The organism is Stenotrophomonas sp. AC248, from assembly GCF_979258185.1.
Map to the genome: position 1 here is coordinate 2267669 of NZ_OZ409840.1, position 230686 is coordinate 2498354.

Sequence of the window (230686 nt, forward strand, 5' to 3'; positions counted from 1 at the left end):
ATCGTATCGGCATCAGCAAGGCGGTGGATTTCCCGTGGCGCTGGCACGTGCCTGGGCATGCGCACGTGTCAGGCCGGTCCGCGCGGCGCTGATCCTGCCCTGGCCTGCACTGGTATCCTGTTCGGCTGCCTGGCACCGGTTGACGCGCGCGTCGTGATCGCGCGCCGTCACCCGGTGTCGCACCACGAAAAGGATGTCCCGATGAAACCCCTCCCCACCCTGCTGCTGGGCGCTGCCTTGCTGTGCGGCGCCGCGCCGCTGCTGGCAGCCGAGAACGTGTACTACGTCGGCCTGGATATCCGCCTGGCCGGTCAGGACCGCGGCACCTTCCGGCAGCGCAGCCTCAGCAGCTTGGCGATCGACACCGCAGGCGATGGCAGCACTCGGCTGCGCACGCGCATCCTGTGGTCCGAGCAGCAGGCCCCCGGCGACAGACAGACGGTGCTGGATCTGGATCCGGAGGTGGGCGACGAGCGCGCGATGCTGGCACTGCTGGACGGCGGCTTCGAGCTCACCGTGGCCGCTGACGGCACCAGCACGGGCATGCGCGCCGTCGACCAGGAGGCCTGGCGCGACACCGTGACCCTGCAGCCGCAGGCCGCGCGCCTGATCAACGCCGAGCAGCAGCTGGGCGGCCTGCAGCCATTGGCCCTGCCTGCCCAGCTGGACGTTGGCCAGCGCATCACGCGTCGCGCCCAGACCCGGGACTTCGGCGAGCTGACTTCGCAGATGCAGGTGCAGTCGCTGACCCCGGCCGAAGTAGTGGTCAGCGTGGAGCTGGCCGGTACCGGCGTGCAGGGCCACGGCCGGCAGGTGCTGCAGCGTGCCGACGGCATGCCGATCGAAGCGCGGATGCACCTGACGCTGGCACCCCGCGACGACCTGCCTGCCACCGAGCAGCGGATGTACCTGGCGCGGATGGACCTGGACCCGCTGCAGCGCCTGGAAACCGAGAGCATCGTGGAGACGTACCCGGCGATGATCCAGGCGCACCTCGACGCACCGCCGTTCTCGGCGCTGTCGTCCAATGCCGACGACTACCCGCCGGCGCCGCCGGAGGAGCGCGTGCCCGGGCTGTTGGACATGGCGGCACTGAAGCAGACCGAAGCCAGCCTGATGTTCGCGGTGAACCGCGACTACCGCGACGGCCGCCCGTTGATCCGCATTGCCGGTCGCGTCGGCACCGGTGCCCCCACCCGCGACGACCCGGCCGCGCCCGCCATCGCCGCGGCCACCCCGCGTGCCGTGCACTTCTTCGATGCCAAGGGCAAACGCCTGTCGAACTTCGCCGCGCAACCGGTGCAGGATCCCTGGGTGTTGGTGGGCGACTTCCATGCCGACGAAAAGGACATCGCGTTCCCGTTCCGGCTGCCGCTGAACACGCGCGGCAGCCAGGTGGACGCCATCCGCCGGATCCGACTGGATGTCGATGTGGACACCTACCTTGGCACCGAGGTGGAAACGCTGGCCCCGGGCGCCCTCTCGCGGCGCAACCCGAACGCGCAGGTGCAGTGGACCTCGCCCACCCGGGTGACCGTGCAGCAGCCGCTGCCCTGGCGCGAAGGTACCGGGGGCTACTGGACCACCGCGGTACCGCTGGATGCGCAGGGCCGTGAGATGCCGGCGGCGATGGTCGATGTGCAAGGCGCGCTGGCACTGGCCGATGCCCACCCGGGCGACCCGGCGCAGTCGCCGCTGCACTGGGAACGCATGCGCCAGCCCCATCGCCTGGAGATCGCCACGGCGGCGCCGATCGCCGCCCTGCGGCTGCGCCACCAGCGCTGGCAGCGCCAGCCGCGGCAATGGACCTTCCGCTACCTTGCGCCGGACGACGCCGACGCAGGCAAGGCGGAGGGTGGCGCCGACTAACCCGGCGGCCTCGTTCAGACAGCCGCGTTGTCTTTCCGGTGTAAAATTCAGCGTTTTAACCGGAACAATGGCGAAAACGCAGCACCGCCCGCCCCTGCCCGGCCCCGCGTTCATCCGTCTCTTGGCCGGATTGGCCGACGGCCAGGCAACGCCGACCAGTCCGGACCTGTCCGACCGCCTGAGCCAGTGGGTCGACTGGAACCGTGCGGTGGCGCTGTCGCGGGCGCTGGACGGCCGGGTGCCGCCCCCGCCTGCCGAGGCGGTCGCGTTCGATGCCGCCGAGGCGGCCGAATGCGCGCGGGTACGTGCGGTACTGGAAGCGGCCATTGTTCAGCAACCTGACCCGCCGAAGCCGGGCGCCAGCGACGATGTGGCGGCGATCCGCCAGCGCGTCGTTGCCCTGCAGCGCTCGATGCAGGCCAACACCGGGCGGCTGCGTGGGCGCCTGCGCGACATGCTCAGCCTGGCCGGCCCCGAACTGGGGCGGCTGGCCGAGGTGGATGCGGTGATGGAGCACACCTTGAGCCCGCGCGAGCAGGCCTTGCTGGCCACGGTGCCGACGCTGCTTGCCCAGCACTTCGAGCGGCTGCGCAACGCGGCGCTGCCACCCCCGGTCGAAGGCGCGCCTACCGACGCCGACGCGGTGCCGGCCGACGACGGCTGGCGGCAGCGGTTCAACCACGCGATGCAGAGCGTGTTGCTGGCCGAACTGGATGTTCGTTTTCACCCCATCGAAGGCCTGCTTGCAGCGCTTCGCCCCCGATAACTGGGACGTCATGTTCAGAACTAGTCTTTATCTCGTCGTTTTCCTTGCAGGTCTGTTTGCCGCGTGCTGGATCGGCGTGGGGTACCTGGGGTCGAACCCGGTAGGTTTCGCAGTCGCCCTCGTGATCGCGGCCTGCTACACCGCCGGTGGCCTCGAGCTGTTCCGCTACCGCCAGGCCACCGCGGGGCTGGGCCAGGCCCTGGCCGATGTGTCGGCGGCCGAGCAGGATCTGGGCGCCTGGTTGCAGCGCGTGCCGGCGAGCCTGCGCAATGCGGTGCGCCTGCGCGTGGACGGCGAGCGCGTTGCCCTGCCCGCCCCGGTGCTGACGCCCTACCTGGTGGGGCTGCTGGTGCTGCTGGGCATGCTTGGCACCCTGCTGGGCATGATGGCCACGCTGCGCGGCACCGGGCTGGCGCTGGAGAGCGCCACCGACCTGCAGGCCATCCGCGGCTCGCTCGGGGCGCCGGTGGAAGGCCTGGCCGTGGCCTTTGGCACCTCCATCGCCGGCGTAGCGACCTCGGCGATGCTCGGGCTGCTGTCGGCGCTGTGCCGCCGCGAGCGCCTGCAGACCGTGCAGGTACTTGATGCACGCGTGGCCACCGACCTGCACCCGCATTCCCAGGCGTGGCAGCGCAGCGAGGCGTTCCGCCTTGCACAGGCGCAGGCCGCGCTGATGCCGGCGCTGGTCGACCGCCTGCAGGCGATGACCGCTGCCATCGAGCAGCAGAGCCTGCAGGCCAACCAGCAGCTGCTGTCCAGCCAGGAGAGCTTCCATGCCAAGGCCGACGCCGAACACGCCCGGCTGGCGAGTGCGGTCGAGCTGGCGCTGAAAGACAGCATCGCCGCCAGCGCTCGCGCCGTGGGCGAGGCGCTGCAGCCGATCATGGACAGCACCCTGCGCGGCATCGCCACCGAAACGACCGCCCTGCAGCGCGATGTGGGGCAGGCCGTGCAGCGCCAGCTGGACGGTCTCAACGCCGGCTTCGAGGCCAGTCGCGCGGCCAGCGCGGACAGCTGGAACAGCGCGATCGCCGCCCACCAGCAGACCAACCTGGCGCTCACCACGGATCTGCGTGCAGCGCTGGAGCACCTCACCGCGCAGCACGACCAACGGGCGCTCGGCCTGCTGGATGCGCTGTCGTCGCGCCTGGCGGCCAACGTGGACCACTGGGCCACCGCGCAGGAGGCGCAGCAGCAGACCCATCAGGCGCTCACCGCCGACCTGCGCCAGACCTTGCAGCAGTTCAGCGACAGCCATGACCAGCACGCCCTGCGCCTGCTGGACGGGGTCGCGCAGCGCCTGGACACCAGTGCCGGCAGCTGGACCACCGCGCAGGCCGCACAGCAGCGCAGCAACGAAACACTGGTGGTGGAACTGCGCGATGCACTGGCGCGCTTCACCGACCAGCACCAGCAGCAGGCCGGCAGCCTGGCCGACGCCCTGGCCAGCCGCCTGGACGCCACCGCCGAGCGGTGGAACAGCAGCCAGCAGAGCCAGCAGCAGGCCCATGCCGCGCTCATCGGCGGGCTGGACAGCACGCTGCAGGGCTTCACCCAGACCCACGACGCACGTGCCGGCGCCCTGCTTGAGGCACTGTCCGATCGCCTGGATGCCAGCACCCGCAACCACGCCGACGCATGGCGCGATGCCTTGGCGCAGCAGGCCGCCACCCACGCCAGCAGCGCCGCGCGCAACGAGCAGGCATTGACCGCCGTGGCCGGCAGTTTCGATACGCACGCCCGCACGCTCGCCGACACGATGCAGCAGGCGCACGCCACCCTGCAGGACGCCCTGGAAGCGCGCGATGGGCAGCGCCTGGCTGCATGGAGCGAGGCGTTCGCCACACTGTCCACCTCCCTGGCCCAGCAATGGGCGCAGACCGGCGAACAGGTCGCGCGCCGCCAGCAGGACATCTGCGAGACGCTGTCGCGGACCGCGCAGGCGATCACCACCCAGACCCAGGCCCACGCCAGCGACACCATCGCCGAGATCTCGCGGCTGGTGCAGGTCGCCTCCGAAGCGCCGAAGGCCGCCGCCGACGTGGTGGCCGAGCTGCGCCAGAAGCTGTCTGACAGCATGGTCCGCGACACCGCCATGCTGGAAGAACGCAGCCGCCTGCTGGCCACGCTGGAAACGCTGCTGGATGCGGTCAACCATGCTTCCACCGAGCAGCGCACCGCCGTTGACGCACTGGTGACCACCTCGGCCGACCTGCTCGACCGGGTGGGCACGCGCTTCACCGACCACCTCGCCACCGAAACCGGCAAGCTGGGCGACGTTGCCGCGCAGGTCACCGGCAGCGCGGTGGAAGTGGCGGCACTGGCCGACGCGTTCGGCGGTGCCATGCAGGTGTTCGGCAGCGCCAGCAGCGGGCTGGGCGACCGCCTCGAGCAGATCAGTGGCGCGCTGGACGCGTCGCTGGCGCGCAGCGATGAACAGCTGGCCTATTACGTGGCCCAGGCGCGCGAGGTCATCGACCTGAGCGTGCTGTCGCAGAAGCAGATCATCGAAGAACTGCAGCAGCTGGGCGCGCGCCGCAGCGCCGACGCGGCCGGGGCCGCCACCGCATGAGCGACGAGATCGAGGTCGACGGCGAATCCGGCGCACCGATCTGGGCTGCCTTCGGTGACCTGATGTCGGTGCTGCTGGGCGCCTTCGTGCTGATCCTGGTCGGCGTGGTGGCGCTGCAGCTGGAGCTGTCCAACCGGCTGGACCACGAGGTCAAGCAGCGCCAGGCCGAAGCCCAGCGTCGCAAGACCCTGGAGCAGGCGCTGGCCGTGCCGCTGGCGGCCGGGCGGGTGACGATCGTGGATGGCCGCATCGGCATCCGCGGCAGCGTGCTGTTCGCCTTGAATTCCGACCAGTTGCAGCCGGAAGGCCGCGAGCTGCTCAAGAGCCTGGCCGGCCCGTTGGCCGAGTACTTGTCCTCGCGCGAAGAGATCCTGATGGTCAGCGGCTTCACCGATGATCGCCAGGTGCGCGAAGGCAACCGCCAGTTCGCCGACAACTGGGCGCTGTCGGCCGAGCGCGCGCTCACCGTCACCCGCGCCCTGATTGCCGAAGGCGTGCCCGCCTCGGCGGTGTTTGCCGCCGCTTTTGGTGCCGAGCAACCGGTGGACTCCAACGCCGAAGAAGCCGGGCGCGCACGCAATCGCCGCGTTGAAATGGCGCCCATTCCGCGACCGAAAGCCACGTCCGCCGCCGATGTCCCCTAAGCCTAAGCCGATGCTGGTGAGTGCGCAGCTCGACGCGTGGCGCCAGCAGCAGCTGGACCGCCACGACCCGCTGGGCTTTGCGGTGATCGAGGCCTTGCAGTCGCGTGCGCAGGCACAGCAGGGCGCGGTGCGAAAGCTGCTGGATGCGCGGCTGGTCATGATGGTGGCAGCGTATGCGGCGCGCATTGCCGAACAGACCGCGCGCGCGCCGCGTCGTAGGCGGGGCGCGCCAGCCCCGGGTGCCGAACGCGCCAGTCCGCTGTCGGGCCTGCTGGCGACGCTGGCCGCGCATGCACATACGCAGGCACCGCCGGTGCCGCGTGATGCCCCCCTCGACACCGCCCCGGCCCCGGCGTTCCCCGCGCTGCCGGCCATCAGCGAATTCCGTGATCTGTGGGCCACGGTGCGCAATGAAAGCCAGAAGCGCATCTCGCTGGCGCAGGGCCCCGGCGATGGCGGCCCGTTGAACTCGGCGGTGCTGGTGCACCGCTCGCTCACCTTGATGAGCGAGCTGTCGCCGGGCTACCTGCAGCACTTCCTGATGTACCTGGACAACCTGGCCTGGCTGGAACAGCTGCAACCGCGCACGGCCACGCCTGCGCGTGACGTGGGCCGTATCCCCAAGCCGCGCCGCGCCCGCACCCCCAAGGCCTGATCGCGCCACCGGCACGGCGCGCACTGCGCCGGACTGGATATACCAAGGTATATCGCCGCTAACCCACGGGCATCTAGGCGGGCGCGCAACCGGCGCGGACAATACGCGCACCGGCCAGGCGCACTGCGTCACGCCGGCATCGCCCTTCCACTACCGGACATTCCCATGGATCCCGACCCCGGTCCTGCCGGGTGCCGCGCGCCCCTGCTTTCGCCCCTGCCCTGTTCCACCCCGGCGTCCGGCCGGCGGCGTCCGCACCTCTGAGTGCCGGGTGGCCGGCGGGCGCTGCCTGCCCGGAGGCCTTCCGATGCACTACAAGATTCTCTACATCACCCTGCGTCGCCTGATCCTTGATCGCGACGTGGCCGGCCTGCGCAGCCAGCTGCTGCAGCACGGCGCCCCGCTGTTCGCGCGCGCCCTGGCCCTGGGCTCCGAGCGCGTCATCGCCGACGCCCTGAGCCTGCTGCCGATCTCCGAACGCCTGCACGTGCTGCGCCACCTGCCCGCCGCCCTGCGCAGCGCGCTGCTGCCGCTGTGTTCGCGCGGCAGCCCGCACCCGGCGCGGCCGCGCTGGTCGTTCCCCATCGCCAGCGTCCAGCACGCCTGATCCCCGCGCGGCCACGTCCTGACGGGCCGCGCGCAGCCCTGCATCCCGACCCGTGCCGTGCTGCCCGGTGTCGCATGACTTTCAAGGAGTTCCCCATGACCCTGCTCAATGCATGGTTCGATGCCTTCCTGCGCAGCCGCCGTGCCGCCAGCCTGTTCCGTCGCCGCGCCCTGCCCGACGCCGGCATGGGGCGCGGTGCGGCCGGCGCGGTGCCCCCCGATTTCAGCGATGCGTTGCGGCGGCTGGCACAGGTGCCGGTGGCGGCCGCGTTGGCGGCAGTAGCGTCGCACCCCGATGGCCTGGCCAGCGATGAGGCCGAAGCCCGGTTGGCCCGCGTAGGCCCCAATGAGATCGATCACGAAAAGCCGCTGCCGTGGTGGCGTCACCTGTGGCAGTGCTACCGCAATCCGTTCAACCTGCTGCTCACCCTGTTGGCAGTGGTGTCCTGGCTGACCGAAGACGTCAAGGCCACGGTGGTGATCGGCACCATGGTGGTGTTGTCCACGCTGATCCGGTTCATCCAGGAAGGGCGTTCCAACCGCGCGGCCGAGCGGCTCAAGGCGCTGGTGGGCAACAACGCCCGCGTGCTGCGCCGTCCTGGCGGCGATGCTGCATCCTTGCAGGACACCGGCGCTGAACCGCGCATGCCGCGGCCCGCGCAGCAGCGCTCGCTGCCGATCCGGGCGCTGGTGCCAGGCGACCACATCGTGCTGTCGGCCGGCGACATGATCCCCGCCGATTGCCGCGTGCTGAACGCCAAGGACCTGTTCGTGGCGCAGGCGGCGATGACCGGCGAATCGCTGCCGGTGGAGAAGTTCGCCGCCCCCGACACGGCCCAGCCCAACCTGCTCGAGCAGCCCAACCTGCTGTTCATGGGCACCAACGTGGTGTCCGGCTCGGCCACGGCCGTGGTGCTGGCCACCGGCAACCGCACCTGCTTCGGCACCATTGCCCAGCGCAGCACCGCCACCGAACGCGCGCCCACTGCCTTCCAGGCCGGGGTCAACAGTGTCAGCTGGCTGTTGATCCGGTTTGCCCTGGTGATGGTGCCGTTCGTGCTGCTGGTCAACGGCGTGACCAAGGGCGACTGGACCGAAGCCTTCCTGTTCGCGTTGTCGGTGGCGGTCGGGCTTACCCCGGAAATGCTGCCGATGATCGTCACCTCCACCCTGGCCAAGGGCGCGGTACTGCTGTCGCGGCGCAAGGTGATCGTCAAGCGCCTGGATGCGATCCAGAACTTCGGCGCGATGGACGTGCTGTGCACCGACAAGACCGGCACGCTCACCCAGGACCGCATCGCGCTGGAGCGGCACACCGATGTGTACGGCAACGATTCGCAGGATGTACTGGCATTTGCCTACCTCAACAGCCATTTCCAGACCGGGCTGACCAACCTGCTCGACCGCGCCGTGCTGGAGCACGTGGAACTGCAGACCGAGCTTCGCCTGGCCCAGGACTACCGCAAGGTGGACGAGATTCCGTTCGACTTCGAACGCCGCCGCATGTCGGTGGTGGTGTCCGAGCGCGACGACCACCATGAGCTGGTGTGCAAGGGCGCGGTGGAGGAGATGCTGGCCGTGTGCAGCCGGGTGCGCGAAAACGGTCAGGACCTGCCGCTGGATGCACAGCGGCTGGCACGGGTGCGCCAGACCACCGAGGAGCTCAACGAACAGGGGCTGCGCGTGGTCGCGGTGGGCATGAAGGAAGTCCCCGCCACGCGCGAAGTGTACTCGCAGGCCGATGAGCAGGACCTCACCCTGCTCGGCTACGTGGCGTTCCTCGATCCGCCGAAGGAATCGACCGCGCAGGCGCTGCAGGCGCTGGCCGGGCTGGGCGTGGAGGTGAAGGTGTTCACCGGCGACAACGAACTGGTCACCGCGCGGGTGTGTGCCCAGGTGGGGCTGCACGCCGACGGCATCGTGACCGGTCCACAGATCGACCGCATGGACGAAGCCGCGGTGGCCGACGCGCTGGGCCGGCATCGCGTGTTTGCCCGGCTCACGCCCCTGCACAAGGAACGCCTGGTACGTGCCCTGCGTGCACAGGGCAAGGTGGTGGGGTTCCTGGGTGACGGCATCAACGATGCCCCGGCACTGCGGGCGGCCGACATCGGCATCAGCGTGGACAGCGCGGTGGACATCGCCAAGGAAGCGGCCGACATCATCCTGCTCGAGAAGAACCTGATGGTGCTCGAGGAAGGCGTGGTGCAGGGCCGGCGCACCTTCAGCAACATGCTCAAGTACATCCGCATGACCGCCAGCTCCAACTTCGGCAACGTGTTCTCGGTGCTGGTGGCCTCGGCGTTCCTGCCGTTCCTGCCGATGCTGCCGCTGCAGCTGCTGGTGCAGAACCTGCTGTATGACATCTCGCAGATCGCCATTCCGTTCGACAACGTCGACGAGGAACTGGTGCGCAAGCCGTTGAAGTGGAACCCGGCCGACATCGGGCGCTTCATGGTGTTCTTCGGCCCGATCAGTTCGATCTTCGACCTGAGCTGCTTTGCGCTGATGTGGTACGTGTTCGATGCGCGCACGGCGGCTGACCAGAGCCTGTTCCAATCCGGCTGGTTCGTGGTGGGCCTGCTCACCCAGACCTTGATCGTGCACATGATCCGCACGCCCAAGGTGCCGTTCGTGCAGAGCATCGCCGCCCCGCCGCTGCTGCTGATGACCGGGTTGATCATGGCCATCGGCGTGCTGCTGCCAATGAGCCCGTTGGCCGGCTACTTCAAGCTGCAGGCGCTGCCGCCCGGCTACTGGCCGTTCCTGGTGGCGATCCTGTTCGGCTATGCGGTGCTGACCACGCTGCTCAAGAAGGTCTACATCCGCCGTTACGGGTGGCAGTGATGGACTTCAACCCGCACCTGCCGGCGTTCAACGCCGGGGCCACGATCAGCACCCTGATCAGCCTGGGCACGGCCTTCGTGCTCGGCGCGGCGATCGGCCTGGAGCGTCAGCTGCGCCAGCGCACCGCCGGCCTGCGGACCAATACGCTGGTGGCGGTGGGCGCGGCGGTGTTCGTGGACCTGGCCGTGCGCTTCCACGACCTGTACGGCGGTCCGCCCTCGCCGCTGCATGTGGTGGCGTACGTCATCTCCGGGGTGGGCTTCCTGGGCGCCGGCGCGATCATGAAGGACGGTGCGCAGGTGTCCGGGCTGAACACCGCGGCGACGCTGTGGGGCTCGGCGGCGGTGGGCGCCTGCGCCGGCGTCAAGCTGTTGCCCGAAGCGCTGCTGGCCGCGCTGTTCGTGCTGGCCGCCAATACGCTGCTGCGGCCGGTGGTCAACCGCATCCAGCGCCAGCCGGTGGAGGCGTCCTTCAGCGAGGCCACGTACGCGGTCACGGTGGTCTGCCAACGCGAGCACCAGGCCGACGTCCTGGACCGGCTGCTGGTGCTGCTGGAACAGGCGCACTACCCGGTGCGCGCGGTCGATCCGCGCCCGTTCGGCGACCGCGACGTGGAGATCGAAGCAGTGCTGTACGCGACAGCCGTGGACGCCGCCGAACTGGATGCGGTGCTGGCCACGCTGACGGCCCTGCCGGGCGTGCTGCAGGCGTTCTGGAATGCCACGCTGGAGGACTGACACCGGCCGGCCACGGCGCCGATGCTATGCTCGGCCGCGTCGAACCACGCGGCGTTTGTCCACGTTTTCCACGGAGCCGTCCCGATGCTGTCTTCCTCGTCGCGCCGTACCGTTGCCCTGCTCGTGCTGGGCGTGGTGATGGCCGCGATCTTCGCCGCCGACACGCTCACCGACTATGCGGTGGCGGCCGCCTGCTTCTACGCGGCGGTGATCCTGGCCGCCTCGCGCGTGCTGTCGGGTCGGGGGTTGGTGCGGTTGGCCGCCCTGTGCATCGGCCTGACCGGGCTCAGTTTCTTCCTGACCCGCTTCGGCACCTACCGCATCGGCCTGGTGAATTCGGCGATCGGCATGCTGGTGATCGGCATCACGACTTGGCTTGCGCTGAAGATGGAAGCCGCCAAGGCCGCCGTGCAGGACGCACAGGCCCGCCTGCTGCGGGTGGCCCGCGCCTCCACCGTGGGCGAGCTCACCACCTCCATCGCGCATGAAGTGAACCAGCCGCTGGCGGCGATCGCCAGCAGCGCCGAAGCCAGCCAGCGCTGGCTGGCCCAGGACCCGCCCAACGTGGACAAGGCGCGGCAGACACTGGCGCGGATCCTGGCCGATGCGCACCGCGCCAGCGACGTGATTGCCCGCGTGCGCGGGTTGACCCGTGGCGCGGTGCCGGAACGGCAGGGCTTCGACCTCAACCAGGCGCTGCTGGAAATGCTGGCGCTGTCGCACAGCGAACTGGAACAGCATGCGGTCACGCTCAGTACCCAGCTGGACGACGCACTGCCGCCGGTGTTCGGCGACCGCGTGCAGGTGCAGCAGGTGATCGGCAACCTGATTCTCAACGCGGTCGATGCGATGGCCGAGGTGCCGGCAGGCAGCCGGCGGCTGGTGCTGCGCAGCTGGCGTGCGAGCCCGACGCGGGTGGCCATGAGCGTGCGCGACCACGGCAGCGGGCTGCCGCTGGACGCCCCGGAGCGGGTGTTTGACGCCTTCTGGACCACCAAGTCCGGTGGGCTGGGCCTGGGCTTGAGCCTGAGCCGCAGCATCCTGGAGGCCCACGATGGCCAGATCCGCGCCGAGCCGGTGGCCGACGGGGGCGCCTGCTTCGTGTTCGAACTGCCCATCGATGGCGGCGGTCCGCATGGTTAGGTCGACGCCGCCTGAAGGTGCGCCCGGGCCCATCGTGTACGTGGTGGACGACGATCATTCGGTACGGGCCGCACTCGAAGATCTGTTGGCCTCGATGGGCATGCAGGTGCGTGCCTTCGACTCGGTGGCGGCGTTCCTGCAGCATCCGCGCGCGGACGCGCCGGCCTGCCTGGTGCTGGACGTGCGCATGCCGGGCCAGAGTGGGCTGGAGTTCCACCGGCAGATGGCCAGCCATGGCCTGCACCTGCCGGTGGTGTTCATCACCGGCCACGGTGACATCGCCATGGGCGTGGCGGCCATGAAGGAAGGCGCCATCGAGTTCCTGACCAAGCCGTTCCGTGACCAGGAGCTGCTGGACGCGATCCACCTGGGCATCGAGCGCGACCGCGAGCGGCGCCGCGATGACGCCGCCGTGGACGTGCTGCGGCAACGTTGGGCCTCGCTCAACGATGGCGAGCGCGACGTGGTCGGCGGCGTGGTGCGCGGCCGGCTCAACAAGCAGATCGCCGCCGAGCTGGGGGTCAGCGAAATCACGGTGAAGGTGCGCCGCGCCAACGTGATGCGCAAGATGCAGGCGCGCACGCTGGTGGACCTGGTGCGTTTGTACGACCGCCTGGGCATCGGCTGAGGCCCGCCCGGCCCCGCGCGGCGGCCGTCATCACCCGCGCGACTGGACAGATGAGCAATCGGCATCAGGGCCGATGCGATGCGGGCACCGTCCCTTCCTAGAATGCGCCATGGCCGCTGCTGCGGCACCTCTCCCTGCCGTGGATGCTGACCATGCGTGCTGCCCTGCCCTTCACCCTGCTTGCCCTGTGCACCGCGCTTGCCGCCTGCCAGCAGGCTCCGTCCGCCAGCCCGGTGGCCAGTGCGCAGGCCGCGCCGGTTGCCGAGGAGATCGCGTGGCGGCACGGCGATGTCGAAGACGCCTTCGCCGATGCGCAGCAGAGCGGCAAGCCGGTGCTGCTGTACTGGGGCGCGGTGTGGTGCCCGCCGTGCAACAAGCTCAAGGCCACCCTGTTCCGTGACCCGGCGTTCATCGCGCTCACCCGGCAGTACGTGCCGGTGTACCTGGATGGCGACTCGGAAGGTGCGCAGGCACTGGGCGAGCAGTTCGGCGTGCGCGGCTATCCGACGCTCATCGTGCTGGACCCGCAACGCCACGAAATCACCCGGCTGGCCGGCGGCAACGACAGCGCCGAGCTGACCCGGGCGCTGCGCCTGGCGGTGAACCGGCGCACGGCCGTGGCCGACGTGCTGCGGGTGGCGGTGGTGTCGCCGCAGCGCGTGTCCGAGGACGACTGGCGGGTGCTGGGCGATTACGGCTGGGAGGTGGACGCCAGCCGCCTGGCCGGCCAGCGCGATCCGGTGGCCCTGTTGCGGCAGCTGGCCGCGTCCGCGCCGGACCCGGCCCTGCAGCGTCGTTTCGGGTTGCTCGCGCTGGGCGCCGGCAGTGCCGGCAAGGACGCACCTGCACCCGACGCTGCGGAACGTGAGGCCACCCGCACTTTGCTGACCACGGTCCTGGCCGCGCCGGCCGAAGTGCGTGCCAACCGCGATCTGCTGGGCTACCAGGGCCCCGCGCTGGTGGCGCGGGCCGCCGCCACGCCGGTGGAGGCGCAGCAGCTGGGCACCCAGTTGCTGGCGGCGCTGGAGCGCGCCGATGCCAGCCAGGACAACGCCGCCGATGCGCGCCTGTCCAGCGTGATCACCGAATTGACGTTGTTCAAGCAGCAGCATCCGGACACCCCGGTGCCGCCGGCGCTGCAGGAGAAGGCGCATGAGCGCGTGGCTGCGGCCGATGCCGCGGCAAAGACGCCGCACGAACGCCAGGCCACCATCAGCAGCGCGGTGTATGTGCTGCGCGAGGCCGGCGATGATGCCGCGGCCGAGACGCTGTTGCGTGCGGAACTGGACCGCAGCCAGACGCCGTACTACTACATGCCCGAGCTGGCCGAACTGGCCGAGGCGCGCGGCGACAAGACGGCTGCGGTGGACTGGCTGCGCAAGGCCTACGAAGGTGCGCAGGGACCGGCCACGCGGGTGCAATGGGGCGTGTTGTATGTGGAAGGCATGGTGCGGCTGACGCCGGACGATGGCAAGGCCATCGAGCAGGCCACGGCGCAGGTGATTGCCGAACTGGACGCGCAACCGGCGGGCTACCACCAGCGCACCCGGCAGCGCTTCGAGCGCCTGGCGACCACGCTGCAGGCGTGGGGGCGTGCGCACCATGGTGCGCAAACGCTGGTCCGCCTGCAGGCGCGCATGGGCGAATCCTGCGCCAAGGCCGCACCGGGCGCCGATGCCGGCGCGGCGTGCAGCCGGTGGTTGAAGAGCTGACGGGTAGAGCCGACCGTTGGTCGGCTGCAGATCCGGCCCGGTAGAGCCGACCGTTGGTCGGCTGCAGGGCATCCGGTAGAGCCGACCGTTGGTCGGCTGCAGAGCATCCGGACCCGTGCGCGAAGAGCAGCCGGGCAGGGCCCGGCGCTACGCGGTGTCGCGCCACCGCGGTGTCGTGCGACCGTCGGCACGTCGCACGACACCTGGCATATCGGGCCACCCCGGCATTTCGCTCGACCCCGGCCCGGTAGAGCCGACCGTTGGTCGGCTGCAGATCATCCGGAGCCGTGCGCGAAGAGCAGCCGGGCAGAGCCCGGCGCTACGTGGTGTCGCGCGGCCGCGGTGAGGTTGCTCGACCCCGGTCCGGTAGAGCCACCCCATGGGTGGCTGAAGGGTATCCGCAGACCTACGAAAACCACAGCCGGGCATAACCAGGCGCCTTCAACCACGCAACGTGGCACCACCGTCCACATACAGATCGCTCATCGCGATATGGCCGGCCTGGTCGGACAACAGGAACATCACCGCCTGGGCGATGTCGTCGGGGCGGGCCAGCTTGCGCAGCGGAATGCCGGCCTTGTAGGTTGCCGGGTTGCCCTCGATCACCCGCTGCGCGCCGTCGGCGTCCTCCCACATGCCGGTCTGCATCGGGGTCAAGGTCGAGCCCGGGGCGACGATGTTGCAGCGGATGCCGTGGGGAGCCAGTTCCAGCCCGAGGCACCGCGTGAACATGGTGGCCGCCGCTTTTGATGCGGCATAGGCGGCCATGCCATGCCGCGGAACACCGGCAGCATTGGAACTGACGGTAACGATGGCCCCCTTGCCGCGCGGGGTCATCACCCGCGCCAGGGCGCGCGACAGGTGGAACACGCCGTCGGCGTTGACCGCGAATACCCGGCGCCATTGCGCGTCGTCGATCTGGTCGACCGTACCCACCTGCAGCACGCCGGCCACGCTGATGCCAAAGCCCACCGGCCCCAGCGTGGTCTCGGCCCAGCAGACCAGCGCATCCACTGCACCGGCATCGCTGACGTCCAGCGCCCTGGCATGCAGGTTCGGGTGCGCCGGCAGCGCGGGCGCAGCCAGGTCGGTGGCGACCACCACGCATCCGCTGTCCAGCAGGTGCTGCACCAGCGCCGCGCCGATGCCGCCGGCAGCGCCAGTGACCACAGCCAGCGTGCCGTCAAATCCAGTGAGTTTCATGAAGGCTGTTCCTGTGGGGAGGTACGGATATCGAGGGCGTCACTGCGCTGCAGCCGCGCCGACAGCCAAGGGGCGATCTGTGCGACAGCATCACGGCCGGTCAGCTCGGCATGCACGAACGGGAGCTCGATTGCCTCGATCGTTGCCGCGTACGGCGCCCAGAGGGATGCCTGCAGATACGGGCGCGCGGCGTGGTCGCGACCGGCACGCACGTGGCTGAGCACGCCGCGGTACGGTGCGTGATGGTGCGCGCGGATCAACCGGTTGGTGCCGGTGACTGCGCGGACCACGCCGTCCAGCACCGGTTCGGGCAGGTTGCCCAGCGCGCTGTCGCCACGGCGCAGGAAGGCCATGATGCGCGCGCGGCTGTCCAGTTCGGGGTGGGCGTCGGGGTCATGCCCGGCGATGGCCAGCAGCGCACGCAGCGCCGCGATCCGGTCCGGCTCGGGTTCGGCCCGCCAGCATTCGCTGGGATAGGCATCCAGCAGCACCAACTCGCCGACGCTGCGACCCAGCGCCTGCAGGCGCACGGCCATGGCCTGGGCGATGATGCCGCCCACCGACCAGCCCAGCAGGTGCACCGGCCCGTTCGGCTGCAGTGCCAGCACGCGCGCCACATAGTCCGCGGCCAGGGCATCGATGCTGTCGGGCAGCGGCTGCGCGGCATCCAGTGCGGGCGACTGCAGACCATGGACGTCACGTGCTGGCTGCAGGGCACGTGCCAGGTCGCGGTAGTTCCAGGCGATGCCGCCAGCGGGATGGACCACGAACAGCGGTGCTCTGCCCGGCTCACCGCGCGCCAGCCCGATCAGCGGCGACAGGCCGTGGTCGGTGCCGTGTTCCGGCGCGTCCAGCACGCGGGCCAGTGCCGCCACGGTGGGGTGGGCGAACACCGCGCCCAGGCCCGGATCACGCTGCCAGTGTTGCTGGATCGCCAGCAGCAGGTGCACCGCCGACAGCGAATCACCGCCCAGGCTGAAGAAGTCCGCATCGGCGGCGGGCGCGTCATCCAGGCTCAACGCCTGCGCAAACAACGCGGCCAGCTGGCGCTCGCTGTCCGTGCTGGGCGCGCGGCCCGGCACCGCGGCCAGCGTTGGCACGGGCAACGCGGCGCGGTCCAGCTTGCCGTTTGCCGTCACCGGCCACTGCGCCACCACCATCAGCGCGGCGGGGACCATGTAGTCCGGCACGCGCGCGGCCAGGCCGGCGCGCAGCGCTACCGGATCCAGCGCCACGCCAGAGACATAGGAAACCAACCGCCGCTCGCCGGGCCGGTCTTCGCGCAGCAGCGTTTCAGCGCGTTCCACGCCCGGCTGCAGGCGCAACGCGGCATCAATCTCACCGAGCTCGATGCGCAATCCGCGCAGCTTCACCTGGTGGTCGCTGCGCCCGAGATACTCCACGGCACCGTCGACGCGCCAGCGCGCCACGTCACCGCTGCGATAGATCCGCTCACCGGGCAGGTGCGGGTCGGCGAGGAAGCGCTCGGCGGTCAGGTCGTCGCGGCCAAGGTAGCCCCGGGCCAGCTGCACGCCGCCCAGGTACAGGTCACCGGGCACGCCCGGCGGCACCGCCCGCATGCGCGCGTCCAGCACGTACAGGCGGGTGTTCCAGACCGGATAGCCGATCGGCACCGGCCTGCTGCGGTCGTCGCGGTCCGCCGGCCACCAACTCACATCGACGGCCGCTTCGGTGGGACCATAAAGATTGTGCAGTTCGGCATCGACGGTGGCATGGAAGCGATCGCGCAATGCCGGTTCCAGTGCTTCGCCGCTGGTGAATACCTGGCGTAGCGGCAGGCCGCGCGCCGATGGCACGGCCAGGAACGCATCCAGCATCGACGGAACGAAATGCACGACGCTGATGTTGGCGCGGCGGATGAGTTCGGCCAGCGCCACCGGGTCACGGTGCAGGTCGGGCGCCGCGATCACCAGCGTGGCCCCGCACAGCAGCGGCAGGAAGAATTCCCAGACCGAGACATCGAAGGTGGCCGGCGTCTTCTGCAGGATCCGCGCATCGGCGCCGATGCCGTAATGGCTGCGCATCCACTGCAACCGGTTGACGATGGCGCGATGCTCCACGAGCACGCCCTTGGGCTCGCCGGTGGAGCCGGAGGTATAGATGACGTAGGCGGCGTCCTGCGGCTGCACGGTGTCGGGCAGCTCGCGGGCATCGCCTGCGCTCCACTGCGTCGGTGCCAGCACGCGATAGCCGGCAAACCGCGCCGCCGCCGTGTCGTCGGCCAGCACGCAGCTGGGCTGGGCCGAGGCCAGGATGCGGGCAAGTCGCTGGTCCGGATGGGCCAGGTCCACCGGCAGGTAGGCCGCACCGGCGCGCAGGATGGCCACCAGCCCCACCACCAGTTCCAGCGAGCGCGGCAATGCCACCACCACGCGGGATTCGCGGCCCACGCCCATCGCCTGCAACTGCAGCGCCACTGCCCGGCTGCGCTGCTCCAGCTGGGCATGGGTGAGGCGCTGCCCGTCGAACTCCAGCGCGGTGGCGTCGGGGTTGGCATGCATGCCGTCCAACAGCAGCGCCACCAGTGACACGTCGGGCAGCGGCATGGCCGTGGCATTGACCTCGAACAGGTAGCGCTGCGCTTCGGCCGGCGTGGCCAGCGCGATGTCGTCCATGCGCAAGCCACGGTCATGCGCGTCCAGTGCCGCGTCGATGAAGTGCAGCAGCCGCGCGGCATGCGCCTCCACCTGTGCGGGCGCGTACACGGCAGGATTCGCTTCGATCTCCAGGTCGAGGTGGTGCGTGCCATCACCACGGAAACCGAAGGTGATGTCGTCCACCGGGCCGGTGCCCAGCACGTCCAGCCGCACCTGCACGCCCGCCAGCGGCAGCGCCCGGTAGAACGGCTGCACGTTGATCATCGGACCGTGCAGACGGTGCTGGCTGCCAACCAGGCCCAGGTCGCGGCGCAGCTGTTCGCCGCGGTAGCGGCCGTGGCGGCGGGCACGCAGCAGGTCGCGCGCGGTGGCCTGCACGGTCTCGGCCAGACTGGCGTCGCGGGCGGCCACGCGCAGGGGCAACACGTTCATCACCATCGCCGGAACACGCGCGGACGCATTGCCGAGCCGGCCCATGAACGGGATGCCCAGCACCACTTCATCGAGCGCACTGAAGCGGCGGCAGTACGCGGCGCCCAGCGTGGTCAGCAGGTCCGGCCAGGGCTGGGCGATCTGCGTAGCCACCGCCAGCAGCCGGCGGCGTAGCGCCGCAGGCAGGTCGCAGACGTGGCGCAGGGCATCGGCGGCGGCCGGGGCACTGGCGCCCGCCAAGCCTTCCGCCGCCGGGGCGCCGGCCATGTACTGCTGCCAGTAGGCCGCATCGGCGGCGCGGCGTTCGCCGTGGCGGTAGTCCAGATCATCGGCCAGCACCGGGGCCAACGGGGCAAGCGCTGCCGCCTCGGCATCCGCGTCCGCATACAACGCGCAGACCCGCTCGGTGAACAGCGCCATGCCGTAGCCGTCGGTGGCCAGGTGATGCACGCGCAGGTACCAGAGATGCCGCGCGCCACCCAGCACGAACAGACGCTGCTGCGCGAGCCGGTCGCGCGCCGGATCCACCGCGCGCAGGCGGTCCTGGTCCATGGCGGTGCGTGCGGCGGCCACCGGGTCCGGCAGCGCGGACAGGTCCACCACCTCCAGCAGTGGCACATGCGCGGGCACGTGCCATTGCTGCGGTACACCGTCGGCACCGTCGGCAATACGCAGTGCGAGCGCCTCGGCTTCATGCGCGGCGGCGTTGGCGGCGGCCGCAAAGCGCGTGACGTCCAGCGCACCGTCGATCCACAGCGCATGCGCGGTGTTGAACGCCGCCGGTGCCGCCGCCAGTCGCTGCGCATACCACAGCCCGGTCTGCGCTTCGCTCAGGCCTTGGGGGCGCGGCTGTGCCTGCGCTCCGGTTGCGTCCGCGCCCTGCCCTGCCTTCATGCGCGCGCAGCGCTGCCCTGCAGCCGCTGCACCACGCCCCACCAGCCGGCCAGTGTGGCGTGCTCGGCCAGGTGGCTGAATTCCAGCGCGATGCCGGTGTTGCCCCAGGCCAGTACCAGGCCCAGCACCCGCATCGAGTCCAGGCCCAGGTCGATCAGGTTGTCGTCGTCGCCGATGGTCTCGGGCGCTTCGCCCAGCATGCCGGCCACGTCGGCACGCATGCGCGCCAGGTCAAGCGGGCGGTCGTGTGCGGGGGTGTTCATGCCAGGGCCTTCAACAGCTGGTCGGTGGTCAGGGGCACGCCACAGGTGCGCGCGATCAGGTGCAGGGCCAGGTCATGGTCGGCGCGCGAGAAGTCGGCCACTGCATCGGCGGCGATGAACGCCTCGATGTCGCGCTGGAAGGCCTCAGTCACGGTCGCCGCGCAGCCGATGTGCGCATACACGCCGGTCACCAGCAGCTGATCGCGGCCACGGGCGCGCAGCATAGTGTCCAGGTTGCTGCGCTGGAACGCGCTGTAGCGGTGCTTGACCAGCACATGATCGCCGGGGGCCGGTGCCAGTGCGGCAAGGATGGTTTCGTGCTCGGCGGTGGCGCTCATGCCCGGACCCCACAGGTCGGCCTGCAGGCCGCGGTCACGGCGGTCCTGGTTGCCACGCTGGGCGGTGTAGAACACCGGGATGTCGCGCGCACGGCAGTGCGCCAGCAGGCGGGCGATATTGGCCACCGCCGGCGCAAGCGGCGCGGCGTCGGCGGCAAACGCGGCCAGGAAATACTGCTGCATGTCATGCACCAGCAGCGCCATGCGCTCGGTGCGCGGCACCCAGGGGCCGCGCGGCGGCGGCAGTTCACCGGCCAGCGGCAACGGATACGGGGCAATCTTCGGCAGCGCCATCAGCGCGGTTCTCCTGTCTGTTCAAGGTAACGTTCGCGCAGCTGCGCGCGCAGTTCGCGGCGGCTGATCTTGCCCACCGCCGTGGTGCCGAAGGCCTCCACGAACACCACCTGGTCGGGCACTTTGAACGCGGCCAGGCCACGCCCGCGTACCCAGGCCTTGAGGCTGGCGGCAGTGGGCGGGGTGCCGTGCGCAATGACGAACGCACAGCTGCGTTCCCCCAGGAAGGCATCGGGCATCGACACCACGGCGGCATCGAATACCTCGGCGTGGGCCAGCAGATGGTCTTCGATCTCCTCGGCGGAGATCTTCTCGCCGGCCCGGTTGATATGGTCGCCAGCCCTGCCCTGCACCACCAGGTAGCCACCGGGCAACTGCTGCACCATGTCGCCGGTGCGGTAGTAGCCATCCTCGGTGAACGAACGCGCGTTGGCGGCCGGGTCGTTGTGGTACGCGCGAATGGTGTACGGGCCCCGCGTGAGCAGGTGGCCGATGCCGCCTTCCGCGACCGGGTGGCCGTGGTCGTCCACCACCAGCACCTCGTCGTCGGGGGAGATCGGCCGACCCTGGGTGCCCACCACCACGTCCAGCGGATCGTGCAGGCGGGTGTAGTTGACTAGGCCTTCGGCCATGCCGAACACCTGCTGCAGGCGGCAGCCCAGGCTGTCGATCACCCGGCGCGCCGCTTCCGGCACCAGCTTGGCGCCTCCCACCTGCAGCACCTGCAGGCTGCCCAGGTCGTGCGCGGTGGTGGCCGCGGCCTGCGCCCACAGCAAGGCCAGCGGCGGCACCAGCCCCACGCAGGTCACGCGCTCGCGCGCGATCAGCGGAAAGGCCGCGTCAGGCCCGGGGCCCGGGCTCATCACCACGCGCGCGCCGGCATACAGCGCGCCCAGGAAACCGGGCGAGCTCATCGGGAAGTTGTGCGCCGCGGGCAGCGCGACCATGTACACGCTGTCGCGCGTGATGCCGCAGATCTCGTTGCTGGCGCGGAACGAATAGATGTAATCGTCGTGGGTGCGCGGAATCAGTTTGGACAAGCCCGTGCTGCCGCCCGACAACTGCAGGAACGCCACCGACTGCGGGTCCGGATCGGGCGGCAACAGCGCCGCGTCGCCCTGCAGGCTGTCCACCGCGCCGAACTCGGCGGCGTCGCCGACGATCAGCACGTGCTGCAGCGCTGGCAGCAGCGCCTGCAGTTCGCGCGCCAGCACGCGGTAATCGAAGCCGTCCTGCCTGTCCGCCGCGATGTACCCGCGCGCCTGCGCCTTGTCCAGCACATGGCGCACCTCGGTGATGCGATGCGCCGGCAGTGCGTACACCGGAATCAATCCGGCCCGGAACAGCCCGCAGACCACCGTCACGAATGCTGGCGTATTGCCCAGCTGCACCACCACCCGGTCGCCCGGCACCAGACCGCGCGCCAGCAACCCCGCACCGATCCGGCCAGCCTCCTGCCAGAGCGCCGCGTAGCTCAGCCGCACCTCGCCCCCGACCACGGCGACGTCGTCGGCAAACCGCGTGGCCCGCTCGCGCAGCACGCCCGGCAGGGTTTCGCCACGCCAGTAGCCGGCGGCGCGATAGCGCGCCACCAGGGCCGGCGGCCAGCTTTGGCGCAACGGCACCAGCGCGGGGGAAGCACTCTCGTTCATCAGGAAACACCTCCGGTAACGCATGTGGAAGGCAACGCATCGACGCCCAGGGCGTTCAACACGGCGCCGAATTTGGCGGCGGTTTCGGCCACTTCCAGCGCGGGCAGTGAGCCGGCAACAATGCCTGCGCCGGCGTACACACGCACCTGCGGGCCCTGCACACGGGCGCAGCGGATCGCCACGTACCAGTCGCCATCGCCGTCGGCATCGGTCCAGCCAACCGCGCCGGCATAGAAGCCGCGCGGCACCGGTTCCAGCTGGCGAATGGTGCGCAGCGCAAGCGCGCGCGGCGTACCGCACACGGCCGGGGTGGGATGCAGCGCGGCCACCAGCGCGGCAACCGGCGTGCGGGCGTCGGCCAGCGCGGCCTCGATCCGCGTGCCCAGGTGCCACATGGTGGCGGTGGCATGCAGCGAAGGGCGCGGCTCGGCCTCGATGTGGCTGCACCACGGCGCCAGTGCCGCCACGATGGCCTCCACCACATGGCGGTGTTCGTCGTGGTCCTTGGCCGAGGCCAGCAGCGCCTGCGCCACCCGTGCATCTTCGGCCGGGTCGGGATGGCGCCGGGCCGAACCGGCCAGTGGATGCGACAGCACCCGCGCACCGCGACGCGACACCAGCAGTTCGGGGGTTGCGCCCACCAGCCACGCCGGGGGTTCCTGCGTTCCGCCGGGCAGCGTCACCAGATAGGTGGCCACGCTGTGGTCGTGGCCCAGGCGCGCGGCCAGGGCGTGCGGATCGACGTCCTGCGCGCCGTCCAGCAGCAGGCTGCGGGCCAGCACCACCTTGTGCAGCGCCGGTGCCGGCTGCTGCAGGTCATGCAACGCCGCGCCCACCGCGTCTGCGTACTGCGCGGCACTGGGTTCTGCGGCGATACGACCGTTGAAGGTCGCTGCCGGCGGCGCGGATGGCAGCGCCGCGTTCGAGAGTGCCTGCGGCTGGTGCAGCGCATCGTCACCGTCAGGATCGAACGGCAGCGCGCCAACCAGCAGCGGCAGGCCGGCGCGCGGCGTAGCGAAAAAGGCCGCTACGCGCGCGGCCAGGGTGGCGGTGCCACCGGCCGGCAGCCGCGCTCGGCACCCCTGCGTGTGCAGCGAGCGCAACGGCGCACGCAGCAGAAACGGCGTGGTCACGGCGGCATCGCCCACCACGGCATTGTCGTCGTCGCGCACCGTGCGTGCCTGCGTGCTGTCGTTCATGCCGGCGCTCCGGCGCGGTGGCGTGCCGCGGCCACCGACAACACCAGCAGCAGCACGCCCACCAACAGATAGGGCGCGCTGGGCCGCCACTGGTACAGCAGTGTGCCGAGCATCGGCCCGATCACCATGCCCAGGCCCTGCACCGAGGCCACGGTGCCTGCGGCAGCGCCCTGCTCATGCGCCTGCACCGAATCGGCCGCCAGCGCCTGGAACGACGGAAACACGAAGCCCATCCCGAACGCCGCCACCGCGTAGGCCAGCAGCAGTTCCCAGCGTGCGTCCACCAGCGCCACCGAGGCGAACCCAATGCCCGACACCAGGGCGCCCAGGGCGATCCAGCGCCGCGGCGGCACGCCGACCAGTTTCATCACCAGTACCTGCGCCAGAATCAGCCCGACACCCACCGCGGTGAGCGCCAGGCCGGCCGCACGCGCGCCGTCGGCCGGCGACAGGTGCAGGCGGTCGATCGCGAAGAAGCCCACGGTGACCTGCGCGATGGTCACCGACACCATGGCGGCAAACACCGCCAGGATCGGCAGGCGCAGCCGTGCATCGGTCCAGCCCAGCCGCGCGCGCGGCCCCGGGGTGGCCGTGCGCAGCGGCGCGTCCGGCGGCAGGCGCCAGGCAATGGCGGCCAGCGACAGCAACGGCAGGAACGCCGCGATGTAGAGGGTGAGCGACAACTGGTGGAAGGCGATCCACCCGGCGGCGGCCGGCCCGACCACCATGCCCAGCGCGTTGGCGGTGCCGAGCTTGGCCATGGCCGAGGCGCGTTGCCCCGGCGCGGCACCGTCGGCTACGAGCGCGGCAGCGGTGGGCGGCACGGCGGCATAGAACAGCCCCACCAACGCCCGCGTGCCCACCAGCAGCAGCACCGACACCCACAGCGCCGGCGGGCGCGCCAACGCGGCATCGACGAAGATCGCCATCGCCACGTAGATCAGCACGTAGGCCGCCAGTGCGATCAGCAGCACGCGCTTGCGCCCGATGCGGTCGCTGAGGCTGCCCCAGCGGCGCGCGGACAGCATCCAGAGCACCCCGGCCGCGGTGACCGACAGGCCGGCATGCCACTCGGCCAGGCCCAGCAGGCGCACCACCGGCCCCACCACCGCCACGAAGGCCATCATCGCCATGGTGCCGGTCAAGGCCGCGAACACCAAGGCCGGCAAGCCGGGTACTACCGAACGCTCATGCATGGAACACCACTGCCAATCAGGGAATAGGGCGCGCAACGCTGCAAGGCGGCGCGTCGGATCGATCGGCTTCGACGATGCGAGGATCGCCGTGGCTATCCCGTCAAATGATAACAGGTCGCATTCGCAGATTCCCGGTCGCGGTGGCGTGGCATTCATCCGCGCGCGATGGACATGGCGCACGGCTCCCCTGCACGCGGGTCATTGATGTCGATCAACCCGTGCACACACCGACCCGACTAAGCTGGGTCCACTCCCACCGCGGCCTTTGCAATGGCGTCACTTCCTCCCGCAGCAGCCCTTCCCGGCATCGTCGCCGACATCGCGCACGGCCTGCCGGTGCAGATCATCAGCCTGACCGGCGAGATCTGGAGCGGCGACGTGCGCGAGATCAGCCTGCCGGGCAGCGAAGGGCGTTTCGGCGTGTTGGCGCAGCATGCGCCGCTGCTGGCGACCTTGCGCGAGGGCATGGTGTCGGTATTTCCGGTCGGGGCGGAGCCGCCGCTGCATGTGTATGTATCGGGCGGGCATGTGGAAGTGCAGCCGGGCAAGGTGATCGTGCTGGCCGACCTGGGCCTGCGCAGCGAGAACCTGGACGATGCCCGCGCCCGTGCCGCGCGTGAGGCGGCCGCATCGCCGATGGCCACCGAGCTGACCGACCCCGACAACGCCAAGGTACATGCCGAACTGGCGCTGCAGCGCCTGCAGCAGCTGCGCTCGCTGCCCTTCAAGTAATCCCGCACCCGCCGCAAGGACTCCGCGATGCTCAAGCGACTGCAGGACCTGTTCCGCTACTTCAACGGGGCGGTGCCGTTCCGGCTGGTGCCGGCCCTGATCGCCACGGCGGTGCTGGTCACCCTGTTGCTGCTGCCCTGCCCGGCCGGGCTCACGCCCAAGGCCTGGGGGCTGGTGGCCATCTTCCTGACCACCATCGTGGCGATCATCCTCAAGGTGATGCCGATCGGGGTGATGGCGATGATGGCGATCGTCATCGTGTCGCTGTCGCAGGTCACCTCGACCTCGTCCAAGGGCGCCATCACCGACGCCCTCAGCAGTTTTGCCAGCCCGCTGATCTGGCTGATCGTGGTGGCGATCCTGATCTCGCGCGGCCTGAAGAAGACCGGGTTGGGCAGCCGCATCGGGCTGATGTTCATCGCTTTGCTCGGCAAGCGCACGCTGGGCGTTGGCTATGGCCTGGCGGTGTGCGAACTGGTGCTGGCCCCGTTCACGCCCAGCAACACCGCCCGCGGCGGCGGCATCGTGCACCCGGTGATGCGCTCGATCGCCAACGCGTTCGATTCGGACCCGGCCAAGGGCACCGAAGCCAAGGTGGGCACCTACCTGGCCCTGGTGAACTACCACGCCAACCCGATCACCTCGGCGATGTTCCTCACCGCCACCGCGCCCAACCCGCTGGTGGTGGACTACGTGGCCAAGGCGACCGGCCAGCAGTTCCACCTGACCTGGACTACCTGGGCGCTGTGCATGCTGGTGCCGGGACTGGTCTGCCTGCTGCTGATGCCGCTGGTGATCTACCTGTTGTCGCCACCGCAACTGAAGGCCACGCCGAACGCGGTGGACTACGCGCGCGCCGAACTGGCGCGGATGGGCCCACTGGCGCCGAAGGAGAAGGTGATGATGGGCACCTTCGGCCTGCTGCTGGTGCTGTGGGCGAACGTGCCGGCCATGCTGTTCGGGCCGGCGTGGACGCTGGATCCCACCGTGGTCGCCTTCCTGGGCCTGTTCGTGCTGATCATCACCGGCACCATCGACTGGGACGATGTGCTCTCGGAAAAGAGTGCGTGGGACACGCTGGTGTGGTTCGGCGCGCTGGTGATGATGGCCGAGCAGCTCAACAAGCTCGGCGTCATCGGCTGGTTCTCCGAGGGCATGAAGGGCGCCATCGTCGCCAGCGGCATGGGCTGGGAAGCCATCGCGGCGGTGTTGGTGCTGGCGTTCGTGTTCTCGCACTACCTGTTCGCCAGCACCACCGCCCATATCAGTGCGATGCTGCTGGCCTTCCTCGGCGTGGGCGCCCTGCTGATTCCGGCCGAGTACGTGGTGCCCTTCATGCTGATGATGACCGCCGGCTCGGCCATCATGATGACGCTCACCCATTACGCCACCGGCACCTCGCCGATCATCTTCGGCAGCGGCTACGTCAGCCTGGGGACGTGGTGGCGCGTCGGGTTCGTGATGTGCGTGTTCGAGCTGGTGGTGTTTGCCGTGGTCGGCGGTGCGTGGTGGAAGGTGCTGGGATACTGGTAGAGCCGACCGTTGGTCGGCTGCCCTTCGCCTGATCGTAGATAAACACACGGCAGCAACACGCCGCACACCGACGCAGCCGACCAACGGTCGGCTCTACCGGGGCGCGATCGGCTGCGGCGTTTGGTCACGCTGGTGACCGCCTCAACCCAACATATGATGTTGACGATGAGGCAGACCCACACTATGTTGTGTTCATCGGCTCCCCGCTTCCGCCAGGCCCGGTTCCCCGTCATGCCCCTGCAGGCCACCCCGGCCGCCCGGCATGACCGCCCGAACAGCGCCTGGAAGCGAGCGTATTACCCGGACCCTTCCGGGGATGATCCCCCTGCCTCCATGACGCCCGCCCGTTCGTCGCGATGCCCGCATCGCGACGCGACTCCTGCGTACCGCATGGACTGACAATGATCACCGAAGACAGCACCCTTACCCACGCCGCCGCCGCACTGGAATCCACCGTTGCCAGCAGTGGCGATGGCCTGTGGATCAGCAAGGAAGGCGGCAACCGGCGCATGCCGTTCGAGCAGGCCCGCCTGCTGCGCTCGATCCAGGCCGTGCACGCCGAGTTTCCGCAGCTGGACCTGGCCGATTACCAACGCGCCGTGTTGGCGCTGGTGCATCGGCGCGAACAGCTGAGCGCCGACGAACTGGTGGACCTGCTGATCCGCGAAGCCGAATCGCGTATCGATCTGGTGGCGCCGGACTGGGAGCACTTCGCCGCGCGGCTGTACCTGCGCCGCCTGTACAAGCGCGCCAGCAAGAACCGCTTCTACGACGCCAGCCTCAAGTACGGCTCGTACGTGGGGCTGCAGGAAAGCCTGGCCGATCGCAACGTCTACTCGATCGACATCCTGAAGGCGTATTCCAAGGAAGAACTGGAGGAGGCCGGGGCGATGATCGACCCCGAGCGCGACCTGCTGTTCGCGTACAACGGTCTGTACCTGCTGGCCACCCGCTACCTGGCCACCGACCAGTCGCGGGCGGTGTACGAACTGCCGCAGGAGCGCTGGCTCACCATCGCGCTGTACCTGATGCAGAACGAACACCTCAGTGGCGACCGCACCCGCGCGCGGCGCATGCGGCTGGTGCGCGAGGCCTACTGGGCCCTGTCCAACCTGTACATGACCGTGGCCACGCCCACCCTGGCCAATGCCGGCAAGACCGGCGGGCAGCTGTCGTCCTGCTTCATCGACACCGTGGACGACAGCCTGCAGGGCATCTACGACTCCAACACCGACGTGGCCCGCGTGTCCAAGCACGGGGGCGGTGTGGGCGCGTACCTGGGCTACGTGCGCTCGGCCGGGGCGGCGATCCGCGGCGTGGCCAATTCGTCCGGCGGCGTGGTGCCGTGGATCAAGCAGCTCAACAACACTGCCGTCAGCGTGGACCAGCTTGGCCAGCGCAAGGGCGCCATCGCGGTATACCTGGATGTATGGCACCGCGACATCGAAAGCTTCCTGGACCTGCGCCTGAACAATGGCGACCAGCGCCTGCGCGCGCACGATGTGTTCACCTCGGTGTGCCTGCCCGACCTGTTCATGGAGGCGGTGGAGCGGCGCGGTGACTGGTACCTGTTCGACCCGTACGAGGTGAAGCGGATCAAGGGCTGGTACCTGCAGGATTTCCACGACGAACAACGCGGCCAGGGCAGCTTCCGCGACCGCTACGCCGAGGTGGTGGCCGACGAGAGGATCAGCCGCCGCACGATCAAGGCCATCGACCTGTTCAAGCGGATCATGGTCAGCCAGCTGGAGACCGGCAATCCCTTCATGTTCTACCGGGACGAAGTGAACCGGATGAACCCGAACAAGCACGCCGGCAAGGTGTATTCCAGCAACCTGTGCACCGAGATCCTGCAGAACATGAGCCCCACCCGGCTGATGCAGGAGATGATCAGTGGCGACCAGATCGTCACCACCCGCCAGGCCGGCGATTTCGTGGTGTGCAACCTGTCTTCGATCAACCTCGGGCGTGCGGTCACCGCGGCGCCGGACCTGCTGTCCAGCGATGTGCTGGAGCGGCTGGTGCCGATCCAGGTGCGCATGCTCGACAACGTGATCGACCTCAACCAGCTGCCGGTGCCGCAGGCCACCATCACCAACCGCAAGTACCGCGCGATCGGGCTGGGCACGTTCGGCTGGCACCACCTGCTGGCGCTGAAACAGATCGATTGGAACGACACCCAGGCCGAAGACTATGCCGACAGCCTGTACGAGCGCATCAACTACCTGGCCATCCAGGCCAGCATGCGCCTGGCCGAGGAAAAGGGTCGCTACAGCACCTTCGTGGGGAGCGACTGGCAGACCGGCGAGTATTTCCGCGCGCGCCACTACGAGAGCCCGGCCTGGCAGGAACTGGCCGCGCAGGTCAGCGTGCACGGGCTGCGCAACGGCTGGCTGCTGGCGGTAGCGCCGAACATGAGCACCGCGCAGATCGCCGGCTCCAGCGCCTCCATCGACCCGGTGTACGGGGCGTTCTACTACGAGGAAAAGAAGGACTTCCGCCGCCCCGTAGCCGCGCCCGGGCTGTCGCTGGACACTTACCCGTACTACGAAAAAGGCGCCTACCGGCTGGACCAGTTCGCCAGCATCCGCCAGAACGCGCGCCGCCAGCGCCACGTGGACCAGTCGATCAGCTTCAACCTGTACGTGCCCAGCACCATCCGCGCCAGCACCCTGCTCGCCCTGCACATGAGCGCCTGGCGCGAAGGCCTGAAAACCACCTACTACGTGCGCTCCAACGACATCGACATCGACGAATGCGAATGGTGCGGTAGCTGACGACCGCAGGTCGTCAGCGGTAGTGCCGGCCGCTGGCCGGCAACCAGGCAAACGCACGTAACCGACAACCAGGACACCCCCATGGCGACACCGCTGGAACGCATCAAGATCCTCGAGCCGCGCCACCCCAACCGCTCCACCGGCATCATCAACGGCCGCACCAGCGGCATCCTGAACTGGAATGACATCCCCTACCCGTCCTTCTACCGGGCCTACAAGGAGCTGTCGACCAACTTCTGGATCCCCGACGAAGTGGACATGAAGGGCGACGCGCGCGGCTACGGCGAGCTCAATGCGCGCGAAAAGAACGCCTACGATTCGATCATCGGCCTGCTGGCCACGCTCGATTCCCCGCAGACCCGCTTCATCTACAACGTGGCCGAGTACATCACCGACCCGGCCGCGCACGCCAACGCGGCGATCATCGGCCAGCAGGAGGTGATCCACAACGAGAGCTACAGCTACGTACTGGCCTCCATCGCCGGGCTGGCCGACCAGAACCGCGTGTTCGAAATCGCCCGCACGCATCCCACCATCCTGGCGCGCAACCAGCCGATCATGCAGTCCTACGACGACTTCATGCGCGAGAAGACCGCCGAGACCCTGATCCGGTCGCTGATCCAGTCCTCGATCCTGGAAGGCATCAACTTCTATTCCGGCTTCGCATTTTTCTACAACCTGGTCCGCCAGAACCGCATGACCGGCACCGGCAAGATCATCAGCTTCATCAACCGCGACGAACTGGCCCACACCAAGTTCATCAGCGAACTGATCCGCGCCATCATCGGCGAGAACCAGCAGCTTCAGGGCGACCAGCTCACCGCTTACGTGCACGATGCATTCGAGCATGCCATCGCGCTGGAAACGCGCTGGACCGGCGAGGTGCTGGACGGTATCGATGGCATCGACGTGGACGAGATGATCCGCTACGTGAAGTACCGCGCCAACAAGATGGCCGGCATGCTCGGCATCGAGAAGCTGTACAGCGACACCAACGTCAACGTGATGCCGTGGATCAAGGCCTACGCCGACAATTTCACCGAGACCAAGACCGACTTCTTCGAGATGCGCAACGCCAGTTACAAGAAGACCAATTCGGACAACGGCTTCGACGACCTGTGAACCGCCCATGCGCATCCTGCTTGCCTATGCATCGCTGAGCGGCAACACGCACGAGGTGGCGCGGCTGGTCGCGGCACGCTGCCAGGCCCTGGGCCACCCGCTGCAGCTGCTGGACGTGGACGGCGATACCGCTGCCGCGCTGGCACAGCCACGCGATGCGCTGCTGCTGGGCTGCTGGACCGACAACGCCGGCCGCACCCCGGCGGAGATGAAAGCCTTCGTGGCCACGCTGCGCGACACCGCCGGGCTGCCGCCCGGCCTTGGCGTGGCCGTGTTCGGCACCGGCGAAACGCAATGGGGCCCGGAGTACTACTGCGGCGCCGTGCATCGCCTGGCGCGCTTCTTCGGCTCGCCGCACCCGGTGCTGGAGATCGAGCAGATGCCGCACGGGCAGGCTGACACCCACGCCATCCACCAGTGGACCGACACCGTGTTGGCCCGCATCGAGACCTCTACCCATGCAGATCCTGCACGCCGCCACGCCTGACGCCTACCACGCCGCCCTTCGCGACCATCCCACCGTGCTGGTGGATTTCCACAAGGACAACTGCCCTGGCTGCCGCATGCTGGACATGTCGCTGGCCAGCATCGCCGATTCACCGCGCGCCGCCGGCATCGTGCTGCTCAAGGTCCACCTGGAAACCATCGGCGAAGTGTTCTTCCGCAGTTTGGGCCTGCGCCAGACACCCACCCTGCTGCTGGTCCGTGACGGACACGAAGTAGCGCGGCTGGCCGGTTACCAATCTCCCAAGCAGATCGGCGACGCCCTCGCGGCCGCCATGGCAACGTAACCCCTTGGTAGGGTCGGTTCCCAAACGACCGCCGATAACCGTGCCACGTACATTGCACGCATGACCCAAAAACGGAGCCAGCGCCCGCAATCACGCAACCGAACCGCATTACAAAAACCAGTCTACGTTCGATGGTCATGTCGCCACCGAACGGTGAGCCGTTACGTGCAGTCGACCAAGGTTCGACCCTGCCAGCCCACGATACCGCGCAAAGTTTCAATGTCCGCCCGGCCATCCCCGGTAGGGTCGGTTCCCAAACGACCGCCGATAACCGCGCCGCGCGCGTTGCACGCATGACCCAAAAATGAAGCCGCGCCCGCGATCACGCAACCTGATCGCATACGGAAAACCGGCCTGTGTTCAAGGGTCATGTCGCCACCGAACGGTGACCCACCACGTGCAGTCGACCAAGGTTCGACCCCACCAGCCGCTGGGTTCAACAATCTCTCCGGTAGGGTCGGTTCCCAAACGACCGCCGATAACCGTGCCACGCACATTGCACGCATGACCCAAAACGGAGCCAGAGCCTGCAATCATGCAACCGAACCGCATGCCGAAAAACCAGCCTGCGTTCGATGGTCATGTCGCCACCGAACGGTGAGCCGTTACGTGCAGTCGACCAAGGTTCGACCCTACCAGCCACCGGGTTCAAGCATCTCTCCGGTAGGGTCGGTTCCCAAACGACCGCCGATAGCCGTGGCACGCACATTGCGCGCATGACCCAAGAACGGAGCCAGCGCCCGCAATCACCCCACCCGACGGCCCAGCAACCCCCGCCGCTTGAACCACCACTCCAACGGCAACGTCACCAGCGGCGGAACCGCAGCCAGCAGCGCCAGCCCTGCCGCCCACCACGGCCAGCGCAGCCGCACCGCGGCCAGCACCGTCACCACCACGTAGGCCATGAAGGCGAACCCGTGCAGCGGCCCGAACACGCGTACGCCGATCGGGGTGGGATCGGCGGCGTGGTACTTGAAGTACATGCCGACCAGCAGGCCGGCCCAGGTGAGCGCTTCGATGAAGGCAACGGTGGCGAAGACACGACCCATGGGGGTCATCGGTGGAGTGGCGTTCAAATCAGGCTCGGCACGCAGGCATCAGGAACGCCATGATAGCCGCGAACTGCGAATGCGACCCGTTTGCAGTCGTTGACCCTGAAAAAGGCGTGCGCACGTTCGCGCACGCCCCGTCACTCAGACGAACATACCGCCCGACGCTTCCACCCGCTGCGCATTGATCCACGCCGTCGACGGCGACAACAGTGCCGCGGCCACCGGCCCGATGTCATCCGGCTGGCCGGCACGTCCCAGTGCGGTGATCGAGGCCACCATGCCGTTGACGTGCTCGTCGTCGCGCACGCGGCCGCCGCCGAAATCGGTGGCGATCGCGCCCGGTGCCAGCGTGTTGGCGCTGATCCCGCGCACGCCCAGTTCCTTGGCCAGGTACCGGGTGAACACTTCGATGCCGCCCTTCATCATCGCGTAGGCCGAACTGCCCGGCAGCGAGAAGCGCGCCAGCCCGCTGGACACGTTGAGGATGCGCCCGCCATCGGCGATCAGCGGCAGCAGCGCCTGGGTGAGGAAGTACGGCCCCTTCAGATGTACCGCCACGGCGTGGTCGAACTGTTCGTGCGTGGTCTCGGCGATGCTCGCGTACAAGCCTTCGCCGGCGTTGTTGAGCAGGCCCTGCAACTGCGTGGCGCCCCACCCCTGCAGGGTGTCGCGCAGCTGGTCGGCGAACGCGGCGAAGCTGCCACTGTCGGCGACATCCAGCGGCAATGCCGTGGCACGGCGGCCGAGCGCTTCGATCTGGGCGACCACCTGCCGGGCGGCGTCGGCCTGGCTGCGGTAGGTGATCACGATATCGGCGCCATCGGCGGCCAGCGCGAGCGCGGCGTTGCGGCCCAGCCCGCGGCTGCCGCCAGTGACCAGGACGATACGGGGGAGCTGCTCATGTCGTTTCTCCAGCGGTAGGGTGTGGGCACAGACTATTGATCTTGCGTGAGCGCATAAACCGCGCGATCCTGATTTGACTGTTCACCAATGACGAACAATCCATGGATCGCCTGGACCAACTACGCAGCTTCCTGCGCGTCGCCGAACTGGGCTCGTTCACCGGCGCTGCCGACAGCCTGGGGCTGCCCAAGGCCAGCGTGTCGCTGGCCGTGCAGCGGTTGGAGGCGGAGGTGGGCGTGCAGCTGCTGCACCGGACCACCCGCCGGGTGCGACTGAGTGCCGACGGCCTGCAGTTCCAGCAGCGCGCCCGCGACCTGCTGGATGACATGGAAGAGCTGCAGGGCATGTTCCGCCGCGACACCAGCCAGCTCAAGGGCCGGCTGCGGGTGGACATGTCCAGCGGCCTGGCCCGGCAACTGGTGATCCCGCACCTGCCCGGCTTTCTTGCGCGGCACCCGGGGCTGGAGATGGAGCTGAGCGGCACCGATCGCCGCGTGGATCTGGTGCGCGAAGGCTTCGACTGCGTGCTGCGGGTGGGCAGTCTGGACGACAACACGCTGGTGGCACGCCCGCTGGGCGCCATGCAGATCGTCAACTGCGCCAGCCCGGCCTACCTGGCCACGCGCGGCACGCCGCGTACGCTGGCCGACCTGCACGCGCATGCCTTGATCCACTACGTGGGCACGCTCGGCCAGCGTTCGCCGGGCTTCGAGTACCCCGATGACGAGGGCGGCTATCGCAGCCTGCCGATGCGCGGCGCGATCACCGTCAACAGTGGCGAGGGGTACAACGCGGCCGCCCTGGCCGGGCTGGGCATCATCCAGGTGCCGCGGCTGGGGGTGCGCCAGGCACTGGCCGCCGGCACCCTGGTGGAAGTGCTGCCCCAACTGGCCGCCGAACCGATGCCGGTGACGCTGCTGTACGCGCAACGCCGCCACCTGCCCCATCGGGTCACCGCGTTCATGGACTGGGTGGCCGGGGTGATCCAGCCGGAACTGCTGCGGGCCGACTGAAGCCACCCGCAACACCGTGCACAACCACGCACCCACGTGTGCATGGTATTGCACGATGTAGTGCGTGATGATGTATAGTCACCCGCCTATCCGGGGGTGGCTTTGCGTTTTCATGCATGGTTGCTCCGGTTTTTTCCCGAACGCCAGAGCATCCCGCCATGCATCCAGAAGCCCTTCCCGGCGAACGCCAACAGACCATCCTGCACCTGCTGCGCGAACAGGGGCGCGTGTTCTCCGCCCAACTTGCGCTGCAGATGGGCGTCTCCGAAGACTCGATCCGCCGCGACCTGCGCGATCTGGCCAGCCAGGGCCTGTGCCGCAAGGTGTATGGCGGCGCGCTGCCGGCGGCCCCGGAATTTCCGCCACTGGCCGACCGCCATGCCCTGCAGCGCGAACAGAAGCAGGCGCTCGCACGCGCAGCGGCCCTGCATGTGCGCCCGGGTGAGCAGGTGCTGCTGGATGCCGGGTCCACCAACAGTGCCATCGCCGCCTGCCTGCCCGACACCCAGGGCCTGCGGGTGATCACCAATGCTCCGGACATCGCGCTGCTGCTGATGGCGCGCAGCGGGTTCGAGGTCACGCTGATCGGTGGCCGCCTGGATCCGCGGATCGGCGCGGCCGTCGGCGCGCAGGCGCTGGAAGCCATCGCCGCGTTGCGCGTGGACGTCTGCTTCATCGGCACCTGCGCGGTGGATGCCGAGGCCGGCCTGTGGGCCGTGGATGGCGAGGAAGCCGCGCTGAAGCGGGCGATGCTCGCCGCCAGCAGCCGCTGCGTGGTGGTGGCCAGCAACGAAAAGCTGGGCGCGCAGGCATCGCACCGGATCGGCACGGTCGAACGGATCGACGTGTTGGTGCTGGAGGCCGATGCCCCGTCGGCGCAGGCCGAGGCGTTCGCGCGCCGCGGCGTCGATATCCACCACGCCGATGCGGAGTAAGCCCGACATGTCAACGCTGACCCACGCATCCCTGGCCGGTACCCGCGTCGAACAACACGCCACCCGCGCCGCCTTCTTCCTGCCCGGCTTCGCCACCGCCGCCTGGGCGCCGCTGGTGCCCTTCGCCAAGACCCGCACCGGGCTGGATGAGGGCTCGCTGGGCCTGGTGCTGCTGTGCCTGGGTGCCGGTTCCCTGCTGGCGATGCCGCTGGCCGGCATCTTCGCCGCCCGCCACGGGTGCCGCGCGGTGATGATCGGCACGCTGTTGATGGTGATCGCCAGCCTGCCCCTGCTGGCCATCGCGCCATCGCCGTGGACGCTGGGGCTGGCCCTGTTCGTGTTCGGCGCCGGGGTGGGCGCATGCGACTGCACGATGAACATCCAGGCGGTCATGGTCGAGCGTGACAGCGGGCGGCCGATGATGTCCGGCTTCCACGCCTTCTACAGCATCGGTGGCGCCGTTGGCGCCGCGGCGATGACCGGGCTGCTCGCGCTGCACCTCCCGCCGTGGCTGGTGTGCCTGCTGGCTGTCGCGGTGATGGCCGCGCTGCTGGCCCTCTCGCTGCCGTACTGGCGGCGCGACAAGGCGCCCACCGGCGCGCCGGTGTTCGCCGTGCCACATGGGGTGGTGCTGGGCATCGGCGTGCTGTGTTTCGTGGCCTTCCTGGCCGAGGGCGCCATGCTGGACTGGAGCGCGGTATTCCTGCACGAGGTTCAGCAGGTGCCGCCGTCGCACGCCGGGCTGGGTTTCATGACGTTTGCCATCGCCATGACGGTGACCCGCCTGGTCGGCGACGGCGTGGTGGCCGCGTTGGGGCGGCACCGCGCCATCCTGCTCGGCAGCCTGGTGGCGGCCGGTGGTTTCGCGCTGGTCACCTTTGCCACGCTGCTGCCGCTGGCGCTGCTGGGCTACGCACTGATCGGCCTGGGTTGCGCCAACATCGTGCCGGCGTTGTTCTCGATGGCCGGCAACCAGAAGGCGATGCCGGAGAGCCTGGCGATTCCGGCGATCACCACGCTGGGCTACGCCGGCGTGCTGGCCGGCCCGGCGTTCATCGGGTTCGTGGCACAGGCCAGCAGCCTGGTGTTCGCCTTCTGCCTGGTGGCCGTTGCACTGGCGGGCATCGGCGTGGCGGCGCGCTGGGTGCGGGCCTGAGTCGCGCCTGCAGCACGACCGGCGCAACGTGGGCGGTACCATCGTGGTACTGCCTGCCGGGTCCCCGCCATGACCACCCTGCCCTTCGATCCCCGCCCTCGCCGCGCCGCCTTCCGCGCCCTGCATGCGGACGGCTGTTTCGTGTTGCCCAACCCGTGGGACGTGGGCAGTGCGCGCTACCTGCATGGGCTGGGGTTTGCCGCGCTGGCCAGCACCAGTTCCGGCATGGCCTGGAGCCAGGGCAAGCCGGACGGCCAGCTCTCACTGGATGAGACGCTGGCCCACCTGCGTGACCTGGCCGCTGCCACGCCGCTGCCGGTGAATGCCGATTTCGGCGATGGCTTCGGCGCGGATCCCACCGCAGTGGAGCACGCCGTGGAACAGGCCATCGCCACCGGCGTGGCCGGCCTGTCCATTGAAGACGCCCGTGGCGACGCTGCCGCGCCGCTGCGACCGCTCGACGAGGCAGTGGCGCGGGTGCGCGCCGCACGGGCCGCCATCGACCGCAGCGGGGAAGACGTGTTGCTGATTGGCCGGGCCGAGAACTTCTTTGTCGGCCGCCCGGACCTGGACGATGCCATTGCCCGGCTGCGCGCCTACGCCGCGGCCGGCGCCGACTGCCTGTACGCGCCGGGCATCAGCACCCGCGCGCAGATCGAGGCGGTGGTTGCCGCCGTGGCCCCCAAACCGGTGAACCTGCTGGTGGGCAGCGCCGTGCCGTTTACCCTGCAGGACATCGCCGCCATGGGCGTGCGCCGGGTCAGCGTGGGCGGCGCGATGGCGCGTACCGCCTGGGGTGGGATGATGCGCGCCTCGCAGCTGCTCAGGGACGAAGGCCGCTTCGACGGCTTCGCCGATGCGGCCTCCGGGGCGGTATTGAATCACCTGTTCCGCTGACCGGGGTCAGTGGCTGGACAGCACCACCACCGCACCGGTGACCAGCGCGATGCCGATCCAGCCGATCGGACGCAGGCGGTTGCCGAACAGCACCCGCCCGCAGACGGCAGTGCCGATCACTCCGATCGCGCCCCACATCGCATAGGCGGTGGCCAGATCCAGGGTCTTGACCGCTTGGCCGAGAAGCGCGAAGGCGAGCCAGACCAGCGCGATCGCGGCAACCCCCCAGGCCGGCTTACGGAACCCATCGGATTTGGCGACCATCATGTTGGCCGCGATGTCGATCAGGGCCGAGCAGACCACAAACAGGAAGGCGGTGAGATTCATGCCGTGTGCTCCTCGCCGAGCGTGACGCAGACGATGCCGACCGCCGCCATCACCAGGCCGATCATCTGCTGCACGGACAGGCTGTCCTTGAACACGAAAATGCCGACCAGCGTGAGCAGGGTCAGGCCGAGGCCTTCCCACACCGCGTAGGCAACCCCGACCGCGATGGCGCGCACCGACACCGCCAGGAAGTAGTACGAAATGGCCAGGGCCACGGCCATCACGACATAGCCCAGATAGCCGCCATGACGGGCGGCGTCGGCCATGAACGAGGTGCCGACCACTTCGGCGACGATCGCCACAGTCAGGCAGGCCCAGGCGATCAGGCCGCCACGGGCACGGGGTTGGGAATGCACGTGTGTGTGCATGGGAAACTCCTTGAGGGTGATCCGGCGGGGCGTAGGTACCGACCGTTGGTCGGTACGGGCACTCGCGACACTCGCACTCCGCCGATGCCTTCATTATCATCGACGTTTCCATCACACCAAAGATGGAATCCATCGACAAAGGCGATACATCCATGCGCTACGGCCCGGAATCCTTGCACGCCTTCGTTGAAGCGGCCGCGCTCGGCTCCTTCTCCGCCGCGGCCCGCCGCCTGAAAAAGACCCAATCGACCATCAGCACGGCGGTTGCCACGCTGGAGGCCGATCTGGGCCTCACCCTGTTCGATCGCCGCGGCCGCTACCCGGTGCTCACCGACGACGGGCGCAAGGTGCTCGGCCACGTGCAGGAGATTCTTGCCGCCGCTGAACGCCTGGAACAGCTGAGCATCCGCCTGGGCGACGCGGTGGAGCCGCGGTTGACCGTGGTGTTTTCCGACATCTACCAGCTCAACCCCGACCACCCTCTGTTGCAGCGTTTCGAACAGCGTTTTCCGGACATTGAACTGGAATGGCTGGATGCCGAAGGCAGCGACGTGCTCGATGTGGTGCAGCGGGGGCGCGCGCATCTGGGACTGGTGCCGCAGCAGGCGCAGTACCCGTCCGACCTGACTGTCCGTGCGCTGCCGTTGCGCGCGGAAATGGCGGTGTTCGTGGCGCGGCAGCATCCGCTGGCGCAGATCGATGCCGCGGACGAATCCCACCTGGCGGGCCATCGCCGGATCTGCCTGAGCGGTGACGATCAGCGCAGCGGCCCGGCCCGGGGGCGCAGCTGGTCGGCGTCGGATTACCTGATGGTGCTGGAGATGGCCGAAGACGGCTTCGGTTGGGCCGAACTGCCGCGCACCCTGGTAGCGCGATACGGGCGCGGGCAGCTGGTGGAACTGGCCCTGCCCGGCTGGCCGAAGCTGGTGGCGTGCGACGCGGTGTGGCGCAAGGGCGAGATACTGGGCCCGGCCGCGCTGTGGCTGCTCGACGAATTCCTGCACCGCACCCCGTAGAGCGGGGCTCTGCCCCGCCGCGCTTCGCGCTGAAAGACAGCCGGGCAGAGCCCGGCGCTACGTGGCGCTGGTTTGGATCGCCTGGAGCCGGCCAGCGGCCGGCACTACAAGGCAGCCGGGCAGAGCCCGGCGCTACGTGGCCATTCTTCAACGCATCCCGGGTAGAGCGGGGCTCTGCCCCGCTGCGCTTTGCGCCGGGCTCCACGCTTGCCGGGCAGAGCCCGGCTCCACGTGGCGCTGGTTGGGATCGCCTGGAGCCGGCCAGCGGCCGGCACTACCTAGTGGGCGAGTGCGTAGTCGATGGCGGCGCAGATGGCGGCTACCTGCGCATCGTTGCATTGCTGCGGGGTGGCGCGCGGGCTGTCCGGGTAGACCTCGGTGGTGGTGGTGTAGGTCGCGCCGGTGATGCTGGCGCACAAGCCCAGCTTCTTCAGCGGGTACTCGATCACGCCCGGGGCCACCACCGGCGAGCCGATGATCTCGCCCTTGTCATCGGCCGGGGCGATATGGGTCACCTGCTCCACCGCCGCGTTCACCGCCGTCTGGAACGCGGGCTGCGGATTCTCGCTGTCGTCCACCAGGTAGAAGCCATCGGGAATCAGGCCCGGTTCGAACGGCTTGCCATCGCGCGCGGCCAGCGCGGGACGGAACTCGGTTTCGTCGCTGTCGGTGGTTTCATGCAGGTCGATGTGCATCACCATGCCGGCGCGCAGCGGTTCCACCAGCGCCATCAGCGCCGCCGATTCCTGCGCCGGGCTGTTGGCCACGAACGAGCGGTTCGGGTCGATCGCATCGGCGTTCCAGCGCTGCACGCGCTCGTAGCCCCAGGGGCTCACACACGCCGCCACCAGCACGTTCGCGCGACCGTCATAGTCCTTGGCACGCGTGGCCAGGAACTGCAGCGCGCCCTGCACGCCACTGGTTTCGTAGCCGTGCACGCCGCCGGTCACCAGCACGCTGGGAAGCGCCGGGTTCCAGTTGCGGCTGCGTACGGCAAACAACGGGTACGCGTCCGGGGCGTAGTCCAGCGTGCCGTACTGCTCCACGTCGAAGTCCGCGCGCAAGGCGTCCACCGCCGGCACCACGTCGTTGGCATAGCGACGCTGCGGCTGCTGCAGGGCACGCCACTGCGCCTTTTCCGCCGCGCCCCAGGGCTGGCCAGGGGTGCCGATGGGATGGAAGCGGGCGTCGGTCATGGCGTACTCGTCTGTGCAGTGGATCGGGACGCCGATTTTACCATTGCCGCCCGGGCCGCCTGTGCCACATCAGGCGAGCAGCTGCTGCAGCGCCACGTCGATGGGTTGGTCACCTTCGGTGAGTTCGATGATGCGGTGCTTGAGCTGCGGGCGTTCGACCAACGCCACCAGCGTCGCGGCAACATCCGCACGCGGCACCTCGCCGTAGGCAATGGCCAGCCCGGCCTGCACGCATCCACGGCCGGCCGCATCGGTGAGCGTACCGGGGCGCAGGATCACCCAATCCAGGTCGCTGGCGGCCAGGTACACATCGGCGCGCTTCTTGACCGCCATGTAGTTCTCGAAGCCATCGCCCATCGCCTTGCCTCGCCCGGCCTCGGGAAATGCCGAGACCAGCAGGAAGCGTTTGATGCCGGCGTGCCGGGCGGCCTGCACGGCCAGCTCCAGCCCGGCACCGTCGATGGCGTTGGTCAGTTCGATGCCTGCCCCGCCCGCCCCTGCACTGAACACCACCACCTCGCTGCCGGCCATCTGTGCCGCCAGCGCCTGCGCATCGGTGTGGGTCAGATCGCCCTGCATCGGTGTGCCGCCCAGTGCGGCCAACGCGTCCGCCTGCTCCGGGCGACGATGCAGCGCCACCGCGCGGTGGCCGCGCGTGGCCAGTTGTTCGACCAGGTGGCGGCCGACCTTGCCGGCAGCGCCAATGATGAAAACCTGGGCCATGCTGTTCTCCTGAAACGTACCGGCGATCAGCGTAGCCATCGCGGCGTGACTGCGCCGTGGCGCTTACGCCAGCGCAATCCAGCCGCGAAATCCCAGCCCCTGGTAGAAGCTCTCGACGCGGCTGAAACCGGCCTCGCGCAGCAGCGCCTCGTCCTGCGCCGGCGACAGGATATGCACGTGCTCGGCGACGGCGGCGCGACCGTGCTCGGCCTGCTCCGGCGTGATCCCGGAGGACATCGCAAAGTCGGCGTAGCGCTGCAGCCAGCGCGCACGCGCACCGTCGCTCTGCTCGAAGCTCATGTGCGCCACGACCAGCGGCGCGCCCGGACGCAAGCGCCGATGTAGCGCCGCCAGAGTCGGCACGCGTTCGTGCGGCGGCACGAAATGCAGGGTGAGCAGGCAGGCCGCCGCATCGAACGGCCCGTCAGGCGCTGCGTCGATGTACCCGTGATGCAGCTGGGCACGGTGGGCGTGTGCGCCCAGGGTGCGGGTTGCCAGCGCCAACATCGCGTCCGACGGATCCACACCGTCGAAACGCCAGTGCGGCTGCGCCTGCGCGAAGGTGCGCAGCTCCAGGCCACCGCCAGCGCCCAACACCAGCACGCGTGCGTCGGGCGGCGCGGATTCGGCCAGCAGCTGCGTGCACATCCGCTGCAGGTCGGCGAACCCCGGCACCAGCCGGGGTGGGCGTTCTGCGTAGCGGGCCACGGCATCGGGGTCGGCGTAGGCATCCATCGGGCGCACTTTATTTCATGTAACTGGTGTAGTTACATTAACGCCCGTGGCGCGCGATGTCACCCGCCGTTGTACTGGGCCTCGCTGACCTGCTCCAGCCAGGTCACCGGTGAGCCATCGACCGCTTCGGCGATGGCGATATGGGTCATGGCCACCGTCGCCTTGGCGCCGTGCCAGTGCTTCACCCCCGGCGCGATCCAGACAATGTCGCCGGGGCGGATCTCCTGCACCGGCTTGCCCCACTCCTGCACGCTGCCCACCCCGGCGGTCACGATCAGGGTCTGGCCGAGCGGATGGGTGTGCCAGGCCGTGCGCGCGCCGGGCTCGAAGGTCACGGTGGCGCCGCCCACGCGGGCCGGTGCGGCGCGCTGGAACGGCGCATCGATGCGCACCGTGCCGGTGAAATAGTCGGCTGGGCCGGCCGCCGATGGGGTGCTGCCGGCTCGGGCGATCTGGATCGGGGCCGGGTCGGCCGGTGCGGTGGCGGCCACCATCGACAGCAGCGTGCTGCTCAACAGGTTCATGGGGAACTCCTCGACGTGGAAAACGGACCGTCCCACTGTAGTCCCTGCCAACCTCGCCACTGCCTGCCGCAGCACGCATGCAGCGATGAACATCACTCATCAATCATCAACGGTTGGCGCCTTGTGCTCACCAGTGGCCCGGACTCATCATGGCCAGGCATGAATCACATGCGTGCCGGACGCCGCCGATGGCCCGCGAGAATTTCAACGACCTGCAGGTCTTCATCGCCGTGGCCCGAGAGCGCAGCTTCACCCGCGCCGCCGCGCAGCTCGGCGTCTCGCAGTCCGCGCTGAGCCACACCGTGCGAGGCCTGGAAGAGCGTCTCGGGGTGCGCCTGCTCACCCGCACCACCCGCAGCGTGTCGATGACCGAGGCCGGCGAACGGCTGTACGACACCGTGGCCCCGCGCATGCAGGAGATCGAGGCCGAGCTGGTGGCGATCAGCGACTACCGCGACCATCCTGCCGGCACCATCCGCATCACCACCGCCGAACACGCGGCCAACAGCATTGTCTGGCCACGCCTGAGCGCGATACTGCCGGCCTACCCCGACCTGCGCGTGGAGCTCACCGTCGACTACGGCCTGGCCGACATCGTGGCGCAGCGGTACGACATCGGCATCCGCCTGGGCGGACGCGTGGCCAACGACATGATCGCCGTGCCGATCAGCGGCCCGCAGCGCATGGCGATCGTGGCCAGCCCGGCCTATTTCGTCCATCACGTCGCGCCCCAAGCACCGGCGGATCTGGCCGCGCACAACTGCATCGGGCTGCGCCTGCCTACCCACGGCGGACTGATGGTGTGGGACCTGCAGAAAGACGGCCAAGAGGCCAACGTGCGCGTGGACGGGCAATGGACGTTCAACGGCAGCAGCGCCATGTTGCGCGCGACCCTGGCCGGCGCCGGCCTGGCCTACCTGCCCGAAGACATGGTGCTGGAACACGTCCAGGCGGGTCGCCTGCGCCGCGTCATGGACGACTGGTGCGACCAGTTCGACGGCTATTACGCCTACTACCCCAGCCGCCGCCAATCCTCCAGCGCGATGCGCGTGGTGATAGAAGCGTTACGCGCAGCCCGGTAGAGCCGACCGTTGGTCGGCTGTCGCAATGCGGGAATAACCGACCGTTGGTCGGCTGTAGCAATCCCCGGTAGAGCCGACCGTTGGTCGGCTGTCGCGGTGCCCGACCCGGAACAGCCGACCAACGGTCGGCTCTACCCGCCGGCCCTCAGGGGCGCAGCAGCACCTTGCCGTTGCGGCCCGGTTCCAGACTGGCCGCAGCAGCAGCCGCCACCTCGTCCAGCCCGAACACACCATCCACCGGCAGGCTCAGCCCACCGCGTGCAGCCAGCTGCAGCAGCTCACCCACCAGCCGGCGCTTGTCGTCCGGGGCCATCGCCTGGCTCACCTTGCTGCCCCAGAACCCCTTCACCGTGGCCTGCTTGAAGATCACGTCGCCCGAGTTGAGCTGCATCGGTTCGCCGGTCATCGAGCCGAACGACACCAGCGTGCCGCCATCCCCCAGCAACGTCATCAGCTCGCTGCTGGCACGCCCGCCCACCGAGTCCACCGCCGCAGCGATCGAGCCGCCGGCCAGCCGTGTCTGCACCTGCGCCATCCAGTCCGACTGCGCGGTGGAAATCGTGTTGTCGATGCCCAGCGCCTCCATTTCCGCCACGCCGGCATCGCGCCGCACCAGGTTCACGCAGTGCACGCCGCGTGCCTTGGACAGCATCGCCAGCGCCTTGCCGACCGCGCCATTGGCGGCGTTCTGCAGGATCCACTGACCCTCGTGGACCTGCAGGAACTCCAGCAGCATCAGCGCGCTCAGCGGCATCGCGATCAGCTGCGCCGCGGTTTCATCGTCGATCGCATCCGGCATCGGAATGACCATCTTCGCCGGTGCGATGAAGTGCTCGGCCCAGGTGCCATGCACCGACGCGGCGCTCACCCGCTGACCCACCGCCAGGCCTTCAACGCCCTCGCCCAGCGCGTCGATCACGCCGGTTGCTTCACTGCCACCAACCGCCGGCAGCGTGGGCTTGTAGCCGTACTTGCCGCGTACGGTCCACAGGTCATGGTTGTGGATGGGGGCCAGCACGGTGCGGATACGCACCTCGCCCGCGCCCGGCTGCGGGGTGGGTACGTCACCCCCGTGCAGCACGATGGTGGGATCGCCAAAGGTGTCATGCAATGCAGCGCGCATGGAAGTCTCCTGTTGCCAGTTCAATGGGGGATTGCCGGGCAGCGCCCGGCCTTGCACGGGCACACACGGTGCCCGGAGACGCGTGACCTCAACGTCGGTGGCGGTGCGCGGCCACGACCGGCACGGTCGGATGGCGCCACGCCCGCGTGCGCAGCAGCAACGTCTGCAGCACCAGCAGCGCGGCAACCGCCAGCGCCAGCACCGACACGGTATCGGCACCGGGCAGGCGCCAGCCCGACTGCTTCACGTACACACCGACCAGCGCCCAGACCACGGCCGCCGGGTACGCGAAATGCCCGCGCAGGCGCTGGTTCATCGCCCAGGCCAGCACCGTGGCAAGGGCCAGAAGCACCACGCTCCAGCCGAACATGTCGGCGGTGGGCAGCCACTGGTAGGCCACGATTACCTGGGCCGTGTTGAGGAAGGCGGCCATCGTCAGCCAGCCGGCATGCAGCGCCAGCGGATATGCCGCCCAGGCGCGCTGGCCGCCGGTGGCGTCGGTGGGGGCGGCGCGCACAGCGGCCATCAACAGGCACACCAGCGCAGCCCAGATGATCGCCAGCGCGGGCAGGAACCACTGGTTGGAAAACACCGGCATCCACGCGGCCGTCAGCGCGAAGCCCGCCGCCGCCCAGCCACGCACGCCGGGCAGGTCCGGGCGGCGCCGGCGCAGCTGCCACAGCCCGAAGACCACGTCCCACAGGAAGATCACGCCCCAGATCGCGAACGCGTAGCCCGCAGCGACCAACAGGGTCGGATAGCGGTCGGAAATCGCGCCATTGGTCGGGCCGAATGCGCCGGATTGCGAGAACCACGACACCACCGGCATGGCCAATGCGGCCAACAACACGATCCAACGCATGCATCCACTCCAACTCAAAGAGCGCTGACGATACGCGGTTAGCGGTTAAGGCGGTGGCATAGGTATGCAACAACACGCCCCCCACCCCCGCGTTGAAGCGTGGCCGGCGGCCGCCATGGCATGGCCGGAAATTGCAAAGCCTTACTAACATAGCCTCTGCTATATTGCGGCCGTGGACATCCAACGCCGCCCCGACACCGCGTCTGCCTGGCCGTCTTCAGACGGCCACAGCCCCAGCCTTGGCGACATGAACGCCAGCGTCGCCGTCCCCCACGGCGGGCACTGGTGGTTCCGGCTGTTGGCGTTCCTGGGCCCGGGTTACATGGTGTCGGTGGGCTACATGGACCCGGGCAACTGGGCCACCGACATCGCCGGCGGCGCCCAGTTCGGCTACCTGCTGCTGTCGGTGATCCTGCTGTCCAACCTGATGGCCATCGTGCTGCAGGGGCTGTCGGCCCGGCTCGGCATCGCCACCGGGCGCGACCTGGCCCAGGCCTGCCGCGACCACTATTCGCGCCCGGTCACCCTGGGTCTGTGGCTGCTCTGCGAAATCGCGATCATCGCCTGCGACCTGGCCGAGGTGATCGGCACGGCCATCGCACTCAAGCTGCTGTTCGGGATTCCGCTGCTGGCCGGGGCGATCATCACCGCCATCGACGTGGTGCTGGTGCTGTGGCTGATGAACCGCGGGTTCCGTGCGCTGGAAGCGTTCGTGATCGCGCTGCTGCTGGTGATCTTTGCCTGCTTCGCGATCCAGATCGCCTTCGCCGCGCCGCCGCTGCAGGCCGTGCTCGGCGGCTTCATTCCCCGCGCCGAGGTGGTCACCAACCCCCATGCCCTGTACCTGGCCATCGGGATCATCGGCGCCACGGTGATGCCGCACAACCTGTACCTGCATTCGTCCATCGTGCAGACCCGCGCCTACCCACGCACCGACCCCGGCCGTCGCAGCGCGCTGCGCTGGGCAGTGACCGACAGCACCATCGCCTTGATGCTGGCGTTGTTCATCAATGCTTCGATTCTGATCCTGGCCGCAGCGGTCTTCCACGCACACGGCCGCACCGATGTGCAGGAGATCGAGCAGGCCTACGAACTGCTGGCGCCCATGCTCGGCGTGGGACTGGCCTCGACCTTGTTCGCGGTCGCCCTGCTCGCCTCGGGCATCAACTCCACCGTGACCGCCACGCTGGCCGGGCAGATCGTGATGGAGGGTTTCCTGCGCCTGCGCATCGCCCCGTGGGCACGCCGCCTGATCACCCGCGGCATCGCGATCGTGCCGGTGGTGATCGTCACCGCGATCTATGGCGAACAGGGCACCGCGCGGCTGCTGGTGCTCAGCCAGGTGCTGCTGTCGATGCAGTTGCCCTTCGCGGTGATTCCGCTGGTGCGGTTCGTGTCGGACAAGGCAAAGATGGGCGCGCTGGTGGCGCCACGCTGGCTGATCGCGCTGGCGTGGGTGATCGCCGCGATCATCCTGGTGCTGAACGTGAAGCTGCTGCTGGACACGGTGGCCGGTTGAGCCGCATCAGTGCGCGAAAGCGCGGGCACTCCAGATGACGGGGGGCACGGCACGCCGCCGCGTGCCTCAAACCGTCACGCATCACGGTCATGCGCGCGATGCGCAGGTCCAGCGCATCGGCCTTGGCCGCCAGCCGCGTGCGATCGATGCCGGTGCCATCTTCGACCCCCAGCATCGTCCCGATCTCCTGCAGCGACAGTCCCGCTGCGCGCCCCAGCGTGATCAACGCCAACTGCTCCAGCACCGCATCGGCATACACGCGGCGCAGGCCATGCCGACCCATCGGCCGGATCAGGCCCTTCGCTTCGTAGTAGCGCAGTGCCGATGCGGCCAGGCCTGAGCGGCGGGCCACCTCGGCGATATCCAGCTCACGCATCGCTTGACCTCAAGTGCACTTGAAGTGCCAGAGTGCGGGCTCCCTTCCCTGCTGGCAAGCCCAGATCGAGACCGTCATGACCGATACCCCTCAACACGCCCTCTGGAACGGCCCCTCCGGCGAGGTATGGGTGGAGGCGCAGTCGCTGCTGGACGGCATGTTCTCGCCGCTGGCCGAACAGCTTGCCGGGGCTGTTCCGGCAGGCCAGCCCGCACATGTGCTGGACGTGGGCTGCGGCACCGGTGCGGTGTGCCTGGCCATCGCCGCCCGGCTCGGCGAAGGCGGCCACTGCAGTGGCGTGGACATCTCCGCGCCGATGATCGCCCGTGCGGTGGAACGCGCCGCCGCGGCGGGTCTGCAGATCGACTTCGCGGTGGGCGATGCGCAGCGGCACCGCTTTGCGCCGGCCCGCCTGGATCGCATCGTCTCGCGCTTCGGGGTGATGTTCTTCGACGACCCGGTGCAGGCTTTCGCCAACCTGCGTCAGGCCACGCGCAGCGGCGGCACGTTGCATGCGCTGGCCTGGCGCAGTGCCGCCGAGAACCCGTTCATGACCACCGCCGAACGCGCCGCCGCGCCCTTGCTGGCGCTGCCCCCGCGCACGGCCGATGGTCCGGGGCAGTTCGCCTTCGCCGATCGTCAGCATGTGCTCGACATCCTGGCCAACAGTGGCTGGCGCGATATCGAGGTGACGGCGGTGGACCAGGTCTGCAGCATCCGCACCGCCGACCTGCGGCGGTACGTGTCGTTGCTGGGGCCGGTGGGTGGGATGCTGCGCGATCCGCAGATCGACGCGGCGCTGCGTACCCGGGTGCTGCAGGTGGTGGAGCAGGCCTTTGCCCCGTTCGTGCAGGGCGACCGCGTTGAATTCGTCGCCGCCTGCTGGGCGCTGCGCGCGGTGGCACCCTGATCGCAGGGGCAGTGGTTGCCGTCCTGCGGGCGACACTCAGCGCGGCGGCAGGCGCATCAACCACCGCGTCGCCAGCATCGCCAGCAGGGCCATCAGTGCGGCGGCGACGAACGCGTAGCCGGCGCCCTGCGCATAGGCCGCGCGTGCCAGCACACCCAGCGCATCCGTCGACGTCGACAACTCGCCCACCACCACCCGTTCCAGCAACGCCGGCGAGACCGGGTGGCCGGCCGCGGCCAAGCGGGCTTCGGCGGCGGCCCGCACATGGCTGGACAGCACCGCCCCCAACGTCGCAAACCCGATCAGGATGCCGGAGAAGCGCGCGGTGGTGCTGATGCCCGAGGCCATGCCGGCGCGGTCCGGGGGAATCACGCTCATGATCGCCTTCTGCGTTTCACCGTTGAGCAGGCCGCCGCCACTGCCCAGCACCGCCATGGCCACCAACAGCCCCGGCTCGCTGTGCTGCCACAACGACAGCGCGATGCCCAGGTTGCCGAGCACGGCCACGCCCAACCCCAGCGCAAGGATCTTTCCCGAATCCCAGTGCGCGCCCAGACGCCGGCCAAGGAACGGCAGCAGCAGCATCGCCAGCGCGAACGGCAGCATGTGCAGGCCGGCCAGCAGCACGCTGTCGCCGCGCACGTTCTGCAGCAGCAACGGCAGCAGCGACGCCATCACCTGCACCGCGGCGGCGTAGGCGAACATCGCGATCACCGCGCCCACCAGCGCCGGTATCCGGAACAGGCGCAGGTCCAGCATCGGCTGGGCGCGGCACTGTTCAACGCGGATGAAGGCCGCTCCCAGCACCACGCCGGACACCAGCCACGGCAGCACGGCGATGCTGGTCCAGCCTTGCACCGGGCCGCGGATCAGTGCCCACGTCCACGACAGCATGCTGCCGGCAAACAGCACCACACCGGCCACATCGATGCGACGGCGCACGGGGTCGCGCGAGTCGGGCACGAAGCGCGCGCTCATCGCCGCCAGCAGCAGGCACAACGACAAATTGATGTGGAAGGCCCACCGCCAGCCCAACCAGGTGGCAATCGCCCCGCCGATCAACGGGGCCAGCACCATGGTCAGGCCCATGATCGCGCCCCATATCGCCCAGGCCCGTGCGCGTCGCACAGGGTCCTGGTGGGCATGGCCGATCAGCGACAGCGCCGGGGCCAGCATGAACGCCGCCGCCGCACCCTGCCCCGCCCGCGCCAGGTACAGCGCACCCGCCTGCGCTGCCAACCCGCAGGCCACCGAGGTGAGCGCGAACAGCCCCAGGCCGATCAGATACAGGCGCCGCCGACCGATGCGGTCGGCCAGGGTGCCGGCCGGCAGCAGCAGCGAGGCAAAGCACAGCACGTAGGCGCTGACCACCCACTCGATGTCCGCGAACGACGCCGACAGGTCGCGTGCGATGGTGGGCAGCACCACCCCGACCACGTTGGTGTCCAGCACCGTCAGTGCGCAGCCGGCCGATGCCAGCAACAGCACGGCATCGGTGCGTGGCGTTGTGGCCACGGCAGTGCTCACTCCCGGCGGCTCACGCGCCGGGGGCCGTCAGTTTCGCGCGCAGCCGGGCGTCCATCTCCGCATCGGTGAGCGCATAGCCCAGCACGTCCTGCAACGTGCCATCGGCGCCCAGCAGGAACCACGACGCGGTATGTTCGAAGGTCGCCGCATCGCCCTCGCCCACCTGCCGGTAGCTGACCCGCAGACTTTCGGCGATGGCACGGGTGCCTGCCTCATCGCCGCTCAACCCGATGAACGTCGGATCGAAGGCGGCCAGGTACTCGTGCAGGTGGGCAGGCGTATCGCGCCGTGGATCGATGGTCACGAATACCACCTGCAGCGACTCCCCCAGCGGCCCGAGACGGCGCTTGAGCTGCACCGCCTTGAGCAGGCTCAACGGACACACTTCCGGGCAGTGGGTGAAGCCGAAGAACAGCAACGTCGGCTTGCCACGCAGGTCCCGGATTGAAAGGGTGCGCCCATCACTGGCCTGCAATGCCACCGCATCCAAGGCGGCCTGGCCCATGATCGGCGCGTCCGCGCTGCCGCAGCCGGCCAGCAGCAGGCCGCCCAGCAACGCCGCCAGCGCGCCGCGCATCACCGGTTGGCTCCGTGTTGGTTGGCGGGCCCACCCATGCCATCGCGCACCACGAACTCCACGGGCAGCGCGTCGCCATGGGCGAACTGCAGGCGCACCCGCACGTGCTGGCCCTCCTGCAGCGGGCGCTTGGGCATCATCAGCATCAGGTGGTAACCGCCGGGCCGCAGCGAAGTGATCTTCCCTGCCGGCAGCGGCAGGCCGTCGGGCAGTGCCTGCATACGCATGACCTCGCCGTCCATGCGCATCGCATGGATCTGCACCTGGCCGAAGCCGGCCGCGCTGGCCGCCACCAGGCGGTTGGCGGCGCCGCCATTGTCCAGCTCCACGTAGCCGGCTGCCACGGCCGCGGCGGGCGGCGGCAATCGCACCCAGGCTTCACTGGCCACCACCGACGCGCTGTCGCGCCCGGCGGCGGTTGCCGGCAGCGACGCCGCCAGCCCCATCACGGCGGCCAGGCCGAGGCGGCACGCGCGTTGGATCATGACCCTGCTCATACCTGCATCGGCATCATGTTCTGGGTGGCGTTGTGCATGACCCACAACGACCCGGCGACGACAATGGCGATCAGGAACGCCGTGCACAGGAAGATGCCGGTGTTCTCGCGCTGGCTGCGGCCCGCGCCGATGTGCAGGAACAGCACCAGCTGCGCCACCAACTGCACCACGCACAGCACCACGATGGCGGTCAGCCGCAACGGCTGTGGCACCCACCCGCCCATCACCACGCCGAACGAGGCACCGGTGAGCACCAGGCACAGCAGCAGGCCGATGATGTAGCCCTTGAGGGTGGCGTGGCTGCCACCGTGATCGGTTTCAGAAGCGCTCGGGCTCATACGAACTCCCGCAGGTAGACGAAGGTGAAGACACAGATCCAGATCAGGTCCAGGAAGTGCCAGAACAGGCTCAGGCAGGCCAGGCGGCGGCGGACGATGCCGTCCAGGCCGAACTTCAGCACCTGGTGGATCATGATCGCCAGCCACAGCAGGCCGAAGGTGACGTGCAGGCCGTGGGTGGCCACCAAGGTGAAGTACGCCGACAGGTAGGCGCTCACGTCGGGGGTGGCGCCTTCATGGATCAACTCGGCGAACTCATACAGCTCCATGCCGATGAACACCGCGCCGAGCAGCCCGGTGGTGGCCAGCCAGCCCACCACCTGGTTGCGCTTGTTGGCCTGCAGACCCAGCATCGCCAAGCCGAAGGTGAAGCTGCTCAACAGCAGCACCACCGTTTCAGACAGCACGAAGCCCAGCTTGAACAGTTCCTTGCCCGACGGACCGTCGGCGGTGCCGTTGAGCAGCACCCCGAAGGTGGCAAACAGCACCGCGAAGATCAGGCAGTCGCCCATCAGGTACATCCAGAACCCGACGACGGTCTTGCTGCCGTCGTCGTGGTGCTCATGGGCGTGGTCGTGATGACCGCCCGCGAGCTGCCCGTGCTGCGTGGCAGCGGTCAGGGTATCGCCACTCATGCCTTGGCTCCTTGCATCTGCGCGAAATGCGCCTCTTCAATGCGCTTCACCTCGGCGGCGGGCACGTAATAGTCCACGTCACGGTCGTAGGAGCGCAGCACGAAGGTGGCGATCACACCGACCAGGCCAATCGCCGCCAGCACCCACATGTGCCAGACCAGGGCGAAGCACAGCACCAGGCTGAACAGCGAGATCACCACACCAGCGCCGGTGTTGCGCGGCATGTGGATGTCCTCGTAGTGGTCCAGGCGCTGCCAGGCACTGCCGGCCTGTTTGTCGTCCCAATGCTGCTCCAGCGAGGTGATGACCGGCACCTTGGCGAAGTTGTAGAACGGCGGCGGCGAGGACGTGGCCCATTCCAGGCTGCGTGCATTCCACGGGTCGCCGGTCAGGTCCAGGTTGGCCTTGCGGTCGCGCACGCTCACGTAGAACTGGATGAACATGGCCGCGATGCCGGCGGCAATGACCAGCGCGCCGATGGCGGCCACGATCAACCACGGCTGCCAGCCTTCCACCGCGTAGTGGTTCATGCGCCGGGTCATGCCCTTGAAGCCGAGCACGTACAGCGGCATGAAGGCCAGATAGAAGCCCACCAACCAGCACCAGAACGAAATCTTGCCCCAGCGCTCGTTGAGGGTGAAGCCGAACGCCTTCGGGAACCAGAAGGTGATGCCGGCCAGGCAGCCGAACACCACGCCGCCGATGATCACGTTATGGAAGTGCGCGATCAGGAACAGGCTGTTGTGCAGCACGAAGTCCGCGCCCGGGATGGCCAGCATCACGCCGGTCATGCCACCCAGCGCGAAAGTCACCATGAAACCGATCGTCCACATCGTCGAGGAGTGGTAGCGGATGCGGCCGCGGTACATGGTGAACAGCCAGTTGAACAGCTTCACGCCGGTGGGAATGGAGATGATCGAGGTCATGATGCCGAAGAAGGCATTCACGTTGGCGCCCGAGCCCATGGTGAAGAAGTGGTGCAGCCAGACGAAGAACGACAGCACGCCGATCGAACAGGTCGCATACACCATCGAGCGGTAGCCGAACAACGGCTTGCCCGAGAACGTGGCGATGATCTCGGAGAACGCGCCGAAGCACGGCAGGATCAGCACGTAGACTTCCGGGTGGCCCCAGATCCAGATCAGGTTGACGTACATCATGGCGTTGCCGCCGGCGTCATTGGTGAAGAAGTGCATGCCGAAGTAGCGGTCCATGGTCAGCAGCGCCAGGGTCGCGGTCAGCACCGGGAAGATCGCCACGATCAGGATGTTGGTGATCAGCGCGGTCCAGGTGAATACCGGCATCTTCATCAGGTCCATGCCCGGCGCACGCATCTTGAGGATGGTGACGATGAAGTTCAGGCCGGTCAGCGTCGTGCCGATGCCGGAGACCTGCAGCGACCAGATGTAGTAGTCCACGCCAACCGTGGGGCTGTACTCGATCCCCGACAACGGCGGATAGGCCACCCAGCCGGTGGCGGCGAAGTCGCCCACGAACATCGACAGCATCACCAGCACCGCGCCCACCGCCGACAGCCAGAAGCTGAGCGAGTTGACGAACGGGAAGGCGACGTCGCGCGCCCCGATCTGCAGCGGCACCACCAGGTTCATCAGACCCACGATGAGCGGGGTTGCCACGAAGAAGATCATGATCACGCCATGCGCGGTGAAGATCTGGTCGTAGTGTTCCGGCGGCAGGTAGCCGGCCGCGTCATTGGCCGCGATCGCCTGCTGGGCGCGCATCATCAGGGCATCGGCAAAGCCGCGCACCAGCATGACCAGGGCTAGCAGGATGTACATAACGCCGATCTTCTTGTGGTCCACCGAGGTGATCCACTCGGTCCAGATGTAGCCCCATTTCTTGTAGTAGGTGATCGCCGCGACGATCGCCGCGCCGAGCAGCAGCGAGCCTGCCAGCGCCGACATGATGATCGGGTCGTGGTAGGGAATTGCTTCGAGGTTCAACTTTCCAAGCACAATCAGTTCTCCGCGGTACGGCTGGCAGGCGCGGCCAGGCTCAACGTCTGGGGTGTTGCCCCGGGCTCTTCGCCCGGCAGGCAGATCTCGTCATCGGCCATGCCGTGGTAACGGGCAACGATGCTGTCGAACAGGCCGGTATCCACGCCACTGAAGCGCTGCAACGGCGCACCATGGGTAGGCACTTCCAGCGCGGCCAGGCGCGCGGCGCCGAGGTGGTCGTTGCTGCTGCGCGCCTGGTCCAGCCAGACCTGGAAGTCGGCATCGGTGACCACGCGGGCCGGGAACTTCATGTCCGAGAAGCCCGAACCGCTGTAGGCCGACGACATCCCGGCGTAGGTGCCCGGGGTATGCCCGATCAGGTGCAGGCGCGTGTGCATGGCCGGCATGGTGTAGACCATGCTGCCCAGCTGCGGCACGAAGAAGGCGTTCATCATCGACTCGGAGGTGAGCTTGAAGGCCACCGGCGTATCCACCGGCATCACCAGCTCGTTGATCGTGGCCACATTGTGGTCGGGGTAGATGAACAACCACTTCCAGTTCAACGACACCACTTCCACGCGCAGGGGGGCCTTGTCCGATGCGATCGGCTTGTAGGGATCCAGCGCGTGCGTGCTCTTCCAGATCAACACGGCCAGCACCACGATGATCAGGCACGGAATGGTCCAGATCACCACCTCGATGGCGGTGGAATGCGACCAGTCCGGCGCGTAGGTGGCCTTGGTGTTGGAGGCGCGGTAGCGCCAGGCAAAGTACAGGGTAAGGATGATCACCGGGATCACCACCAGCAGCATCAGGCCGGTGCATACCAGGATCAGCTGCATCTCCTGTTCGGCGATGCTGCCCATGGGATTGAACAGTTCCAGGTTCTTGCACCCGGTGAGCAATGGCAGCAACGCTGCCAGTCCGAACCAGCGTCCGGCGCGGGCTGCACCGGCCATGGCGGCGCGGCGAGCGGGGTGTGTAGCGGGGTTCATGCGGGACGGCCCTTCCAACGCAGTGCCGGGCCGGGCGGCCCGGATCATGAAAAGTGGCGAACACCCCCCTGCATGACCGATATGCATGGGGGGTGCCCGCCGCAGCCGCGTACGTTAGGCAACGACATGATCCATACATGATGCGACACACTGTCGCAGGGCAGCGCACACCCGGGCGTAAGATGCGCCGATGCAGTGGAACACTCTCATCGCCGACGGCCACGGGCCGGTCTATCTGCGCATCGTGCAGGCCCTTGAACGCGCGGTCTGGTCCGGCGCGTTGCGGCCCGGCCAGCGCCTGCCGGCGCAGCGCGTGCTGGCCAGCGAGCTGGGCGTGGACCTCACCACCGTCACCCGTGCCTTCACCGAAGCGCGCAAGCGCGGCCTGATCGATGCACGCGGACCCCAGGGAACGTTCGTCGCCCCGCCCCAGGTGGAGCTGGCGCAGCTGGTGGACCTGAGCATGAACCTGCCGCCCAGCCCCGGCGGCGGACAGGTAGCCGACATGCTGCAGCGTGGCCTGGCCACCGTGCTCAGCCGCAGCGACGCCAGCAACCTGATGACCTACCACGTCGGCGGTGGCAGCCGCGCCGACCACCTGGCCGCACAGCAATGGCTCAAGCCGATCCTGGGCAGGCTGGACAGCGACCGGCTGGTAGTCACCGAAGGCGCGCAGGCCGCGCTGTCGGCGCTGCTGCTGGCGCTCACCGATGCCGGCGACGTCATTCTGTGCGAACCGCTGGTGTATCCCGGCCTGCTGCACGCGGCGCGCGTGCTGCAGCGCACGTTGCGGGTGGTGGAGTGCGACGAGCACGGCATGCTGCCCAGCGCGTTGCGCCGCCACGCACGTGCCAGCGGTGCACGCGTGGTCTACCTCAATCCCACCGCGCAGAACCCGACCGCGCGCACCATGCCCGAAGCACGCCGGATGGCGCTGGCCGAGGTACTGCGCAGCCTGGACCTGCGCCTGATCGAGGACGACCCGTACTGGCTGCTGGTCGGTGATGCCCCCGCCCCGCTCGCCCTGCTGGCGCCGCAGCACACCTGCTACATCTCCACCCTGTCCAAATGCCTCAGCCCGGGCCTGCACACCGGCTTCGTGCACCTGCCCGATGGCGTGGCACGGCAGCGCGTGCTCGATGCCTTGCGCGCGGTCAACCTGATGGCGCCGCCGCTGATGAACGCGCTGGTGACCCAGCTGATCCTGGACGGGTCGGCGGCCACCCTGCTGAAGCTGGTGCAGGAAGAAGCCGCCGAGCGTCGCTATCTGGCGCAGTCCACGTTGTCGCCGCGGTTCCTGCAGCACTGTGCCGGCGTGCATGCGTGGTGCCGCCTGCCCGCACAGTGGACCGACGCCAGCCTGACCCATGCGGCGCGGCTGCAGGGGCTGGGTATCGCCCCGTCGTCGGCGTTCACCCCGCAGGGCGTGGCGATCAATGACGCCGTGCGGATCTCACTGGGCGCGGCGTCGAGCCGGCAGGAACTGCACCGGGCCTTGCGGCAGTTGGATCACCTGATGCACGTGGCCGCCGACGACGCAGGTGGCTGGACGGTGTGAGCCGGCCACGCAGCGTGCCGGCTCCCCGCCCCGCCCTGCCCTCAGCGCGGCAGCGACCGCAGCATCGCCGCCTGGTCGGTCACAAAGGCCGGCGGCGGCAGGTCCAGCACCGCGTCGCGGACCGCCCGGCCCGCCAGGAAATCGGCGATGGTGCCGGCAATGGCCGGCTGCCCGAGCCACATTTCGTTGTCGTGGCTGGCGCCGCGCACCAGCAGCCACGTGTTGTTGGCGAAGCCCGGCCGCAGCGCTTCGGCGTTGGCCGGCGGGGTCCGCCCGTCCAGCGTGCCACTGATGAACAGCACCGGCACCGCGCTCCGCAGCGGCGCCCGGAACGCGTCACCCAGATCAACCAGCCCCAGCCCGTCGCCCAGCATCGGGAACGGGAAGTTCAACGCATCGCCGAACAGGCTGGTACGCGCCTGTGCCTCGGCCAAGGCACGCCGCGGCGCACTCTGGCCGGAGGCCACGTCCATCGCCAGCGACATCGCGCCGAACTGGCCGAACTCACCGCGCAGCAGCAGCACGATGTCGGCCAGCGGACCGTAGTCGCCGCGCTCGGCCTGGCGCAGCGCAAACGGCAACCACTGCTGGGTGGTGCGGCGGCCGAGCATGGCCGCCATCGCCAGCTGCAGGTCATAGGCGCCGATGGTGACCTGTTTGTCCGGGTGGAGCAGGCTCCTGCCCTGGGCGGGCTGCTGGCGCAACGTGGCCAGTACCCGCGTGGCCGAGCCGGTCAGATCCTCGAAACCCGCATCGGCCGCTGCCGCACCCAACTGCGCCAGCAGCGCATCCGCCGCCAACGGCAGCTTCAGGGTATCGTCCGGGCCTTCGCTACCCATCAACACCACCCGCTCCAGCCGGTCGCCGTGCAGGCGCACCGTGGCCAGCGCCAGGTGGGTGCCGTAGCTCATCCCCCACAGGCTGATCTTCGGCACGCCCAGGGCGCGCCGCAGGTCCTCGAGGTCGCCGGCGCTTTCCACCGTGGTGTACGCGCCCAGATCGACCCCGGCCTGTTTCCAGAACGCGACACAACGCGCTGCGGTGTCACGCAATGCGGCCAGCGCGGTGTCGCGCTGCAGCGGTTGCGCGTCATCGAACTGCTGCACATGCGGGCATGCCGGCGGGGGCTCGGACGCGCCGGCGCCGCGTTGGTCCAGCAGCAGCACGTCGGTATCGCGCCGGACCCGGTCGAACACCGGCCAGCGTGGCCCCCGCGCAGTCCCGATACCCGAGCCGCCCGGCCCACCGGCGAGATACACAACGGGTGCAGCGCGGCCGTCGCCCGCCGTCGCCCGCAGCCGGACCACGCGCAGACGCATGCGCGGCCCGTCCGGCGCCGCGTGGCGGCGCGGCACATCGAGGTAAGCCGCTTCCGCTGCGATCGTGCCGTGCGCCTGGGTCTGGTAGGCATAGGGTTCGAACACCAGCGGCGCCGCCGTGTCAGCCGCCAGCACCGGGGCAACGGCGGCGAAGGTCAGGCACAGGGTTGCCAGCCGCGTGGCCATGCCGTGCAGGCAGGAACGGGGACGATCAGCGTGCAGCATCGAAGCATGGGTCATGGCGGGCTCCAGGGAAGATGAAACAGCGGACCGCGCACCGGGGTGGCGCGGCACATCAACACACCCCCAGCATCTGCCGCCCTCGGGCGGAGAAGGCGTTCGCGTCCGCCCAACGGCTCCACGCGGGGGACCAATGTCTCCACGCAGCCGATACGATGGCCGCATGCAGATCCTCCGAACCCTCACCACCCTGGTTGTACTGGTTGCCGCGGTCACCGCCTGGCTGGTGGCGGCAGCACCGCCTGCCGGCCTGCGCTATCTGGAACCGACGGCGATGGCGCCGGCGGCGTCGGCGGATGTGCCCTCCACGCCGCCCGATGGCCTGCCCTGGCGCGCGGTGGATCAACGCGAACTGGCGCGCTGGCGCGGCCCCTACTGGCTGCGCTGGGAGGTGCCTGCCACCGCAGCGGAACAACCGGCCGACCGCACGCTGCGGCTGTCCGTGCGCGCGGCCAGCCAGCCGTACTGGAACGGCCGGCCGCTGCCGGCCAATGGCACGGTCGGGGCTACCGCGAACGAGGAGCGACCCGGGCAGGTCGACGTCCTGCGCGCGTTGCCCGCTGCGCCTGCCGCTGGCACCGACACGCTGGTGGTGCTCGCCTCCAGCCAGCATCACCGGCTGCCGCTGCGCAGCGCGGACGCCTTCATTGCGATCGGACCGGCCGCCTCGCTGTACCGTCACCCGGTGGCGCCCTGGCTGATTGCCGCGCTTGCCACCGGCGCGCTCGCGGCCGCCTGCCTGTACCTGCTGGCGGCGCAGCGCGGACGGCCACAGGTGCCCGGCGCGCGGGTCCTGCTCGCGTTGGGTGCGGTGGGCCTGGCGCTGCCGGTGCTGGAGGGCTGGCGGCCACTGCTCGGGTACGCCTACCCGTGGCATGGCCCGCGCCTGCTGGCGCTGCTGGCGCTGCATCTCGCGGCGGCGGTCCTGCTGCCGGCCTACCTTGCACGCCGCTTCGGCGTGGCGGTGCCGACCGCCCTGCGCATCGCCTATCTGGCAGCGCTGGTGGCCGTGGTGGCATTCGTGCCGGGCTTCGATGGACGCGGTGCGGCGCTGCTGTTGCTGAGCCTGCTCAGTGCCGCCGCGCTGCTGCTGCGCGCCCGCGGCGAGCCGGACGAGCGTTGGCCGATCCTGACCCTGGTGCTGGCCGGTGCGCTGGCGATTCCGCTGCTGCGCGGCGCCTTCCTGGATGGCCCGTACTTCCTGTTCCTGGCGGTGTTGATGGGATTCCTGCTGGTGCGGCACGCCGCACAGCTGCGCGTCCTGGACGCACACAACGCGCTGCTGCGCGAAGAGCGGGCGCGCCTGTCACTGCAACTGCTGCAACGCGGCATCCAGCCGCATTGGTTGATGAACACCCTGACCTGCCTGCAGGAACTGATCGAGCAGGCACCGATGCGCGCCAGCGCCCTGGTCGAAGCACTGGCCGAGCAGTTCGATCGCCTGCGCGCCAGCAGCAGCCAGCAACGGGTCGCACTGGAGGACGAACTGGCGCTGTGTCGCAACCACCTGGACATCGTGGGCATGGCGATGGAACACCACATCGCATTCGAGGTGCACGCCGACCAACACGGCCTGTGGCTGCCACCGGGGGTACTGCACGCCCAGGTGGAAAACGCGCTCACCCATGCCGGCGCGGTGGCCTGCGCGCAGCAGCCGTTCCGGCTGCACGTGCAGCGCCAAGGCGAGCGCTGGATCGTGGAGCTGCGCAGCGCGCGCGGCACGGCACCGCATCGCGGCCAGGGCACCGGCACGCGCTACATCGAAGCCAGCCTGGCGGCGGCGTGGCCAGACCGCTGGCGCTTCGTGCAGGGTGCCGACGGTACGGACTGGTACGGCCGGATGGAGCTGCCATGCGCATCCTGATCGTCGAAGACGAACTGCTGGTACGCCAGCGCCTGCTGCGCCTGTGCACCGAGCTGGCCGGCAGCCGGGCGCGGTTCGATGCGGTGGCCGACCTGGAGGCCGCCGGTGACCGCCTGCAGCGCGCGGTCTACGACGGTCTGCTGCTGGACCTGAACCTGGGGGGCGAGGACGGCTTCGAGCTGCTGCGCCGTGCCGTCGCCGGGCGTTACCACTGCGTGGTGGTGTCGGCCCATCGCGAGCGTGCGTTGCAGGCGTTCGAGCATGGCGTGCTGGATTTCGTGCCCAAGCCGTTCTCGCGCGAACGCCTGGGCCTCGCGCTGGAGCGCCTGCTCGACGTCAGCCGCGCGCGCGCCGGCAGCGCCCGCTATCTCGGCATCTGGCGGGCACAGGGTACCGCCGTGGTCGAACTGGCCGACGTGCAGTGGATCCGCGCCGACGGCGACTACAGCCAGCTGCGCATGCGCGACGGCCGCAGCGAACTGCACGACAAATCACTGGCCAGCCTGGGCGCGGTACTGCCGCCGGATTTCGTGCGCTGCCACCGCTCCTACGTGGTCAACCTGCGCCATGTGCGCAGCCTGCACGCCGGTTCGGGCAGCCGCTACTGGCTGGTACTCAACGACGGCACGGAGCTGGCCGTGGGCCGGGCGCACGTGGCCGCACTGCGCGGCGAACTCGCGCTGGGCTGACCCCGCCCCGGCACAGGCTCAGAGACCGCCGGTGGCAGCCTTGGCCTTCTTCCACGCCGCTTCGAATTCGGTGGCGGTGATGCCGTCGTCCGAATCCAGGTCGAACCACGACAGCGGCTGGTCGGCCAGCAGGAAGCGTTCGTCGCTCTGGCCGTACTTGTCGGCCCAGGTGGTCACGCTGCGGTACACCTCGACCTGGCGCACGATCACATCGCCCACGGCCTCGATGTAGACGTTGCCCTGGCCGAGATCGGACTCTGCCCAATGCTTGAAGTACTGCTTTTTGTTCGTGCTCATCGGGAAGTTCCGGGTCTGGCGCAACGTGGGGGGTGGGGAATATACCTCAGCGCCGCCGCGACGTCGCTCGCGGCTGCAGCGCATCCAGCGCCCCGGCGTTGCGCCGCGCCCAGTCGTAGATCAGCTCGATCGGCTCCACCAGCTGCACGCCCAGCGGGGTCAGCGCGTAGTCCACCGACGGCGGCACGGTGGGGTATTCGGTACGCAGCACAAGCCCGGCGGCCTCCATCTGGCGCAGGGTCTGGCTGAACATTTTTTTGGAGATGTCCGGCAGGCTGCGGTGCAGCGCATTGCTGCGCGCGGTGCCGTCGTGGCGCACCGCCAGGGTGTGCAGCACCATCGAGGTCCACTTGGTGCTGAACAGCTCCAGCACCCGCCGCGGGGCGCAGTCTTCACGCCATTGATCTTCCTCGCTGCCGGTTTTCATTGCCTGGTTACCCTTTGGTGCCTTCTTTCGAGGCGTGCGCACTTATCCTACTGTGTGCGCCTGATAGTGGATGGAAAGGCGGCAGCATGAACAACACGGCACTCGTGGTGGGCGCAACCGGCATCGTCGGCAGCGCACTGATCCGGGAACTGCAGGCGGCGGGCTGGGCGGTACACGGCCTGGCGCGCTCGCCCGGCGCCCTGCCCGCCGGGGTCGGCGCGGTGGCGGCCGATCTGCGCGACGCGCAGGCCACGCGCGACGCACTGGCGGGCCTGGCGCCGACCCACGTGTTCATCACCACCTGGTCGCGGCAGGCCAATGAGGCGGAGAACATCCGGGTCAACGCAGCGATGGTGCGGCACCTGCTTGATGCACTGCGGCCGGGCGGTTCGGTCCGGCACGTGGCGCTGGTGACGGGCCTGAAGCACTACCTGGGGCCGTTCGAGGCCTACGCGCAGGGCGCGCTGCCACAGACCCCGTTCCGCGAGGAGCAGCCGCGCCTGGACGTGGACAATTTCTACTACGCGCAGGAAGACGAGGTGTTCGCCGCCGCCGCGCGCGATGGCTTCAGCTGGAGCGTGCACCGCCCACATACGGTGATCGGTGCGGCAGTGGGCAATGCCATGAACATGGGCACCACGCTGGCGGTCTACGCCACGCTGTGCCGACACCTGGGGCGTCCGTTCTACTTCCCGGGGTCGCCAGCGCAGTGGAACGGGCTGACCGACATGACCGACGCTGGCCTGCTGGCAAGGCACCTGCTATGGGCCACGCAGACCCCGGCGGCCTTCAACCAGGCCTTCAACGTGGTCAACGGCGATGTGTTCCGCTGGCGCTGGATGTGGGAGCGGATCGCGGCGTGGTTCGATCTTGAGCCTGCCCCGTTCACTGGCGAGGTGCGGCCGCTGGAGCAGCAGATGGCCGATGACGCGTCGGTGTGGTCATCACTGGCAGCCACGCATGGCTTGGTCGAGCCCGACATCCACCGGTTGATTTCGCCTTGGCACACCGACGCCGACCTTGGGCGCCCGCTGGAAGTGATCACCGACATGTCCAAGAGCCGCCGGTTGGGCTTCCTGGACTACCAGCCCAGCGACGATGCGTTCTTCGCCCTGTTCGCGCAGCTGCGCGCACAGCGGCTGATTCCCTGAGCAGGCACGGCACGCACGCGCAACGCGGCGTGCCGCACCCGGATTACCTTCGACACTGTAGGCGCGTGGCGGCGACGGCTAGGCTGCGGCATCCGCCCGCCGGGCCCTTCGTGACGCCGCATACCGTGACCATTGCCTTGAAAGTGTCTTCGCTGTTGCTCGTCGCGCTCCCGCTCAATGCACGTGCGGCAGAACAATGGGTCGTGGCGACCGATCTGTGGGGCAACACGAATTACCAGACGCTGCAGCTGGACGTGCAGGGAACCCAGCTCACCGGCACCCTCGATGGCGACCGCGTCAGCGGCACGCTGCGCGACCGCGACGTGCGCTTCACCGCCACCGGCAACGACGGCCAGGTCTACCACTTCAACGGCCGCATCGACGAGGCACGCATGCAGGGCCAGAGTGACCAACAGGACACCAACAACCGCGCCGTGCGTGCGCAGCATGCCTTCAGCGCCTGGCGGGTGCCCGCACGCACCGGCACGGCCGCGCAACGGCATGTGTTCACGCCGGTGGATTACTCCAACACCTTCAGCGCCGACCGTGCCCCGGTGCTGGTCATCCATCCCGGCGATTCGGTGCGGACCAAGACCCTCGATTCCGGCGGGGTGGACGAGCACGGCGTCACCCGTGCGCTGTTCGGCAACCCGCAGGTGGGGCCGTTCTTCGTGGTCGGCGCCGAGCCCGGCGACACCCTGGCCATCACCCTCACCTCGCTCAAGCTCAACCGCGACTATGCCGACAGCCTGGACGGTGTGGTCGGCCGGCTGAAGACCCCGCGGGTAGCTGCCGAAGCCACCGGGCTGGGCAAGCCGGTGCGCTGGGAGCTGGACCGGGTGCGCGGCATGGCGCGGCCGAAGGACGCCAGCGGCGCCATGAAACAGTTCGAAGTGCCGGTGAAGCCGATGCTGGGCGGGCTGGCGGTGGCACCGGGCTTCGGCTACCCGCCATTCTCCACCGGCGACACCGCCGACTTCGGCGGCAACATGGATTTCAACGCGGTCGTGGAAGGCAACACCGTCTACCTGCCGGTGCAGCAACCCGGCGCACTCCTGTATCTCGGCGATGGCCACGCCCTGCAGGGCGATGGTGAAACCACCCAGTGGGCCCTGGAAACCTCGCTCGATGTCGAGGTGCGGGTGGCGCTGGTGAAGCGGCAGTCGATCGCCACGCCCCGGGTCGAGTCGCCCACCCAGATCATGACCCTTGGGCAGGCCGGCTCCAGCGACGACGCGCTGCGCGTGGCGCACCTCCGGAATGCTGCAGTGGCTGCGCCAGGGCTATGGGCTGACCCTGTCCGAAGCCACCCAGGTGCTGGGCGTGGCGGTGCAGTACCACGTCGCCAACCTGGCCGGCCGCAGCGTCGGCGTCGCCGCGAAACTGGACAAGGCCGTGTTGCGCACCCTGCCCGCGCCGCCGCCGGCAACACGGGACTAGACGACCGGTCTAATCGGGCGTAGAGTGCGCCCCATGAGCACAGCGACCGCCCCTGAACCCCACGACGTCCGCGACAGGATCCTGGCCACCGGCCAGCGGATCATGGGCGGCAAGGGCTTTTCGGCGGTCGGCCTGAATGAGGTGCTCACTGCCGCCGGCGTGCCCAAGGGGTCGTTCTATCACTACTTCGGCTCCAAGGAAGCGTTCGGCGAGGCCCTGCTGGAAGACTACTTCGCGGACTATCTCGCCGAGATGGACGCCACCTTCCGCCAGCCCGGCCTGAGCAAGGCGCAGCAGCTGGAGGCGTATTTCCGCGCCTGGCGGGGTGCCCAGTCGTTCGAGGATTGCCAGGGAAAGTGCCTGGCGGTGAAGCTCGGCGCCGAAGTGGCCGACCTGTCGGCCAGCATGCGCGCGGCCTTGCAACGCGGCACGGCCGGCATCGTCGAGCGCCTGGCGCGGGCGATCGAGGCCGGCGTCGCCGACGGCTCACTCCGCATCCACGGCGATCCCACTACGGTGGCCCAGAGCCTGTACCAGCTGTGGCTGGGCGCCAGCATCATGGTCAAAATCACCCGTACCCTGCAGCCCTTCGATACGGCGCTGAGCGCGACCCGGCAAGCACTTCACCCCTCGGCCTGACCGGTCGGGAAACACCGCAGGCACTTCCTGGCGACGTGCCTTTTCATTCGCCCACATCGTAGACGACTGGTCTACTCATCTCACCCGCCCATCCGGAGCTACCCCATGAAGATCCTCATCGTCCTCACCTCCCACGACCAGCTTGGCGACACCGGCCGCAAGACCGGCTTCTGGCTGGAAGAGCTTGCCGCGCCCTACTACGCCTTCACCGACGCCGGCGCGCAGATCGTGTTGGCCTCGCCCAAGGGCGGCCAGCCGCCGCTGGACCCCAAGAGCAACGAGCCCGACTTTCAGACCGACCTCACCCGTCGCTTCGAGGCCGATCCGGCTGCGACCGCGCAACTGGCCAGCACCGTGCGCCTGGACAGCGTCCGCCAGCAGGACTTCGACGCCGTGTTCTATCCCGGCGGCCACGGCCCGCTGTGGGACTTGGCCAACGACAGCCACTCCATCGCCCTGATCGAATCGTTCATTGCCGCCAACAAGCCGGTCGCGCTGGTCTGCCATGCCCCGGGCGTGCTGCGCGACGTCAAGGCCGCGGACGGTTCGCCGCTTGTGGCGGGCAAGAAGGTCACCGGCTTCACCAACAGTGAGGAAGCCGGCGTCGGCCTGACCGAGGTGGTGCCGTTCCTGGTCGAAGACATGCTCCAGGCGGCCGGCGGCCACTACTCCAAGGGGCCCGACTGGGGCGCGTACGTGGTCAGCGATGGCCTGTTGATCACCGGGCAGAACCCGGGCTCGTCGGCGGAGACCGCGGCCGTGCTGGTGAAGCACCTGGGTGCGTCGGGCAACCCCTGAGGCCTGACCGCAGCGAGGCCGGCACGCGATGACGCGCCGGCCTTGCTGCATTCCGCCGGTCATGCGCTCGGGGCGCTGCGGCGCTCCCGCGCGGGGATGACGCGGAACATGCGCTACATCATCCGCGGCGCACGGCGCACGGCGACCGCGCCAGTCGAGCGACGCAGCGCGTACTGGGCAAGGCGCCACACCACCTGCCGACTCACTGCCGAGATCAGCATCGGCACGCACGCCACCAGCGCAGGCAGGATCGCACCGAACACGGCGGTCATGCCGATGACGAATCCGAACAGGTACTCCGCGCGGTAGGTGGGAAACAGCACACTGGCCATCAACACCCCCAGCATTACCTGCGTTGCAGCAGGTTCGCCCTGGGTCACAAACGCAACCGAGAGTGCGACGCCCGCGGCGAGCGCGCCGAGGAAGCCGGCGACAGCAGGCCACCACGCGCGTGCGCGCGCACAGGTGCGCCGGCTCACTTCCCAGCCCGCCAGGACGCCAAGCAATGGCAGCACCAGCAGTCCCCACGCGTTGGAGATGGCCGGCAGGCTTGCATCATTGAGCAGGTGATGGCGCTGGATGCCACCATGGCTGTACTCCCAGCCCAGGTGTATCAGGGCCGCGGTCATCCCGACGATGACGGCGCCGGGCAGTATCCAGCGCGATGGGGGACTCGCCATCCTCACATCCTTTGATCGTGACCCGGGGTCCAGTGCCGCCAGCTTAGGGAGCGTGTGCTTTCCGGGCCATGTGCCGGGCGGCATCGTGACCAACGGCGGTCTGGCCGCTGCGTTCGGTGTCATGGGGCGATACCGCCGGTAGTGCAGGCGCCTCGAAGCACGCCACCAGATGGTCCACGAGCGATCGCACCGAGGGCAGCAGATGGCGGCGCGAGGGCAGCAGCGCGTGCACCACATGGCCGGGCGCGGCCCATCCCGGCAGCAGTTCCACCAGCCGCCCCGCCTGCAGGTCGTCGGCCACCATCGTACGCGGCAGGATGGCCACGCCGGCCGCGCCCAGCGCGGCATGGTAGATGCACGCGACGTCGTCGGTGACCATGCGCGGCTGGTGGCGGATCGTGGCCACCGCGCCGTCGGCATGCTCGAACGACCATTCGTGGGTTGTTCGCGGGCTGCCCAGTTCCAGGGTGGCAAAGGCCGCCACGTCCGCCGGGCCGACCGGGTGCGCACGGTCCTTGAGCAGGTCCGGGTGGGCCACCAGTACGCATTCGCGTCGGGCCAACACGCGCTGGATCAGTTCGGAGTCGTTCAACTGCCCGGTGCTTTCGCGGATGGCGATATCAAACCCCTCGGCGATGATATCGATGGGTCGGTTGTACACCTTCAGATACACGCTGACCTTGGTGTTGATGGCGATGTAGTCCGCCACCATGCGGCTCACCCCGCCCTGCAGGAGGTCGTTGCTGCAGGTGATGCGCAGCAGCCCGCAGGGCTCTGAACGGGTGAGGTCGACCAGCGCACGCGCCGCATCGGCCTGCGCGATCATGGCCTTGCAGTGATCCAGGAACAGCCTGCCCAGCTCGGTCACGGAGAATTGGCGGCTTGAACGCTGGATCAGGCGCACCCCCAGTTGCGCCTCCAGCAGTGCAATACGCCGGCTGAGCTTGGACTTGGGCACATTCAGCGCCCTGCCGGCCTGGGCGAACCCGCCGTGCTCGACCACCATCGCAAAGTAGAAAAGGTCGTTGAAGTCCTGCATGGGCGTCGGGTCTCGGGGTTGCGGAAGCACCCACAGCGGCCCGCTGTCGGTGATGTACCCAGCTTGCACCCGGATCCTGTCGGGTGCATGCCAATCATCGTTCACCTGATAGGACGCTGGTGGCAATTTTTGCCGTCTACCGGGGCAAAACCGCCGGGGCTACGGTGTGCGCCATCGGAGTCGCTGCGACCCCGGAGCGAGGGTGAACGTGAAGAACATACTTGGCGTGTACAGCGCCCCCAGGCCGCATTGGGTGGGCGACGGCTTCCCTGCCCTCTCGCTGTTTTCCTACACCACCCACGGCCAGCAGTTGAGTCCCTTCCTGCTGCTGGACCGCGCCGGGCCCCACACCTTCACCCCCTCGGCGCACGTGCGCGGCATCGGCCAGCACCCGCACCGGGGATTCGAGACCGTCACCCTGGTGTATGAGGGGGAGGTGTCCCACCGCGACTCCACCGGCGCCGGCGGCACCATCGGCCCGGGCGACGTGCAGTGGATGACGGCGGCGTCGGGAATACTGCACGAAGAGTTCCATTCCCCGGCCTTCAGCCAGCGGGGCGGCACCCTGGACATGGTGCAGTTGTGGGTCAACCTGCCTGCGCGGGACAAGCAGCGTGCCCCCGGCTACCAGAGCCTGGACGCCAGCACGATCCCGGTCGTGCCGCTGGCCGACGGGGCCGGGCAGCTGCGGGTGATCGCCGGCACCTTCGAGGGCTGCCAGGGCCCCGCCCGTACCCATACCCCCATGGACGTCTGGGACCTGCGCCTCAACGCGGGCGCACACCTCACCCTGCCGGCCATCGAGGGCTGGACCACGGTGGTGGTGGTGCTCAAGGGCGAGGTGCGGCTCAACGCAGGCGATGCGATCGGGCCGGCGCAGTTCGCGATGTTCGAACGCCACGGCCAGTCCATCCAGGTCGATGCCATCGGCGATGCGACGCTGCTCCTGCTGGGCGGCGAGCCCATCGATGAGCCGCTGGTCGGGCATGGCCCGTTCGTCATGAACAGCGCGGCCGAGATCGCGCAGGCCATGGCCGATTTCAACACCGGCCGGTTCGGCCAGATCCCCGCGTGACCCGATTCGACGGCCGCCGCCAACGCGCGGCCCGTCGCACTGCTCTCTCCCCCAACCCACGGAAGTGACCATGAGCGTTCCCGCCAACTTCAACGGCAGCAAGCCGATCATCAACCCCGCAGACGCGGCCATGCTGTTGATCGATCACCAGAGCGGGCTGTTCCAGACCATCGGCGACATGCCCTTTTCCCGTGTGCGCGCGCATGCCGTCGCGCTGGCGCGCATGGCCACGCTGTGCGGCCTGCCGGTGATCACCACCGCCTCCGTGCCGCAAGGTCCCAACGGCCCGCTGATCCCGGAGATCCACCAGAACGCACCGCACGCCACCTACGTGGCGCGGCGCGGCGAAATCAACGCCTGGGACAACCCCGAATTCGTCGCGGCGGTCAAGGCCACCGGTCGCCGGCAGCTGATCATCGCCGGCACCATCACCAGTGTCTGCATGGCCTTCCCGAGCATCGCCGCCGTGGCCGACGGCTACCAGGTGTTTGCGGTGGTGGATGCCTCGGGCACCTATTCCAAGATGGCCGAAGAGATCACCCTGGCGCGCGTGGTGCAGGCCGGCGTCGTGCCGATGGACACCGCCGCGGTGGCCTCCGAGCTGCAGAAAACGTGGCACCGCGACGACGCCCCGCAGTGGGCCGAGGTCTATACGCAGATCTTCCCCAACTACCAGCTGCTGATCGAAAGCCACGCCAAGGCGCAGGACGTCCAGAAGAACGGCGAAGCCCTGGATTCCCAGCGCGCCTGAGGCAACGGGCGGGCGAGTTGCCGCGGCCGTAAGTGCCCGGAAGACCGCCCTGCCCCGTGGCACCGCATCCCCGACCCCAAAGGAGACACCCCATGGCAAGCGAACCTGTCCGCGATCCCATCGCCGACCACCTGTTGACCCCGCAGAATGCGGCCTTCGTGATCATCGACTACCAACCCGTGCAGGTGAACTCCATCGCTTCGATGGATCGCCAGCTGCTGGTCAACAACATCGTAGGCACCGCACAGGCGGCCGTGGCCTACGGCCTGCCGATCGTGCATTCCACGGTCAACGTCAAGACCGGCCTGAACAAGCCGCCCATTCCGCAGCTGCGCAAGGTGCTGGACGGCATTCCGACCTACGACCGCACCACCATCAATTCGTGGGAAGACACGGAGTTCCGCAAGGCAGTTGAGGCCACCGGCCGCAGGAAGCTGATCATGACCGCGCTCTGGACCGAAGCCTGCCTCACCTTCCCGGCCCTGGACGCGCTCAAGGAAGGCTATGAGGTGTACGTGGTGGTGGATGCGGTGGGCGGCACCTCGCTGGCCGCCCATGACGCCGCGCTGCGTCGCGTCGAACGGGCCGGTGCCCAGCTGATCAGCGTCACCCAGTTGTTCTGCGAACTGCAGCGCGACTGGAACCGCAGTGACACGGTGCCGGCCTTCATGAAGCTCTTCATCGAGACCGGTGGCACCGCCGGTATCCAGTTCTCCTACGACCGGACCGAGTAACCCGCGGTCAACCCGGCCGGCACCTGCCGGTCGGGTTGCTCCTGCCAGGGCGACCCGACCGGCGCGGGGCCGGCACATCAGCTACCCGCGGGCGCCGCCACCGGGGTGATGCGCCAGATGGTATTGGCCAGGTCATCGGCCACGATCACCGCCCCGCGCGGATCCAGCGTGACTCCGACCGGCCGGCCCCGGGTCCGGCCGTCATCGCCGCGGAAACCGCTGGCGAAATCGATCGGCTCGCCCGCCGGGCGCCCGTCACGGAACGGCACGAACACCACCGTGTAGCCCACCGGCGGGTTGCGGTTCCAGCTGCCGTGCTCACCCACGAACACCCCGTCGGCGAACGCGGGGCCCATCGCCGCTGACGAGAAGGTCACGCCCAGCGCGGCCACATGCGACCCCAGCGCGTAATCCGGGGCGATGGCCGTGGCCACCTTCTGCGGGTTCTGCGGCATCACCCGCACGTCCACGTTCTTGCCCCAGTAGCTGTAAGGCCACCCGTAGAACGCGCCTTCGCGTACCGAGGTGAGGTAGTCCGGCACCAGGTTGGGGCCGATCTCATCGCGCTCGTTGACCACCGCCCACAGCACCCCCGTGCCCGGCTGCACGGTCAGCGCGGTGGGATTGCGCAGGCCCGTGGCATACACCTTGTGCGCGCCGGTCTGTGCATCCACCTGCCATACCTGCGCGCGGTCGATTTCCACCGCCATGCCGCGCTCGGTGATGTTGCTGTTGGAGCCGATACCCACATAGAGGTAGCGCCCGTCGGCACTGGCGGCCAGCGACTTGGTCCAGTGATGGTTGATCGCCGCCGGCAGGTCGGTGACCTTGCTGGGCGCGCCACTGGCCTTGGTCTGGCCCGGCTGGTAGGCAAAGCGCACCAGCGCGTCCTGGTTGGCCACATACAGCGCATCGCCGATCAACGCCAGGCCGTAGGGCGCGTTGAGGTGGTCGGCAAACACGGTCTTGAGTTCGTACACCCCGTCGCCATCGGCATCACGCAACAAGGTGAGGCGGTTGCCGCTTTTCACGGCGGTGTTGCCTTTGGACTTGATGCGGCCGGCAATGACGTCCTTGGGTTTCAGGTTCGGAGCGCTGCCGCCGCGTCCTTCCGCCACCAGAATGTCGCCGTTGGGCAGCACCAGCGTCTGCCGCGGAATGGCCAGGCCGGTGGCAATCGCCGAAATGCGATAGCCGGTTGGCACGGTGGGCGTGCGATCGCCCCAACTGGCCGGCTTGGCGATGGTCATGTCCGGCATCAGGGTACGGTTGGGCGCGGGCAGTTCGGGGGTGGCGCCGTACTGTTCAAGCTCGGGTGCCTTGTTGCTGCACGCCGAGAGCGCGATGGCCAGCACCGATACGGTGAACATGGCGGTCTGTGGGCGCTTCATCGTGCACCTCCCACGCGCAGGCGGGCGAATCCGACCCAGGTGGCGAGCAGGGCCAGCACCGTGACAATCGCCGACAGCACCAGCGCCCCCGGCATGATGGCCCAGGCATCACGGGCGTGATGCAGCGAATTGAAGAAGCCCACCGCCCAGGTAAGCACCAGCAACGCGGTGTAGGCGCGCGCGCGGCTGCCGCGCGCCAGGCCCACCAGGGCGCACAGCAGCGCCAGGGTAGTGATCACCATGGCGCCCACCAGCAGCCAGGCCGCGAAGTTGCTCCATTGGATCTCGTAGCTGCTCCAGTAGGCGTAGTCGGCCAGCAGCGCGCCCAGGAACAACGGCAGTACGCCGCCCAGCACCGCTGCATGGAAAGGATGGAGGGCCCATGGGCGGGCCAGCAAGGCAGTCGAGTTCACGGCGGTCTCCAGATGGACGGATGTCCGGACCCCACCGATGCTGCCAGCCGACGGTGATACGCCATGTGATGCACGGCGACGGCGCGGCGCGGATGCGCCGTGCAGGCGTACGGATCAGGTGCCCGCGTCGGCCTTAGCCTGGTAGGAATCCTCGAAATCCAGGTAGTCCTCGTGCAGCCCCTGCACCAGCCGCCCTGTCGGGCCGTCGGGCCCGGTTTCCATCAGTTGCCACCCCGGCATCCGCGCGTCGTCGCTCATGCCACCCTCATCAAGCACCATCACGAACGCGTTGCCCAGTGCCTTGGCATAGGCCCGCAGCAGCGCGTGCAGCGCAGCCGGGTCCACCGCGGCGCGCAGCGTCTGCAGGGTGTCCTGCAGATCCGGCTGATCGTAGAGGGCGTCGGACAGCACGTGCTCCACGTCGTCGGCCAGTACGTGGACGTCGTGCAGCACGCGGAACCGGGCGAACTGCGCGATGTTCTCGGACAGCTCGCTGCTCACCCAGTCGCGCGGGGCGGTGCACCCCGCTGCCTGCATGGCGGCGGTGAGCTGGGCACGGCGTTCGGTCTTGTCGTCGGTAGTACGCATGGAGGTGGCGTCCTTGGCATGCAGCGTGGGAGTGGACCGCCCATGCTACCCAAGCGCGGCCCTACGCGTCTGCCTCGCATGGTCGCCTCAGCGCGCGTCCGGGAAGCCTGCCTCGGCCAGCGCCGCCACGAACACCGCTTCGCTCAGGGTGCTCTCCACCCGCACCTCGCGCGCCGCCGGGTCGGTCTCGATGCGCGCGTTGGGGTCTACGTCCATCAGTGCCTTGGTCACGGAACGGGCACAGCCGCCGCAGGTCATGGTGGGAATGTTGAAACGGAACATGCAGGACGCCTTGTGGGAAAAGTGTCCGCTTACTTTCCGGCCTGACAGCATGGCAAGGTCAAGCGGTGTCGTGCACGTGGCAAGGCAGGGTTCACTTTGCCGCACGACGGCGCGATGCCACCGGCCCATCGGTGCCGAAACGCGGTGCGCGATGGGGCGCCACGGTGCCCGGTGTGGCAGCGGCGTCGGCCTGCTCGGCGAGGTCGGCAATGATCGGACAGTCCGGCCGATCGTTGCCGTGGCAGTGCGCGGCGAGGTGTTCCAGGGTCATCGCCATCGCCTCCAGTTCGGCAATGCGCGTGCGCAGTCCCGCCACGTGCGCCAGCGCCACCGCCTTGACGTCCGCGCTGGCGCGGTCGCGGTCGTTCCACAACGTCAGCAGTTCGGCGATCTGTTCAACCGGGAACCCCAGGTCACGCGCGCGCCGGATGAAGCGCAGGCTGTGCGCGTCCTGCGTGCTGTAGGTGCGGTAGCCCGCTGTGCTGCGTGCGGCCTGCGGAATCAGGCCGATCTGTTCGTAGTACCGGATCATCTTCGCCGACACGCCGGAGAAGGCGGCCGCCTGGCCAATGTTCAACATGGTGTACTCCTGGGAAACCTGCCGCCCTGCGGGGGTGCGTTCGGTGTGGTCCATGCATGCCTGGCGCCAGCGGGGCGCCAGCCGGGCAGAGCCCGGCTCTACGGGCCAGCCACGGGGCTATCATCGCGCCGATGCCGCGGTGGATGTGAATCCTCACCGACCGCCCTGCCCCGGCAGGACCGGGGCAGGCGTTGCGGCGCCTCGCACGGGTGCCCGTGCTCAGGCCGTTGCGCCACGCGCGTCGGTGGCCATCGGCGCATGGAAGCGCTTGAGGCGCAGCGCGTTGCCGAGCACGAAGATGCTCGACAAGGCCATCGCCGCGGCGGCGAAGATCGGCGACATCAGGGTGCCGTTCAGTGGATACAGCACGCCGGCCGCCACCGGAATCAGCACGGCGTTGTAGGCAAACGCCCAGAACAGGTTCTGCTTGATGTTGCCGATGGTGGCGTGGCTGAGCGCGATGGCGTTGATCACGCCGCGCAGGTCGCCGGACATCAGCACCACGTCGGCCGCTTCGATCGCCACGTCAGTGCCGGTACCGATCGCCAGACCGACATCCGCTTCGGCCAGTGCCGGCGCATCGTTGATGCCGTCGCCGACGAAGGCCACCCGCGCACCGTTGGCGCGGAAGGTCTTGAGCGCGGCCACCTTGCCGTCCGGCAACACTTCGGCCGCCACCTCGTCGATGCCCAGCTGGCGGGCGATCGCCGCGGCCGTGGCGGCGTTGTCGCCGGTGATCATGGCCACCCGCAGGCCCAATGCATGCAACGCGTTGATCGCCTCGGCGGTGGTCTCGCGGATCGGATCGGCCACCGCGATGATGGCCGCCAGGCGTCCGTCAATGGACGCATACAGCGGACTCTTGCCTTCGGCGCCCAGCCGCTGTGCCGCCGTCTGGAACGCACCCACGTCCAGGCCAAGCCGGGTCATGAAGCGGTCGGCTCCCACCGCCACCCGACGCCCGCCCACCGTGGCGGCCACGCCGAACCCGGGCGTCGCCTCGAAGTTCTCCAGCGCCGCCACGTCGAGGCCGCGCTGCGTGGCCGCCACGACGATCGCCTCGGCGATCGGGTGTTCAGAGCGGCTTTCCACGGCGGCCACCAGCGCCAGCACTTCGTCATGGCTGAAGCCGTCAGCCGGCACCAGGTCGGTCAGCTCCGGGCGCCCCTTGGTCAGCGTGCCGGTCTTGTCCAACGCCACCACGCTGACATCGCGCAGCGCCTGCAGCGCTTCGCCCTTGCGGAACAGCACGCCCAGCTCGGCGGCACGACCGGTGCCCACCATGATCGAGGTGGGCGTGGCCAACCCCATCGCACACGGGCAGGCGATGATCAGCACCGCCACCGCGTTGACCAGCGCGAAGGTCAGCGCCGGGGCCGGGCCGAACACCAGCCACGCCAGGAAGGTCAGCGCCGCGCCCGCCATCACGGCCGGCACGAACCACATGGTCACCTTGTCCACCAGCGCCTGGATCGGCAGCTTGGAGCCCTGCGCTTCTTCCACCAGGCGGATGATCTGCGCCAGGACCGTGTTGGCGCCCACCTGGGTGACACGGAAGCGGAAGGCACCGGTCGTGTTGAGGGTGCCCCCGACGACGGCCGCGCCTGCCTCCTTGGAGACCGGCACCGGTTCACCGGTAATCATGCTTTCGTCGACATACGACGCGCCGTCGACCACCTCGCCATCCACCGGCACCTTCTCGCCCGGCCGCACCAGCACCACATCACCGGTTACCACCTGCTCCAGCGGGACCTCCACCGTAGCGCCGTTGCGCTCCACACGCGCGGTCTTGGCCTGCAGGCCCACCAGCCGTTTGATCGCCTGCGAGGTGCGGCCCTTGGCGCGCGCTTCCAGCGTGCGGCCGAGCAGGATCAGGGTGACGATCACCACGGCGGCTTCGAAGTAGACGTTGGCAGTGCCGGGCGGCAACACCCCCGGCAGGAACGTGGCCACCACCGAATAGCCGTAGGCCGCCGCCGTGCCCACCGACACCAGTGAGTTCATGTCCGGCGCCCCGCGCAGCAGCGCCGGCACCCCCTTGCGGAAGAAGCGGATGCCCGGCCCGAACAGGACCAGGGTGGCCAGCGCGAACTGGAGGTACCAGCTGGTCTGCGTGCCCAGTACGTGCATCACCCACTGGTGCATGGCCGGCACCAGGTGCGAGCCCATCTCCAGGATGAAGACCGGCAGCGTGAGGGCCGCGGCGATCCACAAAGCGCGCCGCAGCTCGCGCGCTTCCTGCTCGCGCCGCTCGGTGTCCTGGTCTGCCGCGCTGGCGCTCGCGGCACCGACGCGGCGCGCGGTATACCCGGCCTTCGCGACGGCCGCATCAAGGCTGGCGAGGCTCACCACGCCGGAAAGGTGGCGCACCCGCGCGCGCTCGGTGGCCAGGTTGACGCTGGCCTCCAGCACCCCGGGCACCTGCGCCAACGCCTTCTCCACCCGGCCCACGCACGAGGCGCAGGTCATGCCCTCGATCGACAGTTCGGTAACCTCCTCGCGCACGCTGTAACCGGCGCCCTGGATGGCACGCACCACCGCCTGTGCGTCGGCCGGGCCGGCAAAGCCCACGTCGGCGCGCTCGGTAGCCAGGTTGACCGATGCGCTATGCACGCCCGGCACCGCCTGCAGGGCACGCTCGACGCGCCCGACGCACGAAGCGCAGGTCATGCCTTCTACCGGCAGGCTGAGGCGCTCAGCGCCCGTGGCGGAGGCAGGCGTGCCGTCTCTGGGGGCAGTGGATGACATGGCAGGATCCGTTGGCTGAAGAAGGTACCCGCCACCCTAAGGATTCCCACCATGGGAAGGTCAAGCCTGGGGCATCCGGCGGGCCTGCAACCGTTCACGCAGGATCGCGTCGGCCGATGGCACACCGCGCAGCTGTTGCTCGATTACGGTGGCCACGGCGCCGAACATCTTCTTCTGGACCAGATAGCAGACCAGGAAGAACGGCAGCATCAACAGCATCGCGGCCGCCGCCGGCCGCACCACCATCAGCGGAAAGATCAACAGCGAGATGCACAGCGCCCACCAGCTGCAGCGGCCCTCCACCCTCACCTCACGCCGTCCGGGGTCGACCACCACCCGGCCGCGCATGAGCGAGTAAAAGCGCTGGGCGAAGCTCTCCCGGAACGCATAACTGCCATCGGGCAGCGGGCGGAACACCAGGTGCAGGTACGTTCCGCGCGGCACATCGTATTCCAGGCTGCCCAGCGACAGCCGCTCGCGCCAGTCGGCCGGCGCCGCGATCCGCCGGTTGAAGATGCGGATGCCCCAGCTGAAGTAGCGCCGGTTCCAGGTGAACTGCAGCACCAGTTCGATCAACAACAGGGCACTCAGGGCAAAGACCATCGACTCTCCATGGGCGAGCGGCCGCCAGCACCTCGCGCGGGTGCGGCGGGGCGGGCGTGCATTGATGCGGCGCAGCGCATCCCCGCGCTGCGGCTGTCAGCATACGCCAGATGCCAACGGCCGATCCGCCGGCCGCTACCCCGGGCCGGCGCGGTACACCGCACCCCCGCGCAAGGAAATGCGTCGCTCCCACCACCAGAACATCACCAGCAGCACCGTGCCCACCGGTCCCGAGCCGGCCACCGTTGGTCCCTTGCCCCCTCCCTTCGTCCCGCACCCCATGACGGCGGAGTGTGGCGGGCACACACTCGCTGCCATCGCTACCGGCTCAGCGCCAGGGAACACTCCGATGAAACGACGTGACTGCCTCAAGGCCAGCCTGGCCCTGCCCCTGCTGCCGCTGGTCCTGAAGGCGGCGGCCGCCGGGCCCCTGGCCGGCCCCCGGGTGCGGCCGGGCACCGCCGGGTGGCCGGGCCGGGCCGACTGGACCCGGCTGTCGCAGGCGGTCGGCGGTCGGCTGTCGGTGCCGCAGTCGCCGTTCGCGGGCGATGCAGCCACGCGTGCCGAAGCGCTGGCGCAGATCCACAATCCCTTCTACATCGGGGACCAACCGGGCCTGACCCAGACCAGCGGGTACTTCGGCGCATGGCGTTCGGTGCCCAGCGCGCAGATGGTGGCCGCCACCAGCAGCGCCGACGTGGCCGCGGCGGTGAACTTTGCCCGCACCCATCGGCTGCGGCTGGTGGTCAAGGGCGGCGGCCACAGCTACCACGGTACCTCGTGTGCGCCCGACTCGCTGCTGGTCTGGACCCGGGCGATGAACCAGATCCAGCTGCACGACGCCTTCGTGCCACAAGGCGCGCGCGCCGGCACGGTGGCGAAGCCGGCGGTGAGCGTGGGTGCCGGGGCAATGTGGATCGACGCCTACAACGCCGTGACCACCCACGGCGGGCGTTACGTGCAGGGCGGTGGGTGCACGTCGGTGGGCGTGACCGGGCTGGTCACCGGTGGTGGTTTCGGCAGTTTCTCCAAGGCATTCGGCAGCGCGGCATCCAGCCTGCTGGAGGCCGAGGTGGTGACCGCTGACGGCCGGGTGCGGGTGGTCAATGCGGACAACGACCCGGACCTGTTCTGGGCATTGAAGGGGGGCTGTGCGGCCAGCTTCGGCATCGTCACCCGGATGACCCTGAAGACCCATGCCCTGCCCGATACGTTTGGCGGACTCTCCTTCAAGGTGCAGGCCAGCACCGAAGAACAGTGGCGTGCGCTGGCGGCGCAGGTACTGCGCTTCTACCGGGACCGCCTGTGCAACGCCCACTGGGGCGAGCAGATCACCTTCGCCGGTGACCGCACCCTGTCCATCTCGATGGTGTTCCAGGGCCTCAGCCGCGAGGCCGCGGCAGCCACGTGGCAGCCGCTGCTGGACTGGATCACCGCACACCCGGGGTACACCGTGCGCGAACCGCTGCAGGCGCTGGCGATGCCGGCGCGCGACTTCTGGGACGCGGACTTCTTCCGCCAGCACGCGCCGGCGATCATCGCCCAGGACACCCGTGCCGATGCGCCCGCCCACCACATGCTGTGGAAGGGCGACCAGGGCCAGGTCGGCTGGTTCCTGCACGGGTATGCCTCGGCGTGGATGCCGTCGGCGCTGCTCGGCGAAGACCAGGTGGTGGCCGCCGCGACGGCGCTGTGTGCCGCCGCGGTGCACATGGACGTGGGCCTGCATTGCAACAAGGGCCTGTTCGGCGCACCCGCCGACGCGATCGCGGCCAGTGCCGACACCGCCACCCACCCGGCACTGCTGGACGCCTTCGCGCTGGCGTTGATCGGCACTGCCGGCGGCCCGGTCTATCCCGGCTGTGGCGGCAGCGTGGACGAACCCGGCGCGCGCCGGGGCGCGCTACGGGTGCGGCGTGCCTACGACGCCCTGTCGGTGCTGGTGCCCAAGGCGCCTACGTACGTGTCCGAGTGCGACTACTTCCAGGCCGACTGGCAGCAGGCCTTCTGGGGCCCGCACTACCCGCGCCTGCTGGCGACCAAGCAGCGCTACGACCCGGACGGGCTGTTCGTGATCCATCACGGCGTGGGCAGCGAGGCCTGGAGCGCGGACGGCTTCGCGCCGCGCACCGGCTGACGCTTCGCTCAGGTGCGGGCCGCGTCCAGAGCGGCCAGCACCTGGCGCAACGCCTGCTGCGCGCGGGCGTTCTCGGCGGGCGTGCCGATACTGATACGCACCCAGCTGTCGTAGGGGGCGAACACGCGTGCGACGCGCACCCCGTGCTGCAGCAACCCGGCGGCCACCGCTGCATGCGGATGCCCGCTGTCGAAGAACACGAAATTGCCGGCCGCCGCGCTTGAGCGCCGCTTCAGGCCGGCCAGCAGCTGCTGCCAGCGCGCGCGTTCGGCCGCCACGCGGGCACGCACCTGTGCCACGTGCACGGTATCGGCCAGCGCGGCCTGGGCGGCGGCCACCGACAACTGGTTCTGCGCGTGCGCACCGCCCACACCGCGCTGACGCAGCGCGTCGGCCAGCGCGCGGGGGGCCAGTGCGTAGCCGATCTGCAGCCCGGCCAGCGCATGGATCTTTCCCAGGGTGCGGAACACCACCACGTTCTGGCCCTGCCGCAGCAGTCGCACCGCGCTCAGGGTGGTCGCGTCCTCGCGGTAGTCCAGGTAGGCTTCGTCGACAATCACCAGCGTGCGCGCCTGCGCGGCGGTGACGAAGCCGTCGAAGTCCGTCCCCGGGCTGAGCGTGCCCGATGGGTTGTGTGGGTTGACCACGAACAGCGCGCGCGTGTCGGCGCCCACCGCCGCCAGCAGGGCCGGCAGGTCGTTCTCCAGTGCGGCATTGAGTGGCACCTCCTGGGCACGCCCGCCGAACGGTTTGGCCGCATCCACCAGCGCTCCATACCCTGGCACCGAGTACACGAAGCCGCCCGCGCCCTGGCTCAGCGCCAGGTGCTGGCCAAGCGCTTCAAGCACCTCGCCCACGATCACCTGCTCAGGGGTTACACCTTCGAGGGCGGCAATCTGCCGCTGCAGCGCCAGCAGCTGGTCCGCGCCCACATAGCGTGGCGCCTGGCCCAGTGCCTGCTGGATCGCCGGGCCCACCTGCGGCGCGGGGCCATAGCTGCTTTCGTTGAGGTCCAGGCGCAGCACGGCGTCGCTGGCGGGTGTGGATGCCGGTGCCGGTGAAATACCCGCCGCGTGTGCCAGCACCGGTAGCATCACCGCACCGGCTGCGCCGGCGATGCCAGCCCCCAGCCAGCGGCGTCGGCTGCCATCCACGGCGGCCTCGTCAGGAACGGTAGCCATCAGAAGCGGGTCTCCACACGGGCGTAGTAGTAGGTGCCGCTCCAACCGAACGGCGACAGTTCACTGTACGGGAACACGCCGAAGGTATCGGCACCGGACACCTGCGGCGTGGTGGCGATGTTGCGGGTGGGATAGGTGTTGAACAGGTTGTTGGCGCCCAGCACCACGGTCAGCGCGTCGCTGGCGCGGAACGCGATGTCCAGGTCGGTCACCCAGCGCGCCTCCAGCCGTTGGATCACATCCAGGTTGCCGGCACTGCCGGCCTCGGTGGGCAGCGTGCGGAAACGCGTTGACCCCTGCGCGAACGCGGCGACGTTGGCCGCGCTCTGGTTGGTGGCGGCCACGCCTTCGACCACGCCGTAGCGGTGCGTACCCAGGTTGAAACCCCAGCGACCCACGTCCCAGGCCAGCGCCACGGTCAGGTTGTCGCGCGGCTGGCCCTTCTCCACGCGCGTGCGCTCGGTGATGTCGAACAGCGGCGTGCGCACCCCCAGCGCGGTGAGCTGCGCCGGCGTGCTGGCCACCCGGGTCAGTTCGGTCTTGTTGCGGTTGTATCCCACCGTGGCCACCAGGCTCCCCCGCTCGGCCAGGTCCCAGCGGTAGCGCGCCGACGCATCGATGCCGGTCGTGCGGGTGTCGGCGGCGTTGCTGAAGTAGCGCACGCTGGTGACGCCCGGCGAGCCCAGCGCAGCCAGGTAGTTGCGGATGGCGTTGGAGCCGGCCGCATCGACGAAGTTGCTGGACAGGAAGATGCGGTCGTCGATATCGATCCGGTACACATCCAGCGAGGCACTCAACCCGGCGATGCCCCAGGTCAGGCCGGCGGTGAGGTTGGTGGCCTTCTCCGGATCAAGAGCACGCGCGCCCAGCGCACGCGCCTCCACCGAATCCACCGGTGCCGTGCGTACCAGCACGTACTCGGGCACGCCGGTAATGGTGTTGTTGAGCGTGCGGCTGCTGGTCGAGCTGAAGTACTGCTGGGCCAGGGCCGGGGCGTGGAAGCCGGTGCTGGCCGAAGCGCGCAGCGCCAGCCCGCCGTCCAACTGGTAGCGCAGCGCCAGCTTGCCATTGGCGGTGCTGCCGAAATCGCTGTAGTCCTCCCAGCGCCCGGCCAGCGACACCAGCAGCCGGTCGCTCAGGTCGGTCTCTGCTTCGGCGTAGGCGGCCACATTGTGCCGATGGTGGTTGCCGGCATCGCCGGGCTGGATGCCGGCAAAGCCCTGCGAGCCGATGGTCGGCACGCTGCCTGCGGCCGGGCCGTCCAGCACCCGGTACGGCCCCCATACGTAGGAGCCCGGTTCACCGGCACGGATGCCGTAGGTGTCACGGCGGAACTCGGCGCCCACTGCCAGCCGCAGCGGGGCATGCCAGCCCAGCTCGAAGGTGGTGTTGGCATCGGCATTGGTGGTCCACTGCGACGCGGCCTGGGCGCCGTTGTAGAACGCCGTCGGGCTGTCGGCGCCGAGCGTGGCGTTGAGGGTGTTGCGGGTGCGGTAGACCAGCTTGTTGCGGCCGTACACGCTGCTCAGATCCCACTGCCAGTCACCGGCCACGCCCTTGATGCCGGCGCCGAGCGAGGCGTTGGTGCTGCGCGTGTCCACCCACGGCAGGAACCCGTCGGGGTAGATCGCACGGACGTTCTCGGGCTGCGCGGCGCGGCGCAGCGACGCATTGGAGCTGCCGTCGCTGACGCCGTAGCCGCCGAACGCATAGACCTCCAGACCATTGCCCCAGTCCAGCGGCTTGCGCAGGTTGCCGAACACGGTTTTTTCCACCGTGTCGGCCGAATCGGCGAAGCGCCACAGTGCGTCGCGGTCGATCGTGGCTTCCCGCGGATCGGCCACTGCACCGGACGCGGCGCCACCGATCGGCGCCAATCCGGTGCCCGACCCGTAGGTGCTGGAAGGCGCCACCGGGGCGCCGTTGCGGCCGATGCCGAAGTACTGCTGGCGGGTATCGGCCAACGCGCGGTCGGCCGCCTTGCGGTCACGATAGTCCCAGGTCAGGTGCACGCCGCCGCCGTCGGGAAAGGCGAAGCCGGTGTCCAGCGCGATGCTGGTGGTATCGCCACCACCGTCGCGGGTGCTGCCATGGCTGGCCCGCCCCTCGAACCCGGCGTCGTCGCGCAGCACGATGTTGATCACCCCGGCGATGGCATCGGAGCCGTACTGCGCCGACGCGCCATCGCGCAGCACTTCCACCCGCGCGATCGCACTCACCGGGATCGCATTGAGATCGGTGGACACCGCCCCCTTGCCGACCGTGCCGCCGGTATTGACCCAGGCACTGGCATGCCGGCGCTTGCCGTTGACCAGCACCAGGGTCTGGTCGGGCGACAGCCCGCGCAGCGTGGCCGAGCGGATATGCGTGTTGCCGTCGGGGGTGGTCGGGTGCGGGAAGTTGAACGAGGGCAACAGCGCCTGCAGGATCTGGCTGATGTCGGTGTAGCCGCTGCTGCGGATGTCATCGGCGCCCAGCACGTCGATCGGCACCGGGGATTCCAGCACGGTGCGTGCCTGGGTGCGGTTGCCCAGCACGCTGACCTGGTCAAGCTGGGTCACCCCGGGCGCAGGCGCGGACTGGGCCTGGACGGGAATGGCCGCTACGCCGGCCGACAGGCCCAGCGCGATGGCAGCGGACAGGCGACGGCGTCGCGGCACGGAGGCGCGAGAGTTCATGCAGGTTCCTGCGGTGTGGGGGTGGGCGCATCCGATCCCCGGATGGCGTGCGCCCATCCTGCCGCGTCGTTGCAGCGCGTCAATCGGTGGGCCAGCTGCTGCCTGAGGGTTGGCCCGCAGCGCGCGTGGCTGCGCCAGCCAACCCACTGATTTCATTCACGCCGCGTGTACACCGACATCGCGCGCCAGAACTGCTGCACATGTGCATATAGCCAGCGGTACCGACGCCGGCCACCTGCGGTGACACGATTTTCTGCTGGATTGCGCAGGGAGCGCGCGTGACCACCTGCACGTGCAGCCCCTGCTGGCCTGGCGTAGCCTGCGCGCAGCCCGCCACCGGAGATGTCCCGTGATGCCGTTCCCGACCGCTTCCGCCCTCCCCGCCCTGTTGTCGCTCGCCATCGGCGCGGCGTTGGCGCTCAGCGCGCCGCCCACGCACGCGCAGGCGGCCACTGCGGCGCCGATGCCACCGGCGACGGTAGCCGGCGCCCCCATGCCGGTGTCCTTCAATGCCCTGCTTGACGCACAGACCATGGACGCGATCAACGCCGACCCGGAGCTGCGCACGATGCTCGGCATCAGCGGCGACGGTCAGGCCGACAGTTCCGACCAGCTCACCGACGTGTCGCTGGCACGGCGTGAGGTCAACCGCCGGTTCCTGGCCGACAACCTGGCGGCGATCACGCAGTGGCAGGGCGCCCCGCTGGATGCGCAGCAGCAGCTGAGCAGCGGCCTGGCGCGCTGGTTCTACCAGACCCAGATCGACCTGATGGCGGTGCCGTGATCGACGGCGTGGTTGCCGGTGGGCGGCAGCGCCTATGCGGTGGACCAGTTGTTCAGCCTGCCGGTGAACCTGCCGCAGTTCATGGACAACCAGCATGCGGTCACCGATGAGACCAGCGCGGCGCACTACATCGCCCGCCTGCAGGCGATGGGACCCAAGCTGGACCAGGTGCGCGCCAACGTGGAGATGCAGGCCGCGCAGGGCGTGGTGCCGCCCGAAGTGGCGCTGCAGGGCGCCGCCGACCAGTTCCGCACGCTGCTCGAACCCGCGCCGAAGGACAGCCTGTGGGTGCAGTCGCTGCAGCGCAAGCTGGAGAAGCTGCCGGCGATTTCCGCCGCACGCCGCGACGCGTTGGTCGCGCAGGCCACGCGCGCGGTGCAGCAGTCGGTCAACCCGGGCTACCAGCGCCTGCTGGCCGATGTGCAGGGCCTGCAGGCGCGCCACCTGGGCAACAAGGGCGTGTGGGCGCTGCCGCAGGGCAAGGCCTACTACGACGCCGCGTTGCGCTGGTACACCAGCACCGATCTGGACGCCGATGCGATCCATGCGGTCGGGCTGGACGAGGTGGCGCGGGTGGAGACGCTGATGGACGCGCGGCTTGACCAGCTGGGCCTGCGCGACGGCAGCGTGGCCGCGCGCGTGCAGCAGCTGCGCCAGGACCCGCGCTACCTGTATGCCGACACGGATGCCGGGCGCAAGGAACTGCTGGGCGACATCGAACAGCGCCTGCACGACCTCGACCCGATCCTGCCCACCTGGTTCGGCCACCTGCCGCCGCAGAAGCTGGTGGTGCAGCCGGTGCCGGCGCACATGCAGAAAACCTCACCGGGCGGCTACTACTACCCACCGGCGATGGACGGCTCGCGGCCGGGCACGTTCTTCATCAACCTGGGCGACATCGAGTCCAACACGCGCTGGAGCATCCCCACCCTTACCTACCATGAGGGCTCGCCGGGCCACCACTTCCAGATCTCGATCGGGCAGACCCTGACCGACCTGCCGTTGCTACGTCGCAGCCTCAATCCCAGCGCCTTCAGCGAAGGCTGGGCGCTGTACGCCGAGCAGCTGATGGCCGAGGCCGGCGTGTACAAGGACGACCCGGCCGGCGACCTGGGCCGGCTGCAGGCCGAGATGTTCCGCTCGGTGCGGCTGGTGGTGGATACCGGCCTGCACCGCAAGCGCTGGACGCCCGAGCAAGCCGCCACCTACATGCAGGAAAAGACCGGCATGAAGGCCAGCGACGTGCGCGTGGAGATCAACCGCTACCTGGTCCAGCCGGGCCAGGCTTCGTCGTACAAGATGGGCCAGCTGCAGTTGCTGGCCCTGCGCGAACGCGCACGCCAGGGGCTGGGCACGCGCTTCGACATCCGCGCCTTCCACGACCTGGTGCTGGGCAACGGCGCGATGCCGATGACCGTGGTGGCGCAGGCGGTGGACGGCTGGATTGCCGCCGGCGGTGGCGACCCGCGTCGCACGCCCTGAGCGCGGTGCGCGCAGACACGCGGCCTCTGCGTAGAAATACCTAGGCCGCTACGGTGTAACTCCGCTTGTCCGCCGCGGCGGCGGTACGCACAGTGAGGACAGGGTCGGCGCGGCCGGCCCGGTCCCTCGCCGTCGTTCCGGAGCGTCCCATGCCGCACGCACGCCCTACCCTGCTGCTCGCCCTGGCACTCGCCGCAGCGGTGCCGTTGTCTGTCTCCGTCTCCGCGCAGACCCCCGCGCCGGTGGCGGCCTCGTCCGCCACCGTTGACGCCGACGCGGTGGCCGCCCTGGCGCGGATGGGCAAGGCATTGCGCGCCCTGCCGCAGTTCCGCATGCATGCCACCACCAGCACCGACTATGTGCTCGACGACGGGCAGAAACTGGCGCTGGCCGGTACCGTGGACTACAAGGTCAACGGACCGGACCGCTTCTTCGTGGACATCCAGAGCGAGCAGCAGCATCGCCAGCTGTTCTACGACGGCAAGCGCCTGACCATCTACGCGCCGCGCTTGAAGTACTACGCCACCCTGGACGATCTCAACCGCAGCAGCCAGGCGCTGCTCGCTGAGTCGGCCAGCCGCTACGGGCTGGAGTTCCCGCTGGCCGACCTGTTCCTGTGGGGCACGCCGGCCTTCCCAACCGACGGGTTCCAGTCCGCACTGCGGGTCGACAGCGCCCGTATCGACGGTGACGCCACGCAGCACTACGCGTTCCGCCAGCCCGGCGTGGATTGGCAGGTGTGGATCTCCGACGCCACCGCGCTGCCACGGCAGCTGATCATCACCAGCCATGCCGATCCGGCGCTGCCCAGCTACCAGGCCACCCTGCAATGGGACACCCGGCGCCCGGTCAACGCCAATGAACTGGCGTTCAATCCCGGCGGCGCCACCCGCATCGTGTTCGTCCCGGTGGCATTGGCCGCGCAGGACACCCCGGCAGGAGGTAACTGAGCATGGACAGGATGGCTTCCCTGCGCACCGCCGTCAGCACCGCCCTGCTGGTTGTGGCGGGCGCTTCGCTGCTGGCAACGTCAGCGGCACATGCAAGGCCCGGCCTGCGCGGCTTCGCGCATTCCTCGATCGGCCACGCCGGCGGCGTCGGCGGTGGCGGCATGGCACACCCCGGTGGCGGGGGCGGCTTTGCCCCGCACCCGCCCGGCCCGGCCCCACAACCCGGTCCGCGTCCGGGTCCGCGCCCCGAGCCAGGGCCCGGTCCGCATCCTGGACCCGGGCCCGGACCTGGACCTGGACCTGGGCCTGGGCCGGGCCCCGGACCAGGGCCGCATCCCCCGGGGCCACCGCCCGGGCCGGGTCCGCACCCGTATCCGCCACCGCCTCCGCCGCCGTACTGGGACCACCCGTTCTGGGATGCCGCCGCCTTCACCGCCGGCGTTGCGGTGACGTCGGCCGTGATCGGGTCGATCGCCTATTCGCTGCCGCCCAGCTGCACCACGGTGGTCGTCAACGGCATCGGCTACCAGCAGTGCGACAACGCGTGGTACCAGCCGCGCTATGTCGGCACCACGGTGCAGTACATCGTCGTGGACGCGCCACGATGATGTGCAGGCACGGCCGCGCCCTCGGCGCCGCGCTGGTCGCCCTGTGGCCGGCCCTCGCGGCGGCGCAGGCGGCCGCAGGCGATTCCACCGACGACATCGCCCGCAAACTGGCCGACCCCGGCGCAGCCCTGGTGTCGGTGCCGTTCCAGTACAACTACCTGGGCTCGGTGGGCCCGGGTGGTGACGCGCACAACCAGCAGTTGAAGATCCAGCCGGTGATTCCGTTCGTGCGCGAGAACGGCAAATTCATCCTGCGTCCCATCCTGCCGCTGAGCTGGAACCAGTTCCCCGAGCGCAAGCATGGCAGTGGCGACCTGTTCGTACAGGGCTACTACATTCCAAAGACCGCCGCCGAGGCGCACGGGACCGAAGTGGGTTTCGGCGCCGCCGCGCTGCTGGACACCGCCTCGCACGACAGCCTGGGCACCGGCAAATACTCGCTCGGGCCGGCGTTCATCCTGGTGCACAAGACGCGCACCTGGACGGTCGGTGCGCTGGCCAACCACGTGTGGTCGGTGGGCGGTGATGGCGACCGCGAGGATGTCAGCAGCACCAGCGTACAGCCGTTCGTGACCCGCAACCTGCCCAACGGCTGGTCGCTGAGCTTCACCTCTGAAACCAGCTACAACTGGAAAGCGGCCAGCGGTGATGCGTGGACCGTGCCACTGGGCGCGACCGTGTCCAAGGTGATGCACCTGGGCCACACCCCGGTGAGCGTGGGCCTGGGCGGGTTCTACAACGTGGACCGGCCGCAGTACGCCAACCGCTGGACCGGGCGTCTCATCGTCACCCTCGTGTTCCCCGAATAGCCGGCACGCGCCGGACCGCGCCAAGGAGACACCGCTCATGAAAGGTATCCATATCACCGCGCTGGCCGCGGCATTCGTGCTGGGGGTTGGTTGCACCAGCGCGCCGCCCCGCAATGCCGACGGGTCGGCTACGGCGGCAACGCAGGAGGCGCGCAACAAGGCGCGCGCCGCAACGGCGGAGGTGCTGAGCCGGCTGTATGCGGCGCAGCCTTCGGCCCGTCAGGCAATTGCCAGCTCGGCGGGGTATGCGGTGTTCCGCAGCTTCGGGGTAAAGGTGCTGGTGGCCGGTGGCGGGAGTGGGCACGGGGTGGCGATCGAGACGGCGAGCGGGCGCGAGACGTTCATGCGGATGGTGGAGATCCAGGCCGGTCTTGGGTTCGGTGCGAAGACGTTCGATCTGGTGTGGGTGTTCAAGACGCCGGCGGCATATGCGGACTTCATTACGCACGGGATCGAGATCGGGGGTCAGGCGACGCTGGCGGCCAAGGTGGACAAGGCGGGCGGCGGGTTGACGGGGGCGGTGCAGGTGTCGGACGGGGTGTGGGTGTACCAGATGACCGAGAGCGGGTTGGCGGCGGAGCTGACGGTGAAGGGGACGCGCTATTACCCAGACAAGTCGCTGGATTGATCCGGACGGGAGGTACGGTCATGCACAGTCATCCGTGGGCGTGGATTCTGAGTCTGTTCGCGTTGCCGTTGCTGGCGGCGCTGGTGGTGAGTCTGGTGGTGCGGCACCGGGGGTTGGGGGCCAATGCGGTGCTGACGTGGTTCGTTCTGGTGTGTTGGTTTGGGGCGTTGGCGGTGATTTTGGCGCAGGTGTTGTAGGGTTTTTCAGAAGCTGGAGCCAAGGCCAAAGCCAGAGCCGGAGCAACGGCAAAGCCGTGTGGTCTGCCTGCCGATTGGCTGGGCGGGGGTGGGTGGGTGCGCGGGACACGCCGTAAATCCATCCCTGGAGGCTCGTGAGCGCCATCCATGGCGCCCAACGGTCCCGCGAACCCACCCACCCCCACCCCCGACACATGGCTGGTGGCCATTGGGAAACGCCTGGGCGGGAGGCGGGGCATTTCGGCGGGCGTGCCGAAGGTTGAAGGTTAAGGGTTGGAGGGTTGGAGGGTTGGGGATTTGGTTGTCCGCGTTTCGCAGCGCGCAGGCCACGGATTTGCCGACGCGCGCGCTCCCGGCTTTCCTGTGCGCACCCGTACCAGCCAAGCCGATACAGGCACGAATACGACGCCGTTGATTTGAGACGGCAGCCAACGCTACAACGACTGACCCAGCTCGATGAACATTACGTTCTCGCCGCCTTCCCGGAACCCCACGCCAAAGATCAATGGGCCGATCCACGAATCGAATCCCAGGAACAGGCTGCCGTTCCAGATGCCGTCACTTAATGACATGTCCGAGCGGCGCTGCCAGGCGTTGCCGTACTCCAGCGTCCCGCCTACCTGCGCCGAGCGGCCCAGTACCTTGCCCAGCTCGTAGGTGTAGCCCGTGAAGCCCAGCGCGTAATCCTGTCCCGTCAGCTGGTTGTGCTGGAACCCCGCCAGGCGCCAGCGCCCGCCCAGTCGGTACAGGTTCTGCACCGGCGCCGTGCCCGACGATGTCACGTGGTAGCGAAACCCTACCTGCAGCGCATGCCGGCCGAATGAGCGTGCGCCCACCGCGTCCAGGTCCAGCTGGCCAAACCCCGTATCGGCGCCCAGTCCCGCCCGCGACTGATACGTGCCCACGTTCACGAGCTGCCCGTCGCGTGGAAAGTACAGACTGTCGATATCGTCCAGCGTCGCCTGCGCGAACCAGGCGCCCTCTTCGAAATGTGTGCGCGGAATCGTCGGGTCGCCTACCTCCACCGCCGCATTGCCCGTATAGCGCTGCACCCCGGCACTCAGCGACAGCACGTTGCCCACGTGCCGCACCAGCCCCAGCGTCGCGCCCGCGCGGCGTACGCGGAACCGCGCCGTCTTGTCACCGTTGGCGTCGTACAGATTGAAACTGCGCGTCTGCAATCCGCCGCCCACCTGGAACGCATAGCGGTTGCGCAGATCGAAGGGATGGTAGTACTCCCCCGTCAGCCCCGGTTCGCTGCCCACCTGCAGCACCACCCGGGCCTCGGCACCGTAGGGCGACAATGGGGCAAACAGCAGCCCCGCACGCAGGTTGCTCTCATGGTTGCCCTGCAGGTCATCGCTCAGACTCAACCCGGCTTCCAGGTAGGCCGGCCCGTTCGGTTTGGCGTGCGCGGTTACCACCACGCCGGTCTGCCCGTCGCGTTCGCGCACTTCGTAGCTGAAACTGGCCAGCGTGCCCATTCCGTAGCCGCGCAGGATGCCGGCCTGCATCGCCGCCGCATCCAGCGGCGCACCCACCTGCAGCGGCAGGTAGGACAGCAGCAGCGCATCGGCGTAGCCGGTGTCGTTGACCACCTCCACGAACGCCACCTGCGTCGGCGCCACCGGCACCGTGCGCCGCCCGCGCTGGGCCAGCCAGGCCGCGTATACCGCAGGCGGCTGTTCGAACGCACGCAGCGCCGGGGCGGCCGCGTCGGCGGCCAACTGGCCGATCCGCAGCGCTTCCGGCGCCTTGTCGAAATCCCCCGTGGCGACTTTGCCGGTCAGCTCCGGCGAGATCACCAGATCGTCCGCGCCCAGGCTGTCCAGTTCACGCTGCGCGCTGCCGGTGGTCAAGAAGCCGCTGAGCTGCCCGATCACGTCCACCAGGCTGGCGTTGCCGTCCAGCACCCGCAATGGCGTGCCCACGTCCACCGCGATCACCCGGTCGGCGCCCATCGCACGCACCACGTCGATCGGCACCTGGTTGGACACGCCGCCATCCACCAGCACCTGCCCCTCGATCACCACCGGGCGGAAGATCCCGGGCAACGACATGCTTGCGCGCATCGCCATCGGCAGGCTGCCCTCGGCCAGCACCACCGGTTGGCCGGTGTTGAGGTCGGTGGCTACCGCGCGGAACGGAATGGGCAGGTCATCGAAGCGCCCGCTGACCCGTGCGCCGCCGGTGGCGCGCTCGAACAACGCGATCAGCTTCTCGCCTTCGGACACGCCCCCGGCCAGCGACACCGCCTTGCCCTGCTCACCGCCGAAGCCGACCCCGATCGCGGCCAGCTGTTCGTAATCGTCGGCCTTGCGCCGCAGCGAGCGCTCGCGGCGCGGCAGGGTGTCGCTGAACATCGCCATCCACTGCGTGTCCAGCACCAGCTGTTCGATCTGCGCCGGGGTCGACCCGGACGCATACAACGCCCCCACCAGCGCACCGGCGCTGGTGCCGGCGATGCAGTCCACCGGAATGTGCTGCGCCTCCAGCTGCTTGAGGATGCGCACATGCGCGATCCCGCGTGCGCCGCCGCCGCCCAGGGCCAACCCGATGCGCGGCCGGGTGTCACCGTCGGCACGCACGCCGCAGCTGTTGCCCACCGGTGCCGGGGCCGCGCGTGCGCCGGGGGCCTGCAGCAGGCCCGCCGCGCCCAGCACCAGCCCTACCCACAGCAACAGCGCGGGCGAGGTCAGCGCCATGCACTGCCCACCTGGATGTAGAACGTGTCGTCTTCCGGGCCCCACGCGTAGTCCACGCCCACGTGCATGCCCAGCTGGCGCGCAATCAGGTAGCGCACCCCTGCCCCCTTCGACACCTGGCTGCTGCCGTCGCTGAAACTGTTGTGGCGGCCCCAGGTACGGCCGGCGCCGACGAAGCCGATCAGCGCCCAGCGCCGCGTCAGGTTCCAACGCAGCTCGGTCTCCAGGACTGCTGCACGGGTGTCCTGGTAACGGGCGGAACCGATCCCGCGCAGGTCGATGTACGGCAACCGGTAGAACGGAATGTCACCGTTGGCCCAGCGTGCGTCGGCGCGGCCGCCCAGCACCAGCCGCGACCCGAGCGGCCAATAGCCGTAGGCGTGCCCGCGATAGCTCTGGAACGCCGTGTCGCTGCCGATGCCCGGCAGGTAGTAGTTGCCCTCGACCATGCCCAGCCAACCGCGCGACGGGGTGAACGGGTTGTCGCGGGTGTCGTACTCCAGCGACAGCCCGAGCCCGGAACTGCGCGTGGCCAGTTCATGGGGCTGGAAGCGATCGCGGTCGGAGGCCACGTCGAAGCCGATGTCCATGTCCATGTAGATCCAGGCCAGGCCAACGAACAGATCGCGCTCGCCGATGCGGCGGAAGCCCTGCTGGAACGACATCAGCCCATCGACGTTGTACTCGATCTCGGTGGCCGGCAATCGCGTGCCGGGCGTATAGAAGCCCAGGTTGAACGAGGCCTTGGCCACGCCGCCGCGATAGCGCCAGCGGTCCTCGTCGAAATGCAGCGATGCGCCCAGGCCGTAGGCTTCGCTACCGTTCTCGGTGCGCATCGCGCCGCCGCCGTAGATGTCCGGGGTGGCCATTTTCTGCGTGCCGCCCTCCCCGTCCGGCGCTGGGGTGGAGGCTGGCTTATGGAAGAAGGCCAGTGCCACGCCGCCGCCGTTGCCCACTGCCGGGTCGGTGATGATGATCGGCACGGGCAGGAAGCCGCGGTGCTCCAGAAGCCAGCGCGACATGTCGAACCGGCCGTCCTCGCTGTCACGGAACATCGCGCGCATGCCGGTGGCTGGCGGCGCGGATGCGGGGGCCGCGGCAACGGCGGGCGCCGCTGGGTCGTCGGCCTGGGCCGAGGCCATCAGGGGCAGGAGCAGCAGCAGACAGCCAAGCGCGCGGTAAGGGGTGGACATCGAACACCTCGGCATGGCCGGAAGGTGCGCGACGTCGCGCCGGTGGGAGGGAGAACCCCGGCGCGGCGCCGCGCGGTGAAACCATCACGCCCCGCTGCGTCACTCAACGCGCGGCGCTGGCGCCCGGCGGATAGGCCGCGAACAGCTTGTCCAGGCCGGCGTCGACGGCGGCATTGACCTTGTCCGGCGAGCTGGGCACGGTGCCGCTGGCAGTGCCACGCCAGACCGCCTGCTTGGTTCGCGCATCGAACATGTCCACCACCAGCGTGCCGACATCGTAGGTGTGCACCTGGGTGGTGGCGCTGCCCATGGCCATGCCGCCCCCCACCCGCCGCGCCAGCCCCACCCGCCCATGCCGCTGCCGGTGTAGAAGGTGTCCAGGGTCTGCTTCTGTGCGGTGATGATGTGCGCGGCCAACGCAATGTCGCCGCCCTGCGGGGTTTCGCGCAGGCCCTTGGCCTGCAGGCGGGCGTTGATGCCCTGCACGATGCGCTGCTGCACCAGCGGCGAGGCCGCCTGCGGCGTGATGGCCCACGAGTACGTTTTGTAGGAGGCGAAGTTGGCGGTGGGTTCGAAGTCGGTCTTGACCGTGGGGGTGGAGGCGCAGGCGACCAGCGCGCTGGCCAGGACGGCGATGACGAAGGCTTTCATGACGCAGGCTCCAGTTGCGGGATGGGACGCGCTGCAGGTGCAGCGACGGCATTGGGCAGGTGCAGGCGACGGCGAGGCTGCCGCACGACCCCAACGTTAATGCGCCCGGGGCGGCGGGGAATCCGCATAACTACGCAGCCGCGACAGGCAAAACTACCGGTCAGCGCGGCGGGTTGATCACCACGTACTGCACCGTGGTGCCGGCATAGCGCGGCGCGTACCAGGTGCTGCCGCACTGCTGGTAGGCCATGCCGTTGATCACCGTGGTGACACAACTGGGCGGCACCGAATTGACGATCGAGCCGATCACCGCCGAGGTCACCGCCACGCCGGCGGTAACCGCTGCGGCCGTGGCAAACGGGTGGTCGTCCCAGTGATTCCAATGGTCATCGTGGTAGTCGACATTCACGTTGACATTGCGATTCACGTTGCGGTTGACGTTGCGGTTGACGTCGACGTTGCGGTTGCCCGCCCCGGCACGGTTGGCGTTCATCGCCCCACCCTGGGGCCGCTGCACCGGCCGGTTGATGTTGGTATGGGCGCTGGCACGCGCGCCCCCATGGAAGCCCGCCCGCTGCGCGTTGGCCGGCGCGGCGCACAGCGCCAGGCCCAGCACCAGTGCACCAGGGAGCATCAGCCAGACGGCGCGCATCGGGGTCTGCATGTCACTTCTCCTGTCCATCATCGATGGCCACCACGGCCACCGGCACCAGCGCGATGCGCGCGGCATCGGCCGGCGGGGTGAAGGCGAACGCGCTGTCCTTCAGGGTGCCGCGCGTATTCCAGTGCAGCTCGGCGCGGTACTGCGGCAGTGCCGGATCGTCCAGCGCGGTGATGATCAGCTTCTTCGGCAGCGCGGTCGCCTTGGCGATCCAGATCTGCCAGTCCACCTGGTCCTGCTGGAAGGCGTACTGTTCGACCGCCTCACCATCGAGCAGCCCGCCACCCACATGCAGCGCCCCGCGGATCGCGCTCTTGGGCGCCTTGTCGGTGCCCCACAGGAACATGTCCGCCAGCGGCATCTCGATGCCGTAGCGGGCGGCGGCGTCCTCGACCAGATCGCCCAGCGTGGCGTGCAGCCCGTCCACCTGCGCGTAGTACTTCAGGCGTGGCGAGTACAGCGACAGCGTGTTGCCGTCGTAGTACAGCTGGCGCAGCTGGCGGTCGCTGCTCAGCTCGAGGAACAGCTGGTTGGGCGTGCGCACCTTGTAGGTGACCGTTCCGTCCAGCTCGATCTTCTGCCCGTCCTCAAGCACCACCTCGGTACTGGCCTGGGAGACCAGCGAGAACTGCTTGAGTGCCCGCAGCGCAGCGCCCATGCGGTCCAGCGCGGCCAGTGCTTCGGGGTCACGTTCGGGCTGCACCGCGCTGGCGTTCGGTGCCGGCGGTGGGGCCGCCTTGGCGGCGCGGGTGGCGGCATACGCGCCCGGCACCGCGGCAAGCAGCAGGCAGGCGGTCCAGGCGATGGAACGGGGTGCGGCAACCATGACGGTGTCTCCAGGCAAGGGAACAGAGCCGCGGCGTTCAGAAGCCGCCGCTGATCGAGACGCTCCAGGGGTCGCCCTCGAAGCGGTTGCGTACGCTGAACTCGCCGATGTAGCGGAACGAGACGTCGAGGTGTTCGCCACCGGACCACTTCTTGCCGTAGGTCAGCACCGGCCCGATGCCGAACGAGCGACCCTTGAAGCCGTTGAGCCGGTCGGCGGTGTCGCCGTCGTCGTCCTGCACCTGCTGGATCCAGCCGGCGGCCGCGCCGAAGCCCCAGCCGCTGGGCGTGCGCTTGACCAGCAGTGCGTCGGTGCGCATCACCAGCCCGTTCTTGTAGTCGGTGTCATCGTTGCGGCTGTACCAGTCCACCGCCCCCAGCACGCTGAATTCCAGCGTACCCTTCTGGAACAGATGGGTGTAGCCGACGCTGGGCGACAGGGTCCACACGTTCAACCCGGGATTGGCCAGCTTGCCCGCGTCGTACTTGGCCGTGGGCGCATACACGTACAGGCCGAACGAGACGTGCTGGACGGGGTCGATGTGGTAGCCGGCAATGAACGGCGCGAAGTACACATCGAACAGGTTGGAGGCACTGTCCTTCACCTGGCGGCGGCCGCCCAAGGGCCCGTCCAGGTTCGCGGTGACATCGGCGGTGATGTACGGCACGGTCAGCATCGAGGCGAAGTTCCACTTGCCGGTGTGGGTCGGCCACACATACACGCCGGTGGCGGCGGTCAGGCTGACGTCGGCTTCCAGCCCGAGTGAGATCTGTCCGGCGATCGGCGCCGCGCGGCTGCCGCCGATCTTGCCGTCGTACTGCACGTAGCTGAGCGACCACTGCATGCCCGGCTCCGGGGGGATCACCCCGGCATAGGAGGTGATCTGCATGCCGGTGATCGAGCGCCCGAGCGCGCCTTCGGTGGCGTGCACCTGCACGCTGGCGGCCAGCGCCAGTGCGCCCAGCAACGCCGCGCAGACGCCGCTGGCACGGCGGTAGTGACGGAAGGATGGGCTGCCCATGCGGATCACCTCTCGGGTCGGTTGCGCACCGCCGCGCTCTGGCGCGAGGCGGCACGGCGCTGGCGTTCGCGGATGTCCTGGATGTCGCGTTCCAGGAAGAAGTTGAGGAAGGTCCGGATCACGGCTACCGCACCCAGCTGGCCGATGCTGTCCCAGCTGGTGTAGATCGACGATTCCAGGATGTCGGCGGCCAGCTGCATGGTCAGCCCGGCCACCAGCCAGCGCCCGTACTCCAGCCACAGGTCGCGGCGCGCCACGTTGTCCGGGTGGCCGTGCAGCAGCAGGCGCACCCCACGCACGAAGGCGATCACCGTGGCCAGCACAATCAGCACCAGCGCCATCGCATCGATCACCACCACCACCGGCTCGGTGCAGGCAACCAGCCACGTCTTGAGGGGAGACATCGGCGATCCTCCGGAAAGGGCGATGCGGCGGGCGGATGCGGTTCATCCGCGCTCCACGCAGCGGAAGCCCAGGTGGCAGGTGGAGGTATCCACCGGCTGCGCCATGCGCGCGGCCGGCCGGTAGCGGCGGCAGTAGTTGGGTGCGCACAGGTGTGAGCCGCCTTTCATCACCCGCCGTGGAATCGCACTGCGGTCGCGCGGGTCGTGGCTGCGTTCGCGCTCGCCGCCGCGCGGGTTCTCGATCGCACAGCACGGCTTGCTCTGCAGCTGGTCGTGCTGCTGGTACCAGTCGGTGGTCCATTCCCAGACGTTGCCGATCATGTCGTACAGCCCGTAGCCATTGGGCGCGTAGCTGCCCACCGGCGAGGTCCAGCGGTGCCCGTCCTCGTCCAGGTTCAGCCACGGAAACTCACCCTGCCAGGTATTGGCCTGGTGCCGGCCGCGCACGGTGAGGCTGTCGCCCCAGGCGAACTCGCCTTCTGTACGGCCGCCGCGGGCAGCGAACTCCCATTCGGCTTCGGTGGGCAGCGCCTTGCCGATCCACGACGCATACGCCAGCGCGTCGGCGTAGGCCACATGCACCACCGGGTGGTCGTCCAGCCCCTCCAGGCGCGTGCCGGGACCGCGCGGATGGCGCCAGTCCGCGCCGGCCAGGTAGTGCCACCAGTTGTGCGGGTTGGACATGTCCACCGGGTGGGCCGGCTGCACGAACACGACCGACGACGGCAACAGCAGGGCCGGATCGGCGCCCGGGTAGTCACGCGGATCGGCCGGGCGCTCGGCGGCGGTGACGTAGCCGGTGTCGCTGACGAACCGCGAGAACTCCCGGTTGGTCACCGGGTAGCGATCGATGCGGAACGGGTCCACCCGCACCTTGTGCGCCGGTCGCTCTTCGGGATAGTGGTCGTTGGAGCCCATGCTGAAGACCCCGCCGTCCAACGCCACCATGTCATCCAGTACGGCGCTCATGCTCAGTGGCTGCCCGTGCTGGCGTCGCGCATCGCGCTCAGCGCGTCGTCGATGGTGAAGGAGTTGGGCGACTGCACCGGCGGGAACTCCCTGAACGTAGCCGCGAACTTGTCGGCAATCGCGTACGCCCCGAACATGATGTAGGCATGTTTGAGGAACCAGGCGTAGTACTCGTTGGATGTGATATCGGCGTACTCGTAGGGGTCGGTACGCAGGTTGAACAGTTTGGGCAGGCGTAGGCGGGTGAACGGTTCGGCCCACACCTGCATGGTGCCGCGGCAGCGCTGCTCCATGAACAGCACCTTCCAGTTGTCGTAGCGGATGCCCAGCACATCGCCATCGTCGCTGAGATAGACGAACATCTTGCGCGGGCTTTCCTTGTCCTTGCCGGTGAGGTACCCGGTCAGGTCGACGCCATCGATATGGTTCTTGTAGGCGCGTCCGGCCGCCTTGTAGCCCTTCTTGAGTTTGTCGCTGACCTGCGGGTCGCCGGCCATCGACAGGAACGTCGGCAGCCAGTCGTGGTGCTGCACGATGCCGGTAGCGATGGAACCGGGCTGCACCTGGTCCGGCCAGCGCACCAGCAGCGGAATGCGGAACGCGCCTTCCCAGTTGGTGTTCTTCTCGCTGCGGAACGGCGTGGTCGCTGCATCCGGCCACGAGTTGCGGTGCGGGCCGTTGTCGGTGGAGTACATCACGAAGGTATCGTCGCTGATGCCCAGTTCGTCGAGGAAATCCAGCATTTCGCCCACGTTGCGGTCGTGGTCGATCATGGTGTCGTGGTACGGCGACTGCCAGCGCCCGGCCTGGCCCAGGCTGTCCTTCTTGGTGTGGGTGAACATGTGCATGTGGGTGAAGTTCAACCACACGAAGAACGGCGCATCGTCATCGTGCTGGCGCTGGATGAAGTCCTTGGCCGCGGCCACGAACTCGTCATCGCAGGTCTCCATCCGGGCGGTGGTGAGCGGGCCGGTGTCGGTGATCTTCTGCTTTCCCACCTTGCCCCAGCGCTCCTGCACGGTCGCATCGTCCTTGTCGGTGGCCCAGCTGTGGACCACTCCGCGCGGCAGCACGGTCTTGCGGAATTCGGCGAAGTCCTTCTCCGGGAAGTAGTCGTACATCTCCGGCTCCTCCTCGGCGTTGAGGTGGTACAGGTTGCCGAAGAACTCGTCGAAGCCATGGTTGGTGGGCAGCATGTGGTTGAGATCGCCCAGGTGGTTCTTGCCGAACTGGCCGGTGGCGTAGCCCTGGTTCTTGAGCAGGGCGGCAATGGTCACCAGTTTGTCGTTCATGCCGATTGCGGCGCCCGGGATGCCCACCTTCGACAGGCCGGTGCGGTACACGCTCTGGCCGGTGATGAACGACGACCGCCCGGCGGTGCAGGACTGCTCCCCGTAGGAATCGGTGAACATCATCCCCTCCTTGGCCAGTCGGTCGATGTTGGGGGTCTGGTAGCCCATCACGCCGTGGCTGTAGCAGCTCAGGTTGCTGATACCGACGTCGTCACCCCAGATCACCAGGATGTTGGGGCGCTTGCCGTTGCCGGTCTTGCCCGGCGTCTTGCCGGCGGCGCTGGCGGTCTTGGGGGCTTTGGTGGTGGCCATACGGCTTTCTCCAGGGATCGGCAGATGGAACGTGACGGGAGGAGGTGCTCAGGCAAACGGGGCAACGTTGAAGGTCATGCCGGCAATGGCCAGCACGCCCAGCAGCCACAACAACCCGGCGGTGATCAGGGTCAGGGAAACCGGGTAGTGGCTTTCGCCGTGGATCAGCCCTTCGCTGATCATCAAGGCGCGTTCACTGCGCAACTGCTGCATGTAGCGCACGTGATAGATGATGCCGAGGGTCAGCAGCACCAGCCCGAGGGCGACCAGGGCTACGCCGAAGTTGCGGGGTGCATGGGGCCGCAACGTCGTGCCGGGCACTTCCAGCATGTGGCCGAAGAACTGGTAGATGGTGAAACCGAAGCCGATCAACGACAGCGCCGTGCGGATGATCGACATCAAGGTCCGGTCGGCACTCATGCGGGTGCGCTGGAACGACATGCCGGTGCGGCGCGACGACAGCTCCATCGATGCGGCGTCGGTGCCGCCGAGCAGGTCGCGTGCCGCCGCGATGCTCACCGCCCGATCCGACAGCGTCTTGCGCGGGTCCTGTTCGCTCATGGCTTGCGATCCTCCGGATGGGCAGCGGCGCGGCGGCGCAGCCACCACCCCGCGATGCGGTTGATCGGCCCACGCAGCACCAGGTACGGCAGGAAGCCCAGCACCACCGCGATCACGAATGCCTCGGCGGGATACTTGAAGCCCCCGAACATGCGGAACTGGTAGATCACATCCATGCCCACGCCCAGCAGCAGGATCCGGGTGGTTGCGGTCACCCCTTCGCGCCATGCGGTACGACGCTGGGTGCTGTCGCTGTGGGCCAGCATCCACGCATAGGGCGACTTGCCGGCGCGCGCATCCTTGATTCCGTCGATCAGCGCGGTGATCAGGGCCATGGTCGGCTGCAGGAAGAAACGGAAGGTCATCGGACCATCCGCGCGATCGATCATGTCGGTCCAGAAACGGGTAAGAACGTCGATCACCGATAGCATTGCCGGATTCCCTGCGACAGGCCTCCAGCTTGGCCGGGTGGCGCGTGCCGCACATCCGGATTGGTACTGCATCGCCCCCAGTATTTTTACTGCGCCAGCCCACGCCGGTTGCGGCGCTATGCTCGAGCCCCGGCCATGGTTGACGGTCGTCCCTGCCAGGAGCACGCACGCAATGCCACAGCACGGGTACTCGCTGATGCGCGGTGGTCTGGTCCACCGGCTGATGCACGCGACGGGCGTGCTGCGCGGCCATGCGCATCTGTCGTGGTGGCTGGCAGGCGGCCTGGTGGCGGTGTCACTGGTGCCGCCGCTGGTGCTGACCGCGTTGGACGGCACCCTGCTGCCGCGGAGCGACGGCATGGCGCTATTGGGCGACTACGCCACGCTCAGCCGCCTGCTCCTCGCCCTTCCACTGCTGGTGCTCGCTGCCCCGCATGCGGATGCACTGCTGCGCAATGCACTGCGCCAACTCGGCCACGCCAGTCTGGTACCTCCCCGCCGCAGTGCGCACCTGGAGCAGCTACTGCACCGCGTCCGCCGCGGTCGCGACAGCCCGATCCCCGAGCTGCTGTGCCTGCTGATCGCGCTGGCACCCCTGCTGCTGGCCGGGCATGCAGTCAACCTGTTGCCCGGCGTCGCCGATTGGCGACTGCACGCCGGCCAGCTCACGGCGGCCGGGCGCTGGTACGAGTGGGTATCGGTGCCGCTGTTCCGGCTGCTGGGCCTGCTGTGGCTGTGGCGGTTCGTATTGTGGACGGTACTGCTGTGCGGGCTGCCGCGGGTGGGCCTGCGCCTGCATGCCGAGCACCCCGACGGTGCAGGCGGCCTGGCGTTCCTGGGACTGGCGCAGGAACGCTTTGCGATCCTCGCACTGGCCGGCGGCCTGCTGCTGGCCGGCGCCTGCATCAATCAGATGGTCTGGCTGGGCGAATCGTTGTACGCGCTGCGCCACCTGCTGGCCGGCTACGTGGTGGGCGTTACCGCACTGCTGATTGCACCGTTGCTGGTGCTGATGCCCACCCTGATGCGGGCCAAGCGCCACGCGCTGTTCCGCTTTGATGCACTGGGCAATCGCGCTGCGGCGGTGTTCGACCGGCGCTGGCAGGCGGCCGGGTCCGACGCCGAGGTTGGCACGGTGGAGGCCGACACCCTGCTCGACCACGGCGATGCTTCGGCCTATGCGGATTTCAGCGGGGTGTACCAGGGGCTGGCGCGCATGTCGGTGGTGCCGTTCACGCGCTGGAACCTGCTGTGGATCGCCCTGCATGCGGCGCTGCCGCTGTGCCCGCTGGCCTTGATGGCGATGTCGGTGGACGAACTACTGAAGAAGCTGGTCGGCATCCTGGCCTGAGTACCCGCGTGGGGCCTCACCGCTGCAGCGAGCGCGACACGAACGGCACCCCGTCCAATGCCGCCTGCACGGCAAGCAGCAGGTCGTCACCGGCATCGGACTTCAGCACGTAGCTGCACACGCCCAGCGCCATCGCCTGGCGCACCATCTGCAACTCGGCATGCACGGTGATGAACACCACGCCGAGCACGGGTCGTTGGGTGCGCAGCCGGCGTGCCGCCTCCAGGCCGCTCAGCCCGGGCATGGCGATGTCGGTCACCACCACGTCCGGCAGCATCGACCGCGCCGCCTGCACCAGCGATTCGCCGTCCTGGACCAGCCCGATCACCTCGAACTGCTGGCGCAGCAGCCCGCGAAGCTGACGCCCCATCGCACATCCATCCTCGGCCAGCAGCACACGGACCGCATTCATGGCTTCCGCCCGTTCGACGCGTGGGTCGATGGTGGGCGGGCGCGATGGCCCGAACAAGGGAAAAACAACGGGGCCGGGGCAAGTAAATCTACTTGCCGGTGCCGGGTGTGCGCTCAGTGCCGGATCAGGCCTTCCTGCTCGGCCTTGCGCACCAGCTCCAGCGTGCCGTGCACGCCCAGCTCCTGCATGATCGCGTACTTGTGCGACTCGACCGTGCGCACCGACACGCCCAGCTCGTAGGCAATCTGCTTGGAGCGCAGCCCGAGGGCCACATATTCCAGGATGCGCAGCTGCTTGTCGGTCAGGTTGTGCGGGCGTCGCCCGGAAGACACGATCGCATGGGCGGCAAGCGTGGGCGTCACGTAGGTCTGCCCATCCATGATGCCGGCCAGGGCGCGCATCAGTTCGTCGCCCGCTGAACTCTTCAGGATGTAGCCGCGCGCACCGGCGCGGATTGCCTCGGCGGCAACGCTCGACTCGTCATGCATGGTCAGGAACACGAACGGCATCGCATAGCCTTCGCCACGCATCAGGCGCATCGCATCGATGCCGCTTATGCCGGGCATGCTGATATCGGCCACCACCACGTCGGGCGGATCACGCCGCACCGATTCGACCAGCTGCTCGCCCGACCCCACCAGTTCGATTGTCTCGAAGCTGTCGGTCAACAGCCGTTCGATGCCCTGTGCCACCAGCATGTGGTCATCGGCCACCACGACCCTGCGGAACTGCGTTGAAAGCGAACGCTCACACATCACGCTCATTGCGGTCTCTCCGTCAGTATCAATCGTCCCCTGATTGAGCTGAAGCCCACGGTGCGCCGTTGCCCGGCCTGGATGCCGGCGGAGTGCCGGCGCGTGCGGCTGCAGCGCGCTGACCATGCGAGCAGTTCCGTGACGAGATTGTGAGGCGCCACATACGCCCATCAACGCCTGTGCTCAGCCGCGCAGAGTGTCGCGGGGACATTCTCCAAAGACAGTGCGGTACGTCACAGAGAATCGGCCCAAATGGGCAAATCCGTAGCGCGTGGCGATTTCAGTCACGCTGTCCTCCCGGCCGGCCTGAAGCAGTGCACTGCGCGCCAGATTCAAGCGTGCCATCTGGTGCCAGTGGCACGGACCATGCCCGTAGGCGTCACGGAACAGGCGCTCCAACTGCCGCTCGCCCACGCCCAGTGCCAGCGACAGTCCGCGGCTGTCGAAGGGTCGGTCCAGCTGGGTTTTCAGGTAGCGCTCGGCGCGACGCACGATCGCATCGCGCTGGCGCTCCACCCAGTTGCTCACCCCGCGGCATTCCGGCCCACGGTCGCTGGCCGCCACCGCATCGATGAACACGCCCAGCAGCAACTGCGCCTGGGCCTGCACCTGCTCCAGGCTGACCAGCCCTTGGCGGGCCGCGGCGTCGTCAAGCACGGTGGCTACGCCATCGCGCAGCGCCTGGGCTTCGATGGGCGCGGCCGGTTGGCTGTACCACCCGTGCAGCGGCAGGCGCAGCTCGCGTCCGGCGCGCTGCAGCGCGGCCCGCTGCAACACCTCACGCGGAATCAGCAGCACCGCCCACTGCCAGCCACCCGGGCTGGGGCGCACATTCAACTCACTGTCTTCGGCGAACACCATCACCTGGCCCGCGCCGATCCAGCGCCCGTTGGCCCACATCGGCTGCGTGCAGGACACGGCCATCGCCAGCGCGACCAAGCCTTCACCGAAGGTGCCACTGGCGAAAATGGGCAGCGAATAGGCGCCGCTGTCGAGGCTGAACTCGGGAAACACCAGCCGCTGCAGGCACGCCCGGAAGTGCCCGGCGCCCAGCAGGCGTTGCTCGAAACGGGTATCGCGCACCACCCCCAACAGGGCGTCGGCGTCGAAGCCATCGACCACGAAACGGGTGTACGGCGCCAGCGGTTCGTCCATGCCAACTCCTTGCAGCGGGTCGGAAATCGGATAGCAGGCAAGCGGCGGAAGTGCTTAGATCGGCGCGATTGTGGGGCCGATCGAATGCCACGACAAGCGCTCGCCGCTTCGTCCCGAAAACAGTCCAGCTACGGTGCGCAGAGGTGCATGGTCCAGGTGGTGAACCCCGTCAAATCGCTCCACCGCGAGCCTTCGGACTGCGACGTCCCCCGCTCCACCGCCTGCCACCCCACCGCCTCCACGCCATCGTCACCTGACCTGCGCACAGCGTTCACCTGCGTGCTGCCGCTGGTGGTCGGCTGTCTGCTGGGGCAGCTGCTGCCCAACGTGACCGACATTCCCGGCATGCGCCTGCATGTGCTGTGGCTGCCCGGACCGCTGCTGCTCGGCTGGCTGCTGTGCGTTCCGCATTCGACATGGCGCACCTGCGTGTTGTCGGCGTGCGCCGGCACGCTGCTCGGCGCCCTGCTGATCCCCGACACCGCCGTAGCCCGGCTGTTGGCCAGCCTGGGCGAGATCGCGCTGGTGCTGGGCGTGGCCGCGTTGCTGCTGCGCTGGCGCGGAGAGCGCGCCGTGCTGGAGGGCTACCGCGAGATCCTCCTGTTCATGCTGCTGGGGTGTGTGGCGCTGCCCGCGTGCAGCGCAGTGTGGCAACTGCTGGTACGCGGCAGCGGCGCCGGCCCGTTGCCGCATGCCGACCTGCTCGCCGCCGCCTTGTGCAGCAGCGTCAGCTACCTGCTGATCGTGCCGGCCGTGGTCAGCGTCGAGCGGCTGGTGCGCAGCCCGGAGCGTCGCCATGGCTGGCATTGGCGCAGCATTGCGTTGGCGCTCACCCTGCTGGGCGCACTGGGCCTGTTCTGGCAGATGGACTGGCAGCACCCCGCGATCACCCCGCTGCTGGCGCTGGCACCGATCCCGTTGCTGGTGTGGGCGCTGATCATGTTCGGCGTCAGCGGGGCCAGCCTGGGCATGCTGGTGGTGGCGGTGCTTGGCATGCAGCTGGGCCTGGAAGGACTCGGTCCGTTCGGCGCCGGTCAGCCCAGCCACGACCTGGTGCCGGCACAGGCGTGGACACTCGGCACCGGCTTTGCGCTGTTGTTCCTGGGCGCGCTGTCCGAACAGAAGCTTTCCAGCCACCTGCAGCTGCAGCAGGCCTATCGTCGCCTTGGCGAAGTGACCGGGCGCATGCTGGTGGTGCAGGAGGAAGAACGCACCCGCATCGCGCGTGACCTGCACGACGATGTCAACCAGTCACTGGCGGCGATTTCGATCCGGCTCAGTGCGTTGCGCAACCAGGTAGGCGCGGAGGCACGCGGCAACGTGGTCGAACTGCAGGAGCAGCTGCTGTCGGTGTCCAACGATATCCGCTCGATCTCCCACGAGCTGCACCCCAGCATTCTGCGGTTCACCGGGCTGGCCAGCGCGCTGGATGCGTTCTGCATCAAACGCAACGCGCGCGGTGCGCTGCACCTTCGCTGTCGCATCGAGCAACCGCCGCGGCTGCGCGACGACCAGGAGCTGAGCGTGTTCCGGATCGTGCAGGAAGCGCTCAACAACGTGGACCGGCATGCCCAGGCCAGCGTCGCCGAAGTGCTGGTGACCGTGCGCGGCACGCACCTGCTGCTGCGCGTCGACGACGATGGCCGTGGCATGCCCGTGCCCGGCCGCCATCCGGTTGCGCCGGGGTTGGGCATGATCAGCATGGAAGAGCGCGCGCGCCTGCTCGGCGGCACGCTGGCGGTGGGCCGCAGCCCGCTCGGCGGCACCCGCATCGAGGTACGGTTCGCCCTTGAACCGGATGCCGAGCTGGTCGCCGACCCGTAGTTTTACTGGCGCCACCCACGTAGGAACGCGCTTGCCCGGCGCGGACGTTCCTTCCAGATTGCAGGCAGTGCTGGCCGTGGTCGGCCACCCCGCAGGAGGCTGACATGCGCGTTGTGAACCGACTGGTCGTGCTGCCGTTGATACTGGCCGGCTGTGCAACAGCACCCTTGCATACACCCGCCCCGCCGCCGCCCGCTGCCGCACCAGCGCGGGTGGTGCCGGAACTGCGCCCGGGCATTCCGGCCGGCTACCTGGGCCGTGCCCTGCCCAACAGCCTGACCCTGCTGCCGCCGCCCCCGGCAAAGGGCTCGCCCGGGTTCACCCAGGACCAGGCCATCAGCCGCGCCGCGCAGAAGCTGCGCCGCACGCCCCGTTACGCACTGGCCACATCTGATGCCGATCTGCGCTTTCCGCACGTGGCCAGCGCGTTCTCCTGCGCGCTGGGCGTACCGATCAGCCAGCAGGACACCCCGCGCCTGTACCTGCTGTTGCAGCGCAGCCTGGTGGATGCCGGGCTGGCCACCTATGCGGCCAAGGACCACTACAAGCGCACCCGTCCGTTCGTGTTCTACAAGGAGGCCACGTGCGCACCGGCGGACGAAGCGCAGTTGCGTACCGACGGCTCCTACCCGTCCGGGCACACGGCGATCAGCTGGACCTGGGCGCTGCTGCTGACCGAACTCAGCCCCGGCCAGGCCGATGCGCTGCTGGCACGCGGCCGTGCATTCGGCGAGAACCGGCTGATCTGCAACGCGCACTGGCAGAGCGATGTCCTGCAGGGACGCGCGGTTGCCGCCGGTGCGCTGGCCATGCTGCATGCCAATGCCGACTTCAACGACGACATGGCCGCGGCCCGCGCCGAGATCAACAGCCTGCGCGGCAGCGGCGTGCCCGCCAGCGGCTGCGACGCCGAAGCGGCGGCGCTGCAGATCCGGATTCCCGGCGTCCAGTAGCCACCGTCGCACTGTAACGCTGCGTCCCGCCCGCACGCCCTGCGCGGCGCGCGGCCGCGTGCGATGCTGCGCGCATCCCCACCACAGCACGGCGCCGCCCCATGGCACAGGTCAAGATCGTTTCCGAAGGCCCCAATTACCGCCACCACATCCGCAGCGGCGTGCACGAGGTGATCGCCGACGAACCGGCCACACTCGGTGGCCAGGGCGCAGGCCTGGCCCCGTTCGACCTGTACCTGGCATCGCTGTCGGCCTGCACCGCGATCACCCTGCGCATGTATGCGGAGAAGAAGGGGTGGGATCTGGGCACCTTCCGCGCCGAGCTGAGCTCCTCGCGCGATGCCGCCGGCAAGCTGGTGGTGCACCGCATCCTGCATGCCAGTGGGGCGCTGAGCGATGCGCAGTGGCAGCGCCTCCTGGACGTCGTCGAAAAGACCCCGGTGACCCTGGTAATGCGCGAGGGCGCCACCATCACCAGCGAACGCGGCTCGGCCTGATCGCCCTCACCTGCCGATAACAAACGTAGAAAGCCGGCCGCCGCTGCATCCGCCACGCTGCTTCACGCGTAGATCCTGCTGCGTCACTTGGACGCTCCTGCTGGGACCCTGCACATGAAAAGCTCGCTGACCGGTCTGCTTCTGCTTGCCTGCCTGTCCACCGCCGCCGCGCCGCTGGCGTTCGCGCAGGCGCCGATGGCAGGCCACGACCACGCCATGGTTGCCAACCCCATGGTGGGCGGTGCGCCGATGTACGCCACCAAGGACATCATCGACAACGCCGTCGCCTCCAAGGACCACACCACCCTGGTTGCCGCGGTCAAGGCCGCCGGCCTGGTCGAGACGCTCAAGGGCCCGGGCCCGTTCACCGTGTTCGCGCCGACCAACGCCGCCTTCGCCGCACTGCCCAAGGGCACGGTCGACGGGTTGCTGAAGCCGGAGAAGAAGGCCGACCTGACCAAGGTGCTCACCTACCACGTGGTGGCCGGCAACCTCGACAGCACCGCGCTGATGGCCCGGATCAAGCAGGGTGGCGGCAAGGCCGCACTGACCACCGTGCAGGGTGAAACGCTCACTGCCCGCCAGGTCGGCAAGGGCATTACGTTGACCGACAGCAAGGGCGGCACCGCCCGCGTCACCATTGCCGACGTGCGCCAGAGCAACGGCGTGATCCACGTGGTGGACAAGGTGCTGATGCCCTGACCCACCCGCCGCGCAACGGCAGGCGGCGACGCTGCAGGAACGGGCGTCGCCGCGGGACCGGTAAAGGATGACCTGGCCCGCCGCCCCGGTGCGATGACGGGGGAGACATCCTGCGAGGGCGACGAGCCAGGTCAAAGAACACCCCGGTCGATGCGGGAGAGATGCATCGACGCGGGGTACCAACGGGGGAAGACGCGTGGCCGTGCGCCACGCCAAGGCTCAGCGCGTCTGCGCGAGACCGGAGATTTCGACGCGACGGTTCGGCGCCAGGCAGGCAATCACCGCCTGGCGGTTGCCCTGCGAGCAGCTCACCAGCGGGTCGGCCTTGCCGCGCCCTTCGGCCACGATGGCCGCGGCCGGCACCCCGCCCTGCACCAGCGCATCGCGGACGGCCTGTGCGCGCCGTTGCGACAACACCTGGTTGTAGCCATCGCTGCCGATCCGGTCGGTGTAGCCCAGCACCTGGATGGTCTGCACCTGGCTGGCGCTGCGCACCTGCTGCAACAGCGCATCCACGCTGCGGCGACCGGCCTCGGTCAGGGTGGCACTGTCAAACGCGAACAACGCATCGGCCGACAGACGCACCGGCTCGCTGGGCATCGGTGCAGGCGGCGGGGGCGGCGGAGGCGGTGCCGGCGGCTGCAGCAGCGCGGCGCAGGCCTGCGGCTTCCAGTAGCCGGCCTGGGCAACGCCCTTCGCATCGAAATGCACCTGGAACTGGCAGGTGAAGTAGTCGCCGTCCGGATTGCTGCGGAAGTTGAACAGGTAGTTCCACTCGTGCACGCCCCACATGCCCTCACCGAAGTGCGGCGTGCCCAGCAGCGTGTACAGCTGGCGCTTGGTCATGCCGCGCGCGAACAGGCGCAGGCTGTCCAGGTCGACGAACAGGCCTTCCTTCAGCGTGGCCCGCTTCGGATCGGGGAACGTCACCTCCCCCGCCTCCGGCGTGACCGTGGCGCCTTCCGGCATGTCGCCCTTGTGCTTGCCACCGCTGGCGCAGGCGCTGAACAGCAACACCGCCAATCCCAGCGACAGTGAGCGCAGCAACGGCGTGTGGTCGTGTGCAATCGATGATGCGGACATGGTTTCCCCCTGGTGCGCGACGCCGCGCTGGAATCCCCGGTGCGGCAGGCTGCCGGCACCGGGAACGAATCACTGCGAACGGTTCAGTACGGCGTGCTTACCACTGGATGCCCGCACCCACCGACACCCCGCCTTCGCCACGGCTGTTGGTGGTCCCGGCCACCTTGTAGATCCACCGCCCGCCCTCGGACACCCCGGAAATGCCCACGGCCACGCCGGACTCGCCGTTGTAGCTGCCGGCGGCCACCGCGGCCATGCTGCGCCCGGCCTCATACGGCTGCGGCAGCCCGGCCACCGCCATCGCCGCGGCCACGCCGGCCGAGGCACGGTCGTCGGTACGGCGCAGGTTGCGGTCGAACGAATCGAACCGCTCGTCGGTATAGGCCTTGGACCAGTCCAGGGTCTGGTTCATGCCGGCACGCAGCTGGTCCACGTTGACCGCGTCGGTACCGGCGGTGCCGGCGGCGACGTTGCGCACGGTGGTCGGCCCGGTGCTGGTGCTGCCCAGGGTGACGCTGTTGAGGTTGGTGGTGCCGTTGACGTTGCTGTCGTAGCGGATGGTGCCCTGCTGCGATGCCTGCAGCTGGCGCACATTCACCGCATCGGTGGCGGCCGAGCCGTCGCCGACGTTGGTGATCTGGCGCTCCGCGCCGGCGCTGCCCACCGACACCGTGTTGTCGCGCGTAGCCACCGACCCGGCGCCCAGGGCCACCGTGTTGCTGCCCTGTGCGTTGGCCCCGTTGCCCAATGCGGTGCTGTTGGCACCGGCGGCGCTGGAGCCGGCACCCCCGGCGGCCGCATTGACCCCGGTCGCTGCGGGGGCCGCCAGGTTGTTGCTGTTGTTGACCTGGAACATGCCCGACGTGCCGTTGTTGATGTTGTTGATCTGGGTGTCGGTGTAGGCCTTGGACTGGTCAATGGCGTAGTTCACGCCGTTCTGCAGCTGGCCCACGTTGACCGCGTCGTAGCGTTCGGAGCCGTCGGCCACATGGGTGACCTTGCGTTCGCCGCCGGTGCTGCCCACCGACACTTCGCCGGCCGAACTGCTGCCGCCGGCCGCGCCGAACGCACCGGTGTAGCCGCTCTGCGCGCCGACGCTGGCCACCGACCCACTGCCCAGCGCCACGCTGTTGTCGGCACTGGCGGTCGCCCCATCGCCGATCGCGGTGCTGCCGCTGCCGCTGGCCGAGGCCAGCGGACCGATCGCGATGCTGTCGGCGCCGGTGGCACTGGCAGCGGCCTTGGTCGAATTGACCTGCACGAACGGGCTGCCCGCACCCGGCTAGATCTGGTCGATGCGGGTGTTGAGGTTGAGCAGCGAATTGTCCACCGCGGCGAAGGCCACGGTGACGTTGCTGTAGTCATTGCTGAGCACGCTGCCGTCGGTGGCGATCGAGGAAATGCTGAAGGTCGGCGCGGTCCAGATGTTGGTGGTCGGGTCGAAGCTGGTGGTGCCGCCGAAGTAGCCCACCAGGGCGTTGTTGGTCTGGAACAGCTGGTTGCCGGTCACCGCATCGCGGCTGCCGGCCAGCACACCGCCGTCGGCCAGGTTGGTCAGCGCCACCGCCGCGCCGACGCCGCTGCCGGTCAGGGTGATGCTGTCGGTGGCGTTGCCGGCGCCGTCCACGTCGTACTTCACCGCCAGCTTGTCCACCGCGTCGGTCTGGTCGGCCACGTTGGCCAGCGACTGGCTGACCGCATCGAAGGCACTGCCCACGTCGTTGTAGTCGCCCGGGGTCACCTGGCCGGTGCTGGACACCGCGTTGATGGTGTAGGTCGGCGCCGTGATCAGCCCGTTGGCGTCGACCGCGGCACCGCCACCCAGGTGCGTGGCCAGCGCCTGGCTGGCATCGAACAGCTGGGCGCCGTTGATGGCCTCGGTGCTGATGGCACTGACTGCACCGGCCCGCAGGTTGCGCAGGCTGGTGGTGCCGGTGCCGTTGCCAAGCGTGGCACTGGCGTAGTTGACGCTGCCGTCGGGGTTTTCGTCATAGCGCAGCGCGCCTGCTTCGGAGGCCAGCATCTGGCCCATGTTGACCGCGTCGGTAGCCTGCGTACCGGCGGCCACGTTCACCACCTGGCGCTCGCTGCCCACCGCACCGACCGACACCGTGCCATCACGATCGGCCATGGCGCCGGCACCCACGGCAATGGCATTGGCCGCCATCGCCGTGGCACCGGTGCCCACTGCAATGCTGTCGGCACCAGTCGCCGTGGCGTCCAGCCCGGTCGAGTTGATCTTCAGGAAGCGGCTGCCCACCCCGTTGCGGATGTCGGTGATCTGCGTGTTGAGGTTGACCAGCGAACCGTCCACGGCCGAGAAGGCATCGGTGGCGTTGTCGTACACGCCCGGGGCGATGGCGCCGCTATTGGAGACGGTGGTGATGGCAAAGCTCGGCGCGGTCCAGGCGCCGGTGCCCGGATCGAAGGCGGTCAGCCCGCCGAAGTAGTCGACGATGGCCTGGTTGCTGGCGAACAGCTGCGCGCCGTTGACCGCTTCGGTGCTTGCTGCGCCGATAGCGCCCGGGGCCAGATTGGCCAGCGTGGTGGTGCCGGTGCCGCCGCCCAGGGTGATGCGGCGGTAATCGGCGCCGCCGGCACCGTCATCGTCGTAGGTCACCGCGAACACATCCAGCGCGTCGATCTGATTGATCGCGCCCTGCAGCTGGCGCACGTTGACCGCATCGGTGGCCGCGCTGCCGGCCGCGACGTTGGTGATCTGTCGCTCGCCGCCCGCAAAGCCGACCGATACTTCACCGGCCGACACCTGCGGCGTGGTCAACCCGTAAGCGCTGTAGCTGGCCTGCGCACCGCGGTTGGCCACCGTGCGATAGCCCAGGGCCACGCTGTTGGCCTGGCTGGAGGTGGCTTCGGCACCGAGCAGCACCTGGCCGTTGGCCGTGCCCATGGCACTGTCGCCGACCACCACCGAATGGCCCATGCGCGCGGCATAGTCGGCGGTGGGCACGCCGGTCGGATCGTTCGGGTCGTTCTGGCCTGCGCCGGGGAACGCCACGTTGGCATCCACCTTGGCCAGCTCGTGGCGCGCGTTGGCACCGATCACCACTTCGCGCGAGCCGTTGGCATACGCACCGTCGCCGACCAGCACCTGGTAGTCCTGCGCGGCGTTGACGGCCCAGCAATCCACACTGGCCACCAGCAGGTCCACGCATTTGTTGGACCAGCCCGGCGCCTGGCCCGGCAGCAGCAGGCCCAGCAACCCGTTCGGGTCGCCGTTGTTGATGTTGTAGATGTAGCTGTCCGAGGTGACCCCGCCGATCAACGTCAGGTGCGAGCTCCCGCCCGTGGTGGCGCCGCCCAGCCCGTTGAGCAGGGTGCCCACCGGGGTCAGGTTGACCAGCGGCACGCCCAGCACATTGGTGACCGAGTAGGTCTGCATCACGTTGGCACTGCTGACGGCCAGCTTGCCGTTGCGCACGTACCCGTCCCCACCCAGCAGACCCTGCGCGGTCGGGCCGACCAGGGTCGACAGCGAACCGACCAGTCCGCCGGTGCCGATGATCAGCCCGGCATCGGGGTCCGGCGCCGCTGGGGCCTTGGGATGGCCCGGCGGCAGCGACGTCGGTGCCGGGAACACCCCGCCCACCACGCCGCCCACGACATTGCCAACCGTGCTGCCCACGCCGCCCACCACGTTGCCGAGCGTGTCGCTGACCCCGCCGACCACGTTGCCCACGGTGTTGCTCACGCCGCCGACCACATTGCCCAGCGTATTGCCGACGCCGCCGAGCAGGTCGCCCACGCCGCCCAGCAACCCGCCGGACGCGGCGGTCGGTGACAGCGCCAGGGAACTGGTCTGCGACACCGCGGCATTGGCATCCACCAGCTTCTGGTTGCGGTCGGCCGCCACCACGGCATGGGCCAGCGCATCCACCTTGACCCCGCCGGCAACGCCGGTGGCCAACGTGGAGGTGATGGCATCGTCGATGCCCTCGCTGACCGTTTCATTGCTGCCCAGCGCCACCGTGGCATCGGCCACGACGGTGGCGGCCAGTTTCGGCGCGGCGACGGCCACGGCCGCGCCAACGTCGGCGTGCACGCCCGCATGCGCCGCCACCGGCGTTGCGCGCTCCGGCGCCGCCAGCTGCCGCGGCAGCGCCGCCTTGACCTTCACCCCCACGTCCACGGCCGCCTGCGCCGAGGTGGCGGCGGCGGGCTTGCCGAGTCCCAGGTTGAGGTTGACGTTGGCTGCCGCGCTCAACGCCGGCGTGCTGTCGCCAGTGCGCACCATCGCGGCCAGCGCGGCCTCGGCGTCCACCTTGACCGGCAGGGGCGCGTACTTGTTGGTCAGCGCATCCAGATCGCTGCGGGTCTGGCTCTCACCTGCCCACGCCGTTCCGCTGCACAGGGCCAGCGCCAGGCCCATCGACAGCATCGACAGCGGCACCTTCAGGTGCACCACCACCGGGCCGGCCACCAGGCTGCCACGCGAGGTGCGCACTTCCGAGACGACCACCAGGGCATTCAGCCGGTGGCTCCATACGAGTCGAAAGATACGGTTCATCAGGTATTCCCCCGTGTACGAACGATGTGGACTGCATCCATGCCTGTTGGCACTTGGATGTCATTACAGTCGCCACGTCGTCGCTGGGGCACTTCATTCCGGCAGCACCTGCGTGCGTTCCGGCAAGACAAGAACGAAAACCGGCAGTGGCATGCGCAATTCCGGCAGATTGCCGGAAACGTGCATTGCGGTGGGGGGGTGCAGGAGGCGGCGATGGCCGCCGTGGTCAGGCCGGGCTGCCGATCTGCGCCGGCGCACGCATCAGGGTGTCGCGCGGCAGCTCACCGAATACCCGACGATAATTGTCGGCAAAACGGGACAGATCCCACAGGCCGCAGCTCAACGCCACCGCCTTGACCGACTTGCGGCTGGAATCGGCCATGGACAGCCCACGGCATGCCGCGCACAGCCGCAGCATCGACAGGTACCGGTTCGGCGAGGTGCCAAACAGGTCTTCAAACGCATAGCGCAGTGCGCGCTCGCTGACCCCGGCCGCGTCGCAGATTTCATGCATGTAGATATAGCGACGCAGATTGAGCCGCATGAAATTTTCCGCACGCTGCGCGATCAGGTAGTGCGCGCGCCGGGCCCGGCTGTTGGACGGGCGATCTTCATTACCCGCCCCCAGCAAGGCCTGTATGTGGTCGTGCAGCAGCGATTCGACCGCGTCTGCGGCCAGTGCCGCGCCGGGGTCGGCAAGCGTGGCGTGCAGCCCCGTGTAGCGTTCGACCAGGCTGGAGCCGGCGCGCGAGACGTCGGGATTGAACAGCGACAACGCCTGGCCGGACGGCAGCGTGCTGCGCAGGCTCAGTGCGGTCAACTTGCGCTGCACGCGCTGCATCGGCGCCAGCAGCAGGCTCAGGCGCGTGCCCGCGCTCAAGGTGAACTCGCTGATGCCTTCCGGCAGCACGGTCACCACCATGCCGGCACTGAGTGGAATGCCGTGGCACCAGCTCTGTGCCTCGTCGGTAGCGTGGATGAACCCAAGCAGGCACCAGTCCTGCGGCAGCATGAAGCGGCCGCGGAAGTGGAAGCCACAGTGCGCGGCAAGGAACAACGCTTCGTCGTGCACGCGCGAGTGCAGTGCCGCCCGTGGGCCATTGCCATCCAGCAGCACGGTTTCCAGGTCGCAGACGCGCAGCACCGCGCTCAGCGTGGCCAGGTCATGCGACCGAAGCGCGCCGTGCTCGCCTGCATTGCCGTCCACTGCACCATCAACCATGACAGTGATGCCCCCGTTGGCCTGGATGCGGGCAGCCATCGCCGCTGCCCGTGCTTCTTCCTGTTGCCGCCAATCAACGCCACATAGCGTCTGAACTTTCCGGCCCGCGCAATTGCGCAGACACAACGACTACATGAACAGTTTATCTGCGCGACCGGATCGGATTACCGCCGTATTATCGATGCGCATTTTCGGCAAGTATGCATGAACTGGGCGCGCGGTAAACCCGTCGCCGGCAATTGCATCGGCATGCGCGCGCAACGCCCGCAAACGCCTGCCATTGAGCGCGGAATGCGTCAAAAAACCGTCATCACCTGCGCTTCACCCTATAAACACATCCCTTTCACTTTATAAACATTAAATGGTTGTCAAACACCCGGCTTGAATAACGGGTGAAAGTGCAGGCACTCAAGTTCGAACCAGGCCTGCCGTTTATGTGTATTGAAGGACTTTGTTGGCGCCGATCATTGCGGCAGGCATCACCCGGCAGCTCCGTGGCGGAAACCGGGAATGTACGACAGGGGGATCTCTATGCAGACGCTCATTGCTACGTGGCTGTTCTCTTCCCCGCATGCGCAGGCGATCACGCCGCGCCTGTCGTTGCCGCCTGCTCCCCGCCATCCGAACCCGGCCGCCCTGGACGCATCCAGGTAGGCCGGCGGCTGCTTCGGCAGCCGCCCCCTGCGCAGGGATCGCGCAGATTACGGGATGGACCCGGCGGAGCCGGGACGCACCATCCACATGCAGGCAGTCCAATCGATTGAACGGAACAGGGAGTAGACCGTCATGAAAGCCTCAATCCGCACGTTTCTCGCTGAAGAAGATGGTGTCACCGCGCTCGAGTACGGCATTCTCGCCGCCGTGATCGCCGGCGTCCTCGTGGTTGCCGCGCGCACCGGCCTCAACGAGATGTTCACTACGCTGTTCACCAAGCTCAAGACGCTGGTGGACAGCGCCGGCGGCAGCGCCCCGACCACCCCCGGCACCGGCTGACCTTCGCTTCACCCGGTCAATGGACGACCGCAGGCCCGCGCCTGCGGCGACGCCAACGGTGTGCCCCGCACCCCGTGTTCGATGCGCCATGGAGGAGCCCTCGGATGTCACTGCTGCCCGTACTGGCTGTGTTGTTGAGTGCACAGGTCGCCATCAGCGACCTGTACGCCCGGCGCGTGTCCAATCGCTGGTTGCTGTGCGTGGGCGTGGCTGGCCTGGGCGGGTTGCTGTGGATGTGGGCGGTGCGCGGGGCACCGTTTCCCGGCATGCATCTGGCCGGCGCAGTGGTCGGACTGGCAGCCCTGCTGCCGTTCTATGCGCTGGGCTGGATGGGTGCCGGGGACGTGAAGTACTTCGCGGTGCTGGGCCTGCTGCTGGGGATGCCGGCCCTGCTGCCGATCTGGGTGGTGAGCAGCCTGCTGGCCGGCGCGCACGCGGGCTGCGTACTGCTGGCGCCCGGCCTGCGCACCACGCTGCCGCTGCGCATGCAATGGCTGCATGCACGTGCACAGGCGCAGTGGCAGGCACGGCCGTTCGTGCGCCAGATCCACGCATCGCGCCAGGGGCGCGCCGGCATTCCCTATGCCGCGTACCTGGCCTTTGCCACCGTGGGTTTCATTGCCTACGGCACCTATGGAGCATCGTCATGACCGCGTACGCACGGTTGCATCGCCAACGCTCACCGCAACGTGGCGTGGTGACGCTCGAATTTGCGTTCATGCTGATCCTGGGCGTGGTCCCGCTGCTGCTGTTGACCTACACCGGGGTGATGATCATGGCCGCCCAGCAGACCCTTTCCCTGGCATCGGCCGAAGGCGCGCGCGCCTCGCTGCGCTATGCCAGCCCCAATGAACGCCGTGTGGCCGCCTGCCAGGCGGCGCAACGCTCGATGCAATGGCTGTTGAACTTCGCCGGGCAACAGGCCAACTGCAGCACCGCTGGCGCGCCGCCGATCGTGGTCAGTGCGCCTGCGCCGTGCGCGGGCCTGGCCAGCGCGCAGTGCATGCAGGTGTCGGTCAGCTATGACTACCGCAGCAAGCCATTCCTGCCCGGGACCGGCAGGGTGTATGGCTGGCTGATCACCGAACCCATCCGCAGCACCGCCGTGGCCCAGCTCGACCTGGGTACACCGTGATGCGCCGCACCGACGCCGTGGAGGCTGTTGCATGCTCAAGCTGACCCGCATTGCCGCCGTGGCACTGATCGCGCTGGCCCTGCTGCTGGCGGTGGTGGCCTTCCTTGTCAGTCGGCGTGCCGCGCCCACCGTGGTGGCCGCGCCGCAGGTGGCTGGCCAGCCGCAACAGTGGCCGGTGGTGGAAGCGGCGGGCGAGCTGCCTGCGGGCCGACCCATCAGCGCCGCCGACCTGCGCATCGGCAGCGCGCCGCAGGCACCGCAGGGCGGGTACGCCAGCATCGCCGAGGCCACCGGCGCCGTGCCCGTGCACACCATCGCCGCAGGTACCGCACTCAACAGCGCGCTGATGGCACGCGGCTACGCGCTGCGGCTCAATCCGGGCGAGCGCGCCCTTGCCGTGCCGGTGGATGAGCTGGTGGCCGCAGGCAACCGGATCCTGCCGGGCGATTACGTCGACGTGTTCCTCAACCTGCGCGCGCCGCAGGGCATGGGCACCGAGGGCCAGGCGCAGGCACGCCTGTTGTTGTCGCGGATGCGGGTGCTCAGCTACGGCGCCGCAGACACCGCACCGGGCCAGGCCGCGCCCACCGACACCGCCGGCGAGGCCGGCACCGACGCCCGCGCGCAGGACATCCAGGGCAGCGCATCGTCCACCAGCAGCACCAGCACCAGCGCACCGGTGCGCAGCGCGGTGCTGGCGGTGCCGGTCGCCGAGGCCAACCGCCTGTTGTTGGGCGCGCAGCAGGGCCGCCTGTTCCTGGCGCTGCGCAACCCGGCCGATGTAGGCCAACCCGACCAGGAATTGTTCGCCCAGCCCGGCGGCGTGCTGGATGCACGGCGCGAGCTGAGCCCGGAACAGCGGCTCGCGCTGCAGTCTCCCGAAAACGACGCCTACGCCGGCATCGACAGCGACGCACTGGCCGGCCGCAGCACCCGCAGCCCGGCCCGGGCGCCCGCACCGGTACGCGCAAGTGCGCCGCGCCAGGCACCGCGCCTGGACCGCGGTGTCGAAATCATCCGCGGCGATGTTTCCTCCCACAGCGGCTCGCGTTGAGCCATGCCGAGACTTTCCATGACCCAACGCCCTGCCCGCCTGCACCGTTCCCGCCACTGGCCGACCCGCCTGCTGCTGTTGCTGGTGCTGGGCATCTGCCCGGTGGTGGGCATGGCCAACGCCGATGTGGTGCTGCAGACGCGCGAACAGCGCCCGTGGACGTTGCCGGCCGACCTGGACCGGGTCGCCATCGCCGATCCGGGGGTCGCCGATGTGGTGATGCTGCGGGGACCGCGCCAGGCGCTGCTGGTGGGCAAGGCGCCGGGGACCACCACGTTGTTGCTGTGGCGGCGCCAGCAGAGCGAGCCGCAGCGGATGCAGATCGAAGTGCGCAGCGCAATCCAGGGGGCGCTGCCACCGTCGGGGGACCTGCAGCTCACGCTGCAGGATGGCCAGGGCCTGCTGCAAGGGAGTGCGGCAGGCCTGTTGGACCATGAGCAGAGCCGCAAGGCGGCGACCATGGCCCTGGGCAAAGAGGGTCAACTCGCCGATGTGTCCACCATCGCCAGCGGCGGTGTGGTGCAGGTGGACGTGAAGGTGGTGGAGTTCAACAAGTCGGTGCTGCGCCAGATCGGCATGAGCTTTGCCAACAAGAATTTCAGCGGCAGCAACGGCTTCTTCTACGGCATCACCCGCCCGGGTGGCACGCTGCCGGGCGTACCGCCGGCCACCGACCCGGGCACCGGCCCGGACAATGTGGTGATCACCAATCCGTTGTCGTCCGCGTTCGGCCTGGTGTTCAAGTCGCTCACCCATGGCTGGGACGCCAACATCGACCTGCTGCAGAACAACGGCATGGCCCGCGTGCTGGCCGAGCCCACCCTGGTGGCCCTGTCCGGGCAGAGCGCCAGCTTCCTGGCCGGCGGCGAACTGCCGATCCTGGAGCCGCAGGGGCTGGGCACCACCACGGTCACCTTCAAGCCGTTCGGTATCGGCCTGACGGTCACCCCGACCGTGCTCGGCCCCGACCGCATCGCGCTCAAGGTGGCCCCCGAAGCCAGCGATCTGAACTACGCCGCGGGCATCTCCTACAACGGCGTGCAGATCCCGTCGATCACCACCCGTCGCGCCGATACCACGGTGGAGCTGGGCGATGGCGAAACCTTCATCATCGGCGGGCTGGTCAGCAACACGGTCAGCTCCAGCGTCGACAAGATTCCGCTGCTGGGCGACCTGCCGATCATCGGTGCGTTCTTCCGGAGCCTCAACTACAAGCGCGAGGAAAAGGAACTGGTGATCATCGTCACTCCACGGCTGGTGCAGCCGCTGGCCCGCAACACGGTGGTGCCGCTGCCGGGCGACCGCGAGGTCAAGCCCAACCTGCCGGTCTGGGGCGCGTGGCTGCTCAGCCCGGCCTCGTCGGACCAGCTCCCCGGCTTCTCGCGCTGACCCGATGCCAGGAGCCCAGCCCGCATGTCTACCGCCACCCTCCACCTGCTGCAACCGATGGCGCCGCCGGTGAGCCTGGTACTGGTCGCGCCTGACCGCAGCCTGCTGGACGTGCTCGGCGCCAAGCTGCCGGCCGGCACCCGCGTGCACTGGGAGGACAGCCGCGAGTCGATCACATCGCTGGACGTGCACCGCCGCACCGGTGCCTGCGTGGTGCTGCTCGACTTCCGGCACGAGCAGGCCAGCGCCACCACCGACCTGACCCGCCACCTGCAGCGCGCCCTGCCCGACCTGCCGCTGGTGGCAGTCGGCTCCACCGCCAACGATCAACTCGATGGCGTCGTGGCGGCGCTGCGCGCCGGCATCCGCGACATCCTCGACCTGGACGCCTCCACCGCGGACATCGACGCGGTGCTGCGCCGCGCCGGCAGCACCCCCGGCGTGCGCAGCGTGGCGCCCGAGACAGCCCGCAAGGCGCGCCTGGTGCTGGTGCTGGGCGTCCGCGCCGGCGTGGGCAGCAGCACCCTGGCCGCGCACGTGGGCGTGCTGGCCCAGCAGCTGGGCCATCCGGTGGCCCCGCCCACCGCGAACGCGGACCCGGCCCCGCCCGACAACAGCCTGCTGCTGCTCGACCTCGGCCTGCCGGCCGGCGACGCCGCGCTGTATCTCAACCTGGACAGCCAGTTCCACTACAACGATGCGCTGCGCAACGCCACCCGCATCGATGCCACCTTCGTCCGCACCGCCATGACCCGCCACCCCGGTGGCCTGGCCATGCTCGGCCAGCCGGCCGGCAGCGAAGCCGGCCCCATCGCCGACCCGGCCGTGCTGGTGCAGCGCCTGCGCGGCGTGTTCGAAAGCGTGTTGTGCGACGTCGGTGGTGCGCCCGTGCGGCAGATCCCGCGCTCGCTGCTCAACAGCGCCGATGAAATCTGGCTGGTGGCCGACCAGGCCATCGGCACGCTGGTGTCGCTGGACCTGGCCTTGAAACAGCTGGAGGCACTGGGCGTGCGCGACAGTCGCCTGCAGCTGGTGATCAACCGGCACGACGAAGCCGGTGGCCTGGCGCCCCAGCAGATCGCCGAGCGCTTCAGCCTGCCACTGCTGGCCACCCTGCCCGACTGCAACCGCCTGCGCGCCAGTGCCAACCACGGCCACCTGTTGCTGCAGGATGCCCCGCGCGACCCGTACCTGCGTGCCCTCACCCCGCTGCTGGCGCGACTGGACCCGGCACTCGCCGGCGTCCTGCCGCGTGGCTGGCGGGAAAAACTCGTCCTCCGCCTGAGTGGTCTCCCATGGAAGACAAAGTGATGCCGTTCGCGCCGCCGCATGCCCGTGCCGACGCCGGCACCATGGCCGATGCCGTGGTCACCCCGTTTGCCCAGTCCGACGAGTACCAGAAGGTACTGGTCGCCGCCCATGAGCACCTGCTCAACAGCATCGAAGACGAACGCATCGACATCGATGCCTGGGCGCCGGACACGGTGGCGCGCTACGTGCACACCCAGACCGCCATCTTCGTGCAGGAGTGGCGCATCCCGGTCAACGAATCGGAAATGGAGGTGGTGGCTGCGGCGCTGGTCAAGGAGCTGACCGGGTTCGGCCCGCTCGACGACCTGCTGCACGATCCCAGCATCGAAGACATCCTGATCAACGGCTACAAGGACATCCACGTGTCCCAGGGTGGCCGCCTGCTGCGCGCGCCACAGCGCTTCAGCGACGACAGCCACCTGCTGCGGATCCTGCGCCGGATCCTGGCACCGCTGGGGCGCCGGCTGGACGAGTCCAACCCGATGGTGGATGCGCGCCTGCCCAACGGCGGGCGCCTCAACGCGATCATCTCCCCGCTGGCGGTGGATGGTCCCATGGTGTCCATCCGCAAGTTCCGCAAGGACCCGTTCACCCCCGACGAACTGCTGCGCATGGGCACCTTCGACCGCCCCATGCAGGCGCTGCTGCATGCCCTGGTACTGGGCCGCTGCAACATCCTGGTCTCCGGCGGCACCAGTTCGGGCAAGACCTCGCTGCTCAATGCGCTGGCCAGCTACATTCCGGCCGACGAACGCGTCATCACCGTGGAAGACACCGCCGAGCTTTCGCTCAACCACCCGCACGTGGTGCGTCTGGAAAGCCGCATCGGCGGCGCCGACGGTCAGGGCGCGGTGAGCATCCGCGACCTGGTGCGCAACAGCCTGCGCATGCGTCCGGACCGCATCGTCGTGGGCGAGGTGCGCGGCGCCGAAGTGCTGGAAATGCTGCAGGCCATGAACACCGGCCACGACGGCTCGATGGCCACCATCCACGCCAACTCGCCGCGTGACTGCCTGTACCGGATCGAGATGCTGGCCGGCTTCGCCGGCTTCCAGGGCAGCGAAGACAGCCTGCGCCGGCAGATCGCCAGCGCGATCGACTTCATCGTGCAGATCTCGCGCCTTGGCAGTGGCCGCCGCGTGCTGGTGTCCATCACGGAAATCACCGGGGTCAGCGACAACCTGATCAGCACCCAGGAAATGTTCCGCCACGAAATCCAGATCGATGCCGACGGCAAGGAGATCGACCGCTGGATCGGGCTCGGCTTCCACCCGCATTCGCACAAGCTCGAACCGTTCCGGCGGCAGCTGCGCGAGGCACTGGACGGAGGCTACTGAGCATGACCACGGTGCTGCTGCTGTGCAGTGCGATCCTGGTGCTGGTGGCCGTGGCCATCGAGCTGTGGATGGGCGCGGCCCGGCGCGAACGCCTGCGCGCCTCGCTGCAGCACACCGAACAACGGCTGGCCGCCACCCCGGCCACGCCGCAACTGGCCGGCATGCCGGCGCGGCCCGCGGCACCGGCCGCACTGCCCACCGGCACCCGCCGCGCCGGTGGCCTGCCGTGGGATGCACTGCTGCAACGCGCCGCGCTGCGCACCGGCTGGCGTCTGCCGATCCTGTGGCTGCTGGGGGCGACGCTGCTGGGCTGGGCCGCGGCGGCGCGCATCGGCACCGCGTGGATATGGCCGATCACCCTGGGGCTGTGCGCCTTGCTGCTGGGGCTGTGGATCTCACGGCGCATCCTGGGCCTGCAGCGCCGCCTGCTGCGCCAGCTTCCCGACTTCCTGGACAACCTGGTGCGCTTGACCGCGCTCGGCAACAGCCTGCAGATGTCCTTCCAGACCGCCAGCCAGCAGGTGCCGATGCCGCTGCGCGGGCTGCTCGATGACACGCTGTCGGGCACCCGCAGCGGGCTCGACCTGGACCGCGCCCTGAGCCAGGCCGCGCAGCCCTACCGGCTTGACGTGCTGGACGTTCTGGCCGTGGTGCTGGGGGTCAGCATCCGCATCGGCGGACGCTCGGACCAGATTCTGCAGCGCATGAGCGATTTCATGCGCGATGTCGATCAGGCCCGCCAGGAACTGATGGCCACCACGTCCGAAACACGCATGTCGGCGTGGGTGCTCGGCCTGCTGCCGCCGCTGTCGGCCCTGCTGATGGCCATTGCCAGTCCGGACTTCTTCGCACCGGTGCTGGAGGTGCCGCTGGGCCACCGCATCCTCGGCGCGGCGCTGGTGATGGAACTGATCGGCGGCTTCCTGCTGTATCGCCTGGCGCGCTCGCTATGAGCGCCAGCACCCTGCTCATCGTAGCCTTGCTGCTGCTCGCTCTGGGCGTGGGCCTGCTGGGCATTGCCGGGCTCTGGCTCAGCGGCCAGCAGCAGCGCACCGCTGCCACCCTGCAGGGCGCGCTGCGCAGCCGCGAGCCGCGCGCGCCGGCCGAATCGGGCACGCCACCACCGGTGGCCGCCGCGCCGCGCGGCTGGGCCTGGCTGGCCACGCTGGGCGAGCGCTTCAACGGCGGCCGGATTGAAGCGGCGCTGCTGGCCCCGGAAGACCGCCTGCTGCTCGACCAGGCCGGGTGGCACACGCGGGTCGGCACCGCCACGTTCCTGGCCCTGCGCCTGCTGATCGCGCTGGCCGGCCTGCTGCTGGCCGCGATGTTCTACGACGGCGACGGGCTGAGCCGGGTGGTGGTGATGGGGGCCGCGCTCGGCGCCGGCGTGCTGCTGCCGAAGTTCGCGCTGCGCGCCTGGGCCACGCGGTTGCGCCGGCGGGTATCGGCCGAGCTGCCGCTGCTCATCGACCTGCTGCGTCTGCTGCAGGGCGTGGGCTTCAGCATGGACCAGAGCCTGCAGACGCTGGGCGACAAGCTGCGCAGCGCGATTCCGGTGCTGGGACGTGAAATCCAGCAGGCCAACATCGCCTACATGCACGGGCGCAGCCGCCAGCAGTCGCTGCGCCGCCTGGCCGAGTCCTTCGGCGACGAAGACCTGCGCAGCCTGGTGCAGCTGATGCTGCAGGTACACGAGCACGGCGGCGCGGTGCAGGAGCCGCTGCGGCAGTTCAGCGTGCGCCTGCGCGAACAGCGCCGTTCCGCGCTCAAGGAAAAGGTGGGCAAGCTCTCGGTGAAGATGACCATCGTGATGATGCTGACGTTGTTGCCAGCGCTGATGCTGGTGTTGTCGGGCCCGGCGATCATCGCCCTGGCCAATGCCGTGAACCGTCTGGGGTGACCACCATGCCGATCCAATTCCGCCACTGCGCCGTACTGCTCATCACCGTGGCGGTGTGCACCGCCTGCGGGTCCGCGCGCAACGCCTACAAGCCCGACCCGCTCAGCCTGGCGCCGCTGGACACGCCGCCCCAGGACGACAAGCGCATGTACCTGGACCTGATCGGGCAGATGCAGCGCCAAGGCGCGTACTACGCCTCGCTGGCGCATGTGGAGGCTTACCGCCTGCGCTACGGCGACAGCCCTGCGCTGCGCCTGCTGCAGGCCGACGCGCTGCGCGAAACCCAGCAGACCGACGCCGCGCGTGCGCTCTACACCAGCCTGGCCAGCGGCCCGCAGGGCGCGGCCGCCTGGCACGGTCTGGGCCTGATCGCCGCACGGGCCGGCGATGCCACGCAGGCCGAGGCCAGCCTGGCCCGCGCCGTGCAGCTGCAACCGCTGAACACCGACTATCTGGGCGATCTCGGTTTCGCCCGGCTGCGCGCTGGCGCGCTTGAACCGGCACGCGAGCCCTTGGCCAAGGCGGCCGAACTGGCGCCGGGCAGCGTCAAGGCCAACGCCAACCTGGCGGTCTGGGCGCTGTTGCGCAATGACCCGGCCATGGCCGAGCAGATCATGCGCAGCGCCGCGCTGCCCGACACCGCGCGCCAGGAAGTACAACGGCTGGCGCAGCAGCTGCGGCAGCCGCCCGTCGCGCGCGCCACCCCGCTGCCGCCGGCGGCCCTGCTTGCCGCTGAAACCCCGGCCAGCCACGCACCGGCGAACACGGGCATACCCCGGGCGACGCGCGCCGATGCGCGCCTGGCCCCGTCGATGCTGGAACGCTTCGGCGCCACCCACCACGCCAACGAGAGCACGCCATGACGCCCCTTCCCTGCGCGGTGCGCACCACGCTGCTCGCCGCCGCCCTGCTCGCCTGCGCCGGGGCGATGGCCCAGCAGCGGCCCCTGACCGGGCAGATGCTCGGCGACGCCCCGCCGACCGCTGCGCCTGCAGCGCCGATGCCTAGCCCCGCCGCGCCGCCGCTACCGGCATCGCGGCAGGTGCTGCCGCCGTTGCCCGCCAGCGCGCCATTGGCCACGCTGCTTCCCTCGCGCCCGCAGATCGGCGACACCACCCGCGCCCTGCTGCAGCTGCAGGCCAGTGGCGCCAGCGCCGGCCCACGCCTGCCCATCCTCGGCGACCAGGCCTCGCTCAGCTACGCGCGCTACCTGGAAAGCTTCACCCACCCGATCCCCGAATTCCTCGACACCAGCGTACGCAAGCAAGTCACTGGTCCCGGCAACGGAGAGTGATCCCATGAACCGGTCGCGACCGCCTTGCACTGTCCTGCCACCGGCGCGCCGCCAACGCGGCGGCATGTCGGTGACGATGATGCTGGTGATGCTGGGCCTGGTCACGATGCTCGGCCTGGTGGAGATCGGCTACCTGTACTGGGCCAAGCGCGATGTGCAGAAGATCGCCGACCTGTCCGCGCTGGCCGGTGCACAGCGGCTGGATCTGTGCACGGCCAACCGGGCCGACAACGCCGCCGCGCGCAGCAACGCACTGACCGCCAACCGTTTCCCCGGCACGCTGCAGGTCAGCTGTGGCGTGTGGAACCCCACCCACGCCAGCACCGACCATTTCATCGGCACCGCCCCGGCGCCGGTCAACGCGGTCAAGGTCATCGCCGAACGCCCGGTCCTGCCGTTCTTCGGCCAGACCCACGGGTTGCCACAGGTACGCGCACAGGCCGTGGCCAGCACGCGCGCCGCCCTTGGCGGTGTTCAGCGTGGGCTCGCAGCTGCTGCGGGTGAACGGCAACACGCCGCTCGGCGGTGTGCTGAAACTGGTCGGGGTGGACCTCGACCAGACCACCCTGCTCGGCTACGACGGCCTGGCCCAGGCCAAGATCACCCCGGGCGGCCTGCTCAGGGCGCTGGGCATTCCGGTGGACGCCAACATCAGCGTCGGCGATTTCAACGCCCTGCTGGCCGCGCACAAGGTGTCGCTGGGGCAGTTGCTGGATGCCACCGCCAGCGTGCTCAGCCAGAGCGGTGTGGCCCATGTGGATATGCGCGCACTCAAGGACGCACTGGCCGCCAAGCTCGATATCAACCAGCTCAACCTGCAGCTGGGCAGCAACGCGGCCGGCAGCGGCCTGTTCGGCAGCATCGTCGCCCCCGACGGCCCCGCCTCGGCGGCGCTGCAGGCCGAGGTCAACGCGCTGGACCTGATCACCACCAGTATCAGCATCGCCAACGGGGGCCGCGGCGTGGCGGTCAACAACCTCAGCATTCTCGGCCTGGTCCAGGCGCAGACGGCCATCATCGAGCCCCCGTCGATTGCCATCGGCGGCGTCGGCGCGCGCGCCTACAACGCGCAGGTGCGGGTCAAGCTGGACATCGACAGCAACAAGCTGTCGCTGGGCCTGGGCAAGGTACTGGCCGCGCTTGGCATCCGCCTGCACCTGCCGGTGTATGCCGATGTGACCAATGCCATGGGCACCCTGACCGGGCTGCAATGCGCCGCGCAACCGGCCACCGCCACCATCCGCGTGGAGTCGTCGGTGCTGCGCGCGTGCGTGGGCAAGGTGGGTGCCGCCACGCAGTTCTCCACGCGCAACGTGTGCGACGCCAGCCTGCAGAACGAACAGCTGCTGACCCTGCTCGGCGCGCCGTTGATCAATGACCAGATCAAGCTCAACGCGCTCACCCATGATGAAACGCTGACCCTGTCACCGGGCGAGACCGGCTCGACGTGGATCAACGGCGCGCAGATCGGCACGGCGGTCAACGACCTGGTCCGGGAGCTGCTGCGCGTGCTCAGCGGCATGCTCAACCCCGCATCGAAGGGCATGGGCAACGCCGATACCGCCAACCAGCTGGCCGACCAGTTCCTCAAGGCGGCCAACCCAGGCAATGGCCTGTACGACGTCGACAAAACCATTGCGCTGCTGCGCAACGGTTCGTCGGCGCAGGGCATCGAGGCCTTTGGTGACTGGGAGGTCAAGGATGGCGTGCCATACGCCTGCGGCCTGCTTCTTCTGAAGACCTGCTACAAGGACGGCTCGGCCTGGGAGGGCTATCGCGCCGTGGTCACCGGCCAGGGCCTCGGGGTATTGGATGGCCTGCTCGGCACTGTCCTGGGCGGGCTGGTGATCAACCGTTGCAGCGGGCTGGTCAGCACGCTGCTGGCCTACAACAGCTGCGTCAAGGGCAACCTGGCTACGTACCTGCAGACCGCTCCGTCCGGCATGCTCGACAACCATCAGGGCAGCGGCAGCGTCACCGACCCCGGCACCAACAGCGTGGCCTGCAGCGGCTTGTTGTGCACCCTGCTGCGGCCGGTGCTGGAGGGGTTGCTCAAGCCCCTGCTCAACGGCGTGGGCACGCTGCTCACCCAGACCCTTGCGATGGTGCTGGGGCTGGAACTGGGCCGCACCGACGTGCACCTGCAGGCGGTGCAGTGCAACCCTGCCCAGCTGGTGTATTGAGTGCCGTGCAGCCTGCGCCTGCAGGATGCAGGGCGCAGCGGGACACGCTAGACTGCGGCGGGGACTGGATTTTCACAGACGAAATTTCACCGATGCGCCACTCGTGGACGGCCTGATGATGCAAGAGAGAAAAACCCTGGGTTCCACCCGCCAGCGCCTGCTCGTGGGCAGCCTGGTGCTGCTGTCGCTGGGCCTGGTTCCGCAGGCACTGGCCGCGCGCGCGCCCAAGGGCGAGGCCACCGAGCCGGCGCGCAGCGCCCCGGTGGTCCGCAACACCGTGGATGAGCTGCGCCAGTTGGTCGATTCCAAGCAGTTGACCGAACTGCGCACCACCTACAACGGCAGCTACGGCGCCAGCCTGCTGTTCAACACCAGCACGCTGCAGTATTACGCCGCCTTGTTCCACGACAAGGATTTCTGGCGCGTGATCAAGACCGATTCGGTCGACAACGCCGAAAAGGTCTACCGCACCTTCGTGCAGCAGACCGAAGAACTGGCCCAGGTGTACATCGACACCACGCGCCTGGAAGCCGGCAAGCGCTACACCGAAAACCTCGTGGCCTTCAACGAACAGCGCCTGCGCAGCCTGCAGCAGGAAGCCGAGCTGCAGCGCCAGCAGTCGCTGCAGGTCAGCAGTTCGATCCAGCAGGCCAAGCAGCAGGCGGTAACGCTGAGCACCGACCTGCGCAGCACGCACAGCCAGCTCGACGCGCTGAACCAGCGCATCCAGGCGCTGCAGGCCCAGCAGGGCAATCCGGCGTTGTCGTTGCCCACGCCGGAAAGCAGCGCACCGGCCATCGCACCGGCGCCCACGGGCGAATCCAGCAACCCGTAATGCCACGCGGCTCCCTGCCCCGCAGGGAGCCTGCCGCCGCTACGCGCGGCATCACCGCGCCTTTCCGCCACACCCCAACCTGTTGCTGCTGCCGGTGCGCCTTGGCCTGTGCCCGCGCGCGGTGCAGTACCCTGTGCCTCTATGAACGGCGTAGCGCACAAGGACACGGCCATGGCGATCCCCACCCGGTTGCACTTCCCGCGCGCGCCACGGCGGCTGGCCGCCGCATGCACGCTGCTGGGTGCCCTCGCCTTGCTGCCTGCCGCCCACGGCGCCACCGCCGGCGCAGCACCGCTGGACGCCGCGGCATCCGACCCGGGCGCGTTGGGCTGGATGCAGGGCTTCCCGCCGCCGGAGGCCAAGCGCATCCGCTACACCGACAGCGACTATTTCGCGTTTCCCAAGCTGCGTTGGACCGCCTGCCACTTTCGCCAGCTGATGCCCACCGTGGGCGTCAGCCGCGGGCCCGGGGCAGCGGCGCCGCTGCCACAGCGCCTGGATGCGGCGATCGACGCGCTGCCGTTCACGCCCTTGAACACGCGTACCCGCATGACCTGGGCGCAATCGCTGCAGGCCAATTACACCGACGGCATCATCGTGCTGCACGACGGCGTGGTGGTGTACGAACGCTACGCCGGCTGCCTGCAGCCCGATGGCCAGCACGGCGCGATGTCCGTCACCAAATCGATCACCGGCCTGCTCGGCGAAATGCTGGTCGCCGAAGGCGTGCTGGATGAGAACGACACCGTCGGTGCGATCATTCCGGAACTAGCGCACAGCGCGTTCGGCGATGCCACGGTCAGGCAGGTGCTGGAAATGACCACCGCCCTGCGCTACAGCGAAGACTACGCCGACCCCGACGCCGAAGTCTGGCAGTACGCCGCCGCCGGCAGTACGCTGCCGCCTGCCCCGGGCTACACCGGTCCACGCAGCTACTACGATTACCTGCAGACCGTGCAGAAACAGGGGCGCCACGGCGAGGCGTTCGGCTACAGGACGATCAACACCGACACCCTGGGCTGGATCATCGCGCGGCGTACCGGCAAACCGGTCTCCACGCTGCTGTCCGACCGTATCTGGACCCGCCTGGGTGCCGAGCAGGACGCCTACTACACCGTCGATTCCAGCGGCACGCCGTTCGCCGGCGGCGGCTTCAATGCCGGGCTGCGTGACATGGCCCGGCTGGGCCAGCTGCTGTTGCAGGACGGGCGCAGCAATGGCGAACAGGTCGTACCCGCGGCCGCCATCGCGCGCATCCGGGGCGGTGGTGACAGGCGCGCCTTCGCCAAGGCCGGCTATCCCCTGCTGCCGGGCTGGAGCTATCGCGGCATGTGGTGGGTCAGTCACAACGCACACGGCGCCTACATGGCGCGCGGCGTGCACGGTCAGGCCCTGTATATCGATCCCGCGGCCAAGGTGGTGATCGCCCGCTTCGGGTCGCATCCGGTGGCCGGCAACAGCGCCAACGACCCCACCACCCTGCCCGCCTTCGATGCGCTGGCGCGCTACCTGATGGCGCAGCCCACCCGGTAGGGTCTGGGCGGGCTCAGCGGCACGCATCGAACACCGCGTCGTCCATGCGTCGGCTGAGGGCGAGACTGCGCGCCATGCCGGCCTTCCGGTACGCAGCTTCGCGCTGGCGCTTCGCCTTGGCGCAGGCACGCGGCTGATGATGCAGCGCGATAAGGGCGTCGCGGGGCGCGCGCGTCCGCCGCCGTGGCGGGCTGCTGCCGCGCCGCGGACGCGGATCGACCCGCGGCCTGCGTTGCAGTTCCAGCGCGCGCTTGCGTGCCTCCAGTTCTCGCCGGATCGCCTCGATCCGGGCTGCATGCTGGCGCTGGGCCGGCACAACATCCACCTCCCACGCCTGCTCGGCCTGCCCGTCGGCGCAGGCGTGGCGCTGGAACGTGGCCACCCCGGCAACCCGGCATTTATGGATCTGCTGGACCTGCGGCGTGGGTGCCGGCGGGGGTGGTGGCGCCGCCATCGCGGGCACCGGCAACAGGACAAGTACCCACCACCAGCGGGCGCGCAACGTGGATCGACAACGGACCTTTCGCATCTGCATCCTCCCGGAACGGCCGCCAGCGTCGCGCGACCGTTGCGGGCAAACCGGGATGCACGTTGCGCGCCCTCACCAACGCGTGGTGTCCCTACACGCGCATGCGGGGAAGCGGTTGTCCCCGGGCGGCGTCGCGGTCACCCGCGCAGATGCAGTTCCAGCACTTCATCGCCCAGATCGTCGATCTCGCCGGTCGGCCGCCACCCCAGGTGCCGGTAGAACCCATGCGAGCGCACACCCGGGTCGGCGGCGCAGCCCAGGAACAGGCGCTGGAAACCCCAGCCCTGGAAGTCCTCCACTGTCCGCGCCAGCAGCGCCTTGCCGATGCCCTTGCCCTCCCACGCCGGCAGCAGCGCCAGCACGATGATCTCGCCACTGTCGCGATCGCCGAAGCAGTAGCCCACCATGCCGCCGTCGGCCTCGGCCACGTGCCCCGGAAAGCCGCCTTGGGCGATGCCTGCGGCCCAGCTGTCCACGGTGATGCCAAGCGCGGCCAGCTGCGCGGCAGAAAAAGCGTTCTCGCGCGTGCGCCCGCGCAGGTCGATGCAGGCCGCGGCATCGGCCGGTACGGCAGGACGGTATACAACGTTCATCATCAGGATCCTTGTCCATGCCACACAGGCAATGGCAACGTGGCAGCATACCCGCCCGCTTCCCGCAGCTGCCAGACCGCATCGGCAGCGTCCGGCAGGCGCACGCGCCGCATGGCATGCTTCCCGTCCCCCCGCCGCCGCCCATCCCGTGCCTGCCACCACCGAATTCTGGCGAGATCCGCGCATGCCCCACGTCGAAAGCCGACGTGCCTGCGCGAGCCGTGCCTGTTACCGCGCGCACAGCCATGCCACGTTCTCGGTCGGTGCCGTGGATGCAGGCGGCAGTGTCTTCAGCGGTGCAGCCGACGGTCCACGCGTGCTGCAGCCGGGCTGCGTGGTGGTGGTGCCTGCCGGGCGCGTGCATGCCTGCAATCCCCTGCCCGGCCAGGGCTGGAACTACCAGATGCTGCATCTGGATGCCCACTGGGTGCACGCGGTCCGTAACGAAATGTCCGCGTCCACCGGCAACGAGGTGCGTATGGACGCGGTCCACGTCTGCGATGACCCCGTGCGCTATCGCCAGTTCTGCGACCTCAACGCGCTGCTGTTCTCCAACGCTGCCATGGAAGCCAAGGATGCCGCGTTGGTTGCGTTCATCGGTGATCTTGACCCTGCACAGGGGGATGCCCTCGAGGACACGATTGATCAAGCAGCGTTGCAACGCCGCCTTGCGCCGGTAACCACGCAACTGCGGCAGGACCTGGCACACACCCCGCCGCTGGACGACCTGGCGCGGCGGGTGGGAATGAGCCGCTATCAGCTGATCCGCGCCTTCCGCCGCGCCACCGGGCTGACCCCGCATGCCTGGCAGATGGACCAGCGCATCCAGCGCGCACGCCTGCAGCTGCGCGACGGTGACGCGCTCGCCGCCATCGCGCACGGGCTGGGCTTTTCCGACCAGAGCCATTTCCAGCGCATGTTCAAGGCGCATACGGCCGCCACGCCCGGTCAATACCGGCGCTGAGCGCGCAATTTCGTTCAATACCGGCCGGTTGAACGCGGCCACACTGGCGCCCCGTCACCCGCCCGTACTGGATCCGATGGAGCAGTTCCCGATCGTCGCCACCGTGCATTTCCTCGCCCTCCTATCGCCGGACCCGGGCTTCTTCCTGGTCGCACGCACCGCCATCACCGCCGGCTGGCGCACCGCCAGTGGCGCCTGTATCGGTATCGCAGTCGGCAACGGGGTATTCATCGCCGCCGCCTTCGCAGGGCTTGCCGCGCTGCGTACTGACAGCGCGGGGTTCATCGCAATACATTTGGCCGGCTGCATACGCGAATGGCCTTGTGACCGCTCGGCCCAGGCAAACGTCATGAACGCAAATGCCGCAGCAGAGGCTGCGGCATCGTAGTCAAAGATATCAATCAAACAATCTAGTCGAAGCAGCCTCGACGCAGAATCACCTGGTTTCCACCAGAGCCGCCACACGTAATGGTGTAGCCGCTGGCGGCAATCCGCTCCTGGAGGATGGAAGCACCGCCATCGCAGTTGGAATATCTGCCACCGGGAATCGCGGCGCCATCCCCATACAACGTGCCACCACTACAGGTGAAGCTGATTGCAGCTTGAGCCGATACCCTGTCCCCAGCAACGAGACGGAACTCCCGGGCAGTCAGAGTGTCAAGTTCCGGGTAGTACGTTGCAGCATCGGTCGTAAAGATTGCTGCTCCGGTTTTGACTTCCACTGCACCTTTCAGACTCACCGTTTTTGTAGCTCCGTCTTCATCGATCCTGTATCCCGATGATCGGGATTTTATCGATATTCCAGGACGATTGATCGACGAATCCGTGACCGTCACCACCCCATCTTTCTCGTCGAAATGGAATTGACTGCCCGTCACGATCTTTTCAAGCCCACCCTGTTGTTGCGCCCAAACTGCAGGAACGCCCAGCGCCAAGCCAACCCCGGCCAACAGCATCCATGTCTTGCGCATCATTACCGTCTCCTTGATTTACAGCCCCTGTCGTTTGCAAAACTAGACATTATCCAGCCCACATCAAAATTGCCATTGCTTATATCAAATGCATATGTCGCGCCAAGCCAGATAATGGCACTGATCTCCAAGAATTCCTGACAAACAAATGGCGCGCTCTTTGCCTTTGGAGCGGCAGCACCGCGTACAATCCGCGGCACCCTGTTACGGAGTCCGGCATGATCCGCGTTGAATCACCCCTCGTCTTCTACGTCAGCCTGCAGGTCAAGCCCGAACACCTGCAGACGTGGCTGGACGCCGTGCACGGCCTGATCGACCGCATGTCCGAAGAGCCCGCGTTCGTGTCCTGCGATCTGCACCGCGATGCGCACGACCCGACCCGGTTCACCCTGTACGAGCGCTGGGACGAGGCCTCGGTCGAGGACTTCCTGGCCCACCAGTCCACCGATTACCGCGCCACCTACGACGCCCTGCTGCCGGACCTGCTGCAGCGCCCACGTGAACCGCAGCTACTGGAACTGCTGCAGAGCTGGCAGTAGGCCCGACACCACAACGGCGACCCTGCGGTCGCCGTTGTGGTGCATTGCGTGGCTGCGGCGATCAGGCCTTGGCAGCGGCCTTCAGGCTCTGCCGCTGGACCAGCGCGTTGAAGCGCGACAGCGAGCTCAGGTGGTGGTGCACCAGGGCCAGGTAGCCGTTGCGGTGCCAGGCCAGCACGATGTCGTCGGGCAGCTTGGACAGCTTTTCCACGTCGACCACGTGGAACCCGTTCACCGACATCTGCTCGCCGTTGTTCAGGGTGACATCGATGCTGCGCTCCACCAGCAGGTCCTGAGCCAGGATCGCCGCGGTGAAATGACGGGTCGCCTCGTGCTCGCGGGTGAAATCGCCGCAGAAGCGCATGGCGTTGTCGATCAGTTCGCTGGCCTTGCCATCCACGAACAGCGGCTCGCCTTCTTCACTGGTGCCCTTGTTGACGTGCTCGGCTTCGGCGTCGATGGCCAGCAGGTAGTCACCGTCGGTGTCGGCCTGCATGAACACGAACGGATACCGGCGCACGTAGGCCGGCGCGTAGGTGTCTTCGGCCCACTTGTCGCCGTCGATGAACAGGTTGTTGCGGGCCAGGCCCACGGCCAGGATCGGCGCTGCATCCTTGCCGGTGAACAGGATAGGGAAATGCTGCGCGGCCAGGCCGAACTCGCCCACCACGGCCGGAATGGCGTTGGTTTCGGCCGCAAAGGCCACGGTGCCCTGCATCAGGCGCCAATTGGCGTGCTTGTCCGATTGCAGCGGCAGCGGCTGGCGGTAGAACAGCGGGCCGGATGCCTGGGCCGGTGCCGGAGGGGTAGTGGTTTCAGCAGTCATGGAATAGGTCAGGTACGACGCGCCAGACAGCCCGGGCGCGAAAGCGGGCACCGCATTGATCGGCCACTATAGCGTGGCTCCATGACGATGTGCGCCGTGCCGGAAGGCATGGATGGCCGCAGGCATGGCGCTCTCCCTCTACAGCTCGGTGAACTCCCCGCACTCGGGCAGCGGGGTATCGGGCTGGTAACGGCCGCCGTCGAAACGCAGCACCCGCTGGTAGGAGCAGGTCCGGTCGGTCTGGGTGCGCAGGTCCTGCCGGCGCAGCGGCCCCCGCGCCTGGGAATCCTGCAGCCGCGACGCCCCCGCCGGGAAACGGGTGGCCGTAGTGGCATAACGCAGCACCGGCATGCCCTGCCCGGCCGGGTCCAGGGTCAGGACACCGTGGAAGCTGTACTCGTCATGGCAGGCACCCGCGCGACGCGCGCTGTCCTGTTCGCCGAAGCAGGCCCGGATCATGGCGTGGCCGTCGGCGGGCAGCGTCAGTACATCCGGGTCGATCTGGATGCCATCGTCCATGTGGCGGATACGGCTCAGCACCAGCGTGGACGCACCGGCATCCCCGCCGGAATACATCGTGGTCACACTGCGCCGCACCCCCACCAGCACGTTCTCCAGCGCGGCCTGCTGCGGGTCGCTCGGTACCTGACCCGCGTCGGCCCCGGGCGCCAGCCGCACGATGAACGGCCAGGGCTGATCGGTGCCGGCAGCGTCGGCATCGCCGCTATCGAGGGGGATGAACCAGGTGTGCGGCTCGGCTGTACCGGGCAGGTGATGCTCGATCTCCAGCTGCGACGCCTGATCGTCGCCTTCGCGGGCGGTGCGCACACACCACTGCCGGTCGGCCGTGCAGAAGCGTGCCGACGCCTGCTCGGCACCCGCCTGCGCGTCGGGCTGCTCGATCAACGCCTCCAGCCGGTTGCCGGCACGGTCGTGCACCGGCGCGGCCACCGCAGCGCTGCTGATGCTTGCCAGCAGCACGCCCACGGCGGCAAGAAAGGGTCTGCGCTGCAACGTCCTTGGCATGGGCCACATCCTGTCGGAAACGAACAGGATAGCGCAGCGCTCAGCGCACCCCGTCGAGCGCGTCCTGCGCGCCGGTCACCGCTGCACAGGCATGGTCCTGCAGTTCTTCGCCGCTGGCATCGTTGCCCTGCGCTGCATCCAGCTGCGTGGCCAGCAGCAGGAAGCCCGGGCTGCCGTCGGCGGCGTGGGCACCCACCACCACCAGCGACCACTGGCCCAGGTTCTGCACGCCGGCCAGTTCGCTGGCCAGAAGCCGCACCGGATCGACCGTCAACGCCTCCCCCGCCACCCGACGCGCCTGGTAGCGGTGGCCACGCAATGGCTCCGGCAGCGGCTGCCAGCGCGTCTGGATGCCCGGGCCAAGGCGCTGCAGCTGCGCGAGCACGTCGGTGCGCAGGCAGTCCACGTGGATGTGCAGCTGGTGCTGGGAGCGCCCGTGCGGCGAGTTCAGCGCCAGGCTGGTGACCTCCCGTGGCAGCGGGCGCCCGAGTGCCTGCGCGGTGCGCCAGCGCTCCTGCCAGGCAGCCGCGAAATAGTTGGGTGCATCGGCGCGCAGCAGCAGCGGGCTTTCGATACCGGTCACCCGGTCCAGCGGCAGCAGCAGATACTGATACTGGCCGTGCGAATCCTTCAGCACCACATCGCGGCGCTCGGCCTGCGGGTTGACCGCCACGCAGCTGCCTTGGGGCGACCCCTGCAAACGGCAGTCGCGCTGCACGATCCCCCACAGCGCATCGGGATTGACCGGCGGCTTGGCCGGGGGTGGCGCGCTGGCACAGGCGGCCAACAGCACCAGTGCGCTGGACAATAACAGGCGGTGGATCACAGGCAGGACTCGGCTACGGCTACTGTCCGGCCCGTTCCGGGCCGGCTCGGCGCGTAGTGTACCCGCTCACCCTTGACCGTCCGGCGACACAGCACGGCGCTGCTGCCCTTTCCCCCATGGGCAGGCCTACGCGGGTTCGGTCTCTGCCTGGGGCGCCGCAGCGCCCTCCTCGATGTCGCCCGGCTTGTACTTGGTATCGCCGAAGTACAGCACCCGCCACATCGCCAGGTTGCCGATGAACCAGTGCGAGATCGAGTCGTGGCCGTAGCCGTCGAAGAAGGTCTCCACCGCTTCGGGCAGCAGCTGCTTGTTGTCCCAAGCATCAAGCATGGTGCGCTCGGCCAGGGTGAGCCGCTTGCCCCGCTCGCGCTTGCGACGCAGGCTGACCATCTTGCCGACCAGGGTGTCGGTCTCGCTGGCCAGGCCCTTTCGCTGCTTCTTGACCTCCGACAGCGCATCGCTGCGTGCGCTCAATTCATCGGACACCCGGTTCCATTCGGCCAGTTGTTCGCTGCTCATGTCGCTGGGGCCGCCATCGCGGGCATACGGGTCGCCCAGCTGCGCGCGGCGTCGGCGCAGGGTCTTCACCTCCGCATCCAGCGCATCCTGGCGCTCCTGCAGGCGCTGCATCGACGGCAGCTTGTCGCCGCGCGCCACCCGCACCTTCAACCAGCGGTGCAGCAGCTCCATGTGCGCGGCCTGCACGTCTTCCATGCGCCCCCGCTTGACCCGGATCGCCTGCAGATAGGCGTTGTACACCGCCTGCAGCTCGGGATCGGACTTGTCGAACTCCGCCCGGACCGAGGGGTCCAGCCGGGTCATCGGGTGCAGCAGCACGCCGCCGGCCAGGGCAATGTCGTACATCTCGTTCAGGGCGAACCGCGCGATGCTGTTCTGGCGCCCCTGGTGCTGCGGGTCGTAGCCGCCGCCCACGTCGGAGTGCACGCCCGGGTACCAGATTTCCTGGGTGTTGTCGGGATAGCGTGCATCGTCGCGGGTCGAGTCGAGCGGGAACTGGCCGCGCAGCTCGTGCGCGGCGGTCATGTGCACCGACTGCACCACCATCGGCGGGATGCGCATGCCCTCGCCCCAGCCGTTATGACCGTTGCCCGCATTCACCGCGGCGTGCGCCAGCGTCGGCCACACCGACACCACCGTGTCGTACAGGCCGGCGAACCCGATCCGCATCGGCACGGTTTTGTTGTACATCCAGGTGCCGTCGGGCTGGCGCTTGCACAGCGCCACCAGGTCGCGGATGAAACCACGGGCCTGCGCCGCGCCGCGGGAGAAGCCGAACACCGACACGTTCACAACCACGATGCGCATCTGCGCCGCCTGCTGGGTGATGAAGGTATCCAGTTGCTCCAGCGCATGGTCGATGCGCTCGCGACCGCCCTTGCCGATCGCCAGGCCCAACGTGCCACCGCTGTCGCCCACCTCCGGGCACGGGGTACCTACCCCGGCCAGGTACGTGGACAGCACGTTGCGATGGCCATCGATGCGGGCGTTGTACAGGCGGGCGATGTTGGACAGGGCCCGTTCGTTTTCCTGCTTGCCCATTTCGGCATCGCGGTTGTTGCCGGTGCCATCGAAGTAAATGGTGACCTGCAGCGACTGGCTGCAGCCGGTCGTGGCCTCTTCCTTCTCGGGCAACGTGCAGCTCTGCGCGGCCTGGCGCTGCTGGCGCTCGGCATCGGTCATCGGCCGGGTGCCCCGGGCCAGCCGCGCGGTGCGCGCCGTGGGATCAGCGTCGGCCACCGGCTCGGGCGAGCCGGGTTCCAGGTCTACCTGGCCGGGGATGGCGGTGGGATCGGTAGCGGTCATCGGCAATGCACTCCTTCATCTACCGGTGCGGGCACCGGATGGCTTCCTTGGAGAACGGGCAACGCGTACTTACAGGCCCTGGTTCGCGATATGGCCCTTGGGGATCTTCTCGCGGCGCAGGTCCCAGGGATCCTTGCCGCGCTCGAGCAGTTCGGCCTCGACGTGACCGTCCTGGTAGAAGTGCAGCAGCAGCGTGTGCGGGTCGGCCGGATACGGTTGGCGCACCGTCACCTGCGCCGATTTCGGCTCACGCGGGCCGACGTCCACGTAGGTGTTGGTTTTCAGGTCGTATCGACCGGACAGTTCCCAGGTGACGTTAAGGGTGAGCGGCGTGTCGGTGCGCGGCGCCAGCGGGCCCATCACCGAACCACTGTCGGTGTACGCGGACACGCCCCCCATCCACTTGCCATCCACCCGCGTGTCGTACAGATAGCGGTCGCTGTAATTGAACGCGAACAGCGTCAGGTACGGCGACTTCGGCTTGCTTTTGGCCATCGCACGCGAGCAGCCCGCGCCGATCAGCACGATGGCGAGCGCCGCGAGCGCGATCCAGGTAAACGACTTCAGACTCAACATGCACGCTCCACGAGAAACAGACCAACGGTGTACGAACGGGAATGCATCACCAGGTTTCCTCCATCGGCCAGACCGCATCGCCGATCTGCTTTGCGGTGCGGCGGCCATCGGCGAAGTCCTGCAATCGCTGCTGCCAGGCCGGGTCGTCGGCCAGGTCATCGCCGACCAGCAACGCCCAGGTGCACACCATCAGCACCCGCCGACTGTCTTCGATGCCGAACCGGGCGGCCAGCGCCACCGCGCCGCGCAGGAACCCGTACCAGTTGGCCGATGGCAGGCGATCGAGCAGTTCCGGATCGGTGAGCTGGTAGTGCTCGATCAGCGTGTAGGGGTAAGCCGAATCAATCAGCACACGACGCTGCTCGGCTTCCAGCGTCCACGGCAGCAGGTGCGGGTCGATGGCCGGACAGGTCAGCGCCAGGGTGTCCCAATGGTGATCGTGGGTCACGTAATGCCAACGCTCCCCCACCGCGACAAACGCGTCGCGCTGCTCGGGGTCCAGCGCCTGCACCCACCAGGGCAGCACGCGCCCGTCGTAGAAGCGGGCCAGGAATTCCTTGCCGTTGGGGTACCGTGCGTCCAGCCGGCGCGACAGGCGCTGCAGCAGCACGTCCTGGGTCAACGGGGACTCGATCACGGTGGCGGCACCGAGCGCCTTGGCATGCCCGTCCAGGCGCAGCAGCACGGCCTCCGCCGGGAGGTCGGGGGGCAGCCGGGACAGGTACACCGAGGTGTCCGCGCTGCCATCGGCCAGCAGCCCATCGAACAGGCGCGACGCCGCATGCGGCAGGAACTGCAGTACCGCCTGCGGTGCGTCGCACTGGGCGCCGTCCAGCAGCAGATAGCGATGCTGCCCCGTCGCCAAGGGCTGCCACTGCATGCGCGGAAAGGTCGTCGGCACCATGGATCAGCCCTTCGGGGTCAACGGCGCGGCGCGCTGCGCGGCCAACAGCAGGCATTCCTTGCACACCGACTGCGGGAACACCGGCAACGGATAGTTGCCGCTGCCGCCGGGCTGGAACGACTTGCGCGCCGCATGCACGGTGATGGTGCCGGGCGCGGTGAAGGTGATGTTGCCCTGTTCGATGGTGAGGCTGGCACCGCCGGCCGTGGCCACGTGAAGCGTGCGCCCGGCGGCCAGCTCAACCGCCGCCTGGCCGCTGGCACCGCGCAGCGTCGCCTGCGACTGCACCCGGATCTCGTCGTTCTGCGCCAGCAGCTCCAGCGTGCCGGTGCCGCTGACCACGCTCAACGTGGTGGCCTGCGCGCCTTGGCCGGTGCGCGCTGCGGCAAGCACGCCCAAGGCCTGGCGGCTGTGCCAGCGCGCCTGGCCCATCACCACGCTTTCGCTGGCCAGACCGCTGCCGAGGGTGAGCGTTTCGCCCAGCGCCCACTGCAGTGACTGCCCGGCCACATGACCGATGCCACCCGGCGCGGCGATGCCCAGCAACGGGTCACCGGTATGCGGCACGCTGTCTGCGCCGGCCGCGGCATCGCGATCCGGCGCCGCCCCGCGCGCATCGGGGTAGGCCCCGCCCGTCACCGCGGTGCGGGTACTGCGCAGCAGCGCCTGCAGCGGGGCCGCATCGGGCACCAGCCGGGACTGCGCCGGGCGCGCCACGCCTTCGCTGTCGGCAAGGCGCACGGTTTGATGGGTGCCGGCCGCCGCCGCAAACGTGCTGCCCAGCGTGTCCAGCTGGGTCAGCAGGGCGACCGGTGCCGATGCGGTGCCTGCGGGATTGGCGGCGCCCGCATAGGCACTGAGCCACAGCCCCGCGCGGCCACGCACGCTGCCCCAGGCATCGCTGCGCAGTTCGAACCCTTCGCCGCGCAGGCTGCCGCGGAAGTTGTCGGCCTGGTGGACCAGGTGGCCCAGGCTCAGGCCGCTGGACGCCTGCGTGGTCGCCAACTGCAAGCGCAGCTGGGCATCGCTGTCGTCGAACAGCAGGCGGCTGTAGCCCTGCCCGCCCCACTCGCGGGACTGCACGCCCCACATGGCCCCGGCGTGCCGGTGCGCATCCTCGCCGCCGCCGGCGGCGTGCCACGCCGGTGCATGGCCGCCACTGCGGTTGCCCTGCGCGCTGGCCACGGCATCGCCGGCCTGCGCATAGGCGCTGGTGTCGGCTTCGGCGCTGCGGCCGCCCGGGGTCGGCACGGTGCCGGCCTCACCCTGGCCGTTGTACAGGCTGCCCAGTACCACCGGGCGATCAATGTCGCCCTCCAGGAAGCCCACCAGGACTTCCTGCCCCACGCGCGGCACGAACTGGCTGCCCACGCCCGGCCCCGCGTAGCGCTGGGCCACGCGCAGCCAGGTGCTGTCGGCACTCGCGCCGGCAGCGCTCTGGAAATGGAAACGAACCCGGATCCGCCCGAGGCTGTCGGCGTGCACGTCACGCGCACCCTCCGTGCTGACCCCGGGCGCGGCCACCACCACGGCCGTCTGGTAGCCCGGTGCCAACGGCCGCGGGTTCAGGCGCGCACCGCTGTCGTCGAACAACACCGGCCGCCAGGCCAGGTCGCGTGCCTGGGCGTCGAAGGTATTGGTGTAGCCGTGCGTCTGTGCGGCCCCGGAACGGTCTGCGGACGCCTCGGCGGCGTCCACCGGTTGAAGCCCCGCAAGTGCCTCGCGCAGGTCCACCGGCAGATTGTTGATTCCCACATGCCGCACCCGGGTCAGCACGAGTTCGGCCGGCGCGTTCCCGGGCAACCCGGTCACCGTCAACCACTGGCCGGCCGTGGCGCTGCGCAGCGTGCTGCGCCCCTGCCACTGCTGAGCCTGCGCCTCGCCTGCCTGGGCCATCAGCCCGGCGTAACGATCCGCTTCCACACTGTCGGCAAAGCTGTAAGCACCCGATGGGTCATACACCTCGCGTGCGTCACCCTGCCCGCCGCCTTCCAACGGCACGCCGGCGGCGATCGAACGGCTGGCCTTGTAATCATCACTGTGCAGCGTGAGGCGCTGGGCGCCCAGGCGACGCCGGCGGCCTACGGCCTGCACGGTGTCGTCGGCTTCGGTGGCATCGGCACGGTGGAAACGCACACCGCCGCCCGCCTGCGACACCAGGTCCTGCGTCTGCGCAGCCGCATCGGCAAACAGCACCAGCACGTGGCCACCTGGATCCTGCCCGCTGTCTTCCACCCGCCAGCCCAGGCCTTCTTCGGCCAGCAGGCGCTGGATGAAGGCCAGGTCGGTCTCGCGGTACTGCACGCAGTAGCTGCGCGGTCGCGCGCCCTTGAGAAAATCCGCCGCTTCCCCGCTCCAGCGCCACTGCAGCTGGCCGGCGTGGTCGCCCAATACGGTGTCGACGATCTGCTGCACGTCCATGTTCTGGAACACGCGGCTGTGGTGGCCGTGTTCCAACCGGCAACTGGCATCACGCAGCACCACGCGGTAGCGCGCCAGGCCGCCGTCGTCCGCCAGCAGGTACGCTTCGGTGATCAGGCCATGCCGGGGCAGCCAGCGACCATCGGCCAGGCGGGTCTGCAGGCAGGCAGCACTGCCCAGCCACTGTTCCAGGGGCAGGTCGGCGTCGAGCGCCAACAGCAGCACCTCGTAGCGGAACCCGTGCGAGAGCTGTTCTTCACCCTGCCAGCGGTCCACCAGCACCATCGGCGCATCCGGCAACTGCATCCGGTACAGACGTTCCCCATCCAACAACCGGGCCGCCTGTGTCATCAGGTTCCGCATTGCTTCCATGGCTCACCTTGGCTCGCGCGCCACCGGCAGTGCCGGTGCCGCTTCCATCCCCTGTGGTCCGACGGTAGCAGATGCAAAACCAACACGCACGCTACGCAAGGCAGCGTCCGTTAAAACCACGTCAACGTGCCGCCAACGTAGTCAGTAGGTGGCGTAGGGAACTTCAACCACCACGGGGGCGCCGGGCGATCCCACCGGGCGCAGCGTGAAGCGGTCCAGCGTGCCATCCTCATCGGCGAAGGTGGTCGACTGGAACTGCAGCGTGTAGCTGCGGGTGCCGGTCTTGACCGTGCCGGCGGCATCGATGCTGGCGCCCGGGGGCAGCAGCAGCCCGCCCAGGTCGCTATAGGCCTCGATCGCGTCATGGAAAACGTACGTGGCCAGCGCGCCGTCGCGTTTCATTTCGTACACGCGCGGTTCGTAGGGCGGCGGGGTGTCGTTGCCCTCGTTGAGCAGGTCCGACACCCAGACGCCGGGCAGGCGGTACTGCGTTTCCAGCACGCCCGCGTCCAGCCGGTCGCTGCTCACCACCATGCAGCAGACCACGCGCTTGGCTTCCCGGTCCAGGATGGCAAAGCGCGTACCCTTGGCCGCGGTGGTCGGCAGCATCGCGAACGCCAGGTCGTCCTGTGCCGGCTCGACCCCATTGGCCGAGTGCAGGTTGCGCCAGCCGCCGAAGACCGGGGCCGTGGTTGCGCCCTGTGCCGCGGCGTCCAGGGCAACGGAAAGCCCCAGCGCCAACAGCAGCGCCTGCGTGATGTTTCTACCCTGCATGGGTGTGGGTCCAGTGTTGAAAGCGCCGCCACTATGCGTCAGCGGCGCGGGAGGATCAATTGGTGCCGAAGCGTACGTCGACCGTCTGTGCGGCGCCACCGTTTTCGGGCGTGAGGCGGTAGGTTTCCAGCCCGCCGTCGTCGTCGGGCAGCGTATCCACGGTGCGGACCACCGTGTAGGTAGCACCGCCGAAGCTCACCTTGCCCGCGCCGGCGGCCTGTGCATCGGCTGGCAGCAACAGCCCGCCCCATTCGCCACTCTCGGTGAAATGCCCCTCGAACCGGTAGCCCAGCAGGCGACCCACCGGGCGCGCCGCGAACACGTGCGATGCCCCGCCGGCGCCATTGTCCAGCCCACTGGTCAGATCCGATGCCCACACCCCGGGTACCTGGTAGGAATGTTCCAGGGTGGCCTGCTGCAGCCGCGGGCTGGACACCTCCAGGCAGCAGACGGGCTGCCACCGGGTCAGGTCCATCACCGTGAAGCGGGTGCCTTTGCCCGCGTCGGCGGGCAGCATCACGAACGCGCTGCGCTGTTCGGACACCGAATACGCCGGCCCGATCGTCAGGCTGCGCCAGCCGCCCGCGGACGGCCCTGCCGCCTGGGCGCTGCCAGCGGCGGCAAGCAGGGAAAACACAACAGCGGTGACGCCTTTCATGGACATGCTCAATTACCTGTTTTGGACCAATGCGGTTCGTCGACCTTGTTCTTGGGACCGAAGTAGGTCCAGTGATAGACCTTGTACGTGGCGCCCACTTCCTGCAGGTCGCGCTTGCTGGTGATCGCCACCGACACGCCACTGGCGTTCTTGACCGTCTTGCCGATGCCCCACGGGGGATCGAACTTCATGTCGATCGCCTCGCCCCCGTTGTGGTTGGAACTGTAGGGCTTGCCGATCGCGCCGGCCGCGGCATACGCCTGGTCCATCGCACGCGCGCCCTTTTTGGCCGCGTCCAGGTCCGGCTTGCCGTTCGCGTCCAGGTGCTCCCAGTCGATGTTGACCGGTTCGTCGCCATTCTGCGGCACGAACTTGGGCACCTTGCCGGGCGCCAGCCCCTGCACCACTTCGCGGGCGTAGTACATCAGGTAGGAGCGCTGCGGCGGGCGCAGGGTGGTATTGATGATCACGTCGATGCCACCGGCCTTCATCGCCGCGATGAAGCTGCTGGCGCCCTCGCGGAACGGCGACTTGAGGTCGGCCACCTTGGCGCTCTGCAGGAACCGGCCATGCCAGTGCTTGCCGCTCTTGCTGGTCGCACCGCCATCGGTGGCCGCGGCATTGGCCTCGCCCAGCGGCGAATAGAAGTTGTTGAGCAGCGCGATCGGGTGGATGTGGTACACCTCCGGCGACACTGGGAAACCGGGCACCTTCGGTTGCACCTTGTCCCACCAGCGCAGGTGCTTGATGCGCAGCTTCTCGGCGCTCCACTCGGGCTGGCCGCCCAGCATCAGCGGGTCCAGCGCATCCCACTTGGCATCGCTGCCGCCCCACTCGCTTTCGTACCTGGCGATCATCCGGCTCATGGCCTGGGCCATCAGCGGCTGTTCCATCGCCGTGCGCAGCTCGGCCTTGGACAGGTAGCCACTCTTGTCGGTGTCCAGCTGCTCATAGAGCTTCTTGACCAGCGCGCTCTTGTCCACCTTGTCGGCGCGCATCTTGTAGTCGGTAACCTCATCGGCGCGCAGCGCGCCCATGTTCACCAGCGAGGCCGACAGCATGTCCACCGGCTGGATCTGGCCCTCTTCCACCCAGTCGAAGCCCGGCCACGCCCACGGCGACTGCCAGCCCACCTTCGGCATGCCGCTTTCGCAGACCCAGCCGACGTGGATCTTGCCGGCATTCTGGCTGCGCACCGACACGCGCCACCACGGCTTGCCATCGGCGTCGACAACGCGATCTGCCGGCGGATTCTTCTCCAGCTCGGCGCGGGTCATCACCCGTGCAAACGCGGCTTCGCCACCGGCATCGGGGCCATCCAGCCGCAACGGGAACTTCTTCCACACCTTCATGCCGTCGGCACCGCACGACACCAGCGACGCACGCTCCACCCACACCGCGTCGCCCTGCGGCATGCGCATCTCGCGACGTTTGTAGTTCAGTTTCTTGGCCAGCTTCTCGTCGAGGGTCCGGTCGGTGTCGGCCGGGCCGACGAACCAGCCGGTCCATTCGGCATCCGGCGCCTTGGCGTAGCGCTTGCTTTTGGACGAGTACGCGCCCAACGCCTCGCGGTCCATCACCACCAGCCCCGCCTTCTGGATCTTCGCCCACGGACCGATCGCACCGTCCTTGCCCTGCACCAGCCGCGTGTCGGCCGGCCAGGTGGTGTCGTGCGCCACCGGCAGCTTGAGCTTGGCCCCCTTGTCGATCAGGAACATCGATCCGGTATTGGGGGGCAGCAGCGACGCATACTTGCGCGCCGTCTTGATGAACACCGGCAGGTCATTGCCGGCAAACGTTTCGATGTGCACCATCTGCCGCCAGCCGCGCTTGGCGCGCGGCTGGGCATCCACGTACTGCTGGTACTCGCCTACGTGGCCGAGCAGCGCACCGGCACTGACCGGAATGGGCTTTTCCGGAATCACCACCTGGTCCAGGGTGAGTGGCGCCTTGGGGCCGGGGTCCAGCTCGGACAGGAACACCCAACCCTGCGCGGCCGCCGGATCCACTGCCTCGCCCGAACGCACCGGCGCGATCTGGCCTTCCAGGATACGGTCGATCTGCGCCCACTTTTCGCCACGGTTCTTCACCGTGATACGGGCACCGCGCGGCAGCAGCCCGATGCGGGCGCTCTTGCCGTTGGCTTCCTTGCGGATATTGAGGCCGATGATCGGCGCGGCGGCGTCACTCATGGACGAGCTCCTCGGACGTCACGTTGTCCCATTCCTTGGTCTCGGGCGGGAAGAACCCGAGCAGTTCGTTGGCTTCGCTGGAGATACCGTGGCCGCAATCGCAGCCGACTTCTTCCACCTCGGCCGGGGCTTCCGCAGCGGCTTGCACCGGGGGCGGCGGCACCTCCTGTTTGTCCTTGGCGCGCTCACCCACGACGAACTCGTTGCTGGCATCCCAGTACGCCGGCCGGACGCGCTTGGGATTCTCTTCGTAGCCCTGGAAGTCCAGCAGGTGCATGTACAGGCTGTAGAACACCATCTGCATGCCCGGATCACGCGGTTTGGGCGCATCCGCCTTGGCCGGTTCCTTCTTTGCCGTGCCCGGCGCCGCTGCCGCCGCAGCACCGGTGGTCGCCCCTGCGGCGCCCGCGGCGGCAACACCGCCGGACGGGTTGTCGGGCGTGCAGGTCTTGGGCGCGTTCTTCTCGGCCTCGGCCTTGAACAGCGACTCGGCATTCGGCGGCAGCTCAATACGATGCCGCACCAGCGTGAAGCCGGACGAATACGCTGCGCTGCGCTGCACCTTGGGGAAGGTGATTTCGGGGTACTTGCGGTTCACCATGTAGGCGACGATCTCGCCATCCTTGATGCAGCGCACGCCATCGGTCTGGTTCAGTACGGTGCCGGTGCCGGCATCGAAATGGATGCCGCCATGCCACAGGCCGCTGGCGCCGATCGGGAAGAACCCGTCGTCGGCCTTGCTCAACGCGCCCTGCAGTGCCGGCAGGCCGATATACGCGGCACCGTCGAGCGCTGTGGTCTTGCCCTGCGGCGGGAACGGATACGACCAGGGTTGCTGCACCTCCACCGGCTCGCAGCAGCCAAGCGCATAGCCGGCGAACTTGGCCATGTACTTGCCCACCGAAGTGCCGAAGGCGTCGGTGGCATTGATCGCCCCGCCGGTCTTCAGGAAGGCCATCACCGCCGGGGTCTTGTACTTGCCTTCTTTGGGCGTGACCGTGCCGTAGCCCTTCAGGTGGGCCGCAGCGATGATCCCCGATTCGGTGACCAGCACCCCGCCGATGGTCTGCCCGATGTACGCGTGCGCGCCATACTTCCGGCCCATGCTGCACAGCCGCCGCACCCAGGCCTGGCCCGCCTTGTCCTGGATGGCCTCGCTGTTGCGGAACACCTGCAGGCTGGTGGCGCCGTCCTTGCCGGTCCACGTGCCGTCCCAGTCCTGGAAGAACTTGCCGTCCTTTTCGTGCTTCTGTCCGTCGTGGTTGAAGTAGCCCAGGTCCATCAGCGCGTCTTCGCCGAACTGGTACTTACCCACGTAGCCGAACTTGTTGATGATCGACAGGTTGCCGCCGCCTTCGGAGGCGAACAACGCATTGAGGAAGCCCTGCAGGTCCTTTGCCATGATCAGTTCCCGGTGCAGAACGCGGTGTAATCTTCGTCGCTGATCTGCACCGGTGCCAGCTCGCTGATGCGATCCATGGCCTCGGCAGGCAGCGTGCCCAGCCAATGCACCTGGCACTTGTCGACCAGGCGCCCGGCCATGCGGCCGGTAGCGGGGTCGTACAGCGCCACCAGGGTGGTCAGGTTGCACTGGTGCGCCTGGCAGGCGCGGTACAGCCAGCGTTCGCCGGCCGCGGTCTGGATGCGTTCGCCCTGCGGCTGCGGCCCGCTGCCGATCCGCTCGCGCAGACGCGCATCGCCGAGCGACGCCGCGTCAGCCAGCATGTCGCTGAACGCCTTGTCCACGCGCGCGTCGTACTGCGGGCAGGTTTTGCCGCAGACGGCATCCCCCACCAGGTTGAACAGTTCGGTGGCCAGCGGATCGGTCGCCTCGGAGGCGGTTGCGGCAGCGGGCTCGGCTGCCGGTGCATCCACGGCCACCGCGGCGGTGGCCGCATCACCCTGGGCGGCGGCATCGGCCACCTGGTCTGCCGGCGGCTGTGCCTGGCAGGCGGCCAGCAGCATCGCGCCGGACAGCAGCGATGCGAGAAAAATCCTGTTCATGCTCATCCCGAGAATCCAATGATGCGTTGTTTCTTGAGGTCCCCATGCACCCAGCTCTTGAGCTCGGCCTGGTAGTTGCTGGGACCTGTGAACGACTTCTTGCCGGCGTGCACGACGATGTTGCCCGGCGCGGTGAAGGTGATGTTGCCGCCCTCGATGGTCACGCTGGCGCCGCCGGCGGTGGCCACGTGCAGGGTCTTGCCGGCGGACAGGTCGAACTGCGACTGGGCACTGGCCATCTTCAGCGCGGCCTGCGCCTGGATGCGCAGTTCGTCCTGCTGTGCCTGCACGTCCAGCTCACCCTGCCCGGCCACCACGCTCAGCGCAGCAGCCGTTGCCGCCTTGCCCTGCACCGCCGTCGCCAGCACGCCCAGGCTTTGCGCGGCATGCAGCCGCATCTGCCCCATCACAGCCGTTTCGCTGGCCTGCCCGCTGCCCAGCGTCAAGGTCTCGCCGATCGCCCAGCCCAGCGCCTGCCCGGCCACGTGCACTACGCCGTCCGGCGCGGCCAGGCCCAGCAGTGCATCGCCGACGTGCGGCACCTTGTTTTCACCGGCACCAGCATCGCGCTCGGCCGCCTGTCCACGGGCCGGCGCGTACTCGACGCCCTCCACGGTGGTGCGCGCACTGGCCAGCAGCGCGGCCAGCGGTGCCTTGTCCTGCACCAGCCGCGAGCGATTGGGTTGCTGCGCACCTTCGTGCGCGGCCAGCTTGCTGGTCAGGTGGGTACTGGCCGCCGTTGCGAAGGAGGTGCCCAGCGTCTGCAACTGAGTCAGCAGCGCGACCGGCTGCGCCGCATCACCGGCCTTGCCCTGCGCGCCGCGCGCATAGCCACTCAGCCACAGCCCCGAGCGCGCACGCAGCGCACCCCAGGCATCACTGCGCAACTCAAAGCCCTCACCGCGCAGGCTGCCGCGGAAATTGTCGGCCTGGTGGATCAGGTGGCCCAGGTTGAGGCTGGTCACCGCCTGGGTGGTCAGCAGCTGTGCGCGCAGCTGGGCGTCGCTGTCGTCGAACAGCAGCGCGTTGTAGCCACTGCCGCCCCACTCCTTGGAGCGCACGCCCCACAGTGCACCGGGATGGCGGTGCGCATCGTCGCCGGCGGCGGCCGCATGCCAGGCCGGCGCGTGTCCGCCGGTCACATTGGCCTGCGCGCTGGCGCGTGCATCGGCGGCCTGCGCATAGGCGCCGGTGTCACTGCTTGCCGCCTGGCCGGCCGGGGTCGGTGCCACGCCAGCTTCGCCGCGCCCGTTGTAGAGCGCGCCCAGCACCACCGGGCGATCAATATCACCGTCGAGGAAGCCGACCACCACCTCCTGACCGATCCGCGGCAGGAACTGGCTGCCCACCCCGGGGCCGGCATAGCGCTGCGCCACGCGAAGCCACGCACTGTCGCGCGCGGCATCGCCCTGACCGGACTGGAAATGGAACTTGACCCGGATACGCCCAGCCAGATCCGCGTGCACTTCGTGGCTGCCGGCGCCGGCAGCGCTGCCCTGCGCGCCCACCACGATCGCGGTCTGGTAGCCCGGCGCCAGCGGGCGCGGGTTCAGGCGCACGCCGGTGTCATCATGCAGCACCGGCCGCCACGGCGTCGTGCGCTGGATCGCGGTGAAGGCATTAGCATAGCCCACCGCTTCGGCGCGCTCGTGCACGGCTGGATCGACCGGATGCGCGGAAGGTGCAGCGCCCAATGCCTGCGCAAGCGACGCCCGCAGGTCCACGGGAAGATTGTTGACGCCGAGATGCCGGACGCCTGTCAGCAGCACCTCGGACGGCGCCGACGCGGGCACCTGGCCGATCCGCAGCCACTGGCCCGCACACAGCGAGCGCACGCTGCTGCGTCCGCGCCACGCCTGGTTGCGCGCTTCGTGCGCTTCGGCCTGCAGGCCCGCCAGGCGGTCACCGTCGCTGCTGTCGGCAAACGCATAGGCGCCGGCCGGATCATAGGCCTCGCGCGCGGACTGGCTGCCGCCGCCATTGACCGGCACCTGCGCGCCCTGCCCGCTGCTGCGCTTGTAGTCACCGCTGAAGACCGTGAGCCGATTGCTGCCCAGCCGACGCGACTGACCCAACGCCTGCACCGTGTCCTCGCTTTCCGTGGCGTCACTGCGATGGAAACGCACGCCGCTGCTCGACGACGTCCCGTCTTCCGGCTGCGTCGCGCTGTCGGAGAAGATCACCATGCAGTGGCCGGCGGGCGCCTCGGCGTCGTTCTGCACGCGCCAGCCCAGCCCTTCTTCCGCCAGCAAGCGCTGCACGAACGCCGCATCGCTTTCGCGGTACTGCACGCAGTAGCTGCGCTTGCGCTCGGCACCAAGGAAACCGGCCACTTCGTCGCTCCACTGCCAGCGGGCAATATCTTTGTAGCCGTCGAACACCGACGACAGGATGTCCTGCACGCTGCGCTCCTGGAACACGCGGCTGTGCCGACCGTGCTCCAACCACCACGTCCACGGCCGCAGGCCGATGCGGTAGCGCGCCACGCCGCCATCGCTACCGAGCAGGGTCGCATCGCTCACCAGGCCCACACGTTCGATATCGGCGCCACTGGCGGCCCGCGTAGTCAAGGTCGCGCGCTGGCCCAGCCATGCCTCCAGGTCGAGGCCGGCATCGAGCGAGAGGAAATCGATCACGTAATCGAAATGCGTGGACAGCGATTCCTCGCCGCTCCACCGCTCGACCACCAGGTCGCCCGCCCCCGGCAGGGCCAGACGATGCAAACGCGGGGCACCCGAAAGGCCCGCGACCTGTGCGAATAAAGAGTTCAACGCGTCCAATGCCATCTCTGCCAGCTGTCATCCCGCGGCGCGGGACGTCCTTTCCCAACCGCGAAATGTACCAGAAGCGTCAGAAACCCAACACCGTCGCGTTGGATCGGGGTCCGAATGAGACTCCAATCACATTTTCACGCGGCGTAGATGACCGAAATACGTCACTGCCTGCAGCTTGGCCCTGCGGACATCCTGCTTCGCGCGGAACGTTCCACCCTCGCTCAGCCCCCCATCGCCATGCCCAACTGCTGGAATGCACCTCCAATGGACGGGACACTGCCGGGCGGCAACGTAGAGAGGCCACGGCACTCCTCGTGCATCCGCACCTAATCACACCACCCAAAAACGTCCCACGCTAGAGCATTAACGCCACTCTTCTCGAACAGTATCCTCGCCGGCACTCAGCCCAGCCTCCTCACCGGTAAGTGGGTAGCGCGGATGCCCCAGATAGAACGGCGTCACGAAGGACCGCACCTCACCGCTTCGAAGAAAATGTACTGCCAGATGACCGACCTCGACGCCGTAGTCCGGAATCGGCACCGCACGACGGTGGTAGGTTTTTAGATCGTCTGTCCATTTGACTTGAATCTGCAATCCCTGATGCCACTTGGCAGGAACGCGGGCACAGCAAACAGTGGAGCTACCGCCGTCATGCGCGCGAACAAAGCTACCACCGCCCCCGATGTCGACGGAGAACTCGGCTACTCTCGTGTCGGTATGGTTATACCCAACCACACCTACGGGAACCGACTGCGCCCCGGCCTGACAGGCACCCAAGCCCAGTATGAAGAGCAGCGATACCGCGTTTCGCACAAGCGCTACCGAGGACACCTCACATTCTCCGACTATAAGGTTGGTTGAGCACTCGCGAGCCACCTTGGTACGCGCACATGCTCGATGATACTGCTTGCTCCCTTGAAATCGCCGACCCATGCCACGGCAAGCGAGACGACACGAGACGAGACGAGACGAGACGACACGAGACGATCGCATTTTCAGCCAGATCTTGCCCAAGAAAGCATACAGCGAGCAGTAGCCTATTCGACACCGTCCGTGTACATAGAACACGAGCGGATCACAGTTTGGCGCCCCGCCACCTCAACCTGGCCTTGGCACTCCGAGCCCTTCTTCCTCATACATGCGATTGCGCTGGCCCTGCGCTGGGCTTCAGCACCGGATAGCAAACGACGGCCATCCGACGGCATCGGCTGTGCGCCGGTCGGTTCGCGATGGCTCATCCCTCTTCCTCTTTCCCTTTCCATTCATTGCCGATAGCACTGCCGTCTCTCATTAAACTGGACTCGGGACCTTTTAGCGGGTAGTTCGGATGCCCTGGAAACAGCGATGTCACAAAGATCTTCACATCGCCATTTCGCAGGAAATGCACGACCATCTGCCCGTCGGAGGGCTCGTATTCTGGAATGACGACCGATCGTCGCTTGTAACTCTTTAGGTCCGTCGTCCATTCGACCTCTACCGTCAATCCAGACCGCCAGTTCTTCGGAATCGAGACGCAACAGGAAGTGCCACCTTCGTGGTGTGCTTCGACAAAACTGCCTCCTGCTGCCCCATTTACTAGGAACTGCGAGATGTCAGTGTCAGTGTGGTTGTAGCCCAGCACACCAACCGGTCCCATGTCATCCGCTAGCCGGCACGCAGCAAGCAAAAAACCGATAAAAAGCACTGAACATCCCAGCCACGCCGATTTACGCTGCATCGTCATCTTTCCGCCTCAATGTCATCTTCTATAACACCGCTGATCCTGAGCAAGCATGGGTACCTTACATTCACTCGCGTTGCCTACAATTCGCGTCTTCAGACGCTTCGCTTAAAGCAAACTCTTCCACACTGGATCGTTCCCCTCACGCAGACCAGCCTCCGATCCACTCAAGGGGTATTCCGGATGGCCAAGGACCATGGACGTGACAAATACTTTTACCTCGCCATTGCGGAGAAAGTGCACCGCCAGATTACCTATGCTCTCGTAGCGGGGCACGGGAACGGTTGCCTGATGGTAGGTAGTCAGGTCATTAGTCCACCGCACCCGCACGTCCATGCCCGGCTTCCATTGGTCCGGCATCAAGGTGCAGCAGACGGTGCCGCCTTCGGCGTGACGCCGGGCAGATCCACCGTTGCCACCATTGATGGTGAACTGCGGTATGTCCCCGTCGGTGTGGTTGTAGCCAAGAATGCCGACTTCGGTAGCGGCCTCACGTCCACGACACGCTGCCAACAGCGGCAGCAGCAGAACGAGCAAGCCCAGCAGCCAGATTGTCCTACCACGCATGTCGTTCTTCTTTTGACTTCAGCCATGCAACCAGTGAGAACGTCAGGAGAAGAGGCGCACCTGTCCTCAGCCTGAGGGGGCGCCCTCCTGCGGGCCGGCACACGAGGTTGACGCCGCAGTGAGGGTCTCCCACGACGGCACAATCGCCGCCCCGATTCCCCAGGACTTCTGTGTCCACGCCAGGAACGGTAACAAATCGACGGTGGCCCCGGTACCGGGGAATTCCTACACGCAAGCGTGCTCAACATCACAATTTCACACAGTCGTGATCTTCCCGGTCGCAGCCAACTGTCACGGCCGTGATCCCCGCAGCCCACGATCACCACGCTAGAATCACCGCAGTTCCCATCTCGAGATTTGCCATGCTGGATCAGGATGCCCTGCTGGCCCCGATTGCCGACCACGCCCCCACCGGCGACGACCTGTCCTTCTCGCCGGAATTCGACCGGATCCAGGAGAGCCGGCGTGCCGATGACCCGACCCTGGACCAGGGCGAGTGGCAGACCGACATCAAATACGCCGACTGGAGCAGCGTCGCCCGTGAATGCGCCGACCTGCTGCAGACCCGCACCAAGGACCTGCGCCTGGCCGGCTGGCTGACCGAAGCGGCCACCCAGGTGGAGGGCTTCCGCGGCCTTACCACCGGCTACCGCGTGGTGGCCGGGCTGTGCGACCAGTATTGGGACGACGTGCATCCTGTGGCCGTCGACGACGACCAGGAAGAACGCATCGGCAACCTCAGCTGGCTGCTCAGCAATTCGCTGCAGTGGCTGCGCAACGTGCCGATCGTGTCCGCGCCGCAGGGCCGCTTCAGCCTGTCCGATTTCGAAGTGGCGCATTCGCGGGCCAGCAATGGCGGCGACTACCACGACGATCGCCCTGGCCTGGAACAGCTGGAAGCGGCCCGCCGCGATACCCAGCATGAGTTCTATCGCCAGCTGGTCGAGGTTCTGCCGGAATGCGCCGACGCGCTGGCCGCGTTGCAGGCCGCAGTCGACAACCGCCTGGGCCTGGATGGCCCCAGCTTCAGCGCGGTGCGCGAGCAGATCGAGCACCTGCAGCGCACGGTGATGCGCTTCGCGCGCGACGCGGGCGTGCTGCTGGACGGCGACATGGCCGAAGACATCGCCGCCGATGACAGCTTCGCGGTAGAGGTGAGCAGCACCGATAGCGCGGCCGCCGCTGCGCCCCGTGGCCCGGCCGGCGCGCCCACCAGCCGCAAGGAAGCGCTGCAGCAACTGCGCCAGGTGGCCGAGTTCTTCCGCCGCACCGAACCGCACAGCCCGGTGGCCTACCTGGCCGAAAAGGCCGCGCGTTGGGGCGAGATGCCGCTGCACGTGTGGCTCAAGCGGGTCATCAAGGATTCCAGCGTGCTCGACCAGATGGAAGAGATGCTGGACATCAACCAGAACCTCGACGGGCAGTAAGCCCGTCGAGCGTTACCGGTTTACTGGATCTTGAACTCGATACGGCGGTTGCGTGCGCGACCGTCGTTGGTGGTGTTGTCGGCCACCGGCTCGTCCGGGCCCTTGCCCAGCACGTCCAGGTGGTTGCCGGCGATACCCTTCTGCACCATGTAGGCCTTCACCGCCTGCGCGCGTGCATGGCTGAGCGCCAGGTTGCTTTCGCGCTGACCGACGTTGTCGGTATGGCCGATGATGACGAAGCTGGCGTCGCCCATCAGGGCCATCTTGGCCACCATTTCGTCCAGGATGCTCATGCCCAGCGGGGTCAGCTTGGCGCTGCCGCTCTGGAACTCGATGATGCGGTTGGCCAGGGTCTGGTCGAGCAGCTTCTGCTGCGAGCCCACCTTCAGCGCGTTGGTCACCGTGTAGGAGGTATTGCTGGCCAGGCTGAGGTCGCTGGCCACCTGCTGGCGCAGCGCTTCGTTGCCCACTTCGCCGGTCACGCGCACGGACTGGCCGTTCACTTCCAGCTTGCCGGGCGACACCCGCTTCAGCCCCGGGGTGATCATGCCGGCCACGTACTCGCCCCAGTTCGGCGGCGTGGCGATCGATTCCACCTGGATGCGGTCGACCACGCGATCAGCGCCGTAGACCTCCCGCAGGTTCTTCAGCAACCGCGCCTTGGTCGCCTGGTCGGGCACCACGCCTTCGATCACGACCGGGCGCTCGGTGGCCGCCGCCGGGGCCTGCGCAAAGGCAGTGCCGGTGACTGACAACGCGGCCAGGGCAACAATGAGAGTAGAGCGGAGGCGCATGGTCAGGTTCCCAGGAAAGTCTCGCCGAACAGGCTGCGCGCCGTGCTCAATGCCAGATCGTCACGATCGAGGTAGCTGGCAAGGCGGTTGAGGTTGTAGTCGCTGTGCAGGTATTCCTCGACCCACTGGGCCTCCTGCAGGCGGATCAGGAAGTCGCCGGCTTCGGCCGGGTCGAGCACCGCGCGCAGCGCATGGCGGTCGGCACCGTTGAAGCCCACCAGCATCGACGGCGCGGCATCGTTGCGGATCAGCACCGCCAGTTCGAAGTCGCCGCGGGCCACGAAGCAGGCCACGATATCCAGCCAGAACGCCGCCACCAGCGGCCGGTACAGCGGATCGCGGACCAGCGGGAACACCAGGGCGCGGTCGACGTTGACATCGCCGCCACCCAGCACCGGCTGCAGCAGCAGCCCGAGCGCCAGCAGCGCGTTCTTCAGCGAGATGTCCGGATGACCGGCATCGCGGAGCAGGCGCTCCATTGACCCGATGGTCTGCCCTTCCAGGAAGTCACGGAAGGTGGCGTTGTAGGCGCTGGGGTCGGTGCTGATGCTGAAGCGCGCATCGGCCAGTTCGTTCAGTGCATTGCCTGCGTCTTCATCGTTGAAGGCCTGCCGCGCCATCCGCGACAGCCCCGACCACGCGTTGGACATGGCCAACGGGCTGCGGCCGATGAACGGCAGCGGCTCGGTGGCTTCCAGGCGCACCGCCGACAACAGCGGGAACCGCCGCTGCGAGGCATCGCGACTGGGCAGGAAATGCCCGCACAACACCAGCTTGCTACGCGAACCCAGGAACGCGTAATGGATTTCCGGGGAGTCGTCGTAGACGCGCTTCCAGTCCGGGTTCTGGCTCAGCAGTTCCACGCTCTCGCCGGCCCAGCGGTCCAGCCAGCCGAGCAGCTGGTGATTGTCGGCGGCGCGGACGAAATCGCCGCGCGAGGGCACTTTGCCGAAGTACGACACGCCCGCACTGACCACACGACTCATCGCGAACCTCCGCTCTGCTGGGTAGCGGCCGGGGCTCCCGCCGGCGCAGGTGCCGCGGCAGGTGCCGTGCCCGGGGCCGCCGGTGCGGCGGTGGCCGGGGCTGCACCACCGGCCACGCGGGCCGGCAACTGCGCGCCGCGCTGCCAATCGCCGCCGCCGGAGGACTCACCCGCGCGGCGTACCACGCGCATCTCCACGGTGACTTCCACGTTGTCGGCCTTCCAGGTCACGCGGCTGCTGCCGCCTTCCAGGCGCTCGAACGAGCCTTCCCGCATCAGGCGGGTGAAGCCGTTGCTACCCGGTGCATTGAACACTTCCACCGTACGACCATCCGACGCCACGGCCGTGATTTTCACGCCCGGCACCTGGCCGACGTTGGGGTACTGCATGGTGGTCCACTGCGGCGGGGTGTTGCGGTAGCGCAGGGTCTGCCCATCGATCTCGATCGTGTACTCCAGCGCGCCGGTCGCCGGCGCCGGCAGGATCTCGAAGATGGTGGTGTCCTGCGCGGCCGCACCGGCCGCACTGCCACTGACCCAGTTGCCGTAGTTGGCGACCAGATCGGCCGACAGATTGATGCCCATGCCTGCCCAGCGCCGCGCTTCCAGCAGGTTGCCCCGCTGCAGCACCAGCGTACCGAGCTGGTCCTTGTTGAACGCGGCGATGCTGCCGCTGGCGCCGAAGATCGCGGCGATGTCGCTCGGCGCGGCGTCCACGTCGGAATTGAGGTTGAACGGGAACTGCTTGCCGATGCGCTCGGAGAACGGCGTGTACACCTGCGCCGTCCAGCTCTTGTTGACCTCTTCTTCGGTCGGCTCCACCAGCGCCATGAAGGTCTGGGTCAACGGGCGCAGCAGCAGCGGACGCAACGCTTCGCGCTGGCCGGCATCCAGCCCGGTCAGGACCTGCTCGTCCACCAGCGCCACCGCCGTGCTCAACTCGGAGCCTTCATTGCTGAAGGTGTCCTGCATCAGCTTGCGGGTGCCCACGCCGAGGTCGCCTTGGCCCTTGATCGCGTTCAGACGCGCACGCAGCTTGGCCAGGGTCTCGAAGTAGGCATCGATCACTGCGGGCTGGTCGCCCCGCTTGGTGGTCAGCTTGGCGATGCCTTCGAAGGCCTTGCCGATCGGCCCCACCGGCTGCTGCTGGGCCACCGCTTCGGGGTCCTTGCGCAGGATGGTCTTCTGGAACCAGGCCACGAACCCGCCCTTGGCCTTCTTCGAGCGCGCTTCGGCGGCCGGGTTGTCCCAGATGGTCTGCTCGTTGATCTTCTCCAGCAGCGTGCGCAGCGGCGAGTTGTTGGCATCGCCCAGGGCATTCATGCGCGCGGCGGCTTCATCGAAGCTGTCGAACTGGGCCACGCTCAGGCCCTGCAGGAACTTGGTCCACTCGGCGGCGTACTCCTGCTTGTACAGGGTCACCAGCTCACGCGCGATGTGCTCGGGGCTGCCGGCCAGCGACAGGTCGCTCTGCTCGGTGGTACCCAGCACCCAGTCGGTGGTGCTCAGCTGGGTGCTGGCGGCTTCCTTCACCGCATCCTTGACGTAGTCTTCCCACGCCTTGCGCGAGAACGCGCCGGAAATGGCGTAGCTGCCGGTGATCAGGCTGCCGTTGCGCTCGTTGCCGATCAACGCATCCACCGTGACCGTCGGGAAGCGTGCCGCGGCACGTGCCTTGATCTGCGCGAACACGCGCTGCATGGCCGGCTGGCCCTTCATCACGCGGGTCAGTGCCTGGCGGCTGTCGCTGACCAGGGTCACCTTGTTCTGCACCTGCGGCCACGCCGGGTCGGCGGACTGGGCCACGTAGAAGTTCATCAGCTTCTCGGCCGCACGCACCATCTCCTCGCGCGTCATCTGGCCGCGGTTGGCGTCCAGCCAGTTGCGCCAGAACAGAGTGAGCTGCTGCGACAGGTGCGCGCCCTCCACCTGCTTGCGGTTGCCCAGCATCAGGTAGGTCTTGAGCGCGTTGTAGGCATCATTGGTGTTGGTGGGCGAGGCGTTCTGGTACAGCACGTCGCTTTCGGCGGCCACCGGGCCACCCTGCCCCAGCTTCTCGCGCTCGTTCACCACCTGGCCCAGGTAGCCTTCCAGGCTGGCCACGGTCGGATCCAGCATCACCTGCTGCATGCCGTGGTAGTACTCCTTCATCAGCTTGGCGCGGATGTTGTCGCCCTGGTACAGGCCCAGGCTGGTGGTGATGCCACCCTCCTTCTTGTACCGGTCCAGCTGCTCCATGCGGTCCTGCAGCAGCAGCAACGCATCGATGCGCGACTTCAGGTCCACCCGATCCTTCTGCACGCGGACGGCCTGCTCCAGGTCCTTGGTCGCGTTGTTCACCAGCTGCACGTTGGTGGTGTAGGACCAGGTCCACAGGCCCAGCGCCAGTGCCAGCACGCCCACCGCGCCCAGGAACACGCCGTAGCGCAGGCGGTTCTGATGAGGGCTGGAGTACTGCCGGACCAGCTCGCGGTCGGAGAAGATGACCTTGCGGAACAGATCCTTCAGGAAGAACGCAGTCTGCCCGGTCGGCGCTTCATCGCTGTTGTGGCCCCGCGAGGACAGCGAGAACTGGCGACCCACGCGATCGGACGCGTGGTGCACCGAATGGCCTTCCTGCAGCGCACTGCTGAAGTAGAAGCCGCGGAACACCGGCTTGAACTGGAACGGGTTGTCTTCGAACAGCGTGGCGATGAAGGTACGCAGCGCCGGCTTGATGCCCACGAACTCCAGCGGCAGGGTCAGCAGGCCCGGCGAGACGTCCCGCCCGCGCTGCATGGCCATGTGCGACAGGCTCATTTCCTTGATGCCCTCGGCCAGCTGGTCGAAGTGCGCATCAAAGGCCGTCAGGGCATCGCCCTGCGCGTGGACGTCGAAGGGCAGCGTCGCGCCCCACACATTCTCGCGCTCGGACGGATCCAGGCTGCGGAAGAACTCGCTGAACCCGGCGATCAGATCGGCCTTGGTGAACAGCACGTAGACCGGCGCGAACACTTCCAGCCGCTCGGTGATTTCCTGCACGCGCTGGCGCAGGTTCTTGGCCAGTTCGATGGCGAACTCGGGCTTGCTGCCGGACAGCTCGGCGATGCTCACCGCGATGATCACGCCATTGATGGGCGCGCGCGGCCGGTTCTTCTTGAGCAGGCCCAGGAAGGTGAGCCACTCCATGCGGTCTTCCACGCTGACCGAATAGCGGCCGGCGGTATCCAGCACGATGCCGGTGGTGGTGAAGTACCAGTCGCAGTTTCGGGTACCGCCAATGCCCTGGATGACATTGCTGCGATTGTCCTCGAACGGGAACTGCAGCCCGGAGTTCAGGATCGCGGTGCTCTTGCCGGCCGCCGGGTTGCCGATGATCACGTACCACGGCAGCTCGTACAGGGCCGCCTTGCCCTTGAGCACGCCCAGGCGCGAGGTCTTGATCTGTTTGACCGCCTCCATCATGCGCGAGCGCAGCGCTTCGGTATCGGCACGCTGGGCCGAGGGCGCGGCGGCGACGGCCTGGTCCGCCTGCGTCTGCACCATCGACTCCACGCGCTTGGCCGCACGCCGGGCCAGGATGCGCTTGATCACCCACACCACCAGCGCCAGCAACAGCAGCGCCGCCAATGCGATGGCCACCCAGATGCCGATCTGGCGGGCTTCGGCCGCGCCGAAGTACGCCAACGAACCGGCACCGATCAAGCCAATCACCATCCACAGGCGGTAATCGCCGAGGAAGTACCTGAAATTACTCAACATCATCTAGGCGTCCAGGGTTATGCCGCCGACACAGTGTCGGTCGACGGGTCGTTCAAAACGGGAATATCGATGATCGCGGCCACGCGCTGGGCCGGCGCGCCCACCGACAGCACCAGTGCGGCGCTCTGGCCGCGTGCGGCATGCGCATGGGCCAGGGTCAGCAGCGCCAGCGGCAGCACCGGGCCCAGCTCGCCGGCACATACCGGCACGGCCAGCGTCTGCTGGTCGAGTTCAAGATCGGGATTAGCGGCCACCGCGGCGGCGCAGGCCTCCACGGCCACCTGGCTGCGCTGATCCGCATCGTGCAGGGCAAAGCCCACGCGCTCTGGCGCCAGTGCGGCGTCGGCCAGCATCGCGCGGCCCAATGCCTCGGCCTGGCGACGCGACTCGGCATTGCTCAGGCCTTCGGCCAGTTCCATGCGGTGCGGGCGCCACAGGTGCGGGGTGGGCGCGACGGACAGGCTCGACGAGGCCAGCAGCAGGCCGGCGGCGCCTTCGCCTGGAATCTGCCCGTCCTTGTTGCGCCGGTGCAGGATGCGGTTGCTGTCCAGCCACGCGGCAATCGTGCCGGGGTCCACCGCCGAACTGCACGACAGCAGCAGGTACCAGCGCGGCTCGCCCTGGGCCAGCGCATCGGTGACACGCTGCAGCCGCGACCAGACATCCAGCGCCTGGCTGGCGACGGCCACGTTGATGGAGAAGCGGCGCGGGTCCAGGCCGTTGTAGACCGCCCGCGCGTACAGCCAGTCGGCGCAGTAGGTGCGCAGTGACGCCGACCAGTCGGCTGGCACCAGCAATTCGATGGTCAGCACCTGCCCCACCACCTGCTCGTCGCGGCGGCGCAGGCCGGCAATCACCCGCTCCTCGGCCACTTCCAGTTCGGGCAGCGCCAGCAGCGCCTGGCCCATCAAGGCATCGGCCACCGGTTCCAGCAGGGTCATCGCGCGGCGTTCGCCATCGCGGGTGGTGAAGCCCGGCATCTGCACCTGCAGCACCGCGGTGTCGTCCAGGTCCTTGTCCGCACTGATCAGCAACGGCAGCCCGTCGCGATCATGGAAGCGCGCATCCAGCGACGGGCGCGGCGGCGCGGCGGCCATGTCCAGCAACGCATCGGCCTCGAGCATCACGCCCAGGCGCATGTCTGCGCCCAGCACCGCCACCGACGGCACCGCCCGCGTCGTGATTGCCTCGGCCTGCGCGCTGGTCGCACTCGCGTCGCCGCTGCTGCTGGCCGCATCCACGGCCTTGTCCAGCATGCTGCGCCCGGCGTTGCGCAGCATGAAGCCGGCACCGCTCACGCCAACGGGCACCAGGCCCAGGTAGGCGAGCATTTCCATGCCCGACGGAACCGTGCCAGTGCTGCGCCAATAGAAGATTGCGCCACCCCATGCCACCGCGAAGATCGCGATTACCGAGAACGCCTTCCCAAGTATCCCGGACATCTAGCGTCCTGCTCCCTGAGTCATCAAGCCATCCTGCTGATTCAAACCTGCGCTGCCCGTCAACCGATGCCGGTCGTGCCCTGTGACGCGATCAAGGTGGCGCCGCATGCGGTGCGGTCCCCATCACGCGCCACCGGGTTGCCGTCGACCACCACGGTGGCATCGCCACTGACGATCGTGGTCGGCCCATGTGCCACGCACACGGCGTTGTCGCCGATGCGGGCCACCGGCTTGCCACCGATATCGGTCTGCCCCGATCCAGTGACCACGCTACCGCCGTGACTCAATTTATCCCCGACAACTACGAATGGTCGTGACATCAATCATGCTCCTTGATTGCTTCCGCATCCGGCGACTCCATCGCCCCCGCTACCCGGGGCTGATCCGGATCGTCTGCCAACGATATCAGCTGACTGATGAAAGTATCACCCTTTCGCCAATTCAGCTTTCTTCGCCGCACGCGCCGCACGGCACTGCTGCGACATCTCCACGTGCACGTAGTCCTTGATGCTGCGCCAGTTGCCGCCCCACTCCAGCCCCGCCTGCTCGGCCAGTTCGCCGTACAGGAAGTAGCCGCGCCGGGTCCATGGGTCGCCCATGTCCCATTGCAGCTTGCCGTCACGGATCGGCGCACTGTCCACGCCCAGCCCGTACTGATGGCAGCTCTGCCAGGCACCGGCGCGCGTGGCCTTGCCGCCGCTCATCAGCTCGGCCTGGCGTTCCGGGCTGCGATAGCCTTCCACCAGCACCATCTCATAGCCATATTGTCGGCGCATTACTTCATAGATGGCTAGCACACGCTGCTGCAGATCCGGGTCAATCTGACCCCATTTTCTGTCGGCCGTCACAATTTCGGGTCGCGTCCTGCGGATTTCTTCGGTCGTGAAGACTTCCGGCGGCGGCGGTGCGGGCGGGGTCAGGCGTTCACCGCGGAGCAGCTGGGCGACCATCGAGCCGGATTCGGACAGGTCATCGCCCCGAAACTCATCAAGCACCACGTTCTGCCGCGTCAGCAGAATGACCGCCGGCGGCACCAGCAACAGGAAGCCGGCCGCGGCGAGCACCATCCAATGCCGGCGCAGCGCGCCCTGCGCCGCGCCCAGCTCTTCACGCACGCCACCCTGCAGGCGGTCGGTGCGCTGCGAGACCCGCCGCCCGGCACGACCGGCGGCATTCCCTACCCGCCCGAACACACGTCCCAGTGCGGCCTGGATGCGTTCGAACGACTCCGGAAACATCAGCACCCAACCGACTGCGGCCATGACCAGCACCAGCAGCACCGCTCCCCCGATAATGACGACCACCGATCCTCCATGTATTGTTCGTTGTTGACGGTCCTGCCCCAGTCACTAGAATGGGGCGGTTCGCTTTCGGCAGATGCCGACCCAACAAGGGCTGGATGCACTTGAATAATGGCGGAATAAATCGACCAAGTCTGCTCTCAGGGGGAGCGCAGACGAAGAACGCGGCACCGGCAACGGGCCGCATCCTGGCAGACATGGAAGGACGCCCGGTTGCCGGCGCTGCACGCGCCGCCGCATCCCCAGGCACCCGATCACGTCGATGGCTGTGGCTGGCACTGCTGGCAACGGCGGTCGTGGTGCTGGGCGCGTTCGCGGCGTGGCGCCTGTCTGCCGGCAGCAGCGAAGAACCCATGGGGTACTCGTTGCCACCCGAAGCGAGCGCACCTACGGCGCCCGCGCCAGAGGCCGCGTCCACGCCCGGCGGCGCCACCATTGTCGACGCGCCGGCGGATGGCAACGGCACGGCGCCCGCGGCAGACCCGCTGGAAGGTATCGGCGCTGCGGCAGACCCCGCGCCGGGCGCGCACGCTGCGGCTACCACTGCTGCAGTTGCGGCTGTGCCTGCAGCTGCAACTGCCGCGCGCAAACCGGCCGCCGGCACCGCGGCTGCACGCACCGCGCGCGACAAGCCCAAGGGGGACGAGAACCTGCTTGGGACGCTGATGGGCATCATCAAGGAAGACGAAAAGGCCAAGCCCAAGCCGAAGGCCAAGGCCGCCCCGGATTCCATGGACGCACTGATCGCGCAGATCCAGGCCGACGAACGCAAGCAGGCTGCCGATGCCGACAACGTGTTCGACAACATCAGCGGCCGCAACGCCACCGCGTCCACCAAGTCCAATATTCAGGCCAAGCTGCGCAGCTGCGGCAGCGCCACCACGACGGCCGGCCTGAACTGCCGCAAGAAGATCTGCGCCGCGGCTGCAGGCAAGGATCCGGCCTGCCCGGCGATGTGAGGTCGCGCTGCGGCGGTCGCCGCAGCGCTTGATCCAGCTGCGGACGCGGCGCGCCCAGGACGGTGCGTGCAATGAGGCCCAACCCGTGAGTACACCGCCGCCACCGGAGATCCACGAAGGGGAGCTGCCGTTTCGCAGCAACGCCGAGCCCGGCAGCATGCGGGACATCATCCGCCTGGACGAGGAAATGATGGTGTGGTCCGACGATGGCGCAGCAGCGGTCATCGAATCGATCATGCCCTTCTTCGCCATTGCGGGCGTGATCATCTCGCTTGGGGGCATCGGCGCAGGTGTTTCGGTGCTGAGCGACTCGATGGACAGTTTCGGCATGCGCGCACTGAGTGTATCGCTGGCTGCACTGTTGGCCGTCGGTGGCGCTACGGGCGCCTACTTCGCCTGGCGCATCAGCTTTGGAAGCAAGCATAGCGACGTCTACTTCCTCAGGAAGCAGCGCAAGATCTTCCACTACACCAACAAGACGGCGTTCGTTCTTGATTGGGACAACGTCCGTCCGAACGTGCGAATTGGCTTCGGCCCGCCTCAACTGGGTTCACGCCCCTTTGTGGCGCTGGAACTGGTGGAGTACCTCAAGAACGACCCGCAGACCTGGCGCGCGCGCTTCGTTGTGGAGGCACCCATGCCGGGGCGTGAGGCATGCCAGCAGAGCTGGGAGCTGATCCGCCGCTACATGGATGAGGCGCCCACAGCGCTCCCCATGCAGACGGTGGTGAATCCGCGATCATGGACGTCAGCGCTGCTGGAATTTGGCCCCTTGTCCGGGGGTGGCGACGCACATGGGTTCATCCAAGGGTTGCGGGATCACAACTGGCAGCCCTTCTGGAGTGGAGAGCATCTCCTGGCGGTACTGGTCTGGGTCGCGTTCTGGCCAGACCAGGTATTCCGAATGGTGTACGCACGCTTCAGGCCCCGGGTGCCGCTGCCGGCATCGCTTGCGGGGGTGTCCACTGGCCACGGCAGCGGGGCGTCGCCCTACGCCATCACGCCAGCGTTGGCGGGCGAGCTGCGCGGCAGGCGAAAAGCCGCCCTCACCGTCGCCATTGTCTGTGGGGCGTGCACGCTGATCAGCGTTGCCGCCTGGTCAGTGGTGGCACGGCAAATGCTGCGGGCGGTGTTTGGCTGAGGCGACCGGACGACTGGAACACCCGCCCTGCGCCTGCATGACCATTCGACCGGCGCGCCGGCCCGGCTTACTCTAGCGGCCCTCTCAAGCTGGATGCATCGAGTGAACTGGACCTGGACTTCCATCGTGTATTTCGTGCTGGTCATGGCGATGTGCTGTGGCTTTGTGCGAACGGTGTACCGCTATCTGGGCCGATTCGCCGGCTGGCAATCACCGGTGAAGCGACTGCTGGCCATCAGCCCCATCCTGCTCGCCATGCTCTTCGCGCTGTCTGGTTTCCTGTTGGTCGGGTTTCGCTGATCCGCCCCCCCACGGCGGCACTGCTAAATGCGCTTGCATTGCCGGAGGCTGACGTCCGGGCTTCGATCGGCATGGCCACTACATCGACGATCTACCGCTCGAGCCATCAACCCAAGGGCCGGGCGGGCGGCCGCCGTCTCGGTGTCGTCCGCTGGCATCATCCGCGCAGTGCCAGCGCCTGCTCGATCGCATACAAAATCCAGATGGCAGTCAGCACCCCGACTGCGGTACAGATCAACGGCCAGGTCTTTTCCATGAAGCCCAATGGCGGGTTGTCCCGCCAATCGCGGCGACAACGATCCTGGTCGCCAACCGTGCTGGCTGCCTCGATCTCCGCCGGCCAGTGGGGTACTCGGCTGGTCGCCATGGCCAGCCATCGGCCTATAGCAATAAAGCCGAAGGGAAGCGAAGCGAGAAGATGCACCCAAGGCCAATGAATGAAGTTGGCGAACGTTCGCGCCACACCGAACACAAACCCTTCTTTTCTATCGTGAACAGGCATGCACAACGGCACCAGTTCGCAAAGTCTCGCGACATCACCTTCGGTTCCGTGCATGTACTGACGAATGTACTCCCACAGACCAAGCAAGTCCTGCCGCTCACCCATGTACTCGTAGCCAAGCGAGAACGTCTCGATCACCATCTCTCCGTCATCAGACAGAAAGTGAACCCGCAGGTCATTGGTTCTTCCAATCGGAGGTGTAGTCGATTCACCCATGAAGAAGAACAGACGATCCCAAGCTCCAGTCACAACCGTCCCATCTTGCCGGAAGAAGTAGATCTGGCGACTGCGCCTGTCTACCCGCATGGGGTAGTGCGTCCATCGGAAGCACTCGCTTCGGAAGAGCCACACGATGCCACCAATGATGAAGATCGACGCCGGCACGATGACAATCCAGAAGCACCACAGTATCCAGCGCTCATCCTCCCGGAAGGGCTCACCCAGGATGATCAGGTTGATGAGCAGATAGAGCGACGTTGGAGCGAACGCCAGCGCACCCATGACAGACAGCCAGACATTGAATCCCTTGACCGGGTACCAGCGGTCCACGAGCTCAATATAAGTCGAGTTGAATTTGATAAGGGACAACCCGATCCGAGGTGCGACACCCGTGGATCGGATCGGATCCAACTGCTCCTTCCTCTCTGCTTCGGTCAATGGGCGGTTGACCGGAAACCTGAGGTTTCTTGCATTGATACCTGCGTAATCCATTTCAATCCTTCAACATTCGTTGGCTCTCTTCCCTCTGGGGGCCGATGCACACCGGTTCTGTCACCACAGGCCCGGGCACGAGCCACGCTGATCGCCGCCCTCCCAGTCGGCGCGCAGATCAATCAGGCGCCGCGACCCGCATAGAACTGTCCCACATACTCTGGCTCTGGCAGCTGGTGCGGATCGGCCGCGTCAATGTGCGATTCGGTCACCACATGCACCGGCCACTGTGGCAGTTTGCTGCTCTTCAACACCAACCAGCGGCATGCGGCCAACGGCAACAACAGCGGCATAAGCACCGCGCGATAGGGAAGCACCCCCTCACCCAGGCTGATGATCACCGTGAGGTAGCAGTTCTTCCAGGTATCCGCCACGGACAGGTGCAACTGCGGCGACGCAGGCGCGTTAACCACGTGCTCCGGGCCTTCATCCATGTAGCGCCGGATGAACTCCCATATCTCGCGGATCGTGGCGGGATCGTCGAAATAGTGGCCGACGGCGAACGTTTTCCGGACCATCTCCCCGTCCATGACGTGGCAGCGAATATCCCGCAGGAACGTCTCGCCGTCACCGTGTCCCAGATGGAAGTACGCCTGGTCCCACGGAACGCTGATGACGCCGGATGGGCCGGCGTCGGTGTAGGCGTGCACCATCCGGGTGCGTCGATTGAAGCGAATCGGGTAGTACTTGTAGGTGAAGAAATCACGCCCAAACGTGTAACGCCACATGACGGGAAACTGGCCAATGAACAGCGTCAGTATGATTGCGACCAGCCACCCGTCGATCCGCCCGTCCGGTCGAGCGTTCGGAACCCACATCGCCAACAGCCATATGCCGAACAACGCCATCATGGTGCACACCAGTGTCCCCACCGTTGTTGCCACCATGCCGCGCAGGCGGTATCGACGATCAACGACGTCCATGTAGGTGGAATTCAGGCGGATCACACAGTGGTGTTCATTGCTACGCCCACTGCGATTCCGCGGCAGTGCCTCATAGCGCTCTTGCGGCTCGAGCAGCCTGTCTACCTTGAACTTCCTCAACCAGCTGGTGTACATCGCTCACGCTCCAGCGTTCAATGGCTTTTTTGGCGGCGCGGCCGACGCTTGGACGCCTTGCCCGGCTTCACCTTCGCATCTGCAAGGGCCAAAGCGCTCAACTGTTCATGGGTCAGCGCAGGGCCACCGAGACTGGCAAGAATGTCCCTGCTCCACGCGGGTTCCCGTTTCAGGCGGTAGCTGAGATAGCGTACCAGCCCCATGTAGGCGGTGAACGGCAGGAACAACAACATGCCCACGCCAGCCATCCAGGCCAGAATTCCTTTTCGCCGCCACGCGACTGCGCGATCGTCGAACAGGGGTTGAAGCAACCAGAACGAGGGCCAGAACGCGACGCCCCAGTCCTCATAAAGGCTGTCCATCAGCGTCCAGGCAGCCCCCTCATAACGCATGAAGCGTCGAATATGCTCCCAGCGCTGAACCGGGGATTCAAGATCGCCGTAGCCGAAGCTGGGACCCACCCCAAAGCGCTGCACCACGTCACGCCCACCCGGTACGTCGGTAATCGCAAACACGAGGCCAGATTCCCGTCGTGAAATCTGACCGGTGAAAATGGTGAACTCTACGACCTCCGCGCGGACGCATGACCGTACGTGTCTATCTCGTATCGGGTACGGCCCCACAGCTTCCAACCCCACTGCCACCACGGCAGACCCATGGCCTTGAACACATGCACCTTCCCCAAGGCACGGTTGAGGAGCACTGGCTCGTAGCGGAATCCCACCCAGTCGACTTGGATGAACAGCAACGCCAGCCATAGCAGGATCGCGACCATGATCAACGGTAGCCACCAGCCGTTGCTGATCCCCATGATGAGCATCGCGATCGCCAGCGGTAGCGCCATAAGGCCGCCGGCGCTCAAATAGCCACGCATAGCGCCCAGTTGATCCACGAACGCCAAGCCGTCCGGGTAGACACGCGCTACCCCGCCCCCGGTCCTTGCCTCATGACTACTCTGCACGTTAGCCGCAGGCAGCAGGGCCACGGCCTGTCCGTTGGGGGGATTCAAATCATCCGCGAGTGCTGCGGCTTGCTCGTCCGATCCCAATATCACGCATTCCATTTTCGCGATATCACTTCAATGCGCCTGCTTTTGGGGGAACTTTTAGCCAAGCACGGCATCGCCCAACAACCACAACACGCCGACCCAGAACGCCGTCCCGACAGCCAGCGCAACCGGGATGCATCTGCGCGCAGGCGCGACGACAGCCGCATGCGTACGTGCCAGACGCCGTAGCGTGGTGCCGGCTGGCAGCGCGTTGAAGCGCTTCAACCACGGGGCCAAAGCGCCCTCGCCGTACGGCCCCAGTGAGATCCGGGCCGCCAGCAGTTCCGGCACCTGCAGCGGCATTGCCAAGGCAGTGTTGAGCACACTGCCGAGGCCAACCAGCGGCGACCACGGGCGTTCGCCAAGCCATCGCTGTGCGAGACTTGGCAAGGTCCAGATGCTCAATGCAAGTCGCTGCATCCAATCGGGGCTGGCCGACACGAGACGGAAGCTCGGCAAGCGCTCAAGGGGCTGGTCCATATACGTCTTGAAGAATCCATAGCGGAGCACCCCGGCGCCGATCAGGTCCCCTTTACCCGCGACGAACTCGGCGCCAACCCGGCCAGTGGACGGATCCACGTCGGCCAGCACGAGCTGGTAGGTCTGGCCGCCGCCCACCGTATTCACGACGCGGACGATCCGAACGAAGGGCCGAAGCCGCTCCCAAGGATAGGTGCGAACACCTTGGCTACCGAAATGTGTAACCGTGCGGGCTACTCGGTTGAACAGGACGGGCTCCACCCGATTCCCCCGCCTGACTGAACGGACCATGCCCAGGCAGAAAGCTACGCTCAGCACCAGAAACAGCAGGGTGACAATGGTGGATGCAACCATATCCTTCCAGTCGGCGAGCATTTCAGGAAGGCCGGCCAGGATCACGATATCCACCAGCACGATCATCCCGACCAGCCACAGCAGCCCGCCCTTTGCACCGGACAGCAGGGTCACGTCAGGCGCCACCACAAGCTCGGTTTCGTCGACATCAAGCACGAAGTCGATATCCACGTCTTCTGCGCGGTGATGGGTAAGGGGATACATCACCCCACCCGGCCCCTGCACTGGCGAGGCCATGTCCATGATGTCCGAGCCGGCTTGGACCGTTATGTCGTTATCGCGCATTGCGCCTTCATCTCTCTGCGGTGATCAATTGAACGATACCTTCACCACTCGGAAGGACCAAACTTGGATTGCTGGATTTGTCCGGCCACAGCCGCGCCGTGACCTTGACGCTCTTCAGGGAATTGCTCACATAGATGATCCGCCACATTACTCCACCGGTCTCGCTCCGGCGCAGGTTTGCGCCCCCGGACGTCGGGGCTGACAAGCCCCTGTTCTGGTGCTCCAGCCCCTCGGAGAATCTCTGCGGATCGACCAGCCCGGTGCGAAGATCCGTACTGAGCAGCCGAGAGGAGCTTGCCGTGAGAACACGGCCATCGGTCATCTGGAGCTCGATTCTGTGTTCGAGCCAGCCTTTGCCTTCCATCACATCGGGAGCGTCAATAAGCACATCGACAGTGCCGCCAAAGGTGTATCCCAACACGGATGCGCCAGTCCGCCAGATCCCGGTCACTGCAAAGGGAATGACAAACAGCTTCTCCAGCACATCAGCCTCTTCCTTCTCCGTCGCATACGTCGGCTTGATGCCGAAGCAACACGAACGAAGCCAGACCTGAAGCGGGTTGTCGCGCTTTTCTTCGGCAATGACCAAGAAGTAGAGGCCGGCAATGGCAGCGCCGACAGCGACGATGGCCCACACGATCGGACCGCCATACAGCGACATACCCAACAGCATCATGCCTCCGCCCGCAGTAGCCGCGCCGCTGATGGTGAGCAAAATCCCGGCGATCTGCATCGCATCCGCTGCGTCGCGGTCTCCGGCGTCCTTCAGGTCCCGCGCGTCCCTGATCGTCATGACGCCGACAATGATGCCAGCGGCCCCTCCAAGTATCCCGCCTGCACCGGCCGTTGCGGTGGCCGCCCGCACAAGCGTACCGGTTGTCCGGGCGGTGAGGTAGGCGCGGAGTGCCATCATCGCGCCGCTCGCCTCCAGCCCTGCACCGACGAACCCCAACAATGAAGCGCTGATCTTGGCGTAGGCTGCTGAGGAAGGCTTGTCCTCGCATTCCTTCAGCGAAGCGGCAAGGGCGATGGCCTGGAACCCCATCGCCCACACCGCGAGAGTTCCGGCTGCTGCGCCGTTCTTCAGAACCGCGATGGTCTTGGTGCTCCAACCACCGCTGGTTGCATGCGGAGCGCCAGCCAAGGCGGCAGGGCTCGCCACTGCCGGCACACTGGCCCCTTGAACGCGCGCGCGATTGATCCGGGCAGTTTCGGCCGCCAGCTCCCGTTTTGCCTTGTCAGCCGCCTGCTCAATAAGCGCCTGGCGTCGCAGCTGTTCGTAGGCTTTGTCCATGGCCGCGCCTAGCGGCGCCTTGGCAAAGTTGCCGCCTCGTCTTCCGCCTGCCTTGCCGGCGCCGGTCTTGCCTGCGGCACGCCGGATGCGGCGATTCGCCTCCTGGCTGACCACGCGCGCACGCTCGCCGGTCAATGACTCAAGCTCGATCACCTCACCCCAGTGGATACGGAGCAACGGAATCTTTTTTCGACCGGCTTCACCCAGCTCATCGGTTACATCCGCAAGATTGATCGCAGAGCGCTTACCACCCTCTGCATCGACCGACCGCTGCAGTCTCGACTCCAATGAGTGCCCCCAGGCGCTCTCTTTGTTGTCGCGAATGAAATCGGCGACCGTGACCTCCTGTACAACCGGCTGGACGGCGGTCCGGAACCACAAGGCCCCGGCAACGGCAAAAACGCGAAGGTTCTTGTATGCCGCCAGCTTTACATCTGTGAGCAGGCCCTGCGCGCCGGTGATCAGATTCCTCAGCGCCTCCTCGATGAACAGTGCACTTCGGAAGGTCGCTATACGAACCCGGTCAGCGGATCCACCCGCCGAGGCTGCAGTCGCACCCGTCATTTGTGCATGAAGCTGCGACATGAAACCCTGGTTCTCAAAGACCCAGGCATCAAACACGCTATAGCTCGACTTGATGATGCCTTGGACATCGGCCTGCTTGTCCTCGGCAAGGACCGTCAGGAGACTTCTCTGCCCACCCGTGATGGCCCAGTACCACAAGTTGTCCTCGACCGGCTTCTCGAACTCCTTGATCGCATGACCGCGATCGATATCGCACAGGCCACCGCCGCCCAGCACGGTAGCCGCCTGGCAAACCATCGCCATCGTCGAGGCGGCGTCGGCAACGTCGAAATCATGCTTGAGACAGTTCCTCAGCGCCCACGCCTGCTGGAAGTTACCGCTATCGTCGCAGAGGCCATTCAAGATCGAAGGGAGTTGTCCAATCTCTGCAGCGTACTCACGATCAAAGGACGCAATCTTGCTTGCATCAATCTTGTCGAAGTAGTCCTCTGCCCATTCCTGCGCCTTGTCACCGCCACCGGCCTTCCACGATGCGCCGATTTGCTCGATCAGCCGCTTGACGGCGATCTTTCGTCGAAACTTCTGGTTGATTGCCTCGATCTTCAGCCGTTTGAGTGTAGCGAGGTGGCGTATCTCCAATGCGATGCCGATAGGATCGTGCAGGTAGACGGCTACGCCGCCACCTTCATGCATGCCTGCCATGCGCTGGGCCACCGCCGTGGCCAACCCTGACCGGTCTACACCGGGGGTCACACTGTCCACATACAGGCTATGGCGACCCCCAAACTCGGGGGCATGATCCCGGACCACGCCGAGGTCCGCGCCAAGTGCATCGGCTTGCCGATGGCTGACAGCGCCGGCCTTGACCCCTGCCATGAGGTCCGGGACTGAAAACTCCTGGAACCGTCCTTTCAGATCCTTGAGCTCGACCTGAGGATCTTCCTCGAACCGAGCGGGCATGGCCTTGCCGAGAAGCGCCGCGTCATAAAGCTGCAGCTGGTGTTCGGTCTGCCATACGCTGAAGTAAGCGAGCCAGACCCGCTTAGCGTTCTTCGGATCGGAGATCGAAAATGCCGCCGAACGCACGGCGTGGTCTGAGCGTCCGCATTGTGGTTCGACCGGTTCAGGCTTGTTAGCCACCGTGAACTCGGACAGCGAACCCTCGTTCGAAACCTGGAAGGCGCGCCAGGTTCCCCCGCCGCGTTCGTCAAGTACGTACAGGAAGCCCTGGCTGAGCATGCGCATCGCCAGCACGCCTGCGCGGAAAGTGTAGTCTTGGCCGGACAAGCTTGCCGACCCCGCTTCCGCGGAGGCAGAGCGGGCGGTATATGCAAATCGCATCGGAAGGATGGGGAAGCCCGCCTTGTCGCAGCGCTTGCAGTCTCCAAACGGCGCCGGGTTCTGCACCGATCGCTTTACACCCGTCGCGATACTTGCGCCGTCAGCCATGCCTTGCCTCCACGTTGAATCCATTCGTATTTCTTGACCAGGCGCCATGTTCAATGGCCTGCCACCATTCTGCATCAGCTTCCGCACAGCGATCTGCATAGGCTCCAGCGCCGGCCACTGCCTCTCGCAGCCACTCGGCTATCACCGGGTGACGTTCAATCTGAGGATGCACCAGCACTTTGTGCAGCAGGAACGTTGTGGCATCGGCGGCCTCGTCGGCACATAGACCAAGATGCATCGCGCAATCTACCGCCGCCTGTAATTGCTGCTCCCGCTCCAATGTGAGGTCGTCCATGCGCTGCAGTTGAGAAATCGCCGCATTGACTGCAACACACCAGGCCGCACGCGGATCGGGCTGCACTGGAGATGCCGGCGCCACATATGTCCCGGTCATGCAGGGTATTGCCTGTAACTCGCCGTCCCAGCCGAGTTGAGCCCATACATCTGCACCCTCGAAAGGGTGTCGGGCACTTTCGGAGAAACCCGCATGACGCGCAACTCGCGGGTCATAGAATCGCTCAAGCCTGCGTTTTCCATCGCCCGTGGCCACAACCGCTTGCCGTAGGACGGCTCCCGCCACTGCAGCGGCGGGCAGTGCGCTGGAGATCCATCCACATATTGGTTGGGGCTGCTGCCAGTCACCGCGCCTCTCCCAAGCGAGAGTCAGCGTTTCTTCCAGCAACACGTCACTGGGACCATCCAACTCCAGAATGAAGGGGCAGAGCTCCCTGTCAATGCCAAAGCGATCCAGATCCACGATGTGCTTTTTCCTGTGCGCCGTTTCAAGCGATCCCATTGCACAACGCGACATAGGATCAACCAGCACGAACCAAGCATTCACTGACGAGCGCATACGCTCTCTTAGCTCCACATAAACATCATATCGGGCGTCATAGCGCGACATGTGCTGCTCCTGCGCTGGCCGCATCTACACTTGCCTCGTTGCATCGATCGTTCTTTCCCGCTTGCGCTGTGACGTCGGAGGTCATCGACTTCGCCCCCGTCCACTCCCGCTGCGTGCCCTTGAACTCCACCTTCCCCGGCGCGCCCAGCTCGATGTTGTCGCCCTCGATCCGGATGTAAGCGCCGGCCGCCGTCGCCAGTAGATGTTTGCTCGGCGCCGAGAGCTGCACATCCGCCTGGGTGCTGGTGATCTTCACGTTGGTCTTGGCTGCCAGGATTGCCTGGTTCTTGTGTGCGCGCGCACTGACCTTGCCCTGCGCGGCATGCAACGCAATCCCACGTTCCTGGTTCGGACTCTCCGGCTTGGGCTCAGCGCCGGCGGTGTACAGGACCAGCCCGCCGGCCACCGCCATCGTGATCGAGCCCTGGCTCAGCCAGTTCAACGCTACGCCTGAGGCCAGCGTGGTGTGCGTGCCACTCACCCAGACCTGATCGGCGGGGGTCAGGCTCATCACACCGGCCACGCCGCTGCCCATCAGCACCGGCTTGTCCCAGCCCGGGGCATCGCCGTCGCCGCCGCTGATGCTGCCCGCCGCGCTGCCGCTCTGGGTGGCGCGCAGGCTTTCCTGCAGCTGTTCCAGCGCGTCGTGGGCCTGCAACTTCGTCGGTTCCTCGGGGAGTTGCGCCTGCTGGTTCACCGCCGATTCGTTCAGGCTTTGCAGCAGCTCGGCGCTTTCCTGCAGCTGAGTCAAGGCCTGATTGGCGGCCAGCTGGGGTTCGCCCGGCTCGGTGGTCAGCAGTAGGCCTTTGCCTCCACGCAGTGACCCAAAGGCCTGCGTGGAAAGCTCGGCGCCGAAGCCGCGCTCGGTTTCGCGCACATTGTCTTCGCCACCCTTGAGGTGGCCGAGGGTGAGCGTAGTTGAATGCTGGGTGGTGGACAGCTGCGCGCGGCCCTGGCCCGGCGTGTCATCCAGGCGCATCTGCTGATAGCCGCCCTGCCCGCCCTGGCTGTCGGCCAGGGCCTGGCTCTTGAAGCCGGTGTAGACCGCGGCATGTTCATTGCCATCGAACCACGCCGGCGCATTGCCGGTGGCGTTGGCGCCGCCGCTGGCGACCTGGTTATGGGCGGCATCGGTCTGGCCGCGGCCGTTGTAGACCGCGCCGACCACGACCGGGCGATCGATGTCACCCTCAAGGAAGGCCACCAGCACTTCCTGGCCGCGACGGGGCAGCACCACGCCGCCCCAGTTGTCGCCGGCCCAGGGGGTCATCACGCGCACCCAGGTCCAGGCACCGCTGTTGGCCGGGGCGTTGTCGTCGCCGCCGGGATGGGCCAAGCCGGTGCTGGAGCTGCCGCCGCGCTGCCACGGGAACTGCACCTTGATGCGGTGGTCGCGATCGGACTGCAGCGGCTCGCCGTCGCTGACCACGATGGCGCTGAGCGTGCCGGTGATCGACGGGCGCGGATGCAGGCGCGTGCCGTGGCCGTCCTCGGTCTGCGGGCGGTACACCACGTCGGCCGGGATGGCGACGAAGCGGTTGTCGTAGAAGGTCGTAGTGAGGTCCGGCGATGCATTCGCAACGGACAAGCCACTCAAGGCACCCGGGAGGCTGAGCGGCGCCTGCGCGGCCGGCCCTAGCTGCTGCTCCAGCACATCGAACACATCGGCCTCGAAGTTGTTGCGCGCCTGGTGCTGTACCGACAGGCACAGGAAGGCGGTACCCGCGTCCACGCCCGGATGCTGCCCCAGCTGGAACTGCGCCCCGGGCGTGAGCTGGCGCCATTTGCCCTGCCCTTCAATCGTATGCGCGCGCACGCGCAGCGCATCCAGGTGCTGCTGCGCGCGACGCTGGCCACGCGCGTTGTCCTGCCAGCCGTACGGGCCGCAGGTGTCGGCGTCCTCACCCATGGAATTCTGTGTCATCTGCGCTTCGGCGCTGGCCTGCCGCAGCTCCAACGTGCGGTGGTCCCAAGTGTGCCGGGACACCTTGGTGGTACGCCAGCGGCGCGCGGTCGACCACTGCTGCACGCTGTCATCGCGCTCGGTCACATCGCCCCGGTGGAAACGCACCGTGCCCAGGTCCCTGGCACCGTGGTGGTTGTCGGCCAGCACCAGGGTATGGGCCCCAAACGACTCGCTGCCCGGGTCGTCCGCATGCTCGAACCAGTAATAGATGCCCTCTTCGGCCAGCAGGCGCTGCACGAAGGCCAGGTCGGTTTCCTGGTACTGCGTGGTCAGGCTGCGCTTGGCGTAGAGGCTGCGATCGGTCAGGTCCCAGCGCCATGCCGGAACAAGGCCGCTGTAGTCGGCGAAGGCGTTTTCGACGATGTCGACCACGCTGGCGTCATGGAACACGTAGCTGTCCACGCGCTGGCCCAGGAAGGCCAGCCAGGGCTGCAGGCGCAGGCGATACCGCGCCAGGCCGCCGTTGCTGCCAATCCGTTCGGCGGCGGTGATCCGGCCGTGGAACGGGCGCTCGTTGCCGATGGCCTGCATCTGCAGCAATGCCGGCTGCCCAAGCAGACTGTCCAGCGACAGGTTGGCATCGGACGACAGTGCGATGACGTCGAATACGAAACCCACGCCATCGATCTGCTCGACGCCATTGAGCGACTCGGCCACCAGCACGTCGCTCCCCAGCGAGGTGCGCAGCTGCAGCAGGCGCTGTGCCTGCCCCGGTGCCGCAAGCGCGGCCAGTATCGTGCTTGTGGATTTCATAATGCTTCCATTCATTAGCCCCGCAGATTCAACTGGGGCGACCCATCATCAGCAGAACATCAGTCGAGACGCCGCACGATTCATTCGCGACGGAAAATCAACCAACCATCGGAACCTATACAGTGCACAGTGTGACCCAGGTCACAATGTGCACCGATCAAGAGCGCCGAGCGACGCCGCGCTCTTGTTCCAGGCTAACCCGGAAACTCGGACATGCCACCTAGAATAGGGAACACAGGCAAGTCAGTCGAGTAGCACGCTGGGAAAATGCCCTATTCGGTGCATCTTCACATCGACAGCCCCTCAATCGGGCGCGCGTGTGCAGCCTGCCGCATGTCACCGGATGCAGACGAGAACACAGGCACAGCATGCGCGTCGCCAAGTCACGATGAAGTGGCACCGCCGCACTGGCATTCTCCTCTGAGAGCGCTAAGCAGTCAGACACCGCGTCCCGCATAGAACTGCCCGACATACTCCGGCTCCGGCCACTGATGCGGATCGGCCACGTCGACGACGGATTCCGTCACCACATGGGCCGGCCACTCCGGCGCTCTGCTGCTCTTCAACACCAGCCATCGGCATACGACCAATGGCCCCAGCAACGGCATCAGCACCGTGCGATACGGTAGCAACGCGTCACCGAGGCTGATGATCACCGTCAGGTAGCAATTCTTCCAGGTGTCCGCCACAGACAGGTGCACACGCCGCGACGACGGCGCGTCAACCACGTGCTCCGGTCCTTCGTCCATGTAGCGTCGGATGAACTCCCAGATCTCGCGAATTTTGTCCGCATCGTCGAAATAGTGACCGACGGCAAAGGTATGCCTGACCGTATCCCCCTCCATGACGTGGCAACGAATATCGCGCAGGAACGTCTCACCCTGACCGTGCCCAAGATGGAAGTACGCTTGCTCCCACGGCACGCTGATGACGCCGGAAGGGCCCGCATCCGTATAGGCGTGCACCATCCGCGTGCGACGGTTGAACCGGATCGGGTAGTACTTGTAGGTGAAGAAATCGCGGCCAATGACCAATCGATACATCAGCGCGAACTGACCGACGAAGCCGATCACCAGAACGCCCGCCATGAACCAATCAACCGCTCGCCCCGCGTACACGGTGGGAAGCCAGGTCACCAGCATCCATACCCCGAACAGCGCCAAGGCGGTACTGACCAGCGTTACCACGGTCGTCGTCACCATCCCCCGAAGACGGTAGCGCCGATCAATCACATCCATGTACGTCGAGTTCAGGCGGATGACGCAGTGCCGTTCGTTGCTCACGCCAGTGCGCTCCCGCTTCAATGGCTCACACTGCTCGGTAGGGTCGATCGTTCGATCCGCCTTGAACCTTCTCAACCAACCTGTGTACATCCTCGTCTCACTCCCGTGTTCGCTCGCATGCGGGAACAACGCACTCAGCGGGCCTATCCAAGCCAATGTGACGTGCAGCAGCAAGGATGCGGCAAGTGACACTGCGCAGGCGCTTGTTCGAGGCGATCAATGCCCGCCGTTTCCCTTCATCCGTGTGCGCAACGTCTCGTTGAGCGCCATTGCATCACGGGTGGCTTGCGTCCAGTACGCCAGCATGGTTTCGCTGCCACGGCCGTCGCCTACCCGACCGTACACGACCGGCTCCTTCAGGCTCCCAGCCTCCGCACCGCCGGCGCAATCATCCTCGACTGCGCGGGGCCAGCTGGGGCGTCTGCACAGCTTCATCGACAGATACCTGAACATGGCCCACGGCAGCGTAATGGGCAAAGCAAGCAGACCCAGGCCCGTGCCGGCAGACGACACATGGATGATGATGGCATTCCGAAGGCTGGGCGTGGTCGATGTGTAGAGTTGCAGCGGCGGAAATGGAAGCGCCTCCATGCCCCCGTCCATGTAGCGGCGAATCATCTCCCAGTGCGCCAACGTTGGCCCGGGATTGGCCCCACTGTCGCTGCCAACGGCGAAGGTGTGAATCACCTGATCGCCCTGCATCAGGTGGCCGCGAAGATCGTAGGTTGCGTCCCTGTCGCCCGCGCCCACCGGCGCGCCGCTTCCGATGATGAAACGCACCTCATCCCACGGTGCCGAGAGCGCGCCACGGCGGCCACCGGTAAAGACATGCACCCTGCGCGACTTGCGGTTGAACCGAACGGGATAGTACTGATACCGAAAGACATCCCGGCCCAACAGCATCCAGTAGCTGAAGGCTGCCAACCCGGACGACAGTGTGACGATCCAGCCCACCACGAAACGCTCGCCCGTTGTCAGCGGCCGTGGAAAGCCCTGGGGCGTCACCGTTGGTGCCATTGCCATCGCAACGGCGAATGCAACGGCAAGCGCAATGACCAGCAGCCCCCACATCGCCCCCCAGCCGCGATAGTGGAAATGCCGGTCTACATATTCGATGAACGTGGGATTGAGCGCGATGATGCCCTGGTCGATTGGATCCTTGACCATGCCATCGAAATTGCGCACATCTGCGTTGCGCTCGGCGTCCGACAAGGGTCTGTTGACCCGATAGCGCTGGGCCAACCAGCCTGCAAATGCACTCATGCTCACATCCTTGAAGTCGGCCGTTGCGCCAGGCGCTGCCGGGTTGGACGTCGTCCAGCCCGCGTTGCGTACGACTGCGCTGCGTGACACCAGCAGAAACCGGAGCCACCCAGCGCCGCGCACCGGGTTCAATCGGGCCTGGACCGCGCTGACAGGCAGCGTCCAGTCACCCACGCCTCACCTGAAGAGCGACGCCAGGCCCTGGTCCTCCGCCCTTGCCTGCGTCTCAGCTTCGTTCCAGTACTGCATGAACGCCGCCTCCCCACTCCTGCCGCCCGGAAGGTCGCCGTAAACCTGCGGTTCGCGCAGAACCCGGCTGCCACGCGCTGGCGCGCATTCTGCTTCCACCGAGCTTGGCCACACCGGGCGCTTACTGCTTGCCAGCGCCATGTAGCGGGCGACACCAATCGGAAACAGGAAAGGCGCGAGTATCCAGCGCAATGCGCCGTTGAACACTGCAAACGGAATGATGAACGCGTTCTTCAACGAAACACGCGAGGACGCAAAGATGCCAAGCGGAGGGAACGGCAGATCGTCCATCCCTTCATCCATGAAGCGGCGAATCATTTCCCAATGCGCAAGGACGACCCCCGGGCTACTGCCACCATCGGATCCGATCGACACCGTATGAACAATCTTGCCACTTTCGATGACATGCATCCGCAGGTCGTAAATGCGGACGTTGTTGGCACCGGTACCGCCATCTTCGTTGATGAAGAAGAATGCATCGTCGAACGGCACCTCAAGGTACTTCCGCGCCCCGCCGGTGAACACATAGACCTTACGGTTGGCTCGATTGAAGCGGACAGGATAGTGGGTGTACCGAAACGCATCCTTGAGCACGAGCACCTTCAGCGCCACAAGCGCGGGCACACCAAACATCACGGCCATGATGACCAGCGCCCAGAACACAGGCGCAACCTGTCCCTGTGAGCTTTGCAGGAATCCGTAAATGCCTGCGCCGCCAAGGACCACGCAGAAGACAACAAGAAACCCACCCCCAAGCACCCCCCAGCCGCGCATCAGGAAGTACCGGTCCAGATACTCCAGGCAGGTGGAATCGAGATGGATGGCGCCTTTGTTCAGTGGCTTCGGACGCGGTATCCCGGGAGATCGCAGGTTGGCGCGCGCTTCCTTCTCGGAAACTTCACGGCCCAGCTTGAAAGGGCTGACCAGCCAGCCAGTAAAACTGCTCATCGGGAGGTCCTACTTGGCTTGCAATGCGACATACGCTGCTTCCTGGTCTTCAAGTGACTCGAAACGTCCATGATCATGCGCACCAAAGGGTGTCTTGTTGATCCAGATTTCGATCTTATCATCGCGAATAAGGTTGATCAGCCACTCGCCAACAAACCCGATGATGGCCAGGACAATCATGATGATGAAGCCTATGCCAGCGGTCATCCAGCCGAACAGCACGCACACGGCAACCACAGCGCCGCCCACAGCCGTTGCGCCGAACAGGATGGCCATCGGTATGTCGCCACTCTTGGCGGCTTCATAGAACTTCCAACCATCGACGACGGCGCCAAGGAACGCCCCCACGGTTCCTACAAGCTTGCCCATCCATCCGATGACGGCCGATGTCGTCCTCAGTTCGACGGCCGCGATCCGCACCGATCGCGCCACCTGCCCATACGCAGTTCGTTCCAATCCGATAGCGGTCAACTCAATGCTCGTCCCCGCAAGCCCGAACAGGGCCGATCCCAGGCTGATGCGGCGGCGATTCTCTGGACCTTGCTTCTCGTCATCAAGCTTGGTGAAGGCATCCGCGGCGTTCCAACCATCCAGCAGCAGACCCACCACACCGAAGCCAACGTCTGCCCGGATGTTGACGGATGCAAAGGAGGCTGCGCGGCTTCTGACCACGGCCCGCAACTGGTCCTCGCTCAACAGCGCCCGGTCCAGGGTCGTGATATTCGTCCCGCGCAGGGCACGCATGGTTTCATCGTCCCAGTAGACCGCCCATTGGAAGACCTTGCGACCCCGCGCATTCCGCTCACCGGTGGCGGTCCGCGCACCGGATCGTTCTGTCAGCTGCTGACGAAGATGCGTATCCACCTGCTGGCGGGCACGTGCCTTCTCGGCGGGAGACTGCCCAGCCGTCAGCGCCTCCACGATGAAGTGGGCAAGCTCGGCTTCGGACGCCCTCACAGGGAGCCGGGTGATCTGCCGGCCCGATACGGCGCCCATCAAGGCCATCATCCGGTGCTTCATGGCAATGCTGAGCGCAATATTCGCCGCACCAACTTTGATGGTCTGCCCTGCCTTTGAAAGCCCGGTGATGAATGACCCGGCGATCTCATGCATGAAGTTGGCCACAATACCGGTGCGGGTCTGCATGTCCGCCGGATTGTTCTTCTTCCTGTCGTCCACGTGTGCGAACGCCTTCAGCACGTTGCTCCAGGCGCCCGGGTTGTTGGCCAGTTCGAGGCTCGGCCCGGCCGCAAGCTCCAGGTACTTGGCGATCGTGGTGTCGTTCAGGACCAGCGCACGCAGGGTGATATTGCGCTTTTCATCGAAACGCCCGTTGAGATCCTTCAACAACGCAGCAGCAACCTGGTCGTGACCGGTGATGCCTTCCACGCAGCGCTGGACAATGACGGTGAATGCCCCGCCACCGCCTTCGAGGCCTTCATGATGGTTGGACGACAACCAGTCACGAAGTGCATCGGACTGATACCAGCGAACGAACGACATCGCCAACGGCGTCAGCTGGCTGCTGGTGAATTCCTTGGTTTCCCGCTCCAGCTCTGCTTCGAACCTGGACACGGCTGACTCGTCGTAGTCATCCTTGTAGCGGTTCCACGCTGACACGCGCGCCTTGCGGTCCTGTTCGGCGGTCAACGACTCGGGCATCTTGATGAGTCCGGCAGCGTAGAGCTCTGCCGATGCCTTGCCCGTGATCGCCGTTGCGCGCCGCTCGCTCAGCTCGGTAGCGGCCGCCTGATCTTCGATCGCCTTCCGGATGCCCTTGATGCCCGTCGCCGCGGCCAACTTCCAATTGCGATCCTTGCCGGTTTCGAAGTCCCTCACCAACTCCCGCATCAAGGCCGACACGTCCTGGGTAAGACCGGCGGGATCGTTCAGGGCCAGCATCATCGCCGGTACCTCCGGAGACGCCTTCTTGACCCATTCCTCCATGCCCGCGACCTGCTGCTTGCAGCGGCGGAAGGCGAAGGTGGTGAAGTCATACGCCGGGTTATTGGAGACCGTCACGCCTTCAAGATTGACCTGCTTGATCATCTTTCCGGTTTTTGGATCCAGCACCATCTGCGACGTCGGCTGACTCGGGTCTCGAGGCTTTGCAACCTGCTCTTCGAACGCAAACTCACTCACCAGACGCTTGGCGTCACCCACTTCACCGGTGTGATCGGGGCGCGCCCCGCCAACCCACGCTTTCACATCGACCGCGCGCATGTGCTTCTTTCGCTCGGAGGAGAGCCGGTTGCGCTTCAGCACCTCGGGCGCCCACGGTGCCTCGCTGAAGCCAAACCAAACCTTGCCGGCCCTCGAAGGGTCGGGGATGGTGACGAAGCGCGCCAGCTGCGAGGTCGCCATGCGCGCACAGGTGGGCGCGAACTCCTCCATCGGCGGCGCATCGGCGTGCACATCAAACTCAAGCAGGTAGGCATCTTCCGTGACGAAGTACCCCTTCCATTCGCCCCGCGCCTCGTTGAATACGTAAAGATAGCCCTGGCGTGCCAGTCGCAAGGTGTACTGGGCACGCGCAGCCGGCAGGACGATGTCCTTGACGCCCGCTCCGAACTTCCCTTCCAGCGGCGGCATGGTGAATCCTGCCCGCACATCGGTACGCGCAAGTGAGTAGCGCAAGGGAAGAATGGGCAGACCGCGTTGGTCGCACATCTGGCATTTCTTGCTCGGATCGCAGGCCCCAAGGCCACCCGGCTGTTTGGTGTCAGTTGTTGCCACGTTCGTCCAGCTCCTCTGCATTCACTTCCATTGATTGGCTGTACTCGTCCATCCATGCCGACAAGTACCCGCACTCCCCCGCGAAAGCCAGATCGATCATCCTTCGCTCCACAGGCTGGTCATGCACCTGGGGAGACCTGACAAGCGAGAGGAAGGCGAAGAACTCCACATCTTCATCGGTGCTCAAGCCAAGTGCCTGGGCCCTCATCATCTCGTTGAACGCAGTCCTCCTTGATGCGTCGGTGTCCAGCACCGGGGCGCCGTCGCGCGCCAGCCTGGCGAAGACGCGATTGACCGACCCCGTCATGGACAGCGCCCGCATCTGCTCGATATCCAGGTCAAGCCGTTGCGCGGCCGCCCGCTCACTTGTACTGGCCGTCCAGCGCTCACTGCCAGGCACCGGCCAGGACCAGTGACTGATTGGGCCCAGCAGGGCGTCGACCTGGAGGGGTCGCAGGATCCAGCGAAGGTTGAGCCACACCCGCGGATCGTGCAGACGCAGCCACATCGCTTCGCCGCCGATCTTCTGCACCATCGCGCTCGCCACATGCCTGGCTACCCGACTGGGCGAGGCCTGGCTCCGCAGCAAGCCGCAGAAGGGGGCTTTGTTGCGCGCGTTGCCATAGTTCATGGTCTGATCCAACCGATACAGACGATCATCCTCGTCCAGCTCGGCCAACGCGATCAGACGCGGCATGTGCTTTTCTTGTCCCTTCAGTGCATCCGGAACAATCGGCTCACTTGGCCAAAGCGCCACGATGTCGGCATCGATCTGCATCGGATTGATCAGCGCGAAGTCCTGGGACATGAAGAAGCGGTGGCTGAACTCCATGCATCAGCTCCCCAGCGGCACAACAGCCGCACCACTCTGCTCGGCTGCTCTCACGCGGAACTGGCACGGCCCGTGGCTTCCGGAAGGCAAGGTGGGCGCCGCAAGCTTCAACGCCTTTGCCCCCGTCCACTCCCGCTGCGTGCCCTTGAACTCCACCTTCCCGGGCGCGCCCAGCTCGATGTTGTCGCCCTCGATCCGGATGTAAGCGCCGGCCGCCGTCGCCAGCAAATGCTTGCTCGGCGCCGACAACTGCACATCGGCCTGGGTACTGGTGATCTTCACGTTGGTCTTGGCCGCCAGGATTGCCTGGTTCTTGTGTGCGCGCGCACTAACCTTGCCCTGCGCGGCGTGCAGCGCAATCCCACGTTCCTGATTCGGACTTTCGGGTTTCGGCTCGGCGCCGGCGGTGTACAGCACCAGCCCACCGGCTACCGCCATCGTGATCGAGCCCTGGCTCAGCCAGTTCAGCGCCACGCCTGAGGCCAGCGTGGTGTGCGTGCCGCTGACCCAGACCTGGTCGGCCGGGGTCAGGCTCATCACGCCGGCCACGCCGCTGCCCATCAGCACCGGCTTGTCCCAGCCGGGGGCATCGCCGTCGCCGCCGCTGATGCTGCCCGCCGCGCTGCCGCTCTGGGTGGCGCGCAGGCTTTCCTGCAGCTGCTCCAGGGCGTCGTAGGCCTGCAGCGTGGATGGCTCCTCGGGCAGTTGGGCCTGCTGGTTCACTGCCGATTCGTTGAGCGAATGCAGCAGTTCGGCGCTTTCCTGCAGTTGGGTCAGTGCCTGATTGGCGGCCAGCTGCGGTTCGCCAGACTCGGTGCTCAGCAACAATCCCTGCCCGGCACGCAGTGACCCAAAGGCCTGCGTCGAAAGCTCGGCGCCGAAGCCGCGCTCGCTTTCGCGCACGTTGTCTTCGCCGCCCTTCAGGTGACCCAGTGTCAGCGTGGTGGCGTGCTGGGTGGTGGAAAGCTGCGCGCGGCCCTGGCCGGGCGTGTCATCCAGGCGCATCTGCTGGTAACCGCCCTGCCCGCCCTGGCTGTCGGCCAGCGCCTGGCTCTTGAAGCCGGTGTAGACAGCAGCGTGCTCGTTGCCGTGGAACCACGCCGGCGCATTGCCGGTGGCGTTGGCACCGCCGCTGGCGACCTGGTTATGGGCCGCGTCGGTCTGGCCGCGGCCGTTGTACACCGCGCCGACCACGACCGGGCGATCGATATCACCCTCGAGGAAGGCCACCAGGACTTCCTGGCCGCGACGGGGCAGCACCACGCCGCCCCAGTTGTCGCCGGCCCACGGGGTCATCACCCGCACCCAGGTCCACGCTCCAACGTTGGCCGGGGCGTTGTCGTCGCCGCCGGGATGGGCCAAGCCGGTGCTGGAGCTGCCGCCGCGCTGCCACGGGAACTGCACCTTGATCCGGTGGTCGCGATCGGACTGCAGCGGCTCGCCGTCGCTGACCACGATGGCGCTGAGCGTGCCGGTGATCGACGGGCGCGGATGCAGGCGCGTGCCGTGGCCGTCCTCGGTTTGCGGGCGGTACACCACGTCGGCCGGAATGGCGACGAAGCGGTTGTCGTAAAAGGTGGTGGTGAGGTCCGGCGCGGTGTTGGTCACGGACAAGCCCGTCAAGGCGCCCGGCAAGCTGAGCGGCGCCTGCGCGGCCGGCCCTAGCTGCTGCTCCAGCGCGTCGAACACATCGGCCTCGAAGTTGTTGCGCGCCTGGTGCTGCACCGACAGGCACAGGAAGGCGGTGCCGGCATCCACGCCCGGATGCTGGCCCAGCTGGAACTGGGCGCCCGGCGTCAGCTGCCGCCACTTGCCCTGCCCTTCAATCGTGTGCGCGCGCACGCGCAGCGCGTCCAGATGCTGCTGGGCGCGGCGCTGGCCACGCGCGTTGTCCTGCCAGCCGTACGGGCCGCAGGTGTCGGCATCTTCGCCGGTCGCCTCGTGCGCGGTCTGCGCTTCCGCGCTGGCCTGGCGCAGCTCCAGCGTGCGGTGATCCCAGGTATGCCGGGACACCTTGGTGGTGAGCCAGCGGCGCGCGGTCGACCACTGCTGCACGCTGTCATCGCGCTCGGTCACATCGCCGCGGTGGAAGCGCACCGCGCCGAGATCCTTGGCGCCATGATGGTTGTCGGCCAGCACCAGCGTGTGTGCACCAAACGACTCGCTGTCCGGGTCTGCGCCATGCTCGAACCAGTAATAGATGCCCTCTTCGGCCAGCAAGCGCTGCACGAAGGCCAGGTCGGTTTCCTGGTACTGCGTGGTCAGGCTGCGCTTGGCGTAGAGGCTGCGGTCGGTGAGGTCCCAGCGCCAGGCCGGTACCAGCCCGCTGTAGTCGGCGAACACGTTCTCGACGATGTCGACCACGCTGGCGTCATGAAATACGTAACTGTCCACGCGCTGGCCCAGGAAGGCCAACCACGGCTGCAGGCGCAGGCGATACCGCGCCAAGCCGCCGTTGCTGCCGATCCGCTCGGCCGCGGTGATCCGGCCGTGGAACGGGCGTGGGCTGCCGATGGCCTGCATCTGCAGTACGGCGGGTTGGCCCAGCAGGCCGTCCAGCGACAGGTTGGCATCGGCCGACAGTGCGATGACGTCGAACACGAAACCCACGCCATCGATCTGCTCGACGCCATTGAGCGACTCGGCCACCAGCACGTCGCTCCCCAGCGAGGTGCGCAGCTGCAGCAGGCGTTGGGCCTGCCCCGGTGCCGCAAGCGCGGCGAGTATCTTGGTTACGGAATCCATGATCCATCCCCGCATTCATTAGCCCAGTGAATTCGACTGGAGCGATCCATCGTCAACATAGATCAGCGCAAGCACCGTATATTTCACCCGGGCTGTACCCCGGGTGGGCATTGCGTCGCGCACGTCACATGTCACACATTTCCAGCTGGGTGATAGCTCTCTGCGCATTGCATCGGAGAGCAGCCCGGTGCACCTGCCGCTTCTGCGGCGGGTGCACCTGAAAGCCTCTATCAGGCCGACTGCGTAATACGCTCCAGCTGCAGCTTGGCACCTTCGTTCAGCAGCAGGCGGTAGTCGCGGCCGCCAGCGGTGACCGAGACTTCACGGGCATTACTGACCAGCTGGTTGGCCTTGCCCTGCGCGGGTGCGTGGGTCTGGATGCGCCAGGCGCCACGGCTGATCTGTGCAGCCAGGTTGCGGGCATCCTGGCGGGCATCGGCGGCGGCACCGTGCAGCAGCTCGACGATGTGCTCCGGGCGCAGGCGATTCCAGGCGCGCACGTTGTTGGTGTCGCGGGCCAGGCCCAGTTCGAGGCTGCCACAGTTGGCAATGGCCTTGGCGCGGTTGAATCCGTAGAAATCCATATTCGTATCTCCTTTCCAGTCGACAATCAGGACAGCTTGTATTTGAAGGCGCCGTTCTTCCCTGCGGTCACCTTGATGGTGTTGATCCGGTTCCCCTCGGCCATCGCCGCCAGGACGCTTTCCGCGACCTCCGGCAGCAGCGTACCGTTGAGGATGTGATCAACATTGCGTGCACCGGAATCCACCTCGGTGCAACGCGACAGCACGGCCTCGACCAGGCTGTCGTCCCACAAGAACGTGGCCTTGTGGTTACCCGCCACACGGTCGCGGATGCGGCCGAGCTTGAGCGCGATGATCTGGGCCAGCACGTCGTCGTTGATCGGGAAGTACGGCACGACTTTCATGCGGCCCAGGAACGCGGGCTTGAAACTCTTCATCAACACCGGGCGCAGGGCTTCACCCAGTGCGTCGGCAGTGGGGATCTCCTCGGCCGGCTTGTTCAGGCAGGCCTGCATGATCTGCGAGGAGCCGATGTTGGAGGTCAGGATGATCAGGGTATTGCGGAAGTCGATCTCGCGGCCTTCGGCATCGTCCATCTGCCCCTTGTCGAACACCTGGAAGAACATCTCCAGCACGTCCGGGTGGGCCTTTTCCACTTCATCCAGCAGGACCACGCTGTACGGGTTGCGGCGGACCGCTTCGGTCAGCACGCCACCTTCGCCGTAGCCCACATACCCCGGGGGCGAGCCCTTGAGGCCGGAAACGCTGTGCGCTTCCTGGTACTCGCTCATGTTGATGGTGATCAGCTTGCGCTCGCCGCCGTACAGGATGTCGGCCAGCGCCAGTGCGGTCTCGGTCTTGCCCACGCCGGACGGGCCGACGAACATGAACACACCGCGCGGCTTGTTCGGGTCTTCCAGCTTGGCCGTGGCGGTGCGCACGCGCTGGGCGATGGCCTCCAGCGCGTGGTCCTGGCCGATCACACGGTCGACCAGCAGAGTGCCCAAGGTGCGCACCGTGCGGATCTCGTCCTTGACCATCCGGCCCAGCGGGACGCCGGTCCAGGCCGAGACGATTTCGGCCACCACGCCGCCATCCACCTGCAGCGGCACCATCGGGGTGTCGCCCTGCAGCTGGCGCAGTTCGGCCAGCAGGCGGTCCAGCTCGGCCTGCTGCGGCGACACTGCGGCGGCGGCCTTCTTGCCACGCGCCACAGGCTTCTCGGCGGCGACGGCGTCAGCCGGGGCTGCATCACTGCCAGCCGCTTCGGCACCGCCGTTCTCCATCTGCTGGCGCAGCTGACGGATCTGGTCGGCCAGGGCACGCTCCAGCGAGAGGCGCTCTTCATTGGTGGCCAGCACGGCCCGGGCATCGGCCTGCAGCTGCTGCAGTTCGCCCAGGCGCTCGGCATGGTGGTTGGCGCCGCCGGCGGTTTCGCGCTGCAGCGCGGCCAGCTCGGCGTCCAGGCGATCCAGGTGCTTGCGGGTGTCTTCGATGATCGCCGGGGTGGCGCTCTGGCCGAGTGCCACCTTCGCGCAGGCGGTGTCGAGCACGCTGACCGCCTTGTCAGGCAGCTGGCGGCCGCTGATGTAACGGTGCGACAGGCGCACCGCTTCGGTAACGGCTTCGTCCATCACGCGGATATTGAAGTGCGCTTCCATCAGCCCGACCATGCCGCGCAGCATCGCGGCGGCCAGGGCTTCGGTGGGTTCTTCCACCTTGACCACCTGGAAGCGACGCGCCAACGCGGCGTCCTTTTCAAAGTACTTCTTGTACTCGCTCCAGGTGGTGGCCGCGATGGTGCGCAGCTCGCCACGGGCCAGGGCCGGCTTGAGCAGGTTGGCCGCGTCGTTCTGGCCCGCGGTGCCACCGGCACCGATCATGGTGTGGGCTTCATCGATGAACAGGATGATCGGGTGCGGACTCTTCTTGACCTCGTCGATCACGTTCTTCAGGCGGTTCTCGAACTCGCCCTTGACGCTGGCACCGGCCTGCAGCAGGCCCATGTCCAGGGTATGCAGTTCCACGCCCAGCAGCACGTCGGGCACGTCCTTGTCGGCGATGCGGCGGGCCAGCCCTTCCACCACGGCGGTCTTGCCGACGCCGGCCTCACCGGTGAGGATCGGGTTGTTCTGGCGGCGTCGCATCAGGATGTCGATCACCTGGCGGATCTCGCCGTCACGGCCGATCACCGGATCGATGCGACCTTCGCGGGCACGCTCGGTCAGGTTGGTGGTGAACTGGTCCAGCGCCGGCGTCTTGGACAGCCCGCCCTTGCCCCCGTCCACGGCTGCGGCGGTCTCGCCGCCGAGGTCACCCTCGCCTGCGCCGGCATCGGCGTTGCGCACGGTCTGGGTGGCTTCCTGCGAGCCCTCGGTGAGCTTGGCGAAGTCGTGCTTGAGCTCGTCCAGCTTGAAGCGCACGAACAGCTTGGAGCCGCGGTAGGCCAGCTGCGACAGCTCCGGCTCGGTCATCAGCGCCAGCAGCAGGTGGCCGCTGCGGATGCGGCTGGTTTCCGAATCCAGCGAGGCAATCAGCCAGGCGTGTTCGAACAGCTTGGGAATGTGCTGGGAAAACACCGGGGTGCGGCCGTTGCCGGTCTTGAACTGGCTGATCTCGTCGGACAGGTCGCGTTCCAGCGCATCGGGCGAGATGCCGCAGCGGCGGGCAATCAACACAAAATCGCTGTGCGGCTGCTCCAGCAGCGCCAGGAACAGGTGCTCCAGATCAACCTCGTAGTTGCCGCGCGACATGCACAGGTTGGCGGCACGCTCGGCGGCCAGACGGCAGGTATCGTCCAGCTTGCTGATCAGGGTCTTGAGATTGATGCTCATGCGGGAAAACGCGCTCCTTGCTGAAACCTGTTGATGAAGGGCAGCGGCCGGTCAGCCCTGCCCCGACCTGTTCATTGCAGTGTATGGATGCCGTAGGTGGTGTCCGACCGCGGGCCGTCGGCGGCACGCGAGCACATGTAACTGTCCCAGCCCAGCCGCGCGCCGACGCCGGCACCCAGCCCGGCGCCGCGCACGTCTTCCTGACGCAGCACCAACCGCACTTCGTATTCCAGCGTGCCGCCAGTCAGCAGCGACAGCCACTTGGCCAGCGCCTGCTCGGCGCTGCCGCCGGGCAGGAAATCATCGAACTGCTCCCGTCGCAGCGGGCCGATGCTCAGGCGCATGCGCAGGTCGCGCTGCCAGACCCGGTCGCCCGCCAGCGCACTGGCGCCGAGCGTGGCGTTGGCCTGGCCCAGGCGGGTGGACTGCCCTGCCGGCACCCGGTACCAGGCGCCCACGAACTGCTCCAGCGCCAGCGGCACCTGGAAGTAGTCGGCCAGCACCCGCTGCATCAGCGCCGCCGACACCGGGCGTTGCCGCACCGCGCCGGCGTAATAGGCAAAGGCCTGGTCGAACACGTCGCCGTGCCCGTCCACCAGCCGGTCGCGCAGTTCGTTCATGCCCATGCCGAACAGCGACATGATCAACGGCAGGAAGCGCTCGCGACGATCGATCTCGTACTGCAGGGCCAACCGGTGCTTCTTCCACGCCGCGTAATGCAGCGACACCGCACGCGTGGAGAAGATGTCCAGGAACGCACGTGCGGTGCGGTCGCGGTCGTACAGCTCGCGGATCTGCAGGGTTTCGGTGTAGTGCAGCGGCAACGCACCGGAGGTGCCCAGCAATCCCATGAAATGCGGGGTCAGGTGCACCTCGGCCAGGGTCTCGTGCTCGAGCGCGTGGTCGATCGCTGCGGCGTCTTCCAGCTTGTCACCCTTGAGGCTGTACGCCACGCATTCCGAGCTCAACTCGGTGGCCGGGAAACCCAGCGACAACGGGTTGCGGAACCGCACCCGCATGGGCACGGCTTGGCCTGCCTTCACGCCCTGGCGCTGGAACACCTGCTCCAACAACCGCGCCGCCTGGAAGAACTCGAAGCGGTGCGGTTCGGCGAGCAGTTGCTGGGCTACGCCAGGATCGATTCGCCGCTTCGCGCCGGGCATCGGACGATCTCCTCACCACTGTCGCTGGAAACCAGCACCAGCCGGGTGAAACTGTTGGCATGCACGTACAGTGCAAAAAAGTGATCCATCACCTGGGCAAACGCGGCAATGCCGGCGCCCACGAAATGGTTCTCGTTGATGGTCAGGCGGATCTCCAGCCCGCGTACGACCGAGGCAAACTGCTTGCCGGACATCCAGCTGGTCACCGGGTGCTGCTCCAACGCCAGGATGCCGTCGATCTGCCGGGCCGACACGTTGTTGCCGGACAAGTCGTACAGCCGCAGCATCTCCTTCAGCGCGGTCAGCCCGCTCCCGGTCAGCGACAGCTGGTTCAACGACAGGTGCGAAATCAGGCGCCACTGGGCGTTCTTGCCCTGGCGGAAGCGCAACGGCCGGGTCGGTTTGCGCAGCAGGCTGATGGCCCGCGCGGGCGTGCCGCCTTCCAGGGTGAGATCGCCGCCGGCCACGCCATGGGCAAGGTGGCTGGGCAGGTCCCGGTTGCTGCAGGTCAGCTCCAGGCTGACGGTGTCGGTCTGCGGCAGGGTCGGGTTGAAGGCCAGGTCGACGAAGCTGATCTCGGTTTCAAAGCCCGGGCTTTGCCGCGCGATGTCCTCGTCGCGACGCGACACCCAGTACTGGCCGGTGCGGTCCGGGTCTTCGCCGTGGTGCAGCGAATAGAACGGACGGAACGCCTGGATCACTTCGCCCTGTGGCGTCTGCCGGATGCGGTGCACCGAGTCGATCGAGTACACCTCGTAGGCAAACGCACGCCGCGCGTCGGCCAGCACCGCGTAGCTGACCGTGCGATGGGTCACGCGGATCGGCTCGCCCGGCTGGGTGAACAGGTTGACGATCGGGGTGCAGCCCAGGCGCACGTTGCTGGCGCTCAGATCCTCCAGCACCAATTGGTTGCCGCGCTCGGGGGCGCTGGCCTGCAGGATCAGGTGCAGGGTGAAGCTGCGGCTGGCGCCGGCGGTGACCGGCTTGAGCAGCAGGTCGACGAAGCCGAATTTTTCCGGGTAGGCAAACAACTCGGTGAGCAGGCGATAGGCCGGGTGCGAGCGCGCCGGGAAGTCGACCAGCGATTCGTCCTCGCTGAAGCCGACCTGGCGCAGCGGCACCTCGTCCAGGCGGCGCCAGCGGCCGCTGTTGTCGGCCTCTACATAGGCCACCTTGACCCCGAGCGCCATGGCATCGCGCAGCGACGCACGCAGCGAGGGCTCGCCGTCCAGGAACAGGCGCAGGGCATCGGTACCCAGCGTATCGAAGCTGGCCTGGTCGGACATCAGGCGGAAACTGAGCGACACCTGCGCGCCGCTGCCGGCCGGCAGGCTGGTGGCCATCGGCGCTTCGGCCACACCGCGGTAGACCGCCGACTGCACCGCGATCGGTGCCAGGACCACGTCGAAGGCGGTACGGAAACGGCAGGACACGCCGCGCACCGGGCGCGACTGCAGGGCCGTGCCGCGCGCCACGGTGATCGGCGCGCTCAACTTGGACGACACCCCGTCCATGTCGAAATGGGCGATCGAGCACGACGGGAACGGCCGCAGGTAGTGCGGATACAGGACGTCCAGCAGGGCGTCGGTGAATTCGGGGTAATCGTCTTCGATGCGCTTGGAAACGCGTGCGCTGAGCAGCGCGAAGGCTTCGATCAGGCGCTCGACATGCGGATCCTGGCTGCCTTCCGCATTGAGCTGAAGGCGACCGGCAATCTTGGGGTAGCGATCGGCGAACTCGCGGCCGTAGCGGCGCAGGTAAGCCAGTTCGCGTTCGTAATAGGGCAGCAGATCCTGCATGTCAGCTGGTCGCCTGCTGGCGACGCGTACGGCTGACCTGGTACTGCAGGGTCGACGGCTGCAGCATCGCATCGAAGCTGACCGGCTCGCGGGCCGGCTCCAGATCGAGCAATGCGTTGATGGTGAAGTGCAGGCCGCCACCGAACTGCGAGCCAACCTCAAGGCTGACCCCCACGTTCTTCAAACGGCGCTCGTGCCGGGCCACGGCCTGCTCCAGCGAGCGGCAGATGGCGGCACGGTCATAGGCGTTGGCCAGGCTCATCGCGGAAAAATCCGCCAGGCCGTAGGTCAGCAGCGACTGCTTGCAGTTCGGGAACTCGGCCATGTCTTCTTCCTGGAACGCTGCACGGGAATTGAGCAGGCCTTCCAGGTCGCGGGCGATCGATTCCTTGTACTGGTCCAGCGATATGGACTTGAACACATGCCCTCCCCCATTGGACTTGGGGGCATCGTCAAACAGTTTCTCGAGCAAGCTGGGTTCGAGTCCCTTCATTGGTCATTCCGGTCTGTCTGCGTCCCTGCATCATGCAGAGGGGCAACACGCGCTGCGGCCGTTCCTGGCCACTCCCGATGTACTGCCAGGTGATTTCAGACTGCGATGGCGCACAAGGCGCCATCGCAGCGACACTACATCAAACGGCGTAGTTCGGAATGTTCTTGGTTGCACTCCACTGCGCCACGGCCTTGCCACCAACGCCGCCTTCCGGCTTCTGCTGCTGGTAGGTCCACTTGATCGCACCAAAGCTCAACTGAATCACTTCCTGCGGCATCCCCTCGGAATCAACCGTGGTGGTGACGCGGTGAACCAGGACGTTCAGCAGCTCGACCGTGTAGTAATTGATCGCGTTGCCGTCCTTGTCAGCGCGCATGAATTCAATGCGAGCCTTCGGGAAGGTGGTGCCATTGCTGGCCGCCTGGTTCAGGGCAGTGGTGGCGAGATCGATCGTCTTGGTGATTTCGATCGGCGACAGATTCACACGAGCTGCGGTGGTGCCACCCGAGGTCGACGCGGTGGCCGAACGCGGCTGCAGCAGATCCTGCGAGAAGGACTGGATTTCAATCCAATCCTTGTGCTTGTCGTCGTGGGACTCGCCCTTGATGGTGTCGATAGAGAGGAAAGCGTGCTGCATATCTGGTCTCCTAAGTTCCGGTCTTCCGTGAGATTGGGTGCCGGGATCGCTCCCGGCGGTTCAGGGGGGTTTAACCCTCTTGGAAAAACGTCGCTGCAATCAGGGCATCCGCCCCTTGGCGCTACAGCAACATCAATGCGTTACGACTTTTTTGCAGTTGCCGGCAATTCGGCAACCAATCGCAACGAAACAGACAGCTCATCGAGCTGGAAATGCGGCCTGATGAAGGCCACAGCGCGGTAGACACCGGGCTTCCCCGGTACTTCCGAAACGTTCACAGCGGCTTCGCGCAGCGGGTACTGGGCCTTGGCTTCCTGCGAGGCGTTGTCGTCCAGCAGTACGTACTGCGAGATCCAACGGTTCAGGAACTCCTCGACGTTGCCCGCCGACGCGAAGCTGCCAATCTTCTCGCGCATCATCGCCTTCAGGTAATGGGCGATACGCGAGACGGCGAACATGTACTGCAACTGGGCAGACAGGATCGCATTGGCATTGGCCGAATCGGTGTTGTACTTCTTCGGCTTCTGTGCCGACTGGGCGCCGAAGAACGCGGCGTAGTCGGTATTCTTGCAGTGGACCAGCGGAATGAAACCGAGGTCACTGAGTTCTTTTTCGCGGCGATCGGTGATCGCCACTTCGGTCGGGCACTTCAGTGCCACTTCACCGTCGTCGGTGCGGAAGGTGTGGGTGGGCAGGTCCTCGACCAGGCCACCGCCTTCGACGCCGCGGATGGCCGCACACCAGCCGTAATCCTCGAACGCGTGGGTGAGACGCGCGGCCATCGCATAGGCCGTGTTGCACCACAGGAACTTGCTGTGGTCGGCGGCGTCCACTTCCTCGACGAAGTTGAAGCCTTCGACTGTGGTGCCATCCTTCGGGTTGTACGGCAGGCGGCCCAGGAAGCGCGGCAGGGTCAGGCCAACGTAACGGCTGTCCTCGCTTTCACGGAACGACTTCCACTTGGCGTATTCGACCGTGTCGAAGATCTTCGCCATGTCGCGCGGCTTGCCCAGATCGGTGAAGGTCTCCAGGCCGAACATGCCCTCGGACGCAGCCGAAATGAACGGCGCATGGGCCGCAGCGGCCACGTGCGACATCTGCTCGACGAAGTACATGTCTTCCGGCTGGCGGCCGATGAAATAGTCACCGACCAACGCACCGAACGGCGCACCGCCGAAGGTGCCGAATTCTTCTTCGTAGACTTTCTTGAACAGCGCGCTCTGATCGAAATCGATCGCCGACTTGAAGTCCTTGACCAGGTCCTTCTTCGGCGCGTTGAAGACCTTGATCTTCATGTTCGGGCCGGTGGAGGTCTGCTGGCACAGGTAATGCAGGCCGCGCCAGGTGCTTTCCAACTGCTGGAACTGCGGGGCATGCATGACCGCGCTGAGCTGCTCGGAGATGATCCGGTCAATCTCGGCGATGCGCGCATCCAGGGTCAGGTTGAGGTTGTCGGACACCACCACGGTGCCCTCCAACACTTCCTTGGCCAGCTCGGAAATGATGTCCTTGGCACGCTGGTGCTCGGTCTCGGACTTGGCGACCTTGCTCTTCTCGACGATCTGGTCGAGCAGGCCGATTTCCTCGACGGCCGCGGCCGACTGTTCGGCTACACCGGTAGCTTCTGCTGCCATGGCTTATTGCTCCTTGCCCGTGCCCAGCTTCTTGAGCTGTTCGGTGTTGTTCAGGACATCGGTCAGCAGGTCTTCGAGCTTCTCGTTGCCGGCCAGCTTGTTGCGCAGGTCGGCCAGCTTGGTGCGCGATTCCAGCAGCTTGCGCAGCGGTTCGATCTGGTCGACCACCGATTCGGGGCGGAAATCGTCGATCGAGTTGAACTTCAACTCGACGCCGAACTCGCCGCCGCCATCACTGATCTTGTTGGCGACGCGATAGACCGCGCGCGGGGCGACGCCTTCCATCACTTCGTCGAAATTGTCCAGGTCGACGTTGACGAACTTGCGGTCCTTGACCTTGGGCAACGGCTGTTCCGGGTTGCCGCTCAGGTCACCGAGCACGCCCACCACGAACGGCAGCTCCTTCTGTTCGATCGCATCACCCTTTTCCACGTCGTAGGTCAACTGCACGCGCGGGGGGCGGATCTTCTGGAGCCGCTTCTGAATACTGTCCTTCTTCGCCATCGGTGTCTCCTGACTGGGGGCGTTACTGCGTGCGGATCAGTTGCCGCCGAGGTTCTGGAAGGGATCGCCGCCGTTGGACGACGCCGGACGTGCAGCGGGCGCGGCAGCAGGTGCGGCGGCGGCGGGCGCGGCAGTACGACGCGTCCGACGGGCCGGCGCGCGCGGCTTCGGCTTGGGATCTTCAAGCACGGCATCGCCCATGGTCTTGCGCAGCGTGTCGGCCAGGGTCTTGGCTTCCTTGCGCGCAGTTTCCGATGCCAATGCGCCGCGGCCCTGCAGGCGCGTCAGCGAGGTGTTGGCGATGCGGAAGCCGGCCACGGTGATGACGCCATCGGCCACCAGGTCATCCGGATCGCGCTGCAGCACCTCTTCGGCGGCAACGATGGCACGTGCGTACTGGCCCTGGTCGAACTGCAGCTGCGCGATGCGCACCCACGGTTCCTTGCGGGTCGGATCGGCGCGCGCGGCGTCTTCAAAGCTCTTGATGGCGGCTTCCGAACCCACCGTGGTGACCTGCGTCTCCGCCGTGGTCATCGTTGCATCGTACGGAGGCACCGCGCCCTTCTTCGGCGCCGACGAACAGGCCGCCAGACCAGACAGCAGTGCCATTGCCAACAACGGCCGATAGACAGCCTTCCCCATTACCTTCACTTTCATGCCAATCCCTCATGGAAACTTCTAAAGGTGAGTCCGGTCCCCGCCGATACAACACACGGGATTCCCTTCCCTTACCGCCGCAAGTGTACAACTGCAAATACGCAGGGGTATAGTGAAGCGCATAGAGTGTTTCAATGCAACGTTGCCGTTTTTCACACTGTCTTCCGCGATCTTGACGTACATGCGGCTTCGCAACGTCCCGCTGATCACCATCCCCAACCCTCCGTCCGAGAATGCATGAAACCCCTCATGAGCCGAAATTTCTGCTTAGGGCGTCACACTCTTATATGTCTTGTCACGGCGATGTCATTGTCATTGACCGGCTGCGCGAGCGGCGGGCTGGGCAAGGCCATGGACAAGACACTGCAGGCGGTCGGGATCCGTGATGCGCAACCGGAGGCACCGCCGGTGGTTCCCCTGCGGCTGCTGGCTGGCATCAACCTCAATGCCGGCAACGACAAGCGCGCCACCGCCGCGGTGGTGAAGGTCTACCACCTGCGCAGTGCACAGCGCTTCGAGCAGGCGCCCTTCAATGCCTTCCTCGACCAGAGTGGCGAACAGGCCGCGCTGGGTGCAGACCTGTTGTCGGTCAACGAGATCGTGCTGACCCCGGGCAATCGCCAGGAGCTCAAGGAACAGTTGAGTGAAGGGACTGCGGTGCTCGGTGTTGTCGCCCTGTTCCGCGCACCGGCCGAAGGCCGCTGGCGGTTCGCGTTCGACGGCAAGCACAAGAACCTGGCCAACGAAGGTATTACGGTGGGAATCCATGCCTGCGCACTGACGACTGACAGCCAGGCCCTGGTCACACGTGTGTCAGGGGACCCGGGCAGTCTCGCTTCCGTGCGCTGCGTCTCTCCTCGTTGAAGATGCCTGCATTCTGACGTCAGAATCCCGGCATGCGGTAGTATTGTTGAGCAGCCGGGCATCGAAAACGTGATGCATCTCGCACTTTCACATTCCTGTCTTGGGAGTGTGTGTGGAAACCTAGTGTGTATCGGGCGGGGTTGGCCCGAGATTTCCAAGGATTGAAATGTGGCATATGTAAGCAGGATGTCCAAAGTTCTCTGGGGTGAAGGCCTGTTCCTGAGGCCCCAGCATTTCCAGCGCCAGGATGCTTATCACGAGGCGCGTCTGCAGGACCTGTCACTCACGCTGCACCCCTATGCCTGGGGCTGCCGTCGCGTGCGTTTCGATCCGCAGGCACTCGGCAGCGGCACGCTGCGTCCGCTGGACATTTCGGCCGTGTTTCCCGATGGCGAGAGCTACGACGCGCCAGTGCACGACGCACTGCCCGATGCGCTCTCGCTGAAGGACCTGCCGCCCGGCGTGCAGTCCACGGTGATCCACCTCGCACTGCCGTTGCTGCGCGATGACGGCGACAACTGCGCCGATGCCGAGTCGAGCCAGCTGGCCCGCTATCGCCAGATCAATCGCGGCGCCAACGACCTCTACACCGACGCGGTGGAGGCCGAACTCGGCTTCCTCGGCAAGGCGGTGAAGTTGCTGACCGACGAGAACCCGCGCGATCCGTATTCCACCGTGGCACTGGCGCGCATCCGCCGCACGTCCACCGGCGGGTTCGAGCTCGACGACGAGTTCATCCCGCCGTGCGCACACCTGGAAGCCTCGCCGACCCTGCATCGGGAACTGCGCGGCATCCTCGATTCGCTGCAGGCCAAGGTGGACGCGCTGTACGGCCTGCACCGCGAACCATCGAAGAACATCATCGAGTTCCGCTCGGGCGACATCGCCTCGTTCTGGCTCCTGCACACGATCAACTCGTCGTTCAGTTCGCTGGCGCACCTGTACCACCATCCGCAGCTGCACCCCGAACGCCTGCACCAGGAACTGCTGCGCATGGCCGGGGCGATGCTGACGTTCTCCAATGCATATGCGCTCAACGATCTGCCGCGCTACCTGCACGCGCAGCCCGAAGCCGGCTTCCGGCAGCTGTTCGAGATCATCCGCACGCTGCTGGACACGGTGATTTCGGCGCGTTACTTCAAGATCGCGCTCAACGAGGTCAAGCCGTCCTACCATCTGGGCCGGCTGGACTCGCAGCGCATCGATGGCGATGCCTCGTTCTACCTGGCGGTGTCGGCCGACGTGCCGGCGCAGGAGCTGGTGCAGACGGTGCCGGTGCGCTTCAAGATCGGCGCCCCCGACGACGTGGAGAAGTGCGTGCTGTCGGCGCTGCCCGGCGTCAAGCTCACCCACGCCAACCAGGTGCCGGCCGCCATCCCGGTGCGCCCGGGCAGTCACTACTTCGAACTGGATACGCGCGGCGCACTCTATGAGCGCATGCTCAAGTCGCAGTCGCTGATGGTGTACGTGCCGTCCGGTATTGCCGACCTCAAAATGGAACTTGTCGCGGTGACCTCATGATGAATTCGCCCCTGCCCCCTACCCCGGGCCCGATGCCCTCGCTGAGCTCGCATGGCGGCCTGGCCGCGCCTGCCCCGCAGGCGGCCAACCCGCAGAGCCTGCAGGACCTGATGGCCGATGGCTTCTACCTGCTGCTGTTGCTCAAGCGTGGGCAGCTGCCCTCCGACGGCGAAGCGTTCGTGTCCACCGTGCAGAAGTTCCTGGACGGTGTGGAGCGCAACGCCAACCGCATGGGCATCGCCTCCGAAGACGTCTACGCAGCCAAGTACGCGTTCTGCGCCGCGGTGGACGAAGCGATCCTGTCGCAGCCGTCGTCGCTGCATGAGTCCTGGGAGCGCAATCCGCTGCAGCTGCGCCTGTTCGGCGAGCACCTGGCCGGTGAGCACTTCTTCGACCGGCTTGAAGAGCTTCGCCGCCAGGGCGCCCCGCGTCTGCCGTCGCTGGAGGTGTACCACTTCTGCCTGCTGATGGGCTTCGAGGGCAAGTACCGCCTGGAAGGCACCGAGAAGCTCGGCTACCTCACCGCCCGCCTGGGCGATGAGATCGTGTACCTCAAGGGCAAGCGCCACGGCTTCGCGCCGCATGCACTGCCGCCGGACAACGTGCGCCACAGCCTGCGCCGCGTGGTGCCGCTGTGGATGCCTGCAGCCCTGGTGGCCGGGTTCGGCCTGCTCGGCTTCTTCGGCCTGCGCTTCTATCTGGGTCACGAAACCCAGCAGCGGATGGCGGCGTACAACGATGTGGTGCAGATGCCACAGCGTACGGCGCACATCACCATCACGCTGCCCTGAACCAGACAGGGTCGTCGGCCCTTGGCCCGGCGACCTTGCGCTGCTCCACCGGGGCAGCAAGCAGTTTTCAGCGCATGACGGTCCGTGTCGACCTCATGCGGATGCGCACAGGAACGTGCGCATCTTCGCCCATCTTCCAAGAAGCCTGACGACGATATGGACATCTCCCGCTCAGCGGCGCTTGCCGCCCTCGCCTCTCCTTCGCAGCAGGCACGTCTGATCCAGCTGCAGGGCCCTGCCCCTGGCTTGGTCGTGGAGCGCTTCGAGGGCCAGGAATCGGTCTGTGGCAGCACCCGCTTCGAGATCGACTGCCTCTCCACCGATGCCTTCCTGGACATGGACCCGTGGCTGGAGCAGCCGCTGACCCTGCAGCTTCGGCAAGCCGACGGCGGCCTGCGTCAGTGGCATGGGCTGTGCACCGAGGTGGCCCAGCTGGGCAGCGACGGTGGCCTGGCCCGCTACCGGCTCACCCTGGAGCCGTGGACGGCGCTGCTGGAGCTGCGCCGCAACGCGGTGATCTTCCAGGAGCTGGACACCCGCACCATCTGCGAGCAGATCTTCGGCGACTACCCGCAGGCCGTGTTCCGCTTCGACGTACAGTCCACCCTGCCCGCCCGCGCCATCACCACCCAGTACCGCGAGAGCGACTGGGGTTTTGTGACCCGGCTGCTGGCCGAGGCCGGTCTGGCGTGGCGGATCGAGCAGACCCAGGGCGATACCCCCGCACATACGCTGGTGGTCTTCGAGCCCGGCGCCGAGCTCACCGACCTGGGCGCGCAGCGCTTCCACCGCGCCGACATGGCCGAAGCCCTCGATGGCATCACCGCATTTGCCGAGCAGCGCCAGCTGGTGCCCAACGCCAGCAGCGTGGCGAGTTGGCACAGCGAGCAGCTGCAGGCGGTGAGCGGCCAGAGCCAGGCCGAGGCCGGCGAGCTGCCGGCGCTGGAAGTCTATGTGCAGCCGCGTGCCGGCCGCTTCGGCAAGGGCGCCTCGGCCGACGATGAGGCCCAGGCCCGGCTGGATGCGCTGCGCGTACCGATGACCCTGTTCCAGGGCAGCGGCAGCGTGCGCGTGCTGGCCGCCGGCAACCGCTTCACCCTCACCCAGCACCCGCAGCACCAGGGCCAGACCTTCCAGCTGTTGGCGGTAGCGCATGTGGCCGTCAATAACCTGGGCCACGGCATCGTTGAACTGCTTGGCGAATCCGCCCTGGAGAACGGCAGCTATCGCAACCGCTTCCTGGCCGCCCCTAGCGACGCCCCGATCCGGGCGTTGCCGCAGGACCGGCCGACTCTGCACGGCCCGCAGACCGCCCGCGTGGTGGGCGTGTCCGACAGCGTGGTCACGCCCAACCGCGAGCACCAGGTGCGCATCCAGTTCGGCTGGCAGCGCGGCACCGCGCCCAACCCGGGCGGGCTGACCGACACCGGCAGCAAGCTCACCGGGCATGCGCCGGGCGACCAGACCAGCGGCAGCTGGGTGCCGGTGGCCGAGTGGGTCGCCGGCCCGAACTGGGGCACGCATTTCCTGCCGCGCATCGGCAGCGAGGTGCTGGTGGAGTTCCTGCACGGGGACATCGACCAGCCACGCATCACCGGCCAGCTCTACAACGGCGAGGTCGCCCCACCCTTTGGCGGCGGCATCGACGAGAAGGCCCAGCACCCGGGCGTGCTCAGCGGCCTGCATACGCAGTCCCATGACGGTGGCGGCACCCAGCAGTGGGTGATCGACGACACCCCCGGGCAGCTGCGCACGCGCCTGCAGACCTCGCTGGCCGACAGCCGGCTGGAACTGGGCTACCTGATCGAACACGGCGACACCCGTCGCGGCGCGCTGCGCGGCCAGGGCTTCGAGCTGGCCACCCAGGGCTGGGGCAATGTGCACGCGGCCAAGGGCCTGCTGATCTCCACCACCGCGCGCAGCAATGGCGCCTCCACGGTGCTGGACAGCAACGAGGCCGTGGCCCAGCTCAAGGGCGCCGAGCGCAGCCTGGAAGGCATGCACGACACCCTGCAGCAGCAGAACGTACCGGCCCTGGCGGCGCTGAAAAGCACCACCCAGCTGCGCGAGAAGATCGATCCGCAGGTGGACGGCAAGTACGACGGCGAGGTCAACGGCCAGTCTGCAATGAAACCCGATGATGGCCGTACCCCGGGCAGCAACCCGGTGGAGCGCTTTGCCGCGGCCCTGCTGCTGGCCGAGTCGCCCGAGCAGATCATCTGGACCACCCCGGCCAGTGCGGTGGCCTACGCCGGGCAGAACCTGCAGATGACCGTGCAGCAGGACCTGCACATCAGCGCCGGCGAAACCGTCTCCACCGTGTCCGGCGAGCACACCGCGCTGTTTACGCAGGACGGCCCGATCAAGGTGATCGCGGCCAACGGGCCGGTCAGCCTGCAGGCGCACACCGGCGAGCTCGAACTGCTGGCCGACCAGGCCATCACCATCACCGCCACCGACGACCGCATCGACGTGCTGGCCCAGCAGAAGGTGGTGCTGCAGGCCGGCAACAGCGCGATCACGCTGGAAGGTGGGGACATCACCTTCAGCTGTCCCGGCACGTTTACCGTCAAGGCCGGGCAGCATCCGTTCCTGGGTGGGGCCAAGGATGAAGCATTCCTCCCCCGCTTCCCAGCGGCGCGCAGGAAGCCACTCACTGGATAGCCCTTAATTACATGGACGTTGACACGATGCAGGCACTGGCAGGGACGCCATACGAGATCCACTTCGAAGACGGATCTACGATTCAGGGCAAGCTGGACGCAGAGGGCAAGGCGCATCACGGCCCCATACCCGAAAAGAAGGTCGCGAAAGTCATCTACGAGCCACGCGATCCGACACGGGACACTGCCTGGCCCGACCTGGAGCTGATTGCCAACCTGCAGGGCAATACGCATGGCTGATTCAGGTCACGATCGCCCGAACGAAGCAGCCCCGGTCACCCTTCAGCAGTTGCGGGAAGCGCTGGCCTTCGTCACCGAGCAGTACAAGAACGTCACTGACGGCTCCAAGAACGTAGTCGAATGGCTGTGGGAAGCCATCCAGGGCGACTTCAACCAGGAGCGCACTACAGGTCAGATCGCCTTCGACACCGCGATCTCCATGATTCCGGGCGTTGATCAGGTCTGTGACGTCCGTGATGTCGTTGCCAACTGCAAACAGATCAATGACGACACCAGCAACACCTGGGCGTGGGTCGGACTGGTACTGACCCTTGTTGGTCTGATCCCCACTGTGGGTTCGCTCCTCAAGGGCGTTCTCAAGATCTTCTTCATCTACGTGCGCCGCGCCGGTCTGAATCACGTGGCACGTGCAGTCGACGAGGCGATGGATTGGGTAATTACCTTCCTGCGCCGACGCGAGGTGATGAAATACTGGAAGGCGCTGAAATGGGATCGCCTGTTCCATGAACTGGCCAACCAGACCCGCGTGGTACGCGCCCTGGTCAGCCCAAAGATCCTGCTCGATGCATTCGACCGCGCCATCAAGCTGATGGACAACCTCCTGGGCTATGCCAAGCACATCCCTGTGGTTGGTCCCGCTGCACAGGAGACGCTCAAGCTGGTGAACAACGTTCGCAGCTTGGCAAGAAAAAAGATCACCGAGTTCACCGCTCCCGCGCTGAGGACTCTGGATGAGATCATTCGGCGACTGGAATTCGAGGACTTCCTTCAACGTCGAAGCGTCCTCGATGCCGGCAACGTACATTTCACCGGAACCCTGCCTGAGACACACGCGGCGACACTGATGCGTCGCGTCCACCCGCAACCGTCCTGGCTGAGTGCAGGAAGGCCGACGAAGAACATCCGACTCACTGCCAAGGCCGAAAGGCCTCGCGTTGAAATAAAAGAGAAGGATGGCTACCCCCTTCTAACCGATAACCAGATCGAGAGCTTTACGCGCTTAAAGGACGACATCCTAAACGGCCCCATGAAACTCTACCGGATCGTCTCGCCAGCCAATTTCGCTGCGGGAGCAGATTGGATGACCGAAGATGTCTTCAACACAATCATGCGATCATCCGACGCCAAGGCTGCGTGGCGTAAGAACCTTGCAGTTTGGCCAGACTGGAACCCTAACGGCCAGTTCGTCATCTATGAACTAAAAGCCGGCGAGAAGATAAGGGTCTGGCGAGGCGAAGCATCAGCTCAGGTAAAGACGAAGGACATTCTTCCAGACCACCACCTGGAAGGCGGATACGAACAAATAAAATTTGATGGAAGCGCGTCCTATGACCTGGAAGGAAGGCCAATTCAGGATTCAGCGAAGAACATTCGACAGTCTCCCGACAGCTCAGCGTTCTATGACGTAAATCCGACAACAGGAGCGCTGACTCCAAGTAAGATGACATACCCCATCTGGAAGGATCTGCCATCTCATGAGCAGGTGAAGTACCAGAGCCTTAGAACCAAGATCAATCAACCCAGCATTCAAGGCCCATTTGATACCCACTGGGGAACGAGTGACTTCGGCACCCAATTGAATGACGTAAGGCTGGGCCTCCCCAGCATTCCCGGCCAGGTCACCAAGAGCTAAGACGATGTCCATTCATTACATGGAACTAAATCCATGGCATAAGCGTCAAGCTACGCTTCTCTATCACTTCGCTTCGCTGCCTTACGTCAGAGGCTTACTTGGACAAATCGATCAACTGATAGATTTCACAGACTCCTTGATCGACGAACGCTCCGGCTTGGACTCCCAAGGCAGAGCACTCGCCAACTGGCAGCCCGTAGATACCGCCGGACACTTTTCGACCTACGCATTCCCTGCCCTCATAGATTTCAGGGAGAGCGTCATAAAGAATATCGCTCGCCGCGCATACGAATCATATGACGAAGTCGGCGAAGGCCAGTGCTCGCAGATGCTTACCGAGTATGCATACAAGATGCTATGGGCCAGCAAAGAGCAAGAGACGCTATTCAAAGAAAGGGCCGAATCAACATTCAGGTACGCTGGACTGATCAGCGGAATGATGAGCCGTCCAACCACTTGGAATGACTTCATCTTCTGGCTACTGTGGCAAGAACATGGGCAACACTTCGCGCGGATTCCTCGCTTCCGCATTCGAACAGATGTGGTATGCGCGAGCGGGCAGGTTCCGCCACGAACGGGCGTATACGTTCCGCAGGACGACCCCATGTCTGCGCTTCAGTTCGGCTGGACCGGCGGCTATGGCGAGCTCGGTAATACCTACACATTGAACGAGTTTGGATTGCTCGCCTTGCACCAAGTTGGCAGGGCGGGATTGTGGTCAGATTCGCCAGGACTGCACAGGCTGATCAATGAGCCGAAGCACCGCCAACTGCCCAACATCTATGACATTGAGCTTGAGCATGAGAAGCTTGCGGCCGCTGCCGTTTCGAGGCAAGGGTTTGAAGCGCGCACGTGCGAATGGTATTTCGTCGAAATGGTGAACGACGAGTACGAGGACCATGATGGGAGCTACACGGGCACCGCCTCTGCTGCAACCTCCATACGGCCACACAGAGTCACAGGAGGCGAGTTGGTTCCCCAAAGCGGCTGGTGGTATACGCCCGCCAATATGGGCTCAACGCGATACTTCAAGAAGGACGACCGCTTTCCCCAGCTGGAGGGAAACGAGTTCGGAACCACCTTCTGGATCTGGTCACCGGATCAGTCTGCACCGAAGCTTGGCTGAGGGCACGCTGCGCGATGCGAACAAACGAACCGGAGCTGGCTCCCTGGCACCGACGCCAAGCGACGCTTCTCTACCATTTTGCTTCCCTGCCCTCCCTCAAAGGCTTGCTGGAGAAGATCAATCAACTGATCAGCTTTACCGACGACATCCTCGAAGATCGTGGCGGCTTGGACGCTGCGGGTCGCTCACTCGCCCATTGGCAGCCGGCCGATACGGCTGAGCACTTCTCAACCCATGCATTTCCCGCACTGGTAGACTTCAGAGAGAAAGTGATCAGAGCCATTGCAGCTCGCAGTTACGAACGCTACAGCGAAGCCGGTGAACGCCAGTGCTCCAGAATGTTGCAAGAGTACGCCTACCAGATGATCTGGGCGACCGGCGAACAGGAGGCATCGTTCCAAGGTCGCGCAGAAGCTGTCTTCAAGTACGCTGGCAACATCAGCCGTATGATGCGCCGCCCCACCACCTGGAATGACTTCGTTTTCTCGTTGTTGTGGGAACAGAACAGGCAGGATTTTCCACGTATTCCCTGCTTCCGCGTAAGGACCGATATTGAATGCGTGAGCGCCCAAACTCCGCCACGCACGGGCGTTTACGTTCCGCAGGATGATCCCATGGGGGCACTTCAGTTCGGCTGGACAGGCGGCTATGGGGAACTGGGTGATACGCATACGTTGAACGACTTCGGAAAGATCGCCTTTGAGCGGGTCGGCAGAGCCGGACTCTGGTCCGACGAATCAGGCCTTCATGCGTTGATCAATGAACCTCGGCATCGACACTTACCAAGGATCGATGACAGTGATCGAGCGCGCGTGGATTTTGCACCGGCTGCCGTCGCCCTGCAGGGGTTCGAAGGCCGCCCGTGCAAGTGGTACTTCGTCGAAATGCTGGAGGGTGAGTACGAGGACCATGATGGCAGCTACGCAGGCCGCGCTTAGGCATTCCCCGGGTCGCCGTTAGCTTTCGTCCCGTTCCCGCCACCAGGCGGAGTGGCCCGGCAGCGCAAGTGGCCAGTTGGCCCCTGCAAGCCGGGAACGCCCGCCACCAAGCCAAGCGCCACAAGAGGGGGGCACCCACGATGGAATCCGGGCGCGGCGACGCGCCATATGGTGCTGTTCGTCACACTTTGGCGCCTACTCTTTGACACGATTGCCGCGTATCTCGTCGGATGCGCCAGAATTACCCCCTCCTTGCCCAGCCGTTGCCGGGCGCGCGTCTGGGGACGTGACGGGAACCGTAGGTGAAATGGCCCGGGGACGGGGTTTGTTATGGTCCCGGGTAAGTGGCGTGGGGACTGGCGGTGTTGGGCGCTGATGCGACCGCCGCCGGGCACATGCTTGGTTGCACTCCTGACATGGGATTGTCGATATGGATGTCTCCCCCGCACAGTTGCTGGCTTCGCTGGGCGCCCCCTCGCAGCAGGCACGTCTGATCCAGCTGCAGGGCCCGGCCCCTGGCTTGGTCGTGGAGCGCTTCGAGGGCCAGGAAGCGGTCTGCGGCAGCACCCGCTTCGAGATCGACTGCCTCTCCACCGATGCGTTCCTGGACATGGACCCGTGGCTGGAGCAGCCGCTGACCCTGCAGCTGCGGCAAGCCGACGGCGGCCTGCGCCAATGGCATGGGCTGTGCACCGAGGTGGCCCAGCTGGGCAGCGACGGTGGCCTGGCCCGCTACCGGCTTACCCTGGAGCCGTGGACGGCGCTGCTGGAGCTGCGCCGCAACGCGGTGATCTTCCAGGAGCTGGACACCCGCACCATCTGCGAGCAGATCTTCGGCGACTACCCGCAGGCCGTGTTCCGCTTCGACGTACAGTCCACCCTGCCCGCTCGCGCCATCACCACCCAGTACCGCGAGAGCGACTGGGGCTTTGTGACCCGGCTGCTGGCCGAGGCCGGCCTGGCCTGGCGGATCGAGCAGACCCAGGGCGATACCGCCGCGCACACGCTGGTGGTGTTCGAGCCCGGCGCCGAACTGACCGACCTGGGCGCACAGCGCTTCCATCGCGCCGACATGGCCGAGGCACTCGATGGCATCACCGCGTTTGCCGAGCAGCGCCAGCTGGTCCCCAACGCCAGCAGTGTGGCCAGCTGGCACAGCGAGCAGCTGCAGGCGGTGAGCGGCCAGAGCCAGGCCGACGCCGGCGAGCTGCCGGCGCTGGAAGTCTATGTGCAGCCGCGTGCCGGCCGCTTTGGCAAGGGCGCCTCGGCCGACGATGAGGCCCAGGCCCGTCTGGATGCGCTGCGCGTACCGATGACCCTGTTCCAGGGCAGCGGCAGCGTGCGCGTTCTGGCGGCCGGCAACCGCTTCACCCTCACCCAGCACCCGCAGCACCAGGGCCAGACCTTCCAGCTGTTGGCGGTAGCGCATGTGGCCGTCAATAACCTGGGCCACGGCATCGTCGAACTGCTTGGCGAATCCGCCCTGGAGAACGGCAGCTACCGCAACCGCTTCCTGGCCGCGCCCAGCGACGCCCCGATCCGCGCCTTGCCGCAGGACCGCCCGACCCTGCACGGCCCGCAGACCGCCCGCGTGGTGGGCGTGGCCGACAGCGTGGTGACACCCAATCGCGAGCACCAGGTGCGCATCCAGTTTGGCTGGCAGCGCGGCACCGCGCCCAACCCGGGCGGGCTGACCGACACCGGCAGCAAGCTCACCGGGCATGCCCCGGGCGACCAGACCAGCGGCAGCTGGGTGCCGGTGGCCGAGTGGGTGGCCGGGCCGAACTGGGGCACGCATTTCCTGCCGCGCATCGGCAGCGAGGTGCTGGTGGAGTTCCTGCACGGAGACATCGACCAGCCACGCATCACCGGCCAGCTCTATAACGGCGAGGTCGCCCCACCCTTTGGCGGCGGCATCGACGAGAAGGCCCAGCACCCCGGCGTGCTCAGCGGCCTGCATACGCAGTCCCATGACGGTGGCGGCACCCAGCAGTGGGTGATCGATGACACCCCCGGGCAGCTGCGCACGCGCCTGCAGACCTCGCTGGCCGACAGCCGGCTGGAGCTGGGCTACCTGATCGAACATGGCGACACCCGTCGCGGCGCACTGCGGGGCCAGGGCTTCGAGCTGGCCACCCAGGGCTGGGGCAATGTGCACGCGGCCAAGGGCCTGCTGATCTCCACCACCGCGCGCAGCAATGGCGCCTCCACGGTGCTGGACAGCAACGAGGCTGTCGCCCAGCTCAAGGGCGCCGAGCGCAGCCTGGAAGGCATGCACGACACCCTGCAGCAGCAGAACGTACCGGCCCTGGCGGCGCTGAAAAGCACCACCCAGCTGCGCGAGAAGATCGATCCGCAGGTGGACGGCAAGTACGACGGCGAGGTCAACGGCCAGTCTGCAATGAAGCCCGATGATGGCCGTACCCCGGGCAGCAACCCGGTCGAGCGCTTTGCCGCGGCCCTGCTGCTGGCCGAGTCGCCCGAGCAGATCATCTGGACCACCCCGGCCAGTGCGGTGGCCTACGCCGGGCAGAACCTGCAGATGACCGTGCAGCAGGACCTGCACATCAGCGCCGGTGAAACCGTGTCGACGGTGTCCGGCGAGCACACCGCGCTGTTTGCCCAGGAAGGCCCGATCAAGGTCATCGCGGCCAACGGCCCGGTGAGCCTGCAGGCGCACACCGGCGAGCTGGAACTGCTGGCCGACCAGGCCATCACCATCACCGCCACCGACGACCGCATCGACGTGCTGGCCCAGCAGAAGGTGGTGCTGCAGGCCGGCAACAGCGCGATCACGCTGGAAGGTGGGGACATCACCTTCAGCTGCCCCGGCACGTTTATCGTCAAGGCCGGGCAGCATCCATTCTTGGGCGGCGCCAGCGACGCCGCTGCCGTTCCCGCGCTGCCCGACCAGACCTTCGCCTTTACCGACAGCCTGCGCTTCGCGGTGGAAGGCGCGGACGTGCTGGCCGGCGACCTGGGCTGGACCAACCTGCCCTTCAAGATCATCGACCAGGACAACAAGGAAGTGGCCGCCGGCACCGTGGGCGAGGATGGCCGCCTGCCGCGCGTGATGTCCGAGGGGCTGGGCAGGACGCTCACCCTGCAGGTCGGCGAGGACAAGTGGGAGAAGATCACCGCCGCTACCGGCGCGCCGCCGGAAGAAGACGGCGACAACGATGACGACCCCGATGGCGACCGCTACCGCGGCGAGCTCGATGCCGCCGCGCAGACAAGCGCCCTGACCCCGGAGCAGATCCTCGAACTGCTCGGCAACGAGAACGATCACGCATGAAAACCCTGTCGTATCTGCTGCTGGCCGCCGCGATCGCCGCCGCCCCGGCGCAGGCCCAGCAGTACAAGCCCGGTACCGCCACCATCGCCAGCGCGCAAGGCACGCTGCGGGTGAACTCGGGCCTGGTCAACCATTTCAACGCGCACAGCTTCTACGTCTACAGCTTCCAGTGGCAGCCGCAGGGCAAGGACGCGGTGTGGAACCAGGTGCCGCTGCTGGCCAAGCCGGACGCGGTGCCCAGCGAATTCGTGTTCAAGACCACCGCGACCGCGGACTTCCCGTTGAGCGACGCTCGCGTGGTGCAGGCCGGTGGCAAGACCTGGCTGACCACGGCCCAGCTCACATACGAGGACACACCGTACGACGACAACGCCAGCGTGGAAGTGAAGCGGTATGAGCTGGTGCGCCAGCCCGACGAAGACCGGTGGGTGTTCGTGCTGCGCAGCACCCGCAACGTTGGCAAGAAAACCGTCACCCAGGCGCTGGCAGCGCCGCCATCCCCCTGAGCGTCGAGCCCATGACCACGTACATCAGCGCGGTATTTCACAAGGACATCCGCACGGTGGAATTCACCGCTGCGAACGGCGACAAGATGTTGCGCACCGGCGGTACGTTGGCGTGGCTGCTCAACAACCCGGGCAACCTGCGCCCCGGCGGCAAGTACGTCAGCATGATCGGCCAGGCCGACACGGCCAGCGGCAAGTTCGCCATCTTTTCCAGCGCCGAGGAAGGCCGCAAGGAGAAGCGCGCCCTGCTGCGGCGCAAGTACAACGACATGACGTTGTACAACGCGATGCACACCTATGCCCCGGAAGGCGAGAACGACACGGCCAAGTACCTGGCGTTCGTGCGCAAGAAGTCCGGCGCGACCGACCAGACGGTCATCAAGGACATGACCGACGAGCAGTTCAACGGCATGGTCGCGGCGATGGAGCAGTACGAAGGCTTCAACGCCAATTCGGACACGCGCAAGGAAAAGATCGTGCACGCCACCCAGGTGTCGCTGTCCGATGGCGCCAAGCCGCTGCCGTCCTTCCCCGTGGTGGCCAAGACCAGCACCGGCAAGGAGAAGAAGCTCACTACCAACGCCTATGGCGTGCTGCCCGCGTTCATCACCAGCAAGCCGGGTGAGATGGTGCAGCTGTTCGCCGAGGAGGCCGGCAAGGTGGGCACCAAGATCGGCGAGTTCGTGCTGGACCAGGCGTCGACGTCGTTGCTGTTCGCGCGGCCGCTGGTCACCGCGCTGGCCGGCTCGCAGCCGCACAACCCCGACAGCAGTCCGCGCGACGCCAAGCGCGCGCCGATCCGCTATGTGATCCAGCCAAAGGACACGCTCGGCACGGTGGCCAGCAAGTTCAAGACCAGCGTGGACGAACTGGTCAGCAACAACCGGATCCGGGACCGCAACAAGGTCTTTCCGGGCGAGGTGATCTGGATCTACGGGCCGGCACCGCAGGGCAGCACGTCCGGCGCGGCCGCCAACGATGCCGCACCCGCCGCCGCCCGGAACAGCTATGCGATCAAGCGCGGCGACACGCTGTCGGGCATCGCCGACCGCCACGGCGTTTCGGTCGACCAGCTCATGGCCGCCAACCCGGCGATCAAGGACCGCAACAAGATCAGCCCGGGGCAGTCGATCAACCTGCCGGCCGGTGCGAAGAAGGCAGAACCGGCCTCCACCGCAGTCACCAAGCCCAAGACCAGCCAGCCGCCTGCCTCCAGCAAGCCGAGCGGGCCGGCGCCCAGCCTGGTCAAGCCGCCGCCGGTTGCCCCGCCCAAGCAGCCGGCGGTAAAGCCGCCCGCGGCCGTGGACACCCGGCCGGTGCGCAGTGCCGAGAACCAGGCCCACCCGATCGCGTTGGTACCGTACTCGCAGCAACGTGCGCCGTGGATCGAGCATGCCTACGCGCAGGCCAAGAAGTGGTCGGGCAAGAAGGAAGCGGTGATCACCAAGACGATCAACTTCCACGACGAAATCGGCTACGGCAAGCAGTTCAAGACCATGGCCGGCGGAGACAACGCCTGGTGTGCCTCGTTCGTGAACTACTGCATGCGCAAGGCCGGGTACCCCATCTCCAGCCCGCATCCCTACCGCGCCCGCTCGTTCGCTGCCGACACCACCAACTACGTGCAGATCGATGCACCGGTATTTGGCGCGATCGCGCTGGTCAAGACCAGCCACGTGGGCTTTGTCTACGCGCTCGATGGCAGCAGCCCGATCCTGCTGGGCGGCAACCAGAGCGACCAGATCAACTTCGTCAAATACAATCCTGCGTCGCTGCGCTATTACGTGCCCAAGGCCTACCTGGCCTTCGCCAACAAAGAACTGAAGGACCCGAAACTCGATGCGACCCACGCCAAAACCCTCAATGACGCCCTCGGCATCGTCGTCGTCACCAAGGCCAGCGGCAATGAGCGTTGACCGCAGCAGCTGGCTCGCCGTGGCCTGCGCGCTGGCGTTGGCCGCATGCGGCGGGCCTGGCAAGGCGGCGACGGACACCGATGTCGCCACCGATGCCGCCCCTGAAGGCTCCGCCCCGGCCGCGGCGCCCGCGCAGCCGACGACCGGTGGGTTTGCGGTCCTGCCCGCCCTGCCCGGCAGCGAAACCGATGGTCTGGGCATCCGTGACCCGCTGAAGCTGGTGCACTACCGCGACACCGCCGGCGAAGGCCTGCTGGTGCTGGCGCGCACCGATACGCGCACGCACGACGCCGACAGCGACCAGGACATGGACGTGGCCACCTTGACCGCCACGCTTTATGGCCGCACCGCCGCCGACGCCCCCTTCGTGCAGCGTTGGCAGAGCGAAAGCCCGACCGAGTGCGAAGGCCTGGACCTGGACGCGGGCTATTTCCTCGACCAGAGCGGTGCCAGCGACCTGGACGGCGATGGCGTGGCCGAGCTCACCCTGGCCAGCCACAGCTTCTGCGGCGGCGGCGTGGACCCGCAGCAGATCGTGATCGAACTTCGGCGCGACAACGATGTCTACCGCATCGACGGCGAATCGCTGGTCACCATCGAAGGCGACGCACCGTTCGGCGGCGAGCGCCAGGACAGCGCGTCCTACAAGGATGCCCCGCCGCTGTTCCAGAAGCATCTGGATGCCGTCTGGAAGGCCGTCTACACGCGGCGTGGCGGACAGGATGAAGCGACGCCGTAGTCGCGCGGGCACACGCCCCTTCGTGTTCCGGGGTGGCCGGCTCGCCGGTGGCTGCCTGCTGTTGCTTGCCTGCAGTGGCGTAGCGGCAGCCAACACAGAACGGCCGCTCCCGTCCCACCGCCCTTCTGCCGCGGTCACCGACGTCGCGGTCCGCGGCCATGACGTGGTGTTCAAGCGGGGCACCCGTGCGATCCGGATACGGCTGGGATCGGCGGTGGATGGGTGGCAGGTGAACTGCGCCCGCACCCGCGCGCTCGCCTGGGGCGTCCCGTGGGACCAGATGGCCCCCGGCACCAGTCGCTACGCCAACGTGTTCCTGCTGGACCTGGAGGCGGCGCAGGTGCTGGCCCGTTTCTCGCTCGTGCATGGGCCCTACGAGACCGCTTTCAGCGCGGACGGGCAGTGGGCGCGGGTGGATGACATCGTCCTGCGCCAGCGTGATGGCGAACGCGCCACGGTCACGGTGGCCGCAGCGGAGCAGGCCGAAAGCTGCCCCTCGATGGACCGGCAGCCGTCGCCCACCGGCTGAGGTACGGGCGCGCTCAGCCGATCACGATGTAATCGCTGACCAGCGTGATCTCCGCATGCGCGCCCGGTTGCAGCTGCACGTAGCGGCCGCCCACCTGGTCGATGGCGATGCAGTCGTCCACGTCCAGCACCGCGTCGGTATGCGGCATGATCCAACTGGCGTCGCGCAGGCCCTTGGCCTTCTGCCTGGCATCGGCCACGTCAGCGGCGACCAGCAGCAGGTAGTCGTGCGCCTCGCCCAGCGCGCGTGGCACGTAGCCGCCCAGGTTGATGAAGAACAGGCGCGGCGCAGCCGGGCCCGGGGCAACATCGCCGAAACGGACCTGATGGCCGTCGACCCCGTCCACTGCCAGCCAGCCGTCCACGTGCAGGCCCTTGGCGTCTCCGAACCACTCCCGGCGCAACTGTGGGTAGGCATCTTCGGGGCGGTCGACATTGGCGAAGGCCACGTCATGGACCTCGATGCGCGCACGCGCATGGCGCCCGCCCAGCATGAACACGTGCAGCACTGCCCTCTCCCGCTCTTTTGCAACGGCGTGCAGTGTAGCGTTGTCACCACGCGAAGATCGCGGCGGCAGTGGTATCGTCAGCGCCTGAATCCGCAGGAGCGACCCCATGACTTTCCATTCGCGCAGCGTTACTTCCGGCCGCCTGGCCGCCACGCTGGCCCTTGTCGCCAGCCTGGCGCTCAGCGCCTGCGTCAGCACCCCCGGTCCGCAGGTCAAGGGTCCGGGCCTGTGCAAGGCCGATGGCCTGGAGTGGGCCGTGGGACAGCCGGCCGATGAAGCCACCATGCGCAAGCTGTCGGCGCAGAGCGGTGCCGGCCTGGTCAACCCGATTGGCCCGGAAACCATCACCACCCGTGACCTTCGCCAGGATCGCCTGCGCGTGTTCATCGACAAGCAGAACGTGATCACCGCCGTCCGCTGCGAGTGATTCCCCACCGGGTAGAGCCACCCCATGGGTGGCTGTGCCATCAGATCGCGGGTTTTGCGTGCAGCCACCCATGGGGTGGCTCTACCCGGTCCTGGTTCAGGTGCAGTCGCAGCCGTTCCAGTGGCGGGTTTTGGGCGTCTGGCCGATGCCCGGGTTGAACGTATTGCTGGGATCGAGCTGCTGATAGAACGCGGCCAGGGCCGGCTTGGCCGGGTACAGGTGGCCCACGTTGTGTTCGGCCGGGTACTCGGCGCCACGCGCGTCCAGCAACGCCCACATGGCATGCTCGATCGCCAGCGGATCTTCGCCCTTGCGCACGATGTAGTCCTGGTGGAACACGTGGCAGAAGAAGTGGCCGTAATACAGCTTGCCGGCCAGCTTGGCGTCGATGGCGGTCGGCAGCTGTTCCACCCACTGGCGGTCATCGCGGCGCAAGGCCACGTCCAGCGCGACGATGTCCTGCACCGCTTCACGGTGGACTTCGCGATACCGCACGGCCGCGCCGGCCACCGCAAAGCGGTGCAGGAACGCCTTGCGGCCTTCATCGGCGGTGCAGGCGAAGAAGTCACCCTCACCATCGGCGAAGTGCGTGCGCAGGAAGGTCTCGGTGGCGGCCGCATCCACCGCCGATACCTTCAACAGCAGGTGGTGCTCGTAACGGTCACGGAACTGCTTCATGCGGGGCGGCAGGTGCCCCGGCAGCAGGCGCATCATGGCCTGGATGACCCGGTCGGTGACCCCTCGCAGCCCCACCATCTCGAACCAGCCGTCGATGCGGCTCTTCAGCGCAAACGAGGCCGGTACCCGCGCAGTGCCCAGGCGATCGATGAGCAGGAAGGTGTCCTTGCCGTAGCGCTCGCCGATATCAAAGGCTTCGCGATGCAGGTACTCGCCGGAAATCGGCAGGCGTTCGAACGCCGTCAGCAGGTGGCGGCGGATCGCGGTGAGGTCGTCCATCGTGTTGCTGCCGATGTAGAACACCTCGGCCTGCTCGCGCGCGAAGGTATCCAGGCGCACCGCAAACACCGCCAGCTTGCCGGCCGACCCGGCCGCTTCGTAGTGCCGCGCGGGGTCGGCATTGAAGCGCGCCGGGGTGGGCGCATCCACCTGCCGCACCTGCTCGGCGTAGCGCGGGTCGGTCGCCGCGCGGCCGCTGTCGTTGTCGATGTCGGCAGCGCGGTAGTCCCCCCGCTGCAGGCGGTCCAGGATCTCTTCGGGTGCGCTGCCCAGCGCGATGCCCAGGTGATTGACCAGCTGCAGGTGCCCGTGCGCGTCGACCTGTGCGTACAGGGCCAGCTCGGTATACGCCGGGCCACGCCGCACCAGGGCGCCACCGGAGTTGTTGCATACGCCGCCCAGCACCGATGCACCGATGCAGGACGACCCGATCACCGAATGCGGCTCGCGATCCAACGGGGCCAGCAACTGCTCCAGCCGGTCCAGCGTGGCGCCGGGCAGGCACACCACCTGGCGGCCGTCGTTCACCAGCTGGATGCCGGTGAGGCGCAGCGTGTTGATGATCACCACCGGCCGGTCGTAGTCCGCGCCATCGGGGGTGGATCCGCCGGTCAGGCCGGTGTTGGCGGCCTGCATGATGACCACGGCATCGGCCGCTACCACTGCCTGCAGCACGCGCCACTGCTCCACCAGCGTACCCGGGCGCACCACGGCCAGCACCGGGCCGTCACCGAAGCGGTAGCCCTTGCGGAAGCGCCGGGTCGGTTTGTCGCCACTGAGCACATGCGCGGTGCCCACGATGGCGCGCAGCGCGGCCTGCAGCGCGGCAGGGTCGCTCACGGCCGCACCTGCGCGTGCCGGGCCATATCGGCCAGCGTGTCGCCGCTGATGTCGGCGATGGTCTTCGCCCCGGTCAGGGTCATCGCCACGCGCATCTCTTTGGCCATCAGGTCGAGCAGGTTGGCCACGCCCTCGCCGCCCTGCGCGGCCAGCGCATAGACGAACGCACGGCCCAGCAGCACGCTGTCGGCGCCCAGTGCGAGCATGCGCACCACGTCGAGGCCGCTGCGGATGCCCGAATCGGCCAGGATCTTCAGCTCGCCCTTCACCGCATCGGCAATCGACGGCAGCGCACGCGCGGTGGACAGCACGCCATCCAGCTGGCGGCCGCCGTGGTTGGAGACCACGATGCCGTCGGCGCCAAACCGCACTGCATCACGCGCATCGTCGGGGTCGAGGATGCCCTTGATCACCATGGGCCCGGTCCAGAATTCGCGGATCCACTCCAGGTCTTTCCAGGAGATGGAGGGATCGAAGTTGGCGCCCAGCCAGCCGATGTAGTCCGCCAGCCCGGTCGGGCTGCCGCGGTAAGTGGAGATGTTGCCCAGATCGTGCGGGCGCCCGCGCAGGCCCACGTCCCACGCCCAGCGCGGATGGGTGGCGGCCTGCAGCATGCGCCGCAGCGGCGCGTTGGGGCCGCTCATGCCCGAGTGGGCGTCGCGGTAGCGTGCCCCGGGGGTGGGCATGTCCACGGTGAATACCAGCGTGGTCACCCCGGCGGCCTTGGCCCGCTCCAGCGCATTGCGCATGAAGCCGCGGTCCTTCAGCACGTACAGCTGGAACCACATCGGGCGGTCGATGGCCGGCGCCACTTCTTCGATCGGGCACACCGACACCGTCGACAGGGTGAAGGGAATGCCGCGACTGGCCGCCGCCCGCGCCGCCTGCACCTCGCCGCGTCGCGCATACATCCCGGTCAGCCCGACCGGCGCCAGCGCCACCGGCATCGCCAGGCTCTCGCCGAACAGGGTTGTCTCCAGACTCAGCTCGGCCATGTTGCGCAGCACGCGCTGGCGCAGCGCGATGTCGGCCAGGTCGGACACGTTGCGCTTGAGGGTGTGTTCGGCATACGCGCCGCCATCGATGTAGTGGAACAGGAACGGCGGCAGCCGGCGCTGGGCGGCCGCGCGGTAATCGGTGGAGGCGGAGATGATCATGGGAATCAACCGTGGGCAGAAGGAAGCCGCGAGGCGCGCGCGCGCCGGGCCTCGTTGTCGTCAAGCGTGCGCAGCGAGGTGTGCACGAATTCCAGGTGGGCGTGTGCGGCGGCACGCGCGCGTTCGGGATCGCCGGACAGCACCCCGTCCATCATTTCCCGGTGCTGCACCGACAACGGCTCAAAGGTGCGCGGCGAGGTGTACAGCTTTTCGCGGCTCTGCGAGATGTTGGTCTGCAGCAGCTCGAACAGGCCACGCATCACCTGCAGCAGCACCAGGTTGTGCGACGCCTCGGCGATGGCCAGGTGGAAGGCCGCATCGGCGCGCGCCTCACCGGCCGGGTCGTCCTTGCCGTGGGCGGCCATCATGGTGTCGAAGGCATCGCGGATCTTCGCCCGGTCCGCATCGGTGGCGCGCAACGCGGCGTGCCAGGCAGTGGCGCCTTCCAGCGCATGGCGGATCTCCAGCACGTCGAAGCGGTATTCCGGGTCACCCTGGAACAGCGGCAGGTACGGCATCAGCGGTTCGTCGATGGCCTGCCGGGCACGCGCGGCGGGTTCGGCCACGTAGGTGCCACCGCCCACCCGCGCGGTCAGCAGGCCTTGGCTGGCCAGCTGCGCGATCGCCTCGCGCAGGGCGGTGCGTGACACCCCCAGCTGCACGGCCAGCGCCCGCTCGGCCGGCAGCCGATCCCCCGGCTGCAGGTTCTGCGTGCTCACCAGGCCACGCAGCTGCGCGGCCACCTTGTCGGACAGGCGTTCGTTCTTCATGCCGTCATTGTCGCCCGCATGGCTGGATCCGCGCATGACTCAGGGAATCATCCAGGTCAGCCAGTAGGCCTGCAGCGTGGTGATGATGCCCACCATCACGGTGAAGATCAGGCTGTGCTTGACCGTGAAGCGGAACAGGTCGGACTCCTTGCCGGCCAGCCCCACCGCCGCGCAGGCGATGGCGATGGACTGCGGCGAGATCATCTTGCCGGTCACCCCGCCGGTGGTGTTGGCCGCCACCAGCAGCACCTCGGACACGCCGATCTGCTGGGCGGTGGTGGCCTGCAGCGCCGAGAACAGCGCGTTGGAGGAGGTGTCCGAGCCGGTCAGGAACACGCCCAGCCAGCCCAGGAACGGCGAGAAGAAGGTGAACGCCTTGCCGGTGTGTGCCAGGGCCAGCGCCAGTGTGGCCGACAGACCCGAGTAGTTGGCGATGAAGGCAAACGCCAGCACCATGCCGATCGAGTAGATGGGCACCTTCAGCTCGTTGGCGGTCTCACCGAACGTGCGCAGCGCTGCGGCCGGACGCATCTTCAGCAGCACGATGGCCAGCACCGCGCCGAGCATGATGGCGGTGCCGGTGGCCGATACGGCATCGAACTTGTACACCGCCTCGTAGGCGCTGGGCGATGGCACGATGGGCGGCATCTTCTGCACCAGCTGGTCCAGCGCCGGCACCGGCAGTTTGAGCACCCAGTGTTCCAGCGGCCCGCCAGCGGCGAACAACGCCTTGAACGGCTTGATGCTCCATACCGTGACCATCGCGGTCAGGATCAGGAACGGCGACCACGCCTTGATGATCTGCCCGGTGCGGTAACGCGGGGCCTCCAGCGCCTGCGCTGCGGCCTCCGCACTGGTTTCGGTATCGAAGCGGAAGATCCGCACCGGCTTCCAGCGGCGCAGGAACAGGGTCAGGCACACCAGCGAGGCCAGCGAGGCGGTGATGTCGGGCAGTTCCGGGCCGATGAAATTGGAGGTCAGGTACTGCGCGATGGCGAACGAGCCGCCAGCCACCAGCACCGCCGGCCAGGTTTCCTTGACGCCGCGCCAGCCGTCCATGATCGCCATGATCCAGAACAGCACGATGATGGTCAGGAACGGCAGCTGGCGGCCGGCCATCTGCCCGATCTCGAACGGATCCAGGCCGGTGACCTGCCCCGCCACGATGATCGGAATGCCCATCGCGCCAAAGGCGACCGGTGCGGTGTTGACGATCAGGCACAGCCCGGCCGCATACAGCGGCTTGAAGCCCAGCCCCACCAGCAGCGCGGCGGTGATCGCCACCGGTGCACCGAAACCGGCCGCGCCTTCCAGAAACGCGCCGAACGCGAAGCCGACCATCAGCATCTGCAGGCGCTGGTCTTCGGTGACCGACAGGATCGAGGCCCGGATGATGTCGAACTGCCCGGTCTTGACCGAGACCTTGTACAGGAACACCGCGCCCAGGATGATCCAGGCGATCGGCCACAGCCCGTAGATGAAGCCGTACGCGCCGGCCGCGAACGCCTGCTGCACCGGCATGCGGTAGAACAGCAGCGCCACCGCCAAAGCGATAGCCACGGTGAGCGTTCCGGCCAGCCAGCCCTTCATGCGCAGCACGGCCAGGGCGACGAAGAAGAAGGCGATCGGCAACAGCGCGATCAGGCTGGACAGCCACAGGTTGCCAGCGGGGTCATACAGTTGTTGCCAGGGCTGCATCGGCGGATCTCAACGGGACGGACGGAAGGCCGCGCACGGGAGGTGCGGGCCGGCATGCATTCCCACCCCCGCCGTTATTGGTAAGACCAATAAGCAGCGAAGGATCAGGAAGTGTCCGCATTGAAACGCCAATTGCGCGACAGGCCTATTAGACCATAGGTCTATGCCCCGTATTTTGGTATGACCATTAGCTGCAGCCGCAGTCGCTCGCCGGGCCCTTCAGCTCCACCCCGTTGCCGTCCGGGTCGTGCAGGTACACCGACAGGCCATCGCCTTCGGCGCCGAAGTTGTTCTCCGGCTTGCCCCGCAGTTCCACCGCGTGCATCTGCAGGTGCGCCCGCAGCCGTTCAACATCGAACGGCTCCACCCGCAGGCACAGGTGCTCCAGGTTGCGCCCCTGCGCGCCCGCCGCCGCGCCGCCGGGTGCGCCCAGCTTTCCGTCCACGGCCACCAGGTCGATCATTGAGGTCCCGGCGTGCAGGTGCACCATGCCCAGCGATGGCCGTTCGCGCGCCACCGTGCAGCCGAGCACATCACGATAAAACGCCACGGCGCGCGGCAGGTCCTGCACGCGCAGCACGATGTGGTCGATATGTTGGATCTGGAAGGGACGGTCGCTGCTCATGACGCCTCCAGTTTTTTGGCAATCCGACTGAACACGGCCAGCACGATCAGACACAGAATGCTGACCCCGATGGCGATGACGTACTCGCCGATGCCCACCGCGATGCCGATCGACGCCGACATGATCAGCGAGCTCGCCGTGGTCAGGCCGCTGACCTGGTCATCGCGCGACCCGCGCAGGATGGTGCCGGCGGCAACGAAGCCAACGCAGGCCACCACCGCTTCGATCAGGCGCACCGGATCCACCTGCAGCAGGTCGCGATACCGCTCCTGCTGGAAGTGTTCGGCGATGCTGTCGCCCAGGCCCACGATCAAGGCGGCCGCGCCGGCAATCAGCATGTGCGTGCGCAGCCCGGCCGCGTGCTTGCCCATCTCGCGCTCGATGCCGATCAAGCCACCAAACACCATGGCTGCGGCAATCCGCAGCAGTATCGATAGATCCTGTTCCAGTCCCATCCGTACGTCCTCGCCTGTTCGGCCCAGCCTTGCGTGGCGGCCGTGGCAGCACCGTGAAGGGGTGCGTGAGGCGGATGTGCACAGTCATGCGGCAGTGGGGTACCGCATGACCGGCGGGCGCTCCTTACTGCGCCAGGTAGCCGCCGTCGATGGCGTAATAGGTGCCGGTGGCGAACGAGGCATCGTCGCTGGCCAGCCACGCCACCAGCGCGGCGACCTCATCGGGCTGGCCGAGACGGCCCAGTGCGTGCTTGCTTTCCAGCGCCTGCTTGACCGTCGGGTCCATCTTGTCCAGCAGCGGCGTGGCAATGAAACCGGGGCCCACGGCATTGACCCGGATTCTGTCGCCGGCATGCTCCCACGCCGCGGTCTGGGTCAACCCGACCACCCCGTGCTTGGCCGCCACGTAGGCAGCGGAATTGTTGAACCCCACCTGCCCCAGGATGGACGCCATGTTGATGATGCTGCCGCCCTTGCCGCCGTTGCGCATGGCCTGGATCTGCGCACGCTGGCACAGGAACACGCTGGTGAGATTGACGTCGATGACGCGCTTCCAGCCGTCCACCGGGTAGTCGCCACTGGTCGCCGACGGCCCGCCGATGCCGGCGTTGTTGACGGCGATGTGCAGCCCGCCCAGTTCCTGCACGGTGCGCTGTACCGCCGCTTCAACGGCCTTCTCGTCGGTCACGTCCAGCGCGATGCCGATCGCCTTGACGCCCTTGGCGCGCAGCGCTTCGGCCGTCTTCTGCACCGCCTCGTCCTTCAGATCCCACACCGCCACCGCTGCACCGGATGCCGCAAGCAGTTCGGCCGCGGCCAAGCCGATGCCGGACACGCCACCGGTCACGATCGCCACCTTGCCCTTGAGCTGATAATCAATCATCGCGTTGTACCTCTGGTTGGAACATGTCGCAGGCAGCGCCTGCATCTGCCCTCACGGTACGCCTGCAACGCGTTACAGAACGTGCACAGGGGCGACCGCAACAATGCTTCCCATCGGTGCAACGCACGCCCCCCTATGCTGGCGGTCGTACGTCCACATCTGGTCATTACACGCTGCGTGATGCGGCCCCCTCCTCCCTAGGTATGCACATGACTTCTTCCAGTGACGGCCCCCTGTTCACCCCTACCCGCCTCGGCGCGATCGCGGTCGCCAACCGCATCGCGATGGCACCGCTTACCCGCAACCGTGCCATCGAAGGGCGCGTGCCCAATCCCCTGGCGATCCAGTACTACGAACAGCGCGCCAGCGCGGGCCTGATCATTGCCGAGGCCACCCAGATCAGCCCGCTGGGCCAGGGCTACCTGGACACCCCGGGCATCTACAGCCAAGGCCAGATCGACGCGTGGAAGAAGGTCACCGATGCGGTGCATGCACGCGGCGGCAAGATCGTGCTGCAGCTGTGGCACGTGGGCCGCATCTCGCACACCAGCCTGCTGCCCGACGGCGAGGTGCCGGTGGCCCCGAGCGCGCTGCCGGCCAAGGCCAAGACCTTCACCGCCAAGGGCTTTGAAGACGTGTCGGTGCCGCGCGCACTGGAACTGTCCGAGATTCCCGCGCTCATCCAGGACTATCGCCAAGCCGCGCGCAACGCGATCACCGCCGGCTTCGACGGCGTGGAAGTGCACGCCGCCAACGGCTATCTGATCGACCAGTTCCTGCGCGACGGCAGCAACCAGCGCACCGACGCGTACGGTGGCAGCATCGAAAACCGCACCCGCCTGCTCGACGAGGTGGTCCGTGCGATCGCGTCGGAGATCGGCCCCGAGCGTACCGGCGTGCGCCTGTCCCCGGTGACCCCTGCCAACGACGCCCACGATTCGCAGCCGCAGCCGTTGTTCGAACGCGCGGTGGAACGCCTGGATGCGATTGGCCCGCTGGCCTTCATCCACGTCATCGAAGGCGCCACCGGTGGCCCACGCGACAACATCGCGTTCGACTACGCGGCGCTGCGTGCGAAGTTCAAGGGCGCGTGGATCGCCAACAACGGCTACACCAAGGACACCGCCGAAGCCGCCATCGCCTCCGGCTACGCCGACGTCATCGCCTTCGGCCGTCCGTTCATCGCCAACCCCGACCTGGTGGAACGCCTGCGCCTGGGCGTTGCGCTGTCCGACCTGGACCCGGACACGCTGTACGGCGGTGGCTCGCGCGGCTACACCGATTACCCGAGCGTCTCCGGCGCATGACCCGGTAGAGCCGACCGTTGGTCGGCTGCCTTGGCAATGCCGATGGTTGGTCGGCTGCCTTTGCAATGCCGTCCATTGGTCGGCTGTCCTTGGCAATGCCGGCCGCTGGCCGGCATTACCGCATCGCGGGCGTTGTGTCGCCACCCTGCAACACCGGCATCAACGCATTCGGCAACCGACAGGGCTGCTGCGGCGTGCTGTCCTGACGCCATCCCATGCCCAGCATCACGCCTGCTCCCCGTGCGAGCACATCATCGCCGGGTGCCGGGCAGCTGACGTCACTGACCAGCACCTGCCCGTTGCGATCCAGCCACTGCTGGACGAAGTACGGGCCATCGGGCAGCTGCATCGTGCCCAGGTTGAGCCGGGCCACCGCGTGACCCTGCACGTCTCCTTCCCAGGTCGTTTCCAGCGCCACGCCGGTGAAGGCCAAGCGTCGCCGCATCAGTACCGTGTAATCGGCATCCAGCAGGGTCAGCTCCTCATCGCCGTCCTCCAGATACCGCCGCGTCAACGTGCGGTCTTCGCCCCACGGCAGGATCTCCAGGTACCGGGGCGGCAGCGGCTCGCTGCCATCGGCCAGCATCAGGCCCTGCCGCCCCTCGCGGCGGAACACCACGCGCCGTGCGTCCATGTGCTCAACCCCATCGACGCTGCGCCCGATCACCTTGCCCAGTGCGATGTTGTACAGCTGGTTCTGGCCCGTGGCCTGGTTCCACAGCAACAGCAGCGGTGGCACCACATGATCGTCGTCGATCGCCAGGCCTTCGGGCACCGTGTGTGCGGTGGCGCCCTCCCACCACAACCGGGGCGAGGACTCGCCCACAAACGTGCCCAGCAGGCCCGCGCCCACCGCGTCCAGCTGGTCGACGTTGGGCGGGGCGAACATCAGCTGGCCGTTGCAGTCGCGTACCGCGGCGCGGTGGTCGTCGGTGGCAGGGTGAACGCGCCACGGCGGTGCCTGCCGCTGCTCGGCATCGGGCTCGCCCAGCACGGCAGCCAGCGCGGCCGGCACCTCGGTGGGTGGCGAAGCATCGTCGTCATGCACCACCTGCCAACGACCATCGCAGTAGTCCATCCGAACCCGGCCGCGCGTAGTGGGCTGCGCGGTAAAGCGTCCGTCGGCCATCAGCCAACCGGGCTCGGGGGTGTCTTTCTCGCGGCCGGTGGCATGGCGGCTGACCTGCTCGGGCCAGTCGCGCCGGCCTGCGCTGCCGCCGTACTGGCGATAGCGTGGGTACAGGCCTTGTTGGCGGTAGCGCGCCGCATCTGTCGCCCTGCCCTGCGCATCCACCCGCCGCCACAGCTCGCCCTGGCGCAACCACCAGCCGCCGTCGCTGACCGGCAGCAGTGCGTCAATGTCGTCGGCGAACAGCGTCTTGCCGGCTTCGTTCTGCACGCTGCACTGCGCGGGCACCTCGACACTACAGGACACATACACGTGACGGCCGACGAAGGGCCCGGCCACCCACTGCGCCTTGCGTTCGTCCAGCTCCATCACCGGTTGCCCATGCAGGTCGTGGAAACGCAACGCACCACTGTTGGCATGCCACAACACGCGATCGGGCACGGCCAGGGGCAGCCACTCGCCATCGTTCAACGCCGGCAGGCGCACCTGCCCCAGTGCATCCACCACGCCCCAAGCGCCCGTCGGCTCGCCGTCTGCGCGGATGAACGCCTTCCATAAGGGGTCGCCGGGCGCGGCCTGCGGCAGCACGAAGGGCGTGTGGTACTCGGTGTAGCCGTGGTCTTCGCGCAGCAGTCGTCCTGCATCGTCGTACCACTGCTGGGGCGTGGCGTCGCCCTGTGCGCGCATCCAGCGATCGGCAGCCAGCCGCACCATGCGCTCGCCGTTGGGTGCCACCAGCAGGCGGCCATCGGCGGCTACCAGCGCATCGGCGCCGAAGCGGTGGCCCAGCACGGTGAACGACTGCGCCTGCACCGGCGTGGCCAGCGCGGCCAGCACCGTCAGCACGAACATCCTTTTCATCGGTCACATCAGGAAAAACGGAGTTGCACGCTAGCGCCTGTGCACGGGCGACGCAATGCGCGGTAGAGCCGACCGTTGGTCGGCTGCACCCGGATCCGCGCGAAGGCAGCCGACCAACGGTCGGCTCTACCGGTGTGTGGACGATCTGCGTGCAGCCGACCAACGGTCGGCTCTACCGGTGTGTGGAGGATCCGGGTGCAGCCGACCAACGGTCGGCTCTACCGGTGTGTGGAGGATCTGGGTGTAGCCGACCAACGGTCGGCTCTACCCGGGCGTTGATGGTTATCCGTGCGTCAGCGTGCGTCCGCGGTCAATACACCGGCAACGAAATAAAGCTCGCCTGCTGCGGCGCGTGCCACACCTGCTGCGTCGCCTTCTGGTAATCGCCCGGCTTGGCCAGGTAGATGTTCGGCACGAACGTCTGCGGGTTGCGGTCGTAGAGCGGGAACAGGCTGGACTGCACCTGCACCATCACCCGGTGGCCCGGCTGGAACACGTGGTTGGCCGTGGGCAAGCCGAATGTGTAATCGAGCACCTGGTTGGCCGCGATCGCCTTGGGCGCACTGAAACTCTCGCGGTAGCGCCCGCGGAAGATCGCCATCGACACCGCCAGCTCATAGCCGCCCATCTCCGGCGTGGACGGGGTCTGGTCGGGGTACACGTCGATCAGCTTCACCACCCAGTCGGCATCGCTGCCGGTGGTGGCCGCCGCAAGGTTCACCTGCGGCGCGCCGCCGATGCGCAGCGGTTCGGTCAGCGGTTCGCTGACGAAGGTCAGCACGTCGGGCCGCCCGTCCACGAAACGCTGGTCCTTCACCAACCAGCTGGTCCACATGTCGCGGTCGGCGAAGCGTACCGGGCGCGGCACGAACGGCACCGGCTTGGCCGGGTCCGCCACGTAGGCCTCGTAGGTGGCTTCGCCCGGCTGCGGCGCCTCGAACGACAGCTTGCCGCCCGCACGCAGATACAGCGGCTTGCTCTGTGCCACCGTCCGCGGCCACTGCTGCAGCTTGTCCCAGTGGTTCTCACCGGTGTTGTAGATCAGCACCGGCGGCGTATCGGCCTTGGCCGCGCCATCCACCAGGTACTGGTCGAAGAACGGCTTGAGTACGTCGCGGCGGAACTGCAGTGCGGTATCGCCGTCGAACTTCAGCGCGCCCAGATTGCTGCCGTCGTAGTTCACCTGGCTGTGCCGCCACGGGCCCATCACCAGGTAGTTGAGCGTGTTGCTGCTGTCACGCGGCTCCATCGCCGCATAGCTGTGCACCGCGCCCCACATGTCTTCCTGGTCCCACAGGCCCTGCAGCCACATGGTGGGCACCTTCAGCGGGGTCTTGGCCATCTGCGCATCCAGCGCCTGTTCCTGCCAGAAGGCGTCGTAGGCCGGATGCTCGATCAGCTTGTGCCACCACGGCAGCTGGTCCAGCCCATTGGCGCGCGCGTAGTCGCCCGCCGAGCCGGCACGCAGGAAGGTGGTGTAGTCGTCGTAGCCGACGCTGGGAATCGACGGCCCCTTGCCGCGCTTGGCCAGCTGGCCGGTGAAGTAGCCGAAGTTGACCTGGCGGAAGGCACCGTAGTTGAGCCAGTCATCGCCCATCCAGCCGTCGATCATCGGACTCTGCGGTGCGGCCACCTTCAGCGCCGGGTGCGGGTTGGTCAGCGCCATCACCACGGTGAAGCCTTCATACGAAGAGCCCAGCATGCCGACCTTGCCGTTGCTTTCGGGCACGTGCTTGACCAGCCAGTCGATGGTGTCCCAGGCGTCGGTGGCATGGTCCACCTTGGTGCTGTTGAGCGGCCCGCGCAGCGGCCGGGTCATCACGTAATCGCCTTCGGAGCCGTACTTGCCGCGGATGTCCTGGAACACCCGGATGTAGCCGCCGTCGACGAACACCTCATCGCCCTGGGGCAGGATGTCGCGCATGTGCGGCGAGTCGATGCGCTTGGCGCGGTTGGCCGCGTCATACGGCGTGCGGGTCAGCAGGATCGGGGCGTGCTTCGCGCCCTTGGGCACCACGATCACCGTGTAGAGCTTTGTGCCGTCCCGCATCGGCACCATCACCACGCGCTTGTCGTAGTCATTGCTGGCCGTGGGCGTGACGAACCCCTTGGCCGGAATATCCGGGGTCATCGGCGAGGTCTGCGCCGACACACTGGCGGCAACCATGAGGCTCAACAGCACGACAGGCACGACACGGACACGCATGGGCTCTCTCCCGGCAGGGTGGCAATCACCGCAGCCTAGCGCCGCCCGCGCCGCGCCGGTAGATGCCGATGGTCCCAATCGCCCGCATTCAGCCATCAACCACCGTGTCGTGCAAAGCCATGCGCGCCACCGCAGAATGGGCCCCGGAGTCCACGGCGGCACTCTCCACCGGACCAGGCGGCTGATGATGAAGAACCACTACACACTGCAGGCACTGGTGCGCGCCGAGCTGGCGTCACGGGAGGAAGAGCAGCGCGTCTATTTCCAGATGCGCGATGCCGTTGCCGCGGGCGCGCCATTCCAGCCCATCGCCGACCTGGAAGCGCTGGCGGACGTCCTGCAGGACGTCAGCTGCTACGTGGCGCATAACGTGGTGACCTGGAAGGGGCGCACCGCCCTGTTCGGCGGGCGCACCTTCCGTGCCACGGCGGCCGATGTGGTCGCCTTCCTGCGTGGCGCAATGCAGGCCGGCGATGTGCGGCCGCTGCTCATCGCGCCCTGCTTCAGCGCGCGACCCGACCGTGTGGTGTTGGTCGACGAGGACCAGCTCGGCGTTTACCGCGTGCGCTGACTCAGGCGCTGGCTGTTTCATGCAGCGCCAACCAGCGCCATTGCCCGTGCTCCTGGCGAAGCACGGCCAGCGATTCCCGCCAGCGCATCGCGCCCTCCTCCACGCCCTGGCCTTCGCGATAGCGCAGCATGGCCAGCGGCGACGGCAGGGCCGTGGCCTGCACCGATTCGATGGCGATCACCAGCCCGGGGCGTGCGCCGTGGCTGCCGGCGAACAACGCCTGCACGGCGTCTCGATCCAGGCGCTGGCCGGCCACCCCGACCATGCAGAAGTCATCGGTGAAACGCGCCATCAGCGTGTCCAGCGCGGATACCGGGATACGCGCGTTGAACCAGTCTTCGATCAGCACATGCAGCGCGTGGATTTCGTGCAAGGCGGAGGTGTCAGTCATGCGGAGGTCCTCAAGGTCAGGGTGGACGCCGGCAGGCGCCAGAGCAGAAGCAGCGGCAGCAGGCTCATGCCAGCCGCCAGCAACAGGGTGAGCGCGAAAGCGCGGTCGGGCATCCGCGACGACAGCACCGCCAGCACGCAGGCCAGCAGCGCGGCGGCCAGGCAGAAACTGAGTTGGCGGTTGAGATTCCAGAGCGCGCTGGCCGGCAGCATGTCCTGGTCCTGCATGCCCTGGAACGCGAGCGTCTGCGCGCTGCTGCTGCACAGGCTGCCGCCCAGCCCCATCAGCGCAAATGCCAGCACTGGCAACCCTGGCTGGCCAGGCTGGATGCCGATCAACAGCACGATGCCCACGGCCTGGCACAGCATGCCCGCGCTCAACAGCGGCCGCGCACCGATGCGCGGCAGCCAGTGCCGCGTAGTGGCGATCGCGCAGGCCGAGGCCATCGCCCAAGGCAGCATGAAGCCGCCGATGGCCGCCGCGGTGTAGCCCTGCCGATGCAGCAGCAGCGTCGCCACCAGCTGGGTGCCGATGAAGGTACCCGGCACCAGCAGGTACACCACCATGGCCAGGCGCAGCGTGGGGTGTCGCAGCAACGCCCAGTGCAGTACCGGCTGCGCAGTGCGGGCGGCGGTGCGCGCATAGACCGCCAGCACACCGGCGGCGACCACCAGCAGCGCGATGCCCAGCGTGCGCTGCTGGGCCTCGGCGATCTGGCTCAGGGCCACCAGCAGCAGGCTCAGGCCCAGCGAGCCCAGCACCAGGCCGCGCCGGTCCAGCCGCGGCAGCGCCCGCGGCGCCTCGGTGCGGATCCACGCGGCAGCCAGCAGCAGCGTGAGCGCGGCCAGTGGCACGCTGGCCAGCAACACCCAGCGCCATGATCCCAGCCCGACCAGCCAGCCGCCCAGGGTCGGCGACAGCGCCGGCACCAGCAGGGCCACGGCCATGATGCGCGCGGTGAGGCGGCCACGTTCGGCCGGTGGGCAATGCCGGTAGGCCATCGCCTGCCCGACCGGAATCAGCAACCCGCCGCCCAGTCCCTGCAGCAGCCGCCAGCCGATCAACGCTTCGATGCTGGGCGCAGTGCCGGCCAGGATCGCGCCCAGCGCAAACACCGCCAGCGACAGGCACAGCAGCCGGCGCTCGCCCAGCCGCGCGGCCAGCCAGCTGCCCAGCGGGATCACCAGGGTCAGGCCCAGCATGTAGGCGTTGCCGATCCACGCCAGCTGCGGCACCGAGGCGTGCAGGTCGGCCGCCACGGCCGGATAGGCCACCGTGCCGATGAACATGTTGACCAGGTCCAGCGAGAACCCGAGCAGGTACAGCAGCTCCACTTTGGCGCGATAGGTCATGCGGCACTCCAGTTGCGAGGCGGCAGCATGCGCGCTGGGCGGCGCTGGATAAACCGAACATCCGATGCAAGACTGTCAAACCATTTTTGACACAAGAGGCGTGCGCGATGGTCAGCCTGGACCGCTTCGAGACCTTCAAGGCCGTGGTCGATGCCGGCAGCCTCACCGCAGCCGCGCAGCGCCTGGGCCAGAGCAAGGCGGTGGTGAGCTTCAATCTGAAGCGGCTGGAGCAGGAACTGGGCGTGACCCTGCTGGTGCGCAATACCCGCAGCCTGGCGCTGACCGAGGCCGGCGAGCGCTTCCACCAGCACTGCGTGGCGATGCTGGCCACCGCCGAACGGGCCATCGAAGAGGCCCGCAGCGAGCAGCTGCAGCTGCGCGGCACGCTGCGCCTGACCACCACGCCCGAATATGCCGCCGCCAAGGTGGTGCCGCTGCTGGAGGGGTTCCGCGCCCTGCACCCGCAGCTGCGGCTGCACCTGTCGACCACACCGGCGCATGCCGACCTGATTCCCGAGCGGTTCGACCTGGCCATTCGATTGGGGCGCATGGCCGATTCCGAGCTGCGCGCCACCCTGCTCGATGAGCACGCGTTGTGTGCGGTGGCCGCGCCGTCGGTGTTGTCGGGCTTGCCCGATGATGCCGCGCGTGACGACCCGGACTGGGTGCGTACGCTGCCACGGCTGGGCTATCCGCGTTTGGCGGACCTGCCGCTGATCGCCCCCGATGGCAGCGACCAGATGTTTGCCAGCAACCCCGCCGATGCGGTGGTCACGGTAGACAATGCGTCCACGTTGCGTGCCTTCGCGCTGGCCGGGGCCGGCGCCACGGTGCTGCCACAGTGGTTGATTGCCGAGGACCTGGCGGCAGGTCGGCTGCTGCCGATCCTGCGCGGGCACCGCTTTCCGCGCCAGGGGGTGTATGCGGTGTTTCCCAACACCGCACATCCTTCGCGTCGGGTGCAGCTGTTGCTGGCGCACCTGCGCCAGCATCTGCCCGGCTGAGCCGCGGCAGGCACGACCAACGGTCGTGCCCTACCGGGTTGCGTGCAGGGGTTGGCCATCATGATGGCCAACCCGGCGGGTAGGTACCGACCGTCGGTCGGTACCCGCCGTCGCTTAACGCACTACTTCATCACCGAGCACGAACGCGATGGTTTCCACCGGCTCGTTGGCCGAGCGCGACAGCTGCAGTTCGTAGCGGCCCTCGGCGATCTTCCACTGCTTGTCGGCGGTGTCGAAGCTGGCCAGCGTCTTCGGTTCGGCCTCGATGCGGATCCGGCGCGATTCGCCCGGCTGCAGCGTGACCTTCTGGAAGCCGATCAGGCGGATCGGGGTGGCGCTGCCTTCGGGCATCTTCAGGTACAGCTGGGCCACGTCCGCGCCGGCCACCTTGCCGGTGTTGCGGATGTCCACGGTGGCGACCAGACGCTGGCCCATCGAGATGGCACTCAGGTTTTCATAGGTGAAGCTGGTGTAGGACAGGCCATGGCCGAACGCGAACTGCGGGGTCAGGCCCTTGGCGGCGAACCACTTGTAGCCGACGTTGGCGCCTTCGATGTCGTAATCGATGGTGTCATCCGGCTTGTGCTTCGGGTTGAAGCCCAGCCCGTTCACTTCCGGACGCGGCAGCTGGCTGGCATCCACCGGCCAGGTCACCGGCAGGCGGCCGGACGGGTTGACCTTGCCGGTCAGCAGCGCGGCAATGCCTTCGCCGCCACGGATGCCCGGGTACCACGCCTGCAGCACCGCCGGCACCTGCTGCAGCCACGGCAGCTCGACCGGGCCGTTGGTTTCCAGCACCACCACGGTCTTCGGGTTGGCCTTGCGCCACCCCGGCGATCAGCGCGTCCTGGTTGTCGGGCAGCTTCATGTGCGGCAGGTCGACCGATTCGGCCGACCACTGCGTGGCAAACACGATCGCTACGTCGGCCGCGGCGGCAGCGCGCGCGGCGGCGGCCACGTTGCGGCCATCCACGTACTCGATGCTGGCGTCCGGGCGCTCGGCGCGCAGGGCCTCCAGCGGCGAGGACGGATGGAAGATCACCGGACCCGGCCAGGTGGTCGGCAGCACGCCCGGCACCGCGTTGGTGCCCTTGGCGGTCCAGCCCACCATCGACGAACCACCGCCGCCGATCACGCCCTTGTCGGCGTGGCCACCGATGATCACGATGCGCTTGACCTCCGGGCCCAGCGGCAGCACGTTGTTGGCATTGCGCAGCAGCACGCTGCCTTCTTCCACGGTGCGCTGCGCGGCGGCGAAACCGGCGGCGTCATCGATCGGCTGGTGCTGCGGCGGCAGGTCGAAATTGCCGTTGGCGAACATCGCGCGCAGGATCCGCGACACCATGTCGTCCAGGCGCGCACGCGGCACCACGCCGCCATTGACGGCCAGGCGCAGCGGTGCGTCGAAGTACACGGCCTTGTCGAACACTTCACCGGCCGACTGCTGGTCCAGACCGGCCAGCGCCGCCTTGGAGCCGCTGTGCACGCCGCCCCAGTCGGACATTACGAAACCGGGGAACTTCCATTCCTGCTTGAGCACCTGGTTCATCAGGTAATCGTGCTCGCAACCGTAGATACCGTTGATGCGGTTGTAGGAGCACATCACCGAACCGGGCTTGCCGATGTCCAGGGCGATCTCGAACGCCAGCAGGTCCGATTCGCGCATGGCCTGCTCGCCGATCTCGGCGCTGTGGAAATTGCGCGAGGTTTCCATGTCGTTGAGCGCGAAGTGCTTCATCGTCGACACCACGTGCTGGCTCTGCACGCCGCGGATCGACTCGCCAACCAGGCGACCGGCCAGCAACGGGTCTTCACCGGCGTACTCGAAGTTGCGGCCGTTGCGCGGATCGCGCTGCAGGTTGACGCTGCCAGCCAGCAGGATGTTGAAGCGCTGCTGCCAGGCCTCGCGGCCCATGGTGGCGCCACCGGCAAAGGCGACTTCCGGGTTCCAGCTGGACGCGGTGGACGGGCCGGACGGCATCGCCGTGGCGTGGTCACCCTTGCGGATGCCGCCCGGGTTGGTCACGCCCACGCCGGCGTCGGCCGACTGCTGCGACGGAATGCCCAGCCGCGCCACGCCCGGCACGAAACCGGCCGAACCGACCGCGCCTTCCGGCAGCGGGCCGCCATCCTTGCCCAGCCCGAAGTAGCTGTGCAGCATCTGGAACTTCTCGTCGTCGGTCATCTTCGCCACGATCAGCCGGGCGCGTGCATCGGCGTTGAGCGAGGTGTCCATCCACGGCGTGTCGCCGCCGACCGGCGCGGTGTAGCCCAGGGTCAGCAGCTTGCCGGCGATGGCCGGGCTGTC

202 protein-coding genes and 4 pseudogenes (1 of these 206 only partly in view) are annotated in these 230686 nt (G+C 67.5%); 88 read left to right on the forward strand and 118 right to left on the reverse strand.

What is annotated here, in order from left to right:
• The 12 genes from ACZ0AE_RS10280 to ACZ0AE_RS10335 form a co-directional block, all read left to right on the forward strand.
• On the forward strand, window positions 1-92 hold the end of the coding sequence (locus ACZ0AE_RS10280; protein WP_463601020.1) for a DNA-3-methyladenine glycosylase. 508 nt of this gene lie to the left of the window's left edge; the window shows 92 of its 600 coding nt (coding positions 509-600); the start codon falls outside the window, past its left edge; its stop codon occupies window positions 90-92.
• Window positions 93-201: 109 nt separating this feature from the next.
• On the forward strand, window positions 202-1869 hold the full coding sequence (locus tag ACZ0AE_RS10285; protein WP_463601021.1) for a hypothetical protein: 1668 nt from the start codon (window positions 202-204) through the stop codon (window positions 1867-1869).
• 67 nt (window positions 1870-1936) lie between these two features.
• The gene (locus ACZ0AE_RS10290) at window positions 1937-2635 is read left to right on the forward strand and encodes a DUF3348 domain-containing protein (RefSeq protein WP_463601022.1); all 699 of its coding nucleotides are present in this window, start codon (window positions 1937-1939) and stop codon (window positions 2633-2635) included.
• Window positions 2636-2645: 10 nt separating this feature from the next.
• Window positions 2646-5207, forward strand: a complete 2562-nt coding sequence (locus ACZ0AE_RS10295; RefSeq protein ID WP_463601023.1) for a DUF802 domain-containing protein — start codon at window positions 2646-2648, stop codon at window positions 5205-5207.
• Window positions 5204-5851, forward strand: a complete 648-nt coding sequence (locus ACZ0AE_RS10300) for an OmpA family protein (protein ID WP_463601024.1) — start codon at window positions 5204-5206, stop codon at window positions 5849-5851. The genes ACZ0AE_RS10295 and ACZ0AE_RS10300 overlap by 4 nt, the downstream gene beginning before the upstream one ends.
• A complete protein-coding gene (locus ACZ0AE_RS10305) occupies window positions 5841-6506 on the forward strand; it encodes a DUF2894 domain-containing protein (protein WP_463601025.1) in 666 nt (221 codons plus the stop codon). Before ACZ0AE_RS10300 ends, ACZ0AE_RS10305 begins: the two co-directional genes overlap by 11 nt.
• A gap of 307 nt (window positions 6507-6813) precedes the next feature.
• On the forward strand, window positions 6814-7113 hold the full coding sequence (locus ACZ0AE_RS10310) for a hypothetical protein (protein WP_463601026.1): 300 nt from the start codon (window positions 6814-6816) through the stop codon (window positions 7111-7113).
• 95 nt (window positions 7114-7208) lie between these two features.
• A complete protein-coding gene (mgtA, locus tag ACZ0AE_RS10315; RefSeq protein ID WP_463601027.1) occupies window positions 7209-9959 on the forward strand; it encodes a magnesium-translocating P-type ATPase in 2751 nt (916 codons plus the stop codon).
• Window positions 9959-10696, forward strand: coding sequence for an MgtC/SapB family protein (locus ACZ0AE_RS10320; protein ID WP_137189541.1), 738 nt, complete (start codon window positions 9959-9961; stop codon window positions 10694-10696). Before mgtA ends, ACZ0AE_RS10320 begins: the two co-directional genes overlap by 1 nt.
• A gap of 84 nt (window positions 10697-10780) precedes the next feature.
• Complete coding sequence (locus ACZ0AE_RS10325) at window positions 10781-11839, forward strand: sensor histidine kinase (RefSeq protein ID WP_447593833.1); 1059 nt, start codon at window positions 10781-10783, stop codon at window positions 11837-11839.
• Complete coding sequence (locus ACZ0AE_RS10330) at window positions 11832-12467, forward strand: response regulator transcription factor (protein WP_463601028.1); 636 nt, start codon at window positions 11832-11834, stop codon at window positions 12465-12467. The genes ACZ0AE_RS10325 and ACZ0AE_RS10330 overlap by 8 nt, the downstream gene beginning before the upstream one ends.
• A gap of 143 nt (window positions 12468-12610) precedes the next feature.
• Window positions 12611-14179, forward strand: a complete 1569-nt coding sequence (locus ACZ0AE_RS10335; RefSeq protein ID WP_463601029.1) for a thioredoxin family protein — start codon at window positions 12611-12613, stop codon at window positions 14177-14179.
• A gap of 441 nt (window positions 14180-14620) precedes the next feature.
• Here ACZ0AE_RS10335 and ACZ0AE_RS10340 read toward each other — a convergent pair whose 3' ends face one another.
• Genes ACZ0AE_RS10340 through ACZ0AE_RS10370 form a run of 7 tightly spaced genes read right to left on the reverse strand, consistent with a single transcriptional unit; the run spans window position 14621 to window position 24268 of the window.
• The gene (locus ACZ0AE_RS10340) at window positions 14621-15382 is read right to left on the reverse strand and encodes a 2,3-dihydro-2,3-dihydroxybenzoate dehydrogenase (protein ID WP_463601030.1); all 762 of its coding nucleotides are present in this window, start codon (window positions 15380-15382) and stop codon (window positions 14621-14623) included.
• A complete protein-coding gene (locus tag ACZ0AE_RS10345) occupies window positions 15379-19326 on the reverse strand; it encodes an amino acid adenylation domain-containing protein (protein WP_463601031.1) in 3948 nt (1315 codons plus the stop codon). Before ACZ0AE_RS10345 ends, ACZ0AE_RS10340 begins: the two co-directional genes overlap by 4 nt.
• A complete protein-coding gene (locus ACZ0AE_RS10350) occupies window positions 19323-19589 on the reverse strand; it encodes a phosphopantetheine-binding protein (protein ID WP_448133732.1) in 267 nt (88 codons plus the stop codon). The genes ACZ0AE_RS10345 and ACZ0AE_RS10350 overlap by 4 nt, the downstream gene beginning before the upstream one ends.
• Window positions 19586-20221: an isochorismatase family protein gene (locus ACZ0AE_RS10355; RefSeq protein ID WP_141057985.1), complete on the reverse strand. Its 636-nt coding sequence runs from the start codon at window positions 20219-20221 to the stop codon at window positions 19586-19588. The genes ACZ0AE_RS10350 and ACZ0AE_RS10355 overlap by 4 nt, the downstream gene beginning before the upstream one ends.
• The gene (locus tag ACZ0AE_RS10360) at window positions 20221-21873 is read right to left on the reverse strand and encodes a (2,3-dihydroxybenzoyl)adenylate synthase (RefSeq protein WP_463601032.1); all 1653 of its coding nucleotides are present in this window, start codon (window positions 21871-21873) and stop codon (window positions 20221-20223) included. Before ACZ0AE_RS10360 ends, ACZ0AE_RS10355 begins: the two co-directional genes overlap by 1 nt.
• Window positions 21873-23072: an isochorismate synthase gene (locus ACZ0AE_RS10365; RefSeq protein WP_463601033.1), complete on the reverse strand. Its 1200-nt coding sequence runs from the start codon at window positions 23070-23072 to the stop codon at window positions 21873-21875. Before ACZ0AE_RS10365 ends, ACZ0AE_RS10360 begins: the two co-directional genes overlap by 1 nt.
• On the reverse strand, window positions 23069-24268 hold the full coding sequence (locus tag ACZ0AE_RS10370; RefSeq protein WP_463601034.1) for an MFS transporter: 1200 nt from the start codon (window positions 24266-24268) through the stop codon (window positions 23069-23071). Before ACZ0AE_RS10370 ends, ACZ0AE_RS10365 begins: the two co-directional genes overlap by 4 nt.
• A 270-nt stretch (window positions 24269-24538) precedes the next feature.
• Between ACZ0AE_RS10370 and atpC the strand changes: the two genes are divergently transcribed.
• From atpC to ACZ0AE_RS10400, 6 genes are all read left to right on the forward strand, one after another.
• On the forward strand, window positions 24539-25000 hold the full coding sequence (atpC, locus tag ACZ0AE_RS10375) for an ATP synthase F1 subunit epsilon (RefSeq protein WP_448133736.1): 462 nt from the start codon (window positions 24539-24541) through the stop codon (window positions 24998-25000).
• Window positions 25001-25027: 27 nt separating this feature from the next.
• A complete protein-coding gene (locus tag ACZ0AE_RS10380) occupies window positions 25028-26533 on the forward strand; it encodes a DASS family sodium-coupled anion symporter (protein ID WP_320490998.1) in 1506 nt (501 codons plus the stop codon).
• Window positions 26534-26934: 401 nt separating this feature from the next.
• Window positions 26935-29310 carry a ribonucleoside-diphosphate reductase subunit alpha gene (locus tag ACZ0AE_RS10385; protein ID WP_463601035.1) on the forward strand — a complete coding sequence of 792 codons (2376 nt, stop codon included), beginning with the start codon at window positions 26935-26937 and terminating at the stop codon, window positions 29308-29310.
• Between the two features lie 81 nt (window positions 29311-29391).
• Entirely contained in the window at window positions 29392-30432 is a 1041-nt protein-coding gene (locus ACZ0AE_RS10390) for a ribonucleotide-diphosphate reductase subunit beta (protein WP_038688187.1), read from the forward strand.
• A gap of 7 nt (window positions 30433-30439) precedes the next feature.
• Complete coding sequence (locus ACZ0AE_RS10395) at window positions 30440-30919, forward strand: flavodoxin (protein WP_463601036.1); 480 nt, start codon at window positions 30440-30442, stop codon at window positions 30917-30919.
• On the forward strand, window positions 30891-31223 hold the full coding sequence (locus ACZ0AE_RS10400; protein ID WP_137189556.1) for a thioredoxin family protein: 333 nt from the start codon (window positions 30891-30893) through the stop codon (window positions 31221-31223). Before ACZ0AE_RS10395 ends, ACZ0AE_RS10400 begins: the two co-directional genes overlap by 29 nt.
• Before the next feature lie 746 nt (window positions 31224-31969).
• On the opposite strand, the gene ACZ0AE_RS10405 is transcribed toward ACZ0AE_RS10400, so the two are convergent.
• Both ACZ0AE_RS10405 and ACZ0AE_RS10410 read right to left on the reverse strand, forming a co-directional pair.
• Window positions 31970-32281 carry a DUF3817 domain-containing protein gene (locus ACZ0AE_RS10405; protein WP_038688181.1) on the reverse strand — a complete coding sequence of 104 codons (312 nt, stop codon included), beginning with the start codon at window positions 32279-32281 and terminating at the stop codon, window positions 31970-31972.
• Window positions 32282-32416: 135 nt separating this feature from the next.
• Window positions 32417-33190 carry an SDR family NAD(P)-dependent oxidoreductase gene (locus ACZ0AE_RS10410; RefSeq protein WP_463602087.1) on the reverse strand — a complete coding sequence of 258 codons (774 nt, stop codon included), beginning with the start codon at window positions 33188-33190 and terminating at the stop codon, window positions 32417-32419.
• 89 nt (window positions 33191-33279) lie between these two features.
• Here ACZ0AE_RS10410 and ACZ0AE_RS10415 point away from each other — a divergent pair, with 89 nt between their 5' ends.
• The 4 genes from ACZ0AE_RS10415 to ACZ0AE_RS10430 all read left to right on the forward strand — a co-directional run bounded on the left by ACZ0AE_RS10415 (window position 33280) and on the right by ACZ0AE_RS10430 (window position 37179).
• Window positions 33280-34191, forward strand: a complete 912-nt coding sequence (locus ACZ0AE_RS10415) for a LysR family transcriptional regulator (RefSeq protein ID WP_038688177.1) — start codon at window positions 33280-33282, stop codon at window positions 34189-34191.
• 158 nt (window positions 34192-34349) lie between these two features.
• The gene (locus tag ACZ0AE_RS10420; protein WP_463601037.1) at window positions 34350-35126 is read left to right on the forward strand and encodes a DeoR/GlpR family DNA-binding transcription regulator; all 777 of its coding nucleotides are present in this window, start codon (window positions 34350-34352) and stop codon (window positions 35124-35126) included.
• A 7-nt stretch (window positions 35127-35133) separates the two neighbouring features.
• Window positions 35134-36282 (forward strand): MFS transporter, encoded by a 1149-nt coding sequence (locus tag ACZ0AE_RS10425; protein ID WP_463601038.1) that lies wholly within the window; start codon window positions 35134-35136, stop codon window positions 36280-36282.
• 69 nt (window positions 36283-36351) lie between these two features.
• Window positions 36352-37179, forward strand: a complete 828-nt coding sequence (locus tag ACZ0AE_RS10430) for an isocitrate lyase/PEP mutase family protein (protein ID WP_463601039.1) — start codon at window positions 36352-36354, stop codon at window positions 37177-37179.
• A 6-nt stretch (window positions 37180-37185) separates the two neighbouring features.
• On the opposite strand, the gene ACZ0AE_RS10435 is transcribed toward ACZ0AE_RS10430, so the two are convergent.
• Complete coding sequence (locus tag ACZ0AE_RS10435) at window positions 37186-37506, reverse strand: SMR family transporter (RefSeq protein WP_463601040.1); 321 nt, start codon at window positions 37504-37506, stop codon at window positions 37186-37188.
• Window positions 37503-37874 (reverse strand): DMT family transporter, encoded by a 372-nt coding sequence (locus ACZ0AE_RS10440; RefSeq protein ID WP_463601041.1) that lies wholly within the window; start codon window positions 37872-37874, stop codon window positions 37503-37505. Before ACZ0AE_RS10440 ends, ACZ0AE_RS10435 begins: the two co-directional genes overlap by 4 nt.
• A 152-nt stretch (window positions 37875-38026) precedes the next feature.
• On the opposite strand from ACZ0AE_RS10440, the gene ACZ0AE_RS10445 reads away from it, so the two are divergent.
• Window positions 38027-38890 carry a LysR family transcriptional regulator gene (locus ACZ0AE_RS10445; RefSeq protein ID WP_448133746.1) on the forward strand — a complete coding sequence of 288 codons (864 nt, stop codon included), beginning with the start codon at window positions 38027-38029 and terminating at the stop codon, window positions 38888-38890.
• A 278-nt stretch (window positions 38891-39168) separates the two neighbouring features.
• Here ACZ0AE_RS10445 and ACZ0AE_RS10450 read toward each other — a convergent pair whose 3' ends face one another.
• The 4 genes from ACZ0AE_RS10450 to ACZ0AE_RS10465 form a co-directional block, all read right to left on the reverse strand.
• Window positions 39169-40086, reverse strand: coding sequence for a M14 family metallopeptidase (locus ACZ0AE_RS10450; RefSeq protein ID WP_463601042.1), 918 nt, complete (start codon window positions 40084-40086; stop codon window positions 39169-39171).
• Between the two features lie 69 nt (window positions 40087-40155).
• Window positions 40156-40809, reverse strand: coding sequence for an SDR family oxidoreductase (locus ACZ0AE_RS10455; protein WP_463601043.1), 654 nt, complete (start codon window positions 40807-40809; stop codon window positions 40156-40158).
• Between the two features lie 63 nt (window positions 40810-40872).
• Window positions 40873-41544: a class I SAM-dependent methyltransferase gene (locus tag ACZ0AE_RS10460; protein WP_463601044.1), complete on the reverse strand. Its 672-nt coding sequence runs from the start codon at window positions 41542-41544 to the stop codon at window positions 40873-40875.
• 59 nt (window positions 41545-41603) lie between these two features.
• Complete coding sequence (locus tag ACZ0AE_RS10465) at window positions 41604-42068, reverse strand: (R)-mandelonitrile lyase (RefSeq protein ID WP_428711390.1); 465 nt, start codon at window positions 42066-42068, stop codon at window positions 41604-41606.
• 188 nt (window positions 42069-42256) lie between these two features.
• Between ACZ0AE_RS10465 and ACZ0AE_RS10470 the strand changes: the two genes are divergently transcribed.
• A complete protein-coding gene (locus ACZ0AE_RS10470; RefSeq protein WP_463601045.1) occupies window positions 42257-43150 on the forward strand; it encodes a LysR family transcriptional regulator in 894 nt (297 codons plus the stop codon).
• A 145-nt stretch (window positions 43151-43295) separates the two neighbouring features.
• On the opposite strand, the gene ACZ0AE_RS10475 is transcribed toward ACZ0AE_RS10470, so the two are convergent.
• A complete protein-coding gene (locus ACZ0AE_RS10475) occupies window positions 43296-44273 on the reverse strand; it encodes a zinc-binding dehydrogenase (RefSeq protein WP_038688156.1) in 978 nt (325 codons plus the stop codon).
• Window positions 44274-44361: 88 nt separating this feature from the next.
• On the reverse strand, window positions 44362-45135 hold the full coding sequence (locus ACZ0AE_RS10480) for a hypothetical protein (protein WP_038688154.1): 774 nt from the start codon (window positions 45133-45135) through the stop codon (window positions 44362-44364).
• A 247-nt stretch (window positions 45136-45382) separates the two neighbouring features.
• On the opposite strand from ACZ0AE_RS10480, the gene ACZ0AE_RS10485 reads away from it, so the two are divergent.
• Window positions 45383-46654, forward strand: coding sequence for an Nramp family divalent metal transporter (locus tag ACZ0AE_RS10485; RefSeq protein ID WP_463601046.1), 1272 nt, complete (start codon window positions 45383-45385; stop codon window positions 46652-46654).
• Here the strand turns inward: ACZ0AE_RS10485 and ACZ0AE_RS10490 are convergent.
• Complete coding sequence (locus ACZ0AE_RS10490) at window positions 46605-47030, reverse strand: helix-turn-helix domain-containing protein (RefSeq protein WP_463601047.1); 426 nt, start codon at window positions 47028-47030, stop codon at window positions 46605-46607. The genes ACZ0AE_RS10485 and ACZ0AE_RS10490 overlap by 50 nt on opposite strands.
• Before the next feature lie 76 nt (window positions 47031-47106).
• On the opposite strand from ACZ0AE_RS10490, the gene ACZ0AE_RS10495 reads away from it, so the two are divergent.
• Window positions 47107-47940: a class I SAM-dependent methyltransferase gene (locus tag ACZ0AE_RS10495; protein ID WP_463601048.1), complete on the forward strand. Its 834-nt coding sequence runs from the start codon at window positions 47107-47109 to the stop codon at window positions 47938-47940.
• Between the two features lie 36 nt (window positions 47941-47976).
• Here ACZ0AE_RS10495 and ACZ0AE_RS10500 read toward each other — a convergent pair whose 3' ends face one another.
• From ACZ0AE_RS10500 to cyoA, 7 genes are read right to left on the reverse strand one after another with little or no spacing between them, the layout of a single operon-like run.
• On the reverse strand, window positions 47977-49467 hold the full coding sequence (locus tag ACZ0AE_RS10500) for an MFS transporter (RefSeq protein ID WP_463601049.1): 1491 nt from the start codon (window positions 49465-49467) through the stop codon (window positions 47977-47979).
• 10 nt (window positions 49468-49477) lie between these two features.
• Window positions 49478-50044: an SCO family protein gene (locus ACZ0AE_RS10505; protein WP_463601050.1), complete on the reverse strand. Its 567-nt coding sequence runs from the start codon at window positions 50042-50044 to the stop codon at window positions 49478-49480.
• Window positions 50044-50529: a copper chaperone PCu(A)C gene (locus tag ACZ0AE_RS10510; protein WP_463601051.1), complete on the reverse strand. Its 486-nt coding sequence runs from the start codon at window positions 50527-50529 to the stop codon at window positions 50044-50046. Before ACZ0AE_RS10510 ends, ACZ0AE_RS10505 begins: the two co-directional genes overlap by 1 nt.
• Window positions 50530-50537: 8 nt before the next feature.
• Entirely contained in the window at window positions 50538-50879 is a 342-nt protein-coding gene (gene cyoD, locus ACZ0AE_RS10515; protein WP_137189588.1) for a cytochrome o ubiquinol oxidase subunit IV, read from the reverse strand.
• Window positions 50876-51514 carry a cytochrome o ubiquinol oxidase subunit III gene (gene cyoC, locus ACZ0AE_RS10520; protein ID WP_038688126.1) on the reverse strand — a complete coding sequence of 213 codons (639 nt, stop codon included), beginning with the start codon at window positions 51512-51514 and terminating at the stop codon, window positions 50876-50878. The genes cyoD and cyoC overlap by 4 nt, the downstream gene beginning before the upstream one ends.
• Window positions 51511-53490 carry a cytochrome o ubiquinol oxidase subunit I gene (gene cyoB / locus ACZ0AE_RS10525; protein WP_463601052.1) on the reverse strand — a complete coding sequence of 660 codons (1980 nt, stop codon included), beginning with the start codon at window positions 53488-53490 and terminating at the stop codon, window positions 51511-51513. Before cyoB ends, cyoC begins: the two co-directional genes overlap by 4 nt.
• 2 nt (window positions 53491-53492) lie before the next feature.
• On the reverse strand, window positions 53493-54467 hold the full coding sequence (cyoA, locus tag ACZ0AE_RS10530; protein WP_463601053.1) for a ubiquinol oxidase subunit II: 975 nt from the start codon (window positions 54465-54467) through the stop codon (window positions 53493-53495).
• A 190-nt stretch (window positions 54468-54657) separates the two neighbouring features.
• On the opposite strand from cyoA, the gene ACZ0AE_RS10535 reads away from it, so the two are divergent.
• On the forward strand, window positions 54658-56025 hold the full coding sequence (locus ACZ0AE_RS10535; RefSeq protein WP_463601054.1) for an aminotransferase-like domain-containing protein: 1368 nt from the start codon (window positions 54658-54660) through the stop codon (window positions 56023-56025).
• Window positions 56026-56066: 41 nt separating this feature from the next.
• On the opposite strand, the gene ACZ0AE_RS10540 is transcribed toward ACZ0AE_RS10535, so the two are convergent.
• The gene (locus ACZ0AE_RS10540; protein ID WP_463601055.1) at window positions 56067-57584 is read right to left on the reverse strand and encodes an alpha/beta fold hydrolase; all 1518 of its coding nucleotides are present in this window, start codon (window positions 57582-57584) and stop codon (window positions 56067-56069) included.
• A gap of 163 nt (window positions 57585-57747) precedes the next feature.
• Here ACZ0AE_RS10540 and ACZ0AE_RS10545 point away from each other — a divergent pair, with 163 nt between their 5' ends.
• Together ACZ0AE_RS10545 and ACZ0AE_RS10550 are read left to right on the forward strand one after the other, a co-directional pair.
• The gene (locus ACZ0AE_RS10545; protein WP_463601056.1) at window positions 57748-59448 is read left to right on the forward strand and encodes a histidine kinase; all 1701 of its coding nucleotides are present in this window, start codon (window positions 57748-57750) and stop codon (window positions 59446-59448) included.
• On the forward strand, window positions 59436-60137 hold the full coding sequence (locus ACZ0AE_RS10550; protein ID WP_354285981.1) for a response regulator transcription factor: 702 nt from the start codon (window positions 59436-59438) through the stop codon (window positions 60135-60137). The genes ACZ0AE_RS10545 and ACZ0AE_RS10550 overlap by 13 nt, the downstream gene beginning before the upstream one ends.
• Window positions 60138-60155: 18 nt before the next feature.
• Here ACZ0AE_RS10550 and ACZ0AE_RS10555 read toward each other — a convergent pair whose 3' ends face one another.
• Complete coding sequence (locus ACZ0AE_RS10555) at window positions 60156-60434, reverse strand: hypothetical protein (RefSeq protein ID WP_137189594.1); 279 nt, start codon at window positions 60432-60434, stop codon at window positions 60156-60158.
• A 46-nt stretch (window positions 60435-60480) separates the two neighbouring features.
• Window positions 60481-60861: a winged helix-turn-helix transcriptional regulator gene (locus ACZ0AE_RS10560; protein ID WP_038688119.1), complete on the reverse strand. Its 381-nt coding sequence runs from the start codon at window positions 60859-60861 to the stop codon at window positions 60481-60483.
• A gap of 86 nt (window positions 60862-60947) precedes the next feature.
• On the opposite strand from ACZ0AE_RS10560, the gene ACZ0AE_RS10565 reads away from it, so the two are divergent.
• The 4 genes from ACZ0AE_RS10565 to ACZ0AE_RS10580 all read left to right on the forward strand — a co-directional run bounded on the left by ACZ0AE_RS10565 (window position 60948) and on the right by ACZ0AE_RS10580 (window position 64889).
• Window positions 60948-62012, forward strand: coding sequence for an SDR family oxidoreductase (locus ACZ0AE_RS10565; RefSeq protein ID WP_463601057.1), 1065 nt, complete (start codon window positions 60948-60950; stop codon window positions 62010-62012).
• Between the two features lie 203 nt (window positions 62013-62215).
• Complete coding sequence (locus ACZ0AE_RS10570) at window positions 62216-63475, forward strand: acetamidase/formamidase family protein (protein ID WP_463601058.1); 1260 nt, start codon at window positions 62216-62218, stop codon at window positions 63473-63475.
• Window positions 63476-63485: 10 nt separating this feature from the next.
• Window positions 63486-64091, forward strand: a complete 606-nt coding sequence (locus tag ACZ0AE_RS10575; protein WP_463601059.1) for a TetR/AcrR family transcriptional regulator — start codon at window positions 63486-63488, stop codon at window positions 64089-64091.
• A 105-nt stretch (window positions 64092-64196) separates the two neighbouring features.
• Entirely contained in the window at window positions 64197-64889 is a 693-nt protein-coding gene (locus ACZ0AE_RS10580; protein WP_463601060.1) for a type 1 glutamine amidotransferase domain-containing protein, read from the forward strand.
• Between the two features lie 113 nt (window positions 64890-65002).
• Here ACZ0AE_RS10580 and ACZ0AE_RS10585 read toward each other — a convergent pair whose 3' ends face one another.
• Entirely contained in the window at window positions 65003-65518 is a 516-nt protein-coding gene (locus ACZ0AE_RS10585) for a hypothetical protein (RefSeq protein WP_463601061.1), read from the reverse strand.
• Between the two features lie 94 nt (window positions 65519-65612).
• On the reverse strand, window positions 65613-66608 hold the full coding sequence (locus ACZ0AE_RS10590) for a LysR substrate-binding domain-containing protein (protein WP_463601062.1): 996 nt from the start codon (window positions 66606-66608) through the stop codon (window positions 65613-65615).
• 208 nt (window positions 66609-66816) lie between these two features.
• Here ACZ0AE_RS10590 and ACZ0AE_RS10595 point away from each other — a divergent pair, with 208 nt between their 5' ends.
• The 3 genes from ACZ0AE_RS10595 to ACZ0AE_RS10605 all read left to right on the forward strand — a co-directional run bounded on the left by ACZ0AE_RS10595 (window position 66817) and on the right by ACZ0AE_RS10605 (window position 69168).
• Entirely contained in the window at window positions 66817-67683 is an 867-nt protein-coding gene (locus ACZ0AE_RS10595) for a pirin family protein (RefSeq protein ID WP_463601063.1), read from the forward strand.
• A 70-nt stretch (window positions 67684-67753) separates the two neighbouring features.
• Window positions 67754-68434 (forward strand): hydrolase, encoded by a 681-nt coding sequence (locus ACZ0AE_RS10600; protein WP_463601064.1) that lies wholly within the window; start codon window positions 67754-67756, stop codon window positions 68432-68434.
• A 92-nt stretch (window positions 68435-68526) separates the two neighbouring features.
• Complete coding sequence (locus tag ACZ0AE_RS10605; RefSeq protein WP_463601065.1) at window positions 68527-69168, forward strand: hydrolase; 642 nt, start codon at window positions 68527-68529, stop codon at window positions 69166-69168.
• Between the two features lie 77 nt (window positions 69169-69245).
• Here the strand turns inward: ACZ0AE_RS10605 and ACZ0AE_RS10610 are convergent, their stop codons facing one another.
• From ACZ0AE_RS10610 to ACZ0AE_RS10640, 7 genes are all read right to left on the reverse strand, one after another.
• Complete coding sequence (locus ACZ0AE_RS10610) at window positions 69246-70559, reverse strand: PQQ-dependent sugar dehydrogenase (RefSeq protein WP_463601066.1); 1314 nt, start codon at window positions 70557-70559, stop codon at window positions 69246-69248.
• Window positions 70556-70972, reverse strand: coding sequence for a DUF2231 domain-containing protein (locus tag ACZ0AE_RS10615; protein WP_320491048.1), 417 nt, complete (start codon window positions 70970-70972; stop codon window positions 70556-70558). The genes ACZ0AE_RS10610 and ACZ0AE_RS10615 overlap by 4 nt, the downstream gene beginning before the upstream one ends.
• Before the next feature lie 114 nt (window positions 70973-71086).
• Window positions 71087-71560: a hypothetical protein gene (locus ACZ0AE_RS10620; RefSeq protein WP_448133780.1), complete on the reverse strand. Its 474-nt coding sequence runs from the start codon at window positions 71558-71560 to the stop codon at window positions 71087-71089.
• 87 nt (window positions 71561-71647) lie between these two features.
• Window positions 71648-71842 carry a heavy-metal-associated domain-containing protein gene (locus ACZ0AE_RS10625; protein ID WP_320491052.1) on the reverse strand — a complete coding sequence of 65 codons (195 nt, stop codon included), beginning with the start codon at window positions 71840-71842 and terminating at the stop codon, window positions 71648-71650.
• A 91-nt stretch (window positions 71843-71933) separates the two neighbouring features.
• Window positions 71934-72419 carry a Cu(I)-responsive transcriptional regulator gene (gene cueR / locus ACZ0AE_RS10630; RefSeq protein WP_038692163.1) on the reverse strand — a complete coding sequence of 162 codons (486 nt, stop codon included), beginning with the start codon at window positions 72417-72419 and terminating at the stop codon, window positions 71934-71936.
• A gap of 222 nt (window positions 72420-72641) precedes the next feature.
• Complete coding sequence (locus ACZ0AE_RS10635) at window positions 72642-75170, reverse strand: heavy metal translocating P-type ATPase (protein WP_463601067.1); 2529 nt, start codon at window positions 75168-75170, stop codon at window positions 72642-72644.
• A 60-nt stretch (window positions 75171-75230) separates the two neighbouring features.
• Window positions 75231-75773, reverse strand: a complete 543-nt coding sequence (locus tag ACZ0AE_RS10640; protein ID WP_463601068.1) for a hypothetical protein — start codon at window positions 75771-75773, stop codon at window positions 75231-75233.
• A 349-nt stretch (window positions 75774-76122) separates the two neighbouring features.
• Between ACZ0AE_RS10640 and ACZ0AE_RS10645 the strand changes: the two genes are divergently transcribed.
• Window positions 76123-77910: an FAD-binding oxidoreductase gene (locus ACZ0AE_RS10645; RefSeq protein WP_463601069.1), complete on the forward strand. Its 1788-nt coding sequence runs from the start codon at window positions 76123-76125 to the stop codon at window positions 77908-77910.
• 8 nt (window positions 77911-77918) lie between these two features.
• Here ACZ0AE_RS10645 and ACZ0AE_RS10650 read toward each other — a convergent pair whose 3' ends face one another.
• On the reverse strand, window positions 77919-79091 hold the full coding sequence (locus ACZ0AE_RS10650; protein ID WP_463601070.1) for a pyridoxal phosphate-dependent aminotransferase: 1173 nt from the start codon (window positions 79089-79091) through the stop codon (window positions 77919-77921).
• Window positions 79091-81769: a TonB-dependent receptor plug domain-containing protein gene (locus ACZ0AE_RS10655; protein WP_463601071.1), complete on the reverse strand. Its 2679-nt coding sequence runs from the start codon at window positions 81767-81769 to the stop codon at window positions 79091-79093. Before ACZ0AE_RS10655 ends, ACZ0AE_RS10650 begins: the two co-directional genes overlap by 1 nt.
• A gap of 349 nt (window positions 81770-82118) precedes the next feature.
• Between ACZ0AE_RS10655 and ACZ0AE_RS10660 the strand changes: the two genes are divergently transcribed.
• The 7 genes from ACZ0AE_RS10660 (at window position 82119) to ACZ0AE_RS10690 (ending at window position 87227) form a co-directional block, all read left to right on the forward strand.
• A complete protein-coding gene (locus tag ACZ0AE_RS10660) occupies window positions 82119-82553 on the forward strand; it encodes a hypothetical protein (protein WP_463601072.1) in 435 nt (144 codons plus the stop codon).
• A gap of 18 nt (window positions 82554-82571) precedes the next feature.
• Window positions 82572-84035 carry a DUF885 domain-containing protein gene (locus tag ACZ0AE_RS10665; RefSeq protein WP_463601073.1) on the forward strand — a complete coding sequence of 488 codons (1464 nt, stop codon included), beginning with the start codon at window positions 82572-82574 and terminating at the stop codon, window positions 84033-84035.
• Window positions 84036-84184: 149 nt separating this feature from the next.
• Window positions 84185-84985 carry a DUF2092 domain-containing protein gene (locus tag ACZ0AE_RS10670; RefSeq protein ID WP_463601074.1) on the forward strand — a complete coding sequence of 267 codons (801 nt, stop codon included), beginning with the start codon at window positions 84185-84187 and terminating at the stop codon, window positions 84983-84985.
• Window positions 84986-85431: 446 nt separating this feature from the next.
• A complete protein-coding gene (locus tag ACZ0AE_RS10675; protein ID WP_181406181.1) occupies window positions 85432-85593 on the forward strand; it encodes a hypothetical protein in 162 nt (53 codons plus the stop codon).
• Complete coding sequence (locus tag ACZ0AE_RS10680; RefSeq protein ID WP_463601075.1) at window positions 85590-86402, forward strand: hypothetical protein; 813 nt, start codon at window positions 85590-85592, stop codon at window positions 86400-86402. Before ACZ0AE_RS10675 ends, ACZ0AE_RS10680 begins: the two co-directional genes overlap by 4 nt.
• Before the next feature lie 37 nt (window positions 86403-86439).
• Window positions 86440-87030 carry a lipid-binding SYLF domain-containing protein gene (locus ACZ0AE_RS10685; protein ID WP_463601076.1) on the forward strand — a complete coding sequence of 197 codons (591 nt, stop codon included), beginning with the start codon at window positions 86440-86442 and terminating at the stop codon, window positions 87028-87030.
• A 20-nt stretch (window positions 87031-87050) separates the two neighbouring features.
• Window positions 87051-87227 carry a hypothetical protein gene (locus tag ACZ0AE_RS10690; RefSeq protein WP_181406180.1) on the forward strand — a complete coding sequence of 59 codons (177 nt, stop codon included), beginning with the start codon at window positions 87051-87053 and terminating at the stop codon, window positions 87225-87227.
• 434 nt (window positions 87228-87661) lie between these two features.
• Here ACZ0AE_RS10690 and ACZ0AE_RS10695 read toward each other — a convergent pair whose 3' ends face one another.
• The 12 genes and pseudogenes from ACZ0AE_RS10695 to ACZ0AE_RS10750 form a co-directional block, all read right to left on the reverse strand.
• A complete protein-coding gene (locus ACZ0AE_RS10695; RefSeq protein ID WP_463601077.1) occupies window positions 87662-89932 on the reverse strand; it encodes a patatin-like phospholipase family protein in 2271 nt (756 codons plus the stop codon).
• The gene (locus tag ACZ0AE_RS10700; RefSeq protein WP_463601078.1) at window positions 89923-91125 is read right to left on the reverse strand and encodes a BamA/TamA family outer membrane protein; all 1203 of its coding nucleotides are present in this window, start codon (window positions 91123-91125) and stop codon (window positions 89923-89925) included. The genes ACZ0AE_RS10695 and ACZ0AE_RS10700 overlap by 10 nt, the downstream gene beginning before the upstream one ends.
• 103 nt (window positions 91126-91228) lie before the next feature.
• Window positions 91229-91441 (reverse strand): DUF4136 domain-containing protein, encoded by a 213-nt coding sequence (locus ACZ0AE_RS10705; RefSeq protein WP_463601079.1) that lies wholly within the window; start codon window positions 91439-91441, stop codon window positions 91229-91231.
• A 65-nt stretch (window positions 91442-91506) separates the two neighbouring features.
• Window positions 91507-91776 (reverse strand): annotated as a pseudogene (locus ACZ0AE_RS10710) (DUF4136 domain-containing protein); the annotation flags it as partial.
• Window positions 91777-91936: 160 nt separating this feature from the next.
• Window positions 91937-92440 (reverse strand): hypothetical protein, encoded by a 504-nt coding sequence (locus ACZ0AE_RS10715; RefSeq protein WP_447593942.1) that lies wholly within the window; start codon window positions 92438-92440, stop codon window positions 91937-91939.
• Window position 92441: 1 nt separating this feature from the next.
• Window positions 92442-93263, reverse strand: a complete 822-nt coding sequence (locus ACZ0AE_RS10720; RefSeq protein WP_463601080.1) for a DUF2092 domain-containing protein — start codon at window positions 93261-93263, stop codon at window positions 92442-92444.
• Between the two features lie 37 nt (window positions 93264-93300).
• Complete coding sequence (locus ACZ0AE_RS10725) at window positions 93301-94284, reverse strand: SphA family protein (RefSeq protein WP_463601081.1); 984 nt, start codon at window positions 94282-94284, stop codon at window positions 93301-93303.
• A 5-nt stretch (window positions 94285-94289) separates the two neighbouring features.
• Window positions 94290-94688 (reverse strand): DUF1622 domain-containing protein, encoded by a 399-nt coding sequence (locus ACZ0AE_RS10730; protein WP_141057916.1) that lies wholly within the window; start codon window positions 94686-94688, stop codon window positions 94290-94292.
• A 42-nt stretch (window positions 94689-94730) separates the two neighbouring features.
• A complete protein-coding gene (locus ACZ0AE_RS10735) occupies window positions 94731-95657 on the reverse strand; it encodes a formylglycine-generating enzyme family protein (protein WP_463601082.1) in 927 nt (308 codons plus the stop codon).
• A 2-nt stretch (window positions 95658-95659) separates the two neighbouring features.
• Window positions 95660-97261, reverse strand: a complete 1602-nt coding sequence (locus ACZ0AE_RS10740; protein ID WP_463601083.1) for an arylsulfatase — start codon at window positions 97259-97261, stop codon at window positions 95660-95662.
• 48 nt (window positions 97262-97309) lie between these two features.
• Entirely contained in the window at window positions 97310-97822 is a 513-nt protein-coding gene (locus ACZ0AE_RS10745; protein ID WP_448133797.1) for a YidH family protein, read from the reverse strand.
• Window positions 97819-98253 carry a hypothetical protein gene (locus tag ACZ0AE_RS10750; RefSeq protein ID WP_448133798.1) on the reverse strand — a complete coding sequence of 145 codons (435 nt, stop codon included), beginning with the start codon at window positions 98251-98253 and terminating at the stop codon, window positions 97819-97821. The genes ACZ0AE_RS10745 and ACZ0AE_RS10750 overlap by 4 nt, the downstream gene beginning before the upstream one ends.
• A 172-nt stretch (window positions 98254-98425) precedes the next feature.
• Between ACZ0AE_RS10750 and ACZ0AE_RS10755 the strand changes: the two genes are divergently transcribed.
• Window positions 98426-99604, forward strand: a complete 1179-nt coding sequence (locus tag ACZ0AE_RS10755) for a hypothetical protein (protein WP_463601084.1) — start codon at window positions 98426-98428, stop codon at window positions 99602-99604.
• 16 nt (window positions 99605-99620) lie between these two features.
• Here the strand turns inward: ACZ0AE_RS10755 and ACZ0AE_RS10760 are convergent, their stop codons facing one another.
• The 3 genes from ACZ0AE_RS10760 to ACZ0AE_RS10770 all read right to left on the reverse strand — a co-directional run bounded on the left by ACZ0AE_RS10760 (window position 99621) and on the right by ACZ0AE_RS10770 (window position 101926).
• Window positions 99621-100016 carry a response regulator gene (locus ACZ0AE_RS10760; protein ID WP_141057910.1) on the reverse strand — a complete coding sequence of 132 codons (396 nt, stop codon included), beginning with the start codon at window positions 100014-100016 and terminating at the stop codon, window positions 99621-99623.
• A 113-nt stretch (window positions 100017-100129) separates the two neighbouring features.
• Window positions 100130-100780 carry a response regulator gene (locus tag ACZ0AE_RS10765; protein ID WP_463601085.1) on the reverse strand — a complete coding sequence of 217 codons (651 nt, stop codon included), beginning with the start codon at window positions 100778-100780 and terminating at the stop codon, window positions 100130-100132.
• Window positions 100781-100954: 174 nt separating this feature from the next.
• Window positions 100955-101926, reverse strand: a complete 972-nt coding sequence (locus ACZ0AE_RS10770) for a helix-turn-helix domain-containing protein (protein WP_463601086.1) — start codon at window positions 101924-101926, stop codon at window positions 100955-100957.
• Between the two features lie 159 nt (window positions 101927-102085).
• Between ACZ0AE_RS10770 and ACZ0AE_RS10775 the strand changes: the two genes are divergently transcribed.
• From ACZ0AE_RS10775 to ACZ0AE_RS10790, 4 genes are all read left to right on the forward strand, one after another.
• Window positions 102086-103750 carry a sensor histidine kinase gene (locus ACZ0AE_RS10775; protein ID WP_463601087.1) on the forward strand — a complete coding sequence of 555 codons (1665 nt, stop codon included), beginning with the start codon at window positions 102086-102088 and terminating at the stop codon, window positions 103748-103750.
• A 104-nt stretch (window positions 103751-103854) separates the two neighbouring features.
• Window positions 103855-104703 carry an acid phosphatase gene (locus ACZ0AE_RS10780; protein ID WP_463601088.1) on the forward strand — a complete coding sequence of 283 codons (849 nt, stop codon included), beginning with the start codon at window positions 103855-103857 and terminating at the stop codon, window positions 104701-104703.
• 101 nt (window positions 104704-104804) lie between these two features.
• Window positions 104805-105200 (forward strand): OsmC family protein, encoded by a 396-nt coding sequence (locus tag ACZ0AE_RS10785; RefSeq protein ID WP_463601089.1) that lies wholly within the window; start codon window positions 104805-104807, stop codon window positions 105198-105200.
• A gap of 114 nt (window positions 105201-105314) precedes the next feature.
• Entirely contained in the window at window positions 105315-105902 is a 588-nt protein-coding gene (locus tag ACZ0AE_RS10790; RefSeq protein WP_447593969.1) for a fasciclin domain-containing protein, read from the forward strand.
• A 219-nt stretch (window positions 105903-106121) separates the two neighbouring features.
• On the opposite strand, the gene ACZ0AE_RS10795 is transcribed toward ACZ0AE_RS10790, so the two are convergent.
• From ACZ0AE_RS10795 to ACZ0AE_RS10805, 3 genes and pseudogenes are all read right to left on the reverse strand, one after another.
• Window positions 106122-106985, reverse strand: coding sequence for an outer membrane protein assembly factor BamE (locus tag ACZ0AE_RS10795; RefSeq protein ID WP_463601090.1), 864 nt, complete (start codon window positions 106983-106985; stop codon window positions 106122-106124).
• Between the two features lie 97 nt (window positions 106986-107082).
• Window positions 107083-111510, reverse strand: a pseudogene (locus ACZ0AE_RS10800) (YadA-like family protein).
• 226 nt (window positions 111511-111736) lie between these two features.
• Window positions 111737-112732: an AraC family transcriptional regulator gene (locus ACZ0AE_RS10805; protein ID WP_038692157.1), complete on the reverse strand. Its 996-nt coding sequence runs from the start codon at window positions 112730-112732 to the stop codon at window positions 111737-111739.
• Window positions 112733-113518: 786 nt separating this feature from the next.
• On the opposite strand from ACZ0AE_RS10805, the gene ACZ0AE_RS10810 reads away from it, so the two are divergent.
• The 15 genes and pseudogenes from ACZ0AE_RS10810 (at window position 113519) to ACZ0AE_RS10880 (ending at window position 127696) form a co-directional block, all read left to right on the forward strand.
• Window positions 113519-113725: a Flp family type IVb pilin gene (locus tag ACZ0AE_RS10810; protein WP_038688089.1), complete on the forward strand. Its 207-nt coding sequence runs from the start codon at window positions 113519-113521 to the stop codon at window positions 113723-113725.
• Window positions 113726-113829: 104 nt separating this feature from the next.
• Window positions 113830-114375: an A24 family peptidase gene (locus tag ACZ0AE_RS10815; RefSeq protein ID WP_038688087.1), complete on the forward strand. Its 546-nt coding sequence runs from the start codon at window positions 113830-113832 to the stop codon at window positions 114373-114375.
• Complete coding sequence (locus ACZ0AE_RS10820) at window positions 114372-114860, forward strand: TadE/TadG family type IV pilus assembly protein (RefSeq protein ID WP_448133808.1); 489 nt, start codon at window positions 114372-114374, stop codon at window positions 114858-114860. The genes ACZ0AE_RS10815 and ACZ0AE_RS10820 overlap by 4 nt, the downstream gene beginning before the upstream one ends.
• A 31-nt stretch (window positions 114861-114891) precedes the next feature.
• On the forward strand, window positions 114892-115914 hold the full coding sequence (gene cpaB, locus ACZ0AE_RS10825) for a Flp pilus assembly protein CpaB (RefSeq protein ID WP_463601091.1): 1023 nt from the start codon (window positions 114892-114894) through the stop codon (window positions 115912-115914).
• 18 nt (window positions 115915-115932) lie between these two features.
• The gene (locus ACZ0AE_RS10830) at window positions 115933-117303 is read left to right on the forward strand and encodes a type II and III secretion system protein family protein (RefSeq protein WP_463601092.1); all 1371 of its coding nucleotides are present in this window, start codon (window positions 115933-115935) and stop codon (window positions 117301-117303) included.
• 24 nt (window positions 117304-117327) lie between these two features.
• On the forward strand, window positions 117328-118614 hold the full coding sequence (locus tag ACZ0AE_RS10835; RefSeq protein ID WP_463601093.1) for a fimbrial protein: 1287 nt from the start codon (window positions 117328-117330) through the stop codon (window positions 118612-118614).
• On the forward strand, window positions 118599-119951 hold the full coding sequence (locus ACZ0AE_RS10840) for a CpaF family protein (protein WP_038688078.1): 1353 nt from the start codon (window positions 118599-118601) through the stop codon (window positions 119949-119951). Before ACZ0AE_RS10835 ends, ACZ0AE_RS10840 begins: the two co-directional genes overlap by 16 nt.
• 2 nt (window positions 119952-119953) lie before the next feature.
• Window positions 119954-120904, forward strand: a complete 951-nt coding sequence (locus ACZ0AE_RS10845; protein ID WP_463601094.1) for a type II secretion system F family protein — start codon at window positions 119954-119956, stop codon at window positions 120902-120904.
• A complete protein-coding gene (locus tag ACZ0AE_RS10850) occupies window positions 120901-121851 on the forward strand; it encodes a type II secretion system F family protein (protein WP_463601095.1) in 951 nt (316 codons plus the stop codon). The genes ACZ0AE_RS10845 and ACZ0AE_RS10850 overlap by 4 nt, the downstream gene beginning before the upstream one ends.
• Window positions 121852-121856: 5 nt before the next feature.
• Window positions 121857-122714: a tetratricopeptide repeat protein gene (locus ACZ0AE_RS10855; RefSeq protein WP_463601096.1), complete on the forward strand. Its 858-nt coding sequence runs from the start codon at window positions 121857-121859 to the stop codon at window positions 122712-122714.
• Entirely contained in the window at window positions 122711-123145 is a 435-nt protein-coding gene (locus tag ACZ0AE_RS10860) for a DUF3613 domain-containing protein (RefSeq protein WP_463601097.1), read from the forward strand. Before ACZ0AE_RS10855 ends, ACZ0AE_RS10860 begins: the two co-directional genes overlap by 4 nt.
• Before the next feature lie 106 nt (window positions 123146-123251).
• Window positions 123252-123533: pseudogene (locus tag ACZ0AE_RS10865) on the forward strand (TadG family pilus assembly protein); the annotation flags it as partial.
• A 76-nt stretch (window positions 123534-123609) separates the two neighbouring features.
• Window positions 123610-125328 carry a TadG family pilus assembly protein gene (locus ACZ0AE_RS10870; RefSeq protein WP_463601098.1) on the forward strand — a complete coding sequence of 573 codons (1719 nt, stop codon included), beginning with the start codon at window positions 123610-123612 and terminating at the stop codon, window positions 125326-125328.
• A gap of 115 nt (window positions 125329-125443) precedes the next feature.
• Window positions 125444-126163 (forward strand): DUF2968 domain-containing protein, encoded by a 720-nt coding sequence (locus ACZ0AE_RS10875; RefSeq protein WP_448133816.1) that lies wholly within the window; start codon window positions 125444-125446, stop codon window positions 126161-126163.
• 171 nt (window positions 126164-126334) lie between these two features.
• A complete protein-coding gene (locus ACZ0AE_RS10880; protein ID WP_463601099.1) occupies window positions 126335-127696 on the forward strand; it encodes a serine hydrolase domain-containing protein in 1362 nt (453 codons plus the stop codon).
• Window positions 127697-127709: 13 nt separating this feature from the next.
• On the opposite strand, the gene ACZ0AE_RS10885 is transcribed toward ACZ0AE_RS10880, so the two are convergent.
• Both ACZ0AE_RS10885 and ACZ0AE_RS10890 read right to left on the reverse strand, forming a co-directional pair.
• On the reverse strand, window positions 127710-128078 hold the full coding sequence (locus tag ACZ0AE_RS10885; RefSeq protein ID WP_463601100.1) for a hypothetical protein: 369 nt from the start codon (window positions 128076-128078) through the stop codon (window positions 127710-127712).
• Between the two features lie 284 nt (window positions 128079-128362).
• Window positions 128363-128818, reverse strand: a complete 456-nt coding sequence (locus ACZ0AE_RS10890; RefSeq protein ID WP_447594002.1) for a GNAT family N-acetyltransferase — start codon at window positions 128816-128818, stop codon at window positions 128363-128365.
• A 184-nt stretch (window positions 128819-129002) separates the two neighbouring features.
• Here ACZ0AE_RS10890 and ACZ0AE_RS10895 point away from each other — a divergent pair, with 184 nt between their 5' ends.
• Together ACZ0AE_RS10895 and ACZ0AE_RS10900 are read left to right on the forward strand one after the other, a co-directional pair.
• Window positions 129003-129782 carry a helix-turn-helix transcriptional regulator gene (locus ACZ0AE_RS10895; protein WP_463601101.1) on the forward strand — a complete coding sequence of 260 codons (780 nt, stop codon included), beginning with the start codon at window positions 129003-129005 and terminating at the stop codon, window positions 129780-129782.
• Window positions 129783-129858: 76 nt separating this feature from the next.
• Window positions 129859-130170, forward strand: a complete 312-nt coding sequence (locus ACZ0AE_RS10900) for a LysE family transporter (protein ID WP_463601102.1) — start codon at window positions 129859-129861, stop codon at window positions 130168-130170.
• Window positions 130171-130192: 22 nt separating this feature from the next.
• Here ACZ0AE_RS10900 and ACZ0AE_RS10905 read toward each other — a convergent pair whose 3' ends face one another.
• Window positions 130193-130756 (reverse strand): hypothetical protein, encoded by a 564-nt coding sequence (locus tag ACZ0AE_RS10905; RefSeq protein WP_463601103.1) that lies wholly within the window; start codon window positions 130754-130756, stop codon window positions 130193-130195.
• A gap of 215 nt (window positions 130757-130971) precedes the next feature.
• Between ACZ0AE_RS10905 and ACZ0AE_RS10910 the strand changes: the two genes are divergently transcribed.
• Complete coding sequence (locus tag ACZ0AE_RS10910; protein WP_463601104.1) at window positions 130972-131292, forward strand: putative quinol monooxygenase; 321 nt, start codon at window positions 130972-130974, stop codon at window positions 131290-131292.
• Between the two features lie 61 nt (window positions 131293-131353).
• Here the strand turns inward: ACZ0AE_RS10910 and ACZ0AE_RS10915 are convergent, their stop codons facing one another.
• From ACZ0AE_RS10915 to ACZ0AE_RS10990, 16 genes are all read right to left on the reverse strand, one after another.
• Window positions 131354-132118 (reverse strand): SapC family protein, encoded by a 765-nt coding sequence (locus ACZ0AE_RS10915; RefSeq protein WP_463601105.1) that lies wholly within the window; start codon window positions 132116-132118, stop codon window positions 131354-131356.
• A 138-nt stretch (window positions 132119-132256) separates the two neighbouring features.
• Complete coding sequence (locus ACZ0AE_RS10920) at window positions 132257-133144, reverse strand: hypothetical protein (protein WP_463601106.1); 888 nt, start codon at window positions 133142-133144, stop codon at window positions 132257-132259.
• 40 nt (window positions 133145-133184) lie between these two features.
• A complete protein-coding gene (locus tag ACZ0AE_RS10925) occupies window positions 133185-133952 on the reverse strand; it encodes a CDP-diacylglycerol diphosphatase (protein ID WP_463601107.1) in 768 nt (255 codons plus the stop codon).
• A 144-nt stretch (window positions 133953-134096) separates the two neighbouring features.
• Window positions 134097-135794: a T6SS phospholipase effector Tle1-like catalytic domain-containing protein gene (locus tag ACZ0AE_RS10930; RefSeq protein WP_463601108.1), complete on the reverse strand. Its 1698-nt coding sequence runs from the start codon at window positions 135792-135794 to the stop codon at window positions 134097-134099.
• Between the two features lie 69 nt (window positions 135795-135863).
• Window positions 135864-136370 carry a DUF3304 domain-containing protein gene (locus tag ACZ0AE_RS10935; RefSeq protein WP_447594013.1) on the reverse strand — a complete coding sequence of 169 codons (507 nt, stop codon included), beginning with the start codon at window positions 136368-136370 and terminating at the stop codon, window positions 135864-135866.
• A gap of 46 nt (window positions 136371-136416) precedes the next feature.
• On the reverse strand, window positions 136417-137274 hold the full coding sequence (locus tag ACZ0AE_RS10940) for a DUF4123 domain-containing protein (RefSeq protein WP_448133825.1): 858 nt from the start codon (window positions 137272-137274) through the stop codon (window positions 136417-136419).
• Between the two features lie 3 nt (window positions 137275-137277).
• Window positions 137278-140067 carry a type VI secretion system Vgr family protein gene (locus ACZ0AE_RS10945; protein ID WP_463601109.1) on the reverse strand — a complete coding sequence of 930 codons (2790 nt, stop codon included), beginning with the start codon at window positions 140065-140067 and terminating at the stop codon, window positions 137278-137280.
• A 141-nt stretch (window positions 140068-140208) separates the two neighbouring features.
• Window positions 140209-140841 carry a hypothetical protein gene (locus ACZ0AE_RS10950; protein WP_038688052.1) on the reverse strand — a complete coding sequence of 211 codons (633 nt, stop codon included), beginning with the start codon at window positions 140839-140841 and terminating at the stop codon, window positions 140209-140211.
• Between the two features lie 55 nt (window positions 140842-140896).
• The gene (locus ACZ0AE_RS10955) at window positions 140897-141499 is read right to left on the reverse strand and encodes a hypothetical protein (protein WP_185753510.1); all 603 of its coding nucleotides are present in this window, start codon (window positions 141497-141499) and stop codon (window positions 140897-140899) included.
• An 8-nt stretch (window positions 141500-141507) separates the two neighbouring features.
• Window positions 141508-143691, reverse strand: a complete 2184-nt coding sequence (locus ACZ0AE_RS10960; RefSeq protein WP_463601110.1) for an SH3 domain-containing protein — start codon at window positions 143689-143691, stop codon at window positions 141508-141510.
• Entirely contained in the window at window positions 143684-145093 is a 1410-nt protein-coding gene (locus ACZ0AE_RS10965) for a hypothetical protein (RefSeq protein WP_463601111.1), read from the reverse strand. The genes ACZ0AE_RS10960 and ACZ0AE_RS10965 overlap by 8 nt, the downstream gene beginning before the upstream one ends.
• A gap of 2 nt (window positions 145094-145095) precedes the next feature.
• Complete coding sequence (locus ACZ0AE_RS10970; RefSeq protein WP_447594025.1) at window positions 145096-145695, reverse strand: hypothetical protein; 600 nt, start codon at window positions 145693-145695, stop codon at window positions 145096-145098.
• Between the two features lie 2 nt (window positions 145696-145697).
• Window positions 145698-148481, reverse strand: coding sequence for a type VI secretion system Vgr family protein (locus ACZ0AE_RS10975; RefSeq protein WP_463601112.1), 2784 nt, complete (start codon window positions 148479-148481; stop codon window positions 145698-145700).
• Between the two features lie 351 nt (window positions 148482-148832).
• Window positions 148833-149462, reverse strand: coding sequence for a DUF3304 domain-containing protein (locus ACZ0AE_RS10980; protein WP_463602088.1), 630 nt, complete (start codon window positions 149460-149462; stop codon window positions 148833-148835).
• Window positions 149463-149703: 241 nt separating this feature from the next.
• A complete protein-coding gene (locus ACZ0AE_RS10985) occupies window positions 149704-150192 on the reverse strand; it encodes a DUF3304 domain-containing protein (RefSeq protein WP_463601113.1) in 489 nt (162 codons plus the stop codon).
• A gap of 105 nt (window positions 150193-150297) precedes the next feature.
• Window positions 150298-150726, reverse strand: a complete 429-nt coding sequence (locus ACZ0AE_RS10990; protein WP_463601114.1) for a DUF3304 domain-containing protein — start codon at window positions 150724-150726, stop codon at window positions 150298-150300.
• A gap of 392 nt (window positions 150727-151118) precedes the next feature.
• On the opposite strand from ACZ0AE_RS10990, the gene tssA reads away from it, so the two are divergent.
• A complete protein-coding gene (gene tssA, locus ACZ0AE_RS10995) occupies window positions 151119-152183 on the forward strand; it encodes a type VI secretion system protein TssA (RefSeq protein WP_463601115.1) in 1065 nt (354 codons plus the stop codon).
• Between the two features lie 20 nt (window positions 152184-152203).
• Here tssA and ACZ0AE_RS11000 read toward each other — a convergent pair whose 3' ends face one another.
• From ACZ0AE_RS11000 to ACZ0AE_RS11025, 6 genes are all read right to left on the reverse strand, one after another.
• A complete protein-coding gene (locus ACZ0AE_RS11000) occupies window positions 152204-152977 on the reverse strand; it encodes an OmpA family protein (protein WP_463601116.1) in 774 nt (257 codons plus the stop codon).
• Window positions 152978-152979: 2 nt separating this feature from the next.
• On the reverse strand, window positions 152980-153963 hold the full coding sequence (gene tagF / locus ACZ0AE_RS11005; RefSeq protein WP_038688038.1) for a type VI secretion system-associated protein TagF: 984 nt from the start codon (window positions 153961-153963) through the stop codon (window positions 152980-152982).
• The gene (gene tssM, locus ACZ0AE_RS11010; protein WP_463601117.1) at window positions 153960-157706 is read right to left on the reverse strand and encodes a type VI secretion system membrane subunit TssM; all 3747 of its coding nucleotides are present in this window, start codon (window positions 157704-157706) and stop codon (window positions 153960-153962) included. Before tssM ends, tagF begins: the two co-directional genes overlap by 4 nt.
• Window positions 157707-157720: 14 nt before the next feature.
• Window positions 157721-159145, reverse strand: a complete 1425-nt coding sequence (locus ACZ0AE_RS11015) for a hypothetical protein (RefSeq protein ID WP_463601118.1) — start codon at window positions 159143-159145, stop codon at window positions 157721-157723.
• Between the two features lie 59 nt (window positions 159146-159204).
• Window positions 159205-159465, reverse strand: a complete 261-nt coding sequence (locus tag ACZ0AE_RS11020) for a PAAR domain-containing protein (protein ID WP_038688037.1) — start codon at window positions 159463-159465, stop codon at window positions 159205-159207.
• 105 nt (window positions 159466-159570) lie between these two features.
• The gene (locus tag ACZ0AE_RS11025) at window positions 159571-160425 is read right to left on the reverse strand and encodes a M15 family metallopeptidase (protein WP_448133838.1); all 855 of its coding nucleotides are present in this window, start codon (window positions 160423-160425) and stop codon (window positions 159571-159573) included.
• 74 nt (window positions 160426-160499) lie between these two features.
• Here ACZ0AE_RS11025 and ACZ0AE_RS11030 point away from each other — a divergent pair, with 74 nt between their 5' ends.
• The 3 genes from ACZ0AE_RS11030 (at window position 160500) to ACZ0AE_RS11040 (ending at window position 162846) form a co-directional block, all read left to right on the forward strand.
• Window positions 160500-161405 (forward strand): hypothetical protein, encoded by a 906-nt coding sequence (locus ACZ0AE_RS11030; protein WP_463601119.1) that lies wholly within the window; start codon window positions 160500-160502, stop codon window positions 161403-161405.
• Between the two features lie 85 nt (window positions 161406-161490).
• Window positions 161491-162546, forward strand: coding sequence for a hypothetical protein (locus tag ACZ0AE_RS11035; protein WP_463601120.1), 1056 nt, complete (start codon window positions 161491-161493; stop codon window positions 162544-162546).
• 102 nt (window positions 162547-162648) lie between these two features.
• Window positions 162649-162846: a hypothetical protein gene (locus tag ACZ0AE_RS11040; protein ID WP_463601121.1), complete on the forward strand. Its 198-nt coding sequence runs from the start codon at window positions 162649-162651 to the stop codon at window positions 162844-162846.
• 157 nt (window positions 162847-163003) lie between these two features.
• Here the strand turns inward: ACZ0AE_RS11040 and ACZ0AE_RS11045 are convergent, their stop codons facing one another.
• The 23 genes from ACZ0AE_RS11045 to ACZ0AE_RS11155 form a co-directional block, all read right to left on the reverse strand.
• On the reverse strand, window positions 163004-164059 hold the full coding sequence (locus ACZ0AE_RS11045; protein ID WP_463601122.1) for a DUF6708 domain-containing protein: 1056 nt from the start codon (window positions 164057-164059) through the stop codon (window positions 163004-163006).
• 122 nt (window positions 164060-164181) lie between these two features.
• On the reverse strand, window positions 164182-165117 hold the full coding sequence (locus tag ACZ0AE_RS11050; protein ID WP_463601123.1) for a DUF6708 domain-containing protein: 936 nt from the start codon (window positions 165115-165117) through the stop codon (window positions 164182-164184).
• Window positions 165118-165134: 17 nt separating this feature from the next.
• Entirely contained in the window at window positions 165135-165764 is a 630-nt protein-coding gene (locus ACZ0AE_RS11055) for a DUF6708 domain-containing protein (protein ID WP_463601124.1), read from the reverse strand.
• Window positions 165680-166171, reverse strand: a complete 492-nt coding sequence (locus tag ACZ0AE_RS11060; RefSeq protein WP_463601125.1) for a hypothetical protein — start codon at window positions 166169-166171, stop codon at window positions 165680-165682. The genes ACZ0AE_RS11055 and ACZ0AE_RS11060 overlap by 85 nt, the downstream gene beginning before the upstream one ends.
• A 51-nt stretch (window positions 166172-166222) precedes the next feature.
• On the reverse strand, window positions 166223-167284 hold the full coding sequence (locus ACZ0AE_RS11065) for a hypothetical protein (protein ID WP_463601126.1): 1062 nt from the start codon (window positions 167282-167284) through the stop codon (window positions 166223-166225).
• A 7-nt stretch (window positions 167285-167291) separates the two neighbouring features.
• Window positions 167292-170552 (reverse strand): toxin VasX, encoded by a 3261-nt coding sequence (locus tag ACZ0AE_RS11070; RefSeq protein WP_463601127.1) that lies wholly within the window; start codon window positions 170550-170552, stop codon window positions 167292-167294.
• On the reverse strand, window positions 170545-171456 hold the full coding sequence (locus tag ACZ0AE_RS11075; RefSeq protein WP_448135968.1) for a DUF4123 domain-containing protein: 912 nt from the start codon (window positions 171454-171456) through the stop codon (window positions 170545-170547). The genes ACZ0AE_RS11070 and ACZ0AE_RS11075 overlap by 8 nt, the downstream gene beginning before the upstream one ends.
• On the reverse strand, window positions 171443-174175 hold the full coding sequence (locus ACZ0AE_RS11080; protein WP_463601128.1) for a type VI secretion system Vgr family protein: 2733 nt from the start codon (window positions 174173-174175) through the stop codon (window positions 171443-171445). Before ACZ0AE_RS11080 ends, ACZ0AE_RS11075 begins: the two co-directional genes overlap by 14 nt.
• Before the next feature lie 437 nt (window positions 174176-174612).
• Window positions 174613-175458: a DUF6708 domain-containing protein gene (locus ACZ0AE_RS11085; RefSeq protein WP_463601129.1), complete on the reverse strand. Its 846-nt coding sequence runs from the start codon at window positions 175456-175458 to the stop codon at window positions 174613-174615.
• A gap of 216 nt (window positions 175459-175674) precedes the next feature.
• Window positions 175675-176721, reverse strand: a complete 1047-nt coding sequence (locus ACZ0AE_RS11090; protein WP_038688008.1) for a DUF6708 domain-containing protein — start codon at window positions 176719-176721, stop codon at window positions 175675-175677.
• Window positions 176722-176898: 177 nt separating this feature from the next.
• Complete coding sequence (locus tag ACZ0AE_RS11095; protein WP_038688006.1) at window positions 176899-177918, reverse strand: DUF6708 domain-containing protein; 1020 nt, start codon at window positions 177916-177918, stop codon at window positions 176899-176901.
• Window positions 177919-177927: 9 nt separating this feature from the next.
• Window positions 177928-180654, reverse strand: a complete 2727-nt coding sequence (locus tag ACZ0AE_RS11100) for a T6SS effector BTH_I2691 family protein (protein ID WP_463601130.1) — start codon at window positions 180652-180654, stop codon at window positions 177928-177930.
• Window positions 180641-181486 carry a DUF4123 domain-containing protein gene (locus ACZ0AE_RS11105; protein WP_463601131.1) on the reverse strand — a complete coding sequence of 282 codons (846 nt, stop codon included), beginning with the start codon at window positions 181484-181486 and terminating at the stop codon, window positions 180641-180643. The genes ACZ0AE_RS11100 and ACZ0AE_RS11105 overlap by 14 nt, the downstream gene beginning before the upstream one ends.
• Before the next feature lie 3 nt (window positions 181487-181489).
• Entirely contained in the window at window positions 181490-184231 is a 2742-nt protein-coding gene (locus tag ACZ0AE_RS11110; protein ID WP_463601132.1) for a type VI secretion system Vgr family protein, read from the reverse strand.
• Between the two features lie 230 nt (window positions 184232-184461).
• The gene (locus ACZ0AE_RS11115; protein ID WP_038688001.1) at window positions 184462-184815 is read right to left on the reverse strand and encodes a hypothetical protein; all 354 of its coding nucleotides are present in this window, start codon (window positions 184813-184815) and stop codon (window positions 184462-184464) included.
• Window positions 184816-184841: 26 nt separating this feature from the next.
• Window positions 184842-187589 carry a type VI secretion system ATPase TssH gene (tssH, locus tag ACZ0AE_RS11120; RefSeq protein WP_463601133.1) on the reverse strand — a complete coding sequence of 916 codons (2748 nt, stop codon included), beginning with the start codon at window positions 187587-187589 and terminating at the stop codon, window positions 184842-184844.
• A gap of 71 nt (window positions 187590-187660) precedes the next feature.
• Window positions 187661-188752, reverse strand: a complete 1092-nt coding sequence (gene tssG, locus ACZ0AE_RS11125; RefSeq protein ID WP_038687998.1) for a type VI secretion system baseplate subunit TssG — start codon at window positions 188750-188752, stop codon at window positions 187661-187663.
• The gene (tssF, locus tag ACZ0AE_RS11130) at window positions 188716-190551 is read right to left on the reverse strand and encodes a type VI secretion system baseplate subunit TssF (protein ID WP_463601134.1); all 1836 of its coding nucleotides are present in this window, start codon (window positions 190549-190551) and stop codon (window positions 188716-188718) included. Before tssF ends, tssG begins: the two co-directional genes overlap by 37 nt.
• A 1-nt stretch (window position 190552) precedes the next feature.
• Entirely contained in the window at window positions 190553-191044 is a 492-nt protein-coding gene (tssE, locus tag ACZ0AE_RS11135) for a type VI secretion system baseplate subunit TssE (RefSeq protein WP_128097832.1), read from the reverse strand.
• Between the two features lie 139 nt (window positions 191045-191183).
• On the reverse strand, window positions 191184-191681 hold the full coding sequence (locus ACZ0AE_RS11140; RefSeq protein ID WP_038687991.1) for an Hcp family type VI secretion system effector: 498 nt from the start codon (window positions 191679-191681) through the stop codon (window positions 191184-191186).
• A gap of 140 nt (window positions 191682-191821) precedes the next feature.
• Complete coding sequence (gene tssC / locus ACZ0AE_RS11145; RefSeq protein WP_038687990.1) at window positions 191822-193315, reverse strand: type VI secretion system contractile sheath large subunit; 1494 nt, start codon at window positions 193313-193315, stop codon at window positions 191822-191824.
• A gap of 3 nt (window positions 193316-193318) precedes the next feature.
• Entirely contained in the window at window positions 193319-193819 is a 501-nt protein-coding gene (gene tssB / locus ACZ0AE_RS11150) for a type VI secretion system contractile sheath small subunit (protein ID WP_038687988.1), read from the reverse strand.
• Between the two features lie 36 nt (window positions 193820-193855).
• Window positions 193856-194476 (reverse strand): tetratricopeptide repeat protein, encoded by a 621-nt coding sequence (locus ACZ0AE_RS11155; protein WP_428711743.1) that lies wholly within the window; start codon window positions 194474-194476, stop codon window positions 193856-193858.
• Between the two features lie 303 nt (window positions 194477-194779).
• Between ACZ0AE_RS11155 and tssJ the strand changes: the two genes are divergently transcribed.
• The 13 genes from tssJ (at window position 194780) to ACZ0AE_RS11220 (ending at window position 211237) form a co-directional block, all read left to right on the forward strand.
• On the forward strand, window positions 194780-195340 hold the full coding sequence (tssJ, locus tag ACZ0AE_RS11160) for a type VI secretion system lipoprotein TssJ (protein WP_241658901.1): 561 nt from the start codon (window positions 194780-194782) through the stop codon (window positions 195338-195340).
• A gap of 186 nt (window positions 195341-195526) precedes the next feature.
• Window positions 195527-196861, forward strand: coding sequence for a type VI secretion system baseplate subunit TssK (tssK, locus tag ACZ0AE_RS11165; protein ID WP_038687986.1), 1335 nt, complete (start codon window positions 195527-195529; stop codon window positions 196859-196861).
• Entirely contained in the window at window positions 196861-197652 is a 792-nt protein-coding gene (gene icmH / locus ACZ0AE_RS11170) for a type IVB secretion system protein IcmH/DotU (RefSeq protein ID WP_038687984.1), read from the forward strand. The genes tssK and icmH overlap by 1 nt, the downstream gene beginning before the upstream one ends.
• Before the next feature lie 156 nt (window positions 197653-197808).
• Complete coding sequence (locus ACZ0AE_RS11175) at window positions 197809-200316, forward strand: type VI secretion system Vgr family protein (protein WP_463601135.1); 2508 nt, start codon at window positions 197809-197811, stop codon at window positions 200314-200316.
• A gap of 11 nt (window positions 200317-200327) precedes the next feature.
• Window positions 200328-200555, forward strand: coding sequence for a hypothetical protein (locus ACZ0AE_RS11180; protein WP_463601136.1), 228 nt, complete (start codon window positions 200328-200330; stop codon window positions 200553-200555).
• Entirely contained in the window at window positions 200548-202188 is a 1641-nt protein-coding gene (locus ACZ0AE_RS11185; protein ID WP_463601137.1) for a hypothetical protein, read from the forward strand. Before ACZ0AE_RS11180 ends, ACZ0AE_RS11185 begins: the two co-directional genes overlap by 8 nt.
• 4 nt (window positions 202189-202192) lie before the next feature.
• Window positions 202193-203314, forward strand: a complete 1122-nt coding sequence (locus ACZ0AE_RS11190; RefSeq protein WP_463601138.1) for a hypothetical protein — start codon at window positions 202193-202195, stop codon at window positions 203312-203314.
• Between the two features lie 104 nt (window positions 203315-203418).
• A complete protein-coding gene (locus tag ACZ0AE_RS11195) occupies window positions 203419-204252 on the forward strand; it encodes a hypothetical protein (protein ID WP_463601139.1) in 834 nt (277 codons plus the stop codon).
• 430 nt (window positions 204253-204682) lie between these two features.
• On the forward strand, window positions 204683-207547 hold the full coding sequence (locus ACZ0AE_RS11200) for a type VI secretion system Vgr family protein (RefSeq protein ID WP_463601140.1): 2865 nt from the start codon (window positions 204683-204685) through the stop codon (window positions 207545-207547).
• Window positions 207544-208053 (forward strand): hypothetical protein, encoded by a 510-nt coding sequence (locus tag ACZ0AE_RS11205; RefSeq protein ID WP_463601141.1) that lies wholly within the window; start codon window positions 207544-207546, stop codon window positions 208051-208053. The genes ACZ0AE_RS11200 and ACZ0AE_RS11205 overlap by 4 nt, the downstream gene beginning before the upstream one ends.
• A gap of 11 nt (window positions 208054-208064) precedes the next feature.
• Window positions 208065-209969 (forward strand): TIGR02594 family protein, encoded by a 1905-nt coding sequence (locus ACZ0AE_RS11210; RefSeq protein WP_313245557.1) that lies wholly within the window; start codon window positions 208065-208067, stop codon window positions 209967-209969.
• A complete protein-coding gene (locus ACZ0AE_RS11215; RefSeq protein ID WP_463601142.1) occupies window positions 209959-210708 on the forward strand; it encodes a M949_RS01915 family surface polysaccharide biosynthesis protein in 750 nt (249 codons plus the stop codon). Before ACZ0AE_RS11210 ends, ACZ0AE_RS11215 begins: the two co-directional genes overlap by 11 nt.
• A 229-nt stretch (window positions 210709-210937) precedes the next feature.
• Entirely contained in the window at window positions 210938-211237 is a 300-nt protein-coding gene (locus ACZ0AE_RS11220; RefSeq protein WP_448133853.1) for a hypothetical protein, read from the forward strand.
• Window positions 211238-211250: 13 nt separating this feature from the next.
• Here the strand turns inward: ACZ0AE_RS11220 and ACZ0AE_RS11225 are convergent, their stop codons facing one another.
• Window positions 211251-211745, reverse strand: a complete 495-nt coding sequence (locus tag ACZ0AE_RS11225) for a DUF1543 domain-containing protein (RefSeq protein ID WP_313422611.1) — start codon at window positions 211743-211745, stop codon at window positions 211251-211253.
• A 106-nt stretch (window positions 211746-211851) separates the two neighbouring features.
• On the opposite strand from ACZ0AE_RS11225, the gene ACZ0AE_RS11230 reads away from it, so the two are divergent.
• A complete protein-coding gene (locus ACZ0AE_RS11230) occupies window positions 211852-212172 on the forward strand; it encodes a hypothetical protein (protein ID WP_038687971.1) in 321 nt (106 codons plus the stop codon).
• Between the two features lie 96 nt (window positions 212173-212268).
• Here ACZ0AE_RS11230 and dld read toward each other — a convergent pair whose 3' ends face one another.
• The 7 genes from dld to ACZ0AE_RS11265 all read right to left on the reverse strand — a co-directional run bounded on the left by dld (window position 212269) and on the right by ACZ0AE_RS11265 (window position 219557).
• Window positions 212269-213969, reverse strand: a complete 1701-nt coding sequence (gene dld / locus ACZ0AE_RS11235) for a D-lactate dehydrogenase (RefSeq protein WP_463601143.1) — start codon at window positions 213967-213969, stop codon at window positions 212269-212271.
• The gene (lldD, locus tag ACZ0AE_RS11240; protein WP_463601144.1) at window positions 213966-215126 is read right to left on the reverse strand and encodes an FMN-dependent L-lactate dehydrogenase LldD; all 1161 of its coding nucleotides are present in this window, start codon (window positions 215124-215126) and stop codon (window positions 213966-213968) included. Before lldD ends, dld begins: the two co-directional genes overlap by 4 nt.
• 5 nt (window positions 215127-215131) lie before the next feature.
• Window positions 215132-215896 carry a transcriptional regulator LldR gene (gene lldR, locus ACZ0AE_RS11245; RefSeq protein ID WP_038692117.1) on the reverse strand — a complete coding sequence of 255 codons (765 nt, stop codon included), beginning with the start codon at window positions 215894-215896 and terminating at the stop codon, window positions 215132-215134.
• A 39-nt stretch (window positions 215897-215935) separates the two neighbouring features.
• Entirely contained in the window at window positions 215936-217594 is a 1659-nt protein-coding gene (lldP, locus tag ACZ0AE_RS11250) for an L-lactate permease (protein ID WP_038687964.1), read from the reverse strand.
• A gap of 187 nt (window positions 217595-217781) precedes the next feature.
• Window positions 217782-218219, reverse strand: a complete 438-nt coding sequence (locus ACZ0AE_RS11255) for a VOC family protein (protein ID WP_463601145.1) — start codon at window positions 218217-218219, stop codon at window positions 217782-217784.
• Window positions 218216-218674: an MgtC/SapB family protein gene (locus ACZ0AE_RS11260; RefSeq protein ID WP_038687960.1), complete on the reverse strand. Its 459-nt coding sequence runs from the start codon at window positions 218672-218674 to the stop codon at window positions 218216-218218. Before ACZ0AE_RS11260 ends, ACZ0AE_RS11255 begins: the two co-directional genes overlap by 4 nt.
• Before the next feature lie 124 nt (window positions 218675-218798).
• The gene (locus tag ACZ0AE_RS11265) at window positions 218799-219557 is read right to left on the reverse strand and encodes an SDR family NAD(P)-dependent oxidoreductase (RefSeq protein ID WP_038687958.1); all 759 of its coding nucleotides are present in this window, start codon (window positions 219555-219557) and stop codon (window positions 218799-218801) included.
• Between the two features lie 209 nt (window positions 219558-219766).
• On the opposite strand from ACZ0AE_RS11265, the gene ACZ0AE_RS11270 reads away from it, so the two are divergent.
• Window positions 219767-220864, forward strand: coding sequence for an alkene reductase (locus ACZ0AE_RS11270; RefSeq protein ID WP_448133859.1), 1098 nt, complete (start codon window positions 219767-219769; stop codon window positions 220862-220864).
• Between the two features lie 115 nt (window positions 220865-220979).
• Here ACZ0AE_RS11270 and ACZ0AE_RS11275 read toward each other — a convergent pair whose 3' ends face one another.
• A complete protein-coding gene (locus ACZ0AE_RS11275; RefSeq protein ID WP_463601146.1) occupies window positions 220980-222854 on the reverse strand; it encodes a hypothetical protein in 1875 nt (624 codons plus the stop codon).
• Window positions 222855-223164: 310 nt separating this feature from the next.
• Window positions 223165-225060 (reverse strand): CocE/NonD family hydrolase, encoded by a 1896-nt coding sequence (locus tag ACZ0AE_RS11280; protein WP_313422605.1) that lies wholly within the window; start codon window positions 225058-225060, stop codon window positions 223165-223167.
• A 187-nt stretch (window positions 225061-225247) separates the two neighbouring features.
• On the opposite strand from ACZ0AE_RS11280, the gene ACZ0AE_RS11285 reads away from it, so the two are divergent.
• Complete coding sequence (locus tag ACZ0AE_RS11285) at window positions 225248-225631, forward strand: hypothetical protein (protein ID WP_463601147.1); 384 nt, start codon at window positions 225248-225250, stop codon at window positions 225629-225631.
• A gap of 1 nt (window position 225632) precedes the next feature.
• Here the strand turns inward: ACZ0AE_RS11285 and ACZ0AE_RS11290 are convergent, their stop codons facing one another.
• Together ACZ0AE_RS11290 and ACZ0AE_RS11295 are read right to left on the reverse strand one after the other, a co-directional pair.
• Window positions 225633-226022, reverse strand: a complete 390-nt coding sequence (locus ACZ0AE_RS11290; protein WP_463601148.1) for a DUF4440 domain-containing protein — start codon at window positions 226020-226022, stop codon at window positions 225633-225635.
• Window positions 226019-227374 carry an MFS transporter gene (locus ACZ0AE_RS11295; protein WP_463601149.1) on the reverse strand — a complete coding sequence of 452 codons (1356 nt, stop codon included), beginning with the start codon at window positions 227372-227374 and terminating at the stop codon, window positions 226019-226021. The genes ACZ0AE_RS11290 and ACZ0AE_RS11295 overlap by 4 nt, the downstream gene beginning before the upstream one ends.
• A 107-nt stretch (window positions 227375-227481) precedes the next feature.
• On the opposite strand from ACZ0AE_RS11295, the gene ACZ0AE_RS11300 reads away from it, so the two are divergent.
• Window positions 227482-228378, forward strand: coding sequence for a LysR family transcriptional regulator (locus ACZ0AE_RS11300; protein ID WP_038687945.1), 897 nt, complete (start codon window positions 227482-227484; stop codon window positions 228376-228378).
• 114 nt (window positions 228379-228492) lie between these two features.
• On the opposite strand, the pseudogene ACZ0AE_RS11305 reads toward ACZ0AE_RS11300, so the two are convergent.
• Window positions 228493-230674, reverse strand: a pseudogene (locus ACZ0AE_RS11305) (beta-glucosidase).
• Window positions 230675-230686: the final 12 nt, after the last annotated feature.

Coding starts and splice junctions, on each gene's coding strand:
- ACZ0AE_RS10350 (WP_448133732.1), bottom strand. CDS start 19,589: ATGAACACCCCCGCACACGACCGCCCGCTTGACCTGGCGCGCATGCGT.
- ACZ0AE_RS10585 (WP_463601061.1), bottom strand. CDS start 65,518: ATGACCGCGGCCCTGATACACCTGGGCTGGGAGTACAGCCATGGTGGC.
- ACZ0AE_RS10740 (WP_463601083.1), bottom strand. CDS start 97,261: ATGGCCACCACCAAAGCCCCCAAGACCGCCAGCGCCGCCGGCAAGACG.
- ACZ0AE_RS10405 (WP_038688181.1), bottom strand. CDS start 32,281: ATGACCCCCATGGGTCGTGTCTTCGCCACCGTTGCCTTCATCGAAGCG.
- ACZ0AE_RS11275 (WP_463601146.1), bottom strand. CDS start 222,854: ATGAAAAGGATGTTCGTGCTGACGGTGCTGGCCGCGCTGGCCACGCCG.
- ACZ0AE_RS11155 (WP_428711743.1), bottom strand. CDS start 194,476: ATGAAAGTGAAGGTAATGGGGAAGGCTGTCTATCGGCCGTTGTTGGCA.
- ACZ0AE_RS10735 (WP_463601082.1), bottom strand. CDS start 95,657: ATGAGCGCCGTACTGGATGACATGGTGGCGTTGGACGGCGGGGTCTTC.
- ACZ0AE_RS10415 (WP_038688177.1), top strand. CDS start 33,280: ATGGATCGCCTGGACCAACTACGCAGCTTCCTGCGCGTCGCCGAACTG.
- ACZ0AE_RS11175 (WP_463601135.1), top strand. CDS start 197,809: ATGGACATCTCCCGCTCAGCGGCGCTTGCCGCCCTCGCCTCTCCTTCG.
- ACZ0AE_RS10420 (WP_463601037.1), top strand. CDS start 34,350: ATGCATCCAGAAGCCCTTCCCGGCGAACGCCAACAGACCATCCTGCAC.
- ACZ0AE_RS11290 (WP_463601148.1), bottom strand. CDS start 226,022: ATGACTGACACCTCCGCCTTGCACGAAATCCACGCGCTGCATGTGCTG.
- ACZ0AE_RS10680 (WP_463601075.1), top strand. CDS start 85,590: ATGATGTGCAGGCACGGCCGCGCCCTCGGCGCCGCGCTGGTCGCCCTG.
- ACZ0AE_RS10560 (WP_038688119.1), bottom strand. CDS start 60,861: ATGAAAACCGGCAGCGAGGAAGATCAATGGCGTGAAGACTGCGCCCCG.
- ACZ0AE_RS10510 (WP_463601051.1), bottom strand. CDS start 50,529: ATGATCCAACGCGCGTGCCGCCTCGGCCTGGCCGCCGTGATGGGGCTG.
- ACZ0AE_RS10790 (WP_447593969.1), top strand. CDS start 105,315: ATGAAAAGCTCGCTGACCGGTCTGCTTCTGCTTGCCTGCCTGTCCACC.
- ACZ0AE_RS10930 (WP_463601108.1), bottom strand. CDS start 135,794: ATGACCGCTACCGATCCCACCGCCATCCCCGGCCAGGTAGACCTGGAA.
- ACZ0AE_RS10535 (WP_463601054.1), top strand. CDS start 54,658: ATGCAGTGGAACACTCTCATCGCCGACGGCCACGGGCCGGTCTATCTG.
- ACZ0AE_RS10310 (WP_463601026.1), top strand. CDS start 6,814: ATGCACTACAAGATTCTCTACATCACCCTGCGTCGCCTGATCCTTGAT.
- tagF (WP_038688038.1), bottom strand. CDS start 153,963: ATGAGTCGTGTGGTCAGTGCGGGCGTGTCGTACTTCGGCAAAGTGCCC.
- ACZ0AE_RS10555 (WP_137189594.1), bottom strand. CDS start 60,434: ATGAGCACGAACAAAAAGCAGTACTTCAAGCATTGGGCAGAGTCCGAT.
- ACZ0AE_RS10650 (WP_463601070.1), bottom strand. CDS start 79,091: ATGGCTACCGTTCCTGACGAGGCCGCCGTGGATGGCAGCCGACGCCGC.
- ACZ0AE_RS10805 (WP_038692157.1), bottom strand. CDS start 112,732: ATGGTTGATGGTGCAGTGGACGGCAATGCAGGCGAGCACGGCGCGCTT.
- ACZ0AE_RS10580 (WP_463601060.1), top strand. CDS start 64,197: ATGAAGATCCTCATCGTCCTCACCTCCCACGACCAGCTTGGCGACACC.
- ACZ0AE_RS10780 (WP_463601088.1), top strand. CDS start 103,855: ATGCGCGTTGTGAACCGACTGGTCGTGCTGCCGTTGATACTGGCCGGC.
- ACZ0AE_RS11105 (WP_463601131.1), bottom strand. CDS start 181,486: ATGGAGTTCAGCCACCGCTTCTTCATGTCCCAGGACTTCGCGCTGATC.
- ACZ0AE_RS10655 (WP_463601071.1), bottom strand. CDS start 81,769: ATGAACTCTCGCGCCTCCGTGCCGCGACGCCGTCGCCTGTCCGCTGCC.
- tssJ (WP_241658901.1), top strand. CDS start 194,780: ATGTCATTGTCATTGACCGGCTGCGCGAGCGGCGGGCTGGGCAAGGCC.
- ACZ0AE_RS10480 (WP_038688154.1), bottom strand. CDS start 45,135: ATGCGTTGGATCGTGTTGTTGGCCGCATTGGCCATGCCGGTGGTGTCG.
- ACZ0AE_RS10610 (WP_463601066.1), bottom strand. CDS start 70,559: ATGAAGCGCCCACAGACCGCCATGTTCACCGTATCGGTGCTGGCCATC.
- ACZ0AE_RS10300 (WP_463601024.1), top strand. CDS start 5,204: ATGAGCGACGAGATCGAGGTCGACGGCGAATCCGGCGCACCGATCTGG.
- ACZ0AE_RS10720 (WP_463601080.1), bottom strand. CDS start 93,263: ATGGTTGCCGCACCCCGTTCCATCGCCTGGACCGCCTGCCTGCTGCTT.
- tssB (WP_038687988.1), bottom strand. CDS start 193,819: ATGGCGAAGAAGGACAGTATTCAGAAGCGGCTCCAGAAGATCCGCCCC.
- ACZ0AE_RS10605 (WP_463601065.1), top strand. CDS start 68,527: ATGGCAAGCGAACCTGTCCGCGATCCCATCGCCGACCACCTGTTGACC.
- ACZ0AE_RS10970 (WP_447594025.1), bottom strand. CDS start 145,695: ATGAACAGGATTTTTCTCGCATCGCTGCTGTCCGGCGCGATGCTGCTG.
- ACZ0AE_RS10540 (WP_463601055.1), bottom strand. CDS start 57,584: ATGACCCATGCTTCGATGCTGCACGCTGATCGTCCCCGTTCCTGCCTG.
- ACZ0AE_RS10860 (WP_463601097.1), top strand. CDS start 122,711: ATGACGCCCCTTCCCTGCGCGGTGCGCACCACGCTGCTCGCCGCCGCC.
- tssG (WP_038687998.1), bottom strand. CDS start 188,752: ATGCCCGGCGCGAAGCGGCGAATCGATCCTGGCGTAGCCCAGCAACTG.
- ACZ0AE_RS10505 (WP_463601050.1), bottom strand. CDS start 50,044: ATGCGCGGCGCGCTGGCGGCGTTGCTGGGCGGCCTGCTGCTGGCCGGC.
- ACZ0AE_RS10460 (WP_463601044.1), bottom strand. CDS start 41,544: ATGGATGCCTACGCCGACCCCGATGCCGTGGCCCGCTACGCAGAACGC.
- ACZ0AE_RS11030 (WP_463601119.1), top strand. CDS start 160,500: ATGGGGCGGTTCGCTTTCGGCAGATGCCGACCCAACAAGGGCTGGATG.
- ACZ0AE_RS10880 (WP_463601099.1), top strand. CDS start 126,335: ATGGCGATCCCCACCCGGTTGCACTTCCCGCGCGCGCCACGGCGGCTG.
- ACZ0AE_RS10875 (WP_448133816.1), top strand. CDS start 125,444: ATGATGCAAGAGAGAAAAACCCTGGGTTCCACCCGCCAGCGCCTGCTC.
- ACZ0AE_RS10940 (WP_448133825.1), bottom strand. CDS start 137,274: ATGGTGCCGACGACCTTTCCGCGCATGCAGTGGCAGCCCTTGGCGACG.
- ACZ0AE_RS10715 (WP_447593942.1), bottom strand. CDS start 92,440: ATGCAGACCCCGATGCGCGCCGTCTGGCTGATGCTCCCTGGTGCACTG.
- ACZ0AE_RS10910 (WP_463601104.1), top strand. CDS start 130,972: ATGATCCGCGTTGAATCACCCCTCGTCTTCTACGTCAGCCTGCAGGTC.
- ACZ0AE_RS11280 (WP_313422605.1), bottom strand. CDS start 225,060: ATGCGTGTCCGTGTCGTGCCTGTCGTGCTGTTGAGCCTCATGGTTGCC.
- ACZ0AE_RS10635 (WP_463601067.1), bottom strand. CDS start 75,170: ATGTCATCCACTGCCCCCAGAGACGGCACGCCTGCCTCCGCCACGGGC.
- ACZ0AE_RS10470 (WP_463601045.1), top strand. CDS start 42,257: ATGGCCCGCGAGAATTTCAACGACCTGCAGGTCTTCATCGCCGTGGCC.
- ACZ0AE_RS10955 (WP_185753510.1), bottom strand. CDS start 141,499: ATGAAAGGCGTCACCGCTGTTGTGTTTTCCCTGCTTGCCGCCGCTGGC.
- ACZ0AE_RS10285 (WP_463601021.1), top strand. CDS start 202: ATGAAACCCCTCCCCACCCTGCTGCTGGGCGCTGCCTTGCTGTGCGGC.
- tssE (WP_128097832.1), bottom strand. CDS start 191,044: ATGAAGGGACTCGAACCCAGCTTGCTCGAGAAACTGTTTGACGATGCC.
- ACZ0AE_RS10690 (WP_181406180.1), top strand. CDS start 87,051: ATGCACAGTCATCCGTGGGCGTGGATTCTGAGTCTGTTCGCGTTGCCG.
- ACZ0AE_RS10365 (WP_463601033.1), bottom strand. CDS start 23,072: ATGAACGACAGCACGCAGGCACGCACGGTGCGCGACGACGACAATGCC.
- ACZ0AE_RS10950 (WP_038688052.1), bottom strand. CDS start 140,841: ATGCAGGGTAGAAACATCACGCAGGCGCTGCTGTTGGCGCTGGGGCTT.
- ACZ0AE_RS10900 (WP_463601102.1), top strand. CDS start 129,859: ATGGAGCAGTTCCCGATCGTCGCCACCGTGCATTTCCTCGCCCTCCTA.
- ACZ0AE_RS10475 (WP_038688156.1), bottom strand. CDS start 44,273: ATGCGCGCTGCATTGCATGACACCTTTGGCGATCCCACCATCGTGCTG.
- tssM (WP_463601117.1), bottom strand. CDS start 157,706: ATGATGTTGAGTAATTTCAGGTACTTCCTCGGCGATTACCGCCTGTGG.
- ACZ0AE_RS11265 (WP_038687958.1), bottom strand. CDS start 219,557: ATGATTGATTATCAGCTCAAGGGCAAGGTGGCGATCGTGACCGGTGGC.
- ACZ0AE_RS11260 (WP_038687960.1), bottom strand. CDS start 218,674: ATGGGACTGGAACAGGATCTATCGATACTGCTGCGGATTGCCGCAGCC.
- ACZ0AE_RS10945 (WP_463601109.1), bottom strand. CDS start 140,067: ATGGAAGCAATGCGGAACCTGATGACACAGGCGGCCCGGTTGTTGGAT.
- ACZ0AE_RS10330 (WP_463601028.1), top strand. CDS start 11,832: ATGGTTAGGTCGACGCCGCCTGAAGGTGCGCCCGGGCCCATCGTGTAC.
- ACZ0AE_RS10795 (WP_463601090.1), bottom strand. CDS start 106,985: ATGTCCGCATCATCGATTGCACACGACCACACGCCGTTGCTGCGCTCA.
- ACZ0AE_RS10390 (WP_038688187.1), top strand. CDS start 29,392: ATGGCGACACCGCTGGAACGCATCAAGATCCTCGAGCCGCGCCACCCC.
- cyoD (WP_137189588.1), bottom strand. CDS start 50,879: ATGAGCCCGAGCGCTTCTGAAACCGATCACGGTGGCAGCCACGCCACC.
- ACZ0AE_RS10685 (WP_463601076.1), top strand. CDS start 86,440: ATGAAAGGTATCCATATCACCGCGCTGGCCGCGGCATTCGTGCTGGGG.
- ACZ0AE_RS11285 (WP_463601147.1), top strand. CDS start 225,248: ATGAAGAACCACTACACACTGCAGGCACTGGTGCGCGCCGAGCTGGCG.
- ACZ0AE_RS10590 (WP_463601062.1), bottom strand. CDS start 66,608: ATGCAGGACTTCAACGACCTTTTCTACTTTGCGATGGTGGTCGAGCAC.
- ACZ0AE_RS11190 (WP_463601138.1), top strand. CDS start 202,193: ATGTCCATTCATTACATGGAACTAAATCCATGGCATAAGCGTCAAGCT.
- ACZ0AE_RS10385 (WP_463601035.1), top strand. CDS start 26,935: ATGATCACCGAAGACAGCACCCTTACCCACGCCGCCGCCGCACTGGAA.
- ACZ0AE_RS11140 (WP_038687991.1), bottom strand. CDS start 191,681: ATGCAGCACGCTTTCCTCTCTATCGACACCATCAAGGGCGAGTCCCAC.
- ACZ0AE_RS10345 (WP_463601031.1), bottom strand. CDS start 19,326: ATGAAGGCAGGGCAGGGCGCGGACGCAACCGGAGCGCAGGCACAGCCG.
- ACZ0AE_RS11300 (WP_038687945.1), top strand. CDS start 227,482: ATGGTCAGCCTGGACCGCTTCGAGACCTTCAAGGCCGTGGTCGATGCC.
- ACZ0AE_RS10935 (WP_447594013.1), bottom strand. CDS start 136,370: ATGTTGAGTCTGAAGTCGTTTACCTGGATCGCGCTCGCGGCGCTCGCC.
- ACZ0AE_RS10670 (WP_463601074.1), top strand. CDS start 84,185: ATGCCGCACGCACGCCCTACCCTGCTGCTCGCCCTGGCACTCGCCGCA.
- ACZ0AE_RS10785 (WP_463601089.1), top strand. CDS start 104,805: ATGGCACAGGTCAAGATCGTTTCCGAAGGCCCCAATTACCGCCACCAC.
- ACZ0AE_RS11110 (WP_463601132.1), bottom strand. CDS start 184,231: ATGGATTCCGTAACCAAGATACTCGCCGCGCTTGCGGCACCGGGGCAG.
- tssK (WP_038687986.1), top strand. CDS start 195,527: ATGTCCAAAGTTCTCTGGGGTGAAGGCCTGTTCCTGAGGCCCCAGCAT.
- ACZ0AE_RS10745 (WP_448133797.1), bottom strand. CDS start 97,822: ATGAGCGAACAGGACCCGCGCAAGACGCTGTCGGATCGGGCGGTGAGC.
- cyoC (WP_038688126.1), bottom strand. CDS start 51,514: ATGAGTGGCGATACCCTGACCGCTGCCACGCAGCACGGGCAGCTCGCG.
- ACZ0AE_RS11115 (WP_038688001.1), bottom strand. CDS start 184,815: ATGGATTTCTACGGATTCAACCGCGCCAAGGCCATTGCCAACTGTGGC.
- ACZ0AE_RS11000 (WP_463601116.1), bottom strand. CDS start 152,977: ATGCGCCTCCGCTCTACTCTCATTGTTGCCCTGGCCGCGTTGTCAGTC.
- ACZ0AE_RS10985 (WP_463601113.1), bottom strand. CDS start 150,192: ATGACGATGCAGCGTAAATCGGCGTGGCTGGGATGTTCAGTGCTTTTT.
- ACZ0AE_RS10850 (WP_463601095.1), top strand. CDS start 120,901: ATGAGCGCCAGCACCCTGCTCATCGTAGCCTTGCTGCTGCTCGCTCTG.
- ACZ0AE_RS10730 (WP_141057916.1), bottom strand. CDS start 94,688: ATGTCTCCCCTCAAGACGTGGCTGGTTGCCTGCACCGAGCCGGTGGTG.
- ACZ0AE_RS11075 (WP_448135968.1), bottom strand. CDS start 171,456: ATGTCGCGCTATGACGCCCGATATGATGTTTATGTGGAGCTAAGAGAG.
- ACZ0AE_RS10810 (WP_038688089.1), top strand. CDS start 113,519: ATGAAAGCCTCAATCCGCACGTTTCTCGCTGAAGAAGATGGTGTCACC.
- ACZ0AE_RS10490 (WP_463601047.1), bottom strand. CDS start 47,030: ATGCGTGAGCTGGATATCGCCGAGGTGGCCCGCCGCTCAGGCCTGGCC.
- ACZ0AE_RS10640 (WP_463601068.1), bottom strand. CDS start 75,773: ATGGTCTTTGCCCTGAGTGCCCTGTTGTTGATCGAACTGGTGCTGCAG.
- ACZ0AE_RS10830 (WP_463601092.1), top strand. CDS start 115,933: ATGACCCAACGCCCTGCCCGCCTGCACCGTTCCCGCCACTGGCCGACC.
- ACZ0AE_RS10815 (WP_038688087.1), top strand. CDS start 113,830: ATGTCACTGCTGCCCGTACTGGCTGTGTTGTTGAGTGCACAGGTCGCC.
- ACZ0AE_RS10700 (WP_463601078.1), bottom strand. CDS start 91,125: ATGTCCACCCCTTACCGCGCGCTTGGCTGTCTGCTGCTGCTCCTGCCC.
- ACZ0AE_RS10495 (WP_463601048.1), top strand. CDS start 47,107: ATGACCGATACCCCTCAACACGCCCTCTGGAACGGCCCCTCCGGCGAG.
- ACZ0AE_RS10335 (WP_463601029.1), top strand. CDS start 12,611: ATGCTGACCATGCGTGCTGCCCTGCCCTTCACCCTGCTTGCCCTGTGC.
- ACZ0AE_RS10435 (WP_463601040.1), bottom strand. CDS start 37,506: ATGAATCTCACCGCCTTCCTGTTTGTGGTCTGCTCGGCCCTGATCGAC.
- ACZ0AE_RS11015 (WP_463601118.1), bottom strand. CDS start 159,145: ATGTCCGGGATACTTGGGAAGGCGTTCTCGGTAATCGCGATCTTCGCG.
- ACZ0AE_RS10395 (WP_463601036.1), top strand. CDS start 30,440: ATGCGCATCCTGCTTGCCTATGCATCGCTGAGCGGCAACACGCACGAG.
- ACZ0AE_RS11020 (WP_038688037.1), bottom strand. CDS start 159,465: ATGTCACGACCATTCGTAGTTGTCGGGGATAAATTGAGTCACGGCGGT.
- ACZ0AE_RS10290 (WP_463601022.1), top strand. CDS start 1,937: ATGGCGAAAACGCAGCACCGCCCGCCCCTGCCCGGCCCCGCGTTCATC.
- ACZ0AE_RS10840 (WP_038688078.1), top strand. CDS start 118,599: ATGGAAGACAAAGTGATGCCGTTCGCGCCGCCGCATGCCCGTGCCGAC.
- lldD (WP_463601144.1), bottom strand. CDS start 215,126: ATGATCATCTCCGCCTCCACCGATTACCGCGCGGCCGCCCAGCGCCGG.
- ACZ0AE_RS11270 (WP_448133859.1), top strand. CDS start 219,767: ATGACTTCTTCCAGTGACGGCCCCCTGTTCACCCCTACCCGCCTCGGC.
- ACZ0AE_RS11200 (WP_463601140.1), top strand. CDS start 204,683: ATGGATGTCTCCCCCGCACAGTTGCTGGCTTCGCTGGGCGCCCCCTCG.
- ACZ0AE_RS11230 (WP_038687971.1), top strand. CDS start 211,852: ATGACTTTCCATTCGCGCAGCGTTACTTCCGGCCGCCTGGCCGCCACG.
- ACZ0AE_RS11185 (WP_463601137.1), top strand. CDS start 200,548: ATGGCTGATTCAGGTCACGATCGCCCGAACGAAGCAGCCCCGGTCACC.
- tssH (WP_463601133.1), bottom strand. CDS start 187,589: ATGAGCATCAATCTCAAGACCCTGATCAGCAAGCTGGACGATACCTGC.
- ACZ0AE_RS11180 (WP_463601136.1), top strand. CDS start 200,328: ATGGACGTTGACACGATGCAGGCACTGGCAGGGACGCCATACGAGATC.
- ACZ0AE_RS10380 (WP_320490998.1), top strand. CDS start 25,028: ATGCTCAAGCGACTGCAGGACCTGTTCCGCTACTTCAACGGGGCGGTG.
- ACZ0AE_RS10645 (WP_463601069.1), top strand. CDS start 76,123: ATGAAACGACGTGACTGCCTCAAGGCCAGCCTGGCCCTGCCCCTGCTG.
- ACZ0AE_RS10905 (WP_463601103.1), bottom strand. CDS start 130,756: ATGATGCGCAAGACATGGATGCTGTTGGCCGGGGTTGGCTTGGCGCTG.
- ACZ0AE_RS11090 (WP_038688008.1), bottom strand. CDS start 176,721: ATGAGTGCATTTGCAGGCTGGTTGGCCCAGCGCTATCGGGTCAACAGA.
- ACZ0AE_RS10975 (WP_463601112.1), bottom strand. CDS start 148,481: ATGGCATTGGACGCGTTGAACTCTTTATTCGCACAGGTCGCGGGCCTT.
- ACZ0AE_RS10770 (WP_463601086.1), bottom strand. CDS start 101,926: ATGGACGAACCGCTGGCGCCGTACACCCGTTTCGTGGTCGATGGCTTC.
- lldP (WP_038687964.1), bottom strand. CDS start 217,594: ATGCAGCCCTGGCAACAACTGTATGACCCCGCTGGCAACCTGTGGCTG.
- ACZ0AE_RS10450 (WP_463601042.1), bottom strand. CDS start 40,086: ATGACCGACGCCCGCTTCCATCCCATCGGCACCCCTGGCCAGCCCTGG.
- ACZ0AE_RS10305 (WP_463601025.1), top strand. CDS start 5,841: ATGTCCCCTAAGCCTAAGCCGATGCTGGTGAGTGCGCAGCTCGACGCG.
- ACZ0AE_RS10550 (WP_354285981.1), top strand. CDS start 59,436: ATGCGCATCCTGATCGTCGAAGACGAACTGCTGGTACGCCAGCGCCTG.
- ACZ0AE_RS10695 (WP_463601077.1), bottom strand. CDS start 89,932: ATGGCGCTGACCTCGCCCGCGCTGTTGCTGTGGGTAGGGCTGGTGCTG.
- tssF (WP_463601134.1), bottom strand. CDS start 190,551: ATGCAGGATCTGCTGCCCTATTACGAACGCGAACTGGCTTACCTGCGC.
- ACZ0AE_RS10565 (WP_463601057.1), top strand. CDS start 60,948: ATGAACAACACGGCACTCGTGGTGGGCGCAACCGGCATCGTCGGCAGC.
- tssA (WP_463601115.1), top strand. CDS start 151,119: ATGCTGGATCAGGATGCCCTGCTGGCCCCGATTGCCGACCACGCCCCC.
- ACZ0AE_RS10400 (WP_137189556.1), top strand. CDS start 30,891: ATGCAGATCCTGCACGCCGCCACGCCTGACGCCTACCACGCCGCCCTT.
- ACZ0AE_RS10705 (WP_463601079.1), bottom strand. CDS start 91,441: ATGGCCATGGGCAGCGCCACCACCCAGGTGCACACCTACGATGTCGGC.
- ACZ0AE_RS10295 (WP_463601023.1), top strand. CDS start 2,646: ATGTTCAGAACTAGTCTTTATCTCGTCGTTTTCCTTGCAGGTCTGTTT.
- ACZ0AE_RS10485 (WP_463601046.1), top strand. CDS start 45,383: ATGAACGCCAGCGTCGCCGTCCCCCACGGCGGGCACTGGTGGTTCCGG.
- ACZ0AE_RS11295 (WP_463601149.1), bottom strand. CDS start 227,374: ATGACCTATCGCGCCAAAGTGGAGCTGCTGTACCTGCTCGGGTTCTCG.
- ACZ0AE_RS10915 (WP_463601105.1), bottom strand. CDS start 132,118: ATGACTGCTGAAACCACTACCCCTCCGGCACCGGCCCAGGCATCCGGC.
- ACZ0AE_RS10725 (WP_463601081.1), bottom strand. CDS start 94,284: ATGGGCAGCCCATCCTTCCGTCACTACCGCCGTGCCAGCGGCGTCTGC.
- ACZ0AE_RS10545 (WP_463601056.1), top strand. CDS start 57,748: ATGCAGATCCTCCGAACCCTCACCACCCTGGTTGTACTGGTTGCCGCG.
- ACZ0AE_RS11095 (WP_038688006.1), bottom strand. CDS start 177,918: ATGAGCAGTTTTACTGGCTGGCTGGTCAGCCCTTTCAAGCTGGGCCGT.
- cyoA (WP_463601053.1), bottom strand. CDS start 54,467: ATGAACCCCGCTACACACCCCGCTCGCCGCGCCGCCATGGCCGGTGCA.
- ACZ0AE_RS10600 (WP_463601064.1), top strand. CDS start 67,754: ATGAGCGTTCCCGCCAACTTCAACGGCAGCAAGCCGATCATCAACCCC.
- ACZ0AE_RS11255 (WP_463601145.1), bottom strand. CDS start 218,219: ATGAGCAGCGACCGTCCCTTCCAGATCCAACATATCGACCACATCGTG.
- atpC (WP_448133736.1), top strand. CDS start 24,539: ATGGCGTCACTTCCTCCCGCAGCAGCCCTTCCCGGCATCGTCGCCGAC.
- ACZ0AE_RS10370 (WP_463601034.1), bottom strand. CDS start 24,268: ATGCATGAGCGTTCGGTAGTACCCGGCTTGCCGGCCTTGGTGTTCGCG.
- ACZ0AE_RS10360 (WP_463601032.1), bottom strand. CDS start 21,873: ATGAACGAGAGTGCTTCCCCCGCGCTGGTGCCGTTGCGCCAAAGCTGG.
- tssC (WP_038687990.1), bottom strand. CDS start 193,315: ATGGCAGCAGAAGCTACCGGTGTAGCCGAACAGTCGGCCGCGGCCGTC.
- ACZ0AE_RS10575 (WP_463601059.1), top strand. CDS start 63,486: ATGAGCACAGCGACCGCCCCTGAACCCCACGACGTCCGCGACAGGATC.
- ACZ0AE_RS11065 (WP_463601126.1), bottom strand. CDS start 167,284: ATGCGCGATAACGACATAACGGTCCAAGCCGGCTCGGACATCATGGAC.
- ACZ0AE_RS10430 (WP_463601039.1), top strand. CDS start 36,352: ATGACCACCCTGCCCTTCGATCCCCGCCCTCGCCGCGCCGCCTTCCGC.
- ACZ0AE_RS10455 (WP_463601043.1), bottom strand. CDS start 40,809: ATGGCCCAGGTTTTCATCATTGGCGCTGCCGGCAAGGTCGGCCGCCAC.
- ACZ0AE_RS10440 (WP_463601041.1), bottom strand. CDS start 37,874: ATGCACACACACGTGCATTCCCAACCCCGTGCCCGTGGCGGCCTGATC.
- ACZ0AE_RS10625 (WP_320491052.1), bottom strand. CDS start 71,842: ATGTTCCGTTTCAACATTCCCACCATGACCTGCGGCGGCTGTGCCCGT.
- ACZ0AE_RS11080 (WP_463601128.1), bottom strand. CDS start 174,175: ATGAAATCCACAAGCACGATACTGGCCGCGCTTGCGGCACCGGGGCAG.
- ACZ0AE_RS10960 (WP_463601110.1), bottom strand. CDS start 143,691: ATGAGTGACGCCGCCGCGCCGATCATCGGCCTCAATATCCGCAAGGAA.
- ACZ0AE_RS10340 (WP_463601030.1), bottom strand. CDS start 15,382: ATGAAACTCACTGGATTTGACGGCACGCTGGCTGTGGTCACTGGCGCT.
- mgtA (WP_463601027.1), top strand. CDS start 7,209: ATGACCCTGCTCAATGCATGGTTCGATGCCTTCCTGCGCAGCCGCCGT.
- lldR (WP_038692117.1), bottom strand. CDS start 215,896: ATGAAGAACGAACGCCTGTCCGACAAGGTGGCCGCGCAGCTGCGTGGC.
- ACZ0AE_RS11045 (WP_463601122.1), bottom strand. CDS start 164,059: ATGGATTACGCAGGTATCAATGCAAGAAACCTCAGGTTTCCGGTCAAC.
- ACZ0AE_RS10320 (WP_137189541.1), top strand. CDS start 9,959: ATGGACTTCAACCCGCACCTGCCGGCGTTCAACGCCGGGGCCACGATC.
- ACZ0AE_RS11205 (WP_463601141.1), top strand. CDS start 207,544: ATGAAAACCCTGTCGTATCTGCTGCTGGCCGCCGCGATCGCCGCCGCC.
- ACZ0AE_RS10355 (WP_141057985.1), bottom strand. CDS start 20,221: ATGGCGCTGCCGAAGATTGCCCCGTATCCGTTGCCGCTGGCCGGTGAA.
- ACZ0AE_RS10445 (WP_448133746.1), top strand. CDS start 38,027: ATGCGCTACGGCCCGGAATCCTTGCACGCCTTCGTTGAAGCGGCCGCG.
- ACZ0AE_RS11070 (WP_463601127.1), bottom strand. CDS start 170,552: ATGGCTGACGGCGCAAGTATCGCGACGGGTGTAAAGCGATCGGTGCAG.
- ACZ0AE_RS10980 (WP_463602088.1), bottom strand. CDS start 149,462: ATGCGATCGTCTCGTGTCGTCTCGTCTCGTCTCGTCTCGTGTCGTCTC.
- ACZ0AE_RS10325 (WP_447593833.1), top strand. CDS start 10,781: ATGCTGTCTTCCTCGTCGCGCCGTACCGTTGCCCTGCTCGTGCTGGGC.
- ACZ0AE_RS10760 (WP_141057910.1), bottom strand. CDS start 100,016: ATGAATGCGGTCCGTGTGCTGCTGGCCGAGGATGGATGTGCGATGGGG.
- ACZ0AE_RS10855 (WP_463601096.1), top strand. CDS start 121,857: ATGCCGATCCAATTCCGCCACTGCGCCGTACTGCTCATCACCGTGGCG.
- ACZ0AE_RS10755 (WP_463601084.1), top strand. CDS start 98,426: ATGCCACAGCACGGGTACTCGCTGATGCGCGGTGGTCTGGTCCACCGG.
- ACZ0AE_RS10835 (WP_463601093.1), top strand. CDS start 117,328: ATGTCTACCGCCACCCTCCACCTGCTGCAACCGATGGCGCCGCCGGTG.
- ACZ0AE_RS10965 (WP_463601111.1), bottom strand. CDS start 145,093: ATGGCAAAGGACCTGCAGGGCTTCCTCAATGCGTTGTTCGCCTCCGAA.
- ACZ0AE_RS11215 (WP_463601142.1), top strand. CDS start 209,959: ATGAGCGTTGACCGCAGCAGCTGGCTCGCCGTGGCCTGCGCGCTGGCG.
- ACZ0AE_RS10750 (WP_448133798.1), bottom strand. CDS start 98,253: ATGCTATCGGTGATCGACGTTCTTACCCGTTTCTGGACCGACATGATC.
- ACZ0AE_RS10765 (WP_463601085.1), bottom strand. CDS start 100,780: ATGAGCGTGATGTGTGAGCGTTCGCTTTCAACGCAGTTCCGCAGGGTC.
- cpaB (WP_463601091.1), top strand. CDS start 114,892: ATGCTCAAGCTGACCCGCATTGCCGCCGTGGCACTGATCGCGCTGGCC.
- icmH (WP_038687984.1), top strand. CDS start 196,861: ATGAATTCGCCCCTGCCCCCTACCCCGGGCCCGATGCCCTCGCTGAGC.
- ACZ0AE_RS10425 (WP_463601038.1), top strand. CDS start 35,134: ATGTCAACGCTGACCCACGCATCCCTGGCCGGTACCCGCGTCGAACAA.
- ACZ0AE_RS10820 (WP_448133808.1), top strand. CDS start 114,372: ATGACCGCGTACGCACGGTTGCATCGCCAACGCTCACCGCAACGTGGC.
- ACZ0AE_RS10465 (WP_428711390.1), bottom strand. CDS start 42,068: ATGAACCTGTTGAGCAGCACGCTGCTGTCGATGGTGGCCGCCACCGCA.
- ACZ0AE_RS10895 (WP_463601101.1), top strand. CDS start 129,003: ATGCCCCACGTCGAAAGCCGACGTGCCTGCGCGAGCCGTGCCTGTTAC.
- ACZ0AE_RS11050 (WP_463601123.1), bottom strand. CDS start 165,117: ATGTACACCAGCTGGTTGAGGAAGTTCAAGGTAGACAGGCTGCTCGAG.
- ACZ0AE_RS10845 (WP_463601094.1), top strand. CDS start 119,954: ATGACCACGGTGCTGCTGCTGTGCAGTGCGATCCTGGTGCTGGTGGCC.
- ACZ0AE_RS10920 (WP_463601106.1), bottom strand. CDS start 133,144: ATGCCAAGGACGTTGCAGCGCAGACCCTTTCTTGCCGCCGTGGGCGTG.
- ACZ0AE_RS10620 (WP_448133780.1), bottom strand. CDS start 71,560: ATGCGTACTACCGACGACAAGACCGAACGCCGTGCCCAGCTCACCGCC.
- ACZ0AE_RS11210 (WP_313245557.1), top strand. CDS start 208,065: ATGACCACGTACATCAGCGCGGTATTTCACAAGGACATCCGCACGGTG.
- ACZ0AE_RS10890 (WP_447594002.1), bottom strand. CDS start 128,818: ATGAACGTTGTATACCGTCCTGCCGTACCGGCCGATGCCGCGGCCTGC.